The organism is Paenibacillus rhizovicinus (assembly GCF_010365285.1).
Lineage (GTDB): Bacteria > Bacillota > Bacilli > Paenibacillales > Paenibacillaceae > Paenibacillus_Z > Paenibacillus_Z rhizovicinus.
In genome coordinates this window covers 6,182,738-6,413,423 of record NZ_CP048286.1, presented here as the reverse complement: position 1 = coordinate 6,413,423, position 230,686 = coordinate 6,182,738, and the positions used below count along the sequence as shown (strand labels likewise).

General features: G+C 55.3%; 214 protein-coding genes, 5 tRNA genes, 3 pseudogenes and 1 other annotated feature (2 of these 223 cut by a window edge). Of the genes and pseudogenes, 41 read left to right on the top strand and 181 right to left on the bottom strand.

The features are described from left to right. Positions 1 to 1,075, bottom strand: partial view of a sensor domain-containing diguanylate cyclase gene (locus GZH47_RS28655; RefSeq protein ID WP_225446256.1) — the 5' portion only. Its footprint begins 794 nt before the window's first position; only the first 1,075 of its 1,869 coding nucleotides appear in the window; its start codon is at positions 1,073 to 1,075; the stop codon falls past the left edge of the window. A gap of 383 nt (positions 1,076 to 1,458) precedes the next feature. Between GZH47_RS28655 and rpsD the strand changes: the two genes are divergently transcribed. After that, on the top strand, positions 1,459 to 2,058 hold the full coding sequence (rpsD, locus tag GZH47_RS28650; RefSeq protein WP_162644366.1) for a 30S ribosomal protein S4: 600 nt from the start codon (positions 1,459 to 1,461) through the stop codon (positions 2,056 to 2,058). Between the two features lie 65 nt (positions 2,059 to 2,123). On the opposite strand, the gene GZH47_RS28645 is transcribed toward rpsD, so the two are convergent. Continuing rightward, entirely contained in the window at positions 2,124 to 3,227 is a 1,104-nt protein-coding gene (locus tag GZH47_RS28645) for a glycoside hydrolase family 172 protein (RefSeq protein WP_162644364.1), read from the bottom strand. A 118-nt stretch (positions 3,228 to 3,345) separates the two neighbouring features. Here GZH47_RS28645 and GZH47_RS28640 point away from each other — a divergent pair, with 118 nt between their 5' ends. Next, complete coding sequence (locus GZH47_RS28640) at positions 3,346 to 4,221, top strand: AraC family transcriptional regulator (protein WP_162644362.1); 876 nt, start codon at positions 3,346 to 3,348, stop codon at positions 4,219 to 4,221. On the opposite strand, the gene GZH47_RS28635 is transcribed toward GZH47_RS28640, so the two are convergent. The 5 genes from GZH47_RS28635 to tyrS form a co-directional block, all read right to left on the bottom strand. Next, positions 4,197 to 5,033 carry a phytanoyl-CoA dioxygenase family protein gene (locus GZH47_RS28635; protein ID WP_162644360.1) on the bottom strand — a complete coding sequence of 279 codons (837 nt, stop codon included), beginning with the start codon at positions 5,031 to 5,033 and terminating at the stop codon, positions 4,197 to 4,199. The two genes, GZH47_RS28640 and GZH47_RS28635, sit on opposite strands and share 25 nt — an antisense overlap. Positions 5,034 to 5,167: 134 nt before the next feature. Next, on the bottom strand, positions 5,168 to 5,941 hold the full coding sequence (locus tag GZH47_RS28630) for a helix-turn-helix domain-containing protein (protein WP_162644359.1): 774 nt from the start codon (positions 5,939 to 5,941) through the stop codon (positions 5,168 to 5,170). A gap of 147 nt (positions 5,942 to 6,088) precedes the next feature. After that, positions 6,089 to 7,603 (bottom strand): flotillin lipid rafts scaffold protein FloT, encoded by a 1,515-nt coding sequence (locus GZH47_RS28625; RefSeq protein ID WP_162644358.1) that lies wholly within the window; start codon positions 7,601 to 7,603, stop codon positions 6,089 to 6,091. A gap of 28 nt (positions 7,604 to 7,631) precedes the next feature. Next, positions 7,632 to 8,159, bottom strand: coding sequence for an NfeD family membrane protein (locus GZH47_RS28620; RefSeq protein WP_162644357.1), 528 nt, complete (start codon positions 8,157 to 8,159; stop codon positions 7,632 to 7,634). A 214-nt stretch (positions 8,160 to 8,373) separates the two neighbouring features. After that, positions 8,374 to 9,627, bottom strand: a complete 1,254-nt coding sequence (gene tyrS, locus GZH47_RS28615; protein WP_192043663.1) for a tyrosine--tRNA ligase — start codon at positions 9,625 to 9,627, stop codon at positions 8,374 to 8,376. A gap of 49 nt (positions 9,628 to 9,676) precedes the next feature. Continuing rightward, positions 9,677 to 9,963: a binding site (T-box leader), on the bottom strand. A 240-nt stretch (positions 9,964 to 10,203) separates the two neighbouring features. On the opposite strand from tyrS, the gene GZH47_RS28610 reads away from it, so the two are divergent. After that, entirely contained in the window at positions 10,204 to 13,347 is a 3,144-nt protein-coding gene (locus GZH47_RS28610) for a transglycosylase domain-containing protein (RefSeq protein WP_162644355.1), read from the top strand. Between the two features lie 95 nt (positions 13,348 to 13,442). Here GZH47_RS28610 and acsA read toward each other — a convergent pair whose 3' ends face one another. Beyond that, positions 13,443 to 15,167 (bottom strand): acetate--CoA ligase, encoded by a 1,725-nt coding sequence (acsA, locus tag GZH47_RS28605; RefSeq protein ID WP_162644354.1) that lies wholly within the window; start codon positions 15,165 to 15,167, stop codon positions 13,443 to 13,445. Positions 15,168 to 15,432: 265 nt separating this feature from the next. Here acsA and GZH47_RS28600 point away from each other — a divergent pair, with 265 nt between their 5' ends. Next, the gene (locus tag GZH47_RS28600; protein ID WP_162644353.1) at positions 15,433 to 16,065 is read left to right on the top strand and encodes a GNAT family N-acetyltransferase; all 633 of its coding nucleotides are present in this window, start codon (positions 15,433 to 15,435) and stop codon (positions 16,063 to 16,065) included. 51 nt (positions 16,066 to 16,116) lie between these two features. Continuing rightward, on the top strand, positions 16,117 to 17,295 hold the full coding sequence (locus tag GZH47_RS28595) for an acetoin utilization protein AcuC (RefSeq protein WP_162645493.1): 1,179 nt from the start codon (positions 16,117 to 16,119) through the stop codon (positions 17,293 to 17,295). 180 nt (positions 17,296 to 17,475) lie between these two features. On the opposite strand, the gene GZH47_RS28590 is transcribed toward GZH47_RS28595, so the two are convergent. The 5 genes from GZH47_RS28590 to GZH47_RS28570 form a co-directional block, all read right to left on the bottom strand. Further along, the gene (locus GZH47_RS28590; RefSeq protein ID WP_162644352.1) at positions 17,476 to 18,180 is read right to left on the bottom strand and encodes a 5'-methylthioadenosine/adenosylhomocysteine nucleosidase; all 705 of its coding nucleotides are present in this window, start codon (positions 18,178 to 18,180) and stop codon (positions 17,476 to 17,478) included. Beyond that, the gene (gene ccpA / locus GZH47_RS28585; RefSeq protein WP_162644351.1) at positions 18,180 to 19,184 is read right to left on the bottom strand and encodes a catabolite control protein A; all 1,005 of its coding nucleotides are present in this window, start codon (positions 19,182 to 19,184) and stop codon (positions 18,180 to 18,182) included. Before ccpA ends, GZH47_RS28590 begins: the two co-directional genes overlap by 1 nt. A 72-nt stretch (positions 19,185 to 19,256) precedes the next feature. After that, entirely contained in the window at positions 19,257 to 19,613 is a 357-nt protein-coding gene (gene ytxJ, locus GZH47_RS28580; protein WP_162644350.1) for a bacillithiol system redox-active protein YtxJ, read from the bottom strand. 16 nt (positions 19,614 to 19,629) lie between these two features. Beyond that, on the bottom strand, positions 19,630 to 20,046 hold the full coding sequence (locus GZH47_RS28575) for a hypothetical protein (protein WP_162644349.1): 417 nt from the start codon (positions 20,044 to 20,046) through the stop codon (positions 19,630 to 19,632). Between the two features lie 150 nt (positions 20,047 to 20,196). After that, positions 20,197 to 20,610, bottom strand: a complete 414-nt coding sequence (locus tag GZH47_RS28570) for a VanZ family protein (protein ID WP_162644348.1) — start codon at positions 20,608 to 20,610, stop codon at positions 20,197 to 20,199. Positions 20,611 to 20,675: 65 nt separating this feature from the next. Between GZH47_RS28570 and GZH47_RS28565 the strand changes: the two genes are divergently transcribed. After that, positions 20,676 to 21,200, top strand: coding sequence for a type 1 glutamine amidotransferase domain-containing protein (locus GZH47_RS28565; RefSeq protein WP_162644347.1), 525 nt, complete (start codon positions 20,676 to 20,678; stop codon positions 21,198 to 21,200). Positions 21,201 to 21,329: 129 nt separating this feature from the next. On the opposite strand, the gene ptsP is transcribed toward GZH47_RS28565, so the two are convergent. From ptsP to GZH47_RS28535, 6 genes are all read right to left on the bottom strand, one after another. Continuing rightward, positions 21,330 to 23,090, bottom strand: coding sequence for a phosphoenolpyruvate--protein phosphotransferase (gene ptsP / locus GZH47_RS28560; RefSeq protein ID WP_162644346.1), 1,761 nt, complete (start codon positions 23,088 to 23,090; stop codon positions 21,330 to 21,332). Continuing rightward, on the bottom strand, positions 23,087 to 24,970 hold the full coding sequence (locus tag GZH47_RS28555; RefSeq protein ID WP_162644345.1) for a glucose PTS transporter subunit IIA: 1,884 nt from the start codon (positions 24,968 to 24,970) through the stop codon (positions 23,087 to 23,089). Before GZH47_RS28555 ends, ptsP begins: the two co-directional genes overlap by 4 nt. Before the next feature lie 153 nt (positions 24,971 to 25,123). After that, a complete protein-coding gene (locus tag GZH47_RS28550) occupies positions 25,124 to 25,894 on the bottom strand; it encodes a hypothetical protein (RefSeq protein ID WP_162644344.1) in 771 nt (256 codons plus the stop codon). A gap of 111 nt (positions 25,895 to 26,005) precedes the next feature. Further along, a complete protein-coding gene (locus GZH47_RS28545; protein ID WP_162644343.1) occupies positions 26,006 to 26,440 on the bottom strand; it encodes a CoA-binding protein in 435 nt (144 codons plus the stop codon). A 63-nt stretch (positions 26,441 to 26,503) separates the two neighbouring features. Next, positions 26,504 to 27,802 carry a 3-phosphoshikimate 1-carboxyvinyltransferase gene (gene aroA / locus GZH47_RS28540; RefSeq protein ID WP_162644342.1) on the bottom strand — a complete coding sequence of 433 codons (1,299 nt, stop codon included), beginning with the start codon at positions 27,800 to 27,802 and terminating at the stop codon, positions 26,504 to 26,506. A 102-nt stretch (positions 27,803 to 27,904) separates the two neighbouring features. Then, entirely contained in the window at positions 27,905 to 28,426 is a 522-nt protein-coding gene (locus GZH47_RS28535) for a shikimate kinase (RefSeq protein ID WP_162644341.1), read from the bottom strand. Positions 28,427 to 28,469: 43 nt separating this feature from the next. Here GZH47_RS28535 and GZH47_RS28530 point away from each other — a divergent pair, with 43 nt between their 5' ends. Next, a complete protein-coding gene (locus tag GZH47_RS28530; protein WP_225446255.1) occupies positions 28,470 to 28,865 on the top strand; it encodes a hypothetical protein in 396 nt (131 codons plus the stop codon). Here GZH47_RS28530 and gndA read toward each other — a convergent pair. The 4 genes from gndA to GZH47_RS28510 all read right to left on the bottom strand — a co-directional run bounded on the left by gndA (position 28,846) and on the right by GZH47_RS28510 (position 32,906). Next, the gene (gene gndA / locus GZH47_RS28525; RefSeq protein ID WP_162644340.1) at positions 28,846 to 30,258 is read right to left on the bottom strand and encodes an NADP-dependent phosphogluconate dehydrogenase; all 1,413 of its coding nucleotides are present in this window, start codon (positions 30,256 to 30,258) and stop codon (positions 28,846 to 28,848) included. The genes GZH47_RS28530 and gndA overlap by 20 nt on opposite strands. A 1,019-nt stretch (positions 30,259 to 31,277) precedes the next feature. Then, the gene (locus tag GZH47_RS28520; protein ID WP_162358324.1) at positions 31,278 to 31,874 is read right to left on the bottom strand and encodes a hypothetical protein; all 597 of its coding nucleotides are present in this window, start codon (positions 31,872 to 31,874) and stop codon (positions 31,278 to 31,280) included. A gap of 284 nt (positions 31,875 to 32,158) precedes the next feature. Further along, positions 32,159 to 32,359: a hypothetical protein gene (locus tag GZH47_RS28515; protein ID WP_162644339.1), complete on the bottom strand. Its 201-nt coding sequence runs from the start codon at positions 32,357 to 32,359 to the stop codon at positions 32,159 to 32,161. A gap of 121 nt (positions 32,360 to 32,480) precedes the next feature. Next, on the bottom strand, positions 32,481 to 32,906 hold the full coding sequence (locus tag GZH47_RS28510; RefSeq protein WP_162644338.1) for a hypothetical protein: 426 nt from the start codon (positions 32,904 to 32,906) through the stop codon (positions 32,481 to 32,483). A gap of 154 nt (positions 32,907 to 33,060) precedes the next feature. Between GZH47_RS28510 and GZH47_RS28505 the strand changes: the two genes are divergently transcribed. The 6 genes from GZH47_RS28505 to GZH47_RS33915 all read left to right on the top strand — a co-directional run bounded on the left by GZH47_RS28505 (position 33,061) and on the right by GZH47_RS33915 (position 35,416). Then, positions 33,061 to 33,297, top strand: coding sequence for a spore germination protein (locus GZH47_RS28505; RefSeq protein WP_162644337.1), 237 nt, complete (start codon positions 33,061 to 33,063; stop codon positions 33,295 to 33,297). After that, a complete protein-coding gene (locus tag GZH47_RS28500; protein ID WP_162644336.1) occupies positions 33,297 to 33,497 on the top strand; it encodes a spore germination protein GerPB in 201 nt (66 codons plus the stop codon). Before GZH47_RS28505 ends, GZH47_RS28500 begins: the two co-directional genes overlap by 1 nt. 18 nt (positions 33,498 to 33,515) lie before the next feature. Next, a complete protein-coding gene (gene gerPC, locus GZH47_RS28495; RefSeq protein ID WP_162644335.1) occupies positions 33,516 to 34,352 on the top strand; it encodes a spore germination protein GerPC in 837 nt (278 codons plus the stop codon). Between the two features lie 19 nt (positions 34,353 to 34,371). Then, positions 34,372 to 34,668 (top strand): hypothetical protein, encoded by a 297-nt coding sequence (locus tag GZH47_RS34715; RefSeq protein WP_162637936.1) that lies wholly within the window; start codon positions 34,372 to 34,374, stop codon positions 34,666 to 34,668. Further along, a complete protein-coding gene (locus GZH47_RS28485) occupies positions 34,661 to 35,167 on the top strand; it encodes a spore germination protein GerPE (protein ID WP_162644334.1) in 507 nt (168 codons plus the stop codon). Before GZH47_RS34715 ends, GZH47_RS28485 begins: the two co-directional genes overlap by 8 nt. A gap of 126 nt (positions 35,168 to 35,293) precedes the next feature. Next, positions 35,294 to 35,416, top strand: coding sequence for a sporulation protein YjcZ (locus GZH47_RS33915; RefSeq protein WP_192043661.1), 123 nt, complete (start codon positions 35,294 to 35,296; stop codon positions 35,414 to 35,416). A gap of 257 nt (positions 35,417 to 35,673) precedes the next feature. Here GZH47_RS33915 and GZH47_RS28480 read toward each other — a convergent pair whose 3' ends face one another. The 8 genes from GZH47_RS28480 to GZH47_RS28445 form a co-directional block, all read right to left on the bottom strand. Beyond that, positions 35,674 to 36,126 (bottom strand): GyrI-like domain-containing protein, encoded by a 453-nt coding sequence (locus tag GZH47_RS28480; protein ID WP_162644333.1) that lies wholly within the window; start codon positions 36,124 to 36,126, stop codon positions 35,674 to 35,676. A 187-nt stretch (positions 36,127 to 36,313) separates the two neighbouring features. Then, on the bottom strand, positions 36,314 to 38,242 hold the full coding sequence (gene thrS, locus GZH47_RS28475) for a threonine--tRNA ligase (RefSeq protein ID WP_162644332.1): 1,929 nt from the start codon (positions 38,240 to 38,242) through the stop codon (positions 36,314 to 36,316). A 497-nt stretch (positions 38,243 to 38,739) separates the two neighbouring features. Continuing rightward, positions 38,740 to 39,573 (bottom strand): MBL fold metallo-hydrolase, encoded by an 834-nt coding sequence (locus tag GZH47_RS28470; protein ID WP_162644331.1) that lies wholly within the window; start codon positions 39,571 to 39,573, stop codon positions 38,740 to 38,742. Continuing rightward, positions 39,567 to 39,899 (bottom strand): hypothetical protein, encoded by a 333-nt coding sequence (locus GZH47_RS28465; RefSeq protein ID WP_225446254.1) that lies wholly within the window; start codon positions 39,897 to 39,899, stop codon positions 39,567 to 39,569. Before GZH47_RS28465 ends, GZH47_RS28470 begins: the two co-directional genes overlap by 7 nt. Before the next feature lie 15 nt (positions 39,900 to 39,914). Further along, a complete protein-coding gene (locus GZH47_RS28460) occupies positions 39,915 to 40,460 on the bottom strand; it encodes an aromatic-ring-hydroxylating dioxygenase subunit beta (RefSeq protein WP_162644330.1) in 546 nt (181 codons plus the stop codon). Between the two features lie 31 nt (positions 40,461 to 40,491). Continuing rightward, positions 40,492 to 41,844 carry an aromatic ring-hydroxylating oxygenase subunit alpha gene (locus GZH47_RS28455; protein ID WP_162644329.1) on the bottom strand — a complete coding sequence of 451 codons (1,353 nt, stop codon included), beginning with the start codon at positions 41,842 to 41,844 and terminating at the stop codon, positions 40,492 to 40,494. Positions 41,845 to 41,868: 24 nt separating this feature from the next. Further along, positions 41,869 to 42,786, bottom strand: a complete 918-nt coding sequence (locus GZH47_RS28450) for an NAD-dependent epimerase/dehydratase family protein (protein ID WP_162644328.1) — start codon at positions 42,784 to 42,786, stop codon at positions 41,869 to 41,871. 15 nt (positions 42,787 to 42,801) lie between these two features. Continuing rightward, positions 42,802 to 43,824, bottom strand: a complete 1,023-nt coding sequence (locus tag GZH47_RS28445; RefSeq protein ID WP_162644327.1) for an ABC transporter substrate-binding protein — start codon at positions 43,822 to 43,824, stop codon at positions 42,802 to 42,804. Between the two features lie 124 nt (positions 43,825 to 43,948). Here GZH47_RS28445 and GZH47_RS28440 point away from each other — a divergent pair, with 124 nt between their 5' ends. Continuing rightward, positions 43,949 to 44,806 carry a MerR family transcriptional regulator gene (locus GZH47_RS28440; RefSeq protein ID WP_162644326.1) on the top strand — a complete coding sequence of 286 codons (858 nt, stop codon included), beginning with the start codon at positions 43,949 to 43,951 and terminating at the stop codon, positions 44,804 to 44,806. Between the two features lie 126 nt (positions 44,807 to 44,932). Here the strand turns inward: GZH47_RS28440 and GZH47_RS28435 are convergent, their stop codons facing one another. The 6 genes from GZH47_RS28435 to GZH47_RS28410 form a co-directional block, all read right to left on the bottom strand. Continuing rightward, positions 44,933 to 46,924, bottom strand: coding sequence for a glycoside hydrolase family 15 protein (locus tag GZH47_RS28435; RefSeq protein ID WP_162644325.1), 1,992 nt, complete (start codon positions 46,922 to 46,924; stop codon positions 44,933 to 44,935). Then, entirely contained in the window at positions 46,906 to 48,369 is a 1,464-nt protein-coding gene (gene glgA / locus GZH47_RS28430; RefSeq protein ID WP_162644324.1) for a glycogen synthase GlgA, read from the bottom strand. The genes GZH47_RS28435 and glgA overlap by 19 nt, the downstream gene beginning before the upstream one ends. 99 nt (positions 48,370 to 48,468) lie before the next feature. Next, entirely contained in the window at positions 48,469 to 49,581 is a 1,113-nt protein-coding gene (glgD, locus tag GZH47_RS28425) for a glucose-1-phosphate adenylyltransferase subunit GlgD (RefSeq protein WP_192043555.1), read from the bottom strand. Next, on the bottom strand, positions 49,578 to 50,744 hold the full coding sequence (locus GZH47_RS28420) for a glucose-1-phosphate adenylyltransferase (RefSeq protein ID WP_162644323.1): 1,167 nt from the start codon (positions 50,742 to 50,744) through the stop codon (positions 49,578 to 49,580). The genes glgD and GZH47_RS28420 overlap by 4 nt, the downstream gene beginning before the upstream one ends. A gap of 52 nt (positions 50,745 to 50,796) precedes the next feature. Continuing rightward, entirely contained in the window at positions 50,797 to 52,746 is a 1,950-nt protein-coding gene (glgB, locus tag GZH47_RS28415; protein ID WP_192043554.1) for a 1,4-alpha-glucan branching protein GlgB, read from the bottom strand. 149 nt (positions 52,747 to 52,895) lie between these two features. After that, positions 52,896 to 53,366 carry a MarR family winged helix-turn-helix transcriptional regulator gene (locus GZH47_RS28410; RefSeq protein ID WP_162644322.1) on the bottom strand — a complete coding sequence of 157 codons (471 nt, stop codon included), beginning with the start codon at positions 53,364 to 53,366 and terminating at the stop codon, positions 52,896 to 52,898. Positions 53,367 to 53,573: 207 nt separating this feature from the next. On the opposite strand from GZH47_RS28410, the gene GZH47_RS28405 reads away from it, so the two are divergent. Continuing rightward, positions 53,574 to 54,740: an iron-containing alcohol dehydrogenase gene (locus GZH47_RS28405; protein WP_162644321.1), complete on the top strand. Its 1,167-nt coding sequence runs from the start codon at positions 53,574 to 53,576 to the stop codon at positions 54,738 to 54,740. A gap of 272 nt (positions 54,741 to 55,012) precedes the next feature. Here GZH47_RS28405 and murA read toward each other — a convergent pair whose 3' ends face one another. From murA to GZH47_RS28390, 3 genes are all read right to left on the bottom strand, one after another. Further along, positions 55,013 to 56,320 (bottom strand): UDP-N-acetylglucosamine 1-carboxyvinyltransferase, encoded by a 1,308-nt coding sequence (gene murA, locus GZH47_RS28400; protein ID WP_162644320.1) that lies wholly within the window; start codon positions 56,318 to 56,320, stop codon positions 55,013 to 55,015. Continuing rightward, a complete protein-coding gene (locus GZH47_RS28395; RefSeq protein ID WP_162644319.1) occupies positions 56,307 to 57,119 on the bottom strand; it encodes a DeoR/GlpR family DNA-binding transcription regulator in 813 nt (270 codons plus the stop codon). Before GZH47_RS28395 ends, murA begins: the two co-directional genes overlap by 14 nt. Positions 57,120 to 57,404: 285 nt before the next feature. Beyond that, a complete protein-coding gene (locus tag GZH47_RS28390; RefSeq protein ID WP_162644318.1) occupies positions 57,405 to 59,204 on the bottom strand; it encodes an ABC transporter ATP-binding protein in 1,800 nt (599 codons plus the stop codon). A gap of 268 nt (positions 59,205 to 59,472) precedes the next feature. On the opposite strand from GZH47_RS28390, the gene GZH47_RS28385 reads away from it, so the two are divergent. Then, the gene (locus GZH47_RS28385; RefSeq protein WP_225446253.1) at positions 59,473 to 60,489 is read left to right on the top strand and encodes a DUF2332 domain-containing protein; all 1,017 of its coding nucleotides are present in this window, start codon (positions 59,473 to 59,475) and stop codon (positions 60,487 to 60,489) included. Positions 60,490 to 60,632: 143 nt separating this feature from the next. Next, positions 60,633 to 61,262 carry a hypothetical protein gene (locus tag GZH47_RS28380; RefSeq protein WP_162644316.1) on the top strand — a complete coding sequence of 210 codons (630 nt, stop codon included), beginning with the start codon at positions 60,633 to 60,635 and terminating at the stop codon, positions 61,260 to 61,262. A 454-nt stretch (positions 61,263 to 61,716) separates the two neighbouring features. On the opposite strand, the gene GZH47_RS28375 is transcribed toward GZH47_RS28380, so the two are convergent. The 27 genes and pseudogenes from GZH47_RS28375 to GZH47_RS28250 all read right to left on the bottom strand — a co-directional run bounded on the left by GZH47_RS28375 (position 61,717) and on the right by GZH47_RS28250 (position 89,187). Further along, positions 61,717 to 62,631 carry an AraC family transcriptional regulator gene (locus GZH47_RS28375; protein ID WP_162644315.1) on the bottom strand — a complete coding sequence of 305 codons (915 nt, stop codon included), beginning with the start codon at positions 62,629 to 62,631 and terminating at the stop codon, positions 61,717 to 61,719. Positions 62,632 to 62,761: 130 nt separating this feature from the next. Beyond that, a complete protein-coding gene (locus GZH47_RS33910) occupies positions 62,762 to 63,607 on the bottom strand; it encodes a hypothetical protein (protein ID WP_192043553.1) in 846 nt (281 codons plus the stop codon). A 33-nt stretch (positions 63,608 to 63,640) separates the two neighbouring features. After that, a complete protein-coding gene (locus GZH47_RS28365; RefSeq protein ID WP_162644314.1) occupies positions 63,641 to 63,916 on the bottom strand; it encodes a hypothetical protein in 276 nt (91 codons plus the stop codon). Between the two features lie 363 nt (positions 63,917 to 64,279). Next, the gene (tuaD, locus tag GZH47_RS28360) at positions 64,280 to 65,623 is read right to left on the bottom strand and encodes a UDP-glucose 6-dehydrogenase TuaD (RefSeq protein WP_162644313.1); all 1,344 of its coding nucleotides are present in this window, start codon (positions 65,621 to 65,623) and stop codon (positions 64,280 to 64,282) included. Beyond that, positions 65,624 to 66,526: a UTP--glucose-1-phosphate uridylyltransferase GalU gene (gene galU, locus GZH47_RS28355; RefSeq protein ID WP_162644312.1), complete on the bottom strand. Its 903-nt coding sequence runs from the start codon at positions 66,524 to 66,526 to the stop codon at positions 65,624 to 65,626. It abuts the gene before it with no gap. After that, positions 66,513 to 67,685, bottom strand: a complete 1,173-nt coding sequence (locus GZH47_RS28350) for an aminotransferase class I/II-fold pyridoxal phosphate-dependent enzyme (RefSeq protein ID WP_318653392.1) — start codon at positions 67,683 to 67,685, stop codon at positions 66,513 to 66,515. The genes galU and GZH47_RS28350 overlap by 14 nt, the downstream gene beginning before the upstream one ends. Positions 67,686 to 67,727: 42 nt before the next feature. Continuing rightward, a complete protein-coding gene (locus GZH47_RS28345) occupies positions 67,728 to 68,510 on the bottom strand; it encodes a NeuD/PglB/VioB family sugar acetyltransferase (RefSeq protein WP_318653391.1) in 783 nt (260 codons plus the stop codon). Further along, positions 68,507 to 69,127 carry a sugar transferase gene (locus GZH47_RS34290; RefSeq protein ID WP_225446596.1) on the bottom strand — a complete coding sequence of 207 codons (621 nt, stop codon included), beginning with the start codon at positions 69,125 to 69,127 and terminating at the stop codon, positions 68,507 to 68,509. The genes GZH47_RS28345 and GZH47_RS34290 overlap by 4 nt, the downstream gene beginning before the upstream one ends. Positions 69,128 to 69,196: 69 nt before the next feature. Further along, a pseudogene (locus GZH47_RS34285) lies at positions 69,197 to 70,315 on the bottom strand (glycosyltransferase family 4 protein); the annotation flags it as partial. 84 nt (positions 70,316 to 70,399) lie between these two features. Then, the gene (locus tag GZH47_RS28335) at positions 70,400 to 71,428 is read right to left on the bottom strand and encodes an NAD-dependent epimerase (protein ID WP_162644310.1); all 1,029 of its coding nucleotides are present in this window, start codon (positions 71,426 to 71,428) and stop codon (positions 70,400 to 70,402) included. Next, complete coding sequence (locus GZH47_RS28330) at positions 71,425 to 72,735, bottom strand: glycosyltransferase (protein ID WP_162644309.1); 1,311 nt, start codon at positions 72,733 to 72,735, stop codon at positions 71,425 to 71,427. The genes GZH47_RS28335 and GZH47_RS28330 overlap by 4 nt, the downstream gene beginning before the upstream one ends. Positions 72,736 to 72,780: 45 nt before the next feature. Then, positions 72,781 to 73,386, bottom strand: a complete 606-nt coding sequence (locus GZH47_RS28325) for an acyltransferase (RefSeq protein ID WP_162644308.1) — start codon at positions 73,384 to 73,386, stop codon at positions 72,781 to 72,783. A 14-nt stretch (positions 73,387 to 73,400) separates the two neighbouring features. After that, positions 73,401 to 74,864, bottom strand: a complete 1,464-nt coding sequence (locus GZH47_RS28320; protein WP_162644307.1) for a hypothetical protein — start codon at positions 74,862 to 74,864, stop codon at positions 73,401 to 73,403. After that, a complete protein-coding gene (locus GZH47_RS28315; RefSeq protein ID WP_162644306.1) occupies positions 74,854 to 75,990 on the bottom strand; it encodes a glycosyltransferase family 1 protein in 1,137 nt (378 codons plus the stop codon). Before GZH47_RS28315 ends, GZH47_RS28320 begins: the two co-directional genes overlap by 11 nt. After that, positions 75,987 to 77,411, bottom strand: a complete 1,425-nt coding sequence (locus GZH47_RS28310; RefSeq protein WP_162644305.1) for a polysaccharide pyruvyl transferase family protein — start codon at positions 77,409 to 77,411, stop codon at positions 75,987 to 75,989. Before GZH47_RS28310 ends, GZH47_RS28315 begins: the two co-directional genes overlap by 4 nt. Before the next feature lie 18 nt (positions 77,412 to 77,429). After that, positions 77,430 to 78,785 carry an oligosaccharide flippase family protein gene (locus GZH47_RS28305; protein WP_162644304.1) on the bottom strand — a complete coding sequence of 452 codons (1,356 nt, stop codon included), beginning with the start codon at positions 78,783 to 78,785 and terminating at the stop codon, positions 77,430 to 77,432. Between the two features lie 248 nt (positions 78,786 to 79,033). Beyond that, positions 79,034 to 80,857: a polysaccharide biosynthesis protein gene (locus GZH47_RS28300; RefSeq protein WP_162644303.1), complete on the bottom strand. Its 1,824-nt coding sequence runs from the start codon at positions 80,855 to 80,857 to the stop codon at positions 79,034 to 79,036. Positions 80,858 to 80,879: 22 nt separating this feature from the next. After that, positions 80,880 to 81,584: a CpsD/CapB family tyrosine-protein kinase gene (locus GZH47_RS28295; RefSeq protein ID WP_192043671.1), complete on the bottom strand. Its 705-nt coding sequence runs from the start codon at positions 81,582 to 81,584 to the stop codon at positions 80,880 to 80,882. Continuing rightward, positions 81,571 to 82,326, bottom strand: a complete 756-nt coding sequence (locus GZH47_RS28290; protein ID WP_162644301.1) for a YveK family protein — start codon at positions 82,324 to 82,326, stop codon at positions 81,571 to 81,573. The genes GZH47_RS28295 and GZH47_RS28290 overlap by 14 nt, the downstream gene beginning before the upstream one ends. Positions 82,327 to 82,359: 33 nt before the next feature. Further along, a complete protein-coding gene (locus tag GZH47_RS28285) occupies positions 82,360 to 83,139 on the bottom strand; it encodes a tyrosine-protein phosphatase (RefSeq protein WP_162644300.1) in 780 nt (259 codons plus the stop codon). 610 nt (positions 83,140 to 83,749) lie between these two features. Beyond that, positions 83,750 to 84,340, bottom strand: a complete 591-nt coding sequence (locus GZH47_RS28280; protein ID WP_162644299.1) for a DUF4269 domain-containing protein — start codon at positions 84,338 to 84,340, stop codon at positions 83,750 to 83,752. Further along, positions 84,327 to 85,148 carry a phosphotransferase family protein gene (locus GZH47_RS28275; protein WP_162644298.1) on the bottom strand — a complete coding sequence of 274 codons (822 nt, stop codon included), beginning with the start codon at positions 85,146 to 85,148 and terminating at the stop codon, positions 84,327 to 84,329. Before GZH47_RS28275 ends, GZH47_RS28280 begins: the two co-directional genes overlap by 14 nt. Positions 85,149 to 85,208: 60 nt before the next feature. Next, complete coding sequence (gene lplT / locus GZH47_RS28270) at positions 85,209 to 86,423, bottom strand: lysophospholipid transporter LplT (protein ID WP_162644297.1); 1,215 nt, start codon at positions 86,421 to 86,423, stop codon at positions 85,209 to 85,211. A 209-nt stretch (positions 86,424 to 86,632) separates the two neighbouring features. Then, the gene (locus tag GZH47_RS28265; RefSeq protein WP_162644296.1) at positions 86,633 to 87,370 is read right to left on the bottom strand and encodes a DUF4247 domain-containing protein; all 738 of its coding nucleotides are present in this window, start codon (positions 87,368 to 87,370) and stop codon (positions 86,633 to 86,635) included. Positions 87,371 to 87,386: 16 nt separating this feature from the next. Then, positions 87,387 to 87,893, bottom strand: a complete 507-nt coding sequence (locus GZH47_RS28260) for a DUF4178 domain-containing protein (protein WP_162644295.1) — start codon at positions 87,891 to 87,893, stop codon at positions 87,387 to 87,389. Between the two features lie 55 nt (positions 87,894 to 87,948). Then, positions 87,949 to 88,353, bottom strand: a complete 405-nt coding sequence (locus tag GZH47_RS28255) for a DUF350 domain-containing protein (protein ID WP_162644294.1) — start codon at positions 88,351 to 88,353, stop codon at positions 87,949 to 87,951. Positions 88,354 to 88,515: 162 nt separating this feature from the next. After that, positions 88,516 to 89,187, bottom strand: coding sequence for a PspA/IM30 family protein (locus tag GZH47_RS28250; protein WP_162644293.1), 672 nt, complete (start codon positions 89,185 to 89,187; stop codon positions 88,516 to 88,518). 442 nt (positions 89,188 to 89,629) lie between these two features. Between GZH47_RS28250 and GZH47_RS28245 the strand changes: the two genes are divergently transcribed. The 4 genes from GZH47_RS28245 (at position 89,630) to rbsK (ending at position 91,581) form a co-directional block, all read left to right on the top strand. Further along, entirely contained in the window at positions 89,630 to 90,166 is a 537-nt protein-coding gene (locus tag GZH47_RS28245) for a hypothetical protein (RefSeq protein WP_162644292.1), read from the top strand. 93 nt (positions 90,167 to 90,259) lie between these two features. Then, positions 90,260 to 90,335 (top strand) — tRNA-Thr (locus GZH47_RS28240). Between the two features lie 9 nt (positions 90,336 to 90,344). Next, a tRNA-Pro gene (locus GZH47_RS28235) sits at positions 90,345 to 90,421 on the top strand. A 245-nt stretch (positions 90,422 to 90,666) separates the two neighbouring features. After that, on the top strand, positions 90,667 to 91,581 hold the full coding sequence (gene rbsK, locus GZH47_RS28230; protein WP_225446252.1) for a ribokinase: 915 nt from the start codon (positions 90,667 to 90,669) through the stop codon (positions 91,579 to 91,581). On the opposite strand, the gene GZH47_RS28225 is transcribed toward rbsK, so the two are convergent. Then, entirely contained in the window at positions 91,578 to 92,567 is a 990-nt protein-coding gene (locus GZH47_RS28225) for a LacI family DNA-binding transcriptional regulator (protein ID WP_162644290.1), read from the bottom strand. The two genes, rbsK and GZH47_RS28225, sit on opposite strands and share 4 nt — an antisense overlap. 167 nt (positions 92,568 to 92,734) lie before the next feature. Continuing rightward, complete coding sequence (locus GZH47_RS28220; RefSeq protein ID WP_162644289.1) at positions 92,735 to 94,129, bottom strand: HEAT repeat domain-containing protein; 1,395 nt, start codon at positions 94,127 to 94,129, stop codon at positions 92,735 to 92,737. A 222-nt stretch (positions 94,130 to 94,351) separates the two neighbouring features. Between GZH47_RS28220 and GZH47_RS28215 the strand changes: the two genes are divergently transcribed. Continuing rightward, complete coding sequence (locus GZH47_RS28215; protein ID WP_162644288.1) at positions 94,352 to 95,188, top strand: AraC family transcriptional regulator; 837 nt, start codon at positions 94,352 to 94,354, stop codon at positions 95,186 to 95,188. A gap of 116 nt (positions 95,189 to 95,304) precedes the next feature. Here GZH47_RS28215 and GZH47_RS28210 read toward each other — a convergent pair whose 3' ends face one another. From GZH47_RS28210 to GZH47_RS28195, 4 genes are all read right to left on the bottom strand, one after another. Next, positions 95,305 to 97,071: a hypothetical protein gene (locus tag GZH47_RS28210; protein WP_162644287.1), complete on the bottom strand. Its 1,767-nt coding sequence runs from the start codon at positions 97,069 to 97,071 to the stop codon at positions 95,305 to 95,307. Between the two features lie 181 nt (positions 97,072 to 97,252). Beyond that, the gene (locus GZH47_RS28205; RefSeq protein WP_162644286.1) at positions 97,253 to 98,422 is read right to left on the bottom strand and encodes a hypothetical protein; all 1,170 of its coding nucleotides are present in this window, start codon (positions 98,420 to 98,422) and stop codon (positions 97,253 to 97,255) included. A 195-nt stretch (positions 98,423 to 98,617) separates the two neighbouring features. Beyond that, positions 98,618 to 99,505 (bottom strand): cation diffusion facilitator family transporter, encoded by an 888-nt coding sequence (locus GZH47_RS28200; protein ID WP_225446251.1) that lies wholly within the window; start codon positions 99,503 to 99,505, stop codon positions 98,618 to 98,620. Between the two features lie 123 nt (positions 99,506 to 99,628). Beyond that, positions 99,629 to 100,909: an adenylosuccinate synthase gene (locus tag GZH47_RS28195; protein ID WP_162644285.1), complete on the bottom strand. Its 1,281-nt coding sequence runs from the start codon at positions 100,907 to 100,909 to the stop codon at positions 99,629 to 99,631. Between the two features lie 112 nt (positions 100,910 to 101,021). On the opposite strand from GZH47_RS28195, the gene GZH47_RS28190 reads away from it, so the two are divergent. Continuing rightward, positions 101,022 to 101,927 carry a LysR family transcriptional regulator gene (locus GZH47_RS28190; protein WP_162644284.1) on the top strand — a complete coding sequence of 302 codons (906 nt, stop codon included), beginning with the start codon at positions 101,022 to 101,024 and terminating at the stop codon, positions 101,925 to 101,927. 72 nt (positions 101,928 to 101,999) lie between these two features. Here GZH47_RS28190 and GZH47_RS28185 read toward each other — a convergent pair whose 3' ends face one another. From GZH47_RS28185 to GZH47_RS28160, 6 genes are all read right to left on the bottom strand, one after another. After that, entirely contained in the window at positions 102,000 to 102,422 is a 423-nt protein-coding gene (locus GZH47_RS28185; protein WP_162644283.1) for a DUF1284 domain-containing protein, read from the bottom strand. A gap of 30 nt (positions 102,423 to 102,452) precedes the next feature. After that, positions 102,453 to 103,220, bottom strand: a complete 768-nt coding sequence (locus tag GZH47_RS28180; RefSeq protein WP_162644282.1) for a GNAT family N-acetyltransferase — start codon at positions 103,218 to 103,220, stop codon at positions 102,453 to 102,455. Between the two features lie 146 nt (positions 103,221 to 103,366). Then, entirely contained in the window at positions 103,367 to 104,626 is a 1,260-nt protein-coding gene (locus GZH47_RS28175; protein ID WP_162644281.1) for an alkaline phosphatase, read from the bottom strand. A gap of 222 nt (positions 104,627 to 104,848) precedes the next feature. Beyond that, the gene (locus GZH47_RS28170) at positions 104,849 to 105,373 is read right to left on the bottom strand and encodes a GNAT family N-acetyltransferase (protein WP_162644280.1); all 525 of its coding nucleotides are present in this window, start codon (positions 105,371 to 105,373) and stop codon (positions 104,849 to 104,851) included. Between the two features lie 23 nt (positions 105,374 to 105,396). Continuing rightward, on the bottom strand, positions 105,397 to 106,275 hold the full coding sequence (locus GZH47_RS28165) for an NAD-dependent epimerase/dehydratase family protein (RefSeq protein WP_162644279.1): 879 nt from the start codon (positions 106,273 to 106,275) through the stop codon (positions 105,397 to 105,399). Between the two features lie 105 nt (positions 106,276 to 106,380). Then, the gene (locus GZH47_RS28160) at positions 106,381 to 107,265 is read right to left on the bottom strand and encodes an alpha/beta hydrolase (protein ID WP_162644278.1); all 885 of its coding nucleotides are present in this window, start codon (positions 107,263 to 107,265) and stop codon (positions 106,381 to 106,383) included. Between the two features lie 273 nt (positions 107,266 to 107,538). Here GZH47_RS28160 and GZH47_RS28155 point away from each other — a divergent pair, with 273 nt between their 5' ends. The 3 genes from GZH47_RS28155 (at position 107,539) to GZH47_RS28145 (ending at position 111,440) form a co-directional block, all read left to right on the top strand. Next, positions 107,539 to 109,377, top strand: coding sequence for a DEAD/DEAH box helicase (locus GZH47_RS28155; protein WP_192043552.1), 1,839 nt, complete (start codon positions 107,539 to 107,541; stop codon positions 109,375 to 109,377). Then, positions 109,374 to 110,327 carry a YqhG family protein gene (locus tag GZH47_RS28150; protein ID WP_162644276.1) on the top strand — a complete coding sequence of 318 codons (954 nt, stop codon included), beginning with the start codon at positions 109,374 to 109,376 and terminating at the stop codon, positions 110,325 to 110,327. Before GZH47_RS28155 ends, GZH47_RS28150 begins: the two co-directional genes overlap by 4 nt. 192 nt (positions 110,328 to 110,519) lie before the next feature. Further along, the gene (locus GZH47_RS28145) at positions 110,520 to 111,440 is read left to right on the top strand and encodes a hypothetical protein (RefSeq protein WP_162644275.1); all 921 of its coding nucleotides are present in this window, start codon (positions 110,520 to 110,522) and stop codon (positions 111,438 to 111,440) included. Between the two features lie 10 nt (positions 111,441 to 111,450). Here GZH47_RS28145 and GZH47_RS28140 read toward each other — a convergent pair whose 3' ends face one another. After that, positions 111,451 to 111,684, bottom strand: a complete 234-nt coding sequence (locus tag GZH47_RS28140; protein ID WP_162644274.1) for a YqzE family protein — start codon at positions 111,682 to 111,684, stop codon at positions 111,451 to 111,453. A gap of 147 nt (positions 111,685 to 111,831) precedes the next feature. On the opposite strand from GZH47_RS28140, the gene GZH47_RS28135 reads away from it, so the two are divergent. Further along, positions 111,832 to 112,620 carry an N-acetylmuramoyl-L-alanine amidase family protein gene (locus GZH47_RS28135; RefSeq protein ID WP_225446250.1) on the top strand — a complete coding sequence of 263 codons (789 nt, stop codon included), beginning with the start codon at positions 111,832 to 111,834 and terminating at the stop codon, positions 112,618 to 112,620. On the opposite strand, the gene GZH47_RS28130 is transcribed toward GZH47_RS28135, so the two are convergent. From GZH47_RS28130 to GZH47_RS28060, 16 genes and pseudogenes are all read right to left on the bottom strand, one after another. Continuing rightward, positions 112,576 to 113,337: a divergent polysaccharide deacetylase family protein gene (locus GZH47_RS28130; RefSeq protein ID WP_225446595.1), complete on the bottom strand. Its 762-nt coding sequence runs from the start codon at positions 113,335 to 113,337 to the stop codon at positions 112,576 to 112,578. The genes GZH47_RS28135 and GZH47_RS28130 overlap by 45 nt on opposite strands. A gap of 267 nt (positions 113,338 to 113,604) precedes the next feature. Continuing rightward, positions 113,605 to 114,021 (bottom strand): exosporium protein C, encoded by a 417-nt coding sequence (locus GZH47_RS28125; protein ID WP_162644273.1) that lies wholly within the window; start codon positions 114,019 to 114,021, stop codon positions 113,605 to 113,607. 182 nt (positions 114,022 to 114,203) lie between these two features. After that, a tRNA-Leu gene (locus GZH47_RS28120) sits at positions 114,204 to 114,290 on the bottom strand. A 166-nt stretch (positions 114,291 to 114,456) separates the two neighbouring features. After that, positions 114,457 to 114,543, bottom strand: a tRNA-Leu gene (locus GZH47_RS28115). Positions 114,544 to 114,653: 110 nt separating this feature from the next. Continuing rightward, positions 114,654 to 115,448, bottom strand: a complete 795-nt coding sequence (gene srtB, locus GZH47_RS28110) for a class B sortase (protein WP_162644272.1) — start codon at positions 115,446 to 115,448, stop codon at positions 114,654 to 114,656. Positions 115,449 to 115,541: 93 nt separating this feature from the next. After that, positions 115,542 to 120,596: a beta strand repeat-containing protein gene (locus GZH47_RS28105; RefSeq protein ID WP_162644271.1), complete on the bottom strand. Its 5,055-nt coding sequence runs from the start codon at positions 120,594 to 120,596 to the stop codon at positions 115,542 to 115,544. A 200-nt stretch (positions 120,597 to 120,796) separates the two neighbouring features. Beyond that, a complete protein-coding gene (locus GZH47_RS28100) occupies positions 120,797 to 120,994 on the bottom strand; it encodes a hypothetical protein (RefSeq protein ID WP_162644270.1) in 198 nt (65 codons plus the stop codon). Positions 120,995 to 121,079: 85 nt separating this feature from the next. Next, positions 121,080 to 121,224 (bottom strand): annotated as a pseudogene (locus GZH47_RS34775) (methyl-accepting chemotaxis protein); the annotation flags it as partial. Positions 121,225 to 121,279: 55 nt separating this feature from the next. Beyond that, on the bottom strand, positions 121,280 to 121,462 hold the full coding sequence (locus GZH47_RS33905) for a hypothetical protein (protein WP_192043670.1): 183 nt from the start codon (positions 121,460 to 121,462) through the stop codon (positions 121,280 to 121,282). Positions 121,463 to 121,607: 145 nt separating this feature from the next. Continuing rightward, positions 121,608 to 121,928: pseudogene (locus GZH47_RS34710) on the bottom strand (protoglobin domain-containing protein); the annotation flags it as partial. A 41-nt stretch (positions 121,929 to 121,969) separates the two neighbouring features. After that, the gene (locus GZH47_RS34705) at positions 121,970 to 122,152 is read right to left on the bottom strand and encodes a hypothetical protein (protein WP_162644268.1); all 183 of its coding nucleotides are present in this window, start codon (positions 122,150 to 122,152) and stop codon (positions 121,970 to 121,972) included. Positions 122,153 to 122,627: 475 nt separating this feature from the next. Continuing rightward, positions 122,628 to 122,882 carry a hypothetical protein gene (locus tag GZH47_RS28080; protein WP_162644267.1) on the bottom strand — a complete coding sequence of 85 codons (255 nt, stop codon included), beginning with the start codon at positions 122,880 to 122,882 and terminating at the stop codon, positions 122,628 to 122,630. Between the two features lie 227 nt (positions 122,883 to 123,109). Next, positions 123,110 to 123,196: transfer RNA gene (locus tag GZH47_RS28075), tRNA-Leu, on the bottom strand. A gap of 115 nt (positions 123,197 to 123,311) precedes the next feature. Further along, positions 123,312 to 123,521, bottom strand: coding sequence for a hypothetical protein (locus GZH47_RS28070; protein WP_162644266.1), 210 nt, complete (start codon positions 123,519 to 123,521; stop codon positions 123,312 to 123,314). An 86-nt stretch (positions 123,522 to 123,607) separates the two neighbouring features. After that, on the bottom strand, positions 123,608 to 123,928 hold the full coding sequence (locus tag GZH47_RS28065; RefSeq protein ID WP_162644265.1) for a hypothetical protein: 321 nt from the start codon (positions 123,926 to 123,928) through the stop codon (positions 123,608 to 123,610). A 78-nt stretch (positions 123,929 to 124,006) separates the two neighbouring features. Next, complete coding sequence (locus GZH47_RS28060; RefSeq protein ID WP_162644264.1) at positions 124,007 to 124,579, bottom strand: xanthine phosphoribosyltransferase; 573 nt, start codon at positions 124,577 to 124,579, stop codon at positions 124,007 to 124,009. 184 nt (positions 124,580 to 124,763) lie between these two features. Between GZH47_RS28060 and GZH47_RS28055 the strand changes: the two genes are divergently transcribed. Beyond that, positions 124,764 to 125,489, top strand: a complete 726-nt coding sequence (locus GZH47_RS28055; RefSeq protein WP_162644263.1) for a hypothetical protein — start codon at positions 124,764 to 124,766, stop codon at positions 125,487 to 125,489. Here GZH47_RS28055 and GZH47_RS28050 read toward each other — a convergent pair. Next, positions 125,463 to 126,749, bottom strand: coding sequence for an ArsB/NhaD family transporter (locus GZH47_RS28050; protein ID WP_162644262.1), 1,287 nt, complete (start codon positions 126,747 to 126,749; stop codon positions 125,463 to 125,465). The two genes, GZH47_RS28055 and GZH47_RS28050, sit on opposite strands and share 27 nt — an antisense overlap. Before the next feature lie 112 nt (positions 126,750 to 126,861). Between GZH47_RS28050 and GZH47_RS28045 the strand changes: the two genes are divergently transcribed. Next, on the top strand, positions 126,862 to 127,902 hold the full coding sequence (locus tag GZH47_RS28045; protein ID WP_162644261.1) for a YkvI family membrane protein: 1,041 nt from the start codon (positions 126,862 to 126,864) through the stop codon (positions 127,900 to 127,902). 159 nt (positions 127,903 to 128,061) lie between these two features. On the opposite strand, the gene GZH47_RS28040 is transcribed toward GZH47_RS28045, so the two are convergent. The 5 genes from GZH47_RS28040 to GZH47_RS28020 all read right to left on the bottom strand — a co-directional run bounded on the left by GZH47_RS28040 (position 128,062) and on the right by GZH47_RS28020 (position 135,647). Further along, positions 128,062 to 131,487 (bottom strand): AAA family ATPase, encoded by a 3,426-nt coding sequence (locus GZH47_RS28040; RefSeq protein ID WP_162644260.1) that lies wholly within the window; start codon positions 131,485 to 131,487, stop codon positions 128,062 to 128,064. Beyond that, entirely contained in the window at positions 131,484 to 132,830 is a 1,347-nt protein-coding gene (locus GZH47_RS28035) for a metallophosphoesterase family protein (RefSeq protein WP_162644259.1), read from the bottom strand. Before GZH47_RS28035 ends, GZH47_RS28040 begins: the two co-directional genes overlap by 4 nt. 12 nt (positions 132,831 to 132,842) lie before the next feature. Next, positions 132,843 to 133,985, bottom strand: coding sequence for a glycosyltransferase family 4 protein (locus GZH47_RS28030; protein WP_162644258.1), 1,143 nt, complete (start codon positions 133,983 to 133,985; stop codon positions 132,843 to 132,845). Between the two features lie 282 nt (positions 133,986 to 134,267). Further along, the gene (gene queD / locus GZH47_RS28025; protein WP_162644257.1) at positions 134,268 to 134,705 is read right to left on the bottom strand and encodes a 6-carboxytetrahydropterin synthase QueD; all 438 of its coding nucleotides are present in this window, start codon (positions 134,703 to 134,705) and stop codon (positions 134,268 to 134,270) included. A 15-nt stretch (positions 134,706 to 134,720) separates the two neighbouring features. Next, a complete protein-coding gene (locus GZH47_RS28020) occupies positions 134,721 to 135,647 on the bottom strand; it encodes a phosphoribosyltransferase (protein ID WP_162644256.1) in 927 nt (308 codons plus the stop codon). A gap of 280 nt (positions 135,648 to 135,927) precedes the next feature. Between GZH47_RS28020 and GZH47_RS28015 the strand changes: the two genes are divergently transcribed. Further along, positions 135,928 to 137,127 (top strand): GGDEF domain-containing protein, encoded by a 1,200-nt coding sequence (locus GZH47_RS28015; protein WP_162644255.1) that lies wholly within the window; start codon positions 135,928 to 135,930, stop codon positions 137,125 to 137,127. Between the two features lie 176 nt (positions 137,128 to 137,303). On the opposite strand, the gene queC is transcribed toward GZH47_RS28015, so the two are convergent. The 16 genes from queC to GZH47_RS27935 all read right to left on the bottom strand — a co-directional run bounded on the left by queC (position 137,304) and on the right by GZH47_RS27935 (position 148,588). Beyond that, positions 137,304 to 137,996: a 7-cyano-7-deazaguanine synthase QueC gene (gene queC, locus GZH47_RS28010; protein ID WP_162644254.1), complete on the bottom strand. Its 693-nt coding sequence runs from the start codon at positions 137,994 to 137,996 to the stop codon at positions 137,304 to 137,306. 1 nt (position 137,997) lies between these two features. Beyond that, positions 137,998 to 138,708, bottom strand: coding sequence for a 7-carboxy-7-deazaguanine synthase QueE (locus GZH47_RS28005; RefSeq protein WP_162644253.1), 711 nt, complete (start codon positions 138,706 to 138,708; stop codon positions 137,998 to 138,000). Further along, positions 138,698 to 139,180 (bottom strand): 6-carboxytetrahydropterin synthase QueD, encoded by a 483-nt coding sequence (gene queD, locus GZH47_RS28000; protein ID WP_162644252.1) that lies wholly within the window; start codon positions 139,178 to 139,180, stop codon positions 138,698 to 138,700. The genes GZH47_RS28005 and queD (GZH47_RS28000) overlap by 11 nt, the downstream gene beginning before the upstream one ends. Positions 139,181 to 139,282: 102 nt before the next feature. Next, a complete protein-coding gene (locus GZH47_RS27995) occupies positions 139,283 to 140,086 on the bottom strand; it encodes a PhzF family phenazine biosynthesis protein (RefSeq protein ID WP_162644251.1) in 804 nt (267 codons plus the stop codon). A gap of 181 nt (positions 140,087 to 140,267) precedes the next feature. Continuing rightward, complete coding sequence (locus tag GZH47_RS27990; protein ID WP_162644250.1) at positions 140,268 to 140,720, bottom strand: GyrI-like domain-containing protein; 453 nt, start codon at positions 140,718 to 140,720, stop codon at positions 140,268 to 140,270. 183 nt (positions 140,721 to 140,903) lie between these two features. Beyond that, positions 140,904 to 142,121 carry a formaldehyde dehydrogenase, glutathione-independent gene (gene fdhA / locus GZH47_RS27985; protein ID WP_162644249.1) on the bottom strand — a complete coding sequence of 406 codons (1,218 nt, stop codon included), beginning with the start codon at positions 142,119 to 142,121 and terminating at the stop codon, positions 140,904 to 140,906. A gap of 111 nt (positions 142,122 to 142,232) precedes the next feature. Next, positions 142,233 to 142,790, bottom strand: coding sequence for an AAA family ATPase (locus GZH47_RS27980; protein ID WP_162644248.1), 558 nt, complete (start codon positions 142,788 to 142,790; stop codon positions 142,233 to 142,235). Between the two features lie 139 nt (positions 142,791 to 142,929). Continuing rightward, complete coding sequence (gene hisA / locus GZH47_RS27975) at positions 142,930 to 143,685, bottom strand: phosphoribosylformimino-5-aminoimidazole carboxamide ribotide isomerase (RefSeq protein ID WP_162644247.1); 756 nt, start codon at positions 143,683 to 143,685, stop codon at positions 142,930 to 142,932. Positions 143,686 to 143,690: 5 nt separating this feature from the next. After that, positions 143,691 to 144,401: a YjjG family noncanonical pyrimidine nucleotidase gene (locus GZH47_RS27970; protein ID WP_162644246.1), complete on the bottom strand. Its 711-nt coding sequence runs from the start codon at positions 144,399 to 144,401 to the stop codon at positions 143,691 to 143,693. Continuing rightward, on the bottom strand, positions 144,398 to 144,817 hold the full coding sequence (locus GZH47_RS27965; protein ID WP_162645483.1) for a VanZ family protein: 420 nt from the start codon (positions 144,815 to 144,817) through the stop codon (positions 144,398 to 144,400). Before GZH47_RS27965 ends, GZH47_RS27970 begins: the two co-directional genes overlap by 4 nt. A 193-nt stretch (positions 144,818 to 145,010) precedes the next feature. After that, positions 145,011 to 145,631: a hypothetical protein gene (locus tag GZH47_RS27960; RefSeq protein WP_162644245.1), complete on the bottom strand. Its 621-nt coding sequence runs from the start codon at positions 145,629 to 145,631 to the stop codon at positions 145,011 to 145,013. A gap of 15 nt (positions 145,632 to 145,646) precedes the next feature. After that, on the bottom strand, positions 145,647 to 146,147 hold the full coding sequence (locus tag GZH47_RS27955; RefSeq protein WP_162644244.1) for a GNAT family N-acetyltransferase: 501 nt from the start codon (positions 146,145 to 146,147) through the stop codon (positions 145,647 to 145,649). A gap of 104 nt (positions 146,148 to 146,251) precedes the next feature. Then, a complete protein-coding gene (locus GZH47_RS27950) occupies positions 146,252 to 146,731 on the bottom strand; it encodes a TcaA NTF2-like domain-containing protein (protein ID WP_162644243.1) in 480 nt (159 codons plus the stop codon). A 34-nt stretch (positions 146,732 to 146,765) separates the two neighbouring features. Next, complete coding sequence (locus tag GZH47_RS27945) at positions 146,766 to 147,251, bottom strand: GNAT family N-acetyltransferase (protein WP_162644242.1); 486 nt, start codon at positions 147,249 to 147,251, stop codon at positions 146,766 to 146,768. A gap of 121 nt (positions 147,252 to 147,372) precedes the next feature. Continuing rightward, positions 147,373 to 147,957, bottom strand: a complete 585-nt coding sequence (locus tag GZH47_RS27940) for a GNAT family N-acetyltransferase (protein WP_162644241.1) — start codon at positions 147,955 to 147,957, stop codon at positions 147,373 to 147,375. 25 nt (positions 147,958 to 147,982) lie between these two features. Beyond that, positions 147,983 to 148,588 carry a LysE family translocator gene (locus GZH47_RS27935; RefSeq protein ID WP_162644240.1) on the bottom strand — a complete coding sequence of 202 codons (606 nt, stop codon included), beginning with the start codon at positions 148,586 to 148,588 and terminating at the stop codon, positions 147,983 to 147,985. 314 nt (positions 148,589 to 148,902) lie between these two features. Here GZH47_RS27935 and GZH47_RS27930 point away from each other — a divergent pair, with 314 nt between their 5' ends. Continuing rightward, a complete protein-coding gene (locus GZH47_RS27930) occupies positions 148,903 to 148,995 on the top strand; it encodes a dihydroorotate dehydrogenase (RefSeq protein WP_162644239.1) in 93 nt (30 codons plus the stop codon). Between the two features lie 112 nt (positions 148,996 to 149,107). Here the strand turns inward: GZH47_RS27930 and GZH47_RS27925 are convergent, their stop codons facing one another. From GZH47_RS27925 to GZH47_RS27905, 5 genes are all read right to left on the bottom strand, one after another. Continuing rightward, positions 149,108 to 149,908 (bottom strand): Cof-type HAD-IIB family hydrolase, encoded by an 801-nt coding sequence (locus GZH47_RS27925; protein ID WP_318653389.1) that lies wholly within the window; start codon positions 149,906 to 149,908, stop codon positions 149,108 to 149,110. Positions 149,909 to 149,936: 28 nt separating this feature from the next. Continuing rightward, positions 149,937 to 150,698, bottom strand: coding sequence for a pseudouridine synthase (locus GZH47_RS27920; RefSeq protein WP_162644238.1), 762 nt, complete (start codon positions 150,696 to 150,698; stop codon positions 149,937 to 149,939). 210 nt (positions 150,699 to 150,908) lie between these two features. Next, entirely contained in the window at positions 150,909 to 151,388 is a 480-nt protein-coding gene (locus GZH47_RS27915) for a DUF309 domain-containing protein (protein WP_162644237.1), read from the bottom strand. After that, the gene (locus GZH47_RS27910) at positions 151,389 to 152,192 is read right to left on the bottom strand and encodes a GTP diphosphokinase (protein ID WP_162644236.1); all 804 of its coding nucleotides are present in this window, start codon (positions 152,190 to 152,192) and stop codon (positions 151,389 to 151,391) included. A gap of 15 nt (positions 152,193 to 152,207) precedes the next feature. Then, positions 152,208 to 153,308, bottom strand: coding sequence for a quinone-dependent dihydroorotate dehydrogenase (locus GZH47_RS27905; RefSeq protein ID WP_162644235.1), 1,101 nt, complete (start codon positions 153,306 to 153,308; stop codon positions 152,208 to 152,210). Between the two features lie 193 nt (positions 153,309 to 153,501). On the opposite strand from GZH47_RS27905, the gene GZH47_RS33895 reads away from it, so the two are divergent. Beyond that, positions 153,502 to 153,642 (top strand): hypothetical protein, encoded by a 141-nt coding sequence (locus GZH47_RS33895; RefSeq protein WP_192043551.1) that lies wholly within the window; start codon positions 153,502 to 153,504, stop codon positions 153,640 to 153,642. Positions 153,643 to 153,705: 63 nt separating this feature from the next. Here the strand turns inward: GZH47_RS33895 and GZH47_RS27900 are convergent, their stop codons facing one another. From GZH47_RS27900 to GZH47_RS27875, 6 genes are all read right to left on the bottom strand, one after another. Continuing rightward, the gene (locus GZH47_RS27900) at positions 153,706 to 155,133 is read right to left on the bottom strand and encodes a L,D-transpeptidase (RefSeq protein ID WP_162644234.1); all 1,428 of its coding nucleotides are present in this window, start codon (positions 155,131 to 155,133) and stop codon (positions 153,706 to 153,708) included. 101 nt (positions 155,134 to 155,234) lie between these two features. Continuing rightward, entirely contained in the window at positions 155,235 to 156,842 is a 1,608-nt protein-coding gene (locus GZH47_RS27895; RefSeq protein WP_162644233.1) for a stalk domain-containing protein, read from the bottom strand. Between the two features lie 18 nt (positions 156,843 to 156,860). Further along, positions 156,861 to 158,735, bottom strand: coding sequence for a FecR family protein (locus tag GZH47_RS27890; protein WP_162644232.1), 1,875 nt, complete (start codon positions 158,733 to 158,735; stop codon positions 156,861 to 156,863). After that, positions 158,732 to 160,633 carry an adenylate/guanylate cyclase domain-containing protein gene (locus GZH47_RS27885; protein WP_162644231.1) on the bottom strand — a complete coding sequence of 634 codons (1,902 nt, stop codon included), beginning with the start codon at positions 160,631 to 160,633 and terminating at the stop codon, positions 158,732 to 158,734. The genes GZH47_RS27890 and GZH47_RS27885 overlap by 4 nt, the downstream gene beginning before the upstream one ends. Before the next feature lie 168 nt (positions 160,634 to 160,801). Beyond that, positions 160,802 to 161,038, bottom strand: coding sequence for a ferredoxin (locus tag GZH47_RS27880; protein ID WP_162644230.1), 237 nt, complete (start codon positions 161,036 to 161,038; stop codon positions 160,802 to 160,804). Positions 161,039 to 161,107: 69 nt separating this feature from the next. Continuing rightward, entirely contained in the window at positions 161,108 to 162,394 is a 1,287-nt protein-coding gene (locus GZH47_RS27875; protein WP_162644229.1) for a DNA polymerase IV, read from the bottom strand. A gap of 192 nt (positions 162,395 to 162,586) precedes the next feature. Between GZH47_RS27875 and cimA the strand changes: the two genes are divergently transcribed. Then, positions 162,587 to 164,200 (top strand): citramalate synthase, encoded by a 1,614-nt coding sequence (cimA, locus tag GZH47_RS27870; RefSeq protein ID WP_162644228.1) that lies wholly within the window; start codon positions 162,587 to 162,589, stop codon positions 164,198 to 164,200. A 67-nt stretch (positions 164,201 to 164,267) separates the two neighbouring features. Here the strand turns inward: cimA and GZH47_RS27865 are convergent, their stop codons facing one another. From GZH47_RS27865 to GZH47_RS27850, 4 genes are all read right to left on the bottom strand, one after another. After that, the gene (locus GZH47_RS27865; protein ID WP_162645481.1) at positions 164,268 to 165,050 is read right to left on the bottom strand and encodes an ABC transporter permease; all 783 of its coding nucleotides are present in this window, start codon (positions 165,048 to 165,050) and stop codon (positions 164,268 to 164,270) included. A gap of 10 nt (positions 165,051 to 165,060) precedes the next feature. Next, a complete protein-coding gene (locus tag GZH47_RS27860) occupies positions 165,061 to 165,867 on the bottom strand; it encodes an ABC transporter permease (protein WP_162644227.1) in 807 nt (268 codons plus the stop codon). Next, positions 165,864 to 166,832 carry an ABC transporter ATP-binding protein gene (locus tag GZH47_RS27855; RefSeq protein WP_318653431.1) on the bottom strand — a complete coding sequence of 323 codons (969 nt, stop codon included), beginning with the start codon at positions 166,830 to 166,832 and terminating at the stop codon, positions 165,864 to 165,866. The genes GZH47_RS27860 and GZH47_RS27855 overlap by 4 nt, the downstream gene beginning before the upstream one ends. Before the next feature lie 238 nt (positions 166,833 to 167,070). Then, entirely contained in the window at positions 167,071 to 167,640 is a 570-nt protein-coding gene (locus tag GZH47_RS27850; protein ID WP_162644226.1) for a TlpA family protein disulfide reductase, read from the bottom strand. 143 nt (positions 167,641 to 167,783) lie between these two features. On the opposite strand from GZH47_RS27850, the gene GZH47_RS27845 reads away from it, so the two are divergent. Both GZH47_RS27845 and GZH47_RS27840 read left to right on the top strand, forming a co-directional pair. Next, positions 167,784 to 169,097 carry an MFS transporter gene (locus GZH47_RS27845; protein ID WP_162644225.1) on the top strand — a complete coding sequence of 438 codons (1,314 nt, stop codon included), beginning with the start codon at positions 167,784 to 167,786 and terminating at the stop codon, positions 169,095 to 169,097. 94 nt (positions 169,098 to 169,191) lie between these two features. Then, entirely contained in the window at positions 169,192 to 169,683 is a 492-nt protein-coding gene (locus GZH47_RS27840; protein ID WP_162644224.1) for a M67 family metallopeptidase, read from the top strand. Here the strand turns inward: GZH47_RS27840 and GZH47_RS27835 are convergent. The 3 genes from GZH47_RS27835 to GZH47_RS27825 all read right to left on the bottom strand — a co-directional run bounded on the left by GZH47_RS27835 (position 169,657) and on the right by GZH47_RS27825 (position 172,979). Continuing rightward, on the bottom strand, positions 169,657 to 170,391 hold the full coding sequence (locus tag GZH47_RS27835) for an exonuclease domain-containing protein (protein WP_162644223.1): 735 nt from the start codon (positions 170,389 to 170,391) through the stop codon (positions 169,657 to 169,659). The two genes, GZH47_RS27840 and GZH47_RS27835, sit on opposite strands and share 27 nt — an antisense overlap. 21 nt (positions 170,392 to 170,412) lie before the next feature. Further along, complete coding sequence (locus GZH47_RS27830; RefSeq protein WP_162644222.1) at positions 170,413 to 171,483, bottom strand: DUF294 nucleotidyltransferase-like domain-containing protein; 1,071 nt, start codon at positions 171,481 to 171,483, stop codon at positions 170,413 to 170,415. Between the two features lie 125 nt (positions 171,484 to 171,608). Next, positions 171,609 to 172,979, bottom strand: coding sequence for an ammonium transporter (locus GZH47_RS27825; protein ID WP_162644221.1), 1,371 nt, complete (start codon positions 172,977 to 172,979; stop codon positions 171,609 to 171,611). A gap of 403 nt (positions 172,980 to 173,382) precedes the next feature. On the opposite strand from GZH47_RS27825, the gene GZH47_RS27820 reads away from it, so the two are divergent. Beyond that, a complete protein-coding gene (locus GZH47_RS27820) occupies positions 173,383 to 173,823 on the top strand; it encodes a MerR family transcriptional regulator (protein WP_225446248.1) in 441 nt (146 codons plus the stop codon). 27 nt (positions 173,824 to 173,850) lie between these two features. Beyond that, positions 173,851 to 174,531, top strand: coding sequence for a zinc metallopeptidase (locus tag GZH47_RS27815; RefSeq protein WP_162644219.1), 681 nt, complete (start codon positions 173,851 to 173,853; stop codon positions 174,529 to 174,531). A 241-nt stretch (positions 174,532 to 174,772) separates the two neighbouring features. Here the strand turns inward: GZH47_RS27815 and GZH47_RS27810 are convergent, their stop codons facing one another. The 14 genes from GZH47_RS27810 to cymR form a co-directional block, all read right to left on the bottom strand. Beyond that, positions 174,773 to 176,917, bottom strand: coding sequence for a methyl-accepting chemotaxis protein (locus GZH47_RS27810; RefSeq protein ID WP_225446247.1), 2,145 nt, complete (start codon positions 176,915 to 176,917; stop codon positions 174,773 to 174,775). 245 nt (positions 176,918 to 177,162) lie between these two features. Then, on the bottom strand, positions 177,163 to 178,416 hold the full coding sequence (locus tag GZH47_RS27805) for a peptidase U32 family protein (protein ID WP_192043550.1): 1,254 nt from the start codon (positions 178,414 to 178,416) through the stop codon (positions 177,163 to 177,165). A gap of 29 nt (positions 178,417 to 178,445) precedes the next feature. Beyond that, on the bottom strand, positions 178,446 to 179,390 hold the full coding sequence (locus tag GZH47_RS27800) for a peptidase U32 family protein (protein ID WP_162644218.1): 945 nt from the start codon (positions 179,388 to 179,390) through the stop codon (positions 178,446 to 178,448). 264 nt (positions 179,391 to 179,654) lie between these two features. Continuing rightward, positions 179,655 to 180,782, bottom strand: a complete 1,128-nt coding sequence (gene mltG, locus GZH47_RS27795) for an endolytic transglycosylase MltG (RefSeq protein WP_225446246.1) — start codon at positions 180,780 to 180,782, stop codon at positions 179,655 to 179,657. 94 nt (positions 180,783 to 180,876) lie between these two features. Further along, a complete protein-coding gene (locus GZH47_RS27790) occupies positions 180,877 to 181,176 on the bottom strand; it encodes a DUF1292 domain-containing protein (protein WP_225446245.1) in 300 nt (99 codons plus the stop codon). A gap of 26 nt (positions 181,177 to 181,202) precedes the next feature. Continuing rightward, positions 181,203 to 181,514: a DUF1292 domain-containing protein gene (locus GZH47_RS27785; RefSeq protein WP_161744759.1), complete on the bottom strand. Its 312-nt coding sequence runs from the start codon at positions 181,512 to 181,514 to the stop codon at positions 181,203 to 181,205. A gap of 8 nt (positions 181,515 to 181,522) precedes the next feature. Next, entirely contained in the window at positions 181,523 to 181,939 is a 417-nt protein-coding gene (ruvX, locus tag GZH47_RS27780) for a Holliday junction resolvase RuvX (RefSeq protein ID WP_162644217.1), read from the bottom strand. Between the two features lie 31 nt (positions 181,940 to 181,970). After that, entirely contained in the window at positions 181,971 to 182,231 is a 261-nt protein-coding gene (locus GZH47_RS27775; RefSeq protein ID WP_162644216.1) for an IreB family regulatory phosphoprotein, read from the bottom strand. 49 nt (positions 182,232 to 182,280) lie between these two features. Next, entirely contained in the window at positions 182,281 to 184,917 is a 2,637-nt protein-coding gene (gene alaS, locus GZH47_RS27770; protein ID WP_162644215.1) for an alanine--tRNA ligase, read from the bottom strand. Between the two features lie 527 nt (positions 184,918 to 185,444). Continuing rightward, positions 185,445 to 186,515, bottom strand: a complete 1,071-nt coding sequence (locus GZH47_RS27765) for an AI-2E family transporter (RefSeq protein WP_162644214.1) — start codon at positions 186,513 to 186,515, stop codon at positions 185,445 to 185,447. Between the two features lie 206 nt (positions 186,516 to 186,721). Further along, positions 186,722 to 186,916 (bottom strand): hypothetical protein, encoded by a 195-nt coding sequence (locus GZH47_RS27760; protein ID WP_162644213.1) that lies wholly within the window; start codon positions 186,914 to 186,916, stop codon positions 186,722 to 186,724. A gap of 3 nt (positions 186,917 to 186,919) precedes the next feature. Beyond that, entirely contained in the window at positions 186,920 to 187,465 is a 546-nt protein-coding gene (locus tag GZH47_RS27755; RefSeq protein ID WP_162644212.1) for a PRC-barrel domain-containing protein, read from the bottom strand. Positions 187,466 to 187,481: 16 nt separating this feature from the next. After that, complete coding sequence (locus tag GZH47_RS27750) at positions 187,482 to 188,636, bottom strand: cysteine desulfurase family protein (RefSeq protein ID WP_162644211.1); 1,155 nt, start codon at positions 188,634 to 188,636, stop codon at positions 187,482 to 187,484. Positions 188,637 to 188,649: 13 nt separating this feature from the next. Further along, positions 188,650 to 189,069 (bottom strand): cysteine metabolism transcriptional regulator CymR, encoded by a 420-nt coding sequence (gene cymR, locus GZH47_RS27745; RefSeq protein WP_162644210.1) that lies wholly within the window; start codon positions 189,067 to 189,069, stop codon positions 188,650 to 188,652. A 243-nt stretch (positions 189,070 to 189,312) separates the two neighbouring features. Here cymR and mnmA point away from each other — a divergent pair, with 243 nt between their 5' ends. Beyond that, a complete protein-coding gene (gene mnmA / locus GZH47_RS27740) occupies positions 189,313 to 190,410 on the top strand; it encodes a tRNA 2-thiouridine(34) synthase MnmA (protein ID WP_162644209.1) in 1,098 nt (365 codons plus the stop codon). 150 nt (positions 190,411 to 190,560) lie between these two features. Here the strand turns inward: mnmA and GZH47_RS27735 are convergent, their stop codons facing one another. From GZH47_RS27735 to GZH47_RS27660, 17 genes are all read right to left on the bottom strand, one after another. Beyond that, the gene (locus tag GZH47_RS27735) at positions 190,561 to 191,922 is read right to left on the bottom strand and encodes a hemolysin family protein (RefSeq protein ID WP_162644208.1); all 1,362 of its coding nucleotides are present in this window, start codon (positions 191,920 to 191,922) and stop codon (positions 190,561 to 190,563) included. A gap of 249 nt (positions 191,923 to 192,171) precedes the next feature. Next, on the bottom strand, positions 192,172 to 193,476 hold the full coding sequence (locus GZH47_RS27730; protein WP_162644207.1) for a replication-associated recombination protein A: 1,305 nt from the start codon (positions 193,474 to 193,476) through the stop codon (positions 192,172 to 192,174). Between the two features lie 129 nt (positions 193,477 to 193,605). Beyond that, positions 193,606 to 195,180 (bottom strand): methyl-accepting chemotaxis protein, encoded by a 1,575-nt coding sequence (locus GZH47_RS27725; RefSeq protein WP_162644206.1) that lies wholly within the window; start codon positions 195,178 to 195,180, stop codon positions 193,606 to 193,608. 179 nt (positions 195,181 to 195,359) lie between these two features. Continuing rightward, positions 195,360 to 196,709, bottom strand: a complete 1,350-nt coding sequence (locus GZH47_RS27720; protein ID WP_162644205.1) for an Nramp family divalent metal transporter — start codon at positions 196,707 to 196,709, stop codon at positions 195,360 to 195,362. A gap of 291 nt (positions 196,710 to 197,000) precedes the next feature. Next, entirely contained in the window at positions 197,001 to 197,666 is a 666-nt protein-coding gene (locus tag GZH47_RS27715; protein WP_162644204.1) for a YdeI/OmpD-associated family protein, read from the bottom strand. Further along, positions 197,663 to 198,418 (bottom strand): tRNA threonylcarbamoyladenosine dehydratase, encoded by a 756-nt coding sequence (locus tag GZH47_RS27710; RefSeq protein WP_162644203.1) that lies wholly within the window; start codon positions 198,416 to 198,418, stop codon positions 197,663 to 197,665. The genes GZH47_RS27715 and GZH47_RS27710 overlap by 4 nt, the downstream gene beginning before the upstream one ends. 164 nt (positions 198,419 to 198,582) lie before the next feature. Further along, complete coding sequence (aspS, locus tag GZH47_RS27705) at positions 198,583 to 200,400, bottom strand: aspartate--tRNA ligase (protein WP_162645475.1); 1,818 nt, start codon at positions 200,398 to 200,400, stop codon at positions 198,583 to 198,585. A gap of 43 nt (positions 200,401 to 200,443) precedes the next feature. Next, positions 200,444 to 201,694 carry a histidine--tRNA ligase gene (hisS, locus tag GZH47_RS27700; RefSeq protein ID WP_162644202.1) on the bottom strand — a complete coding sequence of 417 codons (1,251 nt, stop codon included), beginning with the start codon at positions 201,692 to 201,694 and terminating at the stop codon, positions 200,444 to 200,446. Between the two features lie 767 nt (positions 201,695 to 202,461). After that, positions 202,462 to 202,620, bottom strand: a complete 159-nt coding sequence (locus GZH47_RS33890) for a hypothetical protein (RefSeq protein ID WP_192043549.1) — start codon at positions 202,618 to 202,620, stop codon at positions 202,462 to 202,464. A gap of 94 nt (positions 202,621 to 202,714) precedes the next feature. Continuing rightward, positions 202,715 to 203,158, bottom strand: coding sequence for a D-aminoacyl-tRNA deacylase (gene dtd, locus GZH47_RS27695; protein ID WP_162644201.1), 444 nt, complete (start codon positions 203,156 to 203,158; stop codon positions 202,715 to 202,717). A 59-nt stretch (positions 203,159 to 203,217) separates the two neighbouring features. Beyond that, the gene (locus GZH47_RS27690; protein WP_162644200.1) at positions 203,218 to 205,401 is read right to left on the bottom strand and encodes a RelA/SpoT family protein; all 2,184 of its coding nucleotides are present in this window, start codon (positions 205,399 to 205,401) and stop codon (positions 203,218 to 203,220) included. 232 nt (positions 205,402 to 205,633) lie between these two features. Beyond that, positions 205,634 to 206,146 carry an adenine phosphoribosyltransferase gene (locus tag GZH47_RS27685; protein WP_162644199.1) on the bottom strand — a complete coding sequence of 171 codons (513 nt, stop codon included), beginning with the start codon at positions 206,144 to 206,146 and terminating at the stop codon, positions 205,634 to 205,636. Next, positions 206,143 to 208,563 carry a single-stranded-DNA-specific exonuclease RecJ gene (gene recJ / locus GZH47_RS27680; RefSeq protein WP_162644198.1) on the bottom strand — a complete coding sequence of 807 codons (2,421 nt, stop codon included), beginning with the start codon at positions 208,561 to 208,563 and terminating at the stop codon, positions 206,143 to 206,145. The genes GZH47_RS27685 and recJ overlap by 4 nt, the downstream gene beginning before the upstream one ends. 74 nt (positions 208,564 to 208,637) lie before the next feature. Beyond that, the gene (locus tag GZH47_RS27675; protein WP_162644197.1) at positions 208,638 to 209,549 is read right to left on the bottom strand and encodes a cation diffusion facilitator family transporter; all 912 of its coding nucleotides are present in this window, start codon (positions 209,547 to 209,549) and stop codon (positions 208,638 to 208,640) included. 173 nt (positions 209,550 to 209,722) lie between these two features. After that, on the bottom strand, positions 209,723 to 210,655 hold the full coding sequence (gene secF / locus GZH47_RS27670) for a protein translocase subunit SecF (RefSeq protein WP_162644196.1): 933 nt from the start codon (positions 210,653 to 210,655) through the stop codon (positions 209,723 to 209,725). Further along, positions 210,645 to 211,913 carry a protein translocase subunit SecD gene (gene secD / locus GZH47_RS27665; RefSeq protein WP_162644195.1) on the bottom strand — a complete coding sequence of 423 codons (1,269 nt, stop codon included), beginning with the start codon at positions 211,911 to 211,913 and terminating at the stop codon, positions 210,645 to 210,647. The genes secF and secD overlap by 11 nt, the downstream gene beginning before the upstream one ends. 88 nt (positions 211,914 to 212,001) lie before the next feature. After that, positions 212,002 to 212,262, bottom strand: a complete 261-nt coding sequence (locus GZH47_RS27660) for a post-transcriptional regulator (RefSeq protein ID WP_162644194.1) — start codon at positions 212,260 to 212,262, stop codon at positions 212,002 to 212,004. 238 nt (positions 212,263 to 212,500) lie between these two features. Between GZH47_RS27660 and GZH47_RS27655 the strand changes: the two genes are divergently transcribed. Then, positions 212,501 to 214,126, top strand: a complete 1,626-nt coding sequence (locus GZH47_RS27655) for a putative polysaccharide biosynthesis protein (protein ID WP_162644193.1) — start codon at positions 212,501 to 212,503, stop codon at positions 214,124 to 214,126. 66 nt (positions 214,127 to 214,192) lie between these two features. Here the strand turns inward: GZH47_RS27655 and GZH47_RS27650 are convergent, their stop codons facing one another. Further along, entirely contained in the window at positions 214,193 to 214,879 is a 687-nt protein-coding gene (locus GZH47_RS27650) for a DUF421 domain-containing protein (protein WP_162645474.1), read from the bottom strand. A 322-nt stretch (positions 214,880 to 215,201) separates the two neighbouring features. Here GZH47_RS27650 and GZH47_RS27645 point away from each other — a divergent pair, with 322 nt between their 5' ends. Together GZH47_RS27645 and GZH47_RS27640 are read left to right on the top strand one after the other, a co-directional pair. Continuing rightward, the gene (locus tag GZH47_RS27645) at positions 215,202 to 215,603 is read left to right on the top strand and encodes a TIGR04086 family membrane protein (RefSeq protein ID WP_162644192.1); all 402 of its coding nucleotides are present in this window, start codon (positions 215,202 to 215,204) and stop codon (positions 215,601 to 215,603) included. Between the two features lie 109 nt (positions 215,604 to 215,712). Beyond that, the gene (locus GZH47_RS27640) at positions 215,713 to 216,576 is read left to right on the top strand and encodes a phosphatase PAP2 family protein (protein WP_162644191.1); all 864 of its coding nucleotides are present in this window, start codon (positions 215,713 to 215,715) and stop codon (positions 216,574 to 216,576) included. 163 nt (positions 216,577 to 216,739) lie between these two features. Here GZH47_RS27640 and yajC read toward each other — a convergent pair whose 3' ends face one another. The 13 genes from yajC to GZH47_RS27575 form a co-directional block, all read right to left on the bottom strand. Further along, positions 216,740 to 217,066 carry a preprotein translocase subunit YajC gene (gene yajC, locus GZH47_RS27635; RefSeq protein WP_162644190.1) on the bottom strand — a complete coding sequence of 109 codons (327 nt, stop codon included), beginning with the start codon at positions 217,064 to 217,066 and terminating at the stop codon, positions 216,740 to 216,742. Between the two features lie 62 nt (positions 217,067 to 217,128). After that, positions 217,129 to 218,262: a tRNA guanosine(34) transglycosylase Tgt gene (gene tgt / locus GZH47_RS27630; RefSeq protein ID WP_162644189.1), complete on the bottom strand. Its 1,134-nt coding sequence runs from the start codon at positions 218,260 to 218,262 to the stop codon at positions 217,129 to 217,131. 26 nt (positions 218,263 to 218,288) lie between these two features. Beyond that, positions 218,289 to 219,335 carry a tRNA preQ1(34) S-adenosylmethionine ribosyltransferase-isomerase QueA gene (gene queA, locus GZH47_RS27625; RefSeq protein ID WP_162644188.1) on the bottom strand — a complete coding sequence of 349 codons (1,047 nt, stop codon included), beginning with the start codon at positions 219,333 to 219,335 and terminating at the stop codon, positions 218,289 to 218,291. A gap of 8 nt (positions 219,336 to 219,343) precedes the next feature. Continuing rightward, positions 219,344 to 221,515, bottom strand: a complete 2,172-nt coding sequence (locus GZH47_RS27620; RefSeq protein ID WP_225446243.1) for a SpoIID/LytB domain-containing protein — start codon at positions 221,513 to 221,515, stop codon at positions 219,344 to 219,346. Between the two features lie 98 nt (positions 221,516 to 221,613). Further along, positions 221,614 to 222,060: a thiol-disulfide oxidoreductase DCC family protein gene (locus tag GZH47_RS27615; RefSeq protein ID WP_162644187.1), complete on the bottom strand. Its 447-nt coding sequence runs from the start codon at positions 222,058 to 222,060 to the stop codon at positions 221,614 to 221,616. Next, positions 222,060 to 223,115, bottom strand: a complete 1,056-nt coding sequence (gene ruvB / locus GZH47_RS27610; RefSeq protein WP_162644186.1) for a Holliday junction branch migration DNA helicase RuvB — start codon at positions 223,113 to 223,115, stop codon at positions 222,060 to 222,062. Before ruvB ends, GZH47_RS27615 begins: the two co-directional genes overlap by 1 nt. An 89-nt stretch (positions 223,116 to 223,204) precedes the next feature. Continuing rightward, entirely contained in the window at positions 223,205 to 223,837 is a 633-nt protein-coding gene (gene ruvA / locus GZH47_RS27605; RefSeq protein ID WP_162644185.1) for a Holliday junction branch migration protein RuvA, read from the bottom strand. Beyond that, positions 223,834 to 224,337 (bottom strand): crossover junction endodeoxyribonuclease RuvC, encoded by a 504-nt coding sequence (ruvC, locus tag GZH47_RS27600; RefSeq protein WP_162644184.1) that lies wholly within the window; start codon positions 224,335 to 224,337, stop codon positions 223,834 to 223,836. The genes ruvA and ruvC overlap by 4 nt, the downstream gene beginning before the upstream one ends. Positions 224,338 to 224,623: 286 nt before the next feature. Next, on the bottom strand, positions 224,624 to 225,301 hold the full coding sequence (locus tag GZH47_RS27595; protein WP_162644183.1) for a BofC C-terminal domain-containing protein: 678 nt from the start codon (positions 225,299 to 225,301) through the stop codon (positions 224,624 to 224,626). 146 nt (positions 225,302 to 225,447) lie between these two features. Continuing rightward, positions 225,448 to 227,316, bottom strand: coding sequence for a LysM peptidoglycan-binding domain-containing protein (locus GZH47_RS27590; RefSeq protein ID WP_162644182.1), 1,869 nt, complete (start codon positions 227,314 to 227,316; stop codon positions 225,448 to 225,450). A gap of 190 nt (positions 227,317 to 227,506) precedes the next feature. Beyond that, entirely contained in the window at positions 227,507 to 228,382 is an 876-nt protein-coding gene (pheA, locus tag GZH47_RS27585; RefSeq protein WP_162644181.1) for a prephenate dehydratase, read from the bottom strand. Next, positions 228,379 to 229,353, bottom strand: a complete 975-nt coding sequence (gene thrB, locus GZH47_RS27580; protein ID WP_162644180.1) for a homoserine kinase — start codon at positions 229,351 to 229,353, stop codon at positions 228,379 to 228,381. Before thrB ends, pheA begins: the two co-directional genes overlap by 4 nt. 146 nt (positions 229,354 to 229,499) lie before the next feature. Continuing rightward, positions 229,500 to 230,686 carry the 3' portion of a homoserine dehydrogenase gene (locus GZH47_RS27575; RefSeq protein WP_162644179.1) on the bottom strand. The gene runs 100 nt beyond the window's last position, so only the last 1,187 of its 1,287 coding nucleotides appear in the window; the start codon falls outside the window, past its right edge; it ends in the stop codon at positions 229,500 to 229,502.

Here is a 230,686-nt window from a genome sequence, read left to right as displayed (position 1 = left end):
TGATTTGAAAGTTGCTGCCGTCATTGCTGATTTGCAACAAATGGCAGTAATCCGCTTTGAAAATAGTCATCAGCTCGGTCAACGCAAAATCGAACACTTCATTGAGCCGCAGCGATTGATTCAGACGCTTCGTCAATTCGTTAATGAGCTGCAATTCACTGATCAGCAAGTTGGACTGCTCATACAATTTGGCATTCTCGAATGCGGATCCAGCCGTATCGACCAACATCACCATGGATCGATGTTCGAACTCGTCCCATCGCTGCTGCAAGCTTAAGCTCAGCACGCCATAGACGGCCTGATTGCCCCGCAGCGGGATGGCAAGCTTAATTCCTCCCCCGTCCTCGTCAGCCGTAACAGGCTTGCCCGTCAAGAACGCATTGGCGTTCAAATCATCGTTCGTATGACGCAGCAACAATGGTTTGACCCTGCTGTCCGAGTAGACGAAATCCTGCGACAAGTATAAATTGACCTTGGCGCCGGGATACATGACTTCCACGTCATCGAGCAATACGTGAAGGACCGAATAAACGTCGTTCTGGTCATGGAGACGCTTCGCAGCTTGAAACAAATAATCCCGGCCGCGCGCCTCTTTATCTATGATTTGCTGCTGGTTCATCATCTGTCTGACTATAAGCAAATCATATGCATGGTCGTACATCTCCTGCATCGTCAAAGCCGCGGCTTCCAACAAGGGAAGCAGGAAGGATTCCGTCTTGTCCGCCGACGCTAACTTCAACCGTGCAATACAGCCTGTGCTTCTTCTGCTGTTCAATGGCGCTAGAATGGCTTCCGTCCCCGTATTCGGGAGATCATCGCCGATTGCCGACTCGATCAGAAGGCCGCCTTCAGCGTCCAATAGTTGCATGTGATGATGCAGCAATGGCGAAGATATGGTCATGGCTTGCGAATGCCATCGATTCCAAGCTTCCTTTAATAATCCTCGTACGATATACTCGTGATTGGCAAGGAAATCGCCTTTCGGTAACCAAACGTCAGGCTGCTGCGCCTCCAGGATATCGATTTCCCAACGTGCAGCGGAATTCGACATTGTCATGTCTTTGGAACTCATCATACGCAGCATCACCTCACCCTCGTAGCACCTTTTAGATCTGGTTAAGATTCCTAGTTTAACTATACTTGAATTATAGATTGATTGCACTACAATTGATGGGCTGAAATAGGACTTAAGTTACACTTTTGTCAAATTATGCGGGCGAGGTTTCTTTAATCGACTTCTAACCTTGAAACGCTTGACATTATGCTGTGAATTTATATAATATTTATAGTTGAATACATGGGAACGGTTTTGTGTCACCCTCACGGAGGCTGTCGCTATCAGGCCTGCGGCTGAACATGCCTGATAATACCGCATTGACTCTTTCAATGCAGTGGGGACAGTACTCGGCGAAACACCCATTTTCAAACATTCCATTTGAAGAAGGAGTTTTACGACACATGTCAAGATATACAGGCCCTAAGTTTAAACTATCCCGCCGCCTCGGCATTTCCCTTAGCGGTACAGGCAAAGAATTGAAACGCGCTTTCCCTCCAGGTCAACACGGCCCGGGCCAACGCAAGAAAATGAGCGGCTACGGCATTCAATTGCAAGAAAAACAAAAACTGCGCCACATGTACGGCGTGAACGAAAAACAATTCCGTAACCTGTTCGACAAAGCATCGAAACTTAAAGGTATTGCCGGTGAAAACTTCATGGCCCTTCTTGAGAGCCGTCTGGACAACCTGGTTTACCGTCTTGGCTTTGCTAACTCCCGTGCCGGTGCGCGTCAACTCGTATCCCACGGTCACGTTACAGTAAACGGCAAGAAAGTCGACATCGCTTCGTACACGGTTTCCACTGGCGACGTAATCGGCCTGCGTGAGCGCAGCCGTGCACTGAAATCCATCAAAGAAGCTTTGGGCGGACGCAACTTCCTTCCAAACTACCTGGAATTCAACGACGCTGCTGTTGAAGGCAAATACGTTCGTCTTCCAGAACGTGCTGAGCTTCCGCAAGAGATCGACGAGAAACAAATCGTCGAGTTCTACAGCCGTTAATAAGCAAGAGGTCCAAAGCAATCGCTTTGGACCTCTTTTTTTGCACATTTACTCGCCGGTCCCGTTTATCGAGGCCATCTCTTGCTAGGCGGAAGCAATGCAGGGAACGGAGCATGCGGCTCCATTTGATACCAATAGGCTACCGAAGAAACATCGTCGGAGCGTTCGAACAATTCCACGGAATTATGGCCGATTTGTTGAATCGTGACGCGCAGATCCTTTTCGAATCGGATCGGGTCGAGCATATGCCAGCGGTACATCCCGTGCATTGGTACATTGTGTCCATACCATGCATCGATTTTGGTCGTTTCCTTGTAGAACTGATAGCCCAAGTACGGCGTGGAATACGATTCCGGTTCATTGATCTTCATGTTGTTGAAGCACCATGCGCCGCCCACGTAATCCTCTACGCCCGTACCGCAGATGGTCGGCCATTCCTCGTCTCCATCCATGTAGAACTTGATCTCGCCTTCGCCCCACCAATTACGCTCCAATGCCGCCCATGCCAGGTACGTTCCGATATAATGCCCTTCGCCTTTCACGTTGTCGAGGATGGTATAGTCTTTGCCGAGCTCGGTGACTGCTTCCCGGCGCCATTGAGCATGGAAGTACGCCGTATTCTCAGGCAGCTCGTCCACCAAGGAATAATTGAACGCATAGAAGAATCCGCCAATGTCGGCAGCATGCTGATTCACGATCGTGATTTTCGCGGATGTCCGGAACGGCATCGGAATATAGCAATTCATGCCGCCCGTAGGCACGACGGAAATCGGAAGCGAATTTACGTTGGTGCGAATGCCGAAGCCGTTGCAGAAGAAATCACCCAGCGGGACTTCTACCGACGGCTCGGCTTCGTTGTCCCAATACATGCGAATGACCAAGTCGCGAAGCACGAATTGTCCCGCATGCCCATTGCCTGTTTTATCGGTGACGGTAATCCAGAAATGCTGGATGATCCCCGTCCCTTGAATCGAAGCGAGCGTAACCTCTTCACCCGCGATCAATGTAATCGCCGGACGGCCTTTTCTGCCGACCCCGAGATTGCTCGCTTCTTTGCCGCCCTGTCCTTTTTCACCGTTCGGATTCTCTGCCGTAATCGACCTTGTCCGCGCTTTCGTTACGAGCGGCGCGGAAGACAACCCTAAACCTAGTCCGTTATTTTGCAGCATGTCTTCACCTCATGTATCAGATATTGTGCTATGACGGACCTATTATATAATGAATAGTGAGAATATCCGTTACCTGATATTGTTCAGTTATTTATCAATTATTGCTGAGGTGTTGGAGTTGCAGATCGAACAGCTTTGCCCCTATATTAGGGTCGCAATCGACAGCGTGCTGGATGCTTCGTGGAAAATCGACGAACGCGTCATCTGGGACTACGAACTGCTTTATCTGATGGAAGGCCAGCTGCTTGTAACGGTGGAGGGCGAGACGTACAAGGGGCGTGCAGGGGATTACTTCTTCTTCAAGCCGGGGCAAACGCATGCGATCCAGGTCATCGGCGGCATGCCGATTCGCCAGCCGCATGTTCATTTCGATTTGTTCGCCCAGCCTGACAGCCGGGAGGTCGGCGTTTCCTTCAAGCCGTTGAAGCAAATGAATGCCAAGGAACGGGGATGGCTGCGCCCGAACGAGCTGGATACCCGGCCGTATTTCATTCCATCGCATTTTCGGCCGGGTGATCCGCTTCCATTGGAACAGGCATTGTTTGAATTGATACGGGAATTCGAAACGAAGCCGCCTTTCCATGAGCTCCGCATGAAGAGCCGCTTGCTCGACATCCTCTCTCTCATCATGAGAGAGCAATATTGGGGCAGCAAAGCTCTGGGCGGCGGCCAGCTTGAACTGCTTTCGGAAATTCGATCCTATATCGATCATAACGCGCATCGCAACGTGAATCTCGATGAGCTCGAGGATCGGTTCCATATCAGCAAGTTCTATTTAATTCATCTGTTCAAAAACGTATTTCAGCGGACGCCGATCCAATATCATCAGCAAATCCGGATGGAAAAAGCGAAAACCATGATTCAGTACACGTACTTATCTTTTCAGGAGATCTCCGATCAGCTTGGGTATTCGTCGATCCATGCATTCAGCCGTGCATTCAAGTCCTATGAAGGCTGCAGTCCTTCCCGCTACCGCGAAACCATCTCGGGCTGATGCTCCTTCAACCAGGTCCGAAGCGGCACGTCGGCATCGGTCGGGGTGTAATGGCCGTTGCAATTCACGCCATAGCCCAACAGCTGGCGGCGTATCGGCTCGCTGCGCTCCCACAGATGCTGAACGGTCATATCGTCCTTCGTGCGAATCCAACGGTAGCCATAGCCGTAAAACAGCACCTTGCGCGTCATCTCCGACCAGTTTGGCGTTCCCGCATGCCAGAGGCGACGGTCGAAGAAAACCGCTGTTCCCGGCTTGACGCGCACGGGGATGGCGCCTTCCGGCTGGCCCTGGCGATCTGCCGGGATCGCCAAGTTATCATTCAAATGACTGCCTGGGACGACCCAGAAATTGCCGCGGTCCGGTTCGGAGACGTCGGATAAGAAGTAGGCTACTTTCAGCGATAGCCGAGGACGCGGGTGGGATTCCATCTCCATGTTGACGCGCCCGCTGTCTTGGTGCCAGCCGAATGTCGCATCGTTCTTCTGCTGTCCGGACGGCGGTGTCGAGATCATATGCGCGTGATACAAGTAGATGTTCCATCCAAGCAGACCCCAAACCTTCGGCAGTACTTTCTCATAGTCGACCAGATCCAGGAAAACATCGTGATCAGGAATGAAATTTGGATAAAACAGCGCCGTCTTCGGATCATGCCCTGCGCTGAGCTTGTCTTCGTAAATCCGGTCGAACTCCGCAGTAATGCTTGCAACCTGATCTTCGGACAGTGCATTCTCCACGATTAGATAGCCGGTTTCGTTAAACGTTTTGCGCTCTTCTTCCGTTAGTGCATACTTCAGACACGATGGATTCATCTTGGATCCCCTCCGGATTGATTCATGTAGTTCCTGTCTCTATCATAAAAGTTAATCCGGGCGGTTTCGATTAACGATCCGGTTTTCTTTTGTGTAATTCAACGATTACGATGAGAACGCTATCAAAGCTGAATTCAATCTGTCCTGCCCTTCAAGAATGCCGTTGGCGAGCAGCCCGTGAGTTTCTTGAACACCCGATTGAAGTATGCCTGATCGCAAAACCCCGTTTCGTCCGCAATTTCGCTGATGGGCATGACTTTATCGCACATCAGCTCCTTCGCCTTGGCAATACGAACATGATGCAAATATTCGATCGGCGTCAATCCCGTCACCGACTTGAATGAATGCGTGATATGATTCGGCGTCCGCCCCGTGAACGCGGCCAGATCGCTCAGCGTTACCGGTTCCCTGTAATGTTCCAGCATGTATTGTTTGATATCTTCCGCCATGTCGATCTTCTTCGCCGGAAGTTTCCACTTGTCCCGTTCGTAATTGATGATGCCGAGAAGCTCCAGAATGATGGCATAGCAGGTCGTTTCCGAATAAGGCCCGCTCATCAGCCGATGGTGCTTCAACAGGAGGAAGCGCTGCTTGAAATATTCGAATGCGCCGATCGTCGTTTTGCAGTAACGCTCTTCCCCCAAGATCGGAAGCAATTCACGGTCATGATCTTCGAGCGCAAAATGCGTCGCGTAGCGCTGATGTTCTTCCTGGGAAGTACCGCCTCGCACCGATCCGGCCGGGATGAAGAGCACGTCGCCTTTCTGCAAATAGACCGTATCGTCGTTCACCCAGTAGACGATCTTGCCTTTCGTCACGACGAGAAGCAGATTGTACTGCGTCACGCTTCGTCCCATTTCCCATTTGCCATGAAAATCTTTCACGTAACAGCTATGCAGTTTGATCAATCCGGCAACCTCCCGCTCTCCGATGTCGTGCATATTAATTTCGCGTCGCGGATGCCTATTTCCTGTGCGCAATCGCAGAAATACGATGGTATGCACAGAAAGACCCGCTCTGTCGAGAGCGAGTCTTTCTGACGCGAATAGGTCTTCTTAAGCGATGTCGCCTTTAGCCGCAGCCTCTGTCTGAAGCGACGCGCCGGCGTTAGCCAACGAAGGCGCATTTCGCGTCGTCAAACCTCTAACCAGCGCATTCAGGTCGATGCCCGAAACGCTCTTCAGCATTTCCGGCGCCGTCGCCATAAGCGATGTCACGTAGTTGCTGACGCGGGCAGCGCCTTCGCCGTGACCGGTGTCAACGACGGTCAGCTTGTCGATCGCGCCGATCGGAGACGCGATCTTGCCGGCCAATTCAGGCAGCATCTTCACAATAATATCGAGCACGGCTGCTTCGCCGAACAATTCGAACGCCCGGGCCAGCTTCTCCTTGGCTTCCGCTTCCGCCAGACCTCGCAGACGGATAACGTCGGCTTCCGCCGTACCTTTCGCCCGCTCGGCATCCGCTATCGCAAGTCCGTCCAGACGCTTCTGCTCCGCATTTGCTTTCGCCTCCGCTTCGATTAAATACTGCGCGGCGTCCGCTTCGCGCATCCGCTTCGCCTTATCGGCTTCGGCCGCCTGCTCCACCGCATACCGGTCGGCGTCGGCCTTCTTCTTCACTTCCGCGTCGTACTGCTTCTCGCGGCGGAGAATTTCCTTGCCTTCCAGATCGATTTCGCGTTCTTTCCGCACGATCTCGACCTGCATCTGTTCTTCGACGACGAGCTGTTTCGCTTTCGCTTCCTGGATCGCGTATGCCTGGTCGGCTTCGGCCTTGGCGGAGTCCTGTTCCTTCTTGAAGGAAGCCACCTTCAATTCCTTGGTCTTGGCCGCTTCCGCGATATTCGTATCGCGCAGCAGCTCGGCCTTCAAGCCTTCTTCTTCCGCGCGGGCCTTCTGAATTCGGGAATCTCTGACCGCTTCGGCTTCTGCGATGTCGGCATCGCGCTTCACGGCGGCGATCCGCGGCTTGCCGAGCGCCTCCAAGTACCCGTGCTTATCGCGAACGTCCTTGATCGTGAACGAGACGATCTGCAGTCCCATCTTCTTCAGATCCCGCGCCGCGACGCCTTGTACTTCCTGCGCGAACTTATCGCGGTTCCGGTATACTTCTTCGACGGTCATCCCGCCGAGAATGGAACGCAAGTGGCCTTCCAGCACTTCTTGGGCCTCGCTCTTCAGCGCCTCCGTCGGTTTGCCAAGGAATTGCTCGGCAGCCGTTGCGATATCTTCGACGGAGCCGCCGATTTTGATAATCGCCACGCCGTCGCAGAATACAGGAACGCCTTGCTCCGTGAAGACTTCGGGCGTTGAAACATCGAGCTTATGAGACAGCAGCGACAGGAAGTCCGATTCCTGAAAGATCGGCAGAATGAATGCGCCGCCGCCACGGACGATTTTGTTCTTGCGTCCCGACTCATCGGCGGCCACGTTGCGGTTTCCAAGAAAAGATCCCGTCACGATCATCGCTTTATCCGGTCCTACGGTTCGGTACCTTGCCCAGAAGGCAAGACCTAGCAGGATCAGAACGCCTACGACGGCGGCTGGGATGATTAAGTAATCAGGCATGTGAATAAATTCCCCTCTCTTACTGCGTTTAGAGCTCCAATTTCGAAACGAGGAGCGTATGGTCTTCTACGCCGATGACGACAATCCGGGAGCCTACTGCGAGCTCAGCCCCGTCAAAACTCGCGGCGATATGGTTCGTCAAACCCATCCCGGTCTTCACCGTTACTTCCCCGAACCCGCTGGACGGTATCGGCACCGTCACTTCGCCTCGCATGCCGGTCAGTTCTTTCATGGAATAACCGGTCGAATGTTCGCTCCGTTCCATGGGACGAATGTACAGATAATAAAGGCCGATTGCAGCCGCTATGGCGCCCAGGGCAGCAATGACTACAATCGCGGCAGTGCCGAGTGCACTGTGATGCAGGAGCAGCAATCCCGCTCCGCCGAAAACGGTAATTCCGCCGACGATCGCAGTCGGCTGGAGTACGGGTACGCCGTCCAGCGACAAGAAATCGAGCATGCCGTCCAGCGCGAGACTGAGCCAGTCGCCCAAGACCACGCTGACGATCGCGAACAATATGCCGCCGAATAAACAGCCGAGAAATAAGCCTTCCATGCCCTCCCTCCAATTCTTGCGATTCCATATTTTAGAATTCCATCCGTTATTTATTACGACAGGCGTGCCGAGAAGTTTCGCTCGACGTCAGAATTGCATCACCTGCATGGGCAGATGGATGCACGGATTGAATGTATTGGAAGGTTCGGAGGAGATAATAAAATAAGCTTACCCTGCGAACGCATTCGCACGATAAGCTTAGTACCGGTTTCCATTATTGAAGAACCACTTTCACGAATTTCCGTTTGCCAACCTGTACAATGTCTCCATCAGCCAGCGTAATCTCTGCCGACCAGTCCTCGACTTTGTGCTCGTTGATGCGTACGGCGCCTTGTTGAACGCTTCGTTTCGCCTCGCTGGAAGAAACCTGGAGTTCGAGCTTCGTCAGCAGCTTCAGAATACCGATGCGGCCATCCTGCAATTCGGAGACGGACAGCGTAGCGGATTGAATATCGTCCGGCAGCGCCCGCTTCTGAAATACGGTAATGAAATGCCGCTCGGCCGCCGCCGCCGCTTCTTCGCCGTGGTACATGTGCACGAAATTGCGGGCAAGCGCCATTTTGACGTCACGCGGGTGCTTGCTGCCATCTGCAATGCCGTCTCGCAGCCGATCCAGCTCTTCGCTGCCGATATCCGTTGCCAATTCGTAGTATTTCAGCATGAGCGCGTCCGGAATCGACATCGACTTGCCGTAAATTTGGTTCGGCTCTTCATCGATGCCGATGTAATTGCCCAAGCTCTTGCTCATCTTGTTCACGCCGTCAAGGCCTTCGATGAGCGGGGTCATAATGACGGCCTGCGCCGCTTTGCCGTATTCCTTCTGCAAGGTGCGGCCCATCAGCACGTTGAACTTCTGGTCCGTGCCGCCGAGCTCGACGTCGCTTTCAAGCGTCACGGAATCGTAGCCCTGCATAAGCGGATAGAAAAATTCATGTATGCTGATCGGCTGGCCGGATTGGTACCGCTTCGTAAAATCGTCCCTTTCCAGCATGCGAGCGACCGTCAATTTCGCCGACAGTGCCACGACTTCCGCGAAGTTCATCGGACCGAGCCATTCGGAGTTGTAGTACACCGTTGTCTTGGCCGGATCGAGCAGCTTGTAGATTTGCTTCTGGTACGTTTCGGCGTTACGCTTCACGTCTTCTTCGCTGAGCTGCTTGCGCGTCTCGGATTTCCCCGTCGGATCCCCGATGCGTCCCGTGAAATCGCCAATAATAAGCTGGACTTCGTGGCCGAGCTGCTGAAATTGTCTGAGCTTATGCAGTACGACCGTATGCCCGATATGAATATCCGGCGCGGAAGGATCAAGACCCAACTTCACTTTAAGCGGCTTGCCTGTCGCAACTGCATGTATGACCTTTGCTTTCATGTCGTCTTCCGGCACGATCTCGACAACGCCTCGTCGAATAACCGCCATTTGACGCTCGACTTCCTGCTGCTGCGCAGCCGTCAATTGTTCCCATTTCACCATGCGAGCCCATCCCCTTTTCGGAAAATAACAAAAAATCCTTCTGTCCTCAAGGGACGAGAAGGATTTGCTCGCGGTACCACCCTCGTTAGAGCCGCCGGCTTCCGTGCAGCGAACTGCCGGGAAGGCCGAACATGCGGCTCTCACTTCATTATCGTAACGGATATTATCCGGATGCAGACTACTGGAGAAACGATTCCAAGGGACTGGAAAACGTTCGTTCGTCCGATCGGCTCGAGGCGGTAATTCGACATGCGGCACGTACCGGTTTGCACCATCCACCGGCTCTCTGGAATCGCGGCCCGCATCTCTACTGATGCCTGTCAACGCGTATCAATATGCAATTGTAATTAAATCCATGATTCCGGAAGAAACACGCAGCGCCGGCGGTAAGTCGGCCGATCCCGTTTCTTTCTTGTGTCCCGTTATACCACAGACGTGCAAACAAAGTCAACGGAAGCCCGTAACAAGCGGTGAAATGGTCGAAGCATAGACAAATTCGTCGGCCAAAGACTCCTACTCGATTGGCGATTTATGCTATAATAATGACGTTAATCGGAGGAGGCTAATCATTCTATGGATCAAGACCGTCAACCGCACACAAAAGGATACAGCAAATGGCGGACTTTTGGAATCGTGACGTTCGTAACATTTAAATGGCTCTTTATCTTCGGTATTTTAATCGGATTGTTCGGTGCAGCCGCAGTAGCCGGCTATGTGGCCTCATTCGTAAAAGACGAACCCGTTCGCTCTAGAGAGGAAATCGAAGCGAAGATCGATGAGAACTCCATTACGGGCTTCGTGTATTTCAATGATGGACAAACTCCCGTGGGTCAATTGCGCACAGAAGAGGATCGGCGCCTGATCAAGCGGGAAGACATTCCCCCACAGGTCATCAACGCTGTTCTGGCGACGGAAGATAATAACTTCTACAAGCACATCGGCGTCGACTTCAACGGACTTGGCCGGGCGGTCAAGCAGAAGCTGCTGAACGAGGATACGCAAACCGGCGGCAGCACGCTGACCCAGCAGCTGGTACGTCAGGTTTTCCTGACGCTCGATAAAACAGACAGCCGTAAAGCGAAAGAAATCTTCCTCTCGCTGCGGATTGAACGTTTCATGACCAAGGACGAAATTCTGACCGCTTATTTGAATAAGGTCCAATTCGGCACGGGTAACAGCGGCTACAATCTGTATGGCATTAAGGCGGCTGCCAAAGGCATATTCAACATTACCGACCTGAACCAGCTCAATATCGCGCAATCCGCGTACTTGGCCGGTTTGCCGCAGCGTCCGTCCGCTTATACGGCTTTCACGAGCAAGGGCAAGTTTAATCCATCCGGATTCAAACTCGCCATGGACAGACAGCATATCGTATTGAAACGAATGCTGGAAACAGGCCGGATCAGTCAAGAGCAATACGACGAGGCGTTGGCCTTCGACGTCGAGAGTTCGCTGGCCAAGCCGACGGAGAAAGCATACTCGACATTCCCGTTCCTGATGCTGGAATCCGAACGCCAAGCGGCGGAGCTGCTGCTCTTGCACGAGAATCCGAACTTGACACCGGAAGACGTCAAGAAGAAGGAAAATGCACCGCTGCTTGAAGAAGCCCGGCAGCATCTGCTCCGCGGCGGTTATCACATCTTCACCACGATCGATAAGAAAGTGTACAACTCCATGCATAAAGTCGGGTCGGATCCGAACAATTTCGGAGGCGACAGCAAGGAGAAAGGCTTGGAGCAGACAGGCGCGATCATGCTGGATCACAAAACCGGCGCCATTCTCGGCATGCTGGAAGGCCGCGACTTCTATACGGAGCAGTTAAACCACGCGACGCAGATGACGCGTCAGCCGGGCTCCACAATGAAACCCATTGCGGCTTATTTACCTGCCATCGACAAAGGACTTATTCAGCCGGCAAGCGTCATCGACGATTCGCCGATCGTCATGAAGGACGGTCAGAAGGGCTATCACATTCCGATGAACGTCACGAACAAATTTTACGGCCTCGTGACGGCTAGGGATGCGCTGAACCGCTCGCTGAATATTCCGGCACTTAAAGTGTTCAACAATATCGTAACGATTCCGGAAGCCTGGAAATTCGCGAGAAAACTCGGCATCACGACGATTCAGCCGGAAGACGATTATGCGCAAACGGGCGTTATCGGCGGTCTGAGCATCGGGGTATCCGTCGAAGAGCTGACGAACGCATACGGCGCGATTGCCGATAACGGCGTCTTCAACGACGCTTACATGATCAGTCGCATTACCGATGCGGACGGCAAGGTCGTCTATCAGCACGAAGACAAGCCGCTTCGCGTCTTCTCGGAGCAGACGGCTTTCCTGATGACGGACATGCTCCGGACGGTCATTTCGGAACCGAACGGTTCCGGCCATAAGATTACGACGTATTTCAAAAATTACGGCAAAATCCCGGTTGTCGGTAAAACCGGCTCTACCCAAAGCTACGGAGACGTTTGGTTCATGGGCTTCTCGCCGGACGTTACGCTCGGCGTATGGGTCGGCTACGAGAAGCAGAAATACACGCTGTCGAAGCCGGAGCGCGAGCGGGCGAGAATCATCTGGTCGGATATTATGAACGAAGTGACGACGGAACGTCCGGAGCTCTTCCCGACCAAGACTTTCACGATGCCGTCGGGAATCGTCAAATCTACGGTTTCCAGCCTAAGCGGCAAGCTGCCGACGGATTTAACGCGCAGCTCGGGCAAATTGGTAACGGATTGGTTCAACGCGAAGTTTCTGCCGAAGGAATCGGACGACGCGCTTGTCAAAATGTCGGTCATTTCTTATAACGGCGTCAACTACATTCCGCAGCCGTCCACGCCGTCCGATATGGTCAAGGAGATGCTGGTCGTCAAACGCGAGCAACCGCTTGACCAGCTGATGCAAGAAATCGAAGCGGCGCAAGCGAAGCTGCCGGCCTCCAGCCGCAAACCGATGAGCGTCTACGTACCGGCCGACGCTGGCAAGGATGCGCCGTCCATCGTCGATCCGCGCGTCGACGACGGCAGAGCGCCTAGCCCGCCGTCGAGCACGTCGCTCGAGAAGTTGTCTACGACAAATGCTTACCGGATTACATTCAAACCGTCTCCGGATAAGGATGTCGTCGGTTATCGACTCTATCGCGCCGTCAATGACGGCCCGTTCGGCAATACAGGCAGCCCTGTTCTTACCGGTCAAGATTCCAAATTCGTCAGCTACATCGGCAATGCTGCCACTTATTCTTATTACGTGACCGCTGTCGACGTGGCGGGCCATGAATCTGCCCCGAGCGCAATCGTCTCATCCGGCGTCTTCCCTTCTACGCCGACAGGGCCAGAAATGAACTCGGACGGGGGCGCCTCAGGCATCACGGGGCTCCCGCTCGATAACGATGCGCAGACCGGTAGCGGTACAGCAGCCAATAACGGTACAGCGGCTCAATCCGGACTCTCCGCGCCAGCGGCTCCGATGAGCGTATCCGTTGCAAGCACGGATATCGGCATTAAGCTGACTTGGGCCGATAACGCCTCAGCTGAACAGGTAACCAGCTACAATGTGTACTACAGCACAACCAGCAACGGTAGATTCGATAAGATCGGCTCTACCAACGAAGCGAGATTCGAATATGTATCCCCGCTGACGAGCGGCTACTTCCAAGTAACGGCCGTGAATGAAACGGGCGAATCCCCGACTTCCAGCACCGTAGGCTTGAAATAAAACAAAAAACTTCCGCCGCATCGAATCGATGCAGCGGAAGTTTTTTTGTTGCCGCGAAGCGGCGCTAGCTCAGTTCCATTCGCCATTCATAACTGTTAGTCTTCAATGGTGGACAGATCGCCCGTCGGCAGATTCAGTTCCCATGCCTTCAATACGCGGCGCATGATCTTGCCGCTGCGCGTCTTCGGCAGCTTATCCTTAAATTCGATCTCTCGCGGCGCAGCATGCGCAGAGAGACCTTCTTTGACAAACTTCGTAATGTCGGCCTTCAATTCGTCCGAAGCCGTAAAACCTTCTCGAAGCGCCACAAACGCTTTAATGATTTCGCCGCGCATCGGATCTGGTTTCCCAATGACACCTGCTTCGGCAACGGCGGGATGCTCGACAAGCTTGCTTTCGACTTCGAACGGTCCGACGCGCTCCCCTGCCGTATTGATGACATCGTCGATCCGGCCTTGGAACCAGAAGTAGCCATCTTCATCGCGATAAGCGGAATCTCCGGAAATGTACCAGCCCGGGATACGGAAATATTCTTCGTATTTGGCAGGATTGTTCCAAACCTTGCGCATCATGGACGGCCAAGGCGTGCGAATAGCCAGGTTGCCCATGCGGTACGGAGGAAGCTCGTTGCCGCTGTCGTCGATAATGGCAGCCTGAACGCCTGGAATCGGCTTGCCCATGGAGCCCGGTTTAATATCCATGCTCGGATAGTTGCAAATCAACTGTCCGCCCGTCTCCGTCATCCACCAGGTATCGTGAATGCGCTGATGGTAGACTTTCATCCCCCAACGAACGACTTCCGGGTTTAGTGGCTCGCCGACGCTAAGCACGTGACGAAGGCTGGACAGGTTGAATTGGCTGACTACGTCATCCCCGGCACCCATCAGCATGCGGAACGCCGTAGGTGCGCTATACCAGACCGTAACGCCGTAGCGCTCGATCGTTTTGTACCAATCCTGCGGGCTGAAACGACCTCCGCGAATAACGTTCGTCGCGCCGTTCAGCCAAGGGGCGAAAATGCCGTACGAGGTTCCGGTCACCCAGCCCGGATCGGCCGTACACCAATAAATATCGTCAGGCTGCAAATCGAGCACGATACGGCCCGTGAAATAATGCTGGATCATGGCATTCTGCACGTGGAAAACGCCTTTCGGCTTGCCCGTGGAGCCCGATGTATAGTGAATCAGCAGGCCGTCTTCGCGGTCCAGCCATTCAATATCGGCCGAATCGGACGCTGCCGACATTTCTGCTTTGTAATCAACGATGCCGCCCCCTGCCTGCACGTCATCGCCCATGACGATGATATGCTTCAAGCCCGGCAATTCCTCGCGCGGAATACGCGACAATAGCGCTGGCGTCGTGACGATCGCGGTTGCGCTGCTGTCCTGCAGCCGGTCTCTGACCGCCGTTTCCATGAACGCTTCGAACAGCGGACCAACCACGGCGCCGATCTTCAGCGCGCCGAGCAGGCTGAAATACAATTCCGGCGTACGCGGCATGAAGATGAAAACGCGTTCACCTTTGTTAATGCCAAGACCGCGAAGCACGTTAGCAAACCGGTTAGACTGTTTCGCCATTTCCTCGAACGTATACGACTCGTCCCTCGCGTTGTCGCTATAGTAGAGAGCAACTTTGCCGCCGCGTCCTTCAGCGACATGACGGTCGATTGCTTCATAGGCCATGTTTACGTTGCCCGTTTCATGCCAAGAGAATTGCTTGTCGAGCTGGTCAAAACTAAATTGCGCATAGGTTTCATCATAGCTTGCCATGTTGGAGCCGGATGCCGTTGCCGGAATCCGTTCCTGATGCGTGTTACTCATGAATCATCATCCTCCTGCCCATAGTAAAACCGCTTATTCTCTCTTTCCGTTGTGCCCGAATACGCTTTCATATTATATCATGTCTATCGCTATACAGGCCATGCTTTTCATTTTAACTTTTTTTTGATATAAGTAGGGTAGCATAAGATGAAACCGCTATCGCCGTCCTTACGACTGCGCTTTGCGTTTCATTCCGGTGAAATATAAGTTTGGCTATAAGTCGAAACCTTATAGTGTCTTATATTTGAGAAAGGAGCCGACTTCTTTGGAACACCGCAAACTGCCGAACACCGAAATCGTTCCTTTTCAAGGCCGGGAAATCGTCATTGAAGGTCCGCTTCCTGTCGATCGGCTGGCGAATATGAGGCTGCATGACCAATTGGATGCTTTTCGTCGTCCGCCCGAGCAATACAAAGCGCTACTGGAAATCGCCGATCTTCCCGAAGGACGCATAATCGCGGCCAGGGACGGCGACATGATCGTCGGCTATGTGACCTTCCATTATCCAGATGAGCTCGAAACCTGGTCGGAAGGCAATATGGCGGATTTGATCGAGCTAGGCGCAGTCGAAGTGGCTGACGACTATCGCGGTCTCGGATTAGCCAAACGGTTGATTCTGCTCTCTTTCGAGCGGGAGCAATTGGAGAACGTCATCGTGTACACGACGGAATATTACTGGCACTGGGATCTCGAAGGAACTGGGCTGAGCGTCTGGGATTACCGTGCCATGATGGAGAACCTCATGAAAGAAGCCGGCATGGTTTGGTTTGCGACGGACGATCCCGAAATTTGCGCCCATCCCGCGAACTGTCTCATGGTTCGTATTGGCCGTGAAGTGCCATTAAGCTCCATTCAGCAATTCGACCGCGTCCGCTTCAGGCAGCGGTTCATGTACTAACCAGCACCGGCGTGCAGGTAAAGCATTTGCAGGAAGGGGCAGTTGAACAGCATGACGGCCAATGCCGTATATATCTATTCTCCCGAAGCAGAACGCTATAAATTCAATCTAGAGCATCCTTTCAACCCGATCCGGCTGTCGCTTGCCAAGCATTTGCTGGAATCCGCGGGAGCGCTTGACCCTGCTTATATGATGCAAGCTTCGATGGCGGACGATGAGTTATTGCAGCTCGTTCATCGGCCGGACTACATAGAAACCGTTCGCAGTCTCAGTGTGCCGACCCCCGATCGCGATGCCGTCGCAAAAGCGGACAAGTATGGACTGAGTACCGAAGACACCCCCTATTTTCCCGGCATGCACGAGGCTGCGGCCGGTATCGCAGGCGGCTCTGTCTTGGCCGCGGACGTCGTCATGAACGGACAAGCCCGGCATGCCTATCATATGGCAGGCGGACTGCATCATGCTTTTCCGGACCGCGGATCAGGCTTCTGCGTCTATAATGACGCCGCGATCGCCATCGCTCATATACGGCAGCAATATGGCGCTCGCGTGCTTTATATCGATACGGACGTTCATCACGGCGACGGCGTCCAATGGACGTTCTATGCCGATCCCGAAGTATGCACCTATTCCATTCACGAGACAGGCAAGTATTTGTTTCCTGGAACGGGCTTCGTGACCGAGCGCGGCATGGATGCCGGTTTCGGCACGTCGATCAATGTCCCGCTTGAGCCGTACACCGAGGATGACTCCTGGCTGGAAAGCTTCCGTTCGACCGTCGAGCGCGCAGCCGCTTTCTTTAAACCCGATGTGATCGTCAGCCAGCATGGCTGCGATGCGCATGCCTTCGATCCGCTCTCGCACATCCATTGCAGCATGCGTATTTATCAGTCCATGCCGGCGATCATTCATGAACTCGCCCACAAGCATACGGATGGCAAATGGATAGCGCTCGGCGGCGGCGGGTATGACATTTGGCGCGTCGTACCGCGTGCCTGGGCGTTCGTATGGCTTGCCATGACGGATCATCCCCTGATTGCCCGGTTAAGCGACAGCGACGCGAATGAGCCGCTTCCCGAGCAATGGCAGAAGCATTGGCAGCCGATGGCCGAGGAAGCCCTGCCAAACAGCTGGCTGGATGAGCTTGCATCCTGGCAGCCCATGCCGCGCCGGCAAGAAATCGCAGCCCGTAATGCGGAAATCATCTCCATCGTCCTCCAACAGCTCTGACCGATCGGCCGGAGTTGACGGTAAGTTATCGCTGAGCAGATGATTCAATGACATACGAAGACAATAGGACAAAACAAAGAGGCAGCCTCTCGCCTTCCGTAAAGGAAGAGCGAGAAAGCTGCCACTTGTCATTCATCTGCGACCGCCTTCAACATACTGCTCGGCGAGCAAGCTCGCTGCTTACAGTCGTTGAAGCATGCCTTCGATGATCGCATGCGAATTAATGGATGCCTGAACGGTGAACTCGGCGAAATTCACATGCGCCGATCCGTCTGCTTTGTCCGACATGGAGCGGATGACGACAAACGGTACACCGTTCATCGCGCAAACCTGAGCGAGCGAAGCGCCTTCCATTTCGGTGCAAGCTCCGTCAAGCTCCTCGTACAACTCCCGAACAACATCGCGGGAAGCGATGAATTGATCGCCGGAGAGCACTTTGCCTTTCATCGTGCGTCCTGGAAACAGATGCTCGCTTACGCTGCCCGCAAGCTCGACGAGATCGGAAGCGGCTCGGAAATCCCATGTCTCTTGAAACGGGATCTGCCCTCTTGCGAATCCGAGCGGTCTCACATCCATATCATGCTGCAGGCACGAGGTCGAAATGACGATATCGCCGATGTTCAAGCTCGGTGATACAGCGCCTGCGACTCCCGTAAACAGCACGCAATCCACGCCTGCATCGATCAGCAGCTGCGTGCAAACCGCTGCATTCACTTTGCCGACGCCGGATTTGCAGAACACGACTTGACGGCCGTGAAGGCTGCCTTCCGTGTATTCAATCCCTGCTTTCACGAACGAGCTTGTCTTCTCGACATGCTTGTGAAGCAGCTCGATTTCTTCAACCATGGCACCGATGATGCCGATCTTGCTATAAGCTGCTGTCATTAGATACTCCCAACCGATTGACGCGTAACGATTTCGTACGGCAGTACGACTCTCGGATTCTCAACCGTTTCTTTCTTCATCAGCTTCGTCAGAAGCCGCATCGATACCGCTCCGATATCGTACATCGGCTGCGCTACCGCGGTCAATTGAGGTCTTACCATGGATGCCATGCGGCTGTTATCCACGCTGATGACCGAAATATCGCCCGGTACTTTCAAGCCCGCGTCCTGGATGCAGTGAATCGCGCCAATTGCCATTTCGTCCGTCGCAGAAAATACTGCGGTCGGACGGGACGGCAGCTCCAAGAAGTATTTCATCGCATCGGCTCCGGATTCATAACGATAGTTGCCGATCCGAACCATGTTCTCGTCGTACGGAATTCCCGCCGTTTCCAGCGCGCGCTTATAGCCTTGGAAACGCGCGTAACCGTTCGCCGGATCCTGCAAAGTGCCGCCGATCATGGCGATCGAACGATGGCCGTTCTTGATCAGCGTTTGCACGGCATCGAACGCCGCTGCTTCATGATCGATGTCAACGGAAGGGATCGAGCCGTTCTCGTCGGTCGTCGCGCAGAGCACGATCGGCACGTTGGCTGTCTTGAATGCCTGCAGATGGTCTTCCGTTACCGCGCCGCCCATGAACAGGAGGCCGTCGACTTGCTTCTCCAGAAGCGTATTAATAACGCGAATCTCTTTATCTTTCTTCTTATCCGCGTTACACAAAATAATATTATAGTGATACATATTTGCGATATCTTCGATTCCGCGCGCTACTTCTGCGAAGATCGCATTGGAAATGTCGGGAATGACTACGCCGACGGTTGTTGTTTTCTTGCTTGCTAAACCACGCGCTACCGCATTCGGACGATAGCCAAGACGTTCAATGGCTTCGAATACTTTCTTGCGTGTTTGAGGTTTAACGTTTGGATTGTTATTGACGACCCGCGACACAGTTGCCATGGACACGCCTGCTTCTCTTGCTACATCATAAATGGTTACCGTCACAGTCCTTCTCTCCATTAGTTCAAATTTTTCTCTCGCCCCATAACACTTTATCGTTAATCATACGACAAAATATTACTTTTCGCAATGCGTGCCGAGATGCTCGTCTAATGTTGAGTAGGTAATCCGCCAGTGCGAAGCGTGCCAAGACACCTTGCCGCCATCCACCATAATCAGTTGGGGCGATTCATGCTTCAGTTGCAATTGCTCCGCAATCGCATAGGCTGCGATTCGATTTTCCGGGACGAGCACCATGACAGGCTTCAAGGATAACGCTTTCGCGTCCTCCAGCCAATTCGATAATTCATCGTAAGCGCCGCTGCTGATTGAACATTGCGTACTGTGTTTGAACACCAGCACCGGCTGGCTGAAGGATTCGCTGAAAGCGTCTTCCCAATCGGCGATGGTCGCAAGCGGAATCGGCATTTCCATTCCGTCACACCCTTTGTTAACCGTATTGAAGCATGCTTCTGCTCAATTGCGTCAGCCGCTTATGTATATCAGCCACCCACTCATCGTCCCCGGCTGTCCGCGCGACCGACAAGAGGTCAAGAAGCATGTCGATCCGTTCTTCAGTCATCCGTCTCACGATTGCGGGATCGGAATGTTTATGGTCATGATAAGCTTCTACTAACAGCTTTGCCCATTCATTCCATTCGTTAAACAAAAAGGTTTGTTTTACGGGCTGGGCACCTAGTTTACCAATCAGTCCAGTCAAGTCCGGCTTTACTTCGGGAAACACCTCGCTGCGGTTGCAGGAAGGGCAAGAGTAAATCGGAACATTATCGATTTCAACCTTGTTGGAATAAATGACGGTACGCAGCTTCATTGGCATGGTATCGCCGCAAGAACAGCGCTTTTGCAAAATGGTCCACTCCTTCTCCTCAAAGAAGCACAGCCTGGGAAACGCATCTGGTACAGCGGTTTTCTCAGGCGTAGCTCGACGTTAAAGGTATTCGACTTTTTGCAGTAAAGTCCTTCTTCCGCACAGGTTGTAATTTTTGCATCTAACGGATTAAACAGCCAGCTTTCTCCACAGTTTGAACACCTGCGGAATCGTCAGCAGCAGCATGGCCAGGCCAGCGCCGATACCGTCATGAAGGAGGTCCGAGAGGTCAGGCGTGCGCCCTGCGACAAACGATTGATGGTATTCATCCGTCAGTCCGTATACGACGCATAACAGGATGATGAACGCTTTCACGGACGGTCGTCCGGCGTGCCGTCCGAAGCCGTAAGCATAGGACAAGCCTAACGCGAAGTAAGCGATGAAATGTCCCCAATCGAAGTTCGACATGGACGGAAACAGCTCTTGAAACCAAGGCAGCACGGAATTCAGCTCATTGCTCGTTCGCGAGGACAGCCAGAAGATCGCCAGCATCATCAGGACGGCCGGAAGAAGGGCAAAACGCCGTATCATGGTTTGCTTCATGGAATCACCTTCGTTTAAAATGGGTACTAGTGTTTGAATACAGTTAGTCAGAAGGAGGAATAGCTATGTCGCTGCAAGGTAAAACGATCATTTGTCTGCTTGACGATGAATTCGAGGATCTCGAATTATGGTATCCGGTTTACAGAGTCCGCGAAGAAGGAGCGACCGTACTGTTCGCCGGGCCGGAGAAAGGCCGCACGCACATCGGCAAATACGGCGTGCCCGCAACGGCCGATATCGCCTACGATGAGATGGACAGCGCCGCGATCGACGGCTTGCTCGTTCCCGGAGGTTGGGCGCCGGACAAGATCCGCCGCTATCCGAAGGTGCTTCGGCTCGTGCAGGAAATGGACGCGGCAGCCAAGCCGATCGGCCAAATCTGCCACGCCGGCTGGGTGCTCGTTTCCGCCAAAATACTGAACGGCCGCAAAGTGACCTCCACGCCGGGCATTCGCGATGACATGGAGAACGCCGGCGCCGAATGGTTCGATGAACCGGTCGTCGTTGACGGAAACCTCATCTCGGCACGACGTCCGCCGGATTTGCCGCCCTATGCCAAAGCGTTCGTCGACGCGCTTCGCGGCGGCTAACAGCAACGAACGACGAATCACCTACCGATAATTAGGGCGGCAAACCTCAGGTTTGCCGCCCTTCTTCGTCTATTGATCACCGTGCAGCTTATGGGCGGCGACGATCATTTCTTGTAATCCCATTCTCCGTCAGGAGCTTCTGTACACATCCGGATAAGCTTCCGCCTTCTGTTCTTCCGATGGTTTCAGCTCAAGGAGAGCATGGATTTCCGCGCTTGTGCTGCAGGTTAAGAGACGGTCGAACAACTTGCGGGCTTCTTGCTGCCGCAGCGCCAACAGCCGTTCTTTCACGGGCAGGATGGAATGCGCCGACATGCTGAGCTCGTCAACGTCCAGCGCCAGCCAGATGGGCAGTGCCTTCAGATCCCCGGCCATTTCGCCGCACACGCCAACATGAACCCCTTTGCGTTTCGCCGCTTCGACGGTCAGCTTGATCATCCGCAGCACCGAAGGATGGAACGGTTCGTACAAATGGGAAATTTGTTCGTTCATCCGATCGACCGCCAGCGTGAATTGAATCAAATCATTGGTGCCGATACTAAAGAAATCGACTTCCTCGGCCAGCATATCGGCAATGACAACGGCGGCCGGCAGCTCAATCATAATGCCGACTTCAATTTCTTCCGAGAAAGGAACGCCTTCGGCGCGAAGCTCGTCTTTGCATGCCTGAAGCAGCTTGTTCGCAGCCCGCACCTCGTCGACGGAGGAGATCAGCGGATACATGATCTTCACGTTGCCGCAATGGCTGGCACGCAAAATCGCCCGCAGCTGCGTCTTGAACAAATCCGTCTTGTCGAGACAGATTCGAATCGCGCGGTAACCGAGGAACGGATTGTCTTCTTCCGGCAGTTCGAAATAATCCAGCTGCTTGTCGCCGCCGATATCCAACGTCCGAATGATAAGCGGTTTGGGGTGCAGCTTCTCCGCAACGCTCCGATACACCTCGACCTGCTCTTCCTCGCGCGGCAGACGGCTGCGGTCCATGTACAGAAACTCCGTACGGAACAAGCCGACGCCATTCGCACCGCTGTTCAGGGCGACATTCAGCTCCTTCAGCGAGCTGATATTCGCGCTTAACTCCATCTCCTTGCCGTCTTGGGTGACCGGCTTGAAGCTGATGATTCCCTTCAGCTGCTGCTTCTTCTCCGACTGCATGATCTGCTTGCCCGTATACAGATCGATAAGCGGCTGTTCCGGATGAAGATGCACGATGCCGAGTCCGCCGTCGATGATAAGCATATCGCCGGTCTGGATCGTCTCCTCCAGCTTCGATTCGATGCCGACGACGAGCGGAACGCCGAGCGCCCTTGCCATGATGGAAGAATGCGAGATCGTACTGCCGGCCAGCGTCGCGATTCCGAGCACATGGCTGGGGTTCAAATGCGCGAGCTGCGACGGCGACAGTTCCTTGGCGATCAGAATGAACGGCTGCGTATCGGAGGGCAGCGTAATTTCCGGAGCACCGAGCAGATGTTTGAGCAGCCGATTCCCGACATCCTTGATATCGAGGGCGCGCTCCTTCATATATTCGTCATCCAGAAGGTCGAACATGGTAACGAAATGATCGATCGCTTCCTTGACCGCCACTTCAGCCGCTTTGTATTGACGCTGGATAATCCCCTGAATTTCATTCATGAAGACAGGATCGTCCAGAATAGCGAGATGGGCGTCGAAAATATAGCTTTCCTCCGGGCCCACCGCTTCGCGCAGCTCATCCTTCATTTGTTCGATCTCGACCTTCGATGTCCGGATCCCTTCGTATAGCCGGTCGAATTCGCGTGCCAAATCGCCTACGTCGATTTTCTGCTCCGGCAGATCCCATTCCCAATTCGGAAGCACGAACGCTTTGCCAATCGCGATGCCAGATGATGCTCCAATACCTTGAATCACGCTGTTTCCCCTCCACCGCTTCTCTCTTTTAGAACGACAGACATGACGGAAGCCTGCCCGCGCTTCACGCTCTTGAACGGAGCGAAGCTCCATGAGCTGACGCGGTCCGAATTCGTGATGACCATCGGCGTCGCGAGCGACTTGCTTCCTTTACGGATTTTCTGCATATCGAAGGTGATAAGCAGCTGGCCGGGCTTCACCTGATCGCCTTCCTTCACGACCGCGGAGAAACCATGTCCTTTCAACTGCGACGTATCGATGCCGATGTGCAGCAGCACTTCGAGCCCGTCGGGCGTTCGAATGCCGATCGCGTGCATCGACGGATAGACGTGTATGACCTTGCCTAGCACCGGAGACACAAGCTCGCCCTTATCCGGCATGAACGCGACGCCATCGCCGACGAGCTTGCCCGCGAATATCGGATCGGGTACTTCGCTGAGCGGCATCATCCGGCCCTGAACCGGGGAACAGAAGAGCACCCTGGAAATGTCCCTGCGAATCGCTTTGTTCATTTCCTCCCGGATCAGCTCGGAGTACGTGCCGAACACGATTTGGACGTTGCCCCCGCCGAGTCGAATCACGCCTGCCGCGCCGAGATGCTTGAGCGCGTTGTTATCGATCAGCTTGTCGCTGCCTACCTTGAGCCGCAGCCGGGTGATGCACGCCTCCATCTGGATGATGTTCTCCTTGCCGCCGATCGCTTGCAGAATAAGCGGCGCGCGATATGGGATATCGCCCGCCCATTCATCGAGCTGCGAACCTTCCTCGCGGCCCGGCGTCGGAATGCGGAACCTGCGAATCGCCCAGCGGAACATGAAGTAATAAATCAGACCGAATAATAGACCGATCGGAATGATCAGCCAGCCTCGGGTAGCCAAATGCTCATTGATCAGAAAATCGATGGCACCTGCCGAGAACGAAAAACCCGTTCGTATGCCGAGCTCGTACGTCAGCCACATCATCAGTCCGGAAAGCAGCGCATGAACGACGAACAAGTACGGCGCTACAAATAAAAACGCAAATTCAATCGGTTCCGTCACGCCCGTTAAAAAAGAAGCCAGTGCGGCGGTCATGAACGTCTTGCGGATCATCGGCTTCAAGTCCTCGCGCGCTTCGTGAATAATGGCGAAAGCGATCGCGGGAAGCGCGAACATCATCGTCGGATACAGGCCGGCCATAAACCCGCCAGCCGTCGGATCGCCGGCGAAGAACCGCGGCAAATCGCCGAACACCATATGTCCGTCGGGCGCTTGGAAGCCGCCGACCTGAAACCAGAATACATGGCTGACCAAGTGGTGCAGACCGAATACGACCAGAATCCGCAGCACGAATCCGAATAGAAACACGCCGAACCCGCCGCCCGAGTTCACGACGTCGCCAAGCTCCATCAATGCGTTATGTATGCCCGGCGCGATCTGCACCATGATGATGGCCCATAAGGTCGAGAATACGCTGACGATGAGCGGAACAAACCGCGGTCCGCCGAAAAATTGAATGTATTCGGGAAGCTTGATCGACTTGAATTTCTCGTTCAATATACTCGTCACAATCCCGATAATGACGCCCGTGAACACGGTCGGTTCCAGTTCGTAATGACTGGCATTAATAATGCTGGTATAAATAAACATCCCCGCGATCGCCGCTAGGCCCGCCGTTCCGGAGTTGCTGGTCATTCCCATCGCCACGCCGAACGCGAACAAGTAAGGCAGGAATGTGAAGAGCGTCTGTCCCGCCGTCAGCAAATGCGTATGTATGCTCGGCATGCCGAGTGAATCCCATGGCAGCGCGCTGAGACTAAGGAATACCGCAGCCGCGGGCAAGACGATGGTCGGAAGCATCAACGAGCGCCCAAGCTGCTGCAAATGACCCATAATGTTCATAAGCTTCCCCCTCTCTATATAAAACGCTTGCAGCCGTTGTGACCTATTTTGCCTGATTTGATCGTAAGGGTTTCCCCTTCTATTGTCAAAAAGAAAACGGCGGGCCGCAAGGTCCGCCGTCTTCGAATCGTCTCTGTATGGACAAGTCTTGTTCTAGTAGCGTTGTTGGCTGCTGTTCATCATGCCGCTGCTTGTTTGGCCTTGGCCGCTTGTCGAATATCCCGTCTGAGAAATGACCGTGCCTTGGTTGGCATATCCGTTGCTTTGCAGTACAGGATTGTTGCCCAATTGACTCGTGTAGTTGGTCGCGCCGTGAGCACTGCCGCTCATGCCGTAGCCGCCTTGGTTCTGCGCATTCTGTGCTTGATAGCCGCCGAAGTGCGAAATAACCGGTTGCGACTGCTGCTGGCCGTAAGACATGGAAGATTGGTGAGGCTGCGATTGTTGCAGGTGCTGCGATTGCTGCGATTGTTGCGCCTGATAGCCCCCAAAGTGCGAAATGACCGGTTGGGAATTCGCATTGTACGAGCTGCTGCCCATGTTCGATTGATTCATGTAGCTAGCCGACGATTGGTACGGCTGCGATTGCTGCGAGTTCTGCGCTTGATAGCCGCCGTAGTGCGAAATGACGGGCTGCGAGGACTGATTCGCGGAGCTTCCGCCAAAGTGGGATAATACAGGCTGCGCGTTGCTATTGCTGTGCGACGAGTAAGAATTCCCAGAGGAGCTTTGGCCATATCCTTGGTTGTTCGAATAACCCAATTGAGAAATGACCGGTCCGGTATTGGACTGCGCGGCAATACTGCCGGCTTGCTTAGAAATGCCTTGATAATGGGATTGCACGTAGCCTGAAGGCTGATAACGGTTCTGTTGGCCCATTCCGTTCGCATTTCCATTAAAGCCTTGCTGTCCAAATTGATTCATCGTTGTGTTGTCCTCCTAGAATTCATGGATTGGCCACGGGGCTTCCGCTTCAAAGCTTTAGCCCTCGAAAGCCTCCTTTATTGTTGGAGAGACGACGCGTTTTTATGTTTGTTAGGATCTGGATTTGCCTTGCGGCATCAGGATGGCATCCTCGACCTTAATGCAGCGGTCCATGATAACCTGCAATCCGGCCTGTTCCGCGATCGCCGCCGCCTCCTCGCTTTCGACGCCGAGTTGAAGCCAAAGCGTCTTGGCCCCGATCTCGGCTGCTTCCTGCGCAATGGGAGGCGTGTGCTCGCTGCGGCGAAACACGTTGACAATGTCGACGGGAAACGGAATATCCCGCAGCGACGGGTAGCTCGTTTCCCCGAGAATCGCCTGTGCATTCGGATTGACGGGAACGATCCGGTAGCCTTTAGCCTGCATCGCCTCTGACACCATATGGGAGGTACGCTCCGGATTGTCGGACAAGCCGACGACAGCTATCGTGTTCGATGCCTCTAAAATCCGCTTGATTTCATCCCGCGAAGGGTTTGAGAACGCCATCCGATATCCATCCTTCCTCTTAGAAAAGTCATAACGGCCAAACGCATATTAGCTTAGCTTGCCTTACTTGGATTCCACCCATTCCACGTTCGCGCCAAGCGCCTTCATGTGGTCGAAGAAGATCGGGTAGGATTTGGCCACGTGATGCGCATCGTGAATGCGGATCGGCGCTTTCGCGCGGAGACCGACAACGGTCAGCGCCATGATTACGCGGTGATCGTAATGCGCGATAATGTCCACGCCGCCTTCGACGCCTTCCGGACGTCCATGCACGATGATTTCACTGCGGCGCTCTTCTACGTTGGCGCCTGCTTTGCGAAGCTCGTTCAAGTAATCGGTAATCCGGTCGCATTCTTTGAAACGAAGGTTCTCGACGTCGTAGAAACGGGACGTGCCTTCGGCGAATACAGCTGCGGCAACCATGGCCAGCACGGCGTCCGTCGCTTTGTCGCCGTCGAACTCCAATGCTTTCAGCTTGCCGTTGCCTTGCACGTGAACGACGCCGTTGTCATGCGTCAGCGGAACTTCCATCATCCGCAGCACGTCTACGATCGCTCGCTCGCCCTGCTTGCTGTTCTCCATTAGACGATGCAGCTTCACGTCCGATTGCGTGACGGCAGCCGCCGCGAGCACGGCCGCGGAGCCCGGGTAGTCGCCTTGCACGATATATTCTTTGGCCGCGTATTTCTGTCCGCCCTTCACGCGGTAGCGCATCAGGTCCTCGCTCGCTTCGATAACGATGCCCGCCTGCTCCAGCACTTCCAGCGTCTGGCCGACGACGACTTTGGATTTCAAATCATGCAGCACTTCGATCTCGCTGTCTTCTTGCAGCAGCGGCGTCAGGAAGAGGAGCGCGCTCAGGAACTGAGAGCTGACATTGCCGGATACTTGGATTTTTCCGCCTTTGGCCGCGCCGCCGTGGATCGTGATCGGCAGTTTGCCGGCGTTGTGCTGTACGTCCACGCCGATTTGACCGAGTGCATCGATCAGATCGTCATGCGGGCGTTTGCCAAGGGAATCCGGGTAGCGGTTAATGAACGTGACATCCGGTGCCAGGGCCGCGATCGCCATAAGAAAACGCAATACGGCGCCTGCGTTGCCGACGTCAAGCTCTTTCACGTCGCGCGGGTTCGCGCCGAAGCCGGTAATCGTGATTTTCTCTTCGTCTTCTTCGATTACTGCACCCAAATCGCGGATGCAGCGGCGCATCGCATCGCTGTCTTCGCTGTGAGCCGGGTAATAAATCGTGCTTGTGCCTTCCGCAAGCGCCGCGACCAACAGGTAACGGGTCGTGTAGTTTTTCGAAGATAGCGCTTGAAGCTCGCCTTGCAGTCTTGGTGTAGGAGTAACAAGAACGTCCATAGTTGCGTAGATCCCCTTCATTAATGGAATATTGGCTGATAAGAATCCGTCCGATGGAAACGGCCGAACGAATGCGCGAAAGCAATTCCGTCCGGACAGGCTCTAGCGGATCATGGCTTGCGCGATTCGTTCCACGACCTCTTCGACGGCGAGGGTCGTCGTATCGATCGTCAAGTGTGCAAAATCATAGGCATGCTTCCGGTCTTCGAGCAGCTTATAGACGCGTTCCCGAACGTTGCCCTCGAGCAGCGGCCGGTCCGGATCTTGGCTGACGCGCGCGATCAATTGCTCGGGATCCGCCGTAAGCGCCACGACAAATCCGTTCTTCATCATGAGCTCGCGATTGGCCGGCGCAAGCACAGCCCCGCCGCCTGTCGCGACGACAAGCGTGTCCCGCGTACTCAGCACGGCTTCCAATGCTTCCGTCTCCGCGGCCCGGAAGGCGTTCTCGCCCCGGCTCGAGAAGATGGAGGCGATCTCTTCTCCTTCGCGCTTCACGATTTCGGCATCCACGTCGCAGGTCGAGCAGCCCAGCCGTCTCGCGAGTTGTTTGCCGACCGTGGATTTGCCCGTGCCCATGAAACCGATGAGTACCACATGCTGCAGCGGCTTATTGTCGCTCATGATTGACACCTTCCCTTACGTCTTTACACGATAAACATGTTTCATGATTATAGCATTATTAGAGATACACGGGTATAAAAAACTTGTTTCTACCGTAGAGTTGATAGTACTGGTGCTTACTTTGAAAGGAGTGAATTTCATGGCTTCCATGCCTGAACCCTTCTCCGCTCTATATCGCGTCAACCGCATCAACGATCCCGATTACCCTTTGTCCCGCGAGGACGTCATCTGGACGCTCGAATTCGTGAAAAAGAAAATGGCTGACGAAGCACCCGAATTGCACGGTCTCCCCCAGCCACTCTTATTAAGAAAATTTCAAAGCTTCGCGGAAGCTTCCTTGCTCCTGCTGAAGCAGCGCAACGGATGCGGCCCTGAAGCCGACCGGCTGCGCCTGTACCTGCAGGAATTGATAGCCGGTCTTACGATTGAATCCAGTTGAAGTGGAACGTGCCTTCTTTGTCCACGCGTTTGAACGTGTGAGCGCCGAAGTAGTCACGCTGCGCCTGCAGCAGGTTCGCCGGAAGACGCTCCGTGCGGTAGCTGTCGTAGTAGGACAGCGCGCTTGAGAACGCCGGTACCGGAATGCCTTGCGTCACGGCCGTTGCGATTACTTCGCGCCATGCGCCTTGGTACGATTCCACGATTTCTTTGAAGTATTCGTCAAGCAGCAGGTTGCTCAGATCGGCATTGCGATCGTAAGCATCTTTGATGTTTTGCAGGAAGCCGGCGCGAATGATGCAGCCGCCGCGGAAGATCATCGCGATATCGCCGTAGCGAAGGTTCCAGCCGTACTCGTCGGATGCCGCGCGCATTTGAGCGAAGCCTTGCGCGTAAGAGCAAATTTTGCTCGCGAACAGCGCTTTGCGAACGGCTTCGATGAATGCCGCTTTGTCGCCTTGGAATGGAGCCGCTTGCGGTCCTTTCAGCAATTTGCTTGCTGCTACGCGTTCTTGCTTAAGCGCGGACAAGAACCTGGAGAATACGGATTCCGTAATGATCGACAGCGGAACGCCGAGATCCAGGGCGCTTTGGCTCGTCCATTTACCGGTACCCTTCTGGCCGGCGGAGTCAAGGATAACGTCAACCATCGGTTTGTTCGTATCCGGATCGTATTTGGAGAAAATGTCTGCAGTAATTTCGATCAGGTAGCTGTCGAGCTCGCCTTTGTTCCATTCCGTGAAGATGGATTGCAGCTCTTCCGTGCTAACGCCGAGTACGCGGCTGAGCAGGTCGTAAGCTTCGCAGATCAGCTGCATGTCGCCGTACTCGATGCCGTTGTGAACCATTTTCACATAGTGGCCGGCACCGTCCGGGCCGATGTATGTGCAGCAAGGGTCGCCGCCGACTTTAGCGGAAATTGCCGTCAGAATCGGTTCAACGAGTTTATAAGCCGATTCTTGACCGCCAGGCATGATGGACGGTCCTTTCAGCGCGCCTTCTTCGCCGCCGGAAACGCCGGTGCCGATGAAGCGGATGCCGCGACCTTCAAGGTCTTTGCTGCGGCGAACCGTATCAGGGAAGTAGGCGTTGCCGCCGTCGATGATGATATCGCCTTGGTCGAGCAGCGGAACGAGCGAGTCGATCGTCGCATCCGTGCCTGCGCCTGCTTGAACCATGATCAAGATTTTGCGAGGTACTTCAAGGGATTGTACGAATTCTTCGATTGTGTATGTACCGACGAGGTTTTTGCCAGCTGCTTCCTTCATCAAGTCGTCCGTTTTCTCGCGCGAACGGTTGAATACGGATACCGTAAAGCCTCTGCTTTCAATGTTGAGCGCAAGGTTCTTACCCATGACGGCAAGGCCGATAACGCCGATTTGCTGCTTAGACATAGAATTCTCCACACCTTTTCTCTGATATTGTGTTGAAGCATTGCGCCGTGCCGTGAGGCTCTATACGCATACAATACTCCTATTTTACTCTTTTTGAACGCTAATGAAAACTAGTCGGGGAGAAAAATGTCGATTTGCTTTTTGAAAAGCTTTTGACGACACCTTTAAAACATTTTCAAAACCCTAAGGCGTTTCACAACCTTTGAAACATTTTCACAACCCCCTAATGCGTTTCCCAACCTCCTAAATCCCCCTTGCCTAAGGGGGACCCCAGGGGCTCCGTCCCTGGACCCGGAATTTTGCGTACCTGCTGCGGGGCCGCCTTCGAAGTTGCGTTGGAGGAAGGCTCGTTTTCGTCCGCTGGCGCGGACACACTTTCAGCTTGCGTTCTTCCTTTACTGGGTGCCTGCAATTAGTTGACGCTAGCCGTTTGGAAGTTTATCCCACCGGCGCTAACGAATCGAGATGGCGCTATTTGCCCCTAATTGCTGCTTCTAGCACCGTAACGAACTTCAGCAGCGCTATTTGGCATTTGATCCTGCTTGCCCAATCAATTTCGCATCAATAAGACGTAGTGGATTCTTTAGCCTGCTTTTGGTGTCTGTTTTGTTGATTTAAGACGTATAGGATTCTTTAGAGCTGGTTGCGCATTTTTTGCCAAACCCTAAAGCGTTTCACAACCCCTTAAATCCCCCTTGCCTAAGGGGGACCCCAGGGACTCCGCCCCTGGACCCGGAATTTGCGTGCCTGCTGCGGGGCCGCCTTCGAAGTTGCGTTGGAGGAAGGCTCGTTTTCGTCCGCTGACGCGGACACACTTTCTGTCGGCAGTCCTACGCGGCTTGCTGCCTTAGTTCACAATCCTTCCCTCCGGGGCTCCATCCTTGGACCCGGAATTCGCATGTCGGCTACCGAGCTCTCTCGGCAGCCGTCGTCCTGCTTCCAAATGCTTATATAATCAAAATAAACCCCCGGTTCGTTTAGCACCGGGAGTTTATTTAATGATTTCGCTTATTGGTATTTCAAAGCTCAAGCTGTATCATCTCAGTTCTTAGGGATTGCAGCCTCTCTTTGGACTGCGCCATGTCGGTTTCGCGCCCTTCGGTAATCGCTTCGTGGAGGACGGACAGTTCGTAATCAAGTTCGTAACGGAGAACGGACGCACGCTCTTCGGCTCTCTTCGACTGAAACGCCTGAATCACTTCTTCCACTGTGACAAAAGGTTTCTTCTGATAAATGATCCGATGCTCCATGCCGGACACCTCCACAAGTCTTATGATTTCGCCAAACATAATGCTTTCAATGACGATCTGTCTGTCCTTGAACCGTTTGACCACTGCATGACCTCGTGAATCGTTGATCAGCTTCTCCAGCAAATCCGACAGCTTCTCATCCTTGATTAAATAATCGCCGACGATTTTATAGCGGTTGCGCATCCGTTGAAACCGAAGTTTAACCAGTTTGCGGCCGCTTCGTACGGAGATGAGAAAATAAACTTCTGTTTCGCTCCAATAAAGCGAATAACCCTCCTGGATCAAATCCCGAATGAGATTTTGGATTTGCCGGCGGTCGAATCGCAGCTCTAAATTGCAATACTCTACTTCATAGCTCTTGTTCATCGGCAATCCCTCCCTTCGTTTGGATTCATTGACGAAATGTTCTGAATATTCTCTCATATCATTATCTTATACTCCATCTTATGTTCTGGCAACTTGGATTATTGACTATTTTTAAACGTGCCGGGCTGATTTGGACAAACAAATTTCTTTCGACGTCCAGGCATAATCCGCAGCTCTAGGCCAATGGCGCATAACGTCCGGCAGGAACGAAAAAAGTCGCCTTCGCACCCGGATCTCAGGCAGCGAAAACGACTTTGCATGCGTTCGATAAGACGTTCATGGCGTCATACATACCATGTTTTCAGAATAATGCCGAACACGACGCCGCTCACGACCGCGCCGACGAAGCTGAACGTACCCGCGCGATACTTCAGTTCGAACATTTTCAATACGCCGAAACTGAGCAAGCCGAAAAACAACATAATGAAAATCGCGCCTGTAATGAACAAGCCCGCCGAAATGGAACTGACATCCACCAGTGTCACGGAAAACACTCCCTATGCAAGATCTATACTTGCATTATAAGCCAACGTTCGACGGATTAGCCAGCCGCCGGCCATGGGAAGATCGGGCAAATCGGTGACAGTTCCGTGAACGGATGCAGGATCACAAACCTTGAATCGTCGCGATATGCGATTTTTTGCTCGGCGGCCGTTTCCTCAGCTTGATTTTGAGCACGGCTCCGTCGTACTCCGCCTGGCATGTTCTAGGCAGCACCAGCTTTGGCAGACGGATCGTTTCATCCCCTCCGCCGGGCAGGCCGCTAAGCTTCACACGGTCTTCTTTGGCCAGCAGACGGACCTCCGCCAGATTAACCGTTTCTCCGATCGGGTACGTGACGATGACGAAACGCTTCGTCTCCACGACGTTGGCGTTCGTCGCTTGAAGCGCCGACGAGGCAGCCGGAATCGCCTTGTTCATCATGCCGCGGACGTAATTCTCGATCCACTCCGACTGCCGGAACATATCAAACCCTTTGGGCAGCTGCTGCCTCTCCATCCACTGCTCCAATTCCTCCCAATTCAACGCCATATCCAGTCCCTCCGCTCTATTCATCTGCTTCATCTATATGCGTTAGCCCAAATGTCGGCCACTGTCTCGGCTCCCCAGGAAAAGTAACCTCTGGGCGAATGCCGCATAAGATGTAACATCTGCTCGCTGAATTTCAACTAAGGAGTGACGCGTTATGCCCGCTATCGTCGGTTTCGTCAAAGTCATCAGCGTCGGCTCAAGCGCCATCGTGCAATTCGGCGATTCCGTTCAGCTGTCGCCGTCGAGTTCCTCCAAAACGTACGCAGGATCCGGTTCGTTCCTGACCGGCAGCCTGGCGAACTCCAACAATGCCGTCAGCGCCACGAACACGAGCGATCCCGACGTGCAGGACAACACGAATAATGAAGTCGCAACCGGGGTCAACGTCTAATGAATCTCACGGTTCATCAGACGATCACGATCCACCAGCTTCGAGTAGACAGCGTTGCGAACTCCTCCGTCCTGCAGGTCGGGACGGCGGGTTCCATCGCTTCCAATGCCCAATTGTTCAACACGGGCGGGTTTACGGAACCGGCGCCTCAGCTCGAGGAGAATCCGATCAATTTCGTGCCGCTGCCGAATCCGCATTAACGCCGGAGGTGCCTGCATATGCAAAGCGAAGCTCAGAGGATGCCATCGCCATGGCAAGCGGTCATGGGACTCAACCAATACGTGCAGCAGCTGCAGTGCCAGATAAACGATCAGCAGGCGCTCATCAACCGGTTATGCCAGCAGCTTGAAACGTTGAACGAACGAATCCAGGCCGTAGAAAATAAACCATACTATCATGTCGATACGATTCAGTACCATTTCGACCAGCTAAAGGTGGAGAAGCTGTCCGGCACCCTCAACATCGGAATGTCGGCGCCAAGCGACGAACAGCTCAAGGAAATCGGACAATTGGTCATGCCGGCAAACGACTTGAACGGCGGGCACGGAGGAAATGCCGGACACGGCGGGAATGCCGGTAACGTGGGCAATGGCGGGCAAGTCTGGAATGGCGGCACTGTCGTGAACAACCTCAAGCCTTCCATGGAGATGAAAACCGATCCGCAGGCGACCAATACCCCGCATCAATTCCCTGCTCCTTCTTCGACCGGGCTTCAGCCTGCCATCTCGCCCGCTCCGCCTTATCCGGAGATCCGCCATGTCATCGATTGCTACTTGGACCAATCCGCGTCGCTTAAGCTGCAGCAGTACGAAGCCGAAGCCGGCCTTTCCTTGGATCCATACCATCGGAGGCTCGTCATTGAAGATATTCGGAAGCAGATGAGTCAGCGTATCCAATTCTATATTCAAATGGTATCCCGCGAGTCGGAAGGCCAGAACAGCGGCTCAGCCGCCAAGCCGGATTCCGGTCTGCAGGAAGAAGTCATTCGCAAGACGACGCGCGATATCGATGCGGCTTTACAGAATTATCTCAGCCGTTTGACCGGCAATCCATAACCGCGAGAGGAGTATGACCATGCAGCTCAATGTAGTAAATCACGTGTTAGCGGTCGGCAGCATCCAAGTGACGGGCGTCGCGAGCGCCTCGATCTTGCAAATCGGGGACACCCAGACGATCTCGCTCATTTCCATGTTCGACACGCCGCCGGAGTCTGTCATTGTAGGGCCTTTCGCACCGTTGGAAGCGCCTGAGGACGCCGAACGGGCAGAAGGCGAAGGGGATGTGTTCAAGAAGGAACAAGAAGAGATCCTGGACGCGCTGAACGGGCAGCCGGACGGAATCCCCGCTGGACTGGAGCAGACGAATGGATGATTTATCCGTCTCCCGGCTCCCGCTCGACGAATTTTCGGACTACCCTGTGCGCGTATCGGAAGTCGGGGGCGTCTGGCTGACCAGTATCGGCGGCTCTTCGATCGCGCAGTTCGGCGACCGGGCGGATATCGACGCCTCCATTCGCGGCGTAGCCGTGCAGCGGGAATCGGATCACCTCGTCTCGCAGGATGTTTATTTCGAATCCTATGATCTGTTTTCCCAACCCGTTCCGCCGCCTACGCCATGGCTGACCGCCGCTGCCAGGGATCCGGTCGACATGCGGACGATTAACCGCGATCCGCGCATCAGCGTCGGGAGCATCGAGATCATCGCCGTCAGCGGCGCTGCCATGGTGCTGGTCGGCAATGGCGTGCACTCGAGGTCCGAATCGCGCATCAGCAATATCCGGCAGTTCGCGAGGCCGCCGATGCGGTACTACGGCACGGGCTGCTGTCCGCCCCTGTCATCCTGCCCGCGAGACGATGGAGGTTCCGTATAGGCAAACGTGTAATTATAGCTGTACCCCGTACAAACGTCCAGACGAAATCGCTCCTCCATCATATATTGCTTATGTGATAAGAAACATCACAAATTAACCACTCAGGAGGTATGTACAGTGGGATACATGAATGGTGTAGGCGGCGCAGGAATTGGTTGCGGCGGCCCAGGCGTTCTTTGGACTGGTGCAGGTGTAATCCTCGTTCTCTATATTTTGCTCGTAATCGTTCTTCGCGGCGGTTTCCTGTGAGCCCAGACTCCCTGTAACTCAAGAAAGGTCCTGCCGACGGGCAGGACCTTTTCTTTGCGTTTTACGAGTTTCAAGCATCATCGGCTGCGCACCGTAATGAAGCTTCTCTTCATGCAGAGCCTGGTACAAGGAAACACGGTTTAGTAAGGGAAGCTCCAGTAAGGTACGGTTCAGTAAGATACGGTTCAGTAAGATACGGTTCAGTAAGGCACAGTAATGTATGGCACAGTAATGTATGGCACGCTTCGGGAAGCCCCTTACTTCGCAATAGGAATGTACACGTCCACCTCATCCGGCCAGAGCGACTTAGGCAACCGGTACACTTCCAATGCCATTCCGCGTTTGTTGTTCTGCAGTCCCTTCGCCTTCAAATAGGCGTGAAGCAGCTCGTAAGGATCGGTTCCTTGTGCCCGCACCGTCACATATCGCTGTTCCGGGATAATGAAGCCGATCATCCCGTACGGGACGACGGACAACTGATTCACCTGCATGCAGAACAAGTACGTAAATAACTGCTCGCATACGAAAGACGGACAAACGTACGATTCGGAATCCAGCAAGCCTTTAATCTCGAACCTGCGGCCGATGAACAGCTTCTTCAGCTGTTCCACCCGTTTCGGCTCATGCGCCGCAAGAGGCGACGTAAGCGCCATCCCGATATAGCTTCGCTCCGGCAGCGTTATTTCCTTGACATCATCAAGCGTGCTCATGCAGGAAACCTCCTTGGGCGATCGTTGGATTCCGAACCCCGCTTCCTGATTCTGTGCTGTTAAGCAATAGCCTATAACGGCTCATCCCATCCGTCAATAGGCGGCATGAACGGCCTGCCAATCACGATCGGAGCCGCTTTAAGCACGGCTTTATCGCTCACGTGCCGATACGATACCGCCTGCCAGATCAGCTCCGCGCCGCCGCTTCCGCTTGCAGCCTCGCGATCAGATCCTGCACCGGAAGAGCGCCGATATCACCCTCTCCGCGCCGCCGCACGGACACAGTGCCGTCATTGCGCTCCGTCTCGCCGATCACCAGCGTATAGGGCGCTTTCTCCAGCTGCGCCTCGCGGATTTTGTAGCCCAGCTTCTCCGGCCGTTCATCGATTTCCGTGCGAATTCCCGCTTCCACCAGCAGCGCTTGGATCTCGAATGCACGACTGTGATCGCGTTCGGATACAGGGACGATCTTCGCCTGCACGGGCGCCAGCCAAAGCGGGAACGCGCCGGCGTAGTGTTCCGTGAGGATGCCGATGAAACGGTCGATCGACCCATACACCGCACGGTGAATGACGACCGGACGATGCTTGCCTCCATCTTCTCCGATGTAGGCGAGATCGAATTTCTCCGGCATTTGAAAATCCAGCTGCACCGTCGCGCACTGCCAGCTCCGTCCGATCGCGTCGCGGATATGAAAATCGATCTTCGGGCCGTAGAATGCGCCGTCACCGGGGTTGATCCGATAGTCCGCTCCCTTCGCTTGCAGCACCGACTCCAGCGATCGCTCCGCGCGTTCCCAGATCTCCGGCGAACCCATCGAATCGTCCGGCTTTGTCGACAGCTCGATCCGATACGAGAAGCCGAATACCGCGTACATCTCGTCGATCAGCGCGATAATGCGGCCGATTTCGTCTTCGATCTGATCGGGCCGCACGAACAGATGCGCATCGTCCTGACAGAACGACCGTACGCGGAGCATGCCGTTCAGCGCACCTGAAAATTCGTGTCGGTGCACCTGGCCGAACTCCGCCAGCCGGATCGGCAGCTCGCGGTAGGAACGCAGCCGGTTTTTGTAGATGAGCATATGTCCGGGACAATTCATCGGTTTCAAGGCGTACTCCGTTTCGTCGACCATCGCGAAATACATATTATCCTTGTAATGATCCCAATGCCCGGATTGCTCCCAGAGCCTCCGATTCATCATCAGCGGAGTACGCACCTCGTCATAGCCCCGCTTCCGTCCGAAGGAGCGCGAGAAATCCTCCAGCAGCGTGCGCACGATCATGCCTTTGGGCAGGAAGAACGGCATGCCCGGCGCTTCCTCGGAGAACATGAACAGCCCGAGCTCCTTGCCGAGCTTCCGGTGGTCGCGCTTCTTGATTTCCTCCAGCAGCTCCAAATGATGCTCCAGCTGCGCTTTCTTCAGGAATGCCGTGCCATAGACACGCTGCAGTACGGCGTTGCCCGCATCGCCGCGCCAATACGCGCCGGCTACGCTGAGCAGCTTGAACGCCTTTATCCGCCCCGTCGAAGGCAGATGCGGTCCGCGGCACAGGTCCACGAATTCGCCTTGCTCGTATACGGAGATTTCCGCTTCGGCGGGCAAATCGCGGATCAGCTCGACCTTTAACCGTTCACCTCGCGCCTCGAACAGCGAAATCGCCTCTTCCCTGCCGAGCACATGGCGGACAATGGGCAAATTCTCGCGCGCGATCGCCTCCATTTCCTTCTCGATGGCACGCAGTTCAGCTGGTGTCAACGGCTCCGCAGCCGCGATGTCGTAGTAGAATCCGTCCTGAATGACGGGTCCGATTCCGAGCTGCACCTCTCCCGCTCCGCGGCCGCCGTAAAGGCGCTTGACCGCCTGAGCCAGCAAGTGAGCCGTGCTGTGGCGGTACACCTCCAGCCCCGCATCGCTTTCCAGCGGGATGATCTCCACCTCGCAATCCGCTTGGATGACGGAGCTCAAATCAACCAGCCTGCCGTCCACTCTGCCTGCGACGGCGTTCTTGCGCAGCACGGGACTGATCTGCTCCGCCAGCGTCGCGACCGACACCCCTTTGCTGCAGCTTCTTACCGATCCATCCGCCAGTTTCACGCTTACCTTGTTATCCATACGCCTTCCTCCGTCCGTTTCGAGTGGTTGAACGCAGGATGATTCGTACGCCGGCCGCCTGGAGCAGCGTCAGCGCGAGTTCACCCTTCGGTTCGGAGAACGCAAAAAAACGCAATCCGTCCCGAAAGGGACGAGTGCGTTCTGCTCGTGGTTCCACCCTAATTCGACCCGAACAATGCGTTCGTCACGCATTGCTAACAAGGTCCTTATTGGAATCCGGTAACGGGGATGAATCGGTTCCGTTTACAACCGCGGCACTCAGCCGGCGGGTTCAACGTGACGGCTGCAAAGTGGTAATTCCATATCACGGGACAGAAGGGATTCGCAGCAATCATCCCTCTCTCTGTGCAGCCCGACGATAGGAACCGTGTCTTTGGTTCTCGCCCTGTATGAATCTGTGTTCCATATTATTCAGGAGGTTACCGGAAATGTCAAGGGGGATTCAAAATTTTCGGCAAAGCTTACGAATACTCGTCTCCCAAGCCGCTGCCATCGGCTCAACTCAAGGCGGCCTGAGCGCGTTCTTGGGCCAATTGCTGCATATTCGCCTCATGACGCAGTCTGAAGCCCAGCCTGAAACGATACCCCAACCGATCCATGAACGCCTCAAAACGGCTGTCATCCCGTTCATCGAGAAGCTCTTCCGTCAAGCGAAGGTACGCTTCGGAATCGGCGATCCGCCGGGCGATCTCTTTGCCGTCGGCGGTCACGGCGCCGTGGCTGGGCAGCAGGAGAAGGTCGTCATAATCCCGAGAGAACGAGGCGATTTTCGCCAGCGTTTGCCGATAATGGCCGTACGTGTCGAATACGAACGGAAATTCGATGTCCGACACGTAGTCGCCGGTAATCAGCATGTTCAGCGGTTCCACCAGGCACATGAGGCCGTCGTCGTTATGTCCATATGCGGTCCGAAACGTCAATGTCGTGCCGCCTATCGTCAAACGTTCGCCTTCTTCCGCGACGGCAATATCCACGCGCGGATAGTCGATGCCGTACGGGCGCCGAATATAGAATTCATCGTCCAGCCGTTCAACGACCGCTGTCCGATCAGCCTTATCCTGACGATTCGCCAGCGTCTGCCCGGCGATGACCGTGCAGTCCGCGAAAGAACCGAAACCGACGATGTGGTCGAAGTCGGAATGCGTGAAGAACAGGTAGACCGGACGGCCGCCCTGCACCTCGTCCACGTACTGACGAACGGCATCGATCTCGGATGGCAGGTAATTAGGGTCCACGACAAGCACGAGATCGTCCGTTTCGATGACGAAGCAGTTCGTTTGGTACAGCTCGCTTTGAAAAACGCGCAGCCCTTTCGCGTGATACGTCAGCATGCTTCGTCCTCCTTCTCAATCTTCTCGCTCTTCTCGTTCATTTCGATCTGTTCGCTTATCTCGCTCTGTTCGCTCTCCTCGCCCCCCTCAATCGTGCCCGCCTCAACACCGAACCGGTACGGCTCGAGCGGCGTCTGGAGCAGCACCGAAAACATGTCGGCGGACTGCCATGTCAGACTTTCTAACGCGAGCGGATCGAGGCAAATGCTCAGCCCCAGTCCGTTCGATACGATCTCGAGCCGCTCTCCGTTGCGGGTTCTCACTTTGCGCACGGTGACGCTCGCGAATTCGTTGGCGATTCTGATTTCTTGGTCCGTGCCCATCATCCGCTCCACCTCGCCTTATAGAAAAATGCCCAAGCTGCTAATGCCCATCGTCGTATGATCCAGCCATACGATCCGCTTGGCCAGCCGCCAGCCGTCGCTTGTCCGGCGCAGCGTATCTTCCCGCTCGCCCGACACCAGCTCGTACGCCGGACTGTCGAAGCGGCTGCGGAATAAGAGCAGGTTGCTGCGAACGACGATCTCCTGCTCCCCGCCGCGATCGACCGCCTCGGACAATCGGAAATTCGTCAGGAAATGCCGCGTACGCGAAGGCGGATCCTCCGCCCAGTTGTAATCCGAGAACGTCCGTTCCACGCGCATCGCAATCGAGCCCATATTTTCGTTCATATGCCACGCCTGGTCGCTAAACGGGCTGGCCGCGTGACGCTCCCGGGTAATCCGGATCGGAATCTGATACCGAATATCCGCCGCGAGCAGCCCGATCCAATCGCCGTATTGCCCGCGATCAAGCAATTCGGCTTCCCGGATGAGAAACTGCTCGCCTTCCAGCAGCAGCCGGCGGTTCACCGGATCGCATGCATCGATGATTTGTTGCTTCTCCATTCCTATCCTTCTCCTTCCTCCGTTGCGCGCATTAGTCCTCGCCCAGCATCGTTTGCACGTAAGACTCGTAGAAATACCGCTGGTTGCCCTCTCCGTACCGCGGATAATACGCGATGCCGGGCAGCGGCCATTCCTCGTCGCGCTTCGCTTTGCCCATGCCGTTCATGCCCATTTGGAAATTCAGCTTCAAGTTCTCGCGCGCGAAACGGTTGCCGGCGGTCTGCGTAATCGTCTCCCATGTCATGGAATCGTCCATTTCGAATATCCCGGACAGACTGAACGTCGTCGATCCCGCGCGGTACGAAGCTTCCTTGAACGACTGCGGCGTGTTCTTGAACATCAGGAACCAGTTCCAAATCTCGATCTCGTCCGGCCCCTTCGGCCGCCATTGCCGCATGCTGATGAACGGAACCGGCGGCAGATCCTTCTCGGGGGTTACCGTCATGAGCAGGAACGAGCTGTTCGGGAAAATATTGCCGAGCATTTCCTTCGAATCCCTGACGATTTCGAGCCCCTTAGGATCGAGACGGTCCAGCCGGAACGTATCGACGATCTCCTGCGGGAAATTCCAGTACGGCATGTCGACCGGCTGCGGCGTCTTATCGAGCGAGATGTCGACGCAGTGGCCGTTCCCGGCCAAAATTTGCTCGCCGTTCATGTTGCCCAGCATCGAGAACGGCGTGGAACCGACTTCGTAAGCCGAATGGTGCAGGAAGATCAAATGGTACGCATCCCCGCTGAAGTTCTCAGCCGCCACCTTCCAATTCGCTTTGACGATCCAGCGCTGCGGTTCGCCAATGACCTCAAGCCCTTCGTCCTGCAATCCGAATAACAAATCCAAGTAATACTTGCTGTCCGCGAGGTACTCTTCAAGCGGCGGCGTATCGTTGTCCAAGCAGGCGAAGATGAGGCCGTGCAGCGTGTCGCATCTGGCTTCGAGCAGCCCCCATTCTTTCTTGTTCAAGCCGTTATACGCATGCTGCTGGGCCGGCATCCCGATGAGGTCTCCGTTGTTCTTGTATATAAAACCGTGATAGGGGCAGCGGAAATGCGAAGCATTGCCCTTCTCCGCCCTGCACACGCGCACGCCACGGTGAACGCAGGCGTCCAGCATGACGCGGATCTCGCCTGATTCGTCCCGGTTGACGATGAACGGGTCCTCGCCGATGTAGCGAAGCACGTAATCGCCCGGGGACGGAATCTCCGATTCGTGGCCGACGAAGATCCATTTTCTCGTGAAAATCTTCTCGATTTCCATCTCGTACAGCTCCCGGTCGTTGAAAATACCGACGGGAATGATGCCTTCCTTCAAGCTCTCCCGCATTTCCTTCAGCAAGGAGATGGCCCGGCTGTATTTAGGCGTTGCCGCCGTATCGTTATGCATCGCATCGCACCTCGCATCTCTCGTTTAGTAAGGATGTTGCTCCAGCCAAGCCGCATAGGCGCGAACGCTCTCCTCGAACGCCATCGCCGGCTCGTAGCCGATCTCCTCGCGCGCCTTGGAAATATCGAACGTGCCGTAATGATCGAGCTCCTGGAAACGACCTTCGCCGACATCGATAACCGCATCGGGATACAGCTCTTCAACGAGCGCGATCAGCTCTCCGAACGTCGTCTTGTACCCGGCCGTAATGCTGTAGACGAAGCTCTTCATCTCCGTCGCTTCCATCGCGCGGATGCATGCCTGGGCAACATCCTTCACATGCACATACTGGAAACCGTAGTCCCGGCCTTCCTTCAGCACCGTCGGTTCCCTGCGGATGGCGTTCACGATCAGGTCTTTCATGTAGCACTGCATGAACTGGCCCGGTCCGTACAGCCAGCCCGGACGCAGCGACGGAATTTCGAGGCCGTACAAATTGCGGTAGCCGTAAGCGAGCTTCTCCGTAAACACTTTCGTCGCCCCATAGACGCCGCTTGGGTGGAGAGGCACGTCTTCCGTCACGGTACCAAGCTGCGCATTGTTGCCGTAGGCGTATTCCGAGCTTAGGTTCACGACCCGCTTGATGCCGGAGAGCCGCGCCGCTTCGAACACATTCGTCGTGCCGAGCGCGTTCGTCAGCACCGTCTGGTACGGAATATCGATTGCCGTCACCGGGTGGGAAATGGCTGCCGTATGGATGATGCGGTCGATGGCGTATTTGCGGATCGTCTCCAGCAGCAGCGGCAGGTCGAGCAAATCCCCTTGTACGTAACCAAGCGCGGCATCGCCTCCGTTGCTGCCGATTCTCCGATCGTAACTGACAACGCGATAGCCTTGTTCTCTCAGCATCGGCACCAAATTGGATCCGAGGAAGCCCATGCCTCCGGTTACTAAAATGTTCATGTTCGCGACCTCCCGCTAATTGTTTTCTTTGACTAGCTCATTGACGAACGAAGGATTGTACAGCTTGCTCATATCCGGCACGGTTTCGATAAAATCGAGCCCTTTCAGAAACTCCCCGACCTGCTCGCCGTTGTATTTCACCGACGTATAGTCCTTCTCGTCCTTCTGCGCGTCGACGTTATCCCGCAAATCGTATACCTTCACGCCATCAAGCGACGTCTTGAACTCCGCCGGCGAAATATCCGCGTGCTTGGCCATGATGGCGATCGCGTCGTCCGGATTCTTCTTCAGATAGTCGACGGCTTCGAACCAGGCGGCCGTTACGTTCTTCACGTCTTCCGGTCGCTTGTCGACGATGTCCTTGCGGAACACGATGGCGTCCATCAGCATTCCCGGCGTTTCCTTCGAAGAGAACAGCAGCTTTCCTTTGCCCGAGCTCAGCGTTTGGCTGAGGAACGGCTCCCAGATGACCGCCGCGTCGATCTTGCCCGCGAGGAACGACGATCCCGCGTCCGTAATCGCCATGTTGAAATACTTGATATCCTTCTCGGCCAAGCCGTGGTTCTTCAATACCGAGAGAAGGAAGAACTGATCGACCGTTCCGAGCTCCGTCGCGATTCGTTTGCCTTTCAAATCCTCCACGCTGTTGATGGAGGGATCCACCACGAAACCGTCCGCGCCCGACGAATAATCGATGATCATCGGAATTTGAAGCTTGATGCCTTTGCCTGCAGGCGGCAGCGTATCGCTGAGCGTCTGGCTGTTCGCGTCCACGTTGCCGGAATTGAGGGCGGAAAGGCCGTCGCTGTAGCTTGGAAACCATTCCAGCTTCACGTTCACGCCATGCGCTTTGAAGAAGCCCTTCTCTTCGGCCACATACCAGAGAAAATAGGTCGGAAACGGGTTGAGCCCGATTTTGAGCGGCTCTCCGTCGCTGCCCGCTGCCGCTTCGCCGTTCGAGCCTGCACTGCCGCATCCGCTTAAGAGAAAACCTGCCATGAGGCTTGCCGAGACGACCGAAATCACGCGTTTGTTCATGTTTGTTCCCTCCACTCATTGATCTTAAAGCGATTCTAAACCTTTGTGCTACACAAGAGTCAACACCGATGTTATATTTATTTACATCATGGGTTTATCGTGGGAAGCGAGGGAATGATCAAGCATGAAGGAACGGCTGAGCATCAGCGAAATGGCGCAGCTCCGCGGCATTTCGGCCGAGACGCTGCGCCACTACGACCGCATCGGTCTCTTCAATCCGCAATTTGTCGACCCGCAGACCGGCTACCGGTACTATTCGATTTTTCAATACGAGGTGCTTGGCACGATCAAGGAGCTTCGTCAGCTGGGGATGACGACGACGGAGATCAAGCAGTATTTCAGCGAGCGGAATATCCGGAATTCGGCGGAGCTGCTGGCGGCGAAGCATGCGGAGCTCGTTCGGAAGCTGGAGGAATTGACGGCTTTGGAGGAGAACGTGCGGGATAAGTTAACGTTTCTGCAAGAAATATTGTCGGAGGAGGACCGTTCGGCGATCATGTTCCGCATGATCGAACGGCGCCGGCTGTTTACGCTGCATCAGCAGATCAACAGCAATTTGGAACTGTGCTACGGGGTGCTCGGCCTGGAGAACCGGCTGACGGAGACGGCGCCGATTCTGGCCAGCAATCGGCTTGGCGTGCTGCTCTCGCGGGACAGCTTGGAGGCGGGGCGCTTCGAATCTCCGTCTACGATCTTCGTCGTCGCCAAACGCGCGACAGCCGTGCAGAAGTCGAATTTGATCGTGGTACCCGCGGGGATGTTTGCATGCATCCGCTACTATGGAGAGCTGTGGAACCGAAGCGACAGCCTCGCCGCTCTGCTTGGCGAGCTCGAACGCCAAGGCTTCGAAATGACGGGCGATGCGCTGCAAATCATGCAGGTGGACATTACGATCACGGACAACCCGAGCGAGGTCATGTTCGAAATTCAGGTGCCCGTTCGGAAACGCGCGGAGAGTCAAAGCAGGTTCGGGGATGCGTGAGTATGGAGGAATAGCTGTCCTGGCAGAAGGATTTCGAGGCGGAACCAGTGTGCCGGGGGCGGTGGGGGCGAGGTGCGGGGTACAAAAAAAACAACCGAAGCGATTACCGCTCCGGTTGTTTGCAAGTTATGGCTTGCTGGACGCCGCTGCCGCTTCCGCCGCCGACAACGCGGCGAATTTTTCCGCATAACGGGTGACCGACTGAACGTACGTCGCATGCGACCACGTAAGCGGAGCAACCGACAGCGGGCTGCCGTCGTTCGGATTGAGCTGCTCCGGCAGAACGCCGCTGGAGAGCGCCGTATTCACGACCCACTGCAGCGTCTCGCGCGGTTTGACCAGATCGGCCAGCATCTTGGCGGATTCGATCTCGAAATTCGCTACCCACAACGTGCAGATGACCCACGGGTTGCCTGGCACGTTCTCAATGTCCCCGGATTGCTGGAAGTAATAGTCATTCGTATACCGGGCAACGCCGCCGACATGCGTCTTGACCGACAACCCGCTCTTAATCGCCCGCATCGTCTTGATCACGCGCTCGTCGTCGACGGGCAGCACGCCGAATTCCCAGATGGCGAACATGCTGCTCTCCAGCGTCATGTCCTTCACCCAGCGGTTGTCCTTCTGGATCAAACCGCGCGCGAAACGTCCCGATTCTTCGTCCCACAGATGCGTCAGGATGCCGTGCTTGATCCCCTCGGCCGTATTCTTGAGGTGGTCGCTGCGCTCGTAATCACCGAACAGCTCCGTGAAGTACGCCGCCGCCATCAGGCCGCCGTATACGGAAGCAGCCGTATACGTCCAGATCCCGTACCGCTCCTCCCACAAATCGTAGCTCGGCTTCGGCAGGGACAGCGCATGCTCGATGTACTGGCTGAGGAACAGCGCGCCTTTGCGGATGAGATTGTTATAGAGCGACTGCGGCAGCTCGATGACCTGGTTGCGCGTGTAATCTTTCCACAACGCGAACAGCACGAGCGCCGTCTCGTCCTCCTGGATCGGCAGGCGCCTGCTGCCTTGCACGATATACGGATGCCAGCTGGAACCGACCGTTCCGTCGGGGTTGTATTTGTGAAACAGATACCCGTCCGGCGAAAGCGTCTGCGCGCAGAAATGAAAGAATTGCGAGATGACGCTTTGAAAGCCGGCCGCCGACATCGCGTCGGCGATCAGCGCCCCGTCACGCGGCCACATGTAACTGTAATGATCGCGATTGTACTGGAGAATGTCGGTATCGTTGGCGGCGATGATCGCGCCCCGCTCGTCGGTCTGCGTGCGCACGATCAGCAGGCTGAGCCGAAACAGATGGATCGCTTCCGCCGACAGATCGCCGAGATTTTGCTCGGCCCGGTGCAGCCAATGATTCCAGTAGATGACGATCCGGCTGAGCAGTTTCTCCGGATGGCTCTCCTGCACATACTGGTTCAGTTCTTTGACTTCCTCCAGGTTTTTGCCGATCGACATCCAGTAGAACACGGTTTTCTCGCCGCCCGGCGGAACGACCGTGCGGAAGCTGATCGTACTGTCGACGGAGCCCTGGGCGATGGAGTTGCCCATCAGCGTTCCGTCTTCCGCATCGCGCCATGTGCCCTCCGCGGATTGGAACCGTTTGATGCCCGTCGTGTATTGCATCATGCCGCCTTCGTCGGAGAAGCCGTTGAACATGAAGTACGATGACCGCTTGTAATGGTACAGCGTATGGTTCTCGGGATAGTAGGCCGCGGTATCGCCGACCTCGGACCCGTCGATCATGAGGTCATGATGGAAGAACAGCCGGCATTCGCGCGATTCCGTGCCCAAGTTGCGGACCAGGATGCGCTTGATATAAATGCTTTCCCTCTGATGAATCCCGTCGTTGATGTGCAGCTCGATGGCAAGCCGTTCATTCCGGGCGATGACATTCGTAACGAGCGAGTCCGCGATGTACGAGAGCTGGAATTTCCATTCCGGATCTTCCAGCCAGGAGAATTGGCCGCCAACCCATATTCCGAACCGGCAGTATTGGCCGCCGACATGATTGAGCTGCCCGACGAATGGATAGTAAATATCGCGAATATAGCAATTCCGATCCAAATTCATCAGAATTTTGCCATTTCCGATTACGAGATGACGGGCCATTTGACATTCTCCTCCCTTTGCGGAACGATCGAGCCGTACAACGATAAATACGCCTTAGCCGAGCGCGTCCAGCTATAATCTTCCTTCGCGCCGTTCACGACAAGCCGCTGCCACGCTTCCGGGTCCTGATAGAAGCGAATCGCCCGCTGCACCGTATATAACAGGTCATGCGCGTTATAATTCGTAAAGCTGAAGCCGTTGCCTTCGCCCGTAAATTCGTTGTAGGGCTGGATCGTGTCCCGCAGTCCGCCCGTTTCCCGCACGATCGGCACGGAACGGTAGCGCAGCGCAAGGAGCTGGCTTAGCCCGCAAGGTTCGAACTGCGACGGCATGAGATACATATCGCTTCCCGCATAAATGCGCCGGGCAAGCCCGTCGTTAAAGCCAAACCAGGTAGCGACCTGTTCGGGGCGCTTCGCTTGCGCTTTGCGGAACATCTGTTCATATTGCCAATCGCCGGAGCCGAGAACGACCAGCTGGACTTTTTCCGACAAAATCTGCTCCAGCACCGCCTCGATGAGATCGAAGCCCTTCTGATCGACAAGCCTCGATACGATGCCGATGAGCGGGGTGTGCTCCGATTCCTCGAGCCCAAGCTCCCGCTGCAGCGCCAGCTTATTCTTCCGCTTGCGCGGCAGCGAACCGCGGTAAGGCGTCTCGAGCGCCGGGTCGTTCATCGGATCGAACACCTCCGTGTCGATGCCGTTCACGATGCCGGTCAGGTCGCCCGCCCGCCAGCGCAGAAGGCCATCCAGCTTCTCGCCGTAATATTCCGTCTGGATTTCGTGCGCATAAGACGGACTGACGGTCGTCAGCTTGTCCGCGTATCGCAGCCCGCCGAGCATGCAATTGCCCGCGCCGAAGAATTCGATGCCTTCAGAACCGAACAGCTCGTCGCCCGAACCAAGCAGATCCTTGAGCAGCTCGCGCCCGAAGACGCCCTGATAGCGTAAATTGTGAATCGTATAGACCGAAGCGAGATCCCGCGTGCCCGGCTCGTATCGATATCGCGTCTTGAGCAGGAAAGGAATAAGACCCGTCTGCCAATCATGGCAGTGAATGATATCCGGATGGAAATCCGAATGGAACAGCGACTCGATGACCGCATAGCAGAAGAACACGAACCGTTCCGCATCGTCGTCATAGCCGTACAGCCCGCTCCGCTTAAAGTAAAACTCATTGTCGATCACGTAATAGATAATGCCGTCGATTTCCGCTTTCATTAATCCGCAGTACTGATCCCGCCAGCCGAGCCGCACCGTGAACGTGGCGATCGTTTCGAACCGCTCGGCGTATTCCGCCGGAATCGATCCGTATTTCGGGAGAATGACGCGGACGTCCGCTCCCTTGGCCTGAAGTGCTTTCGGCAGTGCGCCGGCCACATCGGCAAGGCCGCCCGTTTTCACGAGCGGCACCGCTTCCGAAGCTGCAAATAAAAGTTTCATGTAAAGAATCACCTCTGTTGCTGGTCATTAATAACCATGTTATTCAATCGCGAACGGTTGATAGTACCGAAAGATCGTTAAGAGACTGTAAGAATCGTATTAGATGACTTTCCGCTTCATCGCAATAAACGGCGACACTTCCGCGCCGTGCAGCTCCCTGCCCCGCTCTATCGTGACGTCTTTATCCAGAATCACGTGGTTGACCGAGCTGTTCTCGCCGATGATGCCGTTCTGCATGATAATGCTGTTGCGCACGACCGCCCCTTTGCGGACATGAACGCCCCGGAACAGCACGCTGTTGATGACCGTCCCTTCGATGATGCAGCCGTTCGCAATGATCGAGTTGCTCGTCTTCGCCCCTTCGGCATATCGCGCCGGCGGCTCATCCTTGACCTTCGTAAAGATCGGCCCCGGCTCGAAGAAGAGGCTCCTCCACACGTCCGGCTTCAACAGCTGCATGCTGTTCTGGTAATAGCTGTTCAGCGTGTTGACGACGCCCAGATAGCCGTCGAATTTGTAGCATTGGATATGCAGCTTGTCGACGCGGGACATGATGGCATGGCGCACCAGATGGTCCTGGCCCTGCGCGAGCGACGTATCGATCAGCTCCAGCAGCAGCTCCTTGCGCATCAAATACATTTCCATCGAGACGAGGTCGCTGGCCAGCCGTCCAAAATGGTCCTGCATCGCCGTGACGCGCCCCTTCTCGTCGATCTGCACCTTCCGTGCCCGCCCTCCGAACAGCTCGGTTTGCTCCTTGCAAATGACCGTGATTTCCGCGCCGCTCGCCTTGTGCGAGGCTAGAACGCCTTCGAAATCGATGTTGCAAATCATATGGCTCCGCGTTACCAATACGTATTCGTGCCCGCTGCGGGCAAAGAAATCGCGATGCTGATAGAAATGATAGAGGTCGCCGCGGCGCACCTCGTTGACGTCGTCGGTGGACGGCGGCATGATGAACAGCCCGCTTTGGCGGTGATGCAGGTCCCAGTGCTTGCCGGAACCGAGATGGTCCATAAGGGAACGGTATTTCGTCTGCGCGAACACGCCGACTTTGTTGATGCCGGAGTTGACCATGCTGGAGAGGGTGAAGTCGATCAGCCGGAACCGCGCGCCGAACGGCACGGTCGCCAGGCAGCGGCTCGCGGTCAACGTCTCCATTTCGTCCGATTCATGAATGAGGTTGATAACGCCTAGTATCGAAGAATTCATGAGTGCTCGACCTCCTGCAGCGAATGGTTGGCGGTGACGAGTTCGTCGCTTCCGATGACGGTGACGGTCTCGCTGTCCGGGCTTCCGATCACGACGCCGTCGCCGATAATGGCGCCTTCCTCGATGATGGATTTATAAATGCGCGCACCTTTGCCGATCTTGACGTTCGGCATGATGACGGATTCCCTGATTTCGCTGTCGACGCCGGATTGCACGCCGTAGAAGAGGACGGATCGCTGTACGAAACCTTCGATGATGCAGCCTTCCGTAACGAGGGAATCGACGATTTCCGCGGTTCCCGACGCGTAATGCGCAGGCCGGTTAGGATTAACGGAATAGATCCGCCAGTTGCGGTCGTTCAAATCCAGCGCAGGCTGCTCGGACAACAGATCCATGTTCGCTTCCCACAGGCTTTCGAGCGTACCGACGTCCTTCCAATAACCGTTAAACGTATAGGACTGCAGTTTCACCCCGTCCTGGAGCATCGCGGGAATGATGTCTTTGCCGAAATCGTTGCCGGATTGACGGTTCGATTCGTCGCGGATCAAATATTGCTGGAGCACCGGCCAGGAGAAAATATATACGCCCATGGATGCCAAATTGCTCGTCGGCACCTTCGGCTTCTCCTCGAACGAGGTAATCCCCCCATCGTCGTCCACGTGCATGATCCCGAAACGGCTCGCTTCCTTCCAGTCGACCTCGATGCAGGCGATCGTCACGTCAGCTCCGCGTTCCTCATGCTCCTGCAGCATGAGCTCGTAATCCATTTTGTAAATATGGTCGCCGGAAATAACGAGCACGTAGTCCGGATCGTACCGGTCGATGAACCCCATGTTCTGATAGATGGCGTTCGCCGTTCCTTTGTACCACATGCCGCCTTTCTGCTTGACGTAAGGAGGAAGAATCGCCATGCCGCCGTCGCGGCGATCCAATCCCCACGGACTTCCAATCCCCAGATACGCGTTCAGTACAAGCGGCTGGTATTGCGTCAGCACGCCGATCGTGTCGATGCCCGAATGAGCGCAGTTGCTTAACGTAAAATCGATAATACGATACTTGCCGCCGAAGTGAACGGCCGGTTTGGCCAGATCCTTCGTCAAGACGCCCAGTCTTTTTCCTTCTCCTCCGGCAAGCAGCATAGCTATCATTCTTTTTCTGCCCATGGACACCCTCTCCTTCAAGGCTGCAGCCTGCTGCAGCGCTAAAATAGTTGCATTACATCAATCCATGCAAAGCGGAAAAGCGTTCGCTGCGGCCATGTTCCCCTGATGCAAACACAAGCAGTTGGAAGGAAAGCGGAGGAAGATCGATCGTCAGGCTGCAAGGCCTTCCATGCCAGGCTGTCTTGGAGCTATATATGATTTCCTGCATGTGCGCCAGGGCACCGCCGAAAGCTGCCGCCTCACTGTGCAGAGCCAGCCGGTATTGACCGGGCTCGGGTACCCCGATGCGATATTCGGGGTAGTGCTGGTTCGAGAAATTGCAGATGATGACGGAGAAGTCATGCTCGCCATGCCCGCGCCGCATGAACACGATGACGCTCTGGGCCGCGTTATGGACGTCGATCCATTCGAAGCCGCCGGGATCGCAATCCCGTTCCCAGAGAGAAGCCTGTTCGCCGTAAACGCGGTTGAGCGACTTGACGTAATGATGCATGCTGCCGTGCTTCGGATAACCGATCAGCTGCCAATCGAGCGCTTCGTCGTATTTCCATTCGTCGAACTGACCCCATTCGCCGCCCATGAAGAGCAGCTTCTTGCCGGGATGCGTCATCCAGTAGCCATAGAATAAGCGAAGCTGGGCGAATTTCTGATCATACGAGCCGGACATTTTGTTCAGGAGCGATCGTTTGCCATGCACGACTTCGTCGTGGGACAGCGGCAGAACGTAATTTTCAGAGAAAGCGTACACGAGCGAGAAGGTGATGAGATTGTGGTGGCGCATTCGTTCGGCCGGATCCAGCGCCATATATCGGAGCATGTCGTTCATCCAGCCCATGTTCCATTTGAAATTGAAGCCGAGTCCGCCCATATAAGTAGGGGACGTGACGGCAGGCCAAGAAGAGGAATCCTCCGCGATCATGAGCGCATCGGGGTAATAGTGAAACACGGTTTCGTTCAATCGTTTCAGGAAACGGATCGCTTCGATATTTTCCGTTCCGCCGAACGTATTGTATGTGAGCATTTCTGGGGGTTTGTCAAAATGAAGATCAATCATGCTTGCGACGGCATCCACGCGAAGACCGTCAATATGGAATACGTCCATCCAGTAGATGGCGTTGGAAATCAGAAAACTCTGCACCTCCGTGCAGCCGAAGTCGAAGGCCAAAGTTCCCCACAAAGGTTTCTCCGCCCGCTTCCAATCCGTTCCCTCGAAAATCGGAGTGCCGTCGAACAGGCGCAGCCCGTGATCGTCCTTGCAGAAGTGTCCCGGCACCCAATCGAGGATGACGCCGATGCCCTGCTGATGGCAGCGATCGATGAGGTACATCAGCTGCTTCGGACTCCCGAAACGGCTGGTCGCGGCGTAATACCCCGTTACCTGGTAGCCCCAGGACATATCGAGCGGATGCTCCGTTATCGGAAGCAGCTCGATGTGGGTATATCCCATTTCGACCACGTACTGAACAAGTCCTTCCGCCATTTCCTCGTAAGTCCAGAACATTTCCTTGCCCCAGCTTCGCCAGGAAGAGAGATGCACCTCGTAAATAAGCATCGATTCATGGTACGGGCTCATCTCCTGCTTGCGCCGCTGCCAGTCGCCGTCATTCCAATCGTAATTGAAAATGTCGGTTACGACGGACCCGGTGTTGGGCCGGAGCTCGGATAGAAACGCAAATGGATCTGCTTTCAGCAGCAGCTCGCCTGCCGAAGTATGTACTTCGTACTTGTACACCGTACCCGGAACGAGATTAGGGACGAACAGGCTCCAAACGCCGGTTTCCCCGATGCGTTCCATGGCATGCCGTTCGCCCTGCCAATGGTTGAAATCGCCGACGACGCGAACTTCCCGTGCATGGGGAGCCCAAACCGTGAAACGGACGCCGTAATCATCAGCAAGACGAATTGGATGCGCACCGAATGTGCGGTAACTGTGATAAAGACTGCCTTTATTAAACAAATACAAATCGCGCATTGAAATTCCAATGGTTGCTGCATTCGCCATAAAGTGCCATCCACCTCCTGTATGTAGCGTCTTTGTAAAGGTTCTGTCATGTATACTAACGCAGCGCGATTATGTTTTAATTATACATGTCTTTTTCCAACTTGGCATCTTATTTTCTGAAAATTCTCAAACCTCGATCATGCGCGGTTTCACGCCATTTCCGCTATGTTGAATCGTTGCAGGGCCTCCGCGATCCGCGCGTGCATGCCCAGCAGCTGATGAATTTGCTCCTCGTCCAGCGACTGCAATGCCGCCGTCATCGCCCGATAGGAATAAGCTTGCCTGATGGAGCGCCGAGCGAGTTCCTTCCCTTCGTCGGTCAAGGAAAGATTGATTTCCCGCCGGTTTCCTGCCGCTTGCGACCGCTCCGCGATGCCTCCCTGAACAAGCCCTTCCACGCTTACGCTGATCGTACTCTTCGATGCCTGCAGCTTCTCCGTCAGTTCCTTCAGCGAGAGCCCCGGCGAGCCGAGCAGCGTGTTCACGATCGACATGCCCAACATGGTAAGTCCGACACTTTCCGCGTTAAGTCGCGTAAATTCGGAGACCGCGCGAGTGACGGACATGAAAGATTGCAGCACTTCGATTGCCTGCTTCACGTTCGGATCGGAATAATCCATTTGATGCATCCTCCTGTATAGTTCTAATCAGAACAGTCTATAATAGAACAGTTCGTATATGAACTATATTAAACAACAAGCAACCTGCAGTCAATATCTGCCTGCAGATGCACAGGCTCCTGCACCTTGAGAGCAGTCCGCTTGACTTGTCGTTTTCGGAATCGCTAAGATAATAACAGTCCGTTTGAAACTATTTGGAGGTGCAGCATGCAGTCATTTACTTACCAGAATCCGACGAAAATCGTTTTCGGCAAAGGTACGGTTTCGCAGCTCAGCAGCTTGGTCGAGCCGTTCGGAAAGACGGTTTTACTTGTATATGGATCAGGGAGCATAAAAAGAACAGGCCTCTATGACGAAGTCATGAACCAGCTTCAGTCGTTCGGGGCAAATGTCGTCGAATTGTCCGGCATCGAGCCGAATCCCCGTCTGGCCTCGGTCAACCGCGGCATCGAGCTGTGCCGCAGCGAAGGCGTCGACTTCATTCTGGCCGTCGGCGGCGGCAGCGTGCTGGACGCAGCCAAGGCGATCGCGGCAGGCGTGCGCTACGATGGCGACGTCTGGGATTTCTTCATGCATAAGGCGACCATCGCAGACGCGCTTCCGATGGGCGCGATTCTTACGCTCTCCGCAACCGGCTCGGAAATGAACGGTAATTCCGTCGTCTCCAATTGGGAGACGAAACAGAAGCGCTCTTTCGGCAGCATACATACGTACCCGCGTTTCTCCATTCTTGACCCAACTTTGACGTTTTCCGTTCCGCGCGACCAGACCGTGAACGGCATCGTCGACATTATGTCGCACGTATTCGAGCAATATTTCTCGCTTACGACAGACGTGCCGCTTCAGGAGCGCCTGTGCGAATCGATCCTGCAAACGGTCATCGAGAACGCGGAGAAAGCACTCGATAATCCGAACGATTACGACGCAAGGGCGAACCTGATGCTGTGCGGAACGCTGGCGCTGAACGGCGGCTTGATCAGCGTCGGCATGGCCAATGACTGGGCGTCCCACGGCATCGAGCATGAAATCAGCGCGATCTACGACATCCCGCACGGCGCTGGCTTGTCCATCGTGTTCCCGAACTGGATGCGATACGTGTATAACGAGCGGGTCGACCGTTTCGTGCAGTATGCACAGCGCGTATGGGGGATCGAGCGCGGCAGCAAATCCGACGAAGACCTGGCGCTGGCCGGCATTTCCGCGACGCGCGCCTTCTTCACCCGGATCGGAGCTCCGGCGACGTTGTCGTTCTACGACATCGACGAGGAGCATCTGGACGTCATGGCGCGGGAAGCGGTGCTCTTCGGGCCGCTCGGCAATTTCAAGAAGCTGAACCAGGAAGACGTGAAGGAAATTCTGGTGATGGCGCTGTAGGTTTGGCGGTATAGCAAGAGGCCCCGCCCCCGTCGCTTAGTTGCGGCGGGGGCGGGGCCTCTTCGTTGCGGCAGAGTCGTAACGACCAAACGGCTCCGGGCGCGGAAAAACCGAACGGCTCCGGGCGCGAAATGAGCCGAATGAACCGATTCGAGCAGCTGGGCCGGAAAGCTGCTGTTGTCGCAAGTCGGTGATAGGAATCCAAAAAGGCCTCGAGCCGTCCGCATCATGCGGGGCATCGAGGCCTTCGGTTTACCGGAAGCCGCTTACTTCTACTTGCTCATGCGAAGCGAAGATACAGAAGCGACGGAAGCGATTTGCTCCTCCGAATCGAACAATCCGATCTGCGCGCCCAGCGAGCGGAACGAACCGACGACGTCCTCGTAGCCCCGTTCGATGTGCTGCACGCCGGCGATCGTCGTCGTGCCTTCGGCGCAAAGTCCCGCAACGATCAAACAGATGCCCGCCCTTACGTCCGATGCATGCACGAGCGCGCCCCGCAGCGGATGTCCGCCGTTAATGGAAGCGACGCCGGAGCGAACCTTGATGTTCGCTCCCATCCGGTTGAGCTGTACCGCATGATTGAATCGAGCCGGATAAATGCGTTCGCCGATGATGCTTTTGCCGTTAGCCTGCGTCAAGAGTGCCGTTAACGGCTGCTGCAAATCAGTCGCGAAGCCGGGATACATGGCGGTACGGACTCTGGTCGCCCGCAGGATGCCTGTCGAACGGGCCGTCACGGAATGTTCGTTCGTTTCAATCTCCATGCCGATTTCGCGGAGCTTCGCAATGCAAGAAGACATATGTTCCGGGATAACGTCCTGCACCGTAATGCAGCCGCCCGTCGCCCCTGCGGCCATCAAGAACGCGCCGGCGATCAGCCGGTCCGGAATGACGGTATACGTGCATCCGCTCAACGCCGTTACGCCCTCGATCCGGATATGATCCGTACCCGCCCCGACGATTCTGGCTCCCATCCGGTTCAACAAATTAGCCGTGTCCGTGACTTCGGGGTCGCGCGCGGCGCCGAGCAGCACCGTCGTTCCTTTCGCCCGCACGGCGGCAAACATCGCATTGATCGTCGCGCCGCTTGTGATCGTATCAAAGTAGATCACCGAGCCTTTCAGCTCCGCGGCTTCCACCGTATAATGCCTGTCGAAGAACGTAAACGTCGCGCCCATCTGCTTCAAGGCCTTGATATGCTGATCCATCGGACGGCTGACGAAATCGTCTCCGCCCGGATAACCGACGGAAACTTTGCCGTATTTGGCCAATAGGGCGCCAACGAAGTAATACGCCGCCCGGAACGAGGAGGATTTCTCGGCATCCAGATTGGTGCTGGTAATCATCCGCGGATCGACGATGACGGTTCCATCGGCGTCGCGTTCGACTTTCAGTCCGATCTGCCCGCCCAGCTCTCCAATAACCCTTAAATCGGCGATGTCCGGAATTCCGAGAAGCGTAACGGGTTCATCGGCCATACAAGCGGCCGCAAGCAGCGCAAGCGCACTGTTCTTGGAACCGGGAATTTTAACGCAGCCTTGCAGCGGCGCGGATCGTTCTACTTTAATCGCTCTCATGGTATGCTCCTTCGCTTGATTCATCTTCATCCGCTATGGTCACTTTGATGTTTCTGCTTTCGATTTCACGAACGAACTTGTCGGAAGCCCCTTGGTCGGTGATCAACAAATCGATTTGATGCAGCTGGACGGACCCGGCGAACATCTGCACGCCGATCTTCTCATGCGGCGCGAGGCAGATCGTGCGCCTGGACGCTTCGGAAACCGCGCGCGTTAACGCAGCTCCCTCCGGCGTAGACGTGCTGACGCCGTTCAGCGCGATCCCGCCTCCCGTGATGAAGCCGATATCGAAATTGAATTTCCCGATCATCTCGAATGCGATCGTATCGATCATGCTGTCCCCGGCGGATCGGAGCTTGCCTCCAATGAGATACGATTCGATATGATTCCGGTTTCGGATGTTTTCCGCGATCGTCAGCGCGTTCGTTATGACCGTAAACGAAATATCGTCAGGCAAATGCTTCAGCATCCCGTAATGAATGCCCGCCCCGCCGATAAATACGGTATCGTTCATCTGGATCAGCGAAGCCGCGTAACGCGATATGGCGTCTTGATGCGGAGCGGCTTCCCCGTATCGGATCGACCGGGGTTGAGACACCGTGCGCACCTTCGGCAATGGCGTCAGCGGAATGGCGCCCCCATAGGTTTTCTGCAGCAAGCCCTGCTCTTCCATAATCGTCAGATCGCGTCTGATCGAGTCGATGGACAGCTGAAACTGGCCGGCCAGTTCTTTGGCCACGACCCTGCGGTCCGCAGATAGCAGCTCCAGTATGCGCTGCCTTCTTTCTTCGGCTAACATGGTATTCCTCCAACGTCTTTGACAATTATCTCCTCCTATCCTATTCCGTATTATTCAGGATTGTCAATCGAATATTCGTCCTCTTTCATGTTGTTTCATGATTTGTATCCAAAGCGTGACTGTACTCGTTTATTAACCGCCTTTAGACAGCAAAAAACCGCTTCTCCGGCATGGTTGGCTTTCATCCATGCCGGGTAATGCGGTTTTATACACTTTCTACGTTATACGTTATACGTTATACGTTATAAGTTATACGTTATGGGCGGCAACTCCGTCGCCGTCGTCTTACAACTGAAGCTGCTTCAAATGATAGAACTCGCCTTTGCGCGCGATCAGCTCATCGAACGTGCCGACTTCGGCGATGCGGCCTTGCTTCATGACGACGATGCGGTCCGCGTCGCGAATGGTAGACAAGCGGTGCGCGACGATGAACGTCGTCCGGCCTTTGATCAGCTCTTGCATCGCTTTCTGAACATGATACTCCGACGCGTTATCGAGCGCGGACGTCGCTTCGTCGAGAATAATGACCTTCGGATTGCGGATGAGCGCGCGGGCGATCGCGATCCGTTGTCTCTGGCCGCCCGACAGCTTGCCGCCATGCTCGCCGACCTTCGTATGAATGCCAAGCGGCTGACGGTCGACGAATTCGGCGAGATTCGCCATTTCGATCGCCTTGCGTATCTGATCGTCCGTAATATCCGGCAAGCCGTACGTAATATTGTCGCGAATGGTGCCCGAGAACAGAATGTTCGTCTGCGGCACGACGGAGAGGAACTTGCGGTATTCCCGCAGGTCGATCGCGTTGTAATCGACGCCGTCGACCGTCATTTTGCCGCCGGTCGGCTGAAGGAAGCCCGTCACCAGATTCAAGATCGTCGATTTGCCCGCTCCCGATTCCCCGACGAACGCTACGCATTCCCCGGCCCTGACCGACAATGTCACTTCTTCCAACACGTGATGTTCGCTGCCGGGATAGATCAGCTGGACGTTCTCGAACTCGATTTCCCCGCTGATATCCGTCAATCTCAGCTTGCCTTGATTGTGCTCGATTTCTTGGGAACGAAGAATCTCCGTAATGGAGTGGATCGACTCGAACCCTTTCGCCATGTTCGGGTACGTCGTGATCAACGCGGTCACGGAGCCCAAAATCATGCTGAAGAAGCCTTGATACATGACGATGTTGCCGACAGGGATGGTTCCCTTATAGGCCAAGTAAGCCGTAAACATCAGGCAGAGCACTTGGAAGAGCTGGAACGTCACCCAATTGGAAGCCCCGAAATACGCCTCGATAATATCCAGCCGCTGGCCTTTGCCCTGCAGCTTGTAAAGCGATTTATCGATCCGCTCGATTTCCACTTCTTCCAGTCCGTGCGCGCGCGTGACGGGAATCATCTCGACCATTTCGGACATTTTGGATGACATCTTCTCGATTTCTCTGCGGAACTCTTTGTTCGTGGACGAAATCTTTCCTTTGAACAGCCGGACAAGCAATACCGCGGCAGGAATGGTCAATACGAAGAACATCGAAACCGACCAGCTGTTGTACGCCGTCATTATAACCGCGATGATGATATTGAAGACTGCCGGCAGCAGCGCGAGCATGATCTGCTTCGAGAGCTGTTCGACGGCCTCGACGTCGCGCAGCACCTTCGATTGCAGCTTGCCCGCCTGCAAGTCGCGGTGATACGTAATCGACAGCTGCTGCAGCTTGCGAACGAGCGCGCTGCGAATGCCCGCTTCCACGTGGCGAATCGCCCGGCTCATGAACGAAACGTACCAGGTATGCGTCGGAATGTTCTGCAGAATGATGACGCCGATGACGGCGAAATTGATCCATAGCGAGCGCATCGGATTCGCGCCGGGATGACTGACGATATTGATAATATTCGCCGTGACGACCGGCAGGACGAAGATCGGCAAGCTTTTCACCATATAGAACAGCACCGACAACGTCAAATTCAGGAAATTTCCCCGGTAAAGCGAAATCAAAAACTTGAACGTGCTTTGCTCTTCCTGCGTGGCGACCTGTTGAAACGTATGCTCGTAGTTCAAATTGCGGGCCTTGCTTCTCTCTACTCTCTCCATCCGTGCTGCCCATCCTCCATCGTGAAAAATCTTTGCATAGTCACTCGCTATAGTAAGGCATATCCGGTCGTTTGTAAACGCGTGTTCACAAGAAATACGGGCAATCGTCCAGCCTGTAAATCATTACCACGGCCGCGTCGACGGGAACGTCGTGATCAACCTCAGGATCCACATAAGTTTATTCTATCGCATCAATAAAATAATGAAAATTTCATTTATCGATGCAGCCGTATATACTACGTGTAACTTACCTTTGAGGAGGATGCGCATGCAAGCCTTATCGGAACTGTTCCATCTTTATGCCGAGCGTTATTTCCGGGATTCGAGTCCGCTCTACGAGGCGCTGTCGCTTCAAATTGCGAAGGATGCCGAACTGCTTGAGCTTGCCGCTCATGCGCGCGAAGGCCAGCCTCAACCGAACATGCTCTTCGGCGCCGTCCATGACCTGCTTCTCCGGGGGATCGATCATCCGCTGCGCGATTTCTATCCGAGCTTGGTCAGCAATCCAGGCGAACCGGCGCTCGCAATCGGCCCGTTCCAAGCTTTCTGCGCGGCGTACCGGAACGAATTGATTACACTGCTGGAGACCAAGCGCGTGCAGACCAACGAGGTCAATCGCTGCGCTTATCTCTATCCTGCCTTCTGCCATATTTACCGTCAATCCGGCAAGCCGCTGGCGCTGATCGAAGTCGGCACGAGCGCCGGACTGCAATTGCTGTGGGACCGGTACAGTTATTCCTACGGCACGCTAGAGGTTTACGGCGGCGCATCCGCCGAGCTGCATCTGGAATCGGAGCTGGTCGGAGACAAGAAGCCGTTCCTGCTGCCAAGCAGCCCGCCCGTCGCTTCCCGGGTCGGCATCGACCTGCATGTCAACGATCTCGCCAGCGAAGCGGATTTGCGCTGGCTTAACGCGCTTATCTGGCCGGAACACCGGAAGCGCCGTCAGCACTTGGCGAAAGCGGCAGCATGCCTGAAGCGGCATCCCGTAAGGCTGATCGAAGGCGATGCGCTCAAGCTGATCGAAGGCGTCGCTTCCGAAGTTTCCGAAGACGCGATGCTGTGTATCTTCCATACGCATGTCGCAAACCAATTCTCGGCCGAAGCCAAGCTCGAATGGACGGAGCGTCTGCAAGAGCTGGGACGGAAGCGCGATTTCTACCATCTCTACAATAATATGCACGATCCCGATCTTCATTTGGATGCCTGCTTGAACGGAAGCTGGCGGCCAATGAAGATCGCGGAAACCGAAGGTCATGGCCGATCGTTTACATGGCAGGTTTGATCCGGAAGGGCTAATTCGGCTGCAGATGAAAATGCGCCTTTTTCAAACCCGCGGCCTTTCGTCATACTTTCGCCCTTCTCGACGAGTTCCTCATTTGCGAGAATGAGTGCAGAAGACGAACCACGAGGGGACGATCGATTACGATGCAAATCTCGATTACGCGAGGACTTGCCGAACTGAAAACGTTGGATGCACGGATCAAGAAAGCGATACAGGATACTTCTTACATCGGCTTGACGACGGGCAAGAAACCTATTGTCGGCTATAAAGATAATCAAGCGTTCGAGCTTAAAGTCAAAGCGAACAATCAATCGGCCGGCGATCTGATCAAACGGCGCAATCTGATCAAAACGGCAATCGTAGCATCGAATGCGGCGACGGTCGTTACGATCGGCAGGCAAGCCATGACGGTCGCCGAAGCCATTGAACGGAAATCCTCCATCGCATACGAACAACTGCAGCTGCAGAAGATGACGAGCGATTACGCGAAAGTTCTCCGTAAGTTCGAAGAGGAAGACGAGAAGGTCAAGGCGCGGCTCGACGAGCTGATCAAAACGACGTTCGGTACCGATAAGAGACCGTCCCCCGACCAATACGAGTCGACCTCGCAGCCGTTCCTGGAACAAAACGCGCCGAAGCTGATCGATCCGCTCAACCTGAAAGATCAAATCGATAGGCTGCAGGACCGAATCGACGAGTTTCTGACGAACGTCGACTTCATCTTGAGCGAATCGAACTCGATTACGAGAATCGAAATCCCAGACTCGGTCTAAGCCGGTCATTCGGATGCCAACACGCCGAATCCGGATGAACTAGAGACCGCCTTGGCCGTTCGGTTATACGGCCTCCAAACCTAAAATAGTCGCTATTACGAAGCGTAGATGAAAGCTCAAACTTCAGCGATCAAAGGTTAACGTTCAGCATTCAAAGTTCTTCCAGCGTTCAAAGCTTAAGCATCAAAGCTCAAAGATCGATCAAACCCACGGCAAACCGCGCATGCGTATTTCTTTACGGACGCGATCCGATGCGGCGTGGCTGGAGTGTTGGCACCCGAACAAGCCTGCAGTGCATATGCATTGCAGGCTTGTTCGATTAGATATGGCCATGGAAACAAACGGCCTGTCCGCTCAAAATAAAAAGGCACGGACGCGTTCGTCCGTACCTCTCATCCGTACCGGGCATTCACACCTCGGCATTCATACCTCGGTACATAACTTGATCCTGCAATCAATCATTGAGCGGCGATGCTTTATCTTCCAATTCATCCCGTTGGCTGGGTTTCGCCAGCGAAGTGCCGGTAAACCGTTTGCGATAGGACAGCGGCGTAATGCCGACATGGTCCGCGAAGGAACGCGAGAAATGAGGCGTCTGCTTGAAACCCGTTTCATCCGCGATCCGCGAGATCGGCCAATTGGTCTTCATCAGCATCAGTTTCGCCTGGTCCATCCGGTACGAGAGCAAATATTGCTGCGGCGTACAGTCGAACACTTCGCCCATGCAGCGGGCAATGTAATTGGGATGCAGCCCCATCGCCTCGCCAAGCTTGCTGTTCGTCACGGTCGTACGGAAATTCATTTTCAAGTACGCGGCCGCTTCTTCGGCGACGGCGATCGGGGCTTTGGCCGCATCGCTGCGCCAGCCTTCGTCGAACAGCTGCAGCAAATGCAGAAACCATTGCTGCCGCTGCCAGAACGCGGCATGCGAAGTGCCCAGCGCCGCATCGTGCAGCTTGCCGAATAAGGACACCGCTTCTTCCGGGTAAGCGACCGTCATCGTTTTGGGGAGCCGGATGGCATACGAGTAGTAATCCCCCCGAAGCGAGCCGCAGTTGTTTCCGTCATGTTCCTCCCACGGACCGGCCGTCTGGAAATGCACCCAGTCGAACACCGTTTCTTCCGTGCACGGCTTGGTCGGATAATGCCAGAGATCGGGCCGCAGAATCAGCATTTGCCCTGGCCCGACTTCCCACGTTTCGGATTCTTCGCCGACATATAAAGTGCCGCTATGAACGAAAAGCAAATCAAACACGCCGATATTCCGGCGATTCGGATGCTCGCCGCCTTTCGGATACGTTCCGCGATTGGACTCGATGAAATAAGGCAGGGGCGGAGATAGAAAGGTAAGCAGCGGTTCGGACGACAAGAGAAAAGCCTCCCTAAGTAGGTTTACGCCCGTTTATTTTATCAGACTATCGCCGCGCGGGTATACCCTTTCTTGAAATAAAAAAGACGGCATTGCGCATGCCGTCTTTCCGCTGCTTGACTGCTTTTCCTTAACCGACGATCCGTTTCAGAATCGCGTTGCCTTCGATTTGGAATCTGACGAAACTGGCGTACAGCTGTTCCAGCGGCGCAGTATCGGAGTTGATCGCCTGCAGGCTGAGCGTCGCATTCGCCATGACCGAGCTGAACGAAGTTACGCAGGCGGCGAAGGTCGCTTTGCCTTGCGCGTAAAGTACGGTCTTCTCGTGCGTCGACGTTGCGTTAGCGAACTGCAGTGCGAGGCCCGTCAGATCGCTTTGGCATTGGCCTTGCAGCACGGTGAGCTGATTCACCGCCGCCTGCACGATCGCGTTCACCGCGCTCGGGTCAGGCTTCGTGCTGCCGTTGTTGCCGTTGTTGCCGTTGTTGCCGTTGTTGCCGTTGCTGCCGTTGTTGCCGTTGTTGCCGTTGTTGCCGTTGTTGCCGTTGTTGCCGTTGTTGCCGTTGTTGCCGTTGTTGCCGTTGTTGCCGTTGTTGCCGTTATTGCCGTTATTATTGCCGTTGCCATTGTTGCCTTTGCCGTTGTTCTTGTCGTCGTTATTGCCCTTGCCGTTGTTCTTATCGTCGTTGCCGTTGTTCTTGTCGTCGTTGCCCTTACCGTTGCCGTTGTTCTTGTCGTCGTTGCCCTTACCGTTGCCGTTGTTCTTGTCGTCGTTATTGCCTTTGCCGTTATTCTTGTCATTGCTGCCGTTATCGTTCTTCTTGTCGTCTTTTCTCTGCTTCACCACGTCATTGATATGGGAGAGCACCGATTTGCCGCTTGTCTTGTTCAGTCCGTTCGCATAGGATGCGGCTGGCGCTGCGGTGGCGCATAGTACGGCAATTGCCGTGACGAGGGCTAGCTTATGCTTCAACATTGGTTTGTCCTCCAAGTCCCTTTAAGGGTCGTCTTATTTCTCACGGGTCGAATCGGAATAGCTTTTTCCTTCGCTCAATCCCAGCTTCTCGGCAATGGCGATCAACTTGTCATACTCCTCGGGCGACAGCTTGGCCATCGCTTCCTTCTTGAGCTCGCGCTTCTCCGCGATCGTCAGACCGCCGCTCAGCTTCGCGCTCATCGCCTTCAGCTCCTTCGCGTTCCAGTGATCCAACACGACTTTGCCGATTTCGATCCGGTCCTTGACGGTTGCGCGCTTAGCCGCGGAATCAGCCGCTTCTTGCGACACGGAGGCTGGCTCCTTCTCCTTAGGCGGCGATTTCTCCTCGTCCTTCTTGGCCTCGGCTGCCGCTTTTGTCCGTTCACTGCCTGCTTCACCCGATGATGCGTCTCGCTTAGCCGAAGATGAAGATGCACCTTTAACCGGTTCTTCGGCTTGTTCCGCCGCGGCCGGGCCGTTTCGGCGGGCCCCTCAACTGAGCCAGCCGGGTCGCTCCCCTGCGCCGCCCCATCCGTCAGCACCTCCACCACCTTATCGGTTATCGCCATATAGGCATACCAGGCGGAGCCGCCGAGCAGGAGCAGCAAGACTGCCGACGCCGCGGCCCATCGTCTCCATGTTCTTCGCCTTGCTCCGCCTGTCCCCATCGCCTTAGAAGTTTACCGACTGGCGATCGCGCTCGGCGGCGTGGACGGGACGACGGCCGACGGAATGATATTGAATGCCCAATTCCTGCATCGCCGCGAGAGAGAAGCAATTACGGCCGTCGACGATCAGCGGCTGGTTCATCAGCTTCTTCAAACGGGCCATGTCCATCTGCAGCACTTCCTTCCACTCGGTCAAAATCACGCAAACATCCGCTCCCGTTACCGCCTGTTCGATACTGTCGCAGTAATGGACGCTTTCCGGGAGTTCGCGCCGTGCCGTAACCGCGGCGATCGGGTCGTAAGCGCGCACGCCTGCGCCTTGCTTCAACAGCTCCGGAATGATCGTGAGCGACGGAGCGTAGCGCATGTCGTCCGTGTCCGGCTTGAACGCGAGTCCAAGCACGGCGATCTGTTTGCCCGCGAGGCTGCCCAGCGTACCACGCAGCTTGTCCAGCACCACGAGACGCTGACGCTGGTTCGTGCGGATGACGGACTTCAGCAATTCGAAATCGTAGCCGGCCTTATCCGCAATATGCGCGAGCGCATAAGTGTCCTTCGGGAAACAGGAGCCGCCATAGCCGATGCCCGCTTGGAGGAACTTGCTTCCGATCCGGCTGTCGAGCCCCATTCCTTCCGCCACGTCGGTCACGTCGGCGCCTACGCGTTCACAGATGTTCGCGATCGCATTGATGAAGGAAATTTTCGTCGCGAGGAACGTATTGGCCGCGTATTTGATCATTTCCGCGCTCTCCAGGTCGGTCTTGAAGATGCGCGTGCGGAACGGCGCATGCAGCTCGGCGATAATCTCGCGCGCCGCTTCGCTGTCGGAGCCGATTACGGCGCGATCCATGTTCATGCAGTCGCTGATCGCGGAGCCTTCGCGGAGAAACTCCGGGTTGGAGACGACGTCGAATTGCGTCCACGGGTTGCGCTTGTTCGCCTGCACGACTTCGCGGACAAGCTCGCCGGTGCCGACGGGCACGGTGCTCTTGTTCACGATGATCTTGTAGCCGTTCAGATGCTCGCCGATCTTCTTGGCCGCAGACATGACGTATCGCATATCGGCTTCGCCGGTTTCTGACATCGGCGTACCTACCGCGATGTAGATAATGTCCGAGGCTTCAATCGCTTCGCCGACCTCCGTCGTGAAGAGCAGCATGCCCCGTTCCGTGTTCTTCTCCACGAGCTGGTCCAGGCCGGGCTCGTAAATCGGAATTTCGCCTTTTTTGAGCAAATCGATTTTGCGCGCGTCGACGTCGCAGCAGATGACGCGATTGCCGATTTCGGAGAAGCAAGCCCCAGATACCAAGCCGACATAACCCGTTCCGATGACCGTGATTTTCTTCATCTATTTCGCCGCCTTTGTGAGGAGTGAGAATTGCTGTTCGTACACTTGCTGGATGTAGGCAAGCATATCCGCCTGCAGATCTTCGCGCTGCAAGGCGAAGTCGAGCGTCGCTTTAATGAAACCGAATTTGTCGCCGACATCGTAACGCACGCCTTCGAACTGGTATGCCAGCACGTTCTTGAGATCGTTCAGCTTCTTGATGGCGTCCGTCAGCTGGATTTCGCCTCCGGCACCCGGTGCTTGATGTTCCAGAATGTCGAAAATATCCGGCGTCAGCACGTACCTGCCCATGATGGCGTAGTTGGAAGGAGCCGCTTTGCGGGACGGCTTCTCGACCAGCGTATCCAGGAAGAACACCGACGGCTCGATGGAAGAACCGCGCGGCGCGATAATGCCGTACTTCGATACGTCCTCGTCGCTGACGCGCTGAACGCCGACGACCGACGAAGAGTAGCGTTCGAATACGCGGATCAGCTGGCTGAGGCATGGCTGCTCGGACTGCACGATATCATCGCCGAGCAGCACCGCGAACGGTTCATTGCCGACGAAGCTGCGCGCGCACCAGATCGCATGGCCGAGTCCCTTCGGTTCCTTCTGGCGGATATAGTGAATGTTCGCGAGATCGGCGATGGCGCGGATCTGCTCCAGCTCTTTCGTTTTCCCTTTGGACTGCAGCGTCTCTTCCAGCTCGAACGACTTGTCGAAATGATCCTCGATCGCCCTTTTGCCGCGGCCGCTGATGACCAAGATATCTTCGATCCCGGAAGCGATCGCCTCTTCGATAATATATTGGATCGTCGGTTTGTCGACGATTGGCAGCATTTCCTTCGGCTGTGCTTTCGTAGCTGGCAGGAATCGCGTTCCTAGGCCTGCAGCTGGGATGATCGCTTTACGCACTTTCATGGATAGGCCTCCTCGAATGCAAATGTTGGGCAATCAGATCGATGACGCGCTCTTGCTCCGGAATGGTCATATTGGAGCCGGAAGGCAAACAGATGCCATGGGCGAACAGTTGATCGGACACGCTGAACTGCGGGGTATCGGTAAAATAATCGCAAGAGCGAAGCAGCGGTTGCAGATGCATCGGCTTCCAAACCGGGCGCGCCTCGATATTCTCGCCGGCAAGCTGGGCGATTAGTTCCGCCGGCGTCGTATCGACGATGCGCGGATTGATCGTCATCGCCGTCAACCAGCGCGTCGACATGCCGAATGCCGCTTCGGGCATGAAATCGATGCCTTCGATTCTCGCCAAGGACTGCTCGTAGCGTTCGAAGATCGCGCGGCGGGCGGCGACGCGCTCTTCCAGTACCTGCAGCTGGCCCCTGCCGATGCCTGCGAGCACGTTGCTCAGCCGATAATTGTAGCCGAGCTCGCTGTGTTCGTAATGAAGCGCCGCGTCGCGGGCCTGCGTCGACCAGAAGCGCGCCTTGGCAAGCGCATCGAGATCGTTCGAGACGAGCATGCCGCCGCCGGAAGTCGTGATGATCTTATTGCCGTTGAACGAATAGATCCCGAACGCGCCGAGCGTCCCGCTGGCTCGGCCCTTGTACGTGGCGCCGAGCGACTCCGCGGCATCCTCGATGACCGGCACGCCGTAGGCATTGCAGAGCTCGAGGATGGGATCGAGATCCGCGCTTTGTCCGTACAGATTGACGACGATGACAGCCTTTGGCAGACGGCCTTCTTGTCTAGCCGCTTCGAGCGCGCGTTCCAGTGCCTGCGGCGACATATTCCACGTCTCCGGCTCCGAATCGATGAACACCGGTTCTCCGCCCTCGTACAGCACCGGATTGACGCTTGCGATGAACGTCAGCGTGGAGACGAACACTTTATCCCCGCGTTCGATCCCGACGAGCCGCAGCGCTTGGTGGATCGCGGCCGTCCCGGAGCTGAGCGCGAGCGCTCCCCGGGTGCCGACATGCGCGGACAGCTCCTGCTCGAACCCGTCGACATGCGGGCCGACGGGCGCAATCCAATTCGTAGCGAACGCTTCTTTCACGAAATCTTGCTCCATGCCGCTCATATGCGGTGAAGATAGATAAATCCGGCCTTGCTGTGCCAAGTGCAATCACTCCTTATCTGAATATGGAACCAGTTTGCAGGTTTAATCGAGCTCTCGCCGCACTTTGGCAGGCACGCCGACTGCGAGAACGCGCGCGGGAATATCCTTGACCGCAGCCGCCCCGGCACCGAGTACCGACCATTCGCCAATCTCGATGGAAGGAATGACCGAGCTGCCGATCCCCAATTGCGCGCCTTCGCCGACGATCGCGGCTCCCGCGATCGCAGCCCTCGGGGACAAATGCGCATACGCTCCGACGATCGCATCGTGCTCCACGACTGCGCCGGAATTAATGATGGCATGTGCGCCGATGCGCGCGCCCGCGTTCACGACCGCGCCCGGCATGACGACGGTGCCCGGCGCCACCGCCGCCCGGTGAGAAATATGCGCACCGGGATGAATCAGCAGCGCATAGCGCGCTTCAGGCAGCGCAAGCCGTCCTACGAATTGCCGGCGCACATGATTGCTGCCGATCGCAATAATGACTTGGCCGTCCGGATGCGCGCGCAGCAGTTCCGGGACGAAGTCGACGGAACAGTGCCATACGCCGTCGTTCTGCAGCTCAGACGCTTGGAACGCATCGTCGACAACGGCGATGACAGCGAATCGTCCCGTCGCTTCCGCGATATCCCGGACGACTTGGCCATGGCCGCCCCGGCCGGCGATAATGAGCGGAACGACGGGCGGCTTCGACGATTCCGTAGAGGACGCCATCTGATCTGCCGCACCGAAGGCGACGGCTCTGATCGCCGAGGCGCGAATGCCGACAACCTGCGCCACCGCGTCCCTGGCCGAGGCGCGGACGCTTACCGCCGGCCGGCTCACAGCGCCTCCTTCGAGCTGCGGCTGCCGGCGAATTTGGACGTCGTCACATGGCCTTCCTGCTGGATGCCTTCGCTCTGCAGCACTTTCGATACGGTCTTCATCCCAATCCGCACATCCAGCAGCAGCGAATAATGTTCGACGTACCAGACGTCCATGCGGAATTTCTCTTCCCAAGACAAGGCGTTGCGGCCATTCACCTGCGCGAGTCCGGTAATACCCGGGCGAACGTCATGCCGGCGCGCCTGATCCTTCGTATATAAAGGCAAGTATTCCATCAGCAGCGGACGCGGACCGATCAGGCTCATATCGCCGGCGAGTACGTTCAGCAGCTGCGGCAGCTCGTCCAGGCTGAGCTTGCGAAGCAGCTTGCCGAACGACGTGAGACGGACCTCGTCCGAGAGCAAGTTGCCGTGCCGGTCCTTGGCATCCGTCATCGTCCGGAATTTGCGGACGTGGAACGGATTGCCGAAGCGGCCCGGTCGTTCCTGACGGAACAAGACCGGCGAGCCCAGCTTCGATCGGACGGCCAGCGCCGTCAGCAGGATGACGGGCGACAGCAGCGCGAGCAGCGTTAGGCTGACGGCGATATCGATCCCGCGTTTCGCGACCCGCTGCAGACGGCTGCCCCAAGACGCCGTGCGCCGTTTCCGATGCTCGATCTCGTCGTACATCGCGAGCAGCCTGGAGACGACCTTCGCTTCGGTGAACTGCCGCTCGACGCGCCTGCGCCCCTCGGCGCCAAGCCGCGCGCGGCGCTCCTTGCCGGACATCATGCGATCGAGCGCATCGGCCAGCCGCTCCTCGTCGCGGTAAGGCACCAATTCCCCCGTCGCTTCCGCATGCCCGCTCCGTTCGCAAACGACCAGTTCGCGCGTTCCAAGCACGTCGGTCGCCACGATCGGCTTGCCGAGCGCCATCGCTTCCATCAGCGAACGCGGGATACCTTCCTTCTCGCTGGTCAACGTGACGGCATCCGCCATCAACAGCCATGGCATAAGATCGGATTGATGACCGATCAGCACGACGTCTTCGCTCAGCCCTTCCGCCTCGATCCTCCGCCGGATGGACGATTCAAGCGGCCCTTGTCCGGCGAGCACCGTCACCCAGCCAAGCGCGTTTCGGCGCTTCAGCGAAACCAATGCATCCAGCAGCAGCCCATGATCCTTGACGAGCTCGAACCTCGCGGCCATCAGCAGCATCGGCACGTCCGCCCGAATGCCGTACGCCTGCTTCAAGTCGAGCGGCCTCAGCTGTTCGAGCGCGCCGGCAGAGAGCCGGTCGAGCTTGTCCAAGTCCACGCCGTTGCCTTCGCAATAGACCGGCTGCCAAGGCGCAAGCGTTCGCAGCGAGCGGGCGTCCTCTTCGTTCTGCGAAGCAAGCGCATCGCAGAACCGGGCGGCCATTCGCTCCAGCGACTTGTATATCGTATAGGCGCCTTTGGATTGTCCTTCATAGAAAGGAAGGCCATGGCTCGTGTGCAGCACGATCGGCACGCCGGCCAGCCGCGCGGCCACTCTTCCGATCAGCCCCGCTTTGGCGGTATGCGTATGCACGATATCGTAACGTTCCCGCCGCAGCAGCTTCCGCAGTTTCCAGATGGATGCAAGATCCTGCAGCGGCCGGATCGTCCGGCTCATCGGCACGTCCCGCCACTGGAAGGGATAGGCCCCGCGAATCGATTCATCCAAGTGATCGCCGGCGGAGATGAACGTCACCTCGCAGCCCGATTGCTGCAGCAGCGCCAGCTTATCGCCGAGTATTTTGTAACTGATGCCCGACGTACAAATATGGGCGACTTTTCTCATCGCGCTCTCCCCAATCTCCTTAACCGATCTCTATGCCTTACATGTTCGAAGCTGGTGAATGCTCCATGTCCCGACTTGCGCCGGTTAATGTAAGCTGATCACCTTCCGCGAAGCGTAATAGTCCCGGTACCAATCGACGAAATTGCCGATGCCGTCTTCCAGCGCCGTGACCGGCTTGAAGCCGATTTCACGCTGCAAGGTGTCGATGTTCGCGAAGGTCGCCTCGACGTCGCCCGGCTGCATCGGCATGAATTGCAGCTTTGCTTCGATGCCCAGCTTCTGCTCGATCGTGCGGATGAACTGCATGAGCGCCACCGGCTTGTTGTTGCCGATGTTGTACACGCGGTACGGCGCGTAGCTGGAGCCGGGATCAGGACGCTCGCGGTCCCATGCGGGATCCGGCTGCGGCGGCCGGCCGTGGAGCCGAACGACGCCTTCCACGATATCGTCGACGTACGTAAAGTCGCGCTGCATCCGGCCTTCGTTAAACACCTTGATCGGCACGCCGTTCTCGATGTCCCGCGTGAAGCTGAAGTAGGCCATGTCCGGCCTTCCCCATGGTCCGTAGACGGTGAAGAAGCGCAGTCCCGTCGTCGGCAGACCGTACAGATGGCTGTACGTATGCGCCATCAGCTCGTTCGCTTTCTTCGTTGCCGCATACAGGCTGACGGGATGATCGACGCTGTCATGCACGCTGAACGGCATCGTGACGTTGGCCCCGTAGACAGAGCTCGAGGATGCATAGAGCAGGTGCCGAATTTCGAAACGGCGGCATGCTTCCAGCACGTTGCCGAAGCCGGTCAGATTGGATTCGAGGTACGCGAACGGATTCGTAATGCTGTACCGGACGCCAGCCTGCGCCGCCAAATGGATCACCGAGGTGATTCCGTAGTTTTGAAATAAGCGGTTGAGCGTCTCGAATTCGGCTACGTCGCCTTCCACGCCTACGAAGCGATCGTTCCCGAGCAGCTTGCCGAAACGGTCGCGCTTCAGCTGCACGTCGTAATAATCGTTGAAATTGTCGAGCCCGACGACGTCGAAGCCGTCGCGCATCAAGCGTTCGCTCACATGATAGCCGACGAATCCGGCCGCCCCCGTTACGAGAATCGTCATAGCGCCTCCGCTCCCTTCGTCTTGTCCTTCGATACGTATACTTGTCCGTTGGTTTTCATTTTCGCGGGCGCTCCCGGAGCTTGGCCGACCTCCGTACCGGCGGCTGCGCTGGCGGCATAGTCCCGGAACGACTCCCAGAACGCACGGCGCTGCTGGTCCAGCTTTTCTTTCGTATACTTCTGCGCCGTATGGAAGTTCAGCTCGGCCTGTTCCTTCATCCAGGACGCGTTGCCGATCGCAAGCGACAAATGCTCGGCGAACAGTTTATCGTTGCCCGGCTTATGCAGCCAATCTGCGCCGATCAGCTCGGGAATGCCGCCGGCCGTGGAGCCGAGCACGGGACAAGCGCGGCTCATCGCCTCGATCGTCGCGCGCGGCAGCCCTTCTTGGAAGCTCGGCTGCACGTACAGATCCAGCTCATCCAGCCACTCGAACACCGCGCTTCCGCTCGTCAGCACGCCGCAAAACTTCACGATGCCGGTGATGCCGAGCTTCTCTGCCAGCGCAAGCCAGCGATCGACCGACCCGTCGCCGAGAATATGAAACTCGAATGGCGGCAGATCCTTCCGCTGAATGCGGGCGATCGCGCGCATCGCGGTATCGATGCCTTTGGTTTTGCCGTTCAGCGAACCGATCATGCCGATGCGGAACGGGCGAGCCGCATTCCATTCCGGGCTCGTTGCAATCCGTTCCAGGCGACGGGCGAGCACGTCCGCCGATACCGCCGGAATTTCCACATTCGAGCAGGAACCTTCTACGCCGCGTCCTGCCAGCGGATAGCGTTTCTGCAGAAACTTCTCCGTCACGTAAATCCCGTACGGCGCGCGTTTGACGAGCGAGCGCGTCTTCCAGAGCGAGAAAGGCGCATACAGCTTGCCCTGCGCGCTGCCGTAATTCCATAAGCCGTCCCATGCGCAAGCCACCATCTCGACGGCAAACGGTTTGCCGAGCGAGCGCGCGACCCGTATGGCCTCGGCCCCGATTTCGCTCGGCATCCGCGCGATGACGGCATCGGCTTTGGAGATGGCCTCGCGCAGGCTGTGTTCGACGATACCGCGTTTCGTCAGCTTGTTGACGGGATTGCTGAGCGATGGCAGCACGAGAAAATCGACGTTCGCGCCGCTCGACAGCGTCTTGCCGTGCATATCCGCATCCGCGGAAGTGCGCTGCCCTCTGCATGCGACGGTAATGGAATCGAAGACCGCCAAATACCGCTCCCACACGGCATAAGGAAGCTTGCCGCCGGAATAAAACTTACCGGTTTCATTGAAATAAAACGTATGGTCATGCGCCCAAACAACATGCATGTGTGATCCCTCCTGCTTCCTGGAATTCAACTCTTATCTATGTGCCTATCCGTGCTGCCTGGGATGATGCGGCTTAAGCTCGGGGCCGATGTGCTTCACCGGCCGCGCGGGCACGCCCGCGGCAACGGTATGCGCGGCGATGTTCTTATTCACGACCGCGCCCGCGGCAACGACGGATCGGCTGCCGATCGAAACGCCCGCCAATATCCGGCAGCCGCAGCCGATCCAGACGTCGCGGCTGATCCAGATCATGCCGGTGACGACGGCATTGTCCCGGATCGGCAGCCCGGCATCCTGCCAGGTGTGCTGGAACGAAACGATCGACGTCTGATGCGCGATCGATACGTCGTCCTCGATCAGGATTTCGCCGTAGGCGTCCACGTAGCATTGTTTATGGATGCTGACGTTGGAGCCGATCGACAACCGCTCCCAGTAGCGTATTTCCACGCCCCTGCCGACAAGCACGTTATCGCCGCAGCTGCGGGCCAGCCGCTTCAGAATCGCGTAGCGCGCGGCGATGCCCGGCAACTCGGGCAGCAGGTCCGTCAGATGCCACGCCCAGACGAGCAGCGGCTTCGGCACGACGCGCAGCATGGCGGCAACGCCGTTCAGCAGCGGTTTGGCGGAAACGAATAAATCACGGCCCCGCATGGAAAAGCCCCCTTTTACTCATAAAATGAAGCCCGGTGTTGATTGAGCGGTTTCCCTTCACGAGGAACAGGCTGACCGCTTCTATAACTTGGTTTTCCGCCCTGAAAAATCGGTTTTCGGCTCTGGAAATCCCGTTTCTCGCTGTGCTGCGCGTTCTTGCTCCCTTTACGGAACCATCTCGCCGCCCATACGAACGTGTAAGCCTGATAGACGTACAACAGCGGAAGAATGGGCAGTTTCTTGCGGACCATATTGTCGCCGACGGTCCCGACGCCGTATTCCAGATCCCGTCCCGTGACGGTAACGTACCCGACCAGCACGAGCGTGCAGGCATAGGTGAACAGCACGAGAATGGCGATGGTATAGAACGGCCTCGTTTCCTTGAAACGGAGAAAATTCAGCGCGCTGATCACGAGCCCCGCCGTCATGACGAGCGCTTCGAGCGACCTCAGTATCAGCTCGCTGTCCAAGTTGCCCGGATTTAGCGGATTGGGACTCAGGAACAGATACACGACCAGCAGGCTGGCATTGATAATGCCGAGCGGACCGATCTGCATGACGAGCAAGCCCATGGCCGCAACCATCACGATCGCTGCCGTCCAGTACTTCTGGCGGTAGACGAAGAAGAAGCCGAACGTATAAATGATGGCGTAATCGCGAAGCCCTGTCGCGTACAGCAGCAGCACGGTGAACAGCACATACCTCCGGCGTAGCAGCAGGCTTGCGCCGTATGCGCCGAGCAGCGCGCAAAGCACGTCTTTGGCGAACATCGACGACAATAACATGAAGGACGGACTGGCCAGCAGGCCGAAAATCACGAAAGCGTGGAACAGCTTGCGCTTGCCCTCCGGAAGCGCGAAGGCGAAACGGCTCTCGTTCATCCGGTAGACGCTGTTAACGAGCAGCAGCAGCAGCAAGCCGTTCAGCATGATGATCGGCAGCGAATCTTCGATGTTCAGCCATTTGAAGAACGGCATGTAGACCAAACCGAACATCGGATACGCCGAAATGTTCATCCACTGCGTCACGATATGGTTCCAGGCATACGGCATGAATTCCGACAAGGTCGCAAAGGTGCTGACCTGCTCGTAATAATGGAAGGAATCCGGACCGCTGACGGGATTCATCGTTACCGCATACACCAGCTTCCCGAGCAGCATGATCGCCAATCCGCCGAAGAGCGCGAAGGGCGTGTTCGGCCAGCGGAGCAGGAAGAAGAAGAACGGGATCAGCAGCGCGAAGAACGCGACCATGCCGAGCTTCTCGTCCATCCCGAAGAACAGCTTCCCGAGCAGCAGCAGCATGACGAGATACATCGCGGCCAGCACGGGATGATGCAGCGAAATCCGCGCAGCGCCCGGTTCCAGCGGCAGCGGTTCGCGCTTGCCCGGCACCGGCAGGAACGGCAGTTTGTCCCCTTCACCCGGCTGCTGCCGGAGCTGTCCCTTCCGCGCAGCCGCGAAGCCGTTACCCGCCATAAAGCTGCTCCAATCGCCGGACGCTCGCGGTCATGTTGTAGCCGAACCGGTCCAGCGCGGCCAGCCGCGACCGCCATTCCGGCGTCTTCGACGAAGCCAGGCGGCGGAAGCCGTCGACCCATTGCGACGGATCGTCGGTCAGCTTCAACTTCGCGAACAGGCCGAGCTTCAGGTCCGCTTCTTCCGGGATGCCTTCCGAAACGAGACACGGCAGGCCTGCCGCCTGTGCTTCGATCAGCACGATTCCGAGTCCCTCGTACAATGAAGGAAGGACGAAGCCGTCGACGGCGCCGAGCAATTCGGGCACGTCGCTGCGAAGGCCAAGGAAAGCAACCTGTTCCGACAAGCCGAGCTCCTTCACCTTGCGTTCGATCTCCTGCCGCTTCGGTCCGTCCCCCACCAGCAGCAGTCCGGCTCCCGGTTCCCGGGCGGCGAATTCGGCGAAGCGGTCGATCAGGAACGCATGGTTCTTCTGATCCGCGAACCGCCCGATATGGGCGAACAACGGCGCATTTCCCTGCGGCAGTCCCAGCTTCGCCCGCAGCTGCTGCCGGTCGGCAGGCAGCGCGGCGTACGGCTCGACGGAAATCGCGTTCGGGAACACCATGACGCGTCCGTTCTTCCAGCAATTCGCGCCGTAAAGCGATTCGCACGCGGCCTTGGAGCAGCCCAGCATATGCGTCGCATGACGGCGGATCAAGTGGCCCATATAAGCGTTGTATACGCGGCGCTTCAGGGACTTTGCAGCGGCGGCGCCGCCGGATTGGACGTTGTGGCTGTGACTGATCCGAACCGGGATGCGAAGCCCGTGCGCGATGGACAGCACATAGCCGCTGAATGCGAAGATATGGCTGTGCACGGCATCGTACGGCCCGTTGGCCCGGATGTTCTCCGCCAGCGTCCGCTTGAAGGCCGACAATCCGTTCTTCGGATGCGGCTGTCTGAGCAGACGGCCTCCGAGCGCCTCGATCTCATCGTCGTAGAACGCCTTCTCTTCGGTCTGGACGGCAAAGTGAAATTCGAACTTGTCCCGGTCGCATTGCCTGTAAACGTTCATGAGCAGCGTCTCGATGCCACCGGGATGCATTTTGCCGACGACGTGCAGCACCTTGATTTTATGACTCATGGCAGCATTCTCCCGATCTGTTCGTAAATTTCCTTCTTCTTGCGCTGCATCGTGTGGATGAACGCCTGATTCGGATCCGCCGTCAACTTCATGGCCGCGACCGCCTGCGCCGCCGGAATGCGGAAATCCACAAGCTTGTCGGCAAGTCCCAAGTCGGTGAAAATATCGCTCAGCTTCTTGTCCCACACGATCGCGTAGGTCGGCTTCAGCATCGCGGCCGACGGCAGGCAGGCATGCAGCCTTTGCGCGATGACGGCGTCGCATTCCGCGATCTGCCGGTAGAGCGCGTCCACGGTGGACGGATACGGGTAGAAGCTCACATGCGGCAGCCCTTCGCAGCGCGGCTTGACGTATTCCTCGACGAAGCCGTTGTCCGTCGCCGCGCCGTTCGTGAATACGCGGACTTCGCAGTCTTGCGCGAGCAGCGTCGCCGCTGCGTCCCGCCACCAATCCGCGCAGGTCTCGCGTTCCCAGCGATGTTCGGAAGCGCGCTTCAGCTCGTTCGGGTCCATGATGCCGAGGCCGACGATGCGGCGTTCGGCGGTTGCGGAAGCAACGACGCGGATGCCGCCAGGATTGCTCCGGTAAGCCGAAACCCGTCCGCCGGCATCAGCGTCAACCGCGTTGGCATCGAACAGCGCGGATGCCCGGCGTCCGGCAGATGCCGCGGCCGGGGAAGCGGCCGCGCTTGAGGAAGCTGCAGACCGCCTGCTTCCCTTCCCGCGACCGGATGCCCCGTACGCCGGCACGCTGCCGAATTCACGATCCGCAGCCGCGGCAGCTTCGCGCACGCCGCTCAGCGCAGCCTCGAACGTTTCCCGCGTGAATAACGCAGGATCGCTGAGCGCGAAGGTTTTGCCCGCGAGCGACGGGTCCTTGTCCAGCAGAAACTTCCGCGATTCCTCGTCCCGCAGCGTAATCGTCGTCGCGTACTTGCAGGCGCGGCGGAACCAGTGGCGGGCCGGCGAGCTCCAAGGCCCCCGCGCTCCGACGAGCACGATGTGCAGCGGTTTGCGCTGCCTGCGCGCTTCATCCGCTACCCGTTTGACCGCGAGCGGGAAGGTCAGGTACGTATCGATCAGCAGATGACCGCCGCCCAAGAACACCGCGTCGCTTTGGGCGACGAGCTCCTTGAGCGGTTCGCCCACGGTAGCGTCTTTCTTGCGGTGAATCCAATAAGCTTTCATCATCCGCAGACTGTCGGGCGTCGCCCGCTTCTTCAAGCCCGCATCGTTGATGCGCGGCAAGCTTGGCTGAGCCGCGCGTTCAGCTATGCCTTCCTCTACTTCGCCTTGCGTAATGTCAAAATGGATGACCTTGTGCGAGCCGTGCATGTGAATAATATGGGTAAGCGTCCTGGCGATCAGGCCATCACCCAAATTCGGCGATTTAGGCACGCCGGCGAGTAGAACAGTGGCCATGATAACGTCAGCTCCTCTTTATTTCTTTCGTTTGGATCCGAGAACCGGAAGCCAAACCGGCGTAATGATGCCGTATTTCCGTACGACGACGACGGCCATGATGCCGTTCCAGCAAACCGTCGAGCAGCAGGCGGCAAGCCCTGCGCCCGTCATGCCGATCCATGGAATAAGCGCCGCGCTCATCACGATATTCAATACCGTGGAGCCCGCGAGCACCCGGGTCAGCAAGTTATGCGAACCGGCCATCGTAGCGAGCGTGCCGTTCTGGCCGCAGTAGGCGCCGAACAGCTGTCCGAGCGACATGAGCAGCAGCGCGGGATACGCGTCCGTGAAGCCTGCTCCGAACAGCGACAGAATCGGCTTGCCGCCGATGGCGAACACCGCGCATACGACAACGGCGAACGTGAAGCCCGCCCGTCCCGAGGTCGTGCACACTTGCTGCAGCTGCTCGCGGTCGCCTTTCGCGTACGTCTCCGACAGCAGCGGCGCCGCCGTCATGTTGATCGCCGTCCGCGCGAAGGCGACGAGTGTCGCGAGGCGCACGGCGGCGGAGAAGTATCCGGACGCCGTCTCGCTGTCCATCGCGCCCATGAGCAGGACGTTCAGCTGCCCCAGAATGAGGTACATGCCCGCATTCACCATGAGCGACAGCGAGAGCCGCGTCCATTCCCGCGTCTCGTACTGCGGTTCGACGGTCTTCAGTTTCTGGCCGATCCGCCGCTTCAGCACGACCGCGCCGATGATATACGAGACGGCCAGCGCCGCCGCGAAGCAGATCATCGCCAGACCCGCGTCGGCTTTGCCGCCGACCAGCGGCACGGCGAGCGCCAGCAGGCCGATCGTCAAGACCGGACGGATGATTTTCTCCGGCATCTGCGCGTAGAGCACATCCTTCAGCGCCTGCAGGGCGCTCTGCCGCAGCGTCGCCAGCGTCAGCAGCGGAATGGTGACCATCCCCGCCGCGTAGCATACGATCTGCGACTCGGTCATGCCCCCGCTGCGGAACGCGACGACCGTCAAGCCGACGGCCATGACGATCAGCGACAGGACGAAACCGATTTGATTGGAGCGCTGGATCAATCCTTTGATCAAAGGCCAGTTGTCTTTGGCCTTATAGGAGGACACCAGCTTCACGATCGTCGTGTCGAAGCCGAGCTTCGCAGGGAAAATCATGAACGTCGTCACCGTCGTTACATAAGCGAAGGTGCCGTATCCCGCCGCGCCGAGCAGGCGGGCAAGAACGATTTGCATCAGCAGCGCAAGTCCCATGCCGCTGACATTGATAAGAAACGTAAGGCTGCCGCCCTTGGCGAGCGCCTTCGCCGCCGATGGAGCTGCGGAGGGCGCTGCCGCCAGCTGTTGCGCGTTTGCCATGTCGTGTACGACCACCCTTGCGATTGTTAGCACCGGCCGAAGCCGCGGAGCCGAAGCCCGCATCCTCGGCAAGCCTGTCTTAAGCAGCGTTGCTTTGCGCAATGTCGCTATGTGCCATGAAACTTTTTATTATGAACCGATTTATTATGCAGCTTTGAATTATGAAGCTTTGAATTATGGAGCTTTTATTATGAAGCTTCGTATCAAGTAGCTCCGCGTAATAAGACTTTGCTCGCCGTGGCGATGCGCTATGAAGCGTTGCTGTACGAAGGCACGAGATGCTTCAGCACCGCGCGGATTTCGGAAGGCTGGCGGCCGAGCACCTGCTCCAGCTTGCGGATCTCGAATTCGAGCTCCGAGCGGTTGATCAGCATCGGCTTCCCGATGAAGATCCGGTCATGCTTCGTGGACGACAGGCCTTCCTCGCTGGTAAGCAGCTCTTCGTACAGCTTCTCGCCTTCGCGAATGCCGCTGAATTGAATATCGATGTCGACATGCGGCTCGAAGCCCGACAGGCGGATCAAGTCTGCAGCCAGATCGTAGATTTTGACCGGCTTGCCCATGTCGAGGATGAAGATTTCGCCGCCTTGCGCAAACGCGCCGGCTTGGATGACGAGCTGGACGGCCTCCGGAATCGTCATGAAATACCGAACCATCTCGGGATGGGTTACCGTGACGGGCCCGCCCTTCAGGATTTGATCCTTGAAGCGCGGAATGACGCTGCCCCGGCTGCCGAGCACGTTGCCGAAACGGACGGCCACGTATTTGGTCGCGCTGTGCTTGTCCAAGCTTTGAATGTACATTTCCGCGATCCGCTTCGTCGTGCCCATGATGCTCGTCGGGTTGACGGCCTTGTCGGTGGAGATGAAGACGAAGCGTTCGGCGCCGAATTGGTCCGCGCATTCGGCGACGTTCTTCGTGCCGAACACGTTGTTCTTGATCGCCTCGGACGGATTCCGTTCCATCAGCGGCACATGCTTATGCGCCGCAGCGTGGAATACGACCTGCGGCAAATGCTTCGCGAATACATCCTCCATCCGCTTGCGGTCCTGCACGTCGGCGATGACCGTCTCGATCACGAGCCCGGGGAAGGTCGAGAGCAGCTCCATCTCGATGGAGTAGATGCTGTTCTCCCCGTGGCCGAGCAGCAGCAGCTTCTTCGGCGCGAACGGAGCAATCTGGCGGCAAAGCTCCGAACCGATGGAGCCGCCGGCACCGGTAACGAGCACCGTTTTGCCTTCCACGTAATTGGCGATATGCTCGAGGTCCGTGCGAATCGGATCCCGGCCGAGCAAGTCCTCTACCGATACGTCCCGAACGCGGGATGCGCTGCCTCGGCCTTGCATGATTTCGTTCAAATCCGGCACGATTTTCAGACGGGCCTTCGTCCCTTTGCATACATTGATGACCGCGGAAATTTGCGCTTTGGACGCGGACGGCATGGCGATAATGATTTCATCGATCGCTTCCCGTTCCGTGACTTTCGCAATGTCGGAGCGGCTGCCGAAGACAGGTAACCCGTATAGCGAGAGCCTGCGTTTATAGGGATCGTCGTCGATGAAGCCGACAGGTACCGTGCGCGCGATCTCGTTCTGCAGGAGCTCCTTCGCGATCAGCGAGCCGCAGCTGCCGGCGCCGATAATCAAGGCGCGTTTGCTGTCTTTGCGGCAGCGCGTGCCGAAACGATCGCAGAAGGCGCGCCACATCAGACGAGGACCGGCCATCAGGAAAATCATGGCGGTCAAGTGATGCAGCAGGAGCAAGTTCGGCAGCTTCCAGCCGTACAGGGCGTTGACGAGCAGGAACGGGACGATGCCCGTTACGGCGGCTGCGGTCAGAATCGCCATCAATTCGCCGACGCCGGCGTACTGCCAGATCCGGCGGTGCAGCTTGAAGCGGAACATGCACAGCATGCCGAGTCCGCCGGCGAGCAGCAGATACAGCAGCGGCATGGTGCTGCCGTATGTTTCCAGAGGATTACCCGTCTGCAGCAGGAAAGCGCATGTCAAGCTGAGCACGATGGCGGATAAATCAAGCGCGATCAATAAATGCGTCCGATAAGCGGAAATCATTTCTGTCACTACCTCCTCGATATTATTCGGCCGAAGCCTGCATGTAGGAATAATAGCCATTTAGCTCGCTGGCAGCCGTTTGATTCATGGCCACGCCGACGATTTTGGCCTGCACGAAATGAAGCGCGTCGCGCGCTTTCAGCGCATGCTGACGCTTCACGCTCTTCGCGTTGATGACGAGCAGAACGCCGTCGCAGCGGGAAGCCATGATCTGCGCATCGCTGACGGCGAGCACGGGCGGCGTATCGATCAGCACGAGATCGAACATTTGACGCAGCTCGTCGAGCAGCAGGTCCATTTTGCGCGAGGCCAGCAGCTCGGACGGATTCGGCGGAATCGAACCCGACGGCATGACGCTCAAGTTTCGGATATGCGTTTCTTTCACCGCTTCGCGGGCCGAAGCATTTCCCGCAAGCACATGGGTCAGGCCGCAGCGGTTGGAAAGCTGAAAGGTCTGATGAGCCGTCGGCTTGCGCAAATCCGCATCGATGAGCAGCACTGATTTGTCGGCTTGGGCGTATGCGGCGGCCAGGTTGTTGATCGTCGTCGTCTTCCCTTCCCGCGGACTTGCCGACGTGACCATGAGCAGCTGGAGCGAGCGGTCTACTCCGGCATACTGCAAATTCGTGCGAAGCGTGCGGTACGCTTCCGAGATCGGAGACAACGGATTCAAATCCGTAATGATCGGTCTCGTGTTCGAGACGCTGAATTGATTAGTTGGCTGCACGTGATTGTTCACCCGCTTTCGCTGTCGTTTTCGTCTTCTGCGCGCCGCGCAGATCCACTTGGCGAATGGACGGAATTTGCACGAGCGTCGGCAGGCCCAAATACCGTTCCACGTCGGCTTCCGATTTGATCCGATCATCGAAGTAATCCAAGAGCAGGACAAGTCCGATGCCGAACATGAAAGAGAGGACGAACATAATCGCCATATTCAGCTTCGGGTTCGGTTTGATCGGCGCAGGCTGCTTGTTCTCGTTCGCCATATGAAGCAGATACACGTTATCGACTTTCATGATGTTCGGGATTTGCGCTTGGAACACTTCCGAGATCGCATTAACGATGCGCGCCGCCGCTTTGTAATTCGTGCTTGGATAAGACAGCGTCACGACCTGCGTACCGTTAACCGACGTGAAATTAATGTTGCGCATCAGCTCGTCCGTCGTTACTTTGAATTCGGGATGCTGGGCGACGACCTTGTCCATGATGGCCGGCGTACGAATGATTTCCTTGTAGGTGTTGATGAGACTGATGTTCGTGTTGATGGCGTTCAGGTCCAGCTGGACCATGCCCGGCTTGTCGTTCGCCGAATTGACGATCAGCTTCGTGTAAGCCTGATAGACGGGCTGCAAATACTTGTAGCTGACGACGCCCGTAACGGTCGTGCTTAGAATGACGATGGCGATCAGCAGCCACACCCGCTTGCGAATGATGGACAAATAATGCCGCAAATCCAGATCGATGCTCAAGAGATGGATCCCTCCGTCCTAAATGTTGAATGTTCAAAATGGCGACCATTTGGCGAGCAGTCGGGTAACCGCGCTGCGGCGCTCCGTCAGCTTGCCGTGCTCCAATGGCGTATCCTGCCATACGGCGCGGGCATTGCGTTCGTAAGAGGCTGCGAAATCCCGCCCAAGCTTAGCCGTAACGATGTCGTGCGCGGCGCGAAGCTCATAGGGCCTCGTCGTTCCGTTGTGCGCGTCGGACGCGATCGTATGCACCAGATTCCTTCTGCAAAGCTCGAGCGCGGCGGCTTTGATTGCCTTGCCGAATCGTCCGGTCAAGGAATGCGACGTCAATTGCGCCGCGGCTCCGAAGCCAGCCAGCCGTACAAGCTGATCGGGATCGGCGGCAATCTGCGCATTCCGTTCCGGATGGGCGATAATCGGCGTCCATCCCGCGATGCGAAGCTCATGAAGCGTATCTTCAATCCGCAGCGGGATTCGCGCGGAAGGCAGCTCCAGCAGCACGTAAGAAGAATTGCCCAACGGCAGCAATCTTCCGGCTTCAAGATCCGCAACCATTTCGTCGTAGACGCGAATTTCTTGACCGGCTTGAACGAGAAGCGGAATTCTCCGCCTGCGCAGCTCGTCGCTTAGATGCTCCGCTGCTTGCCGGACTTGGCCGGCATCCGTCTCGTACACGCCGCGACGATAATGGGGCGTTGCAATAATGGCGGTTACGCCCTCGCTTGCGGCGCATCGTGCTAGATTCACGGCTTCCTCCAGGTGATCCGGGCCGTCATCGAGCCCAGGCAGCAAATGACAATGCATGTCGATCATGGATCTCTCCTATGGGAAACGTTGTCGTTTTGAAGCTCGATTAGATTATGTCACAATGCCGGAAGGGTGATCAGGGAAGAAGGTTATATTTTCGATTAGGTGTCCTTTCGTGGTTTTCAAAGGGCTTGCATGCTGTATTTCCTACATTTTTTCACAAAATCGCCATATTTACTTCCATATATCACCATTTATTTCGTGTTTTCCGTGAAAAACTATGCCAAAACCGACATCTAACTAAAAGTAAGTAATCTGTCAAAAGTATTACACTTTACTTACATTTTACAATTCCGCCGCCCTTACTCCCGTGCGGGATGACCGGAATTCCACGCTCGGCGGAGTCCCGATACAACGAGGCGCAAAAGTTGCGCATCCGCAACTGAAACAAGGTCTCCGGTACGAAAATGCATTTTCATAGGTACAGCGATGCATCGCGACGGCCTGTCGGCAGCAAGCGATCGATTGCCCGTTTTCAGGCGCTCTTCGGTACTCCCGGCCTACGATCCGGGTGAAATTAACGTCTTGGTCCCCTTTCGCGCATGCTAAAAAGCCTTTCTTCCTGCTGTAGATACAGTAGGAAGAAAGGCTTCTTTAGGATATTTTAAACGAATCTTTATGATTCCTTAGTCAGTAGCGCTTCCAATTTCTCATCGCTCCATGTTTCAAGGGCGAGCAGCCCACCGTAAGGATCACCCGCGATCCTCAAAACCCGGGCAAAAGCCGGTTCTGTCTTCATGCCCTCGTTCTTCAGCCGCACAACCCGAACCCTGAACGCTTCGCCAAACAGGGCCAACAGCCTCGATTCGATGACCATATGACGGAATCCGTTCTGTTGCCGCACCGGAAGACGCTCTCCGAAGAGCTCGATCGGCCAGTTTTCCACCATGAAATTGACCGTGATGCGTTCACTTCTGTCCCCTGCAGCTTCCGACCGCTTGCATACGAATCCGGCTTCCCGATGGAACAGCGTCCTCGCGTCCGCTTCAAACCGATCGAAGTCCGCGACGCAGCAAATAATGTCCAAATCGCTCGAAGCCGTTTGAATGCCGATTGGCACGGTGCCGACAAGCACAGGATCGTATATCGCCAGCTTCTCCATGATCCGATGCTTCGTCAGCAATGCGAACACTTCAGTCTGCACGACATGGCCGGATTGCAGATATGCCAGGTTCGTCCAATCTATTCCTTCATTAAAAGAACGCATACAGTCCGCCTTCGAAATAATTGTATTCCTGCTCGCTGATCCGTCTCAGACCGAAAGCTTCATAGAACAGCTCGATATCCGCAGCTTGTTCGAACGCATTCGTCTTCGGTCTGATGGCCAGCGCGATATCGTATCTCGGATCGCCGACAGCAGCGCCGCCCCAGTCGATTGCGCCGACTACGGCATCTTGGCAAACAAGCACGTTATCGATCGTGAAATCGCCATGAATAAGCGTGTTCGTCACCGGCGCGGGGCGAGCCCATCTCAATTCCTCCAGCAAATCAGCCGTTCCATCCACCTCGTAATGCGCCAGGTCAAAGGCCGACTGCCGCAGCATCTCGCCCAGCCAATCGTCTTGGCCCGCCAGCTCGGCCGGAGGTGCCGCCACGTGGATCGCTCGCAGGAAGGCGCCATAACTATGGATCGCCCGCTCCCGCTTCGCCGCGCTCTTCTCCCATGCAAGAAACTCGCGCAGCCGAATCCCTTCTATATAAGAGGTAACGAGCCAGCTTGCGCCAGATTCGTCTTCATCGCAGAAGGAAAGAACGCGGGGAACCGGCAAGCCGGATGATTGCAGCAGCAGCAGATTCCGATGTTCCTTCCTCAGCCAATCGCGATAAGGCGGGCGGTCGCATCGCTTCACGATAAATTCGCCTTCCTTGGCAATGACATGCCCCACCGTCGAGGTGTGACCCTGCTTTGGCTGCCGAACGTCATTGACGGGGCCAATCAGATCCAGAATCGCTAACGGTATGTCGGCTGCCTTCATCATCTCCATCTTCTCGCCCGCCTTTTCATAGCGTCTCATCTGAACTTCTCCGGCATCAACCGATACGGACACGGACCATTCCGATGACGTCGAATCGCGCTAAGATACTTGTTTCCGGTCCTCGCCGCGGTTCCGCTTCTTGCCCGTAATGCCTGGCAGCTGCGTCGCCAGGAACAGAATGAACAGAAGCAGGATCAGTCCAATTCCGATGACGGAGCCGTTGACGGAAACGTCCATTTGGGCAAGGGTCAGATAGATCAACAATCCGGACACCGTCAAAATGTTCTCGCTGAAATTTTGAACGGCGATCGTTTTGCCCGAACCGATCGTCGACTTCCCTTCCTCCTGCAGCATCGTGTTGAGCGGGATGACGAAGATGCCGCCGAAGAGTCCGATCATGAACAGCAAAATAATGGTCAACCAGAGCACGTACGTCATCGTAGCCAGCATGACGGACGCGACCATGAACAAACCGTAGAAGAATGCCCGGTGCAGCTTGCCTGCCGGTACCAGCTTCGGCGTCAGGAAGGCGCTCACGACGACTCCGATCGCGGTAATGCCGATCATCATCGACTGTTGGTCCGTGTCCGTGATGCCAAGGTTGAGCGGCAGCCAAGCGATCAGCGCAATACGCAGTACCGCCGCCGTCAGCCAGAATGAACCGGTGCCGATGAGCGAGAACCTTGCGCGCGGGTTCCTGAACATCGTGCCGAAATCGCGCAGAAACTGCATCGCTTCTTTCCCGTAACGCAGCTCGGCATTGCCTGACCGCGCCGGGATAACAAGCGTCATCAATAACGACAGCAGATAGACGACAAGGCAGGTGAGGATTGCCGGCATGTCGGAATTTTGAGCGAGGAAACCTCCGGCGACCGTGCCGAGCAAGATCGCCAATATGGTCGATCCCTCCACTTTCGCGTTGGCCCGCAGCAGTTCATCCTCCGTGCTCGTAAGCTCGGTCAGAATGCCGTATTTACCTGGCGAATAAACGACTGCGCCGATGCCGACGAACACATAGCAGAGCGCCGGAGGCAGTCCGAACAGCAGCATGGCGATGCCGACTGCTTTAAGCGCGTTGCCGAGCAGCAATACGTTCGACTTTGCTTTCTTGTCGGCGAAAGCGCCAACGATCGGAGCGAGTACGACGTACGCGGCCAGAAAAGCGATTTGGATGTAATTCACCGCGATATCCGGGTTGTCCACGCCTTGGCGTTTCACCATGCCCACGATCAAGAAAAAATTCAAATTATCCGCGAATGCGCTCAGGAATTGCGTAAGCACGACCGTATTCAGCGGCGACAGCATGCGTTTCATCGTTAATCTCCTTCCCTATGTACAGCCTTCAGCCGAAAATAATGACTATCCCATCATACCTCAAGCGCACAGCCGCTTAAAGCGTAATCCTCGCATAGGACGCAAAAAAAGAACGGCGCATGACTCATGGGTCCCTGCCGCCGTTCTTGCGTTTATTCTTTATTCTTGCCTGCGGATCTATATCTTACCTGCGGACGTCCCCGGCTCCGTCATCGTCGCCTCGATACCCTCCCGAATCCGACTCGCGTCTTCGGCTTCGAAGATTTACGCGGCGTCAGCCAGCTGCCCGACTTCTTGCTGCTGCCGGGTTCCTTGGTGATCTTTCCTTTAGACGGATTGCTCGTCACGCCGCCCGAACCGGATTTGGTCGATGAATCGGCGTTCTTCGACCGTTTGAAAATCGATCCGGTACGCGTCACCGTCATCGGCGGAACGGCTTTCTTCTCCTGGGCCGATGGCGCATGATAGCTGCCGCCCGTCGGCTTGTACGTTCCGCGGTCGTCATAGCCCCGGTATGTCCCATGGCCATAGCGGCCGTTATCGAACAAATTGCTCAAGAAACTGGCCAGCAAATAACCTTGCAGGAAGCTCGAACTGTAGTTGTTGCGAACGTATTCCTGCGAATCGACTTCGATCAGCGTATCTTCCGGTTTGGCCGTATCCTGCTGCAAATGAATGATGCGGTCGGAGTAGACGAGGAACATGCGATCCTTCGCTTCGGCCGATTCCTGCTGCGGCTTCTCCTTGTCCGCGAGCGCCTTCGCAACGTCCGGCACGCTCACGCCCGCCGCGCGGTACACATAAGAAGTGCTCGATCCGCTGCCGTTTACCGATTCGAGCGGATATTGCTCCTCGAACTTCTGATTGACGCCGCATGCCGCCAGAAGCGGGAAGATAAGCGTGAAGACAAGCAGTAACTTAAGTAAATAAGACCCTTTGCTTCGCATCCTTGTCCTCCTCACCTTAAGTTCCGCGGAGAACGCGGACATCGGCAGGAAGCACGTCTTCTCCTTCGTACAGCATGAAGCGCCCGTCCTGCCATTCTATCCGGAGCAGCTTCTGGTCATCCGATTGGTACTGCCATACATATTGCTCGCCGCCTTGCACGAACGGCGTTTTCCCGGACGCGAGGACGAATCCGGAATACTGCTCCTCAAGATGGTACGTGCGATCGTCGAGCTCAAGCACCGTCGGCACTTCCTCCACGGAATCCAAGCGGCCGTCGATCGGTTCATACAGCGCATATACCGTGCGTTCGCGTTCTTCGATCGTCAGATAGCGAATGGCGGAGCCGTCCTGCAGCGTAAGCACGACAAGATTGCGCTGGCGGTTCTGCAGTCTGCCGACGACCTGATAGGTCACCAATGAAACTTCGCATACGTCGCCGGGGCCGATCGTCAGCATGCTTTTCTCCACGATGGGAGGCTCGGGCTTCGCGATAATGTTTTTGATGCGTGAGAAAATTCCCATGGCGATTACTCCTTATGCTTATATAGTTACCTTGAAACCGTTCGTCCATGACGGATTACAGACAAGCTCCGATGATCATCGCTCCCGCCAGATGCAGCGAACCCGTAAACAGCGCCGGCGCGATCTGGTTCTGCTTCGTGCCCTCGGTCAGATCCAAGCCCGCGCTTGCCCGCAGCACGAATTCGACGAGACTTTCGATCAGCAGCAAAATAACGAATGAAATCGCCGATACCGCCAGCGCTTCCCAGAGATCATCCGATGTCGCGATCGAACGCGACAGGATGTAGGCTTGCGCGAGCAGTTTCATGATGAAGCGGGTCGTCACCGCCACATTGCCTTTCTTGATTTCTTCCAAATCTTTATACCGGGTAAAGAGCGAATCGATGACCATCAGCACGATCAGCAGCACCGCGCCTGCTCCGGTCCAAACAAGAATGCCCAGCATCTCATCCAGATTCATTCGTAATAAGCCTCCATCGTCAAATTTGCCGCAACCGGGCCATGGCAAAGAAAAAACGTCCTTGGGCGGATGGAGGCGGCGCATTCGCTTGCGATCCATGCCGGCAGACGTTCTTTCCCTTCACTAGCAGCTGAGGATATTTATAAGTCGTTTGCTACGAGCTTATTCTTTTTTCTCGTATTGTTTCATCAGCGCAGCCAATTCGTCGTCGACGGCTTTATTCGTGCCGAGCGATTCGAATTCGTCGTCCAGCGATTTGCCTTTGCTGTTCATTTCATTGCTTGCTTCGGCCTGCGCCTCGGCTTGCAGCATTTTCTCTTCCATGCGTTTCAACCCGGACATCGCCGTGTCGGAGCTGAAGCCCGTCATCGCTTTGTTGATCTCCGCTTGTGCTTTGGCCGCTTTGTAACGCGCTACGAGCGTTTCGCGTTTGTTTTTCATTTCCGTCAGCTGGTTGCGCATTTCAGTGAGCTTCGCACGAAGATTATCGGCGGACGCCTTATTGGTGTCGTAGCTCGTTTTGTACTCGTCGCGCTTCTGCTCAGCGGCTTTCTTCTCTTCCAGCGCGCGTCTCGCAAGATCCATGTTTTGCAAGGAAGCCGCCGTGTGCGCTTGTTCGTTACGCTTCTGAACCAGTGCGTCCTGCTCTTCGTACAGCTGCTTGAACCGTTTCTCGATGGCGATTTGAGCGGCTACCGCTTTCTCGGCGTCTTCCAAATCTTCTGTCATGTCGCGGATATATTGGTCCGTCAGTTTGATCGGATCTTCGGCTTTCTCGATCAGGGAATATACGTTCGATAATGTGAGGTCGCGCAATCGTTTAAATACGGACATGGTTTGTTTCCTCCTCGATATTGTGCTGTTCGTCAGCGTTCATGCTACCTAATACGGCGCAAGAACGAATTGCGTTTCAAAAAATAATGAGCTTTTTTTCAATTCGACCCTTGCTGTGAATTCCGCGAGCGTTCATGCCCCGGACCTATTAACCTTAATCTACCATAAAGAGCGGAAGCAAGAAAAGAGCTTTCCGTCAGGCATGAATTGCTGCCCGTACACCGCTGATCCGCGATCGCCTTGAAAGTCCATAACAGGTATAGAATCTTCTTTCCGCCTCCCATATATACGAAATATAAGAAATCGCAGCGGTTTCTGGCACGATCCGAACGGCGAGAAAACAGAAGCCGCCGCATGTATGCATTTCATTCGGGATGGGGTAATAAGCTGGTAATGCGACTTGGTCAAGACCCCATATTCCGCTTACGGGAGGCTGATCCCTTTGGTATCGGATACACGGATTGAAACCCACCTCGAGCTCCTACGTTCGGACGGTTGCTGCGTGCACGGCATCGCCGAGACGAAATACGGAGATACAGTCATTCTTTATTCGCCTGTCGGACGCTTCGATATTCATGCCCGTATTCTGTATGCCGGAGGGATAGCGACGAAACGGTATGTGAACGACTTATCCCTTCATGTAACGCCAATCGAGGGTTTGCCTATCAAAGCCTGGTACCTCCAATACGTCCGGATCCTCGGCGACAAAATCAACCGCGGCTTTGGCTCCATCATGCTCCGCCAGCTTCTGCTGCTTGCCGAACGCGAAGGCATCGCCTATATCGACGGCCGCATACAGCATGCCGAACACAAGGAACACGCGGAGCGATTGCGCCATTTCTATGGTAAATTCGGTTTCTCCATTGACGAAAACGGCCAATTGCGCTGGCAAAACGAGAAACTGGCCGCCTCGAGCGCCTTGGTCACATCCCCGCCTGCGAAGTGGTCGTTTCGCAAGCTATTACGTAAGTCAATGTAATTCTAATGATCCTATTTATCAAAATTTTAAAAAGGACTTGCATCTTTTTTGAAGGTTATGATAAGATACTTTTTGTGTTCAGAACGCACAATTGCCGGTGTAGCTCAGTTGGTAGAGCAACTGACTTGTAATCAGTAGGTCGGGGGTTCGAATCCTCTCGCCGGCACCATCTTCATCTCGGGACGTAGCTCAGCTTGGTAGAGCACCTGGTTTGGGACCAGGGGGTCGCATGTTCAAATCGTGTCGTCCCGACCATTCTCAATTATTATCCGATGAATCGGAATTATCAAGAAGCCTCGAGCGCTGCTCGGGCTTTTTTTTGTTGTCTTGTGAAGGATCGATCGTCATTTACCTAGGCGGTATAACGGCGGTTCGGTTGGCGATTCGGCGGGCGCGATAGCGGACATTCCATCATTGACGGTCATTTTTGAGTCGTGGTATAGTCGGAATGCAATCCATATGTAACCGGTACCACATCATATACACAAAGGATGATTCTCATGACGCGCAAACCGCGCATCGCCGTAGTCGGCAGCTTGAACATGGATCTTGTCATTACCATGCAGCGCATGCCGCGAATGGGCGAATCGATGCAAGGAGACGACATTCATTACATATCCGGGGGAAAAGGCGCCAATCAGGCGGTAGGCTGCGCCAAGCTCGGCGCGGACGTCAGCATGATCGGCGCTGTCGGGGACGATGGCTTCGGCGCGCAAATTCTTGATCGGATGAACGGATTCGGCGTCGGCACAGAGACGATAGCCGTTCTGGCTGACGTCCCTACCGGCACAGCTACCATCCTCCACACGGAGGGCGACAATTGCATCGTTGTCGTGCCCGGCGCGAACGGGAAATGCACGCCGGATCAAATCCAGGCGCTCACTTCCATCATCTCCGGAGCCGATGCGCTGATCGTCCAGCTCGAAATTCCGCTGCCGGCCGTGGAAACAGCGCTTCGCATCGCCCGCGAAGCCGGCGTGCGTACCATCGTCAACCCTGCTCCCGCCGCGGCGCTGACGGACGAACAGATCGGACTTGGCGACTATTTCACGCCGAACGAAACGGAATTCGAATTTTTCTGCGGCGCCTCTGCCGAAACCGAAGAAGCGCTATTCCAGCAAATGCACGAATGGAAGAAGCGCTTCCCGCAGCAGACGCTGATCGTTACGCGGGGCAAGCACGGCATCTCCTGCCTCGCCGGCGACCAAATCGTTACCGTTCCCGCTCCGATCGTCAGCGTTGTCGACACGACGGGCGCGGGCGATTCATTCAACGCCGCGCTCTGCTTCGGACTCGCCTCGGGCTGGGACCTGGAACGGACGCTGCCGCTTGCCGTGAAGGCCGCATCGCATTCCGTCACCGTCTTCGGCGCGCAGGACGGCATGCCGTCGATGACCGATTTGGAGCAAGCTTAACGGCTGCTCGAGCGCCGTACGAGCAGTGACGTGTTCAGCTCGATCGTCTCGCGTTTCACGTCTTCACCGCCAATCAGGCGATGCAGCTGCTGCATCGCCTGTTCGCCCATCTCGTAGATCGGCTGCACCATGGTGGACAGCTCCGGCACGACCATCGGCACGCGAATGCCGTCAAAACCGATGACCCGCATATCATCAGGCACCCGGCTGCCGCGTTCATGAAGCAGCTTTAGCGCCCCGATGGCCATCGCGTCGTTGCCGGCGAAGATGCCGTCGATGCCCGGCTCCCGGTCAAGCAGCCGTTTAGCGGCATCATAGCCGCCCTCCGCCTGAAAATCCCCCTGCTCGATCAGCGAAGACGAAAACCAAGGCAGGGCCGCGCATTCATCCGCGTATCCCTGCCTTCTGTCGCGAGCCGCCGTTACGTCGGCCGGACCGCTGAGATGTCCGATTTTGCTGCAGCCTTGCTTCAGCAAATGGCGGACGGCTTCCCGCGCCCCTTCCCGGTTTCTTGCAATCAACGACAGAATCGGCTGACCGGGAAAGCCGTTGTCGACAACGACGACCGGAATTCCCCGATCCTGCAAGGCGATGATTTGCTTCGGCGTCGCGGTGTACGAGGACAGGATCAGTCCGTCGACCCGCTTATGAACCAGCAAGTCGAACAATTTCCGTTCCTTCTCCGCGTCATTATTGGAATTGCAAAGGATGACCGTATAGCCGTACGCGCTAGCGCAGGTTTCAATCGCCAGCGCAAGCTCCGGGAAGAACGGATTCAGCAAATCCGGTACCATGAGCGCGATCATGGACGATTGTTTGCCGGCTAGGCTGCGCGCGGTCTCGCTCGGCTTATAGCTGAGCGCCTCCATCGCAGCGGTCACCTTTGCTTCTGTTGCGGCGCCCACATAACCGCTTCGGTTCAGCACGCGCGACACCGTCGCGACGGACACGCCCGCCAGTTTACTAACATCTCGTATTGTCGCCATATATTAAAATCTTCCTCAGTCTAGTCGTAGTTTCACATGAATATAGCACTGAGGTTTGTAGACTGTCAACGCAGCGGCGCGGGCGGCGAACCACACCTGCTGGCGCCAAATAAAGAAGCGCCGAAGCAGCCCCATGGCTGATCCGGCGCTTCTTCGGCGCTGCGAGATTAGAACGTGCTTGCCGGCGTCGTGTCCGAGCACCAGCGCGTATTGAATAGTTCATGAAGCAGCACATCGTGCGCTTCCTTCGTACCGATGCTCCGCAGCGCTTCGAGCGAATGGCCGCGCACATAGCGGTTCTCGTCCTGCAAAGTAGCAGCCAGCGCTGGCACGGCGTCGGCAGCGGCAGCACCGATGCGAACGAGGGCCAAACCGGCCATGAAGCGCACCTGCGTATCTTCATCCGAGAGTGCTTGAATGAGCGCCGGCACGGCGGTTTGCGGAGCAACGCTCATAATGCCGAGCGCATCGACGACCGTGCGGCGAATGATAACCGACGAATGATTCATGAGCGCCGCTACTTGCGGCACGGAACTTTCGGCCAGGCCGCGCAGCTCGGAGAGGGCGAACACGGCATGATTGACGGCCGTTTCGTTCTCGCTTCCCAGCACTTCCGTCAAGCCTTCGACGGCATTCAAACCCGCGGTCGACAAGCCGTACGACGCGATGCGCGAAACCTTCTTCGATTCGCCCTGCAGCGCTTCGAGCAATGCCGCGATACCTGCCGGGCCGCTGGCTGCCAAATCGTACGAAGCGGCGAGCGCTTCGGGCTCGGCGGCCTCCGTCAATTGAGCCGCGAGTTCGGCTACTTCTTCAGCCGGCAACGTGTTCGCGCGGGAAGCTACGCGGCCGGACAGCCAGTTCCATACGTCCTCGGCGATCGGCTGATATTCGGAGCGGCCGCCTACAGCCGTGATATCTCCCAGCTCCGGCTGCTCGTTGTTCCATGTCGGTGCCGTCGGCGCTTGCGTCCGCATGAATTCGAATTTGAGCATGAAGCGCGGATTGCCGAGCAAATTCGGCGTCGAGCGATGCCAAATATCGTAATGGATAAGCGCAAACGTTCCCGCTTCGCCTTTCGCCGTCGCTTCCTCTTCCATCTCGTCTGATGCGAAATTCCGTTGATCCTCGTATTGCGTTCCAGGCAGTACGCCCGTTGGTCCCAGCTCAGTCGGGGTATCCTGCGGGAAGTACATAATCATTGCCCACCACGGATGGTGGTTGCGCAGCCGGTTATAGCCCCAATAGCTGTCTTTGTGCCAGCCGCCCGGCTTCGGAATGGAGTTATAGTGACCGTGGCGGTGCGTATGGAGCAGGTACTCCGGTCCAAGCACGCTGGTCAGCGCGCCCGTAATGACCGGGTGCTCGAACACGCGCTGCAAATCGCGGATGCGCGGGAGAATGTTGTTCCCCGGATTGCCCTCTTTGTCGTAAATCTCGTTCAGCTGCGTCACGAGCCGCTCATGAAACTCGCTTGGAAAATCCGTTTTCAAAATAAGAAACCCGTTCGCAATAAAGGATTTCATCTGATCGTCGTTAAGCAGAAGCGGTTGCTGCGTCATCGCTTATCTTCCTCCTCAAGTTCGTCTTCTCCCCCTCATTATAGGGGCGGCGATGGCGCTTTCAAATGGATAGGGCTAAGAATGAAGGTGCCAAAGTTAAGGTATCCGTTCCCCCCGCGACGAAAATCGACTATGATAGAGCCATAGAAACGGCATGTCGCAGATAATGCGATATGACCGTCCAACCTACTATTTCGACCGGTCCGGGTTAGGAGATTCCGCATGAATATGAAACGCGAGCACAGTGCCTTAACCGACCTGCTGCATTCGCTCCAAATCGACGTCCTGTCCGCCTTTAAGACGCAGGTGACGCATGATTGGCATGATTTTGATTTCGTGCCGGAATACAATAAGTTCTATTACATCGTAGAAGGCGAAGGCTGGCTGAAATCCGGAACGACGGAGCTGACGCCCGCCGCCGGCGATCTCTGCATGCTGCCCGCTCACGTCGTACAGTCCTATTCCGTGCAGAAGGGCTGCCCGCCCTACTTGAAATATTGGTGCCACTTCACGGCTTCGATCGGCCCTTTCGATCTGTTTCAATGGATCGGCGTGCCCTTGTCCATTTCAATCGCGGACCGCGAGGAAATGACGGCGCTCTTCAAGCTGCTCGTCAGCCTGCGCACCAATTCCTCCATCATCGCCAGGCTGCGCGAGAAATCCGTGATGCTGGAGATCGTTTCGCGCTATCTGGAGCATGTGCCGATCACGATTCTTCAACATCGCTCGGAAGATCTGAAGCGGATCCAATTCATCCAAGCCTATATCGACAGCCATATGGATAGCAGCTTGAAAGTCGAGGATATGGCGCGGGCGGCGCATCTGCATCCGAATTATTTCATTGCGTACTTCAAAAAGCATTTCGGCGTCTCGCCGCTCAAGTACATGAACCGCCGGCGCGCGGACAAGGCGAAAATCCTGCTCTCGACGACCGCGCTCAGCATCAAAGACATCGCGGATCAGACGGGTTTTAAGGAAACGAACCATTTCGCCAAGTTCTTCCGCAAAGAGACGGGACAGAGTCCGACGGAATACCGGCTGTTAAACGGCGGCGGTTGAGTTTCCGCAGCTGCCTGCCTCTCCGCCACCTGCCCTACACACTATCGACATGACAAAGGCTATCTCCGAAGAAGCAGCCAAGCTGCCGGAGATAGCCTTTTTTCCAATAGAAACGACTATAAATTGCGCACCTGTCCCGTCAGCACCTCCGGCGTCAGCCAGCGGCGCATGAACAGCAGCACGAGCAATGAAGGCAGCGCGATCAAAGCGCCGAACTGCAGCATGGCTGCAGGACCGTAAGCGAGAGCTTTGCCGTCACCGGCCGTTTGCTGCGCCGCCATGAGGAAGCTCGAGATCGGCGGCATGAGGTCGGGTTTGCTCATGTAAATCAACGGCAGGTACATGCTGTTCCATAACATGGTGAACTGCATGGCTCCTAGTGCGAGCAGCGGTTTCCAAACCGCCGGCACATAAACGCGGAAGAACATGTAGGTCTCGCCGCGCCGCTCGTATCGCGGCCGAAGCGCAGCATATCGGGCATTGTATATGCTCTTGAGAATGAAGACCGGCAATATCGAGAAGAAACCGGAGACGAACAGCGCGAACACCGTATTGGTCAACCTAAACTGATGCAGCTCGTAATACGCCATGAAAGAGATGCTTCCAACGGACATGACCGCCAGCAAAAACCATTTGTACAACGATCGGCCCGGTAAATCCTTCACGGTCAGCGGGAAGGACAGCGTGAGCGTCATGAGCATGAATACGGCAGATGCAGCCAGATATACGACAAGGTAAAGCACGAACCGGGAGCCGGAGACGAGCGACGACAACCCAGGCCCTTCATGCCGGATCGTAAACGGATAAACGAACAGCAGGTATAGCATCGCGACAACAGCGAGGGCATACAACAAGCTGACAACCGTTCCCACGGCGCTCTTCCCGCTGCCGGAGGCTTGAATCGCAGCTGCGCTTCCGTTATGCGAGGTGAACAAGTGCCGGGCGAAGCAGGCGCGAAGGATATAGTAAGCCAGCAACGTACAGCCGAATTGCACGATAAACTGAAATACCGCCACCGGGTTGCTGGCTTTAATATCCATGAGCATAAACGCGGAACGAAATTGCATATTTTCCAGCGTATCGCCGGTTTGATAGACTATGGGATTAATAAGCTGATACATGAGCTCGAACTGGTTGGACAACAAGGTTGAAAGCTGCATCAGCATGAATGCCGAAACGGCCAACATGGCCGGCACAACATTCCGGCGAAAGAAAGAAACGTGATGCCGCCTAGGATCGCTGGCTCCTGCCGCATGTTTGGCGCCAATGGCCCCAATTGCAATCAGGACGGGAATACCGATGGTTTTCATGCATTCGATGCAGACATACAGGCCTCTGAACAGATTCGAATGCGCCAACGGAACGGAGTGAATGCCGATCGGCGATGTTCGGCTGGAAACAACGATCACGACCATATTGGCGAAGATGACGGCCGGTATAAAATAGGGGATCAGGAACAGCGTTGCAAGCGCGCTTCTCAGTTTGCCGCCGGCAACCATGCTTAAGGACAACGCAAGAACAAGCGCTGCAATACCGCAAAACCCCGTATATATCAGCTTCATGATCAGCGTGTTGGCGAGAACTTGATGAAATTCCGGCGCCGTGAACATTTGCCTGTAATTGCTCCAGCCAACCCAATGGCTGTGCGCGATGCCTCGGAGCACTTTGAAGTCTTGAAAGGAAGTCACCACGGTCATCATGAACGGAACTGCCTTGAACAGGATTAGAAGCAGCAATGCAGGCAGGACGATGACATAATGAAACCGGTACTTCCAAACCCGGCCGAAGAAACTATCCTTCCTCGATGCCGGCCATTCTTCTTGCGTTATCGGCGATTGTCCGCGTTCGTCTTGCTGCATCGGCGTAATTTCCCGATCGTCCATGGCCCGGCCTCCTCATCGACCCCGATTATTCGTTCCCATAAAATCCCTTTCCATTCTAATTCAGCCATCCGAAATCCGGCAAGCGATTATTTGGTCCTCGCCTCGGAACGTTATGTAATAAAAACGCCCCTCGGTTATCCCGAGAGGCGTTCGTTCACTGCCTATTTACCTGCTGACGATATTACTTGCGGATGTTATAACCGATAAACGTTTTCGTATCCAGATCGAACACGACCGTCAATGGCCCGAGCAGTTCGTCTTGATCCGTCGTGTAAGTAACGGTGACTAGCTTGCCGCCGTTATCCTTCGTCGCCTGCAGCAGCTTCTTCGCTTCGTCGGTCGTCGCCATGACGCCGGAATCCGCAGCGTTCACGAGTTCAACGACGGCTTCGTCCTGCTTCGTCTTCAAGTGCTGCGCTTGGCCTTCCGGCAGCTTGCTCCAAGCCAGCGTCCGGAATTCGCTTTGGGCCGCCGGAGACAGCGAATCCGAAATGGCGTTCCCAGGCACGATTAGGTAGAAGAGCGGGCTGATCGGCGGAATGCTCTTCGTCATCATCGGTCCATAGTAGGCGCGAACCTTCATGCCGGCTTTCAAGCTTTCCCACTCGACCGGCTGCCCTTCCCCGTCGATTACGCTCGTTTCTTTACCTGCGTTGAGCACGACCGAAGACAGCGAATCGCCGTCCTTCGCTTCTCCGAGCACGACCTGCCAGCCGTCATTCGTATGTTCGACCTTCTGGATCACGTCTTCTTTCATCAAATGTTCAACGCCGAGCGTAACTTTAGCCGCATGCGATTGTCCCGGATAGCTGAGCGCCATGACCGGTCCGTATTCCGCGATGATATCCGTACCGGCTTTGATGGCGGTCATATCAACGACTTTGCCGTTTGCGTCCGTCAGCTTCGTATCCTTGTCTACCGTCAGGATGACCCATCTGTTCGTCCCTCTGCCGACTACATCCAGCTGGTAGCCGCCGCTCGGAAGCTGCGTCACGCCTCGAATGATACCCGAAAGCGTCATATAATTCGCCTCTTCCCCGCTGCCATTGCCGCTGCCGTTACCGTTGCCTTCGTCTTTGGACGTGAACGACAAGCTCTTGTCCTTCGCGTTGTAGTACACGTCATACCCGAGGGCAGCCGCTTCTTTCTTCGCGGGCAGATAGGCTTGGCCATTTATAAAGACAGGTTCCAGAATCGTGTCTTTGCCATCGACGAGCACTTTGATATCGCTCCGAACAATTCCGCTGACCTTATCGAAAAGACCCGAAGCTTCCGCAGCCACCGCCGAGCCCAGTAATCCTGCAAGCGTAGCGATAATAACGATTTTCTTCTTGTTCTTGTTCATGTTCATGTTGATTTGCTCCTCCCGAATGTTCGCCTGTGATGTTGTAAGATCTTACATGTCCCTTGACGACGCCTCGATAGAAAAGGTTGCAGCTTACTTTTTATTCGTACTTAAGTACTAATCCCGGCAAGGAAAAACCGGCATGGATTGTCTCCACGCCGGCTTGAATTCCCTGCTTCACTCACGCATTCGTTCAACCATTCACTCATTCTCGTACCAGGGGTTCAAATGCACGAGCACTTCATCCACTTCGGGATGGGCATCCTGCACCTTTTGCTTGATTTTGCGAATAATGTCGTGGCCTTCCTGGATCGTCAACGTGCCGAGCACCGCCACCCTCGCGTCCACCAATACATAATGGCCGTGTTCGCGCGCCCGCAGCCTGTCGATACGTTTCACATCCGACACCTCGCGGATATGCTCCAGTATATCTTCGATTTTGTCGGGGCTCAGGCTCTTATCCATAAGCACGTCGACGGTTTCCCGCGCCATGTCGAAGCCCAGCCTGAGCACGAGAATAGATACGATGACCCCGGCGGCAGGATCGCCGTAGCTGAGCCAGTCGATGCCTTGCCGTTCGCCGATCCAAGCGAGCCCGATCCCGATCGAAGCCGCCAAGGAAGCATACACATCAGCCAGATGATCGTATGCCGTAGCCCGCAATGCCTTGCTGTTGACGCGATTCGAAATGCGAATCGTGTACATGTACAGCAGCTGCTTGACCGCAAGCGAAACGATAGCAGCGGCAAGCGCGATGATATGCGCTTTGCCCGGCGGATGGAAGAACGCCAACACCGCGTGATAGCCCATATAGAGCGCGGCGATGATAAGAATGAACGCGACGATGCCCGCTCCGAGCACCTCGGCTTTGCCGTGCCCGTAAGGATGATCCTCATCCGGCGGTTTGCCGGATACCCTCATCGAGCTGTACGCGGTGGCGGTGGCGATGATGTCGCCCGCGTTATGAATCCCGTCCGCGATCAATACTTGGCTGCCATACAAGATGCCTACAATTAATTTGAGGCCCGTAAGAACCACGTTGCTGAGCAGAGAAACCCACATGGCAATGACTGACGATCGATTTTCCAAGATGTCTCTCCTCAATTCCTTTCCACGGCCAAGCGCCTTTCTTGTAGGGGCATCTTACCATTCTTACCCATGACAAATCAAATTATTTCAACGCTCCGGACTGCCGCGAATACCTGCAAATAGCTATCGCTCGATCACTTGCTCGCGCCGCGGTCCGACCGAAATGCGCGTGATCGGAACGCCGATCTGCCGTTCAATGAAGGCGACGTATGCCTGTGCAGCCTGGGGCAGTTCATTGAAACTTCTCGCAGCGGCAATGTCGCATTCCCAGCCCGGAAGCGTCGTGATAACCGGCTCTGCCGATTCCAGCAGCGCAGGAACAGGGAACTCTTCGACGGCCGTGCCGTCCGGCAGCCGGTAACCGGTACATACCGGAATGTCCGGCAAGTAACCAAGCACATCCAAATTCGTCAGCGTCACCGAGGTTGCGCCTTGCACGCGGCAGCCGTACCTCGTGGCCGTCACATCGAACCAGCCTACCCGCCTTGGCCGTCCCGTCAATGCCCCGTATTCGCCGGCATCGCCGCCTCGCCGCCTGAGCTCCTCCCCTTCCTCCCCGTGAAGCTCCGTGACGAACGGTCCCGCCCCGACGCAGCTGGAATAGGCTTTCGTGACGGCAACGATGTCCGTTATCGAACCGGGCGGCAGTCCCGCACCTACCGAAGCGAAGCCGGCTAGCGTCGACGAGGAGGTTGAGAATGGATAAATACCATGATCGGGATCGCGAAGCGCGCCTAGCTGACCTTCGACAAGAATTCGCGCTCCTTCCGTATTTGCCTGCTGGAGCATGGCCGTCGTATCCGTTACCAATGGCTTCAATTGCCGGCCATAGGCGGTCAGCCCCGGCAGCAGCGAATCGACCGTAATCGGTTCGCTTTTATAGAGATGCTGCAGCAAGATATTCTTGGCGGCAAGCGATTGTTCCAATTTGCGCCGCAGCCGCGATTCGTCGAACAAATCGGATACCTGAATACCGAGCTTGGCGTACTTGTCCGCGAAGAACGGCGCAATGCCGCGTCTCGTCGAACCGAAGCCGGCGCTCCCGAGCCGCTCTTCTTCCAGCTGATCGAACAATCGGTGATACGGCATGACGATTTGCGCCCTTTCGGACACGGCCAGCTTCGGTTCCCGTACCCCTCGCGCCGTCAACGCTTCCAGCTCCTGGAACAGAACCTCCATATCGAGTGCCGTCCCCGGGCCGATGACATTGGTTGCATGCGGATAAAAAACGCCCGAAGGCAGCAGATGAAGCACAAACTTTCCATATTCGTTAATGATCGTATGGCCCGCGTTGCTGCCGCCTTGATAGCGCACGATGAACGCGGCGTCCGCCGCCAATATATCCGTTACCTTCCCCTTGCCTTCGTCTCCCCAATTCGCTCCTACGATCGCCGTCACTGTCATCGCCGAATCTCTCCTCGCCCTTGTGAATGTGCTGCAAGGTTGATTATAATGGAAGCCATGACATAAGAATAATTGATATAACTAATATGAGATATCAAGAGAGGTAATAGCTATGCCGGAGATTAATTTGGAATGGTATCGCAGCTTCTATTGGTGCGCCAAGACGGGGAGCCTGTCGCGCGCAGCCGAGAAACTGCATATTACGCAGCCTGCGGTCAGTCATACGTTAAAGCAGCTGGAAGAGATGCTAGGCGGGGCACTGTTCATTCGCGGAGCGAGAGGCGTGCAGCTTACCGCGGAGGGCGAGCTGTTATTTCGCTATGTAGAGCAAGCATTCAATTTCGTGGAAGCAGGCGAGAAAAAGATTCTCGAGATGCACCAGCTCGCGTTCGGGGAAATCCGCATCGGGGCGGGCGATTCGTTGTGCAAGCATTTTCTGCTTCCCTACTTGGCGCAATATCATCGCCTGTATCCGCAAATCCGCATTCGCGTCACGAACCGGACGACGCCGGAGACGCTTGCTTTATTGAAGGAAGGGGCGATTGATCTCGGCATCGTCAACCTGCCGGCCGCGGACGGCAAGGCGGACATTACGGCCAGTTCGCCGCAGCAGGATTGCCTGGTCGGCGGGCGCCATTATGCCCACTTGGCCGGCGAGCCGCTGCGTCTGCAAGCATTGGAACGATACCCGCTCCTGATGCTGGAGGAAGGAACGAGCACCCGCCGGCATTTGGACAAGCACGCCGAGGCGTTCGGGGTGAAGCTGCAGCCCGAGCTTGAGCTGGGCAGCATGGATTTGCTCGCGGATTTCGCGAAGAACGGACTCGGACTTGCTTTCGTCGTACGGGATAATTATCGCGCGGAATTGCACGCGGGCGAACTGGTCGAAATCCCGCTGGTTGAGCCGGTGCCGCCACGCGGAATCGGGATCGCCACGCTTCATGGCGTTCCGCGCTCCGAAGCGGCCAAGCGATTCCTGGAACTGCTGCCTGCGGCAGACGAGAAGAAGGCGGAGTAATTCATAGTCGGAGGCGGCTTGCTATACCGCTAGCGTCTAATGCTTCCCCGGTAGCGGCGGCAATGGCGGCAGCTACGGCAGCGGCGGCAGCTGCTGACCGCTCTTCACCGTGCGGACGCCTGCCTCGCATACGCCGTAAGAACGCCACTGGCAGGTGTGGCACAGCGTATTAATGTCCTCCGGTTCGACATTGCCGCGCACGCGCTCGATCACTGCCGACCATGGCAGCGAATGTCCGATGTCCAGTTCCAGCTTGGCGAGCACGCTCTCGTCAAGCTGCGATACCGAAGCATTCTCGCAGTGCGGTTCCGCGTTAGCGGGGAAACAAGCGCATAACTCATCCGGCCCGGCGACGATCGTCACCGCTGTATCGGGTTCCTCGCGCAGCCGGTTGTACACCCGGGCCATGTTCGCCGCATAAGCTTCCGAATACCCCATTCCCCGGAACCCGAGCAAACATAGCAAATGATGGCCTCGAAGCTGAATCGTCGTCATTCCATTACACTCCCTCTTGAAACGAATCTGCTAATGCAAATTACGTTGTTTGACGCGGTACCAATACGGATAGAGCTCCTCGTATTTTAATTTTGCGTATAAGCGGTTAGCCGGCGCGTTGTTCTGCACGACTTGCAGGTAACTGCGCGAAGCGCCGTTCTTTCCCGCCCATTGCAGCATATGCAGAATCAGACGTTCGCCGATCCCCTGGTTGCGGAACGAAGATGCGGTCACGATATCGTACAGGCCGACATAATCCCCTTCGATGACGGCCAAGCCGCAAGCGGCCGGTATCCCATGCGCATGGAGCGTAAAATAGCCCGTCTTCATCGTAATGGCATGCATGATCCGCGCCGCCGAGCCTTCTTGGCAAGAAGGAATTCCGTTGAAGCCGCACATCAGATCCAGCCAGCTATAAGTTAACCGATCCTCGCATTCGACTGCGATGCCGGGTTCATTCTTCGCCGGTAAGCGCAGCAATGTCAGATCCCCTAACATCATAACACGAGAAGGATCCTGCAGCACGTAGCCGCGTTCCTCGAGGGTGCAATCGAGTCCGGCCGGAGCGAACGGCGTCAGCTTGAAAATCGTATCCTGACCCGCCCGTTGATAGAAGGCCTCGCAGGTTTCGATTTTCCGCTGCATCGATTCCGCCGTTTCCGCTCCCGCATACAAGGGATGGACGGAATTCGCCCGCTTCGTGAACCCTTCCGCCAAACGGAGCAGCCATCCGCCATGCGCCGCCGTCTGCCCGGCCGGCCAAGCATTCATCGTCAATTCTTCGATCGCAACCGTCATTGGCATGTGCCTCCTTCTAGCGAATAATTATGAATTAATATACAACCTTTTGAATTATAATTCAATGCATATAGAAAGAAGCTGCCTCCATTTCTGGAGACAGCTTCTTGTACATTCATCCGATAGATGTGCTTTATTGGCGTGCTTTATTTAGGAAGCTTTACGCCCATAGCTTGCGCTAGACGCGTGAAGATACCTGTATTCTCGTAAACGCCGGAGAACAGTTCAGCGCCCGTACCCGTAACCGTTACAGGTACATCAACCGCCGTATGACCGGAAGTTGTCCAGTCAACGACGAAGTTCAATTTGGAGTTTGCGATTGCAAACGGTCCGTCTTCTTTGGAAATGCCATCGCCGGACTCGTCGTTAGCGTCGACTTCCTCGATCGAGAAGCCGCCTGTTTCGTGGTCAGCCAGTACGAGTACGAGTGTATCCGGATGTGCTTTTGCATAATTTTTCGCGATTTGTACCGATTGATCCAGCTGTTGACCGGCTTTGATCGTCAATTTCGCGTTGTTTTGATGCGCCATTTCGTCCGTCGCTTCTTCTTCTACCATGAGGAAGAATCCTTTTTTGTTCGACGATAGCGTATCTAGTGCTTTCTTCGTCATATCTGGCAAGGAAACGACCGGATTGTAGATGTCGCCTTCGCCTTCGGGGCGCTGTTGGAACATTTCTTCGTTGGCGAACAAGCCGAGTACTTTGCCTTTCGCTTTAACCATGTCCGCTTTGTTTTTCACGTACGTGTAGCCGAGCGATTTCGCTTTATCGACGAGGTTGCCCTGCGTGCCTTTGCTTTTCTCGGACGGATCGTCCGGTTGCTCGTCCTTGAAGCCGCCTGCTTGCCCAGCCGGGTACCAGAAATCTTCGCCGCCGCCTAGCAGAACATCCACTTTCGATTTCGTTATATATTGAAGCGCGATATCGCTTTGCTTGGAACGGTCTAACACGTGAGAAGCGAAAGCTGCCGGCGTCGCATCCGTAATTTGGCTCGTTGTTACGAGGCCTGTCGATTTGCCCATTTCTTTGGCATATTCCATAATCGTTTTGACATTCTTCTTGTTCGGGTCGACGCCGATTGCGCCATTGTACGTTTTCACGCCGCTTGCGAAAGCCGTGGCAGCCGCAGCCGAATCCGTTACCGGAGTCGTGGAGCTCGTATGAATCAATCCGAGGTAAGGCATAGCGTCCATGGCCAATTGTCCTTTTTCGCCGACCGTCGCAAGGCGAATGGCATCGCGCTGCGCAGTGCCCATGCCGTCGCCTACGAAAAGAATGACATTCTTTGCTTGTTTCGATGCCGCAGCCGCTTCATTCTTGCCGTGTGATGCCGTGAAACTTGCGATGACGAGCACCGCAGCCGTGATGCCGATTGCCGAAGTCTTCCAACCGATTCTGGATTTCATTTGTACGCCTCCTAATCTATTTTCACTAGCATCATAGAATGCCAGTATTAAGCGAATGTACGAAAGATATGAAGATCATGTTAACTGCTCCCAAATTTGTTTGCCGAAATCAAAAAAGACGCCCTCCGCAAGCGGAGAGCGCCTTATAAACATCGATTTTTTCATAGCCAAGCGACTATGAAAATGATCCCGACCGTTCCCGTCCCTTACCCGTCCTAAGCTCTATCCATCCGCAAGACGTCTGCTAACGAAGTCTTGGATGGACTTGCCTTCTTCGAAACGTTCCGTGAATGCGCCTCCCGAATAGTCGCCGATGACCTTCGTCCAGAATATCCTCGCCGGCTTGTTGCTCTCCAGTTGGAACACTTCCCAATCTCCCTCGTGCAGATCGAACAGCCGTACCGCAACCTGCCTGCCGATGGCGTTCTTCCTGTATTTCTTCATGATGAAAAACTCCGCAATGGAGAAATAATGCCTATCTTCCGTTTCGATCCGCCGTACGAGCGCGAAGCCGGCATAGCGGCCAGCCCGTTTGATGAGATAAGGGAAGCGGTGCGCAGCGTCGATCCAATAGTCGTCTAAATAAGCATAAGGGGAATATAGCCCGTTGTCTTCCACATCGATGGAAATGAATGCCGAGAAATCATAGTCATAGAATTGCATCAGGTTCTTCAACGTTTCCCGATCTTCGATCGAAGCGAGAATCAGCTCCGCATCCGTCGATTCAAGCGCCAGCGGCTTCTCCATGTTCGCTTCTCCCTCCCGTCGGCTTAATGTTCGGATGGCAATTCCGAAGGGACCACAAGGTTCGCTACGTCCATGCCCTGCTCGTCCCGCGCCTTCAAATCGCGCAGAAATTCCACGAATCCAACCGCCGGACGCCATCCGAGCAGCTGCGCCGCTTCCGAGAGGTCATGCTGCTCCACTTGATTCGGCAGCGAGATCCGGTACTTCTCGATCAGCTGGCATGCGCCCGGCACTTGCGTTTCGCACCAAGCCGGTCCTTGGTTGCGAAAATCGCGGACGACCTCGTCCGGGATCCCGTGATCCGTATGCACGATCGTACGAAACAAGCCGAACCGTTTATCGAGCGCGCCCTGCATTGCCGCCACGGTCGCGGAAGCAACGTCGCGCCGATCGACGCCGTTGCGCAGCAAGCGTTCCCCGAACTCCAGGTACGGGCGCGGAATGAATTCATGATAGCGGAGCATGGCGATCGAGGCATTCGTCATCTCGTGATAGGACCGGCACAGGTCTTCTCCGATGACCTTCGTCACGCCATAGACGGAGCCCCATCCGTAAGCCATTGAGGACGCATAGACAATCGCTTGGACGCCTTCCTGCTTGCAGGCTTCCAATACTTGAAACGTCCCGTCCACGTTAACCGCGAAGATCGTTTCGTCGCTGACCGGCGGATTGTGCGCGCAATGCCAGGCCGCCAAGTGGACTACGCCGTCTACCCCTTCAACGGCACGGCGAACATCGGCGGCCGTTCGAGTATCGCAGCGAATAAACTCCGCTTCCCTTAAATCAGCGGCCGCCACCGGAAACACATCCGCCATGCGAACTTCAAATCCCGCTTGCAGCAAAGCTCGGCTGACGGCCTGTCCGCCGTTGCCGGAAGCTCCGGTTACTAGAATCTTCGTCATCTCGTTCTCTCCTCATGGTTATTCGTCTAATCTGCTAATCTTCTATTCTTCGTTTCTTCTTTTCTTCAATTCTTCTACTCTTCAGTTCGTCTAATCTTCTACCCTCTACGCTTCCGATTGCAAATGCAGCTTCAGAAAATCAATCACGGCATCGAAAGCCTGCTGGACGACAGGCTGATCGAACTGGTTATCAAACGCATGCTCCGCGCCCTCAATGGTCACCAGCTTAGCGGGAATTCCTTTTACCAATAGCCGTTCGTACATCTGCACCGATTGTTCGCAGGGAACGTCCGTATCTTGATCGCCATGAAGCAGCAGCGCAGGCGGATAGGCCGGCGTAATAAGCTCCACAGGATTGAACGCGCTTACCGCATGCCCCCGGAGCAAAGGATCCATTCCGGACACCTCCCGCACCCAAGTGCCTTGCTGCCGGCAGTACAGATAGAACGGAAACCGGTCGAACGGCCCGTCCGTCAATTCCCGATCGCCCGTATGCGAGAACGCTTCGTCCCTGCTGACGGTCGGCCGGCTGCAATAAAACGCGCTCGGCCTCGTATACCAATCGCCTTTAATATCGCCATATCCGTAGAAGGACACGATCGCCTTCGGCTTGCTCGTCCATGTTCCCGACAGCAGACTCAAGTAGCCGCCTGCCGAGCTCCCGATGACGGCCAAGCGTTCCACGTCAAAATCATACCACTGCAGCGCCGTCGTGCGAACCCACGCCAGCGCATCCTGTATATCCTGAACGATGTCCTGCAGCTTCGTTTCGGGAGCCAAGCGATAATCGATATTGACGACGCTGAAGCCGGCGCTCGTATAACGTTCGATCTGTTCCGCAGGCAGCCAGGCGCGCGTTCCGAATATCAACGCCCCGCCATGTATATACACGATAACCGGCGAACCGCTTCCTTCATAATAGATATCCGCTTGAATGGCGCCTTGACTCAGCTGCTTATACGTTCGCGTTTCTTTGTCCCTGCAGGACATATCTCATCAGCTCCTCGTCTTAATAGCCGCCCTTCCATTGCCCGCGTCCCGCTCCAAGCCATATGTTTCTGCTGTTATCACTTCATCCTTTCATCACTCCTCTCTATTCGCGCATGGAACGAATATTCCTGCCCCAAGTTCTTCCGTGCATCCCCGATCGCCTGCCGACCGCTGCCTTATGAATTCCGCCAAGTAAGGTCATACTAATTGCATACAGCTTCCGTCAAGAAGAAACGAATGTCGGAATCTCACAAGAAAGGAGTTCCGCCCCCTATGCAATCAAGTAAAGATTCCGTCAAAGGAGAACAGCAGCTCCCTTCCGATACCAATACAAGCATCGTGACCGCCAAACGCAAACTGCATCCCAGCGTCGAGCTGCAATTCGACCGCACATGGCTGACGCAGCTGCAGGACCGCGTGGACCGCAACGGCCCCTGGGATGATTGGACGATGCATCAGCTTGCCGTAGAAGCGGAACACGCCAAGCTGATCGGCAGCTTCGACGATCTGCAATGTTTGCGCAGCCTGCCATCGTTCGAACCGATGCCCCATCAGATCAGCACCGCGCGCAAAGTACTGCACGAAATGAGCGGCCGGGCGATCCTTGCGGACGAGGTCGGTCTCGGCAAGACGATCGAAGCCGGACTTGTCCTGAAAGAATACATGGTCCGCGGTCTCGTGAAACGCGCGCTCATTCTCGTGCCGGCTTCCCTCGTATTGCAGTGGGTGCGCGAGCTGAACACCAAATTCGGCATTTCCGCGTTCGCCCAGAAGAAGGAGCATTCCTGGGGCTATGACGTCGTCGTCGCCTCCATCGATACCGCGAAGCGCGACCCGCACCGCGAGAAGCTGCTTAGTCAGGATTATGATTTGCTGATCATCGACGAGGCCCATAAGCTGAAGAACAAGAAAACGACCAACTACCAGTTCGTCAACCTATTGCGCAAGAAGTATTGCCTGCTCTTGACGGCGACGCCGGTTCAGAACGACTTGGACGAGCTCTACAACCTCATTACGCTGCTGAAACCTGGCCAGCTAGGCGGGCAAAGCGAGTTCGCGGCGAATTTCGTCGTGGACAAGCGGCTGCCGAAGAACGAAGAGCAGCTGCAGGAAGCGCTGCAGCAAGTCATGATTCGCAACCGCCGCGGCGATGGCGGCATTCATTTCACGAAACGGGTCGTGAAGAACATCCCGCTCCGGCTTTCCGGCGAAGAGCAAGCGTTATACGACGCCGTGACCAATTTCGTACGGGAGCGGTACAACGAGGAACAAGGCGACTGGACAAGCATGCTGTCGCTCGTGACGCTGCAGCGGGAAGTATGCAGCAGCCGCGACGCCGTCTTCCTCACCTTGGTGAACATGTTCAAGAAGACGGCCGAAGACTCGCCGATCCGCGCGAAGATTTGGCAGCTGGTCGAAGTCATCCGCGGCATTAACGCCAATACGAAGGCGGAGAAAGCGATGGAGCTTATCCGCGAGATGAACGACAAAGTCATTATTTTCACCGAATATCGCGCTACGCAGGAGTATCTGCTGCAATATTTCCGCTCGCATAATCTAGTTGCCGTACCTTACCGGGGCGGCATGAATCGCGGGAAGAAGGACTGGATGATGGACCTCTTCCGCGGCCGCGCCCAAGTGCTGATCGCAACGGAAGCCGGCGGCGAAGGCATCAACCTGCAATTCTGCCACCATATGATCAACTTCGACCTGCCTTGGAACCCGATGCGCGTCGAGCAGCGGATCGGGCGCGTGCACCGGCTCGGCCAAACGAGCGACGTGCATATCTACAACCTCTGCACCATCGGTACGATCGAAGAGCATATCGTCAGCCTGCTGCATGAGAAAATCAATTTGTTCGAGCTCGTCATCGGCGAACTGGACCATATTCTGGAACGGTTCGAGAAGAAGAACGAGACGCTGGAGCAGCGCCTTGCGCGCCTCATGCTGGAATCGGGCACGAATCCGGACGCGCTGAAGCAGGGCATCGACGAGCTCGGCAATTCGCTCAGCCGCATCCGGGATGAAGTGGAATTCGAAGAACCCGTCGATATCGGTGCCGTTAATGCCGTATTGAACGCCGTCGGACAAACGATCGAGGTGAGACCATGAACGAACGCCAGATTCATAAGTTTGTCCAGCGGTACTTGGAAGCGATGGATTGCCGGATTCTTGAGAAATCGCCGGCTCATTTTCAGGTGAAGCTGTCCCCCCGCGCCGACCGCGACTTGACGAACCGTCCGTATTATTGGAGTTTCGTCGACCGCACCGGCGCCGAGCCCGAAACGATGTCCATGCTGCTCGTCACCGACAAAGCCAAATACGACGAAGCGACTGCGGCGGCCCAGAAAGCACCTCCTCCGCCAGCAGCCGCGCCGAGCGCATCCGGCAACACGGCGGAAGCCGTATTCGGCCGCTCGTTCGGGTACTTGAACAGCTCCTTGAACACGAACGTCCGCGTGCCAAGGGAAGAATTGCACTTCGGTTCGCGCAGGCTGGAGCAGCTCTTCCAGTCCGCTAAGGCGGGCGGCAGCTACCTTTGCCTGTTCCAAGAACCGGAGAAGCGTTCCAACCATCCGCTGCACTCCACTGCTTACAGCGCATGGCTCGGGGTTAATATGAAAGTAGAATTCCAATGTGACATGAAGCGGGAAGAGATTCATTCTTTCGGCATCTCGCTGGCGACCGGGCAATGTCTCGAGCAGTTCAGCGACCGGCTGCTCCAACACCGGATGACCCCTAAGCTGCCGCCGAACGTGCACACCGCGAAGAATGCGATCACCTTGAACAAGGCGGCTTCCATCGCCGAAGGAACGCTGGAACGCAAGCTGCGCACCTACGATTACAGCTGGGCGGACGCCGCCGCGAAGAGGCTCGAGGAAGAGCTGTCAACGATTCGGCATTATTACGAGCCGCTCATCGAAGGCGCCGACGAGGAGCAGCGCGGACCGATAACGGAGCAATACGAGCGCAGGCAGGAAGAAATCCGCTGGCAGTGCGAGCCGCGTGTAAGCGTTTCAGCCATTAACTGCGGCATTTTTTATTTGCAGGGCATCGGTTAGCGCTATTGCGACAAGAATTGGGACGCACGGCGCATCTGCGCCCCCTAATTCCGGCAAAATTAGAACAAGGCTTGTCCGCTTCCCTTGACAGGAACCAACAACTTCCCCGCCCATGTTGCGCTACAATGACGTTGTCAGGTACTGTCAGTCCTTCCGTCAACCATTCTACAGAAACAGCAGGTGATGCCGTTTATGAGAAAATGGACCGCGATTGCTGCCGCATTGTCAATGCTGCTGCTTATGAGCGTACCCGTCCAGGCCGCTTCTGCCGCGGTGCCGTCCGCGGCTGCCGTTCCAAGCGCCGACTCTTCGCTGCAGCAGCATATTCACGCATGGACCAATCAATTGTCGATGCAGCCCACCTTCAAGGCGTGGAAGACCGCCTCGTCGACCGTCCTTCCGCTTGGACCCGGAACCCACAGCTGGCTGGTTACGTTCGCCGTCTCCGGGAAGCCCGCGGGATACATGATCGTCAATGCAACGACAGAGGGAGGCTATCAGCTTGGCGAATACGGCGTAAGCGGCCATCCCGCCTTCGATCCCAATACGATGTACAATGCGCTGATTCGGCAAGGCTTAATCGAAGGATACGGCGAAATCGCCAAAAAGCCGCTCCACTTGGAACGGCTCTATCTTTCTCCCATGCTGGCCGCCTGGCGATGGAAGGCAGCAAACGGAGAAACTTATTATTTGGATCCGTGGACAGGCGAAGCGCTGCCCATTTCCGATAAGGATTGGCTGGCGCAAACCAAATCAAGAGCCGATGAAGCCAGCATATTATCCGCAGGCCAATCATCTCTCATGCCCGAACCGAGCGTGCTAGCCGCCGCCAAAACGAACCAAGTCTTCGATCCGTTCGAACGAATGCCATGGCTGACGAACGCCCCGCTTTCCGCGGAGCAGGTAAAAGGACTTTCCGGCATGCTGGACAAGCGCAGCCAGATCCGCTATACGGCGGAGCTGTTCAAATCCACGGTGCTGTACGTCCTTCCCGCAATCGGCTACCACCGTTGGAATGGCGGCCGCTTGTTCGTCGCTTTCGACCAATTTTTCCCGGGAACGCGCTATATCCAGTTGGAATCCCTGAGCGGGGAAGGCAATTTCTACCGCTGATCGCCCGCCGTCAAATATTCTCGCTCATGATGGACGACTCCGTTAATTCCTCGCCGGCAGACGAATTGCGCGACTGCATCCACTGCGTAATCGCGAAACCGCCAAGCCCAAACCAGCGTATCAGCCAAGGCTCCCTGGCAGCTTTGGCTTTTTTGCGGTTTTCTTTGCGCTGCTCCTGCGGCATTTCGATAAAATCGACCATTTTGCCTGTGACGAACTTAATGTATTCTTCGGGTTTATCCATCCTGTATCCGCTCCTTTTCGCAATGAATGATATTCATGCTCTCTATTCAACAGTGTCCCCGCTATTCATTTCTTTCAAACATGAATGAGTTCCCTTGGTCTGTGCCACGCTAAGATTAATCATTTTGGAAATGGAGGATGGATGACAATGCGCGGATCCCGCACCAATTATCGTTCATTGCGCTTCTGCATAACGGCAAGCGCGTTAATCTTGATGCTCGGAATGCTCGGCTTTGCGCCGGATGCATCCTATGCCAGGCAAGCTGATCAGCCGGATCAACCGGAGAAGCCGTCCGCTTCGTCGCAGCAATCGTTGCTCGACAGCCAGCTCCCGACGAATTACAGCCGCGCGCTTCCATCCGCGCAGGTGCTGATCGACGTGGGACATGGAGGCATCGACGGCGGCGCGCATTACGAGGAAATATTGGAGAAGGATATTAATTTAGCCGTCGCCAAAAAATTGTATTTGCTGCTGCAAAGCAACGGCGTACGCGCGATCCTGAACCGTAACGGCGATTACGCGCTCAGCGACGACAACCGCTGGAATCCGTCTTCGTCCCGGCATCGCCGCGATCTGTCCCAGCGCAGCCAGCTGACGAAGGAAATCGAAACGCAAATCCTCGTCAGCATCCATGTCAATTGGGCGCCGGACCGCACCGAATACGGACCGCTCGTGCTGCATCAGAACGAAGGCCAGAGCGCCCTGCTCGCCTTCTGCATTCAGGATACGCTGAACCGCCGGCAAAACACGCATGGGCTCCCCCGCGTAGGGAAGCCCTTCTACTTGCTCAATGTCGTGAAGCAGCCCGCCGTCATCGTGGAAATGGGCTTTATCAGCCATGAAGGCGACCGGCGCATGCTGCTGAATCCGGCGAAACAGACGGAAATCGCGTCAGCGATTGCCTCCGGGGTGCGGAATTATATCCTGCTCCGCTGACGGGACGAGCATGTCGGACAAGCGCACGAACTGCGTATCCGCCTGCATGCGCGGAATGGCATCCTTCAGCACGGATGCCGTCATTTTCCCGGGCGGCCCGACATGGCCGATAATGACGCAGCTCTCGTTATTTTCCAAATATTTGCGCATCACGCCGACTTGCTTGGCGATGTGATTCGTCGAATATACGTCATCGAGAAACACTTGGTTCGACAAGAGAGGTACGCCTAATTCGGCTGTCAGCTTCGGCAGCACCGTCTTGTAAGTCGTCCGGCTGTCGAGGAAGAATAAGCCTCTTTCCTTCACGACGGTCAGGACGACCCGCATGACCCGTTCGTCGGCAGTTACTTTGGAGCCCATATGATTGTTCATGCCGACTGCGAAAGGAACGTCATCTATGGCGGCTTCCACCCGCTTGCGGATCTCCGCTTCGCTCATCGACGTCATTATGGCCCCGGGTCCGAGCCACTCTGGCTTGCCCCTGACCGGCTCCATCGGCATGTGCACGATCACATCGTTGCCGAGCTTGTGCGCAAGCTCCGCGTCCTGCTTCGTCGTCGGCATGAATGGCATGACCGCCGTCGTGAATTTCACGGGAAGCTGCATCATTTCCGGCGTGCCCGTCATGCCGTTGCCGAAGTCGTCGATGACGATGGCCACTTGGCGGTGGCCTTTCATTTCGGCTGCTTCTTTCCCTACTGCCTCAGCGTTGTTCATTTGTTCCGGAACATGGATGAGCGCCATGGCCAGCACAGCTGCTGCGACTGCGCACCTCACCGCAAACTTAGTTATCTTCTTCAATACATTCGCCTTCTTTCTAAACGCGTCAGACACATTGTTTGTGGAAAGTGGGAAAATTATGTATATCCGTTGAAACAGGTCATGACGAACCTGACGGCTATGGAGTTTCTTCCCTAACTATTCACAATGACAAAGGCCGGACCGCAATCGCGGTTCGGCCTTTCGTAAAAATTAAAAATCTAATTAAACCGCGTATACAGCCGCGCTTACGTTCATCGGTCCGATGATTTGCGCTTCTGTGCCTTCATCCAAGTTTTCACAATAGACAGAATAGCCATGCGCGCCGGCCGGTACATTGATGTCGATGACTTGGAACGTCACCAAACCGTAATGTTCATAATTAGTTTCCAGACCGTGTACGCCGTAATAGATTTCTTGCGTGTCGCGGAAAACGCGGAACAACACGCTTGGCGTGAATATTATGCCCTGCGCGCCGAAAGAAGCGATAAGCTGCACGCGGTTGTTATTCGCATACTGCGGCTGCACGTAGATGCCAAGCTCAGCCAAAATGGTTTTAGTAGGCGTCATAGGTACTGTTATGGCGACCTGATTCGTTGCGACTGCAGGGACGCTTACGTTATAATCGATTAAATGTGCCATTTATGAATCTTCAACCCCTTTCCTAACTAGATGCTTCCATTCTATGAAAATGGATGCAGTTGGTTTGGACGAGTATCCGATATTCTTGTCCTGCTGCGCAGCATATTTTCTATTCACCGTGAAACACGATGCATACCAACAGAAAAAGCCTTGCATCAGCAAGGCTTTCGAAGTTTTAAAGTTGGTGCGGTCAAGAGGACTCGAACCTCCACGTCATTGCTGACACTAGAACCTGAATCTAGCGCGTCTGCCAATTCCGCCATGACCGCACATCCGATAGATGACGCTTCCGAAATTCTTTAGAAGCGACATTTATTAAGATATCATGAATGACACGGCAAAGTCAACTATTTCTTCATATCGTTCCCAGACAACCTTCCGCCGTAAAAAACCAAAAAATAAACCCTTCATAAATGAAGGGTTACGCTTTAGGTGTGGTGCGGTCAAGAGGACTCGAACCTCCACGTCATTGCTGACACTAGAACCTGAATCTAGCGCGTCTGCCAATTCCGCCATGACCGCATACGATTGTTGCATTGCCGCCCTCATTGCAAGAAGCGACTTTTTGAATATAACATACTTTGAAATTGAATGTCAACTTAATTTCGAACCTGTATTCCATCTAAATGTAGCTAAGCCGCTGCATGAACTAGCTTCCCGAACAGTGCATACCTGGCATTCGTGTACTCGTAAGAACAAGTAACCAAGGCCACGATTCTAGCATCCGCCGCCACTGTCACATCTGAACGAAAAGTCGACGCTTCGGCCAGCGAATGGATATAGGCCGCATAATCGTCGTTATCGTCGAAGTCGCGCCGGAGGAACTCCTCTTTGCCGTCCGCGATGATGCCCGCGAACAACTCCAACGTATAACGGCCGCTCGGCGTCTCAACCTGCATCTGCTTGTGAGCATCGTAGTACTTCTGCTCCTTATACTTAAGCAGAGAGGCGAACATAGAACCATTATTCATGTGATGGCCGTAGATAATCGTCATTCGCCCGGAGAAGTCGCCAGGCGTCCGGTAATCGACGAACAGGCTGCCCATCCGATTCGCCTCGCCCGTGAACAGGTGCCCGAGATAGTAGGCATTATCTTGCCCTTGCACGACCGGGTAATCAATCGCCGTATTATCGGACTTTAACCAGGCCACCGTATCCGGATTCAAGTCCGAAAGCGCGGCGAAATCAACTGCGCCCTCAGCCGGTTCCCCGCCATTAACAGCTTCTTCTTGGCCGGAAGCCGGCAACGACGCTGGAGCAGACATCTGCTTCGGCGTCTTGTTGTACGCTCGGATCTGATCGTAGGCCGTATCGCCCTGTGTATATTCCCGATCGGCGGACAGAAACATGTATGCCGAGCAGACGATGCCGACGATGCATAGGCCTGTGAGCAGGAGCAAATTCCGCTGCACTCTGCTACGCTTCATGCCGTTCCCCCTCTCCGCGACGAGGACCTGCTGCGGTGTCGGTTATCCGCTAAACAGGCCCTCCAGTCGAAGTTATTTATTGAACTCTACTTGTTAGTAACGCTTCCTGCCGATTCTTCTACGCGAGATAACATTCGCGACAATTAATGCAGCAAGCGCCGCTCCGAAGAAAATCAACCCGAATTGACCTATCTGCCTGTCGTTGCGGTCACCGGTCTTCGGCGTGCCGTCCTTGCCCGTTTGGACCTTGTGGTCCGTCTTGCCGCCGCTGCCGGTTGCGATAGTCCTACCGCCAGTCGAGCCATCCGTCGATTTGTCACCGGCACCGCCGGAGCTGCCCCCATTACCGCTCCCCGGTTGTTGGCCTCCTCCATCACTTTTCCCGCCCGTGTTATCCTTGCTGCCGTTGTCCTTCCCGCCGTCTTCGCCGCCCTTGTCATCCTGATTGCCGTTGTCCTTCCCGCCGTCCTCGCCGCTCATGTTATCTTTGCTGCCGTTGTCTTTCCCGCCGTCCTCGCCGCCCGTGTTATCCTTACTGCCGCCGTCCTCGCCGCCCGGTGTCGGCTGCTCAGGCTTCTTCGCCTCATAGACGTTCACGAAGGCCGCGCTCTGGGTTCCGGTCGAGTTGAAGACGCCGGATGCCCCAGTGTCTGTCGTCGTATATCCCTCCGCGGAATAATCCGCTTCGACGACTGTATAACTTGTTCCCAGCGGCAGGCCTGCAATCGTGATCGCCTCTCCATGTGCGAGCGCCACGGTGCCGCCGCTCCGAATCGTCCCGCTGCCGCCGCTGCCCGAATATGCGTACGTGCCCGGAGCGCCGTTCAGATCAACCGTGAAGCTGAATTTCTTCGTCAGATCGGCGTCCGGTCCGGACACCGTCTTGCTGATCGTCAGATGGCCCTCGTCTGCCGAGTACCACACGTTCTTCGTGTTGACGAAGGTGGCGGTTTGCTCCTGCGCGCCTACGATTGCTCCGCTTTCGCCCGTCTTAGTCGTGGCGTATCCGTCCGCAGCGTAGCTGGCTTCCACGACCTTATACGTTGTGCCTCTAGGCAGACCTGCTATCGTAATGCTCTGACCATCAGCGAGAGGGAACGTATCGCCGCTCGCAATCGTGCCATTCGCCGCGCCGCCTGCGCCGGTGTAATTGAATACGCCAGCTGCGCTCAAGTTCACCGTGAAATCGAACGTCCTTGCTTTATCGCCCGCGTTGCCCTTTACAGACTTTCCAATCTTCAGGCTGCCGAACCAGTCGTCTCTAGCGTTTACGAACTGGGCGGATTGGAAGTCGTCCGTCACGATCGTCCCCGTGTCGCCCGTCTTGGTCGTTGCATAACCGGTAGCAGCATAGTCATCTTCTGCTACGGTATACGTGGTGCCAGCAGGCAGACCTGCTATCGTAATGCTCTGTCCGCCCGCGAGGGATATCTTATCGCCGCTTGTAATCGTGCCGTTCCCCGCGCCGCCTGTACCGGTGTAGTTGTATACCCCAGCCGTGTTTAAGGTGATGGTAAAATCGAATGTTTGTGACTGATCGCCGTCATTGCCCGTTACCGTCTTGCTGATGATCAAATTGCCGGGCTTGTCCTTGGTGTTCAAGAAAGCCGCGGTTTGCGTCTCATCGACCGCGATTTCGCCCGTTGCGCCAAGACTTGTCGTCTTGTATCCGTCATTGGCATAGTCCGTTTCCGTCACCGTATACTGCGCGTCCGCGGGCAAACCAGCGATGATGATGCTCTGCCCGTGAGCAAGCGAGATCGTGCCGCCGCTCGCGATCGTGCCGCTCGCCGCGCCGCCAGTGCCGGTGTAGTCGTATACGCCCGGCGCATCGGTGAAGGTTACCGTGAAATTAAACTTCTTGGCGAGATCGCCGTCATTGCCGGCAACGGTCTTCGAAATGACGAGCTTGCCCGTCGTATTCGTCAAATAATTCGCTACAGCCAGCTTATTGGCGTCCGCTCCCGTTTTACCGTCGATGGAAGTCACGACAGTCGGGCCGGAGGTATCTACGCTGACCGTATGATCGATGCCTTCCAGCGCATAGCCGCCGGCTGGAGCGGCCGTCTCGCGGAGCACATACGTCCCGGCCGGAATAGCTTTCATCCTAAGTTTGCCGTCGGCGGAGCTGACAGCCTTACGAATGATCGTGCTGCCGTCCTCCGCATAAAGGGTGAACTCCGCGCCGGCCAGCGGCGCCGCCGTAGTTCCGTTCGTCTTCGCCACTTCCAGCCAGCCGCCTCGCAACAGCGTCGCCGAGCTGTCCGCGTTGCTGATCGCATACTGGATCTCTTGTTTGGACGTATTGGCGTCACCTTGAGAAAGTATCGCATAGTTAACGATCGTGCCGACTTCGCCGGTAATGTCCGTCAAGTAGGTCAGTCGGTATGCCTTGTTGTAGTCCGGAATATTGAAGGTCAATTCACGCGTTGCGTTATCGTAGATCAGATTGCCGCCCGGCGAAAGCGTGACGGCGGCCCCGTCTACCAGCGATCCGTCCGGCTCGAGCGTCAGTTCCGTAGCGGTCAAGTAGTTGACGCCGTGACCGTCGTCCAACAGCAGCGCGCCTGTTGAGTCCGTCCGCAAGTCCAAGCCGAGCGGCAACGTATCGACGATCGTTTGGCCGCTTGTCCCTATCTGATTCGGGTTGTATACGATGGTCCAGATCAGCGTTCCGTTCGCAGGCAGAGAATGGGACTTGTTCAGAATCTCGCTATGAATGGACACCTGCTGCGACTTGGAAGTCCCCGGGGTCCAATTCGCTGCTTGCAGGTTCAAATTGTTGGTTATTGTCGAAGTTTCGTTGCTCTCGAAATACCCGGCAAGCGCAGCGTCCGTGGGCTTAGCCTTCACGAGTATGACGTATGGCTTGTCCAGCTGGGCGAACGTGAAGACCGCCTGCCCTGCGGTGCCGAAGTTCGACGTCAATCCGGTTACGCTCGCTTCCGGCGTCGGCGTCGTGCTGGCCGCATTCACGGAAGAGCCGGAGCCTGCCGTTCCTTCGAAGATCAAATACTTCTGACCTGGAACGATATCCTCGAACTCCCAGCCTGCCGGCAGCGTATCGTTCACCGAAGCTGTGCCAAGCGTGTCATTTCCCTCGTTGCTCGCCACGTTCGCCGTGTTAAAATTCAGGCCGTCCGCATTCACGCTCAAACGGAAGATAACGGACTTGTCATCATAGTCGAAGCCTTCATTCGCGTTGGTCGTACGTTGCGCGTTAACCCCAGCAGCCGGAGCGGCCATCGCCTCGCGCTTCAGCAGTTCCTTCGCCAGCGTGCGGCTCTGGTAGGTGACAGTTCCTGTGGCGTCCCTCAGCCGGTTCGTCCCAGTAAAAAGCGAGGCGGTATTGTTCACGTTCTTATCGCTATTTCCTGCATATACTTCAGGGTCTACGATCAGCGTCTTGAACGTCATCGTATTGACCGCGGTCGTCGACAATCCCGTCACTTCGATCAGATCGGCGACCTGCTGCCCGTTCTTCATAATCGGAATCACGTTTAATGCCCCAGCGGAAGTCGTGCCGCTTCCCGCTACATACCGCAGACCCGTCCGCTTCGTCAAGTTCGCCTCGGAGATGCCTGCCGGCCAGCCCGTCGTGCCGGACAAATTCGTGCTGCCGTCGTAGACGATCAAATCATACGTACTCATATCGGCGATAGGCTGATTCTTGGCATCGGCCTTAACCGTCCACGTAATCACGCGATTAGGTTTATCCAGCACGCCCGTCTTCGTCAGCGCGTCGTACCCGATACCGACGCCGACGTTTCCAGTGCTCATCGTCGCGCCGCTCGGCTTGCCGGCCCAGTCTAGCGTCGCAGCGTTATTGAAGGTCTTCTTGAATACAGTGATGTCGGTGCCGTTGTCATGCACTTTGCTCGTAATCACGAGCCGAACCATCGTGTTGGTCGTTCCCGAGCGGGTATAATTGCCGTCTGCCGGCGCGACGGTAATGCTGGCGCCGTCGTTCGTCCAGATCGTACCGTCCGTGGAAGTTTGCCATTGCGCCGAGACGAAGTCCAAACCTGTCTGCAGCGCGTCTGTAAGGGTTAGTTCGTCCAAAGAAGCTTGCGACTTGTTAGCCGTAATTGTCCACGTGATGTACTGATCGTCCGGGTCATAAGCAGGATCGCTACCCGGATTGGCGTGCTTGGGCGCTCCCGTTTTCTCGATCCACGTCGGCGTCGTGTACGTGACCGTGCCCGTACCGTCCTTCACCGGCGCATTGTCCTTCAGTAAATTGACGGTATTGCTGACTGACTTCGCTTCGTGATTCCGATAATACATATCGTCCGGGATCGCGGTATCGAACGTGACGGTGCGCACGCTAGCCGCGGCATCCAGCGTATACGTCAACAAGCTGCCCGTCTCGACAGGGGTAGCAGATACGCCGTCGACCTGGAACGTGTTAGCCACATATGCGCCTACGCCGCTCAGATCGTCGCTGAACACATATCCGTTCAGATCAACCGCGGTTGCCCCCTTCGTCCCGGTCAGCTGCACCGTCCAATGGATGACTTTGCTGGTCAAATCCGCAGTCCCCGACTTTACCACGTTGTACACGATCGGTTGAGGCGGCACTACGATTGTATAGGTTTTGCCGAGAATCTGTACTTGGTGAGTGCCTTCATCCCCGGCGGCGCCGGAGCTGTCGTATTTCAACCCTACGTTGATTTTCCCTTGGACCCCATAATAACCGCCCGTTTCATCAAACAAATCCGCATCTCCATCGAACAGCGTTTCGGCCGTCACCGTATTGGTTCCGGTCGTATTTAGCGTCGTTGTTCCAACAAGCTTCCCGTTGAATTGAAGAGGCAGCGTTGTTCCCGACGTAAGCGTGAAACCTTCGCTGAGCGTAAAGCTGGCCGTATCATTTTGCTCCACGACCGTCGGCGGAGTCGGATCATCCCCCGCAACAGGAACGCCGAACGATACTTCGACGCTGAGTTCATCCCCGTTCGCTAGATCGATCGTACCGCCTTCCGGAATAACTGCGTTCCCCTGCTTCACGATCGCAGTAAGCCCTGTCAGCGCGCCAGACTTGTCCGCGTTGCCCGCCGCCCACGCGTCCAGCCCCCCGGACGGCGGCACCGCCCCGATTACGAGGGCTATCGTCAGCAGCCACATAAAAACTGTTTTTAGCTTCATGAAAACTTCTCCTTCCAAACTTTCAAGGTAAAATAGCGATCTTAAAGTAGAGGCCTGATGTTCTTGAGCCACGACAATTGTCCAGCTCGGCGTAGCGTTCGTCGATCTGATACTCCTATTGGCTTACATTTCCGTAATGCACTTTCGAATCATTAATGAACAATTGAGAGAGGAGGGCGGAGGGAGACAATGCCGGTTACTTACGCAAAACGCGCGGCTTGCTGGAGCTGATCGGCGGAGATGACAACTTTATCGGTCACCTCGCCAATCTCGTCAATCGAGACGATAAGCTGCCGCATTCCGGCTAATGAACCCTCCACGTCGCGCAGGCTGCTGTTCATCGAGTGTACGATTCGCTCGAACGCGGCTTCCGTTGCCTTCGCCTCGGATTTGCTCAACTCGATAATCCTGTTCGCCTGATGGATTTCGTCGGCAACCTTGGCGGCAAAATCGCTCGTTCCCCGATATATGCTTTGATCTGATCGACCGATTGTTTCGTTTGATCCGACAGCTTGCGCACTTCGTCGGAGACCACCGCGAAGCCTTTGCCGTACTCGCCCGCCCGGGCCGCTTCGATCGCCGAATTCAGCGCCAGCAAATTCGTCTGGCTAGCAATCTCCTGCACAATGTTGACGACGCGACCGATCTGAGTGACCGACGAAGTGAGTTGCACGACCAGCGCGTCAGCCGTCGCCGAGCGTTGATAGATTGCCGATATTCTCCTCCAACGCGGTCAATTGGTATTGCCCTTCTGCGGCGAGCGACTGCGTCTCGCGGGACGCCTCGGCGCTGCGTTCGACGGAACGGTTCACATCGTCCGCTGCCGCGATCGAATTTTGCACCGAAGCGCTCGTCTGCTCGGACATAGCCGCCATCTCTTCGCTGACCGTGGTTAATTTTCCGCTTTAATTCCTCTTGGACCTGTTCGTACTGCAGTTGCCGCTGCCGGACGTTTTCCTTCTCGTACGCCTCCAGCACGATTTGCTGCTCGAAATTGAGAATTTTCGTAATCGCCTTGCTGATGCGCAGGCTTTCCTCGCGGTCTTCGACGTTACGGTTTACGATGAGCATCAGCGTGTTCTGCAAGTTCTGGAACGCACCCATGTACCATTTCGGTTCGAGTCCGATCCGGCTATGCTCATCGGCGACGCGCATCCTCTTTTGCAGGTATTCCTCGTCAATTCGCCCGCTGGACATCTCGATCAGATGCGACTTCAGCGTTTGCCTCAGCCGTTCGACCGTACTGTTGCTTGTAATGATCGCTTGAAGCGATTCTATCCCTGTTATCGTTTGGTAAAAACCGTCCACGATTTCTTCGATATACTGGCGCACGAGCGGCTGAACAGACTGTATAAGCCGCACTTCGTCCAACGTCAGGATCGATCATCACATTGTTTCAGAATGACCGGGTCTTGGATGTCGATAGATGCCGGAACTGTCGACTGGTGCCCACTTCGCCAGCTTTCATCGATCTTGTGGTGTTTTTCCCCAGCGAAGCGCTGCAAAACGGGAATGAAAAACTTCCTTTTTATATTTGGTGGTTTGTTCTGGGTCATTCTCGGGTCACTCCCTCTCTCAAATCATGCATTTCTTCCGAAAATAGTGCTCATCCATTGCTCAATCAACTTCTAAAAATGAGCTTCTCATAACGATTTCTCCATAATCATGAATAATATATGATTAAAATGAGAGTGATCAATCGAGAGATTGTTAACACGGTGTGCAGTTCTATTAAACACTTGATGAACTTGGAAGGCCGACTCGGATACGATTCTTTCATCGTTCCATTCACACTTGTTTCCGAACCCCCTCTGGCCAATCGCTCTAAATCTTATGGATGCCATTCCGTTTGCGGATAACTACAGCTGACCCATTCCAACCATGACGAAATGCAAAAAAAGTCTTTCGCCTCCAACTAACAGAGACGAAAGACTTTGAGGACTTACGCAATACATGAATATCAGCGGTCTGCTATTTCGCGTAACGGGCATTTCCAAAGGCGAGTGAAGTTATAAATAATAACCTGTACGCTTAACCTTGTAAATCATTCGGAATTCCATCCGTCAGCTTTTGGACGTTGTGGAGTTCCATTTTAATAAGATCAATATCGTCTAGAATCTGGTCCGATAATTCGGTAATTTCATTATGTTGCTGATGCTGTACATGGAGATCATCCGTATTCACATTCGACTTTTCCGCATATAATTCTTCAAACTTCAGAATAAGCTGTTTACATTCAAAAATAATGTCATGTAGAGATTCTTTCGAGCCTTTTTGATTAGTCATAGCCATCTCCTGTTTCTCTAAGTTTAGGCGGTACGCCCCCAAAACGATATCTCCATTATCATGTACATTGTATTATTAATACGAATAGGTTCAACCTAGAGATTATTAACACGGTGTATAGTTTTATTTAAACCACTTGATGTAAGTGCATTTTCCGATTATTCTCAAATAAAAAAAGCTCCTGAACCGTCAAAAGGACCGATTCAAGAGCTGATTAATTATTAAGTTGGTGCGGTCGAGAGGACTCGAACCTCCACGGCTGTTACACCACTAGAACCTGAATCTAGCGCGTCTGCCAATTCCGCCACGACCGCATCTGGCAGATCGACTGCGACAGCGTCGCAATCACGTTTCTTATAATATCATCCGAGTTCATCGAAGTCAAGGAACGCGATAATGTTCTAATTTTCTAACAATATAACGGCTCTGTTATACTTCGCTGCGCGGTGCTGTTACAGGCTCATACACATAGCTGCGGCTTAACTTAACGACCTTGCGGTTCCGCTTGCGAATGACGACGCTCTCCGCATCCCAGGCAACGACAATGCCGAGCACATCATTGATTTCAATGTTGTCGCGAACGACCCGCACGGGCGTCCCTTCGATCCGATAGCGGTCCAATTGTTCTTCCGTGATCATACGCGTCCTCCGATGCTTCGCCGATGGTTAAAAGAACCTCAATGCCGCGGCAAGCGCAGGCACTGAGGTTCCCCTTCATTTCCGATTTAGCTGACATGTTCCTTGGAATCGTTCGTTTCGTACCATTCGTCCAGCACGCGGGATGACATGACCCGGCTCGTAACGTATTCCGCCTGTTTCTCCGTGAAGCTTTCTTTCCAGTCGATTTCAAGCTCTTCCGAGAGCTTCACGATCGTGAGCAGCTCCGACCATGCGACGTACCGTTTGTACCAGAAAAATTGGGGATGCTCGATCATATAAGGATACAAATCGTCGAACTCCGTATGCTTGCAGTCGAGCGCACGTTCAAAGTGGTTTTTCGCGTCCGACAACTTGGTTAATAAATACTCAGCTGATAGATTAGCCATGTTTTCTGCCTCCCCCATCTGTACTTATGAACATTATAAGTCAAAACGCGAATCTCGGAAAGATGTTGATTGTGGAACCTATTGTTCGAATCGGATTTTGCCGCCTTCGAGCGACGCGATCTTCGCAAGCGATTCGACCCGGATGCCCTGCTCGCGGATCGTCCGCGCGCCGGCTTGGAATGATTTCTCCACGACGATGCCGAGACCTGCAAGCTTCGCGCCGGAACGCTCGATGATCTTGATCAAGCCTCTGGCAGCGTCTCCGTTAGCAATAATATCGTCAATGAACAGCACCGTATCGTCCGGCGACAAGAATTGACGGGATACCATGATGTCCGTTACGATGCCCTTGGTAAACGACGGGACGCGTTCGGAGTATGAATCCGGATCGGCGATCAGCGTTTTCTTGCGGCGGGCGAATACGAGCGGCACGTTCAGCGCCATTGCGGCCGTGAAAGCGACCGGGATGCCGGAAGACTCGACGGTTATAACTTTCGTGATGGGCGTCTCGGCGTACAGGCGCGCGAATTCCTTGCCCATCTCCAGCGTTAACTGCGGATCGACCTGATGATTCAGCAGTGCGTCCAGCTTCAGGACGTCTTGATTAATTATCGAAGCTTCGCGCAGAATGCGTTCTTTTAACAGTTCCACTCGCGTTCCCTCCACCAAAATCTTTTCCGTTAAAGGTACCATATGGATAGGGATGCATGCAACTGAAGGCATGAATTGTATGCTCTCAACTGATTTATTTGCAACTTTCTTCCAAATCAAACGTCTACATAGTACAACGGCTTGAACGACTCTATCCCGCTTCATCTTAAGGAGGTATCGTGCCATGAAACCCAACTATACCAAGCACGCCGTCCATACGGCAGCCGTCGCCTTGTTAGTCCTCTCCGTAACGGGCTGCCAGCTGAGCGTTGCAGGCGTGTCCCATCCCGCGCAGGACGACGATGTCGTCGACGTGCAGCAAGCCTATTCGGGCCAAGAATCGGACAGCCCTCAGAAAACGTACAACACGAAGGACAAAGGCGACGTCATCGCCGTGAAAGACCCGCTCGAAGACGACGGCTCCGCGACCGATCCGGATGCGACGACGGAATCCTCTACGGGGAAGCCTGCTAAACCGACGCCGCCTGCGGCCAAAGCCGATAAAGCCTGGAATGCGCAAGCGCCTCGTTTGATCGGCGTCGCCATCGGCGAATCCAAATCGGAAGCCGCGGCGAAGCTTGGGAAGCCGCTGGACAGTTATCCCCTTGAGGATGGCGACGCCAAGCTGTCCGTCGATGAATATGCCGCATACACGGTCGGTTACGGAAGCGACAAGAACGTTGTGTTCGTGGAAGTCTTCGATAAAGCGGCCGTAACCGGCTTAAACGGCATTCGCGTCGGAGACAGCGGGAGGTCCGCCGTCAAAGCGATCGGCAAGCCCAGCTCGCAAACGGCCAGCGTGATTTCTTACGAGGCGGACGGAGCCCTGCTGAAGCTCGATCTCGACCCGCAGAACAGCCGGATCGTTTCCATTAAGCTGTTCTCAACCGATCGTCAGCCACAAAGCTAAGAGCGCGCAGAACAGAATCGGCAGCGTCAGCACGATGCCGTACTTCGCGTATTCCTTCCACGTCATGTCGATTCCGCCCTTCCGCAGCAGTTGAAGCCACAGCAAAGTCGCAAGCGAGCCGATCGGCGTCAGCTTGGCTCCTACCGAGGTGCCGAGCAAGCTGGCATAAGCCAGATAATGCGGACCGCCGGATTCCTGTATCGCCAACGAGGACACGAGAACGGCAGGCAAATTGTTGACGGCGGCGCTAAGCAGCGCGAACAAACCGCCGGAACCGAAGATGCCGATGAACGCGCCTTGTTCCGTCATGGGGGCAAGCGCGCGCGGAAACCAATCGACCGCGCCGTGCAGGTACAAGCTGTACACGATCAAATTCATCGACAGCGCGAATACGACGATGGACCAAGGCGTTCGCCGCACCGTCGTCCGAATATCCCCCAAGCCGACAGCCATATTGGACGCCCATTGCACGGCCGCTCCGCCGAGCGCGATGACGGCCACAGGAAGCCCTACTTTCCCCGACAACAGATAGCCGCCCATCATAAACGCGATAATGATCCAGGAGAGCTTAAACAACCGTATGTCGGATATGACCGAGACCGGTTCCTGAAATTCCTCCAGCCCATCGTTCGGCCGCTCCTCCGCCCGAATGCTTTTGCCGAAATAAACCGCCGTTACCACGATCGTCGCCAATATCGCGACAATGCCCGGAACCAGCATCGTACGTGCATATTCCCCGAATGTCAGGCCGAAGAAATTCGCCGTTAATATATTCGTCAAATTGCTCATCATAAGCGGCGCGCTCGCCGTATCCGCCATTAAACCGACGCCGAGCAGAAACGCAATTCGAGACTTGCGCGTCAAACGCAGCAAGGACGTTACTTCGAGCACGATCGGAATCATGATGAGAATCGTGCCGTCATTATTGAAGAAGACGGTCGTGCCGGCCGCGAGCGCGCATAATCCGACCAGCAGCCGGAGCTGCTGGCGATGGAAACGCCGTACGATATGCAGCGCCGCCCAGCGGAAGAAGCCGTTCGCGTCCAACAGAGATGTGAAAATCATAATGCCGATCAAGGAAAACGTGGCATCCCATACGAAATCCCAAATATAGGCCGCATCTCCAAGGCCGAGCATGCGCATCGCGAACAAAAACGCCGCACCGGCCAAGGCGGTCAATGCCTCATGAAGCCCTCTCGGCTTCCAAATAATCAGAACAAGGGCGGCGACGAACACGCTGACGGCCAAAATCATAGCCATTCGTTAAGATCAACTGCTTTCATGGTCAGAATAAGGATTAGTAGTCATGCCTGTCCCCGGTCGGACATACCTTTAGTATAGGTCGTCCACGAAAGGCAGGTCATGTTGAATCATGAAACGAATGAATAAAATATTGCAAATCGCATTTACGTATATGGGCACGGTTGTAGGCGCCGGCTTCGCCACGGGTCAGGAGATCCTGCAGTTCTTTACCCGTTTCGGCGTTATGGGCGCTCTGACCATCCTGCTCGCTACCGTCATGTTCGTATGGCTCGGCGCGAAAATGATGCTTATCTCGAACGACGTCCGCGCCAAATCATACGAAGATGTCAATAAGGTGCTGTTCGGCGATCGGTTCGGCAGGTGGATCAGCCATTTCATGCAGCTGGTCCTATTCGGCGTGTGCGCGGTCATGCTGGCGGGCGCAGGCGCGATTTTCTCCGAAAATTGGAATATCTCCTATCAATCCGGGCTGCTCATCACCATTGCCGGCTGCTTCCTTCTGCTGCGCAAAGGAATGAACGCCATCCTGACCGTCAACGCCATCGTCGTGCCGATCATGCTGCTGTTCACGGTGCTGATCATCATCGATACGGTTCAAACGCCGGGCTCGGGCCGCTGGCTGCTGCTGACGAGCGATTTTTCGCCCGTGGCGGTATGGGCCTCTCCGTTCCTGTATGCGGCGTTCAATTTGGCCATGGCGCAAGCCGTGCTCGTGCCGCTCGGCGCCGCGATGGAAGACCGCAAAACGATCGTGTACGGTTCCTGGGTCGGCGGCATCGGCATCGGATTCATGCTTCTGGCCGGTCATATTGCGTTATCCGTGTACATGCCGGGCATTCAGCAGTTCGCCATCCCGATGGGCGGCATCGCCCGCGAGCTTGGCCATGGCATCCAATGGATCTATATTTTCCTGATCTTCGCCGAAATCTTCACGACGCTGATCGCGGATATTTACGGGCTGACGCTGCAGCTGCAGGAACGCCTGAAGCTGTCCCGCACGATACTGACCACGTTGACGCTCGGCGCCTGTTACATCGCAAGCCAAATCGGATTCGGACCGCTGCTCTCGACGCTCTATCCGATCTTCGGATTGATCAGTTTGGGCTGGCTGGTTTTGCTGATTCGCCACCGGCCGCCGGTGCGGGATTGAACTTCGAAGCGGATCATAGACGCTGCGATAAGAAGATAAACGTACGAACGGATAGATGATAACGAGCATAGTTGATAACGAGCATATTTGATAACGACGCATAGTTGATAACGGATTAATGACAGACCGGACCCTAACCTCTGCTGGCATGTCCGCCTGCTAGCGGGCAAGCTCGATCAGCCGCGCGCCTTTCAGGCGATCCAGCAGCAAATCCTTCATATGGGCATGGCAGGTGAAGAAGACGATTTGCCGCTGTTCGGCCAGCTCTTCCAAGACGCCCGCGGCAGCTTGCAGCCGGCCGTAATCGAAATTGACGAAAGGATCGTCCAGCAGCAGCGGCAGCGCATGCACGGCCGCCGCTTCGCCGGCAAGCGCGAAGCGCATCGCGAGATAGAGCTGTTCCGCTGTTCCCCTGCTCAGAAATCCGCTTTCCACGATACGGCCGTCTTGCGTTTCGAGCGCGATCGTCCGCTCTCCTTCCGGCATGGAAATGCGCGTATACCGCCCTTCCGACAGCTTGCTCATCAGACGGGACGCTTCGCGCAGAACGCCTGGCTGGCGCTGCTCTTCCATGATGCGCTTCGTCCGTTTGATCATCGTCATGCTAAGCGACAGCACCGCATACCGGTCGATCAATCGTTCCAGCGCGGCACTCTGCTGCTCGCGTTCGCCGATGAGCCGCTGGCGGTCTCCGTCCTTCAGCAGCAGCTCCAGCTTCTGCTTCCGGCGGCCGATCAGCTCCAATAGCTCGCTGCGGAGCTTCTCCGCTTCCTTCCACGACGTTTGCACATCCGTTAACATCCCCCGGAGTCCCGCATCATCCATGCCGGCGTACCATTCCTCCAGCTGCGCCGAATCGCTGTCCGTCATGCCCGCGCCGAGCTGCGCGTTCAGCTTGTACATGTCGTGCTCGATGTCGAGCAGCCGTTCCGAACGCTGGAGCGCATTCAGCCACTCCGGCTCGTCCGAAGCCTTACCGGCCGCAAACCACCGGTCCCGCTGCTTCTCGAGCTCCTCCAGCTTTCTAAGCAGGCTTTCCTCGCGCATCGCTTGCTCCGCTTGCTTCAGCTTCAATTCTTCCCGTTCGGCTTGGATCGATGCTTGTTTGCCGGCATCCGCCTGGAGCAGGCGGAGCGCCGTGACGGCATCTCCGTGCGCCAGGTAAGCGGCGCCGGGGAACGCTTCGCAGAGCGCGCCGGCCGCTTGCTCGAAGGCCGCGATGCCGTCCCGCAGCCGCGCGGCCTTGCCTGCCGCGCGGTCCTGCGCCAGTACGCGAAGCTGCGCCTGCTCGGCGAGCTCTATGGTTTCCATCGCGGCCTCGGGCGACAAGGCCGGCGGCAGCTTCCGCGCCGTCAGCCACTCGCGCCAATCGGCCGCGGCGATGTCGTACGCTTGCGCCGCTGCGTCTGCCGCGGCGCGGGCGGATCGTTCCTGCGCGCGCAGCCTGGCGTACGCGCGCTTCTGCTCTGCGTGGCGCTCGGCGCTGCTGGCCTGCGCGCGGAGCCCGTCCTGCCGCGCGTCGATCGCGGCACGCAGACGTGCGAGCAGCTGCGCCGGGCTCGCCGGCGCAGTGCCGGGGCGCGAACGCGCCTGCTGTTCGCGCGCGGCCGCGGCTTCGCGCAGCGTCGCGGCCGCTGCCGCGCCGCCGGCGCGCTGGCGCGGCAGCAGCAGCGCCAGCGCGGCGCTGGGCGCGGCGACGAGCGCGCCCAGCGCCGCGAGCACGCGCTGCTCCGCGGCCGCCGCGTGCCCTGCGGCGGCCGAGGCGCCGGCTGCCGCAGGCGCCTCGGCGCGGCGCGCCGCACGGCCGCTGCGGCTCCCGCGGCCGGCAGCGCCGCCGGCGCCGCGCGGCGTACGCGCGCGCGCGAGCCGCAGCAGCGCCGGCACGGCGAGCGCGGCAGCGCCAACGCCGGCCGCGCTCGCCGCCGCGGCTAGGCCTGCGGCCGCAAGCGCCGCTGCGCCGGCGGCCAATACCACCGCCGCCGCGCCATAAATCGCGGCGCCTCCATAACCGCCTCGGCGTCCCGCCCCCGCTTCGGCCGCCGCCTCGGCCTCGTGCTGCTCGCGGAGCTGCGCAAGCTCCAGCTCCCGCCAGGCTTCCTCGAACTGGCGCGCGGCATAGCGAAGCGCATCCTCCGTCTGCGGCAGCAGACGGAAAATCTCCGCTGCCGCCTCGTCTTCGGCTTCAACGCCCGCCATGCCCATCGCCTTATCGACCTCAGCCTCGTCACCGGCGGCGCCGCTTAACCCTAGTGCCCCGGCAACCGTCCGACCCGAACCATACGAATCCGACGATTCCGTCTCCGCCAGCGAAGCAGCCGCTTCGCGTTCGCGACCGTGCGCGGCGCGATGCTCGGCTTCGGCTAGATGAAGCGCCTTCTCGGTGTCTTGAAGCGTCGTCCGGTGCACGCGTACCGCCTCCCGCTCCGCGACGCCTGCCAGAAACCCGCGCAGCGACGCTTCCGTCCACGATGGAGAGATGCGCAGCAGCAGCCGCTTCACGGCTTCTCGATGTTCGTCCGTCTCCGCGTCAAGCTCGGTCACGGATTGCTTGGCGGCCGTAATCTGCTCTACGGAGCGCATCAAAGTGTCGATGTCCACCCGGCGCGCCAGCAGCTCGGCGTCGCAAACCAGCTGCTCGATTCTGTTGTCCAGCCTATCCGACAGCTCGTTCGCCTCGTGAAGTTCTTCGCGTGCGCGGCGCAGTTCATTCGCCAACGTTTCCCAGCGGCTTCGGGCATCCGCGGCAAGCCTTGGCGCGTCTTTCAACGCCTCCAGCTCTTGCAGCAGCGTCAATCGCTGCATCCACGCCGGCCTAAGTTCCGCCGCCCTCTCGAGCAGCGCGCTCTGGCTTCGCAGCCGGGGCAGGCGCTCCTCGACTGCCGCAAGCTTCCCTTCCGTTTCTTCAATGTCCGTCGTCAGCGCGTTGAACGCCGAAATGCCGTCTTCCAGCCTCCGCAGCTGCTCTTCCGTTTCATCCAGCGCTTTCAATAATTTGCTCATCTGCTGATTGCTTCCGCGCGGCTTGAACAGCTCGTCGAGCTGCCCTTGCAGCAGCTTCTCCGTGCCTGCGATCGCGCTCCCGCCGTTCCAGCCGGCATGGTACAGCTGCTTGCCCAGCTCGTCGCCTTCCAGCATGCCGATCGCCTGCAGCTCCGTCAGCGTAATGGCAAACAGCTCGCGGAACACCCGCTCGCCGATCCCGCCGAGAAACAATCGCTCCCACTGCGGCTGCGTCAGCGTATCGCCCCGTTCGCCGCCTGCCGCATCACTGTCTGCTCCCTCGCCGGCCAGCCGCCGTACCGTGACCTTGCTAGACGAGCTGCCGTACCTTTCCATGACGTAAGAATGGCCCGCTTCATCAGCGAAGAACAGCCTCCCGCCATGACGCCCCCCGTTCACGGGTTCCAACCGCTCCGTTCGGCTTCCTTTATTCGCGAAACCGAACAGCATCGTGCGCAGGAAGCTCTGCATCGTGCTTTTGCCCGCTTCATTAGGCCCGTATGCGATCGTCACAGGCGCATCCAGGCTGCAGATAACGTCGCTCAGCTTGCCGAACCCTTCCACATGCAGCTTCTGCAACCTCATGACGCTTCCCCTCCTTGAATCGGCGCTTCGACCGTACTCGTATCAGGTTCGGCCGCGAGCAGGCCGGCCGATAGCTCTCTCGCCTTGACCAGCCAATCATCGGCACGCTGTTCCATGGCGGCACGAACGCGTTTTCGCAGCTTCGGCGAGCCCAGCAGGGGCAGCAGCGCTTCTTCCGTCAGCGACAAGAGCGACGCCGTATCGCCGCCGGCCGCGAAGCTTCCCCGGATCAGTTCGCCGACGAAGCTGTCCTCCTCCGACAGGGCGGCAACATCCAATTCCGAACCCGTAGAAGCAGCGATCTCGCTGATCCAGCACCAGCCGGCATCGAACCCGCTTCCGGCGGAAGACATCCAGCCGGGTTCGGCCAGGCGTTCCCTCAGTCCCGCCAACAGCTCCTGAAGCCGCTCCGAGTCTCCTAAACTCGCATGCAGCGGCCCTCTGCCGACAAGCGAAAATCGCACCATAAGCGAACGGCCGCCGCACTCGGAAGCCGCTCTCGCGGCGGCATCTTCCATCGCGTCCAGCAGTTCCTGCTCGGAAACGATCCCGTCGATCGCCGTCCGCACATGCAGCCAGCGCACCGTATCGAGCGGCACGAACCGCAGCACGGTTTCATGCGCAGCCGAAACATCGACGACGTAACAGCCTTTGGCCCCCGTCTCCTTGGCATGCCTGCCTTGCGTATTGCCCGCATAGACGACATGCGGATATTCATGCAGCACCGCCCGTTGATGAATGTGGCCAAGCGCCCAATATTGAAAGCCTGCGCCGACGAGCTCGTCCAGCCTGCACGGCGCGTACGGATCGTGACCGGCGTCGCCGTCGACGTTGCCGTGCAGCAGCGCGATGCCGTACGTACCGTCCTGCCGGGCAATATAGCCGGCTGCCAAATTCGCGGTCACGGACCTAGAGCCATAAGAAATGCCGGTTATGTATGCCGCTAATTCCCCTTGTTTCGTATAGGCCGGCATCTGTTCAGGACGTTCGGCACCGAAGAAATGGATAGAATCCGGCCAGCGCAGCGCGGCCTGCTGCCCGGACAGCGGATCATGATTTCCGTGAATGACAAAAAGCCGCACGCCATGAGCATGCAGCCTCTGCCATTCCTTTTGCAGCGCCAGCTGCGCGCGAAGCGAACGGTCCGCCGAATCGTAGAGATCTCCGGCAATGACGACAAAATCAACTTCTTCCCCGATCGCCGCGTCCACGAGCTTCCGCACGGCATCGAACGTCGAAGCCTGGAGCGCCTCCCGCACATGCGAGGGTACCTCCGTCAAGCCGCGGAACGGACTGTCCACATGAAGATCCGCGGCATGTATGAACCGAAATGAGACGCCCATGTTCCTTCTCCCTTACTCCGCCGCTTCCGGTTCCGGATTGATTTCCATATATACCTGTTTGAGCTGGGCGATGACCCGCTGCAGGGAATAAACCTTCTTCGCTTTGTTCCAGGCCGCCCGGGCCATGTTGTACCGGTAATCCTGGTCGGATACGACCTTCTCCAGCGCATTGCATAGCGCGGTCGGATTCTCGGGCTCCACCAGCAGGCCGTTGATGCCGTCGTCGATCTGTTCGGCGATCCCGCCCACGTTCGTGCCGACCAGCGCCAGCCAGCATAGTGCCGCTTCGGCGAACACGGAGCCGAAGGCTTCCGCCCGCGAGGGCAGCACGAACACGTCGAAGAACGGCATGAACTCTTCCGGATGAAGCATATAGCCGTAGAAAATAATATCGTCGTACAGGTTCAGCTCGATCGCGAGCTGTTCCAGCTCTTCGCGGCTCGGCCCGTCTCCGATGATATGGAGGACGAAGGCGTGACCCCGCGCTTTCAGCTCTGCGCACGCGCGCAGCAGGACATCCAGCCCTTTAGCCGGTACCAAGCGGCAGACGGTAATCAGCTGCACGACCGCGTTTTCATGGGAAATCGGCCGGAAACGCTTCTCGTCGAAGCCGTTCGGGATGATTTGGATGCCGTCTGCATCCTTGACGAAAGGCTTCAAGTACAGCCGGAACGATTCCGAAGGCGTCAGAATCCGGTCGACCTTCGCTTCGAGCTCGCCGTAGACCGCCGTAAGGAACCGATGCTCCAAGCCGCCTTCGATGATTTTGCCGTTCAGAATCAGCTCGCGCTCGTAACTGGAGTGGATCGTCATCACGATCGGCGTATCCGGATACAACTGCTTCATCACCAGCGCGGAAATCGGGTGGTGCGCATGGATAATGTCGTAATTCTTCTTGATGCGCAGCTTCGTCCACCAGACGTAATCGCGGTAGGTCTGCACGTATTTATCTACGATGGGATTTCCCTCGTAATTCGCAATGTCGAACGTATCGAAGGAAACAGGCTCCTGTCCCTTCCCTCTTACTCGTCTCGGCAATGAAAACAATTCCATCGTCCAGCCGAGTTTATTGAACCGATCTTGGATGTAAGGAACCATGGAGGACACGCCGCCCGGCTGCTCCGGGGGGAAAAACAGTGCCTGCAAAATGTTCATCTCAAGCCCTCCCAAACCACTGCAATTTACTTCTCGACTTGCAAAAACCAGAATAGACGTGAACATTTTCCGTTCGATGCACGGGTCAATGTTTGTTCATTATAGTCGAATATAACGCGTACGATCAAGGTTTCTGCCCTCATATTTATGATATGTAACAAACACCCGGAAAGCATCCATTAAAAAGAACGGCGGTAAATGCATACATGAAAAGAGGCATGACCGGAAGCCTGTCCCATGCGGGAAAGCATACTGGTCATGCCTCTTCGAATCGTTATACGATCACATTATTTCCTGCATTTTCGGACGATAGATCACATAACTGGTCGGGGTTTCGCGCACGATGATTTGCATGCATCTGGGTTGATTCGCGCAGCCGTCCAAATAGGCTTGTACCTTGGCATAAATCGCAGCCGCCAATACCTCGGTGGTCGGAAACCGTTCGCTGTCGGCGCCGCTGAATTCCTCATGCTCATTTAAACTCGTGTGATCGTATCGTTTATGGATCAGCTCTTTAATGCTGGCGAAATTGACGAGAAATCCGGATTCGTCCAACGCATCGCCGCAGACGGTGACATTCACCACATACGTATGGCCATGAAGATCTTGGCACTTGCCGGCCAGCGAGGACGGGATGAAGTGAGCCGCCGCAAAATGCAGGTCCTTGTTTAGTTCGTAAGTAAAGGAATGACTCACGGTTGGATAGTATTGAAAAATCATTGGTCTCGCAGCCCCCTAGACATTGACCTCTTCCAATCGCGATTCCGCGTGTTTCGTTGCTTGAATGCGAAGCGGCTCGCCAGAGTTCCACCAAATGACTCTCATTTCCGGATATAGATTGGCGATATGCAGCGCCTGGATCGGACAGCTCTCCACGAAATGATTGAAACCTAATTCGATCGCCCGCTTGCCTTTCCAGGCGGCCGTCTCCTCTTTGGTGGGCTTCTCGATGTTATCGTCGCGGAACGTGGCTTCGAGATGGATCTGACTATTATTCAGCCAGATCAATGTCCTTTCCCGGTCGCATTCCGGTCTCCCCGTAATGATCATGTCTTGGCTCGAATAGCGCGTTGGCGCGAAGTGCGCCTTCGTGTATCCGTCTCGGATAAGCAGCGCCTGATCCAATCCGGCCCGGTACACCTCCGACGGAACATCCTCCAGGAATACGCCGTCCAGATCCCATGCCGTCTTGTCCAGTCCATGATCGGGCGTCGCTGCTTGCCTTCCTTCCTTATTCATTCGGTGCCTCTCCCAAGGAAAAATAAAACGGGCATCGGCATTCGAATTGTGAAAACAAGCAAAGGTAGGAACCGAAGAAGAATGCAGGTCGCTGCATCCTACCAGCGTATCGACTCTCTTGCCGAAGCTTTCAATAAAAGCCGTCGTATTCGTTAGCGTGTCCCCCGAACCGGCAAAATCCTCGCATAGCAGAAGCCGCGTCCCGCTCGGAATGGCCCCTTCCCAAGCAATGCTTGAGCTGCTGCGCTCATACTTCACGAAGTAATAGGGCAGACCGGTCAAGAAAGCCAAGTGAAGCCCGATAAAGTACCCGCCGCGAAGTAAAATGACTAAGCCGTCGTAGTCTTTCTCCATGATCTGAACCGACAGCGCATCGAGACGCAAAGAGAGACTATTGTAATCCAAATAAATATTCCTGCTCATATTTCCTCCCATGATCGCCATATTCCCGTTTCCTTGAAAATGAATGAAGCCCATTTCCATAGGTCATAAGCAGTATATTCGACAACCTGCAGACGATCCCTTGTTAACGTTTCGTATGTTTCCGTGCAAGCGTAAGCTATCGTTCCATATTCAAGAAATTATGATATACTAGAACATATGTTTCTCTATTTCCGGATTCGCCGCTCTCCTCTTTATAACGAAAAGCGGCCTCGCGTCCGATATCAACTTTGTGCATACTCTCATCTTAGGTGGCTGAACTATGACATTCATTCATTGGCTCTCCGGCCTGTCCGGCCAAATTTTCGCTTCCGCATGCACCATGACCATTCTCGTTCTGATGCTGTTCATGGCGGTCAAGCTGTACAAAAGCTACCGTCGCAATCGTACGTATCTGGTATTGATCGTCGTCCTGCTCCTTTTGCTTATTCAGCATGCAGCCGTGCTCGGAATCGCCAGCTCCGACTGGACGGCGGCGCCGTACTGGCGGCTGACGCTCGCCTTTCTCGACCTGCTGACGTTCATCATTATCAACTACGTGTTCATGAAATTATATACCGGCCCCTCGATCAAATTGAAAGGCTTTCCTTTCCTGCTGATGTTCGTCGGCTTGGCGCTCATAACGGCAGGACAAGTCGTGTTCACGCCGGACATCGCGGTCTCCGGGCCCGTTGCGGATCAGGTGAATTTGCTTGCGGTCGACTTCTACGGCTTAATGCTGAACTTCATCATCTTGCTGAATATGCGCGGCATCGATCAGCGGTTCAGCTATTCGGCCAGCCTCATTGTCTTCTTCTCGCGCCAAATCGCGGAGATGGCCGACCATTACGTCTTCCACGGGAAAGTGCCGATGCTCGTCATTCTGAGCCATTTTCTACCGGTCATCTATTATGCGCTCTTGTTCCTGCTCTTGTTCGAATGGGTGCTGGAACGGCTGCTGATGACGTTCCAATCGTCGATTACGGACGGACTGACAAGCTTGTACAACCGCCGCCACTTTAATAAGAAGGCCGAGCAAATGCTGCGGGAGATGAAACGAATCGCGATTATCTTCTGCGACATCGACAATTTCAAGAAGCTGAACGATACGCAGGGCCACCATAAAGCGGACGGCGTCTTGAAACAAGTCGCCGATATTCTGCGGGAAGAAACCGCCGGCATCGGCACGGCCGGCCGTTATGGCGGCGAGGAGCTGCTCGGCCTCGTGGCCGCTCCCGGCGTGAAGCCGGAAACCGTCGCCGAGGCGATCCGCAGCCGGGTGGAGAAAGAAACCATGGTGACGATCAGCGTAGGCGTCAGCATCACTCTTGAAGGCACGTCCATTGCCGAGGTTGTTGCGCAAGCCGATGAAGCGATGTATCAGTCCAAGACGTCGGGCAAGAATAAAGTTACGCTTCATCCTTCGATGCGTTCAAGATCGCGATCGGCCGACAACGCCAACAAAGCGAAAGCACAAGCCTAGAATACTAGTCTTCGCTTGCAAAAAAGACAGCTCCGACAAGAGGCAGACGTGAAAATCCTCTTCATTCGGAGCTGTCTTTTTGCTTATTCAGCGGCAACCTTGTCGCAATGGTATTGCAACCTTGTCGCAATGGTATTGCAACCTTGCTGCAATGGTATTGCAGGCTGCAGCACTATTTATTTGTAAGGAATCGGATCGGTCATGCCCGCTTCGGCAAAGCCTTTCAGACGCAGACGGCAGCTATCGCATTCGCCGCATGCTTCCTTCTCCCCGTTATAACAAGAGGTTGTCAGATGGTAAGGCACTTCCATCCGTGTCCCTTCCGCAACGATGCCTGCTTTTGTCAAATGAATGAGCGGCGTCTCGATCGAGATCGGATTGCCTTCCGCGCCGACTTTGGTAGCGAACGCGATCACATCCTGCACCTTGGCAATGAATTCCGGACGGCAGTCGGGGTAGCCGCTGTAATCGAGCGCATTGACGCCGATGTAGATCGCTTCCGCGCCGACGGATTCCGCATAGGACGTCGCAATGGACAAGAACAGAAGGTTGCGTCCAGGCACGTAAGTAACCGGAATTTCACCTGGTTCGTCAGGCACTGGCTCGGCGCCCATTTTCGGCACGTCGATGCTGTCGTCCGTCAATGCGCTGCCGCCGAACTCGCGCAGAAATCCCAGCTGCACGACTTTATAGCGGTCGCCTGTCCCGTAATATTCGGCTACGGCACGGGCGTTCTCCAATTCAATGATATGACGCTGGCCGTAATCGAAGGAGATCGGATACAACTCGTACCCTGCTTCCTTCGCGTATCCCATGCAAGTCGTGCTGTCCAACCCGCCGCTCAAAATAATGACTGCTTTTTTCGTCAACTTAAACACCTCTCCGGGCCGGATCCCAAATGATTTTGTGCAGCTGCATGTTCAGCTTGACCCTCGTCAAACCCGCAGCCAGCATTTTCTCGACAAGCTTCGCCGGCGGCATGCTCTCCCACACCGGACTGAACAGCGCAAGCGCCTCGGTCGGATAGTCGGCAAGCACCTTTACGGCATAATCGAAGTCCGCGTCGCTCGCAATGACGAATTTCACTTCGTCCTGCTTCCGCAGCAGTGCGAAGTTCTCATGGAGCATCGCCTCGTTCTCGCCGGAATCCGGCAGCTTGTAGTCCATAATGTAACGTGCCTTGGGCGAATGAATATCGCGCAGGAACGGAGCCAAATCGATCGCGCCGTTCGTTTCCACGTGCACGTCCTTGATACGCTCGATACCGCAGAGCGCCTCAAGCAGAGCGCCGGAACGGCTGCCGTACAACAGCGGTTCTCCGCCCGTCATGCAAATATACTCCGCTTTATACTCCCGTTCGACCTGCGAGACGATCTCGTCGATCGTCATCGTAAATTCCGCTTCGGCGGGCGGATAGCTGTATTTGGTATCGCACCAGACGCAGCGTAAATTACAGCCGAACAGACGAACAAAAACGGTCGGAAACCCGGCACGCGTGCCTTCGCCTTCGACCGTTTCAAATATCTCCACCATTGGCAGCCGAATAGCGCGCGGCTCCTGCGCCGTTTCGTTAGCCGGCATGCTCGTCCGCCTCCATCAACGCGCGCGTTACCGCCGCATAGCTGGTCGGCGTCTCCCAAAGCCGGATCTCTTCGATGCGGACATTCGGATAATGGCCTTCCTCGACCAGCGCTTCATGCAGCTGCTCGTACATCCACACGACCATGTTCTCCGCGGTCGTATTCATCGGCGGGAGCACCTCGTTCAAGTACCGGTGGTCCAGCTTATCGATGATCCGCTCTTTCGCGATTCGTTTCATATCGGCAAAATCGATCGTCAGTCCGCGCTTGTCGGTCGTTCCGGACAGAATCGTTTGGAGCTTATACGTATGGCCATGGAGGCTCTTGCACTTACCTTCGTAGAGATGCAAATGATGCGCGCTGTCAAATGTAAACTCTTTGGAAACGAGCACCCGCCGGTTATGATAACGGAGCTGCTGCTCCTCGATATCCGTACCGAACTGCTGAATATGCTTGGGAATCTCGTACGTCACGTTCCACACCTTCCTCTTTATGCAACTGCAATATGCTATTATAGCACAATGTTAAATCGGTATCTAGGATTATGTCCGATGATCCTGCTAGAAGATCCTGCATTATACTTGCAATTGCCCCGTCAGTACCGTTACGGCATGCCCGGTCATGAATATCCGTTCCCCTTGCACGGAGACGCGCAGCTCCCCGCCTCTGGCAGAAGCTTGATAGGCAAGAAAGTCGTTCTTCCGCAGGCGGCGTTGCCAATAAGGCGCCAAAGCGCAGTGAGCGGAGCCCGTAACCGGATCTTCGTCGGTACCGGTTGCCGGATAGAATGCGCGGGAGACAAAATCATAGGCGTTCTCCGCACCGGCCGTCCCTCGGCTCGTGACGATTACCCCGCGGGCTTCCACTCGTGCCAGCAGGCCGAAATCCGGCCGCAGCGTGCGTACCGTTTCCTCGCTGTCGACTTCCACCAAATAATCCATCCGATTGCGGCCTACATAACGCGGAATGAGCCCCAAGCCTTGTATGAGCTCCTCGGGGGCGACGACCGGCTCTGCGATCTCCGCCGGGAAGTCAAGCATGATGCCTTCCTCCGTCAAGTCGGCCGTCAGCAATCCGCTCCGGGTGTGGAACCTTGCCTGCGCGTCCCGTTTCAGCAAGCCGTTCGTCCACAAGTAATGACCGCTGGCGAGCGTCGCATGACCGCACAGGTCGACCTCATCCGTCGTCGTAAACCAGCGCAGATCATAGCTGCCGTCAGGACGACGACGCAGGAACGCGGTCTCCGGCAAGTTCATTTCCGCGGCCACTCGCTGCATCCATTCCGCTCCGCGTTCCTCTTCCAGCAGGCAAACCGCTGCCGGATTGCCGCGAAACGGCTCTTTCGTAAAGGCATCTATCATGTGGATCGTTATCGTCATGTTCTGTTCCTCCTTGGTGCCTGCGTATTTTTCCGGACATGTATCCACTTATTGTACAGAATGCCGTTCTATTTTCCTAGAGCATTCTTGTTTGCCGATCGCCATGCTTCCGTCCGCAACAAAAAAGCACGACAGAGAAATTCCTGCCGCGCTTCGCGCTTCCTATATGATTCTTCATCTATTATTCTTCATCGATCGGAATCAGCAGCTCGACCTGTTCGGCTTCCAGATGCTCGTCGATATAGAAAATTTCCAACGATACGGCGTTCTCTCGCTTGTTCAGCTTCTCCTCGTTCATCCAAGCCGTCAGCTGTTCATAGCCTTCGCCGATACGCTCGTTCGTGCACACCGCCATGGCGTACGTGCGCTGGGGAATACTGAACTGAACCATGCCTGCGGGCACTTGCTCCAAATGCGGGACCTCGAAACATGCCCAGTAAGTCGCGAATACCTCGTTGCCGAAATTAGGACTGTACAGCACCGACGTCTTGACATCGCCTTCGATCTCATGTTTTCTGGCGAGAAACTCACTCTGCAGATGAATGGCTTCATCCGGGAACGTAGAATACGGACCGCAATAGCTGATACCAACCATATTCATTGCCGGCTTGGTAATCAAGGAACAGTTATTCACCGCGAATGACCTCCCGTAAACATTATCAATGCCTTAGGCTGCTTAAGGTTGACCCGTTCTCAGTGTACCATGACTGCTGGTTTGTTTGGTACTCCTTTATTGGCTTTAATCGTTTATTCCTGCAGCTGAACGCCATGAAAAAACCCGCAATGCCCATGGATGAGCAATGCGGGTTGTCGTTCGCTAACGTCTCACCGAACCATGCGGGTCGATGACGAATTTCTTGGAAACGCCTTGATCGAAGGCACTGTATGCCTCCGGGGCTTCATCGATCGAAATGAGCGTGGCGTTGACCGCTTTGGCGATTTGCGCCCGGCCGCTTAGAATCGCGCTCATCAACTCGCGGTTGTACTGCATGACCGGCGTTTGGCCCGTCACGAACGTATGCGACTTCGCCCAGCCGAGTCCGAAGCGGATTTTAAGCGTGCCGATCTTCGCATCGTCGTCCACCGCGCCCGGATCGCCCGTTACGTACAAGCCCGGAATGCCAAGTCTGCCGCCTGCGCGCGTCACTTCCATAATGGAATTGAGCACGGTTGCGGGAGCTTCGCCATGCGCCTTGCCGTGGCCATGCGCTTCGAAGCCGACGCAGTCGACCGCGCAGTCCACTTCGGGCACGCCGAGAATTTGGTCGATTTGCTCGGCCAAGTTCGCATGTTCGCGCAGGTTGACCGTTTCGCAGCCGAAGCTTCTCGCCTGCGCCAAGCGTTCGCCGTTCAAATCGCCGACGATGACGACCGACGCGCCGAGCAGTTGAGCGGAATGCGCGGCCGCAAGGCCGACAGGTCCCGCGCCTGCGATATATACCGTCGAGCCTGGACGCACGCCGGCGCTGACAGCGCCGTGATAGCCCGTCGGGAAAATATCCGACAGCATCGTCAGATCAAGAATTTTCTCCATGGCACGGTCTTTGTCCGGGAACTTCAACAATTGGAAGTCCGCATAAGGAACCATCACATACTCGGATTGTCCGCCTACCCAGCCGCCCATATCGACATAGCCGTACGCAGAGCCCGGACGGTCCGGATTCACGTTGGAGCACACGTTCGTGTTGCGTTCTTTGCAGTTCCGGCAGCGTCCGCAAGCAATGTTGAACGGCACGGAAACGAGATCGCCTTTCTTAATGAATTCCACGTCGCGGCCCACTTCGATGACCTCGCCCGTGATTTCGTGTCCAAGCACCAGACCGCTCGGAGCCGTCGTCCGTCCGCGAACCATGTGCTGGTCGCTTCCGCAAATGTTCGTCGTAATGACTTTAAGAATAACGCCATGTTCGCATTTTCTGCCGACATTAAGCGGATTCACGCCTGGGCCGTCACGCAATATCAGCTCCGGATACGAAATATCCCTAACTTCCACTTTACCTGGTTGGTCATAAACTACCGCGCGATTTCCAGCCATTGAATGTGCCACTCCTCTTATCATGGATTCGATGAAGACAAGCAATCACTCTCATTGTAATCGCTTGCAGGCGGAAAAGCTATCCAAAATGCCGGCCCTGGTTAACTTTCGCTATAACTCAAAATAGGTCTTAATCATATGCGCGGCCTGCTCCGGGCTTAATCCGCTGTTGTCGATGCGAAGATAATGCTCGCGTTCGATTTCGCCAGGTTCGGAGTTGAGGCGATGCTTGTCCAGGCTGTCCAACAGATTCTTCTCCGATTGCTCGACGTTACGTTTCGTCGGTTTGTGCTGAAGCCGATGCGGCGTACGGTTCCGCGCCAGCCTTGCTTTCAGCTCCGCTTCGAGCTCGACGAAATACACCTCGCCGCCGGCCTCTTCAATGATCGTGCAGACGCGATCGACGTAATCCCAATCTCCCTGTTGGTTGAAAGCCCATACATACGTGAAGATGAGGCCGTCCATCCCGCTTGCCGCAGCCGCTTTGAAGATTTCCATGCGGAATAAATCCGACAGCCGCCATGTTTCCGGACTAAATCCGAAGAACGGATGCAGCAATTCGATCGTCATGTGATTGTGAAACAGCTTCAAGCCCGTTATTTTCTCGAGCTCATGGCCGATCGTCATTTTGCCGACAGCCTGCGGACCGAACACTAACACGAACTTCATGGTACATCCCCCATTTTCAATTTGGAAGATTATACCGTCATCCTGAGCGGAAATCAATCGTTTTCTGTAAAATCCGATCCCGCGCAAAAAAAGCCAGCCTGCGACTAACGCAGACTGGCATTCCACGGCTTTGCAGCCTTTATCGGTTGCAATACGCAACGACCTCGTCGTAGGACAAGGCGCCGCCGAAAATATCGAGCGCGCTGCCGATCGTAATATCCAGCTTCCCGGCGGACAACGAACGGAACAAATCCAAGTCCTCGAACGAACGGGCGCCTCCGGCATACGTCGTCGGAATCGTTACCTGCTGCGCCAGCTGTTCCACCAACTGGCCCAAAATACCGGTGCGCTTCCCTTCCACGTCGACGGCATGAATCAGAAATTCATCGCAGTACGCTTCCAGCTCGCGCAGATGGGCGGCATCCACGACGAAATTGCTGAACGTTTTCCACTGGTTGGTCACGACAAGCCATTGGTTGTCTCGCTGCTTGCAGCTGAGGTCGATCACGAGCCGGTCTTTCCCAACCTCGGAAACGATGCGCTGCAAATTGCCCATGTCCAGCTCGCCGTCGCGGAAAATATAAGAGGTGACGATGACATGCGATGCGCCTGCCTCCAAATACCGAGCTGCATTCTCGGCATGGATGCCTCCGCCGATCTGCAGACCGCCGGGATATGCGCGCAGCGCCGCAAGCGCCGCTTCCTCGTTGCCGCCGCCGAGCATGATGACATGGCCTCCGGTCAGCTTGTCCCGCTTGAACATGTCCGCGTAATAAGCGGAGTCGTGCGAAGAGACGAAATTTTCCACGACTTGACTGTCGCTGCCTCCAAGCGTTTCGCCGACGATCTGTTTTACTTTGCCGTTATGCAGGTCGATGCATGGTCTGAACTTCATTGCTGTCACTCTTCTCTCGTAATGATGCGGCTCAGTTCGGCCAGCTCATGAATGGTGTAGTGCGGCGAAACCCCGTCCAATGTCGGTTTGCGATGCGGATTATAGAAGCAAAAGTCGATGCCGGCAGCCAGCGCTCCCTCGTAATCGTCCTTCAAGGAATCGCCGACGAATAAGATCTCCGGCCGCTGAACGCCCAGCGCTTCGACGGCTTTGTCGAAGATCAGCTTGTCCGGCTTGCCGATGCCGACCTCGTCCGAGATAAACAAATGCGGAAAATAATGCGAGATGCCGCCTGTCGCCAGCCTTTTGCGCTGCGCTTCTCCGATGCCGTTGGAAATGATGCCGAGCGTGTAATTGCCGTGAAGCCGCGGCAGCAGTTCCGTCGTACCGTCCATGAAATGGCAGGACGAACAGAAGAGCTCCCAATAGGTCGAGGCGAGCGCCGCGGACAGCCCGCCGTCATGTCCCAATTGCAGCAGCGTATCGCGGAACGAATAATCCAGCACTTCGGAAATGTGCAGCTTCCGCTCCGTCCGCTCGATCCAATAGGTCCAGTTTATAGGCGCGAACGACGTCCAGAATAGATCCCACGTAAAGCCTTCCCGCTCCATCAGCCCGTGTTGGCGGATCGTTTGCTGCATCGCTTCCCGCTCGCTGGCATCGTAATCGAGCAGCGTATTATCTAAGTCGAACAAAATCGCTCTGTACATCTTCATACGCTCACTCGCTTTCGTATAAGCTGCAACGCCGCGAAGCCGATCAGCGCTCCGACGGTGTTCAGCAGAATATCGTCGATATCGAAGCTTCCGCGCTGCAGCAGCAGCTGGAAGGTCTCCAGCAAGAATAGCACGCAGATAAAGAAACAGATAAACGAGAACAGCCGCATCCGCAGCAAATACGGAACGGAGAGGCCGAAAGGCGCGAATACGGCAATGTTGCCGACGATATTCACGATCCAATTTTTGAGCGGGAAACTATCCGCGTGAACGAAATACAGCTTGATCGTGTGCAGCGGCATGACGTTGTAGTTGTACCCCGGCAATTGCGGGTGCGTACGTCCGAATCCGATATACATCCAATAGAGGAGCAAGAGGGTATAAGCCAATGTAATCAGTGCGATTGTTCTCTTCATCACTCTCGTAGCCACACCTCCAAACCTATAGCCGTCCGGTCGGCAAATTCGCTTGTCCCTTGCCAACTATAGCTATTCCGCATGGCTTCAAATCATGCCAAGTCACGGCTTTGCGTGCAAAATAACCGGAAGCGGCCATGCTGCCGTCAGGAAAGCTTCGATTCGCGGATGCTGCCGGCAAGGCAGCACTCGTTTAATCCACGTCGTAGATCTTCCATCCCGTATGATTGACGTTGGTCAGCGCAAAGGCATGAGCGCCGCTGCTGTTCGCGTCATCCGTCTTCAACTTTCCTTGAACGACCATCGTCGTCGTTTCTTTGCCCGGCTTCTTATAGGTCGTTTCTCCTTGATAGAAGAACTTGGCGTACGTGAGATTCGGCATGGCCAAGACCGTTTTAATATAATAATCCATATGCGCGGGATCATGGAAAAACTGCGCCCAAACCTTGTCTTCCGCCTTCGGTTTGGCATGCACGGTTTCCACCAGCTTCAACAGCAAGCCCGCAGCATCCGCCGGAATTCGCTTGTCGAGCAGCAGATCGTCCTCCGTCCGATTGGAGTAGGGATCCGCGGCCTCTTCCTCCGCCTTCGCTTGGAGCAGTTTCAGCTGCTCGTCGGCTTCGCTGAACCGGCCGTTCGCTTCGTCCAGCCGCGTCTCGAGCTTGGCGTTCGCGTTCTTCAGCGCGATCAGCTGCTGCGCCTGCTCATCCACTCGCGCCTGCAGCTTGTCTTCATTCCCGTTGCAGCCCGTTACGAACATGACCGCCGCCGCCGCACAGATTGCCAGCCCCCTTGAGGACCAACGAATTCGCATATAAGCATCCCGCCTCTATTTCAGCTTTTTCTGATAACAAGCCAAATCCAGCCAACGGTCAAATTTGTAGGCGATCTCCTCGTAGTGCGCCACCTGCTTGTACCCAAGCTTCGAGAATAAAGCGACGCTGCTGTCGTTCTCCGTGCAAATCGCCGCGATGAGCGAATGGAACCGGAGCGATACCGCCGTTTCTTCCAGGAAGCGCATCGCTTCTTTGCCGATCCCTTTGCCGGTATAATCAGGCTCCAGGTAGATCGTCACTTCCGCCGTGACATTGAACGCCAGCTTCTTCTTATGCTGCGTAAGCAGCAAGTAGCCTGCGTAGCGTCCCTCGTATAGCGCGACGTACGAACGGTACAGCTCGGAGACCGGCTCGATCAGCGAACGCATCTGTTCCGGCGTATACGGGTACAGATCGAAAGAAACCGTCGTATGCTCCACAAAGTAGTTGTACGTGCCGCGGACTTGTTCCAAATATTGGCCGTTATACGGTTCAAACGCAATTCTGCTCGTCATAGTTGCACCTCATAGCTATATTCTTCTAAAAACAGACAGACGGCGCTGTCGCCAGCCCGTCTGCCCCTCCTCTGCGCCTTCGACGCTCGCCGCATGGCCGAGAATTATTTCCACCGCTCGATGCTGTACACCTTGAAGGCGTTCGTCACGGGATGCTGCGTAACGGTATAGATCCATTCGTATTCGTTAACCGTCGATCTGCCGTCGGGATAATAGATGCCGACTTTCTCGATAATGTAAAATTTATATTCGCCGTTGATTTTCTGAATATTCATCGTTTGATAACGGATGAGCTTTTCCTTGATATTCTTGGCGCTGAGCCGGCGAACGAGGCTTTCCTGTTCCTTGTAAAGCGGTCCCGCCGAGTCAAGCAGCCCTTCCACAAGCGAAAACCGATTCTTGTTGACCGCTTCAACCATGGATTCTTCATATGCATTCATGACATCGGACGCACCCGATGAATCTCGATAGTCAATTTGTTCGCCTGGGAGGGGGTCCTGTTCATGGGTGTCGTTTTTAACCGAACAACCACCGGCCAGCACAGTCAGACCTAGCAGCACGCCTAGCATCGCTGTTCTGTACATCCTTGTAATCTCCCGTCTTTATGATTTGCATCCTCTATGATCGCCGGACAATCCGCTCGTAGATAACAATGGGTTTGCCGTCCGGCAGTACGGCCGGCTTCACCGCGGCTGCCCCCTGGCTTTGCCAGAACGCGTGCGCGGGATGATTGTCGGCCAATACGCCTAACCGGTGCGAGGCAACGCCCCGCCCGTGCATGACGCGATCGAACCAAGCCAGCGCGCTGCGGCCGTAACCTTTACCCTGGCATTGACCGGAAATAACCAGCAGACCGATCCATGTACAAGCATCGTTCGGGTTGGTCATCAAATATTCGATGATACCGGCAGGACGGCCCATGTCATCATAGATGACGTAACGTTCGGCACCGGCGGCTTCCGCATCGCGATGCTCCGCTTCAATATCCGCGTCTGCCAGCTGCTCTTTATCTTTGGAAATGCGGTTGAAGAACGGGTTGGCGTTCATGATCTCCCGTTCGTCCGCAAGAGTGGCGTTCGAGGAACGTATAAAGTTAAGTATCATCTGAGCATACTCGCTTTCTATGTCATGCATGAGGTTGCACGTTCTATTCTAACATGAACCCGGGGCGACATAAATGCCTTCTGCGCCGTTATTTATCGCCATGGCCCTCATTGTGCCCTGCTCAGCGTTCTGACCACGACGGGTGGAGCAGTACCATGTGAATATGGTCCTCCCACTTCCCTGCGATGCGCAAATAGTCATGGGCAAGGCCTTCGCGCCGAAATCCGAGCCGTTCGCAAACTTTCAAGGATGGCGCATTGCGCGGCATAACGTTGGCTTCGATCCGGTGCAGGTTCAATTGCTCGAAAGCGAAGGCGACGACATGCGAGAGCGCCTCCGTCATATAGCCGCTATTGCGGTACGCAGCGTCCATCCGATAACCGAGATGACAGGATTGGAACGCGCCGCGCACGATATTGCTGATCGATGCCGTTCCGATCAGCTCTCCGTCCGATTCCCCTGCAAGCTTCAGCCAGAATCTGATGCTCTGTCCCTCATTCATGCCGAGCCGATCCTGTTGAATCAGCTTCCGCTGCGACTCCAGGGTAAAATACGCTTCATTGCGTTCCGGCTCCCATTCGGCCAGCGCCTCCCGGTTGCGCATGACGAACGCCAGCGCCCGTTCGGCGTAAGATTCGTCGATAACGAGCAGTTGAAGCCGTTTCGTATTCAATTTCAAGCGCTGCCATTCATGAGCGGGAATCATAGTGTGGTTTCTCCGTTCCTCTGGATTAATAGACCGCGTTCAGCAAAGAATAGACGCCGAACCCGAGAAGCAGCAGTCCCGACAACCGGTTGATCCGTCGCATAATGCCGGCGTTTAACGTCTGCCGAAGCGAGCCGATGACGATGCACAAGAACAGCCACCATGCCGCCGACCCTGCAAACACGCCAAGCACGAGCGTCGTCAGTCCGGTTTCCGAAGCGTCCATCGCATTCAATCCGGCAAAAATACCGAGAAACGAGAGGATCGTCACCGGATTGGCGGCGGTCAGGAAGAACGTCGTCATGTAAGCGCCAGCCAAGCTGCTGCTGCTGCCCGCTTCCGCGCTGCGCTCTCCTGCGGCAGACCGGTACGACCGGATGCCCAGGTAACAGAGAAACAAGCCGCCGATTAGCGAAACGACGTCCTGCAGCGCCACCATCCTTGCGATGGCGGCATTAAAGCCGAACGCGGCGATCAATCCATACAGGCCGTCGGCCGTAGCGGCCCCCAGTCCCGAAGCCAAACCGTAGCGCCTGCCCTGATTCAAGGTGCGTTTCATGCATAGAATGCCGATCGGCCCGACGGGGGCGGCGATCGACAGGCCGATAAGCAAGCCTTTTGCCAACATCATATTCGTATGTCCTCAGTTCTCTCGTTGTTTCTGACCGACAGCAGCCGAACAACCGCCCGGTCCGGATTGCTCTCCTCTTGCGGCGGACCGTATACGCGGCAGCCGTTAGGCATATATTCCGTATCACTTCTCTCCCGTATGTTCATCTCATTCTTCGGCCTTTTCTCCCCTATCGTTTGCCCAAATGTTGCCGAAGCGGGCATCTGTCCAATCCGCAGACGACGAATTTCATACAATACTGTATACCGAGTACCGAGAACAACACGACAAACTTGAATCCGGTGCCGGAAAAACCTTTTAAGGGAGGCATTTGCATGTCCGGTGTGCACGGAGGATTTACTTCTGCTGGCGTGATTTTGGTTCTGTTCATTCTGCTGGTCATCGTATCCCGCGGGATTTTCTTCTAATTAGACTGACCTGGCATAATGAGAAAACCGTCGAGGGATTTTCCTTCGACGGTTTTTCAGTTTCCGGAGGCCGCAATCGGTCTCCCGCTTGAGGCAGACAACGGCGTTTCGCTTATTTCCAAGCAAATGCGCGAAGAGCATGCGCAACGCCGTCTTCTTCGTTCGAGCGGGTCAGCACGTTCGCCGCTTCCTTCACGGCATCCGGCGAATTCGCGACGGCGACGCCCATTCCGGCGAAAGCCAGCATGCCGACATCGTTAAAATAATTGCCGATCGCCATGACGCGGCTCTGCTCGATGCCCCTGAGGCGGGCAAGCTGCTGCAGCGCCGTGCCTTTGCTGGCTTCTTTATGCTGAACGTCGATGAAATAATCGCCGCTTCGGATATGCTGCAAGCCATGCGTCCAACCGTTCCAATCCGCTTCGACGCGGTCCAGATCCGCGATTTCGCCGAACAACGTAAATTTCACGAGCCCTTCGGGAAGCGGTTCGCCCGGCTTGCGCATGACAGGGTTCGCGCCGTACAGCTTATACATCTGCTGCGCTTCCGGCGTGATGCCCTCGATCAGCATTTCGAATGGCGTATTGATGTCGAAATGCAGCTTTGCCAGCAGGCAGTATTCCCGGAACCGGGCAAGCTCCGCCGCTTCGATGCTATATTGATGCAGCACGCCGCGGCTGGCCGAATCGACCGTTGCGGCTCCGTTATGCGTAATCATCGTTCCGGCGAGTCCCAGCTCATCGAGTACCGGCATCGCATTAACAGGGCCTCTGCCCGTACATAATACGATCTCGGCCCCGCGGTCATGGGCTTCGCGCACCGCTTCTCTGACGCCTGCCGTCAAGACATGCCCGTCCGTAAGCAGCGTTCCGTCAATATCCAGCGCTATCAAATCGTAGTTGATGTTCCCCATGTTGTGTTTCTCTCCTTCTCACTCTCTCTTAAGCGTCCAGCACGTCGGCGGCGCGAACGTTCAGCAGCGCGTCCAGTTCTGCATCCGTGAGCGGGCGGTACGCGCCGAGTTCAAGCGTCTCGTCAAGTGCAAGCGGACCCATGGAAACGCGTTTCAGATAGACAACCTTCTTGCCGACGGCCTCGAACATCCGTTTCACTTGATGAAACTTCCCTTCGCGTATCGACAGCGTAATCCGGCTGAACACGCCTTCTTCCCGCTGCTCCTTCTCGCCGATCGCCAGGTCAGCCGGCATCGTCTTATACCCGTCGTCGAGCGTTACGCCTTGGCGGAACGCTTCTTGATCTTCGCCATTGACATCACCGTGCACAAGCGCTTCATAGGTCTTCGTGACATGCTTGCGCGGCGACAGCAAATCATGCGCCAGCTTCCCGTCATTCGTCAGCAGCAGCAGCCCTTCCGTGTCCTTATCCAGCCGGCCGACCGGGAACGGCTGCAGGATGCGATGGCCGGGCTCCAGCAGATCAATGACCGTGCGGTCCCGCGTGTCTTCCGTCGCCGAAACGACGCCTTGCGGCTTATTCAACATGACATAAATCGTCTCCTGATAGACGACTTCCTCGTCGTCGAACCGCACGGCCGCCGTTTCCGGATCCAGGTTCAAGCCGAAATCTTTCACCGTCTGTCCTTCGACCGTGACCCGTCCTTGTTTGACCGCCCGCCTGATTTCGCTTCGCGTGCCAAATCCCATATTCGCAAGCAGCTTGTCCAGCCGCATTCGCTTTGCCATCGTCGTTCCACTCCTATTACCGTTCAATTCCAACCCGTACTTACTCATTGTAGCTGATATCCGCGGTCATCACCAACCCTAATCCTGCATGAATTGGCAGCTATAGAGACTCGCGAAACAAAAAAAGCCGCCGACGCCGATCCGGCCCGATGATCGGAAACCGAATGTCGTCAGCAGCTATGAGCGATCGCCGGCAAACCTTCGCGGCTATTAATCATCTTCGGGATGCACGCGCCGGTCGTACGGGATTGCCGCAAGCGCTTTCGCAAGTTCGCGCAGCGTTTCGTCGACGACGACAAGGCGGAAGGCTTCGAAGGCAGGCGGTTCCGCTTCGCGGTCCGCTGCCGGCCTTCCTTCCGTATAAGCCCGAAGCCGGGCCAAACTGCCAGCCATGTCGGCGCGAAGCCGTGACAGATCAAGCCCCATCGTGTCGTCCGGATACGCCGTCAGCTTGTTTTCCGCTTGGGAGAACAGCTTGACCGCGCCGGTGAAATTATCGTTGCGCCAATGATGAAGGCCGACCGCGGCCTGCAGCAGTCCCTGATAGAGCGTGCTGCGGCCTTCTTCGAGCCACAGTTCCTCCATCACTTCGTGACATTCGAAATAATCCTCGTCGACGTTGAACAACACGACAAAATGAACGAATTTCTCGTCATACGGGTACGCCTGCGATGCTTGGGATGACGTCACTTACGTCGTTCCGCCCTTCTTCGCGCGATTGATCGCCACCCGGATCTCGTCGGACAGCCTCCGGATTTCGAACGCGTCTTCCTTCTCCCATAGTTCATTGAACCGCAGTTGGAATTGAACGGCCTCGCGCACGCGATTGAAGAAATACAGTTCCTGGATGTCGCTGAGCACGCTGGAGAACATGTTCGATTTCTCTTCGAAATCCCGCTGCGCGTCCAAGATTTCATTGCGAATGCTGGACATTTCCGTATCCAGCACCGATGCCGCCTCGGCGGCTTTCTTCAACCGGTTTCGCACGTCTTCCGGCAAACTTTCCTTATACTTATAGTTCAACGAATGCTCGATCGTCGCCCAGAAATTCATCGCCAGCGTACGGATTTGAATCTCCGCCAGCACGTTTTTCAAGCCGATCGCCGTTTGAACGGGATATTCGATAATCATATGGTAGCTGCGATAGCCGCTGTCTTTGAAATTCGTAATGTAGTCTTTCTCGTACACGAGTTTCAAATCTTTGCGCGAACGGATCAGCGCCGCTACGCGGTGGATGTCGTCCACGAACTGGCACATGATGCGGATACCCGCTATATCTTCGATACCGGTATCGATCTTCTCCATCGGCACCGACAGCCGTTTAGCTTTCTCCAGAATGCTGGAAATCTTCTTGACCCGCCCCGTCACGAACTCAATCGGCGCGTAGGCTTCCCGATTCTTAAGTTCCGTCCGAAGCGTCTTTAGCTTGACCTTCAATTCTTCTACTGCCTGCTCGTAAGGGTGTAAAAATAGTCCCCAGTCTCTTCCGTCCATCCGGCCGCCTCCTGTCTATGACCGATGATCTGCTCCTATTGCCTCCGCAATCGATGCGAATCCGTCTTTGCGCAGCAACGCTTTAAGTCCTTCCGTCAGTTCCCGAAGCAGCTCCGGGCCTTTATAGATAAGCGCCGTGTAAATTTCAACGAGACTTGCGCCTGCGCGAATTTTATCGTATGCATCGGCTGCCGTAAAGATGCCGCCAGAACCAATAATGGGCAGTTGTCCATTCGTCAGACGATAAACCTCGCGTACAACCTCCGTCGAACGGTCGCGCAATGGCTTGCCGCTCAAACCGCCGGTTTCCTTTGCGTTCTCATGCCGCAAGCCTTCCCGGCTGATCGTCGTATTCGTCGCGATTATGCCGTTCACGCCGCTCGCTACGATCGTCTCGACGGTATAGGCAAGCTGCTCTTCCGTCATGTCCGGCGCGATTTTGACAAGCACGGGCTTGCGGGCGGCGCCGCTCTTGGCGGCCTGAACGCCCATTTCGTCCATGACCGTGGTAAGCAGAAGCTTCAGCTCGTCGCCATGCTGCAGCGCGCGCAGGTCCGGCGTGTTCGGCGAACTAATGTTGACGACGAAAAAGTCGCCGTATGTATACAGCTGCTGCAGGCAAGCGCGGTAATCCTCGTGCGCCAGCTCGTTCGGGGTTGTCTTGTTCTTGCCGATGTTGACGGCGATCGGAATCCGCCGCTGCGTATCGCGGGAAAGCCGTTCGGCCATGGCCGCCGCGCCTTCGTTATTGAAACCCATCCGATTGACGAGCGCTTCGTCGCTCGGGAGACGGAACAGCCGCGGCAGGTCGTTGCCGACTTGTCCTTTCGGCGTGACCGTGCCTACTTCGGCAAAACCGAAACCGATATTGGCGAACATATCGACAGCCTTGGCATTCTTGTCCAGTCCGGCCGCAAGACCGACGGGATGGGAGAAATGCAGCCCGAACAAATCCATCGCGAGCTCCTTTGATTCCGAAACGCCGTACATGCCGCGCATCATGGCGGGAATGCCCGGAACGCGGCTGGCCGTGTGCAGGCCGTCAATCACCATGTGATGGGCTTTCTCGGCATCCATTCGGAAGAAATAGGGCTTGGCAATTTTGGTATACAACAATGAAAAGTCACTCCGTTCTTCATGTTAGCTCTATCGAACAGTTTAACGTGTCGGACACGAAAAAGAAAGAGTCGACGCCGCTTCGTCTTCCTCGGCACGACTCTTAATCGCTTTACAAACAGTTGTCTCCCTGTAGGAAAACGATTACAATAGTAACATATTCTCATTTCCCGTGAAAGAAAGGTTGATCCGTATGAGCCAAGCCAAAAAAAAGCCGCCGATCATGAAATCCAAGCAAAAAGAAACCGTTAATAAGAAAGCGCTCATCTGGATCGGATCGATCTTTGTCGTCATCGTGATCGTCATGACCGTACTGCTTATTCTTGACAAGTAAGGTTGCTCGTTAATCAACCTGCCGGGATACGACCATGTCGATTCTCGGTCAAGCCTAGGGGCCTTAATCAAGCCATTTGTAAACAACAGCGGAGTTCGTCTCGTCCTGGTCCGGCTGCAAGCGGAAACGCTTTGCGACCGGTGCCGCAGCGTCGGGAAGAACGCCGCTTTTTATTGTGACCATCGTCCCAAGGGGCACCAGATCATAGAGCTCTTCAAGATCCTTCCGGTTCATCCGGATGCAGCCATGCGATTCATCCTTACCGATGCTATCGGGATCGTTCGTGCCGTGAATCGCGTACAGCGAATTCGAGAGCGTCATCCCCCGGCTGCCGAATTCGCTGTCATCCCGTCCGTTGGGATTGCGAACCTTCTCGCTGATGGCGAAGCTTCCGGCCGGCGTCTTGGCTCCGCCCAGTCCTACCGTATAGCTGCGGACGATCACGTCCCCGCTCACGACGGCAAGCTGATGATTGTCCTTATCGACGACGATCGAGAGCGGTTCCTCCGGCAGCGGCGACTCGCCGGCAGCCGAGGAAGCGGCGCCGGCTGCCGCTCCTTTGGTCGTCGAATCCGCGGCAGCAAGCTGCTTCCCGGCTCCCGCTCCGTCATCCGAACCAGCTGCCGAAGCCGCTTCCGATTGCATCGCTTTCAGCAGCGGCGCGAATAGCTTGCTCATCGCTTCCGAACGGCCTGAAAGCACGTTATTCGGATAAGGCCGAACGAGATCTTCGAGCTTGGCAGGCCACGCCTTCATCCGCTCGCGATAGTGCGCGATGGCGCTTGACAGGGTCCATTTCTGCTCCTGACGCTCGCTCCAGGTTCTGTAGAGCGTTCGCGCTTTCGCATCCTTATCCGGCATGCAGTCGCACGCTTTCGCGTCCAATAGGCCGATATCAGCCTGCCCTTGTCCGTCCTGTTTCGCCGTCTGCGCCAGCAGACGGGTTTTCCCCGTCCACTTGCGCCACTTTCCATCCTGTTCCAGACTGACGGCAAGCCCCTTCCCGTCACTTTGGCTTCCGCCTTGCGTCAGTACGCCGAGCGCCTTGCCGAGCATCGCAGCGTCGCTCCCGGCCGGTTTCACGAAGACGACTTTCAGTCCGTCATCGGGCGGCTTTGCCGTTACAGGGTTCGTATCCGTTACGGACTGCAGCGCCTCGTCCGACCCCGCATCGTCTCGGGCGGCGCCCGGGACGATTAGCAGCATGAGCGCGGCAAGCAGGAGCACGGACGCCGAAGCCCGCAGCGCTAGCATGCGGCGCCGGCGTTTGCGGTTCCACTCGGCAATCAATTGCTGCGGTTCGTTAGCGAGCGGATGCTGCTTGCGTTCATAAGCATCGTAGATGCTGCCGGACTGCAGGAAACAGTAGTTTGCTTTCGCTTCCTTGCCTTCCTGTATATATTGCCTGCCCAGCAGATACCAGGCCATGCGGTTATCCGGATGGTTCTGTACGTAACGTTTGAGATAGTTCATGTCATCGTTTATTTCCATCTGGCGACCTCCTGTTTCCGACTCCGGTAGGTACTATATCGGCAGAAGAGCCGCCCGGATAATATCCGGACGGCTCTTTTTTCACAAATTTATTCCGTTTTTTACTCGCTGAACCGCTTGTCGCGCAGCAGCACGGCACGGATATCCGACAGCCATTGTACGTCCAGGCCAAGCTCTTCGGCGAAGAAACGAACCGGGAGGAACAATCGGCCTGCAGCGTTAAACGGAGCCGCACCGACGTTCAAGGTTTGCTTCGTTCCTCCCTGTGCCGACTTTACGACCGACGACGATCCGGCCGTCATCGTGTAAGTCGTCGTTCCCAGACGCAGCGTCGTTTGGCCCCCGGCATATCGCACGTCGTAGCCGAGTTGCTCCGCCAATACTCTTGCCGGAGCATAGGTGACGCCATTCTTGATGACCGGATTGGCGTCGCTCTGCAGCAGACGGGTTCCATACAACAGATTAATGGTTCCGTCCGTCTTGAGTCCTGCAGGCGCATGGTAAGGAGCGACGAGACGAATCGTGTTGCTTCCGCTGTCCGCTACCGCGATCGTGCCTTCCCCGAGCCATCGGACATCCGTCGGCTTATTCAACAGCGCGCCATTGGCGGCAAGTCCGTCCATGCGTCCTTCTTCACCCGGCGTGCCCGCTATCGTGGACACGACGCCATGGAATAAATAGCGGATCACATGATTCAGCGAATCCGCGATGAGCAGGCCGCCTTCCGGAGAAAGATCCAAGCCGCGCGGCGCATGGAACTTCGCCGTTCCGGCAACGCCATCCGCAAAGCCGCCCGTTGCATAAGGAGCGTTCGGACCGTATACGACGGCCGCTCCCGCCTTGCCTCCTGCGACCGTCGTTACGGTACCCGCCGCGAAATCGATGTAACGAATCATGTCGTTACCCGAATCGCTGACGTACAAATTTCCTTTGTCATCCAGCGCAAGACCGCTAGGTTCATTGAATTTCGCTTTTGCGATCGGGCCATCCGCGTAATCGCCGCCTTTGGCAACCGAACCCGGCACGTATTCAACGATTCTGGACGAATGCGCGTTCAGCGTCGTTACGACGCCGTCTTTGATTTGCCGGATCGCGTGATTGAGCGTATCCGCGACATAGACGACGCCCGACTTGGACACCGCAATATCGAGCGGACGATTGAATTCGGCCTTCGTGCCCGCTCCGTCGGTATCGCCGATCAAGCCGTCGCCGGCAATCGTCGTCACGTTGCCGTCTTGATCGATTTTGCGAATCGCGTTGTTCCCGGAATCGGCGACATACACATTGCCTGTCTCGTCCTCCGCCAGCCCGGACGGGCCGTTGAAGACTGCTTCATCGACGGGGCCGTCAATCAAACTGCCTAGGGACGCATTCAGATCGTCGTCGCCGATATTCATGCCCGCCGCCGTGCTCGCCTCGCCGGGCTGCAGCAGTCGAAGCAGCTGGTTGCTCGTGTCCGCGATCAGGAACATTTTACCCTCGTCGCTGTACAGCAGCGAAGTCGGTCCCCGGAAAGCCGATTCGGCCGGCGTACCGTTAAGCAAGCCGTAAGCGCCCGAGCCTGCGATCGTGTGTACTTCGTATAACGGTTTCAGCGCTACGACGGAATTCCGTTCGTTGTTCGCAGCGGCATAACCCGTGCTGACCACAGCACCGAGCAAGACTGCGGCTGCTGCGGCCGAAACCGTGATTTTCGAAATTTGCCTCATGGGAAGGTTATCCTCTCGTTAAGTAGTCATCGGCTGCACGCGAACGGTTAAATCCGGCCCTGCAGCGATGCCGATTGAATCGCCGTTCGCGCCTATCGCCGCAATGGAACGGATATGGAACGGCACCGAGATCAAATCTTCGGCCCGCGGCGCCTGGGTTCCGCTCGACGGATACACCAGGAACGGAAGCTTGACCATGACGGTTCCGTCGCTGACGATCGAGGCATCCCCGCTGAACTTCGCGACCGAGTAGATCAGCCTGGACGTCGTTGTTCCATTGATGATCCGGTAATCATCCACGCTGTTCTCTTCGGTGACATAGGTACGCTCCGGCTTGACTTTAAATCCAGGCGCTCCCGCCCGATATTGAAGCGCGGTTTCCGGATAGGAGAACCTATACTCGTCGAAGGATGCCAGCCGACTGTCATATTCAACTTCGATTTGATAGCCGAGAATCGGCTGCGCTGCGGCGAATCCGCTGAATACGACATTCAATTCGAGCGGCCCCCCGGCTTGAAGCGGCGAAGTCTCCAACGCGGAATCGCTGAATTTCAAGCTAGCCTTCGCAGTGCTTTGGGGCGCAGTCGTTCCGGTACTCCCGCCAGTGCTATTGGAGGAACTTTTGCCAGGGGTAATCGGCGGCAGTCCGTTGTTGATCCGGTTCTGATTAAAAGCCTGCAGCTCCGCATCCGAAAGGCCTTGAGCGTATGCAAGCTCAGCCGCGTTCTGCAGCTCCTTTTCCCTTTGCTCGTTCTGCTTGCGCAGTTCTTCCGCTTTCTGCTTTGCCAGCAAAGCGGCATTCGTTTTTTGGAGGAGCGCATCTTTGGCTGCTTTCTCGCGCGCCGCCTGCTCTTCTTTTTCTTTCAGAAGCTTCTCGAGCAGCTCCTGCTTCTTTCTTTCCTCGGCCGTCAAATCGAGCTGCTTCGCGATCGAAAGATCAATCAGCTTGCCGCCGGCCGCTTCATTGATTTTATCAATAACGGATGTATCGATTTTGTGCTGGGACAGCGCTTCTTGGGCGATCAACGAAACCAGGTTGTTCAGATTCTGCTGAAGGCGCTCCAACTCCGCTTGGGATAACGTTTGGCCCCCGAAGCCGCCATTGCCGGTCCCCGTTCCGAGCGACTCCTTCGCCTGCTCCATCATCCGCGAATTCTCTTCATTGATCGATTGCGCGCTGGACAAGATCACCCTGATGATATCCGGCGAAGCATTCGACACGAAGCTGCTCAAGTCAATGATCGACGACTGGGTATGAATGCCGTCCGCATCCATATACTCGGCCAGCTGCTGCGCGGAATAGATGACTTGCGTTCTATCGATCGCGGCATCGGTCGACTCATCCAGACGATTGTCGTTCGTCCGCGATTCGACGACTCCGGCGGCAAGGAACAGCTGCGTCAGCCCGGTAACCGGATCGACGCCGACGTAAAACTGCGTGCCGCGGACCCCCATGATGGACGTCGGCGTTTCGACCTCGAACTGATCGCTCGCGTTCGATACCGATTTGACTTTGACCCACAACGAGCCGGCCCAGATGCTTATTTTCGTCTTGGTGCCGCCGCTGTCTTTCAACTTCGAGAAATCAACGACGGAATTGGCCGCAATGGTCACGGTATCCTTATCCGCATTCGCGCTCGCCAGCTCCAGCACCGCTCCGCCGTCTTTGCCCGTCGTGATCTGATCCCCCTCGTTCAAGCTCATATTCTTGAATGCTTTGAACGGCTTCGCTCCTCCCGACTTCATGACGGTCACGCTGCCCTTCAACGACTGCACGATCGCGACACGCATGATCTGCGCGGATGCATGCTTGCCAGCGAACAACGACGCGGGCCCAATGACAAGCAGGAAGCATATGACCGCGATCACCGTGCGGAAACTGCTATTCCTCATGCTCCTTCTCTCCCCTCAAGTTCCCTAATCCCACTGGATGATGTCGGTTCCGCCTGCCCATGGACTTCCGTTACCGGCACGGGCCTCTCTTTTCCTTTGACCTTGATGTCTCCTATGAATGCCGTCTCGAACTGCCCGGAAACGCGGTTCAACGTCTCTTCGCTGATCAGAATCTGACCCGGTCTAGCATTCGATTCCAAGCGGGCCGCCAAATTGACCGTATCACCGATGGCCGTATAGTCCAGCCGCAGCATCTGCGAGCCGATATTGCCGACGACGGCAGGTCCGCTGTTGATGCCGACGCCGAACCGGACCGGAACGCCGATTTCCCTTAGGCAGCGCTCCTCCAGTTCCGCCGATTGCCGCTTCATTTCCAATGCTGCCAGAACGGCAAGCTCAGGATGATTCGGCTGCGAGATCGGCGCTCCGAAGATGGCCATGACGCCGTCGCCGATGAACTTGTCCAGCGTCCCGTTATATTTGAACACCGCTTTCGTACAAATATCCAGGTATTCGTTCAACACCTGAATGACCTGCTCCGGCTCCAATCTCTCGGACATCGGGGTAAAGCCCCGGATGTCGACGAACACCACGCTGATATCCCTTCGTTGTCCCCCGACCTTGACTTCTTCGCCGGAGGCGAGCATTTCGTCCACGACCGTTCGCGGGACGAATCGTCCGAAAATATTCGTGACCCTTCCCCGTTCCCTGCGCTCCGTGACATAATGCTGAACGACCGACCAGATCAATACCGTCGTCATCGCCAAGAACGGATACGTAAACATGATCATGACGGACTTGAGCTGATAAAGCTCGATCCAGGTCACGGTGTACGCAGCCGCTAGCGCGGCGTAGGCGATAAACGACTTGTAGCCGGTCACCCGGCTGAAGACGAGAAGCGAGAGCAGCGTTAACAGCGCGATCAGCCCGTAATTGACGGACGGGCCGGATTCCGTGAAAAACTTGCCCGCCACGAGAGACTGAATCATGTTGGCATGGATTTCCACCCCGTACATTTTGAGCGTCGGACTAAGCGGCGTTAAGTACTCGTCCTGCAAGCCCGGCGCGAACGGTCCGATGAGCACGACATCGCCTTGATAATAGTCGGCAGGCACGTTCCCCGTTAAGACATCGATGAAGCTTTGAGAATCGTAGCCCGTATCCGCGCTCATCTCTTCTCTCGGTTCGGTGTAAAACTGCGTTCCGAGTTGATTCCGCGCATCGACCGGAAGCCGTTTGTCTCCCCGATACCAGCCGTTCTTATCCGCGTTCCATGCAATTTGATGAGACGCATCGAGCAAATAGTTCGCCAGCTTCACGCTGAATGCCGGAATCATTGCGCCGTCGTTGTCTTTCAAGCCGACGGTCAGCTTACGGACCGTTCCATCGTTGTCCTGCAACACATTGATATGGCCGATTTGTCCGGGGCCCGCGCCGATGGTGCCGGCCGGGTAAGAAACGGACTCTGTCTTAAGTTCGCCGGCATTGTCCTGTTTCGCCTTGAAATTGAAAACGACGGGAAGAATAACGTTCGGATACTTCTTCATCGTCTCCGCCATCAAGGCGTCGCTTCCCGGATCGCTTCCGGGCTCTGCGAGCACGACGTCCAGCGCAACCGCTTTCGCGCCCGCATCGCCAAGCATGCCGATCAATTGCGCATAGAGGCCGCGGTCCCATGGAAATTGCCCCAGTCCGTCGAGGGAAGCCTGATCGATCTTGATCAGCTTGATGTTCACGTTCGGCGCCCGTTCCGCATCCGATTGCTTCGTTACCTTATCCTGAAGCACCGACTCCAGTTGATTCAGCGTCCCCCCTGTTCCCAACTGGCTCAAGAATGACCAGAAGAGACCGATCAACACGCCGGCAAATGCCGTAACGATCCATTTGCGTCTTCGCATACATGCCCCCGATTCTCTTATTCGCGCTGCCAGAAAAAGGCTGTAAACTCTCTATCATTCTAGTTTACGTTTACAAGCATTGGCAATAACATAATGTCGAATAAACAAGAAAAATCCCATCCCCTGTCGAAACAGGAAATGGGATTTCGGGTTCGCGTTTATGCGATTTTAGTAGTTAAAAGCCGAGTCTGCGATTTTGATGGAGTCCGTAGGGCAGCCGTCTGCAGCATCTTGCAAATCATCGTACAGATCCTCAGGAATTTCGGTGTTGCCATGGTTACCGTCGTTGCCGAAAATAACCTCTGCCAAACCTTCATCGTCATAGTCGTAAATGTCCGGTGCCGTTGCTCCGCATGCTCCGCAAGCAATGCACGTATCTTTCTCAACCCAAGTAAACTTCGACATCGTGGTTCCCTCCTATTAGTGGTAAGTTAGCAAAACTTACATTATGTCCTACATTAAAGCGATCAACCCTCACTCATCACTATATAACATATGCTCGTCCCTTTGCAAGGATGTCCCGCGAATTCGTTTATTGCGTATTAGCGCCGACGGATCGTCCCCGAGCATGCCCGCCGTAAGCACCGCATCCTCTCCGAATTTGTCTCTCAACCTATCCATCGCCTTCGTCAGCGCCTCTTTCTTCGGCTGTTCGCTATAATTGAATAAATCCAGCTGGACCGCGGTTTCAGACTGCAGCGACAGGTTCTGGAGCGTGATGCCCAGCAACCGGACGGGCTCGCCTTTCTTCCAATGTTTATCGAACAGCTTGCAGGCTTCTCTATGAATATCGGCCGCGGAATCCGTAGGCGCTTCTATTGTAATGGAACGATTGATGGTACTCATATCCGGTCTCCGGATGACGATCTGAATCGTCGTGGCCACCATCTTCTGATGTCTCATCCGCCTGCCCGTCTGATCGGCCAAATTGAGCAGGATTCGGTGCGCTTCTTCCCGGTCGGTCACGTCCTTGGGCAGCGTCGTCGTATGTCCGATCGACTTGTTGCGGCCCCGTTCCGCATTGACGGGCGCGTAATCGTAGCCGTGCGAAGCCGCCTTCATCCACGAGCCGACGACGCCGAAATGCTTCACTAGCGTAGCCTCGTCGGCAGCCGCAAGCTGGCCGATCGTCCGGATGTTGAGCTTCGTCAGCTTGTCGGCCGTTTTGCGCCCGATGCCGAACAGCATATCGCACGGTTTCGGCCAGAGCAGCTCCGGCACGTCGCGAATGCGCAGCACCGTGAATCCGTTGGGCTTTTGCATGTCGGAGGCCATCTTCGCCAGTAACTTATTCGGGGCGATGCCGATGGAACAGGGCAAGTTCCACTCCGTTCGGATCCGCTCTTGAATGGCATGCGCGATTTGGAGCGGTTCGCCGAATGCGGACGAGCCCGTGATGTCCAAGTAGCACTCATCGATCGATACGGCTTCGATGAGCGGCGTGTATTGGCTGGCAATCGACATGAAGCCCCTGGAATACAAGCGGTATAAGTTGAAATCGGGACGAATGAGCATCAAATCCGGACAGCGCCGGAGTCCTTCCCGCACCGTCATCCCTGTCTTGATGCCCTGCGCCCGCGCGGCGTACGAAGACGTCACGATAATGCCTCTCCGCTGCTCGACGCTTCCTGCGACTGCCGTCGGCTTATCTTTGTATAAATGAGGTTCTTCTGCCTCGTGTACCGAACAATAAAAGGCATTCATGTCCAAGTGAAGGATGACACGGCTTTTGGGAGGTACCGTTTCCCGCTCCTTCGTCATCGCAGCCAACATCCTTCCTTCGAAACACCGAACTTATGATCGTATTTCAAGCATACCAACCGGATGCCTGGCGAGTCAACTTTCCCTTGCGGGCACTCGCATCCAACATTTACGCCCCGCTCTTCTAATGGTATAATAAAATATTATGACTAGAAGGTTAAAATGGTTCTAAGGAAGGGGGCTTTTGCATTCATGGGAAACACAATCTCCATCTTCGACACAACGCTTCGAGACGGCACGCAGGGAGAAGGCATCAGTCTTTCCGCAGAGGACAAAGTCAAAATCGCCCAGAAGCTTGATTTGCTAGGCGTTCATTATATTGAAGGCGGAAATCCTGGCAGCAACAGCAAAGACATCGAGTTTTTCCAGCGCGTTAAAGGAATGAAACTGAACGCGAAGCTGACCGCTTTCGGCAGCACGCGGCGGAAGAACAGCATCGCCGATCAGGACAGCAGCCTGCTGCGCATCGTGGAATCCGGCGTTCCTGCAGCAACGCTTGTCGGCAAATCGTGGGACTTCCACGTGCATACGGCCTTGCAGACGACGCTTGAAGAAAATCTGTCCATGATCTACGATTCCTTCGCCTTCTTGAAGCGCAAAGGCGTCGAAGCGATCTTCGATGCCGAGCATTTCTTCGACGGGTACAAGCATAATCCGGAGTACGCGCTAGCCGTGCTGCGTAAAGCGCAAGATGCCGGCGCCGATTGGATCGTCCTATGCGACACGAACGGCGGCACGCTCCCTACGGAGATCCATACGATCGTGTCTCGCATCTCCTCCGAGCTGAGCTCGCCTATCGGGATACATACGCATAACGATTGCGAGCTCGCGGTAGCCAACACGCTTGCAGCCGTACAAGCCGGCGCACGCCAAATCCAAGGCACGATCAACGGATACGGCGAACGCTGCGGCAACGCGAATCTATGCTCGATCATCCCGAATTTGCAGCTCAAAATGGATTATCGCTGCATCAGCGACGATCAATTGCACTCGCTCACGAAGACGGCGCGTTATATCAGCGAAATCGCCAATGTCCATATGCCGGTGGCGCAGCCTTATGTCGGGAACGCGGCTTTCGCCCACAAAGGCGGCATTCACGTTTCGGCAATCATGAAAGATTCCAAGACGTACGAGCATATCCAGCCGGAGCTCGTCGGCAATAAGCAGCGCGTGCTCGTCTCCGAGCTTGCCGGCCAGAGCAACATTATTTCCAAGGCGCAGGAGCTTGGGCTTGATATTAACTCGAATAACGAGAAGACGAAACAAATCATGGAACGAATCAAGGATTTGGAGCATCAAGGCTACCAATTCGAAGGGGCCGACGCCTCGCTCGAACTGCTGCTTCGCGACGCATTCGGCGAAATGAAAGAGATTTTCAAGCTGGAATCGTTGAAAATGCTCGTCGAGAAAACGAACGGCCACGGCATGAACGCCGAAGCGATCGTGAAAGTGAACGTCGACGGACAGCCGGTCTACATGGCCGCCGAAGGCAACGGGCCCGTCAACGCGCTCAACAACGCGCTGCGCAAGGCGCTGGAGCAGTACTATCCGACAATCAACGACTTCCATTTGTCCGACTATAAAGTTCGCGTCATTGACGAGAAAGACGCAACGGCTGCTAAAGTCCGCGTTCTGATGGAATCGACAGATTTCAAGAACACGTGGAATACGGTCGGCGTATCCAACAACGTTATCGAAGCAAGCTGGGAAGCGCTCGTCGACAGCATCCGCTACGCGCTGCTGACGAAAAGCAAAATCGATTCGCATGACGAGCCCCGGGAACAACTCGGTCTCGTGAATCATTAAGACTTGCTGCTCGAACGCATCATAAATCATGAAGGGGCTGCCGATCTCGGCAGCCCCTTTTGTTTCGTTAAGATCCAGTCGACCGATAATGCCGGACGCCAATTCGCCAAACGAGAAGGCAAGGCACGATGAACAGGAATCCTACCAGCGGGGTCAACGCGTAGAGCGGTTGATCCGCCCCCTCCCGCCCGAGGATATACAACAGCGGCAAATAGTTGACGCTGCCGAACGGAATGACGAAGGTGAAGAACCTTTTGACCCATTTGCCATAGATGCTCAGCGGGTACTGCGTCATTTCCCGGCCGCCGTCGGTGAATATGTTGACGATCTCAAGGCCCCGCACCGTCCAGAAGCTGATCGAAGCGGCGACGATGAAAATCCCCGTGTAAATGACCGTTCCGCTAATGATCATGAAGACGAGCGCGAGCAGCCGGAACGCCGTCCAAGCGACATCGATATGGCCGGAAGCCCATACGAGCAGAACCAGACTAAGCGCCAGCCTGCCCAATCGCGCGAACTCGAACTTGGAGCCAAGTACCTGGACGACCGTACCGCGCGGGCGAACGAGCAGCCGGTCGAAATCGCCGCTGACGACCAGACTCGCGAACCCGTCGAAACCGCGCGCGAACGTCTCGCTGAGCGAGAAGGCCATCTGGGTCACCGCGAAGCACAGCGCAACCTCGTAGAAATTCCAGCCTTCCAATTGACCGAACCGGTCGAACATGAAGTATACGCCGGCGAACGTCATGAACGGGGTCAGGCATTGACCGACCAAGAGCATCAAGAAGGAGCCGCGGTATTGCAACTGCGACTTCAGAATGAGCAGCATGTACTTGAAGTATAGTTTCATCGCCCCCATCTCAACCTCCCTGCACGACGATGCGCCGCAGCGCCCGGCCCATGGTGAATTTGCCGATGGCGACCAGCGCCGCGAGCCAAGTCAATTGCCCCGCCAGCCCCGTTGCCGACTCGAGCTTCGTCAAATCGCCCGTATACACGCGAAACGGAAAGTCGGCGGTCCAGTGGAAAGGCAGCACATATACGATTTGTTGCATCCATCCCGGCATCAGCGGTACCGGAATGATCAAACCTGCCAGAAATTCTCCGAAAATGCTGAACATCAAGAGCGAACCGCTTGGCGACATGGTGACGAACACGGAGATATAGATTAGCATGGACAGCGATACGATCATAAGCAGACCGACCAGCAAGGAGACGAGGAAGAACAATAGCGTAATCGGGTCAGAAGGAAGTTGCAGCCGGTAAGGCTCCGGCAGGAATAGGGCGATCAGGAGAATCGGAAAACAACGCAGAAGCGCACTCGACAACCGCTGCGCCAGCAGCTTGGCGAACCAGAAGCCGTAAATGCCGCATGGCCGGCATAACTCGTAAGCGATGTTGCCGCTCGTAATCAGCTGGAACAGCTCATTGTCCCGAAGCCACAGGATGATAAACGCCAGAAACGCCTGTTTGAGCCAGCTGTAGGTGATCACTTGGGATAGTGTCATCGGGGGTTGGTTGGAAGCATGCGCATAGAACGCTTCGAAGACCATAATGAAGACGAAACCGAAGAAAAACTGCGTGCCGATTCCGGCAAGCGCTGCCGTTCGATATTGAAGCCCCATATTGATTCGCAGCTTGAAGACGGATAAGTAAGCCTTCCTCATAGCTGATACTCCTTGTACATCTGCACGATGATATCCTCGATCGGCTGCGTGTCGATCGCCACGTCGAGCAGCTCGACTTGCGCGGACAGCCGGGTGATCGCCTCCGAAATCATAACCTGCTCGGTGTCGACGCTCAGAATGGCCCGCTCCGGCGTCCAAGACAGCAGCGTCGTGCCGGGAATATCGAGCGGCCGGCTGTTCTCGTGGTAATCGGCGGTAATCGTCCGTCTCGAACCGAACCGGCTTCGCAGCCCCTGCACGTTACCGTCGTACAGCAGCTTTCCTTTGCCGATCATCAGGATCCGGCTCGCCAGCGCCTCGATATCGTTCATATCGTGCGTCGTAAGAATGACGGTGACGCCCTTTTCCTTGTTAATCGTCTTAATGAACTGGCGTACCGCGATTTTGGATACCGCGTCCAGCCCGATCGTCGGTTCGTCCAAGAACAAGATACTCGGACTGTGCAGCAACGAGGCAGCAATCTCGCATCGCATGCGCTGCCCAAGGCTTAACTGCCTGACGGGCGTCTGAATGATTCCTTCGAGATCGAGCGTCTCCACGAGCAGCGCCAGCGATGCTCGATATTGCGTCTCCGGTACGTTGTAAATGTCCCGCAACAGCTCGAACGAATCGAGCACCGGTACGTCCCACCAGAGCTGCGATCGCTGTCCGAACACGACGCCGATGTTCCTCACGAACGGCACGCGATCCTTCCAAGGGGTATAGCCGTTAATGACGCAGGAGCCGCGATCCGGCACCAGAATGCCGCTCATGACTTTGATCGTTGTCGATTTGCCCGCGCCGTTCGGCCCGATATAACCGACGATTTCGCCGGGCGGAATCGAGAACGAGATGTCCGACAGCGCATCGACGGCCGTGTACTCCCGGTGGAACAGCGACTTGATCGCATGCTTCATGCCCGGTTGACGTTTCGCCACCAGGAACGTTTTGCTTATTCCTTCCACAGTAATCAATTTCCTGTACCTCCATATTTTTCAGTTTGTTGAAAATGACAGGGAAATGAATATACCACCAGCTGTAAACGCTGTCAAGAATAATTTTCGCAAGGAGGCCAGCGCATCGATAACGGCAAGAAACCGAAAAAAAGCCCGGCACGCCTGATGGCGGACGGACTTTCGGTTTGATTGCTTCATGGTCTAACGCATGAGAGACGCCGGTTCTACAGCGGCATCCCCGCTTGGATCATGTCGTCGAATTCGCTGCTTTCTCCTCGACCTCGGCATTCACCCATTTGTCGATGAGCGCCTGCCATTGCGCCTTCTTGATGACGCCCTCGACCCGCTCCCTGACGATCCCGTTGCTGTCCACCAGCAAGCTGATCGGGAACGAATTGATTTTGTACAGCTTCTGCGCGGTGCCCTTCCGATCCATCAGAATCGGGAATGACAGCTTCTGCTGGTCTACGAATTCTCTCGCCTGCCGCTCTTTATCGATGCTGGTCGCGTTGATCCCCAGAATTTGAAGCTTGCCGCCGTATTCCTTGGCCAATGCTTGAAGATCCGGCGCTTCCATCTCGCAAGGATAGCACCAGGACGCCCAGAAGTTAACCAACGTCAGCTTCTCCTGCTTCCCGCCAATGGCAACGTCTTGATCTTTCAAATCAGGCAAGCTCAGCGTGGGAGCGGTAAAACCCGGCTTTGGCAGCATGTCCGACGAAGCAGCCAAGGCTTCGTCATGCTTGCCGTTATTTTGATAAACTGCCGCACCCGCCAGAATAAGCACGATGACGAGCAATACGATGGAACGTTTCATGTTGCGCCTTCTTTCCAAAATTTGTCGATTTGCGTTGCGTTCACTTTCTCTATGTTACCATGATCCAGAATGACACCTCAAGTTCAAGGGCACATTATCCACGAGACCGCTCGGTCAACTCATGGGCTTGGGGGCAAGAAACAATGAAACAGCAGACGAAAACCCGCGGTACTGCGGGCAGTCCCGGCAAGCTGCGGACGACGGAGTCCGGCGGCTCCTCCTCGAAATCGAAACAGAACAGCAAGGGTGGCAGCAAATGGCTGGAATACGTCGCGCTCGCGACCGTCCCCCTGGTGCTGGTGCTCGGCAATTCCATGCTTGTGCCGATCCTGCCGGAAATGGAGCGCAAGCTTCACATCTCTACGTTTCAAGCCAGTCTCGTCATTACGTTATTTTCCGTCGCGGCGGGACTGATTATTCCGATCTCCGGCTATCTATCCGACCGTTATTCGCGTAAAGCCGTCATTCTTCCCTCTCTTGCGCTATACGGTATTGCAGGCATAGGAGCAGGCATTGCGGCAGTCATGCACGCTTATGGATTTCTCATCGCCGCCAGAGCACTGCAAGGTATCGGCGCCGCAGGAACGTCTCCGATCGCCATGGCGCTTGTCGGCGACAAATACAAGGACGGCGAGGAAAGCGAAGCGCTGGGACTTATAGAGGCTTCTAACGGAGCCGGCAAAGTGGTCAGCCCGATCATCGGCTCATTGCTCGCGCTGCTCACTTGGTACGCGCCTTTATTTGCGTTTCCGGTCTTCTGCGCGGGTTCGTTTGCCGCCATGCTCTTCCTCATTAAAGAGCCGAGCAAAGAGAATAAAGAACAGGCGCTGCCCATCAAACAATACGTCAAGGATCTCGGCAAGGTTTTTCGCGAGAAAGGGAAATGGCTGATCAGCGCTTTTGTATCGGGCTCGCTGGGCTTGTTTATTTTGTTCGGCGTCTTGTTCCGTCTCTCCGATCTGCTGGAGAAGGCTCCTTATAAGATCGATGGGGTGGCCAAAGGCGGCATACTGGCGATTCCGCTGCTGTTCTTAGTCATTACCGCGTACATTACCGGACGCAAAATCAAAAACAACGGCAAGCTGATGCGCATCCTCATGATTACGGGGCTGGCCGTCATGGGCGCCGCTCTGGCCGCGGCCGCGTTCTTGCACAAAAACATCTACGCCCTAATCGGCTTCGCGGCGCTCAGCAGCCTTGGTACCGGCCTTCTGCTGCCCTGCTTGAATACGCTCATTACCGGATCGGTCGATCGGCAGCACCGCGGCATGGTTACCTCGCTCTACAGCAGTCTGCGGTTCTTCGGCGTCGCCTTCGGTCCTCCCTTGTTCGGCTGGATCGCCGGCAAATCCGATACGCTGCTGTACGGCATCGTATCCGGTCTGTCCGTCGCGGCGCTGCTCATCATCGTGTTCCTTGTCCATCCGCCGAAGAAAGCCGGAGACGCGCCTGGCTGAATGCTGGGGGCGGCGCTATAATGGACGTATGCAATATTGAATGCATATCCATATGCATGCAATATTGCCATGCAGCCACGGAAGGAGAATCGCCATGAGGCCGCCCCCGATTCATGCCTCGCTGGAACCGCAAGCATATCGCAGGCTAATTGAGGCATGCATGAACGCGCTGCCCGATGAAGCATGCGGCGTGTTAAGCGGCTCCTTCATTGTCGTCGATCAAGAAGATTCCCGCGGCGACGCAGCATCGATAGCAGCCGAATCGCTGATGATCGCAGGCGTTCATCCTGTCCGCAATACAGCGGCCAACCCCGCGAGCAGATTCGCTTTCGACCCGGCCGATTGGGTTCGCGTCCTTTACGACATGCAAAGAAACCGACAATCGCTTGTCGGCTTCTATCATTCCCATCCCGCATCTTTGCCCGTGCCGAGCCCGGCCGACCGGGAAGGCCTTCCGGGACAGAATGCGGGCACCTCGTACTGGATCGTCGCTCCTCATCACCCGACCCGCGGTACGATCGTGCAGCCCTATTGGCTGCAAGACGAGACCTTCTCGCCGCTAATGCTTGCTCAGATAAGCATATAAGTCCCCTAACGTTACCACGTTCCGATCCAGCATGCGCCTTAGATAATGCAGCCAAAGCTTGGCCGTCATGACCGAGTCTTCGAGCGCATGATGCCGCTGCGCGATTTCAATGCCCGACTGCTCCAGCAATTCATCCAGATCGTAATGGGAACGCCCTGGATCGAGCCATTTGGCCACCATCATCGTATCCAGCACGCGGTGGGTCAAATTCACTTTCGACGTACGCCAGAGCGCACTGTTCAAGAACTGCTTGTCATGCCCGCTGGCATGCGCGATCATCAGCCTTTTCCCGACGAACTCCATAAAATCATGCAGTACCTGCATAAGATCGGGCGCGCCCTGCACCATTTCGTTCGTAATCCCGGTCAGTTCCGCGATATGCTTCGGCACTTTGCGCTTCGGATTCACCAAGCTGTAGAAGGTCCGATCTTCGATCAACTGCTCTCCCTTCAGGATGACCGCGCCGAACGAAATGATTTCGTCCCCGTTGGTCGGGTAGAAGCCGGTCGTCTCCAAGTCGAATACGACGACCTCCATTTCGGATAGCGGCTGATCCATGATGGAATCTTTACGCTGCTCTTTGGACATGGAACGGATAAACGCCATTTGCTGCGCGTTTTGAGCTCCCATCATGGAAGCCAGCGCAGGCGTGATGCCGCCCATTTTGTACAGATGCCACATCCGGCCTACGCCTTTTTGTTCTTTCATGCTATTCCCCTCCGGATGAGCCTAAATCCGGCCTGAAGCTCGCTTCCGAACCCGTTTCTGCAGCTTCTTCACGGTGCGAAGGCCGGCTTTGAGTTCCTCGATAAGTTCCTTGGTCAGACGGGTATTGGGCAGCTTGCCGTTATTGGCATAGAATCCTTCTTCCAGCTTGACGGTCGTCATCAGGCGCAATCGCAGCAACAATCTAAACGCCTCGGCATATTGAGAACCTTCCGATGCGTCCAAAATCCCTTTGTCCGTCAGCCGTTCCAGACGCGCGATCGTCGAGGTCTCGCTTATACCCGCTTGTATGGCAAGAAGCCGCACCGCATTAACCATCGGGATATACGCGCCATATTTCAAATCAAGACTGCCCGCATCCTCGCCGTAATGCTCTTTGAACAGCTGCCCGAATACGCCGACCAGCACTTTGTGGCGCATCGTGTTGTTCAGCATACGCTCCGCAATCCGTTCATGGTCGAGCATCTTCTGGAAGAAGCAGCTCTTCAGTTCTTCGCCAATCTCCTGCGATCCCGCCACGATCCGGCAGTCCGCCACGATGAGCAGGTACCTGACCCGCTCCCAGTCCGGCTCCCGAAACCAAAGATCCAATTTGGACTTCCATTGCGACGACGATTGGCTCCATAGCGGATTCGAGCTGACGACCTCGCCTTCGCAAGGCGGATAGCCAAGCTGTTCCAGCAAATGTACGACCTTCTGCGACAAGAGTTCGAAATAACGCGCATTCCGCTCAAGCTGCGACGGCTCTTCCGGATCGGCATAGATCAACCCGCTGTCTTGATCGCTCGTCAATGTCTGTTCCGCTCTGCCCCCGCTGCCAAACAACAGATACGCATAAGGCACGGGCGGGGAACCATGCCCCAGCCGTGCCATTTGCTCTTCCGAGAGGGCGACCGCGCGCTTGATCATCGCGTCGTGTACCTCGTTCAGATCCGTATAGAATTGTTCGATCGTTTGTTTAGCGAGCAGAGCTTCCATATGCTCGTGGATCTGATCCCGCAGGCCGCGAAGCGATGCCGCATCGTCACTTCTGCCGATACGCGCAAGCAGCTGCGCACGGATCGGGTCGCTCATGCCGTGCTCACCTCAATGTCAGGATATCCAAGATGAACCTGCGGCACCGGCCGTAGCGGCGTCGCAGACTCATCCTTTCTCTCTATATCGGAATATATGCTCTGCTTCCTATAGATGATGGCGAATTACATGTTTTGTTGTGCTTTCTTCATTTGTTCCGGATATCCGAACGTGCCATGCTCGGAAAGGTCGAGACCGATGATCTCTTGCTCTTCCGTTACGCGGAGGCCCATCACCACTTTCATGATGCCGAGCAGGATGAAGGATGCAACCAGCGTGTAACCGCCGCATACGACGACCGATTCGATTTGCACCCACAGTTGATGCCAACTGCCCGTGTCAATCAAGCCGCCGACGCCGACATTCAACTTTTTGGCCAGCACGTCTGTCGCGAAGATACCGTTCGCCAACGTCCCCCAGATACCCGCTGCGCCGTGTACCGACAGTGCGTAGATCGGATCATCGACTTTGATTTTCTCGAAAAATTTGGTGCTGAAGAAGACCAGTACACCGGCTACCAAACCGATGACTACCGCAGCCCACGGATCAACGAATGCGCATGTAGCCGTGATGGCGACGAGGCCGGCAAGCGCGCCGTTCAGCGTCGTTGTAATATCGGCTTTGCCGTTCACGAGCCAGGAGATCAACATTGCGGCAACCGCGCCGCCGGCAGCGCCAAGCTGCGTGTTGAACGCGACGTAGCCGAAGAATCCGTCGCCTACGCTAAGTGCGCTCCCTGCGTTGAAGCCAAACCAGCCTACCCACAGAATCAATACGGACAGCGCGCCGAATACTTGGTTGTGACCGAGAATTTCGTTCGCGGAACCGTCTTTATTGAAGCGGCCGATCCGCGGTTTCAATAGGACCGTTGCGGCGAAGGCGGCAATGGCGCCCGTTAAGTGAACGACCGTAGAGCCTGCATAGTCTTGTGCGCCTTTCGTGAACAACCAGCCGGAGGAGCTCCAGATCCAGTGCGAAATGACCGGATAGATAAGTGCCGTGAACAAGACCGTAAACACCAGATAAGCGGAAAGCTTAGCACGTTCGGCGAAACCGCCCCATGCGATGGAAAGCGATACGGCCGCGAAAGCGAGCTGGAAGATGAAGAACACGGTCGTCGGAAGCGATTCGCCCTCGCCCGCTGCTACTGAAGGGGAGAAGAATGCGCCGCCCCAGCCGATGAGATGGCTGATGGAATTCTCGGCGTTGTCTGAGCCGAAAGCGAAAGCATAACCGACTGCCCAGTAAACCAAGGTACAAAGTCCTACCGTAAATATCGTTTTCCCTGCAATGTGACCCGCATTCTTCATTCGTGTCGAGCCGGATTCCAGAAGGATAAAGCCGCCTTGCATCAAGATAACCAGGATGGCTGCTACAAGAACCCAAATCGAGTTGAGCCCCATATTCAGCGTTGCTGCGGAAGGATCATCCGCGAACGCCAATGCCGGAAATAACAACGATAGAGCACCTAAAGACAAAATCAGCTTCTTGACCATTACGACCACTCCCTAGTGTGATGTTTCTTAACATGATATGAAAGACTTAATGTCATTATAGTCAGAAGTTCTTAATTTGACAATACAATTTTCGGGATGTTTATAAAAAAATCTAACGTTCGTTTCCTTTTCCATATGGAATGTTAAGTTTTTTCACAATCTTTGACTTCATTCATCCGTTTCAGCATTCTATTCTTCGCCTTTTACGATCCCCATACCAAATCTCTACGGTCCTCTTGGCTATTAGTTAGGATTGAAAGAATAATCGAGAATTGTCATGTGAGGTTTCTTACAAGCATTAATTGTCAAAGCATTACGTTTGACTGTATGGTTCAGGATTTGTATCATAGTTACATAGGAATCCTAAGTACATACCCGTTTTATAATGAAAGAGGTGTTCACGATGTCTGAAAACTTATTATACCGAATCGGCGAGTTATCCAAGATAGCCGGTGTAAGCCCCCGTACGATTGATTTCTACACCTCCATGGGTCTTATCGAGCCCGAGCGTCGTTCAGCCAAAAATTATCGTTTATACAGTGATGAAACCTTAGCGCGTCTCAAACGTATCGTACAATTGAAGCAGGAGAAATATTCGCTGGATGAAATCAAGGCGAGCTTGTCGAGCTGGGGAAAGGCATCTCCGCCCGAAGAAGTGGCCGGACAGCTCATCGAGCTTCAGATCCACCTGGAACAGCTGCAGCGCGAAGTGAAGGCGATCGAGCCTGTAATCAGCCAATTAAAGCCTGGGCAGGCTAAACAAGTATTCAAGCGGCTCATTCCTCAAACGGCTGCTTGCGTCGAAGCGTTGATGCTGCTGCTGAACAAAGGCGGATTTATGTAAGATCCCATTATAACGGAGGGAACGATTATGTTTTTTCACCCCATGGATATCTTGATTATCCCTGCATTCTTGCTTTCGGTTTGGGCGCAGTTCAGAGTCAGAGGCACTTTCAATCGCTGGTCGGAGGTACAAACGGTTAGCGGCATCACAGGCTATCAAGCAGCGCGGATGATGCTCGATCGGAACGGACTGCACGATGTTCCCGTAGAGCCGGTTCCAGGCACGCTCTCCGACCACTACGACCCGATCCATCGCGTCGTACGACTTTCGGAGCACGTCTATTACGAAAACTCCATCTCAGCCGTCTCTGTCGCCTGTCACGAGGTCGGACACGCAATTCAGCATAAGGTACACTATCCAATGCTTACGTTGCGTCACCGCATCTTCCCGGTCGTCAATTTCGCTTCTGGAGTTGCGCCGTTCCTGCTCATCGCCGGCTTCCTGTTTCAAGTATCCGGCCTGATCGGAATCGGCATTCTGTTCTTCTCTTGCGCCGTCGCATTCCAGCTCGTCACGCTTCCGGTTGAATTCAATGCCAGCAACCGCGCGCGGGACATCATGGTCGCCGAAGGCTTCATTACGAACGACGAAGAACGCGGAGTCGCTAAAGTGTTGAACGCCGCAGCGCTTACGTACGTCGCAGCAGCGCTCATCTCGCTGCTGGAGCTGGTCAAGTACATTCTGATCTTCACGCAAAACCGCGAATAGCAACGTCGCCATACACGCCAAAAGGGGGCGAGCAGCAATCAGCTGCTCGCCCCTTTGTTTGCTCGTCTCGCTTTGCGAGAGCCGTGTATCGGATTGCTGAATGGATTGATGAATGGATTGAATGAATCCCTCTGGGTGAACTCCAGAATGGGTCACATAGGCCAAATAAAAATCCGGCCCCCAGGAAAGGGCCGGATTTTACATTACCTTGTATGATTCGGTATCGATAATATCGATCGTATTACGTACGGAAACGGCTCAGCGTTTCTTTCAGACCTGTAGAGACGGTCTCCAGCTTGTCCGACAAACGGACCAGGCCTTCGCTGATGTTCGTTTGCTCATTGCTGAGCGAAGCAACTTCTTGGGAGGTAGCGGAAGATTCTTCGGCCACGGCACTAACATTGCCCATCGCCTCGGACAGCACGACTTGAGAACGCTCCAAGGTTCCGATCGAATTGGTTACCGAACCCAGACGGCCGACGAAATCGCCCATTTGACCCTGAACCGTCAAGAAGATTTGATTCGCTTCTTTTACGGACTGAATTTGTTCTTGGAAGATCGGATAAGCATCCGACAGCACGCTTACCGTCTCGTCGATTTCTTTCTGGATCGTCTCGGTAATTTGACCGACAACGTCAATGGACTGACGCGACTGATCGGCAAGCTTGCGAATTTCATCCGCGACGACCATGAAGCCTTTGCCGGCAGTTCCTGCGCGCGCTGCTTCAATCGTTGCATTCAGGGACAAGATATTGGTTTGTTTCGTCATGTTGTTCAATACTTCTAGAATTTTGCGAATCGAACGCGTCGATTCCTTCAGCTTGTCTACCTTCTCGACCATGGAACGCGTCATTTCTTCCGTCAATCCGGTTTTCTCGATGAGGCTGTTCATATAAACCGTACCTTGATGGCTGGCTCTCTCCACTTCGGATGCAGCAACGCCCATTTCTTGGTTTGCGCCTGTAACCTGCTGCATTTGCTGACTGATCTCGCTCGTAAGATCGCTGCCCTTCTCCGCTTCAACCGCAAGGCTGGTCGCTCCGTTCGCGATCTCCTCGGTTGCAACCGCAATCTCCTTGGCGGAAATCGCTGTTTTCTTCGAAGCGTCGGACAACTCGCCTGCCGTGGCCAGAACGTCCTGTGCCGACTGGTTCGTTTGCGTGACAAGGATGGTGATCTGCGCCATCATCTGATTGAAGCTTTGCGCCAATTGACCAATTTCATCCTTCTTATTGATCGTGGAACGAACGGTCAGATTACCGCGTTCCCCTTCGTTCATCAGGTTCCGCAGGTTGACGAGCGGAATAGCGACCATACGAATAACAAGCAGCCCGATTCCGATAGCCAGCAGTGCCGCGATAGCCGCAATAATATACGTTGCGTTGCGAATCTGTTTCGCGTCTTTGACCAGTTCTTCTACAGGAACGGTACCGAGCATCTTCCAGCCCGTGCTTTCGAATTGATTGTACATGGCGAGCACTTCGTGATCATTCGAATCCGTCGTCGTCAAGGAGCCTTCATCCTTCTTGGAATCCTTGAGCGCGATCGGCGAAGGTTTGCCGATTTGCTCTGCGTTCGCGCTATACACGACATTGTTCTTGTCGTCCAAAATAATCGTCTCGCTGTTGTTCCCGAGCTTCAGGTCTGCCAATTGCTCGCCGATCGTTTTCAATTTAACTTCAACGATCATAATGAAATTGCCTTCGTTGTTCGTCGTATTCTTCATGACGCGCCCCATCGCGAACGTCGGTTCGCTGGCGGTGTCGCTGTAACCTTTCACTTTGGAAGGCAGCCACACCAAGCGGCCAGCTCCATCCAAGATGGATTTCATCCATTCGGACTTTTGTCCATCTTCTGTGGTAATGGTCGAAGTGCCAATCGTAACCGCATTTGCATTCCCGGAAATCGGGATAATCGCTGCACCCGCAATGGATTGATTGGCGAGCACATAAGTTTGTACTGTATCGCCGATTTTCTTCATTAGATCGAATTTGTCGTAATCGTCCGTCGCCGTCTTATATTGCAACAGAAGGTCCTGTACATTCTTATCCAGAAGAATTTGCATCGACAACGCTTCGTAGTTCTTGAACATCAGATCTAATTTCCCATTCGATTGCTTGAGCGCGACCGAGCTGGACTCCGCAACCTTATCCTTGATGATGCTTTTCGAGGTTGAATAGGAGAATAAGCCTACGACTAGCACGCAAACCAAGATTGCGCTGAAAATAATTAAGAAGAGCATGAGTCCCACGGACTTGATGGGATTCGTAAGCTTGACGTTTCTGATGCCGTTCACGGAATTGGAGTAAAGCGACTTCATGTTGCCATTCGATTTGCTTTCGTTTGATTGCGTTTTCGTTTTATCCTTCTTTGACTTGATCTTCATTGCTTGACACCACCTGGTCTAGTGATAGATTTCCGGTTACGGATGCGTTCTTTTGCGGGTATGCGTCGCATGCTTATGTATGAAGGCTTAATGCCCTTTCCTCGAACCAAGCAATTCTCGACAAAAGTTGCAACAACCATTTTATCGGTATCAAGAAATCGAATTATTAGCTTAATAGAAAAAAAATCCATAAAAAAAAACATTCTCATCGAAGGATCGACGAGAATGTTTATAGGTCTAATGTATTAGCGGATTCGTTTGCGCATCATGTCCATAGGCTTAACCGGAGACTCCGTGCGAATCACGACATGCTGCAGCGGATGTCTAGCAGCGTCGAGCGCGTTGCCTTCCGTGTCTTTGATATCGCCGACGGTTTGCTTGAAGAACGTTCCGTCCGGACCGAAGAATTCAACTTCTTGTCCTGGCTTGAAATGGTTGCGCTGCTGGATGACAGCCGTGCCGGAAGCTTCATCGTACGATACGACGACACCTGCGAAATCATAAGGCGCCGCTTTATCTTCCGGCTGATAAATATGATCCTCCGCACCTGGCGTATCATAGAAGAACCCCGTATTCAGCGGCCGGTTCGCGGCTTTCTGAATATCGTCGAGCCATACCTGCTTCAGCTCGTAATGCTCCGGATCCGCCATATACGAATCGATCGCTTGGCGATAGGCGTTGACGACCGTTGCTACGTAGTGAAGGCTCTTCATGCGTCCTTCGATTTTGAAGCTGTCGACGCCGACTTCGATCAAATCCGGAATATGCTCCAGCATGCACAAGTCTTTGGAGCCCATCGTGAATTTATCGGCATCCATGCCAACCATTTGCAGATCGTCTTCGTAAATATCGTACTTCCATCTGCAGGACTGGCAGCAGCCGCCGCGATTGGAGTCGCGATCCGTAAAATGGTTGGACAAGACGCAGCGTCCGGAGAACGAGGAGCACATTGCGCCATGTATGAACGCTTCGATTTCGATATCGACATGCGCCTTCATCTCCGCGATTTCCTCGATACTCGCTTCTCGCGCCAACACGACGCGCGGCAGGCCTTCTTCCTTCCAGAACTGCACGGACTGCCAATTCATGGTGGACTGCTGCGTGCTGAGATGCACTTCAAGCTTCGGCGCAACGCGCTGCGCCGTCTCGATAATGATCGGATCGGCCGCGATGATCGCTGCGATTCCCGCATTTTCCAGTTCTTTCAAATACTCTTCCAGACCGGAAATGTCTTCATTATGCGCGTATATATTGGTTGCGACGAATACCTTCGCGCCATAGCGCTTGGCGAACTCGACGCCTTCCTTCATCTCTTCAAAGCTGAAATTGTCGGCATTCGAACGAAGACCGTATTTCTGTCCACCGATGTATACCGCATCCGCACCGTAGTGAACGGCGAATTTCAATTTCTCTAAATTGCCGGCCGGAGCCAGCAGTTCCGGCTTATCCAGCCGGTTTCTCTTCCCCTTAAAACGAGGAGCAGTTTGCGTTGTCACCATTCTCACCTCCAAAAACGTACCTCGGTGACTTAATACACTTGTTCTTTATAGAAAAACCCATAGGACAGTTCACGCGCCGGATCCTGCAGCGCTGCGATGGAATCGAGCCAGGCATCGTCAAAGGCATACCCTTGCGGATCCGCGTAATACGCGTCAATCGCCGCGCGATATGCACGCACCACGGTTTCGTTGTATGTTATCGATTTTAACAGGCCTTCAATCCGAAAGCTATCGATATTAACTTCCATCAGCTCGTGCAGGTTCTCAATCATGCATAGATCGTCGGAACTCATGATATGGGTGCCGTTTGCGTCTTCATAGATCGGGAACCGTTCATCGGGGCGCTCCGCTTCGATCAGGTACAAGCCGTCTTCACGCTTGCCGTGAACGGGAACGTTCTCTTCGGCGCCGTCTTTGTTCTGATGCACGAAATAATTGTGCACGAGCGGCCGCTTGGAATGATAAATATTGGTCATGCCGTGTACCTGAACTTGAACGGCAAGCTCCGTATTCTCTTTGATCCCGATAATCTGTTCCAAATTCAATTCGCGGGCGAGCACGACTCTGGATGAACCGCGGCGTCCCCAATAATTGGCCGTCGCATAGTTCGTCGACGTCATCTCGGCATTCCAGTGCAGCTTCAATTCCGGTGCGGCTGTGCGAGCCGCCATGAGCACGGCCGGGTCTCCGAATACGATCGCATCGACGCCGGCATCGGCCAGCGCTTTGAGATATTCCGGCAAAGTATCTACCGTCGCATTGTCCATGACATTGTTGACCGCCACGTATACGGATACTTGATGGACGTGGGCCAGCTTGACGGCCGCCGCAATCCCCGCGATATCGAAATCGCCGGGGAGCCGCATGCCGTACCGCGCTTCGCCAATGACAAACGCATCTGCGCCCGCTTCAATCAATCGCTCCATGTCGGCGAGAGAAGCTGCGTCTATAAGCAGCTCCGGCTTTGTTGCCATTTGTGAATCCTCCTAAAAGTTTTGTGAACGCAGTCTGCAGCCGGTATTACCGGCAATGATAGCAAAACTGCTTCGTAAGCATAAACTTAGTTTTGTGAACGCAGTCTGCAGCCGGCATTACCGGCAATGATAGCAAAACTGCTTCGTAAGCATAAACTTAGTTTTGTGAACGCAGTCTGCAGCCGGTATTACCGGCAATGATAGCAAAACTGCTTCGTAAGCATAAACTTAGTTTTGTGAACGCAGTCTGCAAAAGCATAATCGCTATTGCTTGGCTGTTTGATTGCTTTTCGCGATGTTCTGATTATGCTGCTTGAGCGTTTCCGCGAACAAATGCTCATGACTTCCGTCTTTCTTCGTCACGTAGTAATAATAATCCGTTTTCGTCGGGAACAGCGCGGCCTCAATCGATTTCAAGCTCGGCGATGCGATCGGACCCGGCGGAAGACCTTTAATCTTGTACGTGTTGTATGGACTATCGACCTGAAGATCCGATTCCATCAGACGCTCCTTCTGCTTATCGAGCAAATACTGCACGGTGGCGTCAATCTGAAGCGGCATCCCTTTCTTCAACCGGTTATAGATAATCCCCGCTACGATCGGACGCTCTTCGTCGACGACGACTTCGCGTTCGATCAGGGACGCGATCGTCATCATTTGGTGGAAATTAATGCCGTTCTCCGTGAGCGCTTCTTCCCAATTCTCAGGCAGGCCGTCTAACTTGTGGTCCAGCTCCTGAAGCATGCGGTCGATAATCGCTTCCGGCTTCGAGTCCTTAGGCAGCTCGTAGGTTTCAGGGAACATGTAGCCTTCAAGCCGATGACGAAGCTTGCCGTCTTTCGGGATATTCTTCGAGGCATCCGTATCCGGCCATACCTGTTCCTTGTCGGCAGCCGCCAAGAATGCCGCCTTGTCCCCATATCCGGCTTCGCTCAGCTTATCCGCGATTTGTTGAACCGTGAATCCTTCCGGAATCGTAAAGCGAATCGTCTCCGCCTTCAATATCTCGCCGGCATTCAGCTTCGCGATAATGGCCTGCTTGTCCATGCCAGGCTGAAGCTCATAAACGCCTGCTTGAAAGTGCGGACCTTCGTTTTTGTAGCGCAAATAATATTTGAAAAGAAAAGCGTTGCGTATGATTCCTTGATCCTCAAGCACTTCTGCGAACTGGAAGGGCGAGGCGCCCTTCTTCAGCTCGACTTGCACGGTTTCGCCGCCTGAAGTCGGCCGAAGTCCATTCCAAACATAAAGATAAGTACCGCCCGCAATGATGATCATAAGGCTTAAAATCGTCGTAATGACCCAAAACGTAATTCGGCCTTTTCCCGGCCCGGTTGGACGCATGTCGTTTGCCGGCCAATCGCTTTCCGGCTGGTGCTTTGATGAACGCAAGCAACGATCCCCACTTTCTCTAATATCAGCGCGGAAAAAGGGCGGTCAGCGCCGCCCCATCCGTTCTTCCCTATGTTCTTTGAGAGTGACCGCCTTAAGGCTGGTCATCGCCTTCAAACATGAAGTCATCGTAGGCTTCCGAGACATCTTCCCATTCCTCGTCATCTTCGATGGACTCCAGTTCCGGCTCGGAACCGTCGTTCATTACGATGCGGAAGAATGCGATTTCGTCTTCCTTCTGCATGCTTTGCGATTGCAAGCCTGCATAGGCACGGTCGCCGAGTTGAAATTCGGCTACGATTTGAAACGGTTCCGTTTCGCCCGCTTCGCCGATCAAATCAACTTCCGTTCCGTAAATCGGACTCAATACGGAAATCCGTTTTATTTCAGACACTGCACAGATCTCCCTTCAACAAACCGTTAATCGTTTTCGTCAATTTCTGCAAGAAGCGTATTAAAAGTCTCTTCGACCATATTCCACTCTTCTTCGTCTTCGATCGTATACAGCTTCAAGTCGTCGCCGTCTTCTTCGTAGCGGAACGCGTAGACTTCATCCGCGTCTTCGTCCTGCTCGTCCTCGGAATCGACATTAAGCGGCACAACCATCATATATTTCTGATCGGAGCCGTCTACCTCGAACTTCATGACTACCTCGAATTCTTCTTCGTTGCCTTCTTCATCTGGAATGTAGATGATTTCCGGCTCTTCGTACTGCATGTTGTCCTTTGTCATCGTTACCCTCACCTTTTCGTTTTAGAATCGAGATAATTTTGCAAAATGAGCGTTGCCGCCATTTTGTCCACCACTAACTTTCGCTTCTTACGGCTGACATCTGCTTCAATCAGCGTGCGTTCTGCGGCAACAGTTGTCAGCCGTTCGTCCCAAAGGTGTACGGGTACATTTAGCTTTTGCTGTAAATGTTGAGCGAATGCGATGCAAATTTCGCCACGCGGTCCGATGGTGCCATTCATGTTCTTCGGTAATCCGACTACAATCTCAGATACTTCATGTTCCTGCACGAGCTTGGCGATTGCTTCGTCCTCGCCGTTATCGCGACGCTTCTCCACAACGCCAACGCCCTGCGCAGTCCAGCCGAATGCATCACTGACGGCAACACCAATCCTGCGGTCGCCGTAATCCAAACCCATTAGACGCATGCGACGGGAGCCTCATTTCTGTAATCGATCATTATTTGCTGTGCTGACTTAGGTATGAGCGCACCAGTTCTTCGATCAGTTCGTCGCGCTCTTTCCTGCGAATCAAGCTTCGGGCATTGTTATGCCGTGGAATGTAAGCAGGGTCTCCGGACAACAAATAACCGACAATTTGATTGATGGGATTGTAATCCTTCTCAAGCAGCGCGTCGTACACGGAAAGCATAATCTCCTTCGAAGAAGCTTCTCCTTCCGCCTTTACGTCGAATTTCATTGTCTTGTCCATTGAATTCATCGCCAGCACCTCACTTTCCAAGTCGCTTGACAGCCGATTTATACCAGTATCATATCACATTTGACTGCGCAAGAACCAGTTCTTCGGCAATTTGGAGCGCTTCAGCTAATTTGGACGGATCTTTGCCCCCGGCTTGCGCCATGTCAGGACGTCCGCCGCCGCCGCCGCCGCATGCCGCCGCAGCTTCTTTAATGATCTTTCCAGCGTTGAAACCTTGCTTAACGAGATCCGGGGATACAGCAGCTACCAAGTTGACTTTGTCCTCGGCTACGGCGCCAAGCACGATTACCGAACTGGTCAATTTCGTCTTCAGCTCATCCACGATGCCGCGAAGCGCGTCCATCGACGGAGCGTTGACTTGCGCCGCGAGCAGCGTGATGCCGCCGACCGTTTTCGCTTGGGTTTCCAGCGATCCCGCTTCGATGCGGCTCAGCTTGCTTTGCAGCGACTCGTTGTCGCGAGTCATGTCCTTCACTTGAGCGTGCAGACCTTCGATACGCTTCGGCACGTCGTTCAGGTTACTCTTAAGCAGCGCGGCCGCTTGTTTCAACAGCTCCAATTGGCCTTCCATGTAAAGGTACGCGTGACGGCCGGTCAGCGCCTCGATCCGGCGAACGCCGGATCCGATGCCGCTCTCGCTGACAAGCTTGAACAGACCGATCTGCGACGTATTCGTTACGTGGCAGCCTCCGCAAAGCTCCAGGCTGTACTCGCCGACTCGTACAACGCGCACGACATCGCCGTATTTCTCTCCGAACAGCGCCATGGCGCCCATAGCCTTCGCTTCTGCCAGCGACTTGTAATCGATTTGCAGCGCGGTGCCGAGCCAAATTTGCTCGTTGACGCGGCGCTCGATATCGGTCAGTTCTTCCGGGCTGATGCTGCCGAAATGCGAGAAGTCAAAGCGCAGACGTTCCGGTTCGACCAAAGAGCCCGCTTGATTGACATGCTCGCCGAGCACGTCTTTGAGCGCGCGGTGAAGCAAGTGCGTTGCGGTATGATTCTTGATCGTGTCCTCGCGCGTTTGCGTTGTTACGACCGCTTGAACGGTATCGCCGGTCTTGACGGTGCCGCGTTCGACGACTGCATGGTGAACCGACTGGCCATGCGGCGCTTTCGTGACGTTATCGACTGTCAGCGAATAGCCTTCTCCAACGATCGTACCGCTGTCGCCGACTTGGCCGCCGCTTTCGGCATAGAAGGATGTACGGTCCAGGATGACCAGTACCCGAGCGCCTTCTCCCGCTTCTTCAACCAGCGCATTTCCATCGACGAGCGCAATGACCTTCGCGCCTTCTACCGCAAGATCCTGATAGCCGACGAATTCCGATTTCAGCGTGAAATCAGCAAGCGGTCCGCCTTGGACGTTCATGCCGCCCGTTTCTTGACGCGCTGCGCGCGCGCGCGTACGCTGCTCTTCCATCGAAGCATCGAAGCCTTCGCGGTCAACCGACATGCCATGCTCGGCAGCGTAGTCTTCCGTCAAGTCGAACGGAAAACCGTACGTGTCGTACAGTTTAAAGGCATCCGGACCGCTGATCAGCGATTTGCCCTCTGCTTTGGCTGTTTTGACCAGCTCGCCGAGCAAGGAAAGGCCATCGGACAGCGTTTCGTGGAAACGTTCTTCTTCCGTGCGCATGACTTTCTCGATAAACTCGCGTTTGTCCACGATTTCCGAGTAGTAGGTACCCATGATTTCGCCAACGACGGAAACAAGCTCGAACAGGAATGGACGATCGACGCCTAGCGTTTTCCCGTAGCGAACCGCACGGCGGAGAAGTCTGCGGATAACGTAGCCGCGGCCTTCGTTGGAAGGCATAACGCCGTCGCCGACGGCGAATGCTACCGTCCGGATATGGTCGGCGATCACTTTCAGCGCGATATCATGCTCCGGATTCGTGTGATACGTCACGCCGGCGATTTCGCAAGTACGGTCGATGATCGGGCGGAACAGGTCCGTGTCGAAGTTGGAATCCACGTTCTGCAAGATCGACGTGAACCGTTCCAAGCCTGCGCCGGTATCGATGTTCTTGTTCGGGAGCGGCGTGTAGCTGCCGTCTTTATTATGATTATATTGCGAAAAGACGAGGTTCCATACTTCCAGAAACCGTTCATTTTCGCCGCCAGGCCAGCATTCCGGATCGTTCAAGTCTCCGAAAGCATCGCCGCGGTCATAGAAAATTTCCGTGCAAGGGCCGCAAGGGCCTTCGCCGATATCCCAGAAGTTCTCTTCCAGCTTGTAGATGCGCTCTGCGGGAAGACCGATTTTCTCGTTCCAGAAGCGGAATGCCTCTTCGTCCTCCGGATATACCGTAACGGACAGACGCTCCGGATCGAAGCCGATCCATTGCGGACTCGTCAGGAACTCCCAAGCCCACGTAATGACTTCTTCCTTGAAATAGTCGCCGATCGAGAAGTTGCCTAGCATTTCGAACATGGTATGATGGCGGCGCGTTTTGCCAACGTTCTCGATATCGTTCGTCCGAATGCACTTCTGCGAGTTGGTGATCCGCGGGTTGTCCGGGATGACGCGGCCGTCAAAATAAGGCTTCAGCGGCGCCATGCCTGCATTGATCCAAAGCAGGGACGGATCGTTATGCGGTACGAGAGACGCGCTCGGTTCGATCTTATGGCCTTTGCTTTCAAAGAAAGCGAGCCATTTGGAACGGATTTCACTTGCTTTCATGTCGCTTCTACCTCCACAATGTCAAATAAAATAAAAAAACGCCCCCCAAAAACAGGGACGAATCATTCGCGGTACCACCCTGGTTATTGCCCGGCAAACAACGCAAGTTACAACTTCCCGCGCCTGCAGCCTGAACAATCTCCTTCAATAGACAGTAACGGGTCCACCCGGCGAAGTTCGTTCGCACTCCGAAACCAGCTTTCAATCATCCTTCGCCCGTAGAATTTTCTCAACCGTCGCAATGTTTCAAATGCGGAATGCTGCATGTCCAACCTTACGGTCGTACACGCAAACCAATCCGATCTGGCGGAATGCTGCATGTCCAACCTTATGGTCGTACACGCAAACCAATCCGATCTGGCGGAATGCTGCATGTCCAACCTTACGGTCGTACACGCAAACCAATCCGCTTCTGCGAAGAAATTCTTTCTCTGTTGGCGGTCTATGATCTACTTCAGTTTCTTCAACGTGTTAGATTATGCCTATAACCTAGATAGAAATAGAATATCAGTAATCTGCACACGCTGTCAAATCGTCTTCCTGCGCACGTAATACGCGAAGATATGCTGCACGATAACCTTGAGCGCCGCGAAGATCGGCACCGCCAATATCATGCCGACGATGCCCGCCAATTCTCCGCCGACGAGCAGCGCGAAAATAATCGACAGCGGGTGCATATGCAGCGTGCGGCCCACCACCTGCGGGGAGATGACATTGCCTTCGAGAATTTGGCAGACGGTGTTCACGATGACGACCATCAGCATCATTTTGAGCGAAACGGTCGAGGCCATCACGAGTGCCGGAGCCGCGCCGAAGAACGGACCCAAGTACGGAATAATGTTCGTTACCGCGACGACGCTCGCCAGCAACAGCGCATAGGGCATGCCGATGATGAGATAGCCGATGTACGCCAGCGTACCGACGATGATGCACACGAGAAATTGACCGCGTATGTAGCTTCCCAAGGCGTTATCGATGTCTTTCAGCAGCCGTACGGCGTGCTTGCGGTGCGGTTTAGGCACGTAGGTCAACAGCGTCCGCTCGAACACCTCGAAATCCTTCAAAATATAGAACGCCAGGAACGGAATGATGAACGCGATAAAGACGACGTTCAGCATCGCCCCGATATTGTTGATGAAGCTGAAGATGGCATCCGAGCCGTGTTTCTCCAGCTTGTACAGCGCTTTATTGATTCCCGAACGAATGCTCTCCGGCAGAAGCGAAGAATTGTTCAGATCGTCGACGATGTTCTGGGCTTTCATCGATAAATCCGGCATATGGCGATTCAGCTCCTGCAGCTGATCCAGGAACATGGGGATGGCATTCATCAAGACTACGGTCAACGATGCACAGAAAACCGCATAGATAAGCAGCACCGCCATCGTCCGCGGCACCCTCCGCTCATGCAGCAGGCTGACGATCGGATTCAGCACGTACGAGATAATCATCGCAATCAAGAACGGCGCGAGCACCGCCCGCAGGAAGATATAGATGTGGATGAAAATCGGCTTCAACAGCAGCAGCAGATACAAGGCGATCAATCCCAATATGAGATAGACGAGCCAAGTAAAAATACGGTTGTTCGTGAACCGTTCCACGCCCAATACCTCCTTGAATCAGCATGCAGAGGCGCTTCAATATTCAAAGGCCGCATCCGATATAACTAGTATTACAGTATATGTACAAGTTGCCGGAATCATCCCGCAAGTTGATGGACTTCCGCCGATTCCCATCCTTTCCCGGAAAAAACAAAAAACGGCCTTATACAAGGCCGTTTCCCAGATACCGCAGCGGAACGCACAAGCTAGTTCACATGAACCTGCGGCATTTCGTCTTCAAAGAATAAATCGTCCAGCGAGCTAAGCGTGCCGTCTTCTTCCACTTGATAGACGGACATTTTCTCGCCATTCACCGTTAATTCGATGAAGCATCCCCAACAGTAATACTGGTGTGATCCGATTTTCCCGATATCCTTTGAACTGCAATTTGGGCATTTCATAGCTCATTTCTCCCTAATATCCGTCTCTGAAACAACGACCGGCGAGAGGTAGTCCTCGCTTCCGGCCGGTACTATAATGACATCATTGCCAAGCATGACTTCATCAGCTTGCAGCGGAGCAGGAAGCCATTTGCGGCCTTCCATGATATCCGCTATGAAACCGTCCGTCAATTCATAGCCTATTATTTGTGTACCCTGTATCTCGCCAAAATAAACATCGGATACGCGTCCAAGTTGTTCGCCATGCGCGGTAATGACAGGCAGATCTTTCAATCGCACGGTTCCCGTTAGGAAAGAACGCTGTATATCCGCTTGTTTCGTCCGTTTCACCGATGCTTCGTTCATAATGATAACCGCATCTTCTCCGCAGACCAGAACCTCGCTCCACAAGACGGCTTTCATCGAAGTAAAGAATCGCCTTCCGGCGTCCAAAATAATGCCGCCAAGCTGCCAGTGCTCGTCAAACCATGCATCCTTCACATGTCCGACATGCTTGCCGGCGTTCATTTCAATGACAGGCAGTCCAATCAGATGCTGTAGTCTTAACACAGTCTGGCAAGGCCTCCTAGGCAGTATTACGAATGCGGCTCATAAAGGTTTCAACTTTTTTAACCGCCGATTCGAGTTCCTCCATAGTATTTCCCAAACCGAAGCTAAACCGTACAGCGGAAGATTGACGTTCTTGCGAGATTCCCATCGCTAGCAGCACATGAGAAGGCTCGAGCGCGCCGGCCGTGCAAGCAGAGCCGCCGGAAGCCGCAATGCCGACAAGATCTAAATTCATCAGCAGCGTCTCCGACGTGAAGCCGAGGAAGCTAAGATTCAAGATATGCGGCGCATATTCCGTTTCATGGCCGTTCACCACGACCCGTTCCGCGCCGGCGATAGCTTTCATCCGTTCTATCCATGTATAACGTAGCTTGTCCAAGAAAAGTTTCCGTTCCGCCATCGAATTCACACAACGTTCAAACGCGGCGGCGAACCCAACGATGCCTGCGATGTTCTCCGTACCCGGCCGTCTCTTCCGTTCCTGCGATCCTCCGTGAAGCAGCGGCTCCAGAACGGTGCCCTTACGGACGAAGAGCGCGCCCACGCCTTGCGGCCCGTTGATTTTATGGGCGGAGAAGCTCATAAGATCAACGGGCATCGAGCGCAATTCGATCGGCAGCACGCCTAATGCCTGCACAGCATCGACATGAAACGCAACGCCGCGAGACCGGGCGATTTCGCCGATTGCATGAATCGGTTGAATCGTGCCGGTCTCATTGTTGACATACATGACGCTGATCAGCGCCGTTTCGTTCGTGATCGCCGCCGCGACATCAGAAGCCGCCACGACGCCTTGTTCGTTCACTGGCAGCACGGTCAGGCGAAAGCCTTCCCGCTCCAGCGACTCGCAGGCGTGAAGAACGGCATGATGCTCGGCGGCAGTCGTAATGATATGGGATTTGCCGTTCTGCCGGGCAGCTCTTGCGGCGCCGATAATCGCTTCGTTATCGCTCTCCGTGCCTCCGCTAGTAAAAACAAGCTCGGCCGGCGCACAGCCCAGTCCGCTGGCGATAAGGTCACGCGAATGGTTCAGCAGCTGCCTCGCCGCGCGTCCGTTCCCGTGAATGCTCGACGGGTTGCCTACGGTGCCCGTAAACACGTCCATCATCGCAGCCGCGGCATCGGGATGCATCGGCGATGAAGCCGCGTGATCGTAATAAATGCGTTCCATTATGCAATCATCCTTAAATGTAGAACATATAAGAGTCCTGCTTAACCTCTTCTTTATAGGTAACGAGGTCGGCAAGCGTCGTTGAATCCAGCACTTCCGCGATGCTGTTGCGAATGCGGAGCCAAAGGTTTCTTTTGGCCGGATCGTCTTCTTCCGTGAAATCGACCGGTGAAATCGGACCTTCCAAAATTCGAATGACATCGCCCGAAGTAATCGTATAGGGTTCCTTGGACAGAATGTAACCTCCGTACGCGCCGCGGATGCTCTTAACGAGTCCTGCGTTCCGCAGCGGAGCGATCAGCTGCTCCAAGTAATGTTCCGATAATTGATTACGTTCCGCGATGCTTTTCAGCGATGTTGGTCCTTCGCCGAATTTGGCGGCCAGTTCCATCATAATCGTGAGGCCGTAACGGCCTTTCGTTGAAATTTTCATTTTCGCGCACCTCTTCTCCGACGAAACAAGATCTTATTTAAAAGGTTGCTGCCGTAATAGATTACAATTCATGGTATTCCCATATCATATCTATGTTAACATAACCAAGCGTTGATTTGTTGAAAAAACGATGACACTTTCATGAAAATAAGCTTGAAAGTGTGCTACAATAAAAACTTAAGCGCCCTAAACGGCTTTTTCGAGTCTGTATGGGGTTGAAATACAAGGTGGTGGGATCGAATAATGAGCAATTCCAATATCCGCGTTGTCGTCGGCATGTCAGGCGGCGTCGATTCGTCCGTTACGGCCTTGCTGTTGAAACAGCAAGGGTACGACGTAATCGGCATTTTCATGAAAAACTGGGATGACACCGATGAACTCGGCCATTGCACGGCCGAAGAGGATGCAGAAGACGTACGCCGCGTCTGCGACCAAATCGGCATCCCTTATTATACGGTCAATTTCGAGAAAGCTTATCACGATAAGGTATTCGCCTACTTTCTCGAGGAATACCGGAACGGCCGGACGCCGAACCCCGACGTCATGTGCAACCGCGAAATCAAATTCGGCGATTTCCTGCAGAAAGCGCTGGAGCTGGGTGCCGATTACTTGGCTACCGGACACTACGCCCGCCTAGAGCGTACCACCGACGGGGAATCGAAGCTGCTGCGCGGCGTCGATCCCGGCAAAGACCAAACGTACTTCCTGCACGCCTTAAGGCAGGATCAGCTGGCCAAAGCCATGTTCCCGATCGGACATCTGCCTAAACCGGAAGTCCGGCGGATCGCCGAGGAGTTCGGTCTTGCGACGGCGAAGAAGAAGGACAGCACTGGCGTCTGCTTCATCGGCGAACGCAATTTCAAGCAATTCTTAAGCGGCTATTTGCCTGCTCAGCCAGGTCCTATGGTCGATATCGTAACCGGCGAGACGAAAGGCCGGCACGACGGTCTGATGTATTACACCCTCGGACAACGCCAAGGACTCGGCATCGGCGGTTCAGGAAACGGCGAGCCCTGGTTCGTGGCAGACAAGGACTTGAAGGAGAATATCCTCTACGTCGTGCAAGGCGATGCGCATCCGAGCTTGTACTCGGCGGGATTGACCGCTACGGGCATCAACTGGATTTCTCCCGTTAAGCCGGAAGGCGAGTTCGCATGCACCGCGAAGTTCCGTTACCGTCAGCCGGATCAGCAGGTAAAAGTCACGTTCCGCGCAGACGGCTCGACCGCCGACGTTAAATTCTTGCAGCAGCAGAAAGCAATCACGCCCGGACAAGCGGTCGTCTTCTACGACGGAGATGTCTGTCTCGGCGGCGGTACGATCGATATCGTGCAGAAGTAAACAACGCAGCAATCCCCCGGCTCCTCGGAGCCGGGGGATTTTTCCATGCCGATCGACCGCAAAAAGAAAGAGACGATCGACATCGTCGACCGTCTCTTCGCACTATGCATGAACCTTCACGTTACATACGATCATGCATGCTGCGGGTTATTAGCCCGTTTCCGCTTGTAAATTCTCTTCCAGCAGCATTTCTTCTTCTACTTCTTCGACCGTCTGCTTGCGAATCTGAATGCGCGAGATCCGCAGGTGATCGGTTTCCTCGATTATAAATTCAAACCCGATCGGATAAACGATCCGCTGACCTTGCGATGGCGGATTCTCGATCTGCGCATACATCCAGCCTCCAATCGTATCGTAATCGTCGCTTTCGATTTCCGTTCCGAAATAACTGTTCACTTCTTCAATCAGCATCATGCCGTTAATGGAATGCGAGCCGTCTTCCTTCGGTTCGACATCCGCGCGTTCCTCGTCGAATTCATCCTGGATCTCGCCGACGATTTCTTCCATGATATCTTCCAAAGTGACAAGTCCCGACGTTCCGCCATATTCGTCGATAAGAATGGCGATTTGCGTTTTCTTCTTCTGCATCAGCTTCAACAGCGTGCTGATATGCATGGAATCCGGGATCGTCGTCATCGGACGCGTAATATGCCGAATGTCATGGATGCCCTGCTGCGTTACTTTCAACAGATCTTTTATATGAATAAAGCCGATAATGTTGTCTTTGTCCTTGTCGCATACAGGATAACGAGTATGCATTTCCTTCAGCGCAATCGCTTGGTTCTCCTCGAACGACAGATTGGCGTAGAGACAGATCATTTCGGTACGTGGAATCATGATTTCTCTGGCATGCGTTTCCGCAAAGTCGAAAATATTATCGACCAGCGTAAGCTCCGTATTGTCAATCAGACCGGACTTATGGCTTTCCTTCATCAAGATGCGGATTTCTTCTTCCGTATGCGCCGATTCATGCTCCGCCGCGGGCTCGATGCCGATGCTTCTCAGCATTCCGTTCGCCATGCCGTTCAACAGATAAATGAACGGATACATCACTTTGTGGAACGCGATCAGCGGAATTGCCGTCCACAGCGTTACAGGCTCTGCTTTGCGAATCGCATAGGTCTTGGGAGCAAGCTCGCCAAGCACGATATGAAAAATGGTGATGACCGAAAACGCGATGATAAACGAGATGGTCGAAATGGCGACTTCGCCAAGATGAAACTGCTCGAGCAAAGGTTCGATCATGCGCGAAATGGTCGGTTCGCCCACCCAGCCAAGTCCGAGGGAAGCCAATGTAATACCCAGCTGGCAGGCCGATAAATAAGCATCCAAATTCGTCGTCAGCAACGAGGCGAATCTCGCCTTGCGATTGCCGTCCTGGACAAGCGAATCAATTCGACTGCTTCTTACTTTAACCATGGCAAACTCGGCGGCAACAAAAAATCCGTTTAAAAAGACGAGCACGAAAATCAAAACGATGCTCCAAACTATGGGTAACGGGTCACTACTCAACGATTCCCTGTTCGCCGTCCGCGCCTTAAGCCGCGATCACGACCAACAGGTGCACCTCCTTCAGGGAATAAAAATTATAAATTTCTTTTATAATACTACATTAGACGATGACGTCTCTTTCCGTCAAATGCCGTCATCCCACCTTCTGGCCCGTATTCGGGTTTTACTCATGTTTATTCCGTGAAGGTCGGCCTTTATGCGCTGTTTTCGCGCTCCTGCTACCGATATTGCTGGATAAGCGGCATACGGCTACTTCCTGCGCTCTTGATTTTGGCGGATTTTATCCTCCATTCCCTGCTGCGTCGCCTTATAGAACTTTTTATTGGCAATGCGCTCGGGCAAATACGCTTGCTTCACATAATGGTTCGGGAAATCGTGGGGATATTGGTAGCCGACATGGCCGAGCCGCTCGGCACCGCTGTAATGCGTGTCCCGCAGATGAAGCGGAACTTCAGCAGATCCGATGCTCTCGATGGCGTTCATTACATTGGAAATCGCCAGCGCCGCCGCATTGGATTTAGGGCTTTCCACCGCAAACAGGATCGCCTGGGTGATATTGTATTTGGCTTCCGGCCAGCCGATCTTGTGATAGGCGTCCATCGCCGTTACGGCCTGCACCATCGCCTGCGGATTGGCAAGCCCGATATCCTCGCTGCACGCAACGATCAAACGGCGGACGAACGTCATGGGATCCATTCCGAGCTTCTCGACGGCATAGAGAAACCAGAATAAGGCCGCATCGCTGGAGCCTCGGACGCTTTTATGAAAAGCCGACAGCACGTCGTACTGCGTCGATTCGTCGGCGCGCACGGTCGGCTTGCGAATCGATTCCTCCGCCACCTCCAGCGTGACCGCGACCGTGCCGTCCGGCTGCGAAGGCGTCGTAACGGCAGCCAGCTCCAGCGCGTTCAGCGCCCTGCGAATATCGCCGCCGGCCATGGATGCAATGTGCTGGAGCGCCTCTTCCGCTACGTGCAGCTTCATGAACCCCAGTCCGCGTCCGGCATCGGTTAAAGCTCTGCGCATCGCCTCGAGTGCATCCTCGCGCGTCAACGTCTCTAATTGAAACAGCGTTGAACGGGACAGCAGGGCGCCATTGACGTAGTGGAACGGATTTTCCGTCGTCGCTCCGATGAATACGATAATGCCCTGTTCGACGGCGGGAAGCAGCGCATCCTGCCTGGAAGCGTTGAACCTGTGAACCTCGTCGAGGAACAGGATCGTTTTGCGCCCGTACATCGATTTGGTCATCTTCGCTTGGTCAATCACGGCCCGGACATCCTTCACGGATGCTTCGACCGCATTCAATTTAACGAAATCGCCCTGCGTGCGTTTGGATATAATATGGGCTAACGTCGTTTTGCCGCATCCCGGCGGGCCGTATAACAGAATGGACGACACTTGGTCGCCTTCGATCGCGCGGCGCAGCAGCTTGCCCGGTCCGACAACCTCATGCTGTCCGATATATTCGTCTATGGTTTGGGGGCGCATCCGGTCCGCGAGCAGCTTCGCTCTTGGCTGTGCTTCCTCTTCGTTATAGGTAAACAAATCCATCCGTATCACGTCCTTTTCCAAACCATCATATCATACTAGCACACATGTTCGCCATGCGCGTCAACCGGAAGAAAACCCTTTACATGAAACGAGACCAAGCAGAAATCCGATCTGCCCGGCCTCTCAAAATCATGTCCTGAATGTATTGACCATCTTGTCCAGATAGCCGGCGAGCGAGCCAAGCTGTTGAGATGAACTTGCCGTTTGTTCGGCAGCGGCAGCCGTTTGTTCGCTCACGGAAGCGATCGATTCGATTTGCTTCATCACTTCCTGCGATTGTCTGGCTTGCTGCATGCTAGATGCGGCAATTTCCTTGGTTTGCTGCGCAACCGCTCCAACCCGGGTCACGATGCTGCCCAGCGACAGCCCGGCTTGCTGATAGCGTTTCTCCGTCTCCGACATCGCCTTGACACTGTCTTGCGTGCTGTCCTGCATGCCTTTGATAATCGTTGTAATTTGTTTCGTCGCTTCCCCGCTTCGTTCCGCCAGCTTGCGCACTTCGTCCGCGACGACCGCAAATCCGCGGCCTTGCTCGCCAGCCCTCGCCGCCTCGATTGCCGCATTCAGCGCAAGCAGATTCGTTTGTTCCGCGATTTCGTCGATGACCTCGATGATGTTGCCGATTCGATTGGAGTCCTGTTCAAGCTCGTGCATCCGCCGGGAAAGCTGGTTCATGCTCGCAATGGAATCGTTCACGGTTTCGCTGCAGGCGATCGCGTCTTGATTCGTAATCATCGTCAGATTTGTCGCCTCCTGCGCCAGTTCCGCAACCGTACTGGCGCCTGCGGAGAGCGCATTGACTACCTCGGAAGCGGTTTGCGCGGATTCTGCCTGATGCATATTGCCCTTTGCCACTTCTTCCGTCGTGGCGGAAATTTCCGAAGCCGCAATCGTCACGTTCTCGGAAGAGTGCAGCACCTCACCGATCAGCTGCCTCAACCCCCCTGCCATCTCGTCGATCGATTGCATAATGCCGCCAAGCTCGTCTTTATCGTAAAACAGTGCTTCCCTTGCCTGTAAATCACCTTCGGAAACATGCTTCGTCCGCTGTAAAATATGATCCACGGATTTGGTAATCCGCCTAACCGTACTGAAGCCGACAGCGCTTATAAACAGCGCGATGATCGCGATGACGATGTAAATATACAGATGCAGGCTTCGATTCTGCCGTTCGATGAAATCCGCTTGATCGTTGCCGTAAGCATCGAGGAATTCGCCAAGCTCATTCAAGCTTTCGCGGGCAGCGTCGAAATTGGCGATTTGACTCGCGTGCGCTGCCGCGTTGCCCGACCACGCGCTGAAGTTTTGCTCGAATCGGTCCAGATTTTGCTTCACGGTCCGTTCGGACTGCGCATAGGTTAACCCCAGCAGCTGGTTGTCGGATAAGATAACGCCAGCCTTGTTCACCCGGTCGCTGACTTGCACGATATTCTCGTTTAAATCCTGCGTTTGTTTCTTCTTATCTTCGTCCGTTATTCGTGCGTCGCCAAGGCTTTGATAAGCAATCAGCGCCTGATACATGTCCCGGTCTGCATTGAGAATGAGCGATGTCGATTGTTCCGTGATATCGTACATAATCATACGCATATGCTTCAAGTCGTCGTTGTTTTTCTGAATCAAGTAGATGCATACCGCCAAGAACAGCAGTACCGGAACGATGACCAAACCGCTTAACTTCTTCTTCAACGAAATATTATGCAGCATGCTTGCACCCCTTAGTTGATGGTTTATAGCTGGCTTCTGAACTCCATCTTAACCATCAGCTGTTTAGGAAGTTTGCTATTAAGTGTTTGATTTGTGTAAGGCGAAAGCGCTAATCACCTCGTCGCATGCATGCAAAAAACCTTCCCCAATTGGAGAAGGCTTTTGTTCGTATAATCTCATTAACCCGTGAAGGTTTGATAGAGCAGATACAAGTTCAAGACCGCAATAACGATCGCAACCGTCCATGCTAATACTTTCATCCATAGCGGATTCGCGAAATTGCCCATTTTCTTCTTGTCGCTCGTGAATTTCACCAGCGGAATGACCGCGAAGGAAAGCTGCAAGGATAGAATGACTTGGCTTAAGATCAGCAGATCCGTCGTTCCTTTCGCGCCGTAGAGCCAAGTGACGATGACTGCGGGCACGACGGCGATCATTCGCGTAATCAGCCTTCTGATCCATGGTTTAAGCCTGATATTCAGGAACCCTTCCATGACGATCTGACCCGCAAGCGTCCCCGTTAGCGTGGAATTCTGCCCCGATGCCAACAGTGCGACGCCGAACAATACGCTTGCCGCAGCCGTTCCCAGCATAGGCGAAAGCAGATGATAAGCGTCTTGAATTTCCGCCACGTCCGTATGACCTGTCGTATGGAAGGTCGAAGCCGCAATGATCAGGATGGCCGCATTGATGAACAAGGCGAAGAACAAGGCGATGGACGAATCCCATGTTGCGTATTTGATGGCTTGGCGTTTGCCGAGCTCCGTCTGTTCGAACTGTCTCGTCTGAACGATGGAAGAGTGCAAATAGAGATTATGCGGCATGACCGTCGCGCCTAGAATCCCGATGGCGATATACAGCATCGTCGGATCCGAGACAATGCCCCCGGTCGGAATGAAGCCCTGCATGACCGCGCCGACTTCAGGCTGGGACCAGAACATCTCGATCAGGAAGCAGCCGCCGATCGTGACGATGAGCACGATGACGAGCGATTCTATGAACCGAAAGCCTTTATTTTGCAGCAGCAGCACGAGGAGTACGTCCAACACGGTTAATATGACCCCGGCTATAAGCGGTATGCCGAACAGTAAATTCAAGGCGATCGCCGATCCGATGACTTCGGCAAGGTCGCAGGCTGCGATGGCCAGCTCGCAAAGCACCCACAGCGCCATGGATACGGGCTTGCTGTAATGGTCTCTGCATGCCTGCGCGAGGTCCCGGCCCGTTACGATGCCGAGCTTGCCCGCCAACGCTTGAAGGAGAATCGCCATTAGGTTGGATAGCAGAATGACGAATAAGAGCGAATAGCCGAATTTGGATCCGCCCGCCAAGTCCGTTGCCCAGTTGCCTGGATCCATATAGCCTACGGCTACCAAGTAGCCGGGACCTGCGAATGCCAAAAATTTACGGAACCACGATCCGTGTTTTGGAATTTTCATCGATCGATAGACTTCGGGAAGTGTATTCGAATTTCTCTTTTGCCGCCAGCCGCTCTCTTGGGCCATCGGTGCCGGTTGATTCGTGTTCATTGCCGTTCACCTCTTTATGATCGTCGTTATGTGATGTTGCTCTTAACCTACAAATATGCACGCGGGAAACCATTGTTTCCTATTTTCATTGTACACCACCAAAAAAGTTTGTCAAAGGCAACTTTTGTTGACTGGGACAAATTTGATGGCCTTGTCTAAGAAATATAACCCGTATTTATCCCAATGAATGAGGGACAAATGGGCATTCAACAAAAAAACAGGCTTACCGGAATAGATCGCGTTCGATCCTCCGATAAACCTGTTTCTAGCGTACATTCCTACATGGCGCCGTTAAGCTTGCGGCTTGTCCGACGGGCGCTTCAGCTTCTGCTGCAGTTTCGCCATCATCTCGCCGATTCGCTTTGCGCGCGTCACTTCTTGTTTCGCTTCGTTAATCCAGCGAATGTATTCTTTGCGATGCGACGGTGCCAGCTCTTCGAAGAACGCTGCCGCCTCCGGATCGCCTGCCAGCGCTGCTTGCACTTCATCCGGTACAAGGAGTTCTTTCACGATTGTCGTTCCCGCTGTCCGGCTTGCATCCGCCGCACGGCTTGCTCTCGCGCTCGTCTGCACCATGCCGACAGGGCGGAATCGCATCGCCGACCACGTTTCGTCCACGGAAACCAGGGAAACGCCTTCCCAGCCTTCGTCCTTCACGACTCTCCAGCCGCGGTCGCGGTTGATGTCGGTTCTGATCTTGGACGTGCCCTTCGGATAACAAATCCAGAGCAGGCCGTCCTTCTTGACGGCCTTCAGCGCTTTCGGCGCATGCTCCGTCAGCGTGGCGATATCCTTGGCAAACAGCATGACAAAATCATACGTGCCTGCATCCATCTCGCTGAACGGCTCTGCGCCTTCCGCGCCGAGCGCTTCCTTATACGTATCGTCCGGCGCTTCCAGCAGGGCGATGCGCATTTCCAGCGAAAGCCTTAATTTATTCATTAACTCAACATTCATTTCGGTTGGCCTCCTGATGCCAGCAAATCTTTAACGACCTCGCTTACCATAATCAAACCCGCGACCGGCGGAACGAAAGCATTGCTGGACGGCGGCTGCTTCGCTTTGCGAATTTCCGGCGCATTGTCGGGCACGATCCGCTGCGTGACGTCCTCGCGCGGCTTCATCGGCTCCTCCGTGGAGAAGACGACCTTTACGCCCTTCTTGATGCCTTCTTTGCGCAGCTTCTGCCGAACGACGCGGGCAATCGGGTCCATCGACGTCTTGGAAATGTCCGCGACCTGGAACCTCGACGGATCCATTTTGTTCGCGGCGCCCATGCTCGAGATGACCGGGATATTCCGCTCCAGGCATTGCTTGATCAGATGGATCTTGTAGATGATCGTGTCCGACGCGTCGACGACGTAATCAAGCTCGTATTCGAACAGCTTCTCGTACGTTTCCTCGGTATAGAACATCCGAAGCGAAATCGCGTCGCAATCGGGGTTAATGAGCTTGATCCGGTCACGCATCAAGTCCGCTTTCGGCTGGCCGACCGTCGTCGTCAGCGCATGAATCTGGCGGTTGATGTTCGTAATGTCGACGACGTCCTTATCGATCAGGATAATGCGTCCGACGCCCGTCCGCGCCAGCGCTTCCGCCGCGATCGCACCGACGCCGCCGATGCCGAGCACCGCCACGGTGCTCTCTTTCATGATATCCAATCCCTCGGGGCCGATAGCCAGCTCCGTCCGGGAAAATTGATGCAGCATTCTTCATTACACCTCCTAGGCGGTATAGTGCCGATAGACGAGAAAACCTCCATCGAAGCCTTTCGCAGATGAACGACCGTGCTTAGAGGTAGGCTTTCAATTCTTACGTGGGAATGAATCCGGCTTTCGCCCGCACGCAAGGCGGACGAAAGCCGGGTAATGGATTAGTTTTGCGGTGCCGGTGCGGCGCCTGCGGCAGCAGCTTCAGGCTGCTTGGCAGGTTTCTGAACCGTCCGGATGTGCAATTGCTGCAGCTGGGCGATATCCACCTCGGAAGGCGCATCGCTGAGCAGGTCGGTTGCGCTTGCGGTCTTAGGGAACGCGATCGTTTCGCGCAGGTTCGTGCGGCCCGCAAGCAGCATGACCAGACGGTCGAAGCCGAAAGCGAATCCGCCGTGCGGAGGCGTTCCATAGTCGAACGCATCCAGCAGGAAGCCGAATTTCTCGTGCGCTTCCTCGAGCGAGAAGCCAAGCGCTTTGAACATCAGCTCTTGTACGTCGCGCTTGTAGATCCGCATGGAACCGCCGCCTACTTCGTAGCCGTTCAGAACAAGGTCATACGCTTGTGCGCGGATTTCGCCGGGATTGGTCTCAAACAGCGCGATGTCGTCGTCGTTCGGACGCGTGAACGGGTGATGTTCCGCCACGTAACGTTTCGCTTCTTCGTCGTAGCCGAGCAGCGGGAAGTCAACGACCCACTCCAGCTTAAACTTCGACTCGTCGATCAGGCCAAGCTGCTTGCCGATCTTCAGACGCAGGTTGCCAAGCACATCCGCAACGACCTTCTTCTTGTCGGCGGAGAACAGCAGCAAGTCGCCTTCTTCGACGCCCAGACGCTCCGTCATCGCCGCGATTTCTTCAGGCTTGAAGAACTTCACGATCGGTCCGCGCCATTCGCCTTCCTTCACCGTTACCCAAGCCAAGCCTTTGCCGCCGTAGCGTGCCGCGAACGGCTGCAGGTCGTCAAGCTCCTTACGGCTCCAGCTAGCGCAGCCTTTGGCGTTCAGCGCTTTAACGACGCCGCCGCTGGCCGATACGGACGCGAACACTTTCACGTCGCTCGATGCCACGATATCGGTAATGTCTTCCATCTCCATGCCGAAACGAAGATCCGGCTTATCGGAACCGTATTTGTTCATCGCGTCCGCATGCGTAATGCGTTGGAACGGACGAGGAATGTCCACGTTGACCGTTTCTTTGAACAGCTTCACGACGAGCTCTTCCATCAAATCGAGCAGCTGATCCTGCGAAAGGAACGATGTCTCGATGTCGACTTGCGTAAACTCGGGCTGACGGTCAGCGCGAAGGTCTTCGTCGCGGAAGCAGCGAGCGATTTGGTAATAGCGCTCAAGTCCGCTGACCATGAGCAGCTGTTTGAAAATTTGAGGCGATTGCGGCAGGGCGAAGAATTCGCCCGGATGCACGCGGCTTGGCACGAGGTAATCGCGCGCGCCTTCCGGCGTGCTCTTCGTCAGAATCGGCGTTTCGACGTCGATGAAGCCTTGGCCGTCGAGGTAGTCGCGGAACACTTTCGCCGCTTTGGAACGAAGCAGAAGCGTCTTCTGCATTTCCGGACGACGAAGGTCCAGGTAGCGGTATTTCAAACGAAGCGACTCGTCAACTTCGACGCCGTCTTCGATCGGGAACGGAGGCGTCTTCGCCGCGTTCATGATTTCGATTTCCGTTACGCGGATTTCGATCTCTCCTGTCGCAATGTTCGTGTTCACCGTTTCAGCGTCGCGTTCTACGACTTGACCGCGAATGGCAAGCACATATTCGTTGCGCGCGCGGTCAGCGATCGCCAGGGCATCTCCGGAGAAATCGGGATTAAAGACGATTTGCACGATACCCGTACGGTCGCGAAGATCGATAAACAATACCCCGCCAAGGTCGCGACGGCGCTGTACCCAGCCGTTCAGTGTTACAGTTTGGCCAACTTCCGCTTTCGTCAGCGTTCCGCATGCATGCGTTTTGAGCATCATCATGAAAGTTCGACTCCTTTATAGTAAATGAATGATATAACCGTTAACCGTTCAAAATCGCGTCGGCCAGCCCGTCAAGCGTTACGAACTTCTGCTCTCCGGTCGCCATATTCTTGAGGGCGATCTCGCCGCGCTGCAGCTCGTCGTCGCCAAGAATAGCCGTGAAACGCACTTGCAGCCTGTCGGCCGACTTCATCTGCGCTTTCATCTTGCGTCCTTGATAGTCCCGCTCCGCAGCGATACCGCGCATACGCAAACCGTGCAGCAGACGGGTTACTTCGCGATCGGCCGCTTCACCCAAACCAACCATGTACACATCGACCTGGTGAAGGTTATCCAGCTGCGCGCCTTGGCTTTCCAGAAGCATGACCGTCCGCTCCAAGCCGAGTCCCAATCCGACGCCCGGCTGATCCGGACCGCCGATATCGGCCACGAGGCCGTTATAACGTCCGCCGCCGCCGATCGTATCGATGGCGCCGATGCCTTCCGCCTTGTATTCGAATGCCGTATGCGTGTAATAGTCAAGGCCGCGTACGAGGCGCGGGTTAATGACGTACGGAATGCGCATATCCGTCAGATGCCGCTGCAGTGCTTCGAAGTGCGTCCTGCATTCTTCGTCAAGGCTTTCCAGAATGGAAGGCGCCCCTTCGAAATGATGCTGATCCACTTTACAGTCCAGCACGCGCAGCGGATTGCGGTCCATCCGGGATTGGCAATCCTTGCACAGGATTTCGCGCTTCGGTTCCAGGAATGCCAGCAGCCGTTCGCGGAATGCCGCGCGTACAGCAGGCGTGCCTACGGAGTTGATTTCAACGCGGACGTCCTTTAGCCCTACTTCCGTGTAGAACGCGTATCCGAGCGCGATAACTTCCGCATCCAATGCCGGATCGACCGCGCCGAGCGCCTCGATGCCGAACTGATGGAACTGTCTGTATCGTCCTGCCTGTTGACGCTCATAGCGGAACATCGGTCCGATGTAATAGAGTTTCGTCAAATCCGGCTCGCCGTACAGCTTGTTCTCCACGTATGCGCGGACGGCGCCTGCCGTGCCTTCAGGACGAAGCGTCAGACTCCGGTCTCCGCGGTCAGTGAACGTGTACATTTCTTTCTCGACGATATCCGTCGTTTCACCGACGCCGCGTTTGTACAATTCCGTCATCTCGAAAATCGGGGTGCGGATTTCGCGAAAATTAAACCGCCGGCAAATGTCGCGTGCCACGCGCTCGACATATTGCCATTTCTCCACGGCGCCAGGCAGGAAATCCTGGGTACCCGGTGGTTTTTGAAAAGCCATTGCAGCTTCCTCCTTCAACAGTTTGAACTTAAGAAGAACTTCAAGATGAACTTAAGAAGAACTGATTGCCGCCGTACGATTACGGCGCCGTAAGTTTCTTCCGTAAATCTTATCGAAACGGATCGGTGCGTGCCTCTTCACTCCGATAAGATCAAAAAAGCTCCCGCCCTCCGCCTTGTTCAGGCAAAAGGGACGAGAGCTTGTCATGTACAAAGCAATCGTGGTACCACCCACATTCCGAAACGCCGGCCAATTCCGCTGCCGTTTCGCTTTACCCGGTTAACGCCCGGCTACGCAATACAACTACTGAGTAAGCGATCATTCAGCTTACAGGTTCGCCGCATGTCCTCAAGGAGGTCTATTCGCTCAAGCACGCCGAGGATTCTTCCAGCCAAGGAATCCATCTCTGAATCGGTGCAGGTAGAACGAAACTGTCCCATCAACGGATCGACACATTATTTCGTATATCTTAGCATTCCAGTTTTGTCCTGTCAATATACATCCGTCCTGACAGCGTTCTGCAATTTATGGACATTTATTCATGCCTATATGGAATTAGACAGAAAAAAACCTACAAACAAGTTGTAGGTCCGTCAATAATATATTCAAAAAAGGGGGTCGTCTTTTATTATAGGCACGACATGTTAGAGAATCATTGAAAACAAGTTACAGTTTCATTACAAAAATTAAAGCGATTTCCTGCCGCTCGCTTCGACAAATTCCGACGTCGCCCACACTACGCTCCCCTCTATAGCCCTAAAAGCTTCTTAAGGCGTTTTAGAAGGCATTACCGAGGCTCTGCCCAATTCTCCGCCTGCCTCGATGCTTGACTCTTCTCTCGCCAGCATGATGGCTTCCCGGCGATCCGCATGCAGCAGCCGTTTGGATGTTCTCTCGATCCCCTGTTCCTTGCGTGATTGATGCACTCTAGGCTCGACCTCCACTGTGTCCCGCGCGTTGACGGCGCGATAGTATCAGCTTCTAGTCTGCCCGCTTCCAAGCATTTCAACACTCCGCGTACTAGGCTTTGCTGTCGATAATCAAAGTGACTGGTCCCCAGTTGGTAAAGGAAACATCCATCATCGCTCCGAATGTGCCCGTAGCGACCTCGATGCCGGATGCGCGAAGCGCCTCGTTGAAGGCATCGTACTGCGCCTCGGCCTGCTCCGGCCGCGCCGCCGCCATGAAATTCGGACGCCTGCCTTTGCGGCAGTCGCCATATAGCGTAAACTGCGAGACAGAGAGGATTTCCCCGCCGATCTCCGTCACGGATAAATTCATTTTCCCGCTTTCGTCTTCGAAAATCCGCAAGCCTGCGATTTTGTCGGCCATCCACCGGATATCGGCTTCCGTATCCTCGTGCGTAAGCCCGACCAAGAGGACGAGCCCCTTCGATATGGAGCCGACCGTCTCGCCGGCTACGCTGACGGCCGCTTCCTTGCTGCGCTGCACGACCACTTTCATTCCGATTTTAGCTCCTCTGAACGGTAAGAATCCTTATTGAATTGACTTACTGAATTGACTTACTGCATGATGCGTTGAACGGTATAAATATCCTTCACGCGCTTGATGCGCTCGACGACGGATTGCAGATGCTCGATGTTCTTGATCAGCACCGTCATATGAATCATCGCCAATTTGTTTTTATCCGAACGGGCGGAAACTTCCGAAATATTCGTTTTGCTTTCCGATACCGCCTGCAGCACTTCGTTCAGAAGTCCAGGGCGGTCATGACCCGTAATCTCGATATCGACGCTGTAATTCGCCTCGACCGATTCTTCCCAATCCACCTCGATCATGCGCGCCGCTTCTTCGCCTTCGGCGCTTGACGTCAAGTTCGTGCAGTCTGCGCGATGAACGGAAACGCCGCGGCCTCTCGTAATATAGCCGACGATGATATCTCCCGGAACCGGATTGCAGCAGCGGGCGAAACGGACTAGCAGATTGTCGACGCCTTTGACGGATACGCCATGCGTCGGACGCGTCTTCCGAAGCGAAGTGGAGGATTTGACTTCCTTCATTTCGTTCGACAGCACGATTTGACTTGCCTCTTCGGCTTCTTTGCGCATTTTCTCGGTCAGCTTCGTGCAAATCTGGGCTGCGGTGATGCCGCCGAACCCGACGGCGGACAGCATATCATCGATATCGTTAAACGTATATTTGTAAGCCGCTTCCTGCAGCTGAGCATCCGACATCAAACTCGAAGGCTCGAGTCCGAGACGCTTCAGCTCGCGCTCGATCGCTTCGCGGCCTTTGATGACGTTCTCTTCGCGCCGTTCTTTCTTGAACCATTGCTTGATCTTGCTGCGGGCATGCGACGACTGGGCGATCTTGATCCAATCCTGGCTTGGGCCATAGGAATGTTTGGACGTCAAAATTTCGACGATATCGCCTGTCTTCAGTTTGTAGTCGAGCGGCACGATACGGCCGTTAACCTTGGAGCCGATCGTCCGATTGCCGACTTCCGTGTGGATGCGGTACGCAAAATCAAGCGGAACGGCGCCCGCCGGAAGCTCGAATACTTCGCCCTTCGGCGTAAATACAAAAACAAGGTCGGAGAAAAAATCCATCTTAAGCGATTCGACGAATTCCGACGCGTCGCTTGCTTCGTGCTGCAGCTCGATGATTTCGCGGAACAGCGTCATTTTGTCCTCGAACGATCCAGCCGGAACGACGCCGCCTTCCTTGTACGCCCAGTGGGCCGCGATCCCGAACTCGGAGGTGCGGTGCATTTCCCAAGTCCGAATCTGCACTTCCGTCGGCTCGCCCGTCGGTCCGATCACCGTCGTATGGAGCGACTGGTACATGTTCGCCTTCGGCATGGCTATATAATCTTTGAAACGGCCGGGCATCGGTTTCCACAAGGTGTGAATGATGCCTAGCGTCGCATAACAATCCTTGATATTATCGACGATAATGCGGATCGCGAGCAGGTCGTAGATTTCGTTGAACTGCTTGCTTCGCGCGGTCATTTTCTTATAAATGCTGTAAATATGTTTCGGCCGGCCGGAAATATCGCCTTCGATGCTCATATCGTCCAGCTTCTCGCTAATGCGCCCGATAACGTCGGAAATGTACTGCTCCCGCTCCGCGCGCTTCTTCTTCATGAGGTTCGCGATCCGGTAGTATTGCTGCGGATTCAAATAACGGAGAGCGATGTCCTCCATCTCCCATTTGATCGCGGAAATACCGAGCCGGTGCGCGATGGGACAGAAGATCTCCAGCGTCTCGTAAGCGATCCTCCGCTGCGCTTCCTCCGATTGATATTTCAATGTGCGCATATTGTGCAGCCGGTCGGCCAGCTTGATCAGAATGACCCGCATATCCTGCGCCATGGCGACGAACATTTTGCGGTAATTCTCGTTCTGCTGTTCTTCCTTCGAACGGAATTGAATCTTCTCCAGCTTGGTCAAGCCATCCACGACGGCCGCGCATGCCTCCCCGAACCGGGAGCGGACTTCCTCCAGCGGAACCGTCGTATCTTCAACCACATCATGAAGGAGCGCCGCGATAATCGACAATACGTCCATTTGCATATTGACGAGAATTTCCGCAACGGCAACAGGGTGCAATATATACGGCTCTCCCGATTTGCGCACTTGCCCGTGATGGGCCTGATCGGCAAATTCGTAAGCTTCCGTAATTCGTTTCAAGTCTTGTTCCTTCATATAGGTTGATGCTTTATCGAGTAGCTGCTCTATGCCCATGAATGTCCCTTTCCGGAAAAGCGCGCGTCCGTGAGGCGCATGTTGCTTTCCAAATCATCTATTTCCAAAATAGTACAAATTATATGAAATCATGAAATGGTACGGCATCGTCGTTTAGTCCGAGTTTTTCCTATTATTATGCCTGTTTTCAAGCCTTTCCGTCAACCTCCGCGATAGAGAACGCCGGACACAGAAGCGTGAGCTCCCGTGTCCGGCGTCAGGTGTGCATGAACTAGTACGTAACGAGCGAGAAAATGTCGATGTCGCCGAGTTTGCTGCGGCCATCCAAATAGCCGAGCTCGATCAAAAAGGCTGCGCCGACCACTTCGCCGCCGAGCTGCTCGATCAGGTTGATCGTCGACGCGATCGTTCCGCCCGTCGCGAGCAAATCGTCGGCGATGAGCACTTTCTGGCCCGGCTTGATCGCATCCTTGTGGATCGTCAGTTTGTCTTTGCCGTATTCCAAATCATAGCTTGCTTCGACGACTTCGCCCGGCAGCTTGCCGCTCTTGCGGATCGGCACGAAGCCCAGGCCCATCGAAACAGCCAATGGCGCCCCGATAATGAAGCCGCGCGCTTCCGGTCCGGCGATGAGGTCGATCTGCTTGTCTTGGATCGCTTCTTTAATTTCGTTGATGGCTGCAGCGTATACCGCTCCATTGTTGGTCAATGTCGTGATGTCTTTGAAGCGAATTCCCGGCTGCGGGAAATCAGGGATGACGCGGATATGTTCTTTATAGTTCATGAATGGACGACTCCTTCGTTGTGTTCATTTTGTGTAATGCTGGATTGCACGGTGAGCCAATCGGACAACTGCTTGGCCGGCAGGCTCAGAATCGCGTTGGATTCCGCCATTCGGCTGCCATCGCGATACTTGCGTGAGAGCGACAGCTCCTTCTTGCCGGTTACCGCGCTGAGCGCGATGGTTTCGTTCTCGCACGCGATAAATTCCAGCTCCTCGAACACGCCGAGCATCAGATCGACACTCTGGGCGGAACGGTTCAGCCGCGCGGCGAGCGCTTGCCGGCTTCCCGCCTCCGGCAGCGGACATTCGCGCCGCAGCAGCTGGTACAGCTGGCCGAAATCTTCACGTGCGGGGAATTCAGCCTGCTCCTTGTCGATGCTATAGAGAAGATGAACGGCTTCGAGTCCGGAACATGCGGCAACCGCGCTTGATAGCTGCTCTGCGGACGCCGGTTTACCGATCACGATCAAATGGCGACCTTGTATATATTGCCCGATAAGTGCTTCGTAGGTCAAGAGTTGAAATCCTGGCGGAAGCCGGAAATGCTCCGATTGCCCTGCGGCTTCCATCCACGGAGCATTCGGCACGAGGACGATTCCCTGGGATTGCGCGATTCCGCTCGAGCCAAGCAAGCGGCCAAGCGACGCGAACGTTTCGCACTCCGGGTCGTTTCGCTTGTCGAACAGTTGAATATGAGGCACTCGCAAATCGCTCAGCATAAACTGCGCTTTGCGCTGTCCGTTCCACTCGTTGATCGTCAATTCGCCGACGACCTCGACTTCCGCCCCGAAGGTTAGCCGCTCCGCAAGATGGCCGTATCCGAAGCCGATGGCATCCAGCATTTTCCCTTGTCCGGCGAGCGCGAGCTTCAAATGCGTCCGTTCCTTGCCCATCGTTTTGCGGTCAGCCAGCGTAATGCCGGTCAAGAGCAATTTCGGCGCGGCGTTGCCCGCTCCGAACGGTTCGAGCTTCGACAGCTGCTCGCGCACCTTAAGCGTAGCATCCTCCATTTTGCAGGACAAGTCGATCGTCAGTTTAGGCACCCAATCATCCTCTTGCAGCCATGCATCCGCAAGGCTCGAGAGTTTGGCTTCGAACGGCGCCAGGTTGTCACGGTGAAGCGTCATGCCTGCCGCCGCCTGATGACCGCCGTAATGATCGAGCCATTCTTCGCATTCCGTGAGCGCCGCATGCAGGTCGTAACCTTCTATGGAGCGGGCCGAACCCTTGCATTTGCCCGTCTCCGCATCCATGCCGAGAATGATCGTCGGCTTATAATGCTTCTCGATCATTTTGGACGCCACGATGCCGACGACGCCCGCATTCCAGCCTTCGCCCGCAAGTACGATGACGGACGGTTGAGGCTCGCCTGCCTCTTTCGCCGCTTCGCATTTCGCGTCCCACATCGCCTGCGCCTGCAGGACGATATCTTCCACGATCCCCTGCCGTTCCTTGTTCAGCGCATCGAGCCGGATCGCTCCGGCTGCCGCAGCTTCATCGGTTGCGGCCGTTAGCAGCTCGACTGCCGCATTCGCATGATCCAGCCGACCTGCCGCATTGATGCGCGGCGCCATGCTGAATGCGATATGCGTCGCGAGCAAAGCCGGCAGGTCCACGCCGCCGACTTCGGCCAATGCCCGGAAACCGGGTTTGTCCGTTTGGCGGAGCTGTTCGAGCCCGAATCGCACAAGGACGCGGTTCTCGTCCGTAAGCGGCATGAGATCCGCGATCGTGCCGAGGGCCACGACATCCGTCCACTCCAGCGGCGGTTCGCCTAGCAGCGCCGTCGCCAGCTTGAAAGCGACTCCGACGCCCGCCAGTCCTTTGAACGGATAACCGCAATCCTCCTGTTTAGGATTGACGATGGCGTGCGCTGCGGGAAGCACATGCGGCGGCTCATGATGGTCGGTCACGACCACGTCAATGCCCAGCTCGGCCGCATAAGCGATTTCTTCCACCGCGCTGATGCCGGTATCGACAGTCACGATTAGAGTGACGCCCTTCTCCGCCGCAGCTTCGAGCGCCTTCTTGTTCAAGCCGTACCCTTCGAGCGTCCGATGCGGAATATAATGATCGAAATTCAGCTCCAGCCGCTGGAACAGATACGTCATCAGCGTCGTGGAGGATACGCCGTCCGCATCATAATCCCCGTAAATCCGAACGCGCTCGCCGCGCTGTCGGGCAAGCGAGATTCGGTCCGCCGCCGTCTTCATGTCTTTCAGCAGAAACGGATCATGCAAACATTCGATGCCGCCATTCAGAAACTGTCTCGCCTCTTCCACGCGGTCGTAGCCGCGCTGCACGAGCAGTCTTGCCACCAGCGGCGAAAGGGAAAGGGAGCGCGCCAATACGGCAGCGCGCGCTTCGCCTTCCACATCGAGGGACGCGAGGTTCCAGCGTGTTTTGGATTGCAGCAAATCGCTTGACACCTCTCTTTATCAAAGTGAACCTTATTCACTTTTGTAATTTCAAAAAAAATGAACGCTAGCTGCTATTGCAGTAGCGTTGTCAGTTGTTCCTGATTGGAATCATGATTTGTTTTGTACGGATAACCGGGATCGTAAGGCTCTACGTGCACGGTCACTTCCGTCATATGATTAAACCGTTTCATAATAAATTCTCTGACGCGTTTCGCGATTTCGTTGCCTTCCAGCACCGAGATCCGCGGGTTGACGCTGATAACGACTTCCGCAACCGCATAATGGCCGTGTTCACGCGCACGAAGCACTTCGATGTTGATGACGCCTTCCATGCGCTGAACGACAGCTTTCAGCTCCGACAAATCAGACGGCTCCACTTCCAGAAACCGGCTCCGCATGACTGAAGCCGACGCGACGCGATATCCGCTGCTGAACACGATGACGACGATAATCAGCGATGCGGCAGGATCGAGATAATAGAGAAGATGCATGCCAAGCGGTTTGCCTAGCATCGAGCCGCCCGTGCCTACTAACGCCGCAAGCGAAGCATAGAAATCGACGCCCCGCTCTTTCGAAGAGAAACCGACTTCCTTCACGAGGAAAGCAGCCAGAACGACTGCAGCAGCCGGCCAGCCCGGCGTGTCTTCAACGCCGTCCGCAATCGACTTGATCGCGGAAATACCGATTTCGAGACCGACGATCATCAGCAATAGGGAAGCCAGAACGCCGGTCGCGGCCTCGGAGCGGCCCCGGGAAGCCGGTACAGGCGCATAGGGAGATCCCAGCTGCCTGCACCGGCGGATGCCGGTCAAGGAGACAAACGAGGCGGCTGCCTCGGAAGCCGAACGACAAGCGTCGGCAAGCAGCGATTTGCTGCCCGCCATCACGCCTACCCCGGCTTTAACCGCTGCGATGCAGACATTGCCGATAAGTCCGGTCCATGCTGCTGACTCCGCATTGGCATAACGTTGGTTCGCTGTCATGGACGCCTCCTGATTGTTATTACGTCGTACTGTCTATCTTGCGCACTGCTATCTTGCCACATAAGAAATTATAAGCTTTCGCGTCTCACGAAAGAACAAAATTATAGTGACGATAAAATCCGCCGTTCAACGTGTTCGTTCATCCTCGAATCGCTTCGATCGAGTTTTTCAACCTACGATGCAGCCGAAGACTTGGCAGTCGGTTTCGGTTTTTGTTTGCTCTTCAGCGCCAGCCACAGCGGACTCGCGATAAAGATCGAGGAGTACGCGCCGCTGATAAGGCCGAACAGTACCGCGAGCGAGAACATCCGAATCGATTCGCTGCCGAAGATGAGCAAGCAGATCGTGGCGAAGAGCACCGTCATGACCGTATTGATCGAACGGGACATCGTCTGCCAGATACTCGCGTTGACGACGTTCGCGACGTCCTCGTGCGTCTTCAGCTTGGCGAAGCGTAGATTCTCCCGCACGCGGTCGAAGATAACGATCGTATCGTTGATGGAGTAACCGACGATGGTCAGCACGGCCACGATGAACGGCAAATTCACTTCCAGCTTGAAGATCGAGAACAAGCTGATGACGATGAACGCGTCATGGAGCAATGCGACGATGGCCGCGACAGCGAAACGCCATTCGAAGCGAATGCTGACGTAAATCATGATGCCGATGCTGGCGACGAGCACGGCTTTGAGCGCGTTGCCTTGCAGTTCCTTGGCGATTTCGACGTCGACCGTGTTCACTTCCATGGAAGCGCCCTTGTCGAACTTGTCCATTATGCCTTGCTTAAGCGTGTTTTCCTTGACGTCCGTCAGTACGTCGTCGAATCGAAGCGTGACGCGCTTCGCGCCGAACGTCATGCCAGGCGTGCCGAAGTCGTTGTCCTTAAGAAACTGTTCTATTTGCGCCTTCTGGCCGCTAACGTCCTTCTTGAAGGAAATGTCGACGCTGGAACCCGCCTTGAAGTCGACGCCGTAGTTCAAGCCGTGATAGAGCAGCGTGACGATGCCGAGCAGGGTGATGATGATCGAGAAAATAAAGAAGTATCGGGACTTGGCGACAATGCTGAACCGCTTGTCCGAAACGTTGTCGAATGCCTTATAGTGCACGGATTTCACTCTCCTTCACGCCGAAGTTGGATTTCTTCTTGACCACACCGCTCTTAAGAAGAAGCGTCAGTAGCAGGCGAGAGAAGAATACGTTCGTCAAGATGCTCATCGCGATGCTGAGGAGCAAGATGACGGCAAAGCCTTTGACCGAACCGACCCCGATGAAGAACAGCACGAGCGCGGCGATCGCCGTCGTGACATGGGCGTCGATGATCGTCCGGAACGAATTCTTCGAACCGGCTTTCTGCGACGAGAGGATGCTCTTGCCGCTGCGAAGTTCCTCGCGGATCCGTTCCGCCATGATGATGTTGGCGTCGACCGCCATCCCGATGCCGAGAATGAAGGCCGCGATGCCAGGCAACGTGAGCGTTGCATGAATCAGGTTAAAGCCGAGCAGCAGCAGCCAGATGAACACGATGATCGAAATGCTGGCGATAACGCCCGGCAGACGATAGAAGATCATCATGAACAGCAAGATAACCACTGTCGCGATCGCGCCCGCGTAAACGGTTTCGTCAAGCGACTTCTTGCCGAGCGTAGCGCCTACGCTCTGCGTGTATTTCTCGGTCAGCTTCAGCGGCAGCGCGCCGAGGTTGATCGTGTCTTTCAGGTTCTTCGCTTCGTCGCGGGTGAAATCGCCGGAAATAACGGCGCTCGAACTATTAATCTCTTGCGCGACGTTCGGAGCAGAGATCATCGTTTCGTCCAAGAAGATCGCAAGCGGGCTGCCCGTAGGGCTAAGCTTGGAAACTTCGCGAGTTACTTCCGCGAATTTGCTCGCGTCTTTCAACTTGATCGTAATCTCGTATTGGTTGAGGTTCGTTTGCTGCACGTCTGCGCCGTTCTGCTTGAAATCGCTGCCGGTCAACTCGACCTTGCAGTAACCCGCGTCGGCGGCGCAGCCGCGCGCGCTGCGGAACGTCAGCTCGGCCGGCTTCTTCAGCACGTCGCGGACTTTCTTCTCGTCGGTCACGCCGGCGATCTTCACGCGGATGCGGTTGTCGCCTTCCGTCGTTACTTCAGGTTCCTGAACGCCGGTGGAGTTGGCGCGGGCCTCGAGGCTCTTCGCGGTCTCGTTCAACGAATCCTTCGTGACCTTGCTGGTCGCGTCGATCGGCTCGGCTTCATACAGGATCTCGAAGCCGCCTTTCAAGTCCAGTCCGAGTTTGACGTCGTCCACGACCCACTTGGACAATCCGCCAACGACGCCGAATGACACGACGACGATGAGAATAAACATTAACAGTCGACGATTCATAATTCCCACAGTTCCCCCTTAAGTGCTCTGTTCAATATTCCTATTATACCGATGGCTCAAAATCGAGTCAAAAAAAAGAGCCCACTCGTTAAAAATGGGTCCCTTTATACGCGCTTAGCGTCATAAAGTTCATAAATTTTGTCACTTTTAACGATAAAATGTCATTAACGACTTGATGTCTGGCCGGCTCTCCGTTCTTGGCGTACTTCTCGCTGACGCAGTGCCAAACTTCTTCTCCGGTGACATATTCGTAACCGAACAGCTTAAACTCCTCGGCTTTGCTTTTACATAAGTATTCGATAGTGGAGATCCATTCTTCTCCCGATAACGGACTGTCTTCGCCTTCCATTTCATGCCTCCCTTGCCTCGATGTCTTCTCGTCCTCCTTTACATTCGCTATTGATGTCCACATTCCTGCCAAATCGCGTTCCTCTCCAAAAATTGACTGCATGGATGCGGACATGCTGCATAAGCATGGAGGTAGGATGCAAGATGCATACCCGAGCAACGAACGAAGTTCGTGACCAGGGGCGAACCAAGTTCGCGACCAGGGTAGGACATGTTCACGGTAGAGGGAGAGGAACGCATTGAATAAGCAAACCTTTATGAAAGGCGCTTTGATCCTGCTTGCCGCGGGGGTCGTTAACCGGATTCTCGCTTTCGTGCCGCGTATCGCGCTGCCTCGCATCATCGGCGCCGAGGGTGTCGGAATCTATCAGCTCGGTTATCCGTTCCTGATCGTACTGCTCACGTTCATAACAGGGGGGATTCCCCTGTCCGTCGCCAAATGGATTGCCGAGGCGGAAACGCAAGGGGACGGCAAACGCGTCAAACAGATTTTCCGCGCGGCGATGGCGCTTACGATTATGCTTTCGACAGTGCTTACCGTCCTCTTCATCTGGCTGACGCCTTGGATCATCGACCATTTGATGACGGAGCCCCGCGTCTTTCAAACCTTTCGGATGATGAGCCCGCTGCTTATCATTATCGGCATTTCCTCCGTATACCGCGGCTATTTCCAAGGCAAGCAGAACATGATTCCTACCGCATTCTCGCAGACGATGGAGACGGTGATCCGGATCATCTTCGCGCTGTTGTTTGCCAAATGGCTGCTGCCCTTCGGATTGGAATGGGGAGCCGCCGGCGCTATGTTAGGCGTCGTTGCCGGAGAGATCGCGGGCTTCGCCGTCCTCTTGCTGCATTATGCAAGCGACCGCAAGCGACCGCCCGGCACGCCGATGGAGACCGCAGATAACGCGAATGAGCTTGATCCTTTCCCCCCGCTATCGACAGAAAGGCCTCATGGCAAAACGGCTGCCAAGGAAAAGGAACGCATTCCCGTCATGCGTCGTTTGATCAGCCTGTCTGTCCCGGTCACCGCCAGCCGCATGATCGGCTCCTTCTCCTACTTGCTGGAGTCCATCTTCACCGCGCGGGCGCTCCTGCTTGCCGGAATTGCAACAGGCGCCGCAACGGCCCAGTATGGCGCGCTGCAAGGCATGATCGTGCCCATTCTGCTGCTCCCGACGGCCTTAACGTATTCGCTCGCGGTGTCGTTGGTCCCTTCCTTATCGGAAGCCGCAGCCAAAGGCGACAGAGCGACCATTCATAAAAGACTGCATCAATCCATGCGCCTCGCGCTCGTCACCGGCGCTCCGTTCGTCGTCGTCATGCTATTGTTCGCCGATCCGATCTGCCGCATTCTGTACAATCATGCGGAAATCGCTCCTATGCTGAAATGGATGGCGCCGGTTGGCCTGTTCATCTACCTGCAAGCCCCGCTGCAGGCGGCTCTCCAAGCGCTTGACAAGCCGTCCACGGCGCTTATGAACACCTTCATCGGCGCGATCGTGAAGTTGGTTCTGATCATGAAACTGGCATCTATGCCATCGCTCGGCATCTACGGGGCCCTTATCGCCATCAACATCAACATCGTGCTCGTGACGGCGCTGCATTGGATCAGCGTGACCCGATTCGTCGGCTTCCGCATGCAGTGGATCGATTTTCTGAAAGTAATCACGGCCATGTGCATCATGGGGGCGGCATCCCTATGGGTCATGAATCAGCAGGTACTTCCCAAGCTGTGGCTGAACTTGATTGCCGCCTGCATGGCCGGCGTCATCGTATATTTGCTTCTGATGGTCGCGCTTCGAATCATCGACCGGCACGACGCCGCCCGGATCCCGCTCATCGGCCGCTGGTTCCGGCCTTAATGCTTATCCGGCTCATGAAAAAAGCACCGGCTTCTGCCGATGCTCCGTGGTTCTTGCTGTCATAGGTCAATGATGCGGTCCTTTTCGATGTTTCGCGTCGATAAACAGCTTGCCCCGATGGTCGATCGTGCATAGAAATACATGCTTCACATCGACGATTCCTCGCTGCTTGAGCTGATTGTTCAACCAGAACCTGTCTTTCTCCAATCGTTCCAAGTTATCCTTCTGAATTTCACCGTCCATGATGAGCGGAACCGGCAAATTCTCGAAACGGTAGTTGCGCGGAAATGTTTTGGGAAGCCGGGATTCTTTATTGCCCGAATCCTCTTCCCCTTTGCCTTCGCCTCCGGATGATCCATGTACGTTTCTATCCTTTTGAACGATGGACAGCTTGCCTGTCGTTTCCAATATCGCAAACTCCACATCGGCGATGTTCGTCTTGTTCTCCCGGAACTGCAGCAGCAAATCGTCCAAATTGTACCGCTGCTTGCGCATCGCTTCGCGGTTGAGCTTGCCTCGGTCGACGAGTACCGTAGGCTTTCCGTCAAACAGCATCCTCATTTTCCGAAACCTGAGCGATATAAGCGCAATCCCAATTTGCACGACGAGCAGGATGATCATCGGAAAAATGCCATCCATAATCGGCCGATCCGTATCCTCAATGACGAATACAGCAATTTCCGCAATCATGACGGAAATGACCAAGTCAAATACCGACAGTTTGCCGATTTCCCTTTTCCCCATCAGCCGCATAATCACAAATACGACAAAATAGATGAGAAGCGTACGGAATAAATGCGGACCATATTCCACGAGAACCGCCCTCCTTGCGTAAGGTACAACTATTGTCACCGGATGGTCTCCGCGTCATACGAAGGGGAATAATCGAATTATTGGAAGGTACTAATCCCGGCGGCTTGGCCATATGTTGTAATAATCATGGGACGAGGTGAAACGGCTGCCGTCGATCTTGGCGGCGCGGCGCGTTTCATTCCGGAGAAATACAAGCCCAAGTATAAGAATAAACTTATACTTTCTTGTATTTCAAGAAGACGAATAGGAGGGACATGCAACAATGAAAACGATCAATGCGATGAAAAACGTTCCAAAAGTGCATATGGCCTCGCCGCTGCTATCGGGCATTCTGTATGCTTCGATCTGGCTCGCAGCGGGTGCCTTGCTTTTGTCGGCGCTCCTTAGATGGGGCAGCATGCAGGAAAGCGCTTTGCCGACGTACAGTCTGGTCGTTCACGGCTGTTCTGCGCTGGCTGGCGGCTTCGTATCCGGCAGGCGTTCAAGTCAGCGCGGATGGTATTACGGAGGCATGCTGGGCGTCGCTTACGCCGTTCTGGTACTGCTCGTCAGTTTCCTGGCAAGTAATACCGGTTTCAGCGGCAAAACGCTGACCATGCTGATCGAAACACTGCTGTGCGGCTCGTTCGGCGGCATGATCGGCGTCAATACGAAGCGATCCTAATCGCTCTCGGGTCCGCGGAACAAGCTTTGAAATTGTAATCATCCCTGCGAAATGTGTTATACTATACCGGATCGTTACGACGTAACACCTTAGGGGGATATCAAGTATCATGACTTTGTTTGACAACATGACGACGGTCGCGCTGTATACGACCCTGACCGTCATCATACTGATCTGGTATGGAGCTGCCGCAAATCCTTTCAAAATCGGCGGATTATTCGTTAAAGAGAATCTCTTTAACCGCAAATACAATCTTCACTTCGTTGCGCTCATTCTCATTCTGATTTGCAACAAGTATGAGCTCCGCATCGAGAATCACATGAAGAACACGTATGATTTCGCAAGCTTCTTCCAATCGATCGAAGGCAACTTCGTCGCGAATTTGCAGCATACGTTCGAAAGCGCCTGGCTAACACCGATTCTGGCTTTTATCTATGTGGTCGTATTCCAGGCGCTGCTGATCGCATCGGTCGGTATCTATACATACCGAAGCCCAAACAAGAAGATGTTCTATGCGACCTGCTACGCCATCATGCTCAACTATGCCATCGCGATTCCGTTCTTCTTGTTCTTCCCGGTAAGCGAAGTTTGGTACCATGACCCGAACGTGAGGTTCCTGATGTTGGACGTGTTCCCTGATTTCGAGCATCAATACCGCGCGTTATCCGGATTGAACAACTGCTTCCCGAGTTTGCATACGTCCATTTCCGTGACGCTTGCCATCCTGGCGGTTCGTTCGGGCATCAAACGCTGGGCTTGGTTTTGCAGCATCTGTGCCGTCGTCATTATCTTCTCGATTTTCTACCTCGGCATCCACTGGCTCATCGATATGTGCGGCGGTCTCGCGCTCGCGACATTCGCCTCTACGATGGGCATGCGATTGAGCCGCATAAAATGGTCGCAGCGCGAACGCCGCGGCACGATCGTGCCCCAATCCGCGCCGGTCAGCTATTTACGCGAAGACGCGAAGTAGTATTCAATCCACTATCCCTATCCCCATATAAAAGCATGACAAAACGACCGCTGCATGAGCGGGCTTCGGCCCCGCTCGCAGCGGTCGTTTGCTTTTCGCGAATGAATTGCGTTAATCGGCCATAAAAAAACGGCAGCGCATCCGCGCTGCCGTTCTCAAGACGCTAGCTTTTAATATCTTCCGCTCTGTCTTCCTTCACCATTACAGGTGCCGCCGCCGGAATGGCCGCGTTGGAGGAGACGACCGTGTTGATCGCACTGCGATCAAACGTAATCTTGGTGGAATCGTTAACGCGCAGAACCGCCGTATCGTCGGTAAGCTCTACGATCGTTCCATGCATGCCGCCAATCGTAACGATCTTGTCGCCCTTCTTGATTGCACTCAGCATGGAGTTGCGCTGTTTGGACTTACGCTGCTGCGGTCGGATCAATAGGAAGTAAAACACCGCGAACATAAGGATAAACGGGATTAAGGATGCTGCTCCTGACATATAATTCACCCCTCTCTCTGGATGTATGGGCGATCAGTTCCGCTGCAGCGGAACGACCAGCCTTAAAATCCTTTATCATTCTCAAACAAGCCATACTTCGTAAAGAAGGCATTCCGGAAATCGAGCAGCCGGTCTTCCATAATGGCCTGTCGTACGCCTCGCATTAGATCAAGCAGGAAATGCAGATTGTGAATCGTCGTTAACCGGATTCCGAACGTCTCGTCGGCTTTAATCAGGTGACGAATGTATGCGCGCGAATAGTTCGTGCATGTGTAGCAGCTGCACTCAGGATCCAGGGGGCCGAAATCCTCTGCGAATTTAGCGTTGCGGATTACGAGCCTGCCTTGACTTGTCATTGTCGTGCCGTTACGCGCGATTCGCGTCGGCAGAACGCAGTCGAACATATCGATACCGCGAATCGCGCCATCGAGCAGCGCGTCCGGTGAACCGACGCCCATCAGATAGCGAGGCTTGTTCGCCGGAAGAAGCGGAACCGTACAATCAAGGACGTTATACATCAATTCCTTCGGTTCTCCCACGCTTAATCCTCCAATAGCATACCCCGGGAAATCCATGGAAGTCAACTCCAGCGCGCTCTGACGGCGCAGATCCTCGTACATGCCGCCTTGCACGATCGCGAACAATGCCTGGTCATGCGGACGCGCATGAGAGGCCAGGCAGCGCTCCGCCCAGCGGGTCGTCCGCTCCAGCGAATTCTTGACATAATCGTAGTCGGCCGGATACGGCGCGCACTCGTCGAACGCCATCATGATATCGGAACCGAGCGCGTTCTGGATTTCCATCGCTTTCTCCGGTGAGATGAACATCTTGTCGCCGTTCAAATGGTTACGGAACTCGACGCCCTCTTCCTTGATCTTGCGCATGTTGCTCAAGCTGAACACTTGGAAGCCGCCGCTGTCCGTCAGGATCGGACGATCCCAATTCATGAACTTGTGAAGGCCGCCGGCCTTGCGCACGGTTTCGTGGCCCGGACGGATAAATAAGTGGTACGTGTTGCTCAGGATGATTTGGGCATCCATCGTCTTCAGTTCTTCCGGGCTCATTGTCTTGACAGTCGCCTGCGTGCCGACCGGCATGAATGCCGGCGTCTCGATAACCCCGTGCGGCGTATGTACGCGGCCGAGCCTCGCTCCCGTTTGTTTGCATGTTTTCAGTAATTCGTATTTAACTGCCACTTTGCACTCTGCCTCTTTCCAGGTTCTTAATAAATAAACATTGCATCGCCGAAGCTGAAGAATCGGTATTCCAGCTCGACGGCTTCCTTGTAAGCCTGCATGATCGACGACCGTCCAGCCAACGCGCTGACAAGCATGACGAGCGTTGATTTGGGAAGGTGAAAATTCGTAAGCAGCGCATTTACAAGCTTGAACTCGTAACCAGGGAAAATAAAGATATCGGTCCAGCCGCTGCAAGCCCGCAGTTCTTCATACGCAAAACGGGCGGCAACGGTTTCAAGCGTTCGCGCGGAAGTTGTTCCGACAGCGACGATTCGGCCGCCTTTGGCCTTGGCGCTGCGCAGCATGCCCGCAGTCTCTTCGCTCAGCTCGTAATATTCGGAATGCATCGTATGCTCTTCGATCGTATCGACCGACATCGGACGGAACGTGCCCAGGCCGACATGCAGCGTAATAAAGCCTACATTCACGCCTTTGCGTTCCAATTCTTCCAAGAAAGGTTTCGTAAAATGAAGCCCTGCCGTCGGCGCCGCCGCTGAACCTTCATGCTTCGCGTATACGGTCTGGTACCGTTCGCGATCGTCGAGCCGTTCCTTGATATAAGGCGGCAAAGGCATTTCGCCAAGGCGATCCAGCAGCTCGGGGAAGATGCCCTTGTACTGAAATTCAACCTCCCTGGCTCCCATTTCGCCTTCTCCCACGACGACGGCCTCGAGTAAAGGCGCTCCGGTCCCGTCGTCGCCGAAAGCCAGCTTCACGCCGACCTTGAGCCGTTTTCCCGGCTTCGCCAGCGTCTCCCAGCGGTCCCCCGCCAGCTGTTTCAACAGCAGCAGCTCTACCTTCGCTCCGGTGTCGGCTTTAACCCCAAGCAGCCTTGCCGGCATGACCCGGGTATTGTTCAATATTAGCGTATCGCCGGCTTCAAGCATATCCGCCAGCTTCGTAAATTGGTGATGTCCTATTTCACCGGTCGCCTTGTTTAACGTCAAGAGCCGCGACGACGTACGGTCTGCAAGCGGCGTTTGCGCAATCAAGCGCTCCGGTAATTCAAAATCAAAGTCGTTTACATTCATCGGTTTAGTCATTCCTTAACGATTTTCGCGTCTTTGTAGTAGTATTGCATAATATATTTGTAGTCATACCCAAGGTTTGCCAAGCCTCGCGCGCCGTACTGCGACAGCCCGACTCCGTGGCCATTTCCTGCTCCGACGAAACGGAATGCCGGATCCTTCGTCGCTGCCCGGACTTCTCCGCTGCCGTTCAGCACGAAGAAGTTGGCTGCTTTGAGCTCCTGATTCTTCCCATTGCCGCCGATCATGTACATCGCTCCGCTATCCGAAGGCCGATCGCTCGTCGCTCCGCCGGATCCGGCAATGGTCAGCTTCGCCGTCTCATCGATTTTGAACAACGTGCTTGGCAATCCCCCGAACGCGGCTCGATAAGCATCCGGATTTTTGACGCTGATTACCTGGCCGTTGGCTTGAATTTCGGTCGGCCGGCCGGACGGCCCCATCTTGCTGATGGACAGCGTCCGGATCGGGCCGCTGATTGCCTTGACGAGCTTGCCTTGCGTCAGCTTGAGCATATCCGCCGCAGAATAAGTTCCGCGCACCCAATTCATCTCATTGGACTGGGTGACCTTCTCCAATTGCACGACGAGCGTTCCTTTGTTGACCGTATCCACGACCTGAACGTTGTCCTGCACAAGCGGGATAGGACGCACCTTCGTGCCGTCCCCCTTCACGCGCAGAACGGCTTGTCCGCTAACGGACTTCTGTCCGGTATCCTCTAGCAAATCCTCGCGGATATAACCTACTAGATTGTTCGACAGCACGACGCGGTACCACTTGTACAGCCCATTCTCGGACGACGTGTCCGGACTTTGAATGCTCTTCAGATAATCGACGGCGCTGCCCCAGATTTCCGTGGCATCTGCCGTGAATCCGCCGGCGCTGGACGAAAAGACGGTATTGATGACTTTTCCGTCATACATGGCCACCTGGCCCTGCGTCGCATCTACGGCCGCGATCGTCGCCGGCTTCTCCGAACCGATGCCGCCGTATGCTTGGCTGAGCGTCGTATCCACGACATGCGCGATTTGATATCCGAATCCTTGGTACAACGCATACGTGCGTGCAGCGACCGCTTGCGCTTTAAGCGCTTCTGCGGGCCATGAGGCCGGCATTTCCGCGCCTACCACGGCGTACACATACTGCTCGAAGGGAACCTCGTTAATGACGGCCATCTTGTTATTCATGCCGCTGACTTCGAACGAGCCGCGGTAGCTGCGACTGTAACGTTCCGCCAGCTTGATCCCGGAAGGATCTTTCGTCTCGATCCACACTTTCGTGTCGGCCAACGGCACGGAGTAAAGCGCCACGGGCGGCTTGGAGGCCGATTCCGCGGTCGTATAATCGTCGCGGATGAGCATATAGGCCGATTTGGCATCCGTCTGGCTCATCGCCAAGCTTGCATCTGCCTGCAGGGCTTTCGACTTGACCGCGCTCAAAGCGGCCGCATCGCTCTCTGCGCCAATGAGCACCGTGTAGATGCCGGACGCTGTACCGTTCTGCTTCATCGCCGCGTACGCCTCGATGCCCTTTGCCGTAAGCTTCTGGGCTGCCGCTGCAGCCTCGCTCTTGGAAGCATATTTCATTCCTGTTTCCAAATGGAGAGGTCCGATTAATGCGGCTTTTGCCGTTTTGCCAACATAGCCCGCGATCGTGGCGTCTTTCAACCATTTGCTGCCGGCCGCGCTGGCATCGGCAGCGGTCGTATAGGAGCCTTCCGAAATCTGATACACCTTGCCCCGCGGATCGGTGACGGCCGTCATGATGCCCGAAGCGCCGAGCGCTTTAAGCCGCTTCATGACATTGAGCGCGGTCATGTAATCCGTCGTTTCGAACAGCTGCGGCTTATAGTCGTCCATCGTGAAACGGATTATTTCGCCGGCGCTTGTCGCGAACAGCGGAACGACCGAGGACGGTAAACGTATACCGACCTTGAGCGAGCCGGAAGAGCTGAACGTCGAGACCGCCGTATTCAAGGTGTATTTGCTTGTATTCAAGAAGATGCCGACCCGAATCGTATCCAGCGTCGGCACGGCTGCACCTTCGGATGGGCTGGATGTCCATATGGATAACGCGGTCACGCCGGCCGCAATAATCGCAATCGTTCGTTTTGCCTTCGGCATTGCGAATAACCGCATGGCCGATCCCTTGTCACCGTCATTCTGAACGTTTACGCCATTCACGGCTTTATCGTCCTCCTTAAAGTTTTGCGAAGCAAAACTGCTTCGTAAGCATGAGCTTAGTTTTGCGAAAGCAAAACTGCTTCGTAAGCGCAGGCTGTTTAGTCCCTTTTCGGCAGCGCGCAAGCGCCGTCATGGCAGCTGTCATCCGCTTTGCCGAACCATTCATAGCGCCTTCCTGCAATGAAACGATACATCAAATCGGCTGCGCTGCGCAGTCCGGGTACCTTATAGAGCGGCGCAAGCCATCTTAGTCCTCGGACCGTTCTTAGAATACGTACGACTCCGGCAGCCCCTGCGTGCAGGGTGCCGTCCATCTCAACGACATGCATTTTCGTCAAAAGCTGATCTTCGGTTACAGCTGAAAGTTCGGGAATCGTCTCATACGTTTCCTCGAGAGATTGAACGGGAATGAACCGCAATATCGCGGTCGACTGCAGCTCTTTCAAACGACGGACGCTGGCCAAACATAAATTGCAGGTCCCGTCGTAGAGCACGATCAGCTTCTCGCGCCTCTCTTCTTCAGCTTGTTTCCTTCTAGAGCCCATTAGACGAAGCCGCCTCCTTCTTCCTTCGCTTCTCCCGCATCGGCGGATGCGGCGTTATCTTGAGGTATTGGCAGTCCTAAATGCCGATAAGCGAGCGGCGTTACCATCCGGCCGCGAGGCGTTCGCTGCAAAAAACCGATTTGCATCAGATACGGCTCGTATACGTCCTCAATGGTTTGCCCTTCCTCGCCGATCGTTGCGGCGATCGTATCGAGTCCAACAGGACCCCCGCGGTAAATCGTAATCATCGCCCGCAGCATCTTGTGGTCGATGCTGTCGAGCCCGAGCGGATCCACTTGAATCAGGCCCAGCGCGGAGCGCGCCAGATCATGCGTTACGATGCCGTCTCCGCGGACTTGCGCGAAATCGCGTACCCGCTTCAGCAGCCGGTTCGCAATCCGCGGCGTTCCCCGGGAACGCATCGCGATTTCCTGCGCGGCTTCTCCGATCACGCTCACGCCGAGAATTTCGGACGCGCGCGACACGATAAACGATAACTCGTCGACCGTGTAGAACTCCAGCCGGCTGACGACGCCGAAGCGGTCGCGCAGCGGAGCGGACAGCAGACCGGCCCGCGTCGTCGCCCCGATCAGCGTGAACGGCGGCAGCTCCAGCCGGACGGAACGCGCGCTCGGCCCTTTGCCGATCATGATATCCAGCGCGAAATCCTCCATCGCCGGATAAAGCACTTCCTCGACCGATCTGTTCAAACGATGAATCTCATCGATGAACAATACGTCGCCTTCTTGCAGATTGGTAAGCAAAGCCGCAAGATCGCCAGGCCGCTCGATAGCCGGTCCGCTCGTCGTTCGCAGACTGACGCCAAGCTCATTGGCGATGATATTCGACAGCGTCGTCTTGCCAAGGCCCGGCGGGCCGTACAGCAGCACGTGATCCAGCGCTTCTTTGCGCAGCTTCGCCGCCTCGATGAATACTTTCAAATTATCTTTCACTTGCGACTGACCGATATATTCGGACAAATAACGGGGACGTAAACTAAGCTCCACCGCTTGATCTTCCATCATGAGGTTGGCGGAAATTATCCTCTCGTCCATTCACGCTTGCCCCTCTCCACTCTGCTACTCGGCTTCGTTGACCCTGGCCGCGAACTTAATCGCTGCGCGGGTATGCATCCCGCTCCAACTTAGCCTTTGAACAATTGCTGCAGCGCCCGTTTCATAAGCGCATCCACCGTCTCATTCGGAATATCCGTTTGTTTCATGCTTTGCCATGCGCGGTCCAGTTCGGCCGCCGTATAGCCGAGCGCCATCAGCGCTTCGCGCGCCTCCCGCCAGTCCTTGCCGCCTTCCGCTTCCGCCGAGCTCGATCCGACATCGGTAAGATCAACGCCGGCCGCGGCGAAGCTGAAGCCGCCCGGAATCGCGTCCAGCTTGTCTTTCAAATCCAGCACCATGCGCTGTGCAGTCTTTCTTCCGATGCCCGGCAGTTTCGTCAGGAACGTCAGATTCTCCTGCTGAATGGCCGCGGCAATCGTCTCCGGCTTGCCGCCGGCAAGAATGCCGAGCGCAACGCGCGGTCCGATGCCGGAAACGTCCAGCAGCTTGCGGAACATCGCCTGCTCGTCTCGGTTCGCGAAGCCGTATAGCAGCGCCGCGTCCTCCCGGACGTGATGATGCGTATAAATCGTAACTACGTCATCGCTCTTGGCGAACGCATATGGGTTAGGCGTAAAGATTTGGTAGCCGATATCGCGGACGTCCACGACCACGAATTCCGTATCCAGGTGTACGACCCGGCCTCTTACATAATCGATCAAGATCGGTTCACCTCGTTTATTTTGTTCGTAAGAACCGACGAATGCGCATGGCAAATGGCCACCGCAAGCGCGTCCGCGACGTCGTCCGGCTTCGGAATGGCGCTCAGCTTCAGGAACATCCGTACCATCTCCTGCACCTGTCGTTTCTCCGCTTTGCCGTATCCGACGACGGCTTGTTTGACTTGGAGCGGCGTATACTCCGCGACGGGGAGACCGCGCTGCGCCGCAGCCAATATAACGACGCCGCGCGCCTGGCCGACCGAGAACGCCGTCGTGACGTTGCGGTTAAAGAACAGCTTCTCCACGGCGACCGTATCCGGTTTGTAGCGGTCCATCAAGGCGCAGGCCGAGTCATACACCTGCTTCAGGCGCTCTTCCGGCGCCGTGCGGGCTTCCGTCGTAATGCATCCGTATTGCACGGGAACGAGCTTGCTCCCGATTTTGTCGATAAATCCGAAGCCTACGATCGCGATTCCCGGGTCAATTCCTAATACTCGCAATGCTGCTTCTCTCCTTACGCCGATCGATAGATTAGTCCTTGCCATTCCAGTTCACCAAAAAAGGCTTCCTCCCATTATATCAAATGATGGAACGAATGAGAACACGCGTTTCTTCCTCGCCTTCCGAAGAAGTCGAACCAAGCAGCAAATATACGGCAGTCATCTGCTCTTGTGCAGCTAGATTGCCAGCTCCCTAAGAAAAATAAAAGGACGCCTGCCTTCTGCAGTCGCCCTTCATTGCTCTTCGAAGTTTTATTTCATATCCAGCAAGTAAATGCGCAGCCTTCTAAAACGTGCGCTTCATGACTTTCTCCGTACGCTCCACCGCGTAATCGCCGAACGACGACAATACGCTGTTGAACGCATCCTTATCCGTCACGCGGATGCCTTTGACCAGCTCGTCGATCCGCTCCTTCGGCAGGCTGCTCTCCATATAATTCACGTCCAGTTGAAAGAAGGTCCGCATCACTTTCTCCTTCTTCGGCTCGCCGTCGAATAGCGATAAGCGCCCCAGCTTGTCCATCCCGAAATAAGCGCTGCGTTTGCAGGACTCCGATAAGTCGTCGATCCGCTGCTCCATCACGACCGCGCCTTGCTCATCGAGCATGGCCGTCCATTCCGGATGCAGTTTCATCATGCGGAGCGTGTCGACCGAGCTGAGCAGGCCGATCGTTTCCGATTCCGAGCCGCAAATATAGACGCGCCGAATCTTGACGGTTACTTTGCCCCGCATGTCGGAGAGCGTTGCAATGACGCTGCGGCTGCCGTCGTCCTGCGCCGGCGCTTGACTTTGCGGCAGTGCTTCGAGATTGGTTCGTCCCGCAGCCGAGACAACGCCGTCTCCGACGAAGGCCACGGATAGGATCGCCGCCGGCACGAGCAGCCCCGAAGCCAGCTGCCACATCGGCCGCCTGCTGCGTCTGAGTTTCTGTTTTACTTTCCGCCAAAGGTTGAATATTATCATATGGGTTCCCCCCATTCGCCTTTTTTGTTAGTCTGTCACCCGATATGGAGAAATATGCATGCTTATTCCGCGCATAACAAAACCCCGCACGGCATCGTTAGCCGACGCGTGCGGGGTGCGGAAAGAAATGCTGGAAACTGCGGTATTTAACGGTTAATCCAAGGCAAGCTGCTGCGGCGTTTCGGTTTCAAAGCGACGCGCGTTTGACGAACGACGGCTTTCTTGGCAGGCTTGCGTGAACCCGCGTTCGACTTGCTGACATTCAATTCTTCGAACGCTTCCTCTGCTTCGCCTTCATTCTCTTCGCGCTTGTCATGGCAGCCGCAGTTGCAAGGTTGTTTGCCCTGCCCGCTTATCGGAGACACTTGACCGTTCCCCATATAACCGTAGCTCATCTGCGGACCCGTATTTGCCGGCGATACCATCGACGGATTGAAGCCGTAGCCGCCCATCGGGCCCATGTTTGCCGGCGATACCATCGAAGGGTTGTAGCCGTAGCCGCCCATTGGGCCCATGTTCTCCGGCGATACCATCGAAGGGTTGTAGCCGTAGCCGCCCATTGGGCCCATGCTCTCCGGCGATACCATCGAAGGGTTGTAGCCGTAGCCGCCCATTGGACCCATGTTCTCCGGCGATACCATCGAAGGGTTGTAGCCGTAGCCGCCCATTGGACCCATGTTCTCCGGCGATACCATCGAAGGGTTGTAGCCGTAGCCGCCCATTGGACCCATGTTCTCCGGCGATACCATCGAAGGGTTGTAGCCATAGCCGCCCATTGGGCCCATGTTCTCCGGCGATACCATCGAAGGGTTGTAGCCGTAGCCGCCCATTTCTTCGTCGCTGATCGGACTTACCATCGGCGAACCCCAGCCATAATTCGGAGCTCCCCATGGCAAGCCTGCGTTTCCTTCAGGAGACGTTTCAGCAGGGCTGACCGCAGTTGGCTGACCGTATCCGTAACCGCCCGTCATCGCTGGTGATACGGCCGTTGGCATATCATATCCATATCCGCCTGTCATTGCCGGCGACACCGCCGTCGGCATACCATACCCGCCTGTCATTGCCGGCGACACCGCCGTCGGCATACCATACCCGCCTGTCATTGCCGGCGACACTGCCGTCGGCATACCGTATCCGCCCGTCATCGCTGGCGACACTGCCGTCGGCTGGCTGTAACCGTAACCGCTGTGAACGGGCGCAGTCGCTGCCGGAGATACGGCCGTCGGCTGGCTGTAGCCATAGCCGCTATGAACGGGCGCAGTCGCTGCCGGAGATACGGCCGTCGGCTGGCTGTAGCCATAGCTGCTGTGAACAGGCGAAACCGCGCTCGGCATATCATGAAGCGACATGACCTCCGTAGCCGGAATGCCGTACTGTTTGAACAAGTCGACGCTTTGCTCGTATGGCTTATGAACAGGGTATTTCTTTTCCATGATCGGCATTTCAATCGGCACCGGCATTGGCGTAGGCACCGGTTCAGGCAATGGCATCGGCATCGGCGCAGGCGTTTCTGTCACTGGCGCGGTGTTCGCTTTCGGACCCGTATGTTTTTTACCCGTCGGAATTTTGCCCATCAGCCCTTGAACGCCCTGCATAACCGCAGCAGGGTGAAGCGGATGATGGCCTGTTCCCGATTTGTGATGGCCATGATTTTCATTCGAGCCGTTCATCTCAGGCATGGTGCTAGGCGTGCTCGGTTTCGGTATGTTTACGACTTCGCCGGTCAGCAGCACGTTCGGATTTTTAAGCTGCGGATTCGCTTTGATCATATCGCCGAGCGGAACGCCCCAAGCTTTGGACAGCTTCCAGAGCGTATCGCCCTGCTGCACGACATGCTGATGCATGATATCCATGTCGCCGCCTTGGGATGCGGGAACTTTGATTTTCATGCCGATGTCGAGCTGATCCGGATTCGTAATGGATGGGTTCAGCTTTAAAATCTCTTCCAACGACACGTTGTACTTCTGCGCAATCATGTACAGCGAATCGCCTTTTTTTACAATATGAATTTTCACCCGCCAAAAACCTCCTGTCACGTTTTACGTCTTAGGCAGACGCGGCTAACGCCCGTTATCAATCCCTACATCCTATGCAACAGGTAGGCTGGTGTCACCCTTCTTCGCAAAAAAAAATTGAAACCTCCCTCTGGCAGCACCGCCAAAGGAAAGCTTCAATCGTTTAAAAACACTTCGTTATGAGGTGAAATTAACGCGCTTCGTATTTAAAGCTCGGATAGCTGCCGAGCACGCGCACTTGACAGCCGATCGCCTCGATTTCCGCAATCGCGGACGGGAGCAGCACGGATTCCATCGACATCTCGATATCGATCAAGAAATAATAATTGCCCAATTTCTTCTTCGTCGGACGCGACTCGATACGGGACAGGTTAATCCGGCGCCAGGAGAACGCCGACAGCACTTGATGAAGCGCTCCCGGGTAATCCTCCGGCAGCGTAATAAGTATACTCGTCTTATGCTTCTCCGATTCCTTCAGCGTAAATGGCTTAGGCCCCACGAGAAGGAACCGGGTGTAATTGTTGTCGTGGTCGGTGACGGCCGATTCGAGAATGTCCAAACCGTTGTCTGCCGCCGCGGATACTTGGCCGATTGCCGACCAGCCGCGTCCTGGATTGTCGCGTACGATGCGAACCGCTTCCGATGTGCTCCCAACATGCTCCAGTTCAGCGTGGGGAAGATGGCGCTTCAAATATTGCGTGCACTGCGCCATCGCTACCGGGTGGCTCATTACTTTCACGATGCGGTCGTAAGCAAGGTTGCCGTTCGCTTCGGTCAGCTCGGACGACGCGCCGATCAGATTCTGAATGGACGGGTAAACCCACTCCGCCTGGATCGGCAAATTCACCTCGTCGACGAGCCAGTCGGTATGCAGGCTGACGGAGCCGTCGATCGTATTCTCGATCGGTATGATGGCATAATCCGTCTTTCCTTCCGCCGTAGACAGAAACACGTCCGCGATCATGCGGTGATACTCGTATCGAATCTCGACGCCGAAGCCGTTCAGCATATACCTGGCCGCTTCGTCGGATGTAGAACCTTTCGTCAAACACGCTGCGCTTATCATGCCTTGACTTCTCCTTTGATTCGTTCCATGAATGATTCCGATCGATCCCCGTGGACGACCGACAGCTCCGGACCGTTCAGCGCCGGTGCAAGCCACATCGTTTGAGCTTCTATGCCATGCTGTTCAAGCGTTCGCAGCAGGAAGGATTCGAGCTCCGCTTTGCGGTCGCTGCCGCGGTCAACGAGCGTTAGCAGCGTAGGTCCCGCGCCGCTCAGCGCGACGCCTAGCGCCCCGTGGTTTGTCGCCTGCTCCAATATCTCCGACATGCCCGGCACGAGCGGCGCCCGGTAAGGCTGGTGCAGCTTATCCCGCATGGCGAATGGTATCAGTTCCAAATTACCGCTTGCGAACGCCGCGACGAGCAGCGAGCTGCTCGCTACATTATAAACCGCGTCTTTCATGTCGAGCTTAGCCGGCAATGCATGGCGCGCCTTCTCCGTGGAAAGCTGGAACGAAGGGATCGCCACCAGCACCTCCAGGTTCTCATGCGGCACGATCCGCACCTTCTCTGCGCGAATGCCGTCCCATGCGGAGACGACGATGCCGCCGAATAGCGACGCCCCGACATTATCCGGATGGCCTTCCAGCGCGGATGCCATCTGGAACAGCTTGTCCTCGCTGAGCGGACCTCCCGCCAAAGCGTTTGCGGCAACGAGCGCTCCGACGATGGCCGATGCGCTGCTGCCCAGGCCGCGGGTAAGCGGAATATCGCTGTACATCGCGATGCGGATTTCCGGAATATGAACCCCGGCTTCCTCGAACACCATCTGCGCGACCTTATAAATCAAATTCGACTTATTCGTCGGAATGCCGTTCAATCCGTCTCCATAAAGCTCAATGACCGTCTCGCCGTCCACGGCTTCCATCTGAATCCACGCGTATAGCGACAACGCCATGCCAAGCGTGTCGAAGCCCGGACCGAGATTCGCCGTGCTGGCCGGAACTTTCACCAATACCTGGCTGTTTAACATACTACCGCACCCTTCGGATGACGGATGACGTACCCTCACGTACTGCACGCATAACCGCTATCGCCAGTCATGGTTTCTTCATCCGTTGCGTATTGTACTAGCTAGCATTCAAGGCTTTACTTACAGGCAATGGTCGAAAAGAAAAGTTATCCTTCTACGCGGTATACGCTCTTGACCGCTTTCACGACCTCCATGCCTTCGAGCGATTTCAGGACACGCTGCGCTGCAGCTTTGCTTGCGTCATGCGTAATGATGATGATTTCCGCTTCCGGATTGCTTGGATTCGGCTGCTGCAGCACGGATTCCAAGCTGACTTCATACTCCGCGAATGCTTGCGTGATTCGGGCAAGCACCCCTGCGCGGTCAGCGACATGCAGCAGCATGAAGTATTTCGATGCGATCTGCTCGTCGGTTTTGAGCTTCTTTTCTTTATACGCCAGCTTCTCTTGCTTGCCGTTGACGCCAAGCTTGAGGTTCTTCACGACTGCAACCAAGTCCGCGACGACCGAAGTCGCCGTCGGCAGTTCGCCTGCGCCGGCGCCGTAGAACATCGTCTCGCCTACAGCTTCGCCGTATACGTAAACCGCGTTGAACACGCCGTTCACCGACGCGATCGGATGCGTCGCTTTCACCATCGTCGGCTGCACGCTGACGCTGATATAGTCGTCTTGACGCTCTGCGATACCGAGCAGCTTCACTTCATAGCCAAGGCGCTTCGCATAGAGAATCTCCTCGCGGCTGATGGACGAGATCCCTTTGACGTCTACGTCTTCCAGGGCCACGTTCGCACGGAAGCCGAGCGTTGCGAGAATCGTCATTTTGCGCGCCGCATCCAAGCCTTCGACATCCGATGTCGGATCGGATTCCGCGTAGCCGAGCTCTTGTGCTTCTTTCAACACGTCGCTATAAGCTGCGCCTTCCTGGCTCATCTTCGTCAATATATAGTTCGTCGTTCCGTTAACGATACCCATGATTTTCGTAATCCGGTCCGAGGAGAAGCCTTCAACCAGCGTACGAATGATCGGGATGCCGCCCGCAACGCTCGCTTCGTAATAAACGTCGCAGCCGTTCTCTTGAGCAGCCGCCAGAATTTCCGGACCGTGCAGCGCCATCAGGTCCTTATTCGCCGTCACGACATGCTTGCCGCGGGCAAGCGCTTCGAGAATATAGCTCTTCGTCGTCTCGATACCGCCCATGACTTCGACGATAACGTCGATATCGGGGTTATGAATGATATCCCAAGCGTCTTCCGTCAATTTATCCGGATGGATGCTGACGGAACGCACTTTGCTTTTATTTTGCACGAGCACCTTCTCGATGACGATCGGGGAGC

Excerpts from the sequence above, each read along its gene's own strand:
- GZH47_RS28190 (WP_162644284.1), top strand. The coding sequence starts at position 101,022 with ATGCCGGAGATTAATTTGGAATGGTATCGCAGCTTCTATTGGTGCGCC.
- GZH47_RS28500 (WP_162644336.1), top strand. The coding sequence starts at position 33,297 with ATGAATCTCACGGTTCATCAGACGATCACGATCCACCAGCTTCGAGTA.
- GZH47_RS27825 (WP_162644221.1), bottom strand. The coding sequence starts at position 172,979 with ATGGTCAAGAAGCTGATTTTGTCTTTAGGTGCTCTATCGTTGTTATTT.
- GZH47_RS27965 (WP_162645483.1), bottom strand. The coding sequence starts at position 144,817 with ATGAAGAGAACAATCGCACTGATTACATTGGCTTATACCCTCTTGCTC.
- GZH47_RS28055 (WP_162644263.1), top strand. The coding sequence starts at position 124,764 with ATGAAACCCAACTATACCAAGCACGCCGTCCATACGGCAGCCGTCGCC.
- GZH47_RS28380 (WP_162644316.1), top strand. The coding sequence starts at position 60,633 with ATGCAAATCTCGATTACGCGAGGACTTGCCGAACTGAAAACGTTGGAT.
- GZH47_RS27595 (WP_162644183.1), bottom strand. The coding sequence starts at position 225,301 with ATGATAATATTCAACCTTTGGCGGAAAGTAAAACAGAAACTCAGACGC.
- GZH47_RS27805 (WP_192043550.1), bottom strand. The coding sequence starts at position 178,416 with ATGGTGACAACGCAAACTGCTCCTCGTTTTAAGGGGAAGAGAAACCGG.
- GZH47_RS28385 (WP_225446253.1), top strand. The coding sequence starts at position 59,473 with ATGCAAGCCTTATCGGAACTGTTCCATCTTTATGCCGAGCGTTATTTC.
- ytxJ (WP_162644350.1), bottom strand. The coding sequence starts at position 19,613 with ATGGAAATGCCGATTCCGCTTGCGACCATCGCCGATTGGGAAGACGCT.
- GZH47_RS28335 (WP_162644310.1), bottom strand. The coding sequence starts at position 71,428 with ATGACGATTCTCGTAACGGGGGCGGCCGGATTCGTCGGCTATCATGTG.
- lplT (WP_162644297.1), bottom strand. The coding sequence starts at position 86,423 with ATGAAACGCATGCTGTCGCCGCTGAATACGGTCGTGCTTACGCAATTC.
- GZH47_RS28255 (WP_162644294.1), bottom strand. The coding sequence starts at position 88,353 with ATGAATCTGGATGAGATGCTGGGCATTCTTGTTTGGACCGGAGCAGGC.
- GZH47_RS27910 (WP_162644236.1), bottom strand. The coding sequence starts at position 152,192 with ATGGACGGAAGAGACTGGGGACTATTTTTACACCCTTACGAGCAGGCA.
- GZH47_RS28195 (WP_162644285.1), bottom strand. The coding sequence starts at position 100,909 with ATGACAGTGACGGCGATCGTAGGAGCGAATTGGGGAGACGAAGGCAAG.
- GZH47_RS28080 (WP_162644267.1), bottom strand. The coding sequence starts at position 122,882 with ATGACTAATCAAAAAGGCTCGAAAGAATCTCTACATGACATTATTTTT.
- GZH47_RS27675 (WP_162644197.1), bottom strand. The coding sequence starts at position 209,549 with ATGACAGCGAACCAACGTTATGCCAATGCGGAGTCAGCAGCATGGACC.
- gndA (WP_162644340.1), bottom strand. The coding sequence starts at position 30,258 with ATGTCTAAGCAGCAAATCGGCGTTATCGGCCTTGCCGTCATGGGTAAG.
- GZH47_RS27760 (WP_162644213.1), bottom strand. The coding sequence starts at position 186,916 with ATGAAATGCCCAAATTGCAGTTCAAAGGATATCGGGAAAATCGGATCA.
- GZH47_RS28125 (WP_162644273.1), bottom strand. The coding sequence starts at position 114,021 with ATGGCACATTTAATCGATTATAACGTAAGCGTCCCTGCAGTCGCAACG.
- GZH47_RS28105 (WP_162644271.1), bottom strand. The coding sequence starts at position 120,596 with ATGAAGCTAAAAACAGTTTTTATGTGGCTGCTGACGATAGCCCTCGTA.
- GZH47_RS27685 (WP_162644199.1), bottom strand. The coding sequence starts at position 206,146 with ATGAACTATAAAGAACATATCCGCGTCATCCCTGATTTCCCGCAGCCG.
- GZH47_RS27725 (WP_162644206.1), bottom strand. The coding sequence starts at position 195,180 with ATGCTGCATAATATTTCGTTGAAGAAGAAGTTAAGCGGTTTGGTCATC.
- GZH47_RS28590 (WP_162644352.1), bottom strand. The coding sequence starts at position 18,180 with ATGACAGCAGCTTATAGCAAGATCGGCATCATCGGTGCCATGGTTGAA.
- GZH47_RS28260 (WP_162644295.1), bottom strand. The coding sequence starts at position 87,893 with ATGGGAATTTTCTCACGCATCAAAAACATTATCGCGAAGCCCGAGCCT.
- GZH47_RS28405 (WP_162644321.1), top strand. The coding sequence starts at position 53,574 with ATGCAGTCATTTACTTACCAGAATCCGACGAAAATCGTTTTCGGCAAA.
- GZH47_RS27750 (WP_162644211.1), bottom strand. The coding sequence starts at position 188,636 with ATGGAACGCATTTATTACGATCACGCGGCTTCATCGCCGATGCATCCC.
- GZH47_RS28155 (WP_192043552.1), top strand. The coding sequence starts at position 107,539 with ATGCAATCAAGTAAAGATTCCGTCAAAGGAGAACAGCAGCTCCCTTCC.
- GZH47_RS27925 (WP_318653389.1), bottom strand. The coding sequence starts at position 149,908 with ATGGGGAACATCAACTACGATTTGATAGCGCTGGATATTGACGGAACG.
- murA (WP_162644320.1), bottom strand. The coding sequence starts at position 56,320 with ATGAGAGCGATTAAAGTAGAACGATCCGCGCCGCTGCAAGGCTGCGTT.
- GZH47_RS27640 (WP_162644191.1), top strand. The coding sequence starts at position 215,713 with ATGACTTTGTTTGACAACATGACGACGGTCGCGCTGTATACGACCCTG.
- GZH47_RS28320 (WP_162644307.1), bottom strand. The coding sequence starts at position 74,864 with ATGGCGGGTAACGGCTTCGCGGCTGCGCGGAAGGGACAGCTCCGGCAG.
- GZH47_RS28065 (WP_162644265.1), bottom strand. The coding sequence starts at position 123,928 with ATGGCTAATCTATCAGCTGAGTATTTATTAACCAAGTTGTCGGACGCG.
- GZH47_RS28610 (WP_162644355.1), top strand. The coding sequence starts at position 10,204 with ATGGATCAAGACCGTCAACCGCACACAAAAGGATACAGCAAATGGCGG.
- GZH47_RS28285 (WP_162644300.1), bottom strand. The coding sequence starts at position 83,139 with ATGATCGACATGCATTGTCATTTGCTGCCTGGGCTCGATGACGGCCCG.
- tuaD (WP_162644313.1), bottom strand. The coding sequence starts at position 65,623 with ATGAAGAAAATCACGGTCATCGGAACGGGTTATGTCGGCTTGGTATCT.
- GZH47_RS28185 (WP_162644283.1), bottom strand. The coding sequence starts at position 102,422 with ATGACGACGATTCAGCTTCGAGGCCATCATTTGCTATGTTTGCTCGGG.
- GZH47_RS28420 (WP_162644323.1), bottom strand. The coding sequence starts at position 50,744 with ATGGGCAGAAAAAGAATGATAGCTATGCTGCTTGCCGGAGGAGAAGGA.
- GZH47_RS28390 (WP_162644318.1), bottom strand. The coding sequence starts at position 59,204 with ATGGAGAGAGTAGAGAGAAGCAAGGCCCGCAATTTGAACTACGAGCAT.
- hisA (WP_162644247.1), bottom strand. The coding sequence starts at position 143,685 with ATGAAGTTCAGACCATGCATCGACCTGCATAACGGCAAAGTAAAACAG.
- GZH47_RS27830 (WP_162644222.1), bottom strand. The coding sequence starts at position 171,483 with ATGAGCGACCCGATCCGTGCGCAGCTGCTTGCGCGTATCGGCAGAAGT.
- GZH47_RS28530 (WP_225446255.1), top strand. The coding sequence starts at position 28,470 with ATGATTATAGCATTATTAGAGATACACGGGTATAAAAAACTTGTTTCT.
- GZH47_RS28510 (WP_162644338.1), bottom strand. The coding sequence starts at position 32,906 with ATGGCGTTGAATTGGGAGGAATTGGAGCAGTGGATGGAGAGGCAGCAG.
- GZH47_RS28410 (WP_162644322.1), bottom strand. The coding sequence starts at position 53,366 with ATGGATTATTCCGATCCGAACGTGAAGCAGGCAATCGAAGTGCTGCAA.
- GZH47_RS28165 (WP_162644279.1), bottom strand. The coding sequence starts at position 106,275 with ATGACGAAGATTCTAGTAACCGGAGCTTCCGGCAACGGCGGACAGGCC.
- GZH47_RS27940 (WP_162644241.1), bottom strand. The coding sequence starts at position 147,957 with ATGATTCCCGCTCATGAATGGCAGCGCTTGAAATTGAATACGAAACGG.
- GZH47_RS28550 (WP_162644344.1), bottom strand. The coding sequence starts at position 25,894 with ATGAATCAATTTGGACAGCAAGGCTTTAATGGAAATGCGAACGGAATG.
- GZH47_RS28565 (WP_162644347.1), top strand. The coding sequence starts at position 20,676 with ATGTCGCTGCAAGGTAAAACGATCATTTGTCTGCTTGACGATGAATTC.
- GZH47_RS27875 (WP_162644229.1), bottom strand. The coding sequence starts at position 162,394 with ATGACGAAGGAGCGGGAAACGGTACCTCCCAAAAGCCGTGTCATCCTT.
- GZH47_RS27820 (WP_225446248.1), top strand. The coding sequence starts at position 173,383 with ATGTCTGAAAACTTATTATACCGAATCGGCGAGTTATCCAAGATAGCC.
- GZH47_RS28160 (WP_162644278.1), bottom strand. The coding sequence starts at position 107,265 with ATGTCCTGCAGGGACAAAGAAACGCGAACGTATAAGCAGCTGAGTCAA.
- GZH47_RS27895 (WP_162644233.1), bottom strand. The coding sequence starts at position 156,842 with ATGAGGCAAATTTCGAAAATCACGGTTTCGGCCGCAGCAGCCGCAGTC.
- srtB (WP_162644272.1), bottom strand. The coding sequence starts at position 115,448 with ATGAAGCGTAGCAGAGTGCAGCGGAATTTGCTCCTGCTCACAGGCCTA.
- GZH47_RS27945 (WP_162644242.1), bottom strand. The coding sequence starts at position 147,251 with ATGATACTTAACTTTATACGTTCCTCGAACGCCACTCTTGCGGACGAA.
- cimA (WP_162644228.1), top strand. The coding sequence starts at position 162,587 with ATGGGAAACACAATCTCCATCTTCGACACAACGCTTCGAGACGGCACG.
- GZH47_RS33905 (WP_192043670.1), bottom strand. The coding sequence starts at position 121,462 with ATGTCCGAGCAGACGAGCGCTTCGGTGCAAAATTCGATCGCGGCAGCG.
- queD (WP_162644257.1), bottom strand. The coding sequence starts at position 134,705 with ATGATTTTTCAATACTATCCAACCGTGAGTCATTCCTTTACTTACGAA.
- GZH47_RS28570 (WP_162644348.1), bottom strand. The coding sequence starts at position 20,610 with ATGAAGCAAACCATGATACGGCGTTTTGCCCTTCTTCCGGCCGTCCTG.
- GZH47_RS28435 (WP_162644325.1), bottom strand. The coding sequence starts at position 46,924 with ATGGCCCGTCATCTCGTAATCGGAAATGGCAAAATTCTGATGAATTTG.
- GZH47_RS28250 (WP_162644293.1), bottom strand. The coding sequence starts at position 89,187 with ATGTCCGTATTTAAACGATTGCGCGACCTCACATTATCGAACGTATAT.
- GZH47_RS28030 (WP_162644258.1), bottom strand. The coding sequence starts at position 133,985 with ATGAACATTTTGCAGGCACTGTTTTTCCCCCCGGAGCAGCCGGGCGGC.
- GZH47_RS27955 (WP_162644244.1), bottom strand. The coding sequence starts at position 146,147 with ATGACGAGCAGAATTGCGTTTGAACCGTATAACGGCCAATATTTGGAA.
- GZH47_RS27935 (WP_162644240.1), bottom strand. The coding sequence starts at position 148,588 with ATGATGTTGGCAAAAGGCTTGCTTATCGGCCTGTCGATCGCCGCCCCC.
- GZH47_RS28220 (WP_162644289.1), bottom strand. The coding sequence starts at position 94,129 with ATGACGCAGCAACCGCTTCTGCTTAACGACGATCAGATGAAATCCTTT.
- glgD (WP_192043555.1), bottom strand. The coding sequence starts at position 49,581 with ATGAATTCTTCGATACTAGGCGTTATCAACCTCATTCATGAATCGGAC.
- GZH47_RS27645 (WP_162644192.1), top strand. The coding sequence starts at position 215,202 with ATGAAAACGATCAATGCGATGAAAAACGTTCCAAAAGTGCATATGGCC.
- GZH47_RS27720 (WP_162644205.1), bottom strand. The coding sequence starts at position 196,709 with ATGAACACGAATCAACCGGCACCGATGGCCCAAGAGAGCGGCTGGCGG.
- GZH47_RS28395 (WP_162644319.1), bottom strand. The coding sequence starts at position 57,119 with ATGTTAGCCGAAGAAAGAAGGCAGCGCATACTGGAGCTGCTATCTGCG.
- GZH47_RS28445 (WP_162644327.1), bottom strand. The coding sequence starts at position 43,824 with ATGAACAAACGCGTGATTTCGGTCGTCTCGGCAAGCCTCATGGCAGGT.
- GZH47_RS27995 (WP_162644251.1), bottom strand. The coding sequence starts at position 140,086 with ATGACGATAACGATCCACATGATAGATGCCTTTACGAAAGAGCCGTTT.
- GZH47_RS28300 (WP_162644303.1), bottom strand. The coding sequence starts at position 80,857 with ATGATTTCCGCTTATCGGACGCATTTATTGATCGCGCTTGATTTATCC.
- cymR (WP_162644210.1), bottom strand. The coding sequence starts at position 189,069 with ATGAAAATTTCAACGAAAGGCCGTTACGGCCTCACGATTATGATGGAA.
- GZH47_RS27930 (WP_162644239.1), top strand. The coding sequence starts at position 148,903 with ATGTCCGGTGTGCACGGAGGATTTACTTCTGCTGGCGTGATTTTGGTT.
- ruvX (WP_162644217.1), bottom strand. The coding sequence starts at position 181,939 with ATGCGTCTAATGGGTTTGGATTACGGCGACCGCAGGATTGGTGTTGCC.
- GZH47_RS28535 (WP_162644341.1), bottom strand. The coding sequence starts at position 28,426 with ATGAGCGACAATAAGCCGCTGCAGCATGTGGTACTCATCGGTTTCATG.
- GZH47_RS28595 (WP_162645493.1), top strand. The coding sequence starts at position 16,117 with ATGACGGCCAATGCCGTATATATCTATTCTCCCGAAGCAGAACGCTAT.
- GZH47_RS28050 (WP_162644262.1), bottom strand. The coding sequence starts at position 126,749 with ATGGCTATGATTTTGGCCGTCAGCGTGTTCGTCGCCGCCCTTGTTCTG.
- GZH47_RS27885 (WP_162644231.1), bottom strand. The coding sequence starts at position 160,633 with ATGCGAAGACGCAAATGGATCGTTACGGCATTTGCCGGCGTGTTGATC.
- GZH47_RS28450 (WP_162644328.1), bottom strand. The coding sequence starts at position 42,786 with ATGAACATTTTAGTAACCGGAGGCATGGGCTTCCTCGGATCCAATTTG.
- GZH47_RS28280 (WP_162644299.1), bottom strand. The coding sequence starts at position 84,340 with ATGCGTTCTTTTAATGAAGGAATAGATTGGACGAACCTGGCATATCTG.
- GZH47_RS28305 (WP_162644304.1), bottom strand. The coding sequence starts at position 78,785 with ATGGCAAACGCGCAACAGCTGGCGGCAGCGCCCTCCGCAGCTCCATCG.
- thrS (WP_162644332.1), bottom strand. The coding sequence starts at position 38,242 with ATGGATAACAAGGTAAGCGTGAAACTGGCGGATGGATCGGTAAGAAGC.
- aspS (WP_162645475.1), bottom strand. The coding sequence starts at position 200,400 with ATGATGCTCAAAACGCATGCATGCGGAACGCTGACGAAAGCGGAAGTT.
- GZH47_RS28460 (WP_162644330.1), bottom strand. The coding sequence starts at position 40,460 with ATGGAGAAGCAACAAATCATCGATGCATGCGATCCGGTGAACCGCCGG.
- GZH47_RS27710 (WP_162644203.1), bottom strand. The coding sequence starts at position 198,418 with ATGCTGCATCAATTTTCCCGGACGGAGCTGGCTATCGGCCCCGAGGGA.
- GZH47_RS34715 (WP_162637936.1), top strand. The coding sequence starts at position 34,372 with ATGCAGCTCAATGTAGTAAATCACGTGTTAGCGGTCGGCAGCATCCAA.
- GZH47_RS28480 (WP_162644333.1), bottom strand. The coding sequence starts at position 36,126 with ATGAGCACGCTTGATGATGTCAAGGAAATAACGCTGCCGGAGCGAAGC.
- GZH47_RS28070 (WP_162644266.1), bottom strand. The coding sequence starts at position 123,521 with ATGATCACGGAAGAACAATTGGACCGCTATCGGATCGAAGGGACGCCC.
- GZH47_RS28015 (WP_162644255.1), top strand. The coding sequence starts at position 135,928 with ATGACATTCATTCATTGGCTCTCCGGCCTGTCCGGCCAAATTTTCGCT.
- GZH47_RS27840 (WP_162644224.1), top strand. The coding sequence starts at position 169,192 with ATGAGGCCGCCCCCGATTCATGCCTCGCTGGAACCGCAAGCATATCGC.
- GZH47_RS28210 (WP_162644287.1), bottom strand. The coding sequence starts at position 97,071 with ATGGACGATCGGGAAATTACGCCGATGCAGCAAGACGAACGCGGACAA.
- GZH47_RS28225 (WP_162644290.1), bottom strand. The coding sequence starts at position 92,567 with ATGGCGACAATACGAGATGTTAGTAAACTGGCGGGCGTGTCCGTCGCG.
- queA (WP_162644188.1), bottom strand. The coding sequence starts at position 219,335 with ATGAATGTAAACGACTTTGATTTTGAATTACCGGAGCGCTTGATTGCG.
- GZH47_RS27615 (WP_162644187.1), bottom strand. The coding sequence starts at position 222,060 with ATGGGCTCTAGAAGGAAACAAGCTGAAGAAGAGAGGCGCGAGAAGCTG.
- GZH47_RS27950 (WP_162644243.1), bottom strand. The coding sequence starts at position 146,731 with ATGTACAGAACAGCGATGCTAGGCGTGCTGCTAGGTCTGACTGTGCTG.
- GZH47_RS28140 (WP_162644274.1), bottom strand. The coding sequence starts at position 111,684 with ATGGATAAACCCGAAGAATACATTAAGTTCGTCACAGGCAAAATGGTC.
- GZH47_RS27690 (WP_162644200.1), bottom strand. The coding sequence starts at position 205,401 with ATGGGCATAGAGCAGCTACTCGATAAAGCATCAACCTATATGAAGGAA.
- GZH47_RS28275 (WP_162644298.1), bottom strand. The coding sequence starts at position 85,148 with ATGAGACGCTATGAAAAGGCGGGCGAGAAGATGGAGATGATGAAGGCA.
- aroA (WP_162644342.1), bottom strand. The coding sequence starts at position 27,802 with ATGGACGTTCTTGTTACTCCTACACCAAGACTGCAAGGCGAGCTTCAA.
- GZH47_RS28180 (WP_162644282.1), bottom strand. The coding sequence starts at position 103,220 with ATGACGGTTGCGATCGAAGAATTGACGATGAATGCTTGGCCGGCCGGG.
- GZH47_RS27785 (WP_161744759.1), bottom strand. The coding sequence starts at position 181,514 with ATGACAAAGGACAACATGCAGTACGAAGAGCCGGAAATCATCTACATT.
- ruvB (WP_162644186.1), bottom strand. The coding sequence starts at position 223,115 with ATGGACGAGAGGATAATTTCCGCCAACCTCATGATGGAAGATCAAGCG.
- GZH47_RS28455 (WP_162644329.1), bottom strand. The coding sequence starts at position 41,844 with ATGCATAACGATACGGCGGCAACGCCTAAATACAGCCGGGCCATCTCC.
- GZH47_RS27890 (WP_162644232.1), bottom strand. The coding sequence starts at position 158,735 with ATGAGGAATAGCAGTTTCCGCACGGTGATCGCGGTCATATGCTTCCTG.
- GZH47_RS27980 (WP_162644248.1), bottom strand. The coding sequence starts at position 142,790 with ATGAAGTTCGTGTTAGTGTTCGGTCCGCAGGCTGTCGGCAAAATGACG.
- GZH47_RS33895 (WP_192043551.1), top strand. The coding sequence starts at position 153,502 with ATGAGCCAAGCCAAAAAAAAGCCGCCGATCATGAAATCCAAGCAAAAA.
- thrB (WP_162644180.1), bottom strand. The coding sequence starts at position 229,353 with ATGTTAAACAGCCAGGTATTGGTGAAAGTTCCGGCCAGCACGGCGAAT.
- GZH47_RS27960 (WP_162644245.1), bottom strand. The coding sequence starts at position 145,631 with ATGCGAATTCGTTGGTCCTCAAGGGGGCTGGCAATCTGTGCGGCGGCG.
- GZH47_RS28135 (WP_225446250.1), top strand. The coding sequence starts at position 111,832 with ATGCGCGGATCCCGCACCAATTATCGTTCATTGCGCTTCTGCATAACG.
- glgA (WP_162644324.1), bottom strand. The coding sequence starts at position 48,369 with ATGAAACTTTTATTTGCAGCTTCGGAAGCGGTGCCGCTCGTGAAAACG.
- GZH47_RS27715 (WP_162644204.1), bottom strand. The coding sequence starts at position 197,666 with ATGAATGTTGAGTTAATGAATAAATTAAGGCTTTCGCTGGAAATGCGC.
- GZH47_RS27775 (WP_162644216.1), bottom strand. The coding sequence starts at position 182,231 with ATGAATTCAATGGACAAGACAATGAAATTCGACGTAAAGGCGGAAGGA.
- GZH47_RS27865 (WP_162645481.1), bottom strand. The coding sequence starts at position 165,050 with ATGAAACTATACTTCAAGTACATGCTGCTCATTCTGAAGTCGCAGTTG.
- glgB (WP_192043554.1), bottom strand. The coding sequence starts at position 52,746 with ATGGCGAATGCAGCAACCATTGGAATTTCAATGCGCGATTTGTATTTG.
- GZH47_RS28635 (WP_162644360.1), bottom strand. The coding sequence starts at position 5,033 with ATGAATCCATCGTGTCTGAAGTATGCACTAACGGAAGAAGAGCGCAAA.
- GZH47_RS28545 (WP_162644343.1), bottom strand. The coding sequence starts at position 26,440 with ATGGCGTTCTCAAACCCTTCGCGGGATGAAATCAAGCGGATTTTAGAG.
- GZH47_RS27850 (WP_162644226.1), bottom strand. The coding sequence starts at position 167,640 with ATGAAACGTTCCATCGTATTGCTCGTCATCGTGCTTATTCTGGCGGGT.
- GZH47_RS27835 (WP_162644223.1), bottom strand. The coding sequence starts at position 170,391 with ATGAAAGAACAAAAAGGCGTAGGCCGGATGTGGCATCTGTACAAAATG.
- GZH47_RS33915 (WP_192043661.1), top strand. The coding sequence starts at position 35,294 with ATGAATGGTGTAGGCGGCGCAGGAATTGGTTGCGGCGGCCCAGGCGTT.
- GZH47_RS28035 (WP_162644259.1), bottom strand. The coding sequence starts at position 132,830 with ATGGGCGTCTCATTTCGGTTCATACATGCCGCGGATCTTCATGTGGAC.
- yajC (WP_162644190.1), bottom strand. The coding sequence starts at position 217,066 with ATGTCAGGAGCAGCATCCTTAATCCCGTTTATCCTTATGTTCGCGGTG.
- GZH47_RS28040 (WP_162644260.1), bottom strand. The coding sequence starts at position 131,487 with ATGAGGTTGCAGAAGCTGCATGTGGAAGGGTTCGGCAAGCTGAGCGAC.
- GZH47_RS28310 (WP_162644305.1), bottom strand. The coding sequence starts at position 77,411 with ATGGCCACTGTTCTACTCGCCGGCGTGCCTAAATCGCCGAATTTGGGT.
- rpsD (WP_162644366.1), top strand. The coding sequence starts at position 1,459 with ATGTCAAGATATACAGGCCCTAAGTTTAAACTATCCCGCCGCCTCGGC.
- GZH47_RS28625 (WP_162644358.1), bottom strand. The coding sequence starts at position 7,603 with ATGCCTGATTACTTAATCATCCCAGCCGCCGTCGTAGGCGTTCTGATC.
- GZH47_RS27845 (WP_162644225.1), top strand. The coding sequence starts at position 167,784 with ATGAAACAGCAGACGAAAACCCGCGGTACTGCGGGCAGTCCCGGCAAG.
- GZH47_RS28145 (WP_162644275.1), top strand. The coding sequence starts at position 110,520 with ATGAGAAAATGGACCGCGATTGCTGCCGCATTGTCAATGCTGCTGCTT.
- GZH47_RS27815 (WP_162644219.1), top strand. The coding sequence starts at position 173,851 with ATGTTTTTTCACCCCATGGATATCTTGATTATCCCTGCATTCTTGCTT.
- GZH47_RS28520 (WP_162358324.1), bottom strand. The coding sequence starts at position 31,874 with ATGAACAAGAGCTATGAAGTAGAGTATTGCAATTTAGAGCTGCGATTC.
- gerPC (WP_162644335.1), top strand. The coding sequence starts at position 33,516 with ATGCAAAGCGAAGCTCAGAGGATGCCATCGCCATGGCAAGCGGTCATG.
- GZH47_RS27660 (WP_162644194.1), bottom strand. The coding sequence starts at position 212,262 with ATGGAAGGCGAAGACAGTCCGTTATCGGGAGAAGAATGGATCTCCACT.
- rbsK (WP_225446252.1), top strand. The coding sequence starts at position 90,667 with ATGACGCGCAAACCGCGCATCGCCGTAGTCGGCAGCTTGAACATGGAT.
- GZH47_RS28440 (WP_162644326.1), top strand. The coding sequence starts at position 43,949 with ATGAAGGAACGGCTGAGCATCAGCGAAATGGCGCAGCTCCGCGGCATT.
- GZH47_RS28645 (WP_162644364.1), bottom strand. The coding sequence starts at position 3,227 with ATGCTGCAAAATAACGGACTAGGTTTAGGGTTGTCTTCCGCGCCGCTC.
- acsA (WP_162644354.1), bottom strand. The coding sequence starts at position 15,167 with ATGAGTAACACGCATCAGGAACGGATTCCGGCAACGGCATCCGGCTCC.
- GZH47_RS27920 (WP_162644238.1), bottom strand. The coding sequence starts at position 150,698 with ATGGCAAAGCGAATGCGGCTGGACAAGCTGCTTGCGAATATGGGATTT.
- GZH47_RS28470 (WP_162644331.1), bottom strand. The coding sequence starts at position 39,573 with ATGCTGACGTATCACGCGAAAGGGCTGCGCGTTTTTCAAAGCGAGCTG.
- mnmA (WP_162644209.1), top strand. The coding sequence starts at position 189,313 with ATGAGCAATTCCAATATCCGCGTTGTCGTCGGCATGTCAGGCGGCGTC.
- GZH47_RS28045 (WP_162644261.1), top strand. The coding sequence starts at position 126,862 with ATGAAACGAATGAATAAAATATTGCAAATCGCATTTACGTATATGGGC.
- GZH47_RS28205 (WP_162644286.1), bottom strand. The coding sequence starts at position 98,422 with ATGAACATGAACAAGAACAAGAAGAAAATCGTTATTATCGCTACGCTT.
- GZH47_RS28325 (WP_162644308.1), bottom strand. The coding sequence starts at position 73,386 with ATGCGGGGCCGTGATTTATTCGTTTCCGCCAAACCGCTGCTGAACGGC.
- fdhA (WP_162644249.1), bottom strand. The coding sequence starts at position 142,121 with ATGGCTGGAAATCGCGCGGTAGTTTATGACCAACCAGGTAAAGTGGAA.
- GZH47_RS28315 (WP_162644306.1), bottom strand. The coding sequence starts at position 75,990 with ATGAGTCATAAAATCAAGGTGCTGCACGTCGTCGGCAAAATGCATCCC.
- GZH47_RS28130 (WP_225446595.1), bottom strand. The coding sequence starts at position 113,337 with ATGAACAACGCTGAGGCAGTAGGGAAAGAAGCAGCCGAAATGAAAGGC.
- alaS (WP_162644215.1), bottom strand. The coding sequence starts at position 184,917 with ATGAAAGCAAGTGAAATCCGTTCCAAATGGCTCGCTTTCTTTGAAAGC.
- GZH47_RS28620 (WP_162644357.1), bottom strand. The coding sequence starts at position 8,159 with ATGGAAGGCTTATTTCTCGGCTGTTTATTCGGCGGCATATTGTTCGCG.
- dtd (WP_162644201.1), bottom strand. The coding sequence starts at position 203,158 with ATGAAAGTGGTCGTGCAGCGCAGCAAGGAAGCGGCCGTCAGCGTAGCC.
- GZH47_RS33910 (WP_192043553.1), bottom strand. The coding sequence starts at position 63,607 with ATGTTGAAGCATAAGCTAGCCCTCGTCACGGCAATTGCCGTACTATGC.
- GZH47_RS28170 (WP_162644280.1), bottom strand. The coding sequence starts at position 105,373 with ATGGAGAAGCCGCTGGCGCTTGAATCGACGGATGCGGAGCTGATTCTC.
- galU (WP_162644312.1), bottom strand. The coding sequence starts at position 66,526 with ATGAAAGTGCGTAAAGCGATCATCCCAGCTGCAGGCCTAGGAACGCGA.
- GZH47_RS27810 (WP_225446247.1), bottom strand. The coding sequence starts at position 176,917 with ATGAAGATCAAGTCAAAGAAGGATAAAACGAAAACGCAATCAAACGAA.
- GZH47_RS27900 (WP_162644234.1), bottom strand. The coding sequence starts at position 155,133 with ATGGAAATAAACGATGACATGAACTATCTCAAACGTTACGTACAGAAC.
- pheA (WP_162644181.1), bottom strand. The coding sequence starts at position 228,382 with ATGATAAGCGCAGCGTGTTTGACGAAAGGTTCTACATCCGACGAAGCG.
- GZH47_RS28150 (WP_162644276.1), top strand. The coding sequence starts at position 109,374 with ATGAACGAACGCCAGATTCATAAGTTTGTCCAGCGGTACTTGGAAGCG.
- GZH47_RS34705 (WP_162644268.1), bottom strand. The coding sequence starts at position 122,152 with ATGACCCAGAACAAACCACCAAATATAAAAAGGAAGTTTTTCATTCCC.
- GZH47_RS28265 (WP_162644296.1), bottom strand. The coding sequence starts at position 87,370 with ATGCGAAGCAAAGGGTCTTATTTACTTAAGTTACTGCTTGTCTTCACG.
- GZH47_RS28005 (WP_162644253.1), bottom strand. The coding sequence starts at position 138,708 with ATGCCGGCTAACGAAACGGCGCAGGAGCCGCGCGCTATTCGGCTGCCA.
- GZH47_RS28555 (WP_162644345.1), bottom strand. The coding sequence starts at position 24,970 with ATGAACATTATGGGTCATTTGCAGCAGCTTGGGCGCTCGTTGATGCTT.
- GZH47_RS28215 (WP_162644288.1), top strand. The coding sequence starts at position 94,352 with ATGAATATGAAACGCGAGCACAGTGCCTTAACCGACCTGCTGCATTCG.
- GZH47_RS28485 (WP_162644334.1), top strand. The coding sequence starts at position 34,661 with ATGGATGATTTATCCGTCTCCCGGCTCCCGCTCGACGAATTTTCGGAC.
- GZH47_RS27860 (WP_162644227.1), bottom strand. The coding sequence starts at position 165,867 with ATGAGGAAGGCTTACTTATCCGTCTTCAAGCTGCGAATCAATATGGGG.
- GZH47_RS27730 (WP_162644207.1), bottom strand. The coding sequence starts at position 193,476 with ATGGATTTGTTTACCTATAACGAAGAGGAAGCACAGCCAAGAGCGAAG.
- GZH47_RS28505 (WP_162644337.1), top strand. The coding sequence starts at position 33,061 with ATGCCCGCTATCGTCGGTTTCGTCAAAGTCATCAGCGTCGGCTCAAGC.
- GZH47_RS27880 (WP_162644230.1), bottom strand. The coding sequence starts at position 161,038 with ATGTCGAAGTTTACTTGGGTTGAGAAAGATACGTGCATTGCTTGCGGA.
- GZH47_RS27970 (WP_162644246.1), bottom strand. The coding sequence starts at position 144,401 with ATGAAGATGTACAGAGCGATTTTGTTCGACTTAGATAATACGCTGCTC.
- GZH47_RS28465 (WP_225446254.1), bottom strand. The coding sequence starts at position 39,899 with ATGATGGGCACGGACCAAGAAATCAGAATCGCCAACGAATTCGCGAGC.
- secD (WP_162644195.1), bottom strand. The coding sequence starts at position 211,913 with ATGAATCGTCGACTGTTAATGTTTATTCTCATCGTCGTCGTGTCATTC.
- GZH47_RS27650 (WP_162645474.1), bottom strand. The coding sequence starts at position 214,879 with ATGCGGCTGATGGGGAAAAGGGAAATCGGCAAACTGTCGGTATTTGAC.
- GZH47_RS28020 (WP_162644256.1), bottom strand. The coding sequence starts at position 135,647 with ATGAGCAGGAATATTTATTTGGATTACAATAGTCTCTCTTTGCGTCTC.
- hisS (WP_162644202.1), bottom strand. The coding sequence starts at position 201,694 with ATGGCTTTTCAAAAACCACCGGGTACCCAGGATTTCCTGCCTGGCGCC.
- GZH47_RS27800 (WP_162644218.1), bottom strand. The coding sequence starts at position 179,390 with ATGGCAACAAAGCCGGAGCTGCTTATAGACGCAGCTTCTCTCGCCGAC.
- GZH47_RS28175 (WP_162644281.1), bottom strand. The coding sequence starts at position 104,626 with ATGAAATCCAGAATCGGTTGGAAGACTTCGGCAATCGGCATCACGGCT.
- GZH47_RS28330 (WP_162644309.1), bottom strand. The coding sequence starts at position 72,735 with ATGCATGTTGTTTGGGCGCATGACCATACGTTTTATTTCAATGAAACC.